This is a genomic window from Aeromonas sp. SE22 (assembly GCF_038739755.1).
GTDB lineage: Bacteria > Pseudomonadota > Gammaproteobacteria > Enterobacterales > Aeromonadaceae > Aeromonas > Aeromonas jandaei.
Map to the genome: position 1 here is coordinate 56,919 of NZ_JBCGFD010000001.1, position 230,686 is coordinate 287,604.

Here is a 230,686-nt window from a genome sequence, read left to right on the forward strand (position 1 = left end):
TGCTGCGCCTCCAGCACGGCATTGGTGAAGTGCTTGTCGCTCAGTTTGCCGCTGGCAAAGAAGCTCTGGGTAAAGCTGACACAGCCCATCTTGCGGCTGGTGAGGGCCTTGTGTTCAAACCCTTCACCGATGATGAGCTCGGTGCTGCCGCCGCCGATATCGATGACCAGTACCTGGCCCTCGATATGCTGGGTATGGGCGACCCCCTGATAGATGAGCCGTGCTTCTTCTTGCCCGCTGATGATCTCGATGGGGTGGTTGAGCACCTTGGCCGCTTCGCTGACGAACTCGCGCGCGTTGCTGGCACGGCGCAATGTGTAGGTGCCGGCGATGCGGATCTGATCCGGTTTGATGTTGGTGAGCCGCTCGGCAAACAGCGACAGACAGGCGAGGCCGCGTTCCATCGCCTCCGGGCTCATGCGCTTTTGCTCATCCATCCCTTCCGCCAGTCGCACCCGCTCCTTGATTCGATCGACGATGCGAAAACGCCCTTCGCTCAGATGGGCGATCACCATATGAAAACTGTTGGAGCCGAGATCGACGGCGGCGTAGAGGCTATTGTCCATTGTTTGACTCGATACGTTTGAGATAGTCGTAAATCGCGACCTGAGAGCGGATTTTGCGGCGGTTGCCCCGCTTCACATATTCGTTCTGCTGGTCGGCATCGATCACCCGCGCCTTGCAGGTATCACTCAGTTGTAGCTCGAGAATATCCATGATGCGCTGCTTGAGCCGCTCGTCATAGATGGGAGTGCCCACCTCGATCCGGCCGTCAATATTGCGGCTCATCCAGTCGGCGCTGGAGATATAGAGCTGGGGGTTGCCCTTGTTGTGGAACACCATCACCCGCGGGTGCTCGAGGAAGCGGTCGATGATGCTGATCACCTTGATGTTGTCACTGAGGCCCGGCACGCCCGGACGCAGGGCGCACATGCCACGGATGATCATCTGGATCGGCACCCCGGCCTGACCGGCGGCATAGAGCCGGTTGATGAGATCCCGGTCCACCAGGTTGTTGATCTTGAGGGTGATGCCGCTCGGTTGCCCCGCCTTGGCGTTGGAGAGCTCGTTGTCGATGAGACGATAGAGCTGACGCCGGCTGTTGATGGGGGAGACCAGCAAGTGGTTGAACTTGTAGCGCCGGTAGGGGTATTCGATGTACTCGAACACGCTCTCCACCTCGGCGGTGATGTCAGGATGGCGAGTCAGCAGCGAGAAGTCAGTATAGATCTTGGCGGTCTTCTCGTTGAAGTTGCCGGTCCCGATATGGGCGTAGCGCACCGCCTCGCCGTTTTCGTGGCGAGTAATCAGGCAGAGCTTGGAGTGGATCTTGAGGCTCGGCACCCCGAACACCACCTTGACCCCTGCATCGGTCAGGATGTTGGCCCAGTCGATGTTGGCAGCTTCATCGAAGCGGGCGCGCAGTTCTACCACCACGGTCACCTTCTTGCCGTTGTTGGCGGCATCGATGAGGGAGTGGATGATCCGCGACTTCTTGGCGACCCGGTAGATATTGATGCGAATGGCGCTGACCGCCGGATCGAACGCCGCCTGACGCACCAGCTCGGTGAAGTGGTGGAACTTGTGGTACGGGTAGTAGAGCAGGATGTCCTGCTTGGTGATGGCATCGAAGGCATTGACGAAGCCGTCAAAGTCGCGGCAATCGATGGCTGGCAGCTTGGGGTTTTCCAGATAGTCGCGGCCCACGTTGGGGAAGCCGATGAAATCCTTGAAGTTGTGATAGCGCCCGCCCGGCATGATGGCGTCGTAGGAGCTGATCTGCAGCTTGAGCTTGAGGAAGCTTATCATCGCCGCCGGCATCTCCCGCTCGTAGACGAAACGCACCGGCATGGCGGTGAGACGCTGCTTCAAGCCATCACTCATCTTGTCGACCAGGCTCAAGTCCAGCTGGTCGGAGAGGTCATATTCGGCATCCCGGGTCAGCTTCACCGCATAGGCGGCAATCTCGTCGTAGTCGAAGAAACCCTTGAAGATCTCGTCGAGACAGAAGCGGATGACATTGTCCAGAATGATGATCTGCTTCTTGCGGCGGGTCCCTTCCGGCGGCAGCTGGAAGAAACGGGGCAGGTCATCGGTCGGCACTTCCACCAGCGCGTACTGGATCACCTGGCCATTCTTTTTCATCTCGATGGCCAGATAGGTGTGCTCGTCTTTCAGGAACTTGACCGGGTTGACCTCCTTGTTGAGCAGGATCGGGATGATGTGGCGCAGCACCTTCTCCCGAAAGAACACCCGCAGCCACTTCTGGATGGCGTCGGAGAGCTGGTTTTCGTTGACCAGAAAGATGTTGTGGCGAGCCAGGGCGATCAGCAGCTCCTTGTAGGTGTTGTCGAATGCCTCGCCAAGTGCCATCACCTTCTGCTGGATGGCGCGCAGCAGCACCTTGGCTTCATCATCGCCGCCATGTACTTCGTTGATCAGAATGCGGCGCTTGACGTCCGACACCCGAACTTTAAAAAACTCATCCTGGTTGGAGGAGAAGATCCCCAAAAAGCGGACCCGCTCGATGAGGGGGACCGTCTTGTCCATCGCTTCTTGCAACACCCGTTCATTGAATGAGAGCCAGCTCAGCTCTTTCTCTTCATACAGCTTGTCGGTGCTCATGTTATGCCTCTGGTCTCTAATCAGTTCGCCTCTGCGCGGCAGGTATGACGTGAATATATGACAGAAAAGTGACAGCAATATTACTCGGGCATCGCCTCGTCAATATCGACCACCAGATCATCGGAGAGAGACTCCAGCGCAGAAACAAGGCTCTCCATCTCCAGCCCGTCTGGCAGAGCAACCAGTGCATGGGCATAGAAGAGTGATGCGCCAGAGTGGGGGGCCGGTTCACAGCCGGTGGTGAGATCGGCCACATTGATATCAAGTTGCCGCAGGATGCTTGCTACTTCGTGGACGATGCCGGGGCGATCATTGCCGGTGACCGTCATCATCACCTGATGGGCCGGCTCGGCGGTGGGGGTCCCTTCGGCAAAACTGATGGTGAGGCCGGGCAGCAGGGCCAGCGCTTCGCACAGGCTGCGGTAGTGCTCCTCGGGCACCGCCACATGGAGGATACCGGCAAACTGGCCTGCCAGCTCGCTCATGGCACTGCCCAGCCAGTTGCCCTGCTCGCGACTGATGACGGCAGCCAGACTCTCGACGATACCTGGTTTGTCTGCACCGATCACGGTGACCACCAATTGCTTTTGCATCCTGCTCTCCTTGGAATCGGGTTTCTCCAGCATTGTGCCTGCTGTGGCTGGTCATATGAAGCCCCGCCCGCTGGCAAATGGATAAAAAGCAGGGACTTTTACACTTTCCATACGCTTGCCTGCTGCCTTGCCTGACGCTGGCTGTGGTAAAGTGTTCCCCCTTTCGTGTTGTGAACTGGATTGTGCTCTCATGAATACCCTCGTCCTGTCGGGATTACTGCTGCTGGCCCTGCTGGTGCTGGCGATTTTCTGGAGCAGAAACAAGGAGCAGAAGCAGCTGCCCTACGATCTGCAGGAGACTCTCTTCACTCCGGCCGAGCGCTCTTTTCTCGGGGTTCTGGATCTGGCGGTAGGCGACAAGGCCAGAGTGCTTGCCAAGGTGCGGGTGGCCGATGTGCTGACTCCGCAAGCGGGGCTCGGCAAGAGCAAATGGCAGCAACACTTCAACAAGATCAGCGGCAAGCATTTTGACTATCTGCTCTGCCATCCGACCGACCTCTCGTTTGTCTGCGCCATCGAGCTGGATGACAGCTCTCACCGTCATCAGAAGCGTAAGGCGCGTGATCTCTTTCTGAAAACTGCCTGCGACAGCGCCGGTCTGCCCCTGCTGCAAATTCCGGCCAGCAGCGGTTATCAGGTGGAAGAGTTGCGCGAACAGATTCTGCCGTTGCTGGTCAAAACCAGCGAGCCGGTGGTCGATGATCTGCTGCCGGGCCAGCGGCGCGAACCTACCTTCAATCCTCTGTTGCTGGACGGGGTCGATCTTGGCACGCCGTTGCGCGGTGGCTCGCCACAGGCAACTGTTCGCCCGGTCGATGAAGAGCCGCTTCACTTCCCAAATCTGGAGCGCCCTGCGCCGAGCGTTGCAGTTCCCGCGATGGAGCCGGAGCTTGCCGACAACCTGTTTGCCGATCCGTCTGAAGACGAGGATGAAGAGGTGCACCACTGTCCTCGCTGCGATGCGCCGCTGGTGGAACGTGAAGCCAAGAAAGGGCCCCATGCCGGCCGCCTCTTTCTGGCCTGCAGCCGTTTCCCCGAGTGCCGCTACGCCACCCCGTGCCACCATATCCACCCTTGAACTGCTGCATCTGAGTGATACCGCCGCCGGCAAGGCGGTATCACCTGAATATTCCCTTCGAAAAAAATGCCGTAGCCATTTCGTTTATCCCCGTTTTATGTCGATACACTTAGCCTGAATACGACAATTTTTGACAAAGTGTCGGAATTTTGGCACTTTGTCTGTCAGAAATAAAATAAGTGATATATGTTTTATATCTATATAAAACAATGAATTATATTCGGTCGTCGCGAGGGATTGATATGGTGGAGATGGGCGTGTTGATTGTTGATGCCGATGCGCAGCGGCGTCAGCAGTTGGGAACAGTGCTCTCGTTTATGGGGATCCCGTGGCAAGAGGTAGCTGAAGGCGATCTGGATGTCGCCATCGACTCCTCCGGCCCCCTGCAAGGTGTACTGGCCGGAGAGCTCGGCACCCGTGTTCTGCCGGATCTGCTGGCTGCATTCCCCCGAACCCCCTTTATCTCTCTGGTCGAGGCCGACCTGCCCAACAGCAACTTCATCGGTGTTGCCGAGGCGCCGTTTACCTATGAGTCGCTGACTCGCCACCTGCACTTCTGTCAGGCGTTTGTTTCTCTGCATCCCCGTCAGCAGACCCATGACAAGGGGCAGGCTCTGCTGCGCCTGCTGGTGGGCAAGGGGAAGGGGATCCAGGAGGTGCGTCGCCTCATCAGCCAGGTTGCCGAGACCGATGCCAACGTGCTGATCCTCGGTGAGTCGGGTACCGGTAAAGAGGTGGTGGCGCGCGCCATTCACGAACTCTCTGGCCGCAGCCAGGGGCCGTTCGTGCCCATCAACTGCGGTGCCATTCCGGCGGAGCTCTTGGAGAGCGAGCTGTTCGGCCACGAGAAGGGGGCCTTTACCGGTGCTATCGCCGCGCGGCGTGGCCGCTTCGAGCTGGCGCAGGGGGGCACTCTGTTCCTCGACGAGATCGGCGACATGCCGATGCCGATGCAGGTCAAGCTGCTGCGGGTGTTGCAGGAACGGCTCTTTGATCGGGTGGGTGGTGGCAAGCCCATTCAGGCCGATGTGCGTATCATCGCCGCGACTCACCGGGATCTGGAGGCGTTGATCCGCACCCAGGGCTTCCGTGAAGATCTCTACTATCGCCTCAATGTCTTCCCCATCGAGACTCCGCCGCTTCGTGATCGCATCGACGATATCCCCCTGCTGCTGCAGGAGCTGCTCAACCGCCATGCCGAACAGCACCACAGCACCATCCGTCTGACCCAGCGGGCGATGGAGTCGCTGATGCAGTATCCCTGGCCGGGCAACGTGCGCGAGCTCTCCAACCTGCTGGAGCGGCTGCTCATTCTCTATCCGCAGCAGATTGTCGATGTGGCCGATCTGCCGAGCCGCTACCGCTTGCTGCCAAGCGAGCCGCGTGATGAGCGACTGACCGAGATGGATGAGCGGGATGCACTGGCCGCGGTGTTTCAGGATCCGCCGGAGATCGACCATCCGCTTTCCTCGCCTCGAACCATGCAGCTGCCGGAGGAGGGGGTCAATCTCAAGGAGATGCTGGCCGACCTCGAAGTGGAGCTGATCCGTCAGGCTCTGGAGTCGCAGGACGGGGTGGTGGCCCGCGCCGCCGATCTGCTCGGCATGCGTCGTACTACCTTGGTCGAGAAGATGAAAAAGTATGGGATGAGCAAGGACGTCTGAGGGTCAAAGCCTTGACGCAGAGCAGTAATCTATTGGTTTTAATAGATTAATTTAGTGGCATGGAAATTGAATAACCTGACCAGGTCGCCAGTTTGAGGTCAGGTTTATGACAGCCCAACAGCAGGATATCCCACTCCAGTCTCACGAAGTGAGCCAGCTTTACGCCATCTTCAAGGCGCTCCCGACCGGGGTGCTGTTGCTTGATGGCACTGGCATCATCACCCGTGCCAATCCGGCGGCGATAGACCTGCTAGGAGAGCCGCTGGAGGGGGAGCTCTGGCGTCACGTCATCACCCGCTGCTTCGAGCCGCGCGAGGATGATGGTCACGAGATCTCCCTGCGCGATGGTCGCCGGGTCCAGCTCTCGACCCAGCCGCTGCAGGATCAGGCGGGCCAGCTGGTCTTTATCAACGACTTGACCGAAACCCGTCAGCTGCAGGATCGCATCAACCACATGAAGCGGTTGTCGGCTCTTGGCAATATGGCCGCTTCGCTGGCCCATCAGATCCGCACCCCGCTCTCGGCCGCCATGCTCTATGCCGCCAACCTGGCGAACCGCACCCTCAAACCCGAATCCCGCACCCAGTTTCAGCAGAAGCTGATGGCCCGGCTGCAGGACTTGGAGAAGCAGATCAACGACATCCTGCTGTTTGCCCGCAATGGCGACAATCAGGTGGTCACCCCCGTCTCGGTACAGGGTCTGCTGGCTGAAGTGCAGGCGGGAGCTGAGGCCTTCTGCGCCCAGCAGGGTTGCGAGCTGCATATGGAGGCGCCGGAGCCCGATCTCTGCCTGCTGGCCAACAGCAGTGCACTCTCCGGAGCCATCAACAACCTCATCGCCAACGCCCAGCAGGCGGGGGCAACGTCACTTCTGGTGAGCGCGGTGCGCAGCGGTGCTCGGGTCGAGATGCGGGTGATCGACAATGGCAAGGGGATGCCGGCCCACCTGCTTAGCCAGATTTTCGAACCCTTCTTTACCACTCGCTCCCAGGGCACCGGCCTTGGACTGGCGGTGGTGCAATCCGTCGTGCGTGCTCATCAGGGCGAGGTCGGTGTGGCCTCGGTTCCCGGAGAGGGCACCTGTTTTACTCTGTCGTTCCCCCTGCATCAGCTGCAGGTACAACTTGGAGGTGCAGCATGAGCCTTGTTAAGGCGCTGCGCCAGCCGAGTGGGAGCCATATCAATGCGGCCAGGTTGGCTGTCGTGGGAGGTGTAGCATGACTCAGGCCCGGATCCTGGTAGTGGAAGATGACAATGGCCTGCGTGAGGCGCTGGTCGATACCCTGTTGCTTGGCGGCTATGAGTGCCGTGAAGTAGACAGCGGCGAGCGGGCCTTGCTGGCTCTCTCCCGTCAGCCGTTTGACATGGTGATCTCCGATATTCAGATGGGAGGAATGGATGGCCTGACCCTGTTGGCCACCATACGCCAGCAGTATCCACAGGTGCCGGTACTCCTGATGACTGCCTACGCCAACATCGACGGCGCGGTGCGCGCCATGCGTGAAGGGGCCATCGACTATCTGGCCAAACCCTTTTCGCCCGAGGTGTTGCTCAACCAGGTGAGCCGCTATGTGCCGGCCCAGAAGGTAGAAAAACGTGCCGTGGTCTATGGCGATCCCAAGAGCGCCGAGCTGTTTCAGCTGGCGACCCGGGTGGCCAGAAGCGAGGCCACCGTCATGGTGACCGGCCCGAGTGGTACGGGTAAAGAGGTACTGGCCCGCTACATCCACGACAACTCCAACCGCGCCGAGCAGCCCTTTATCGCCATCAACTGCGCCGCCATTCCGGAGAACATGCTGGAGGCGACCCTGTTTGGCTACGAGAAGGGGGCGTTTACCGGCGCGGTGCAGGGGTGCCCCGGCAAGTTCGAGCAGGCGCAGGGGGGGACTCTGCTGCTCGACGAGATCACCGAGATGGATCTGGGGCTGCAGGCCAAGTTGCTGCGGGTGCTGCAGGAGAAAGAGGTAGAGCGGCTCGGCAGCCGCAAGATGATCCCGCTGGATGTGCGGGTCATCGCCACCAGCAACCGGGATCTCAAGAAGGCGGTACAGGATGGCCTGTTTCGCGAAGATCTCTACTACCGTCTCAACGTTTTTCCGTTGCGCTGGTCTGCCCTGTGCGAGCGACCCGGAGACATCTTGCCGCTGGCTGAACATCTGCTGGCCCTGCATGCCAGCCAGCAGGGGCTGCCCACCCCGCAGCTGGAGCCGCAGGCGCGCGAGCGGCTGCTCTCTCATCCCTGGCCCGGCAACGTACGCGAGCTGGACAACGTGGTACAGCGGGCGTTGATCCTCAGTCCAGATGGAGTGATCGATTGCAGCCACCTCATTCTGGAAGAGGTGGACGAGCAGGAGATGGAGTTTGCCGTCGCAGAGCGCGCTTATGGCGGTGATCGCCTCGGTAGCGAACTCAAGCAGCAGGAGCACCAGATCATTCTCGACACCCTGCAAGAGTGCAACGGCAGTCGCAAGGATGTGGCCGACCGTCTCGGTATCAGCCCGCGTACTCTGCGCTACAAGCTGGCCCAGATGCGGGATGCCGGCATCGACTTGCCTGCCTGAATCAGGCTGGTGCCTCAATAGAGGGAAGTATCACTGTGTGGGAACCGTCATGGTCTTGATGGCGGCTCTCGATTATCATAGGGCCCTTGGCGTTTTGAGCCGGGGCCTTGTTTTTATTGGTAAAACAGGGAATCGCGCCGTTATAAAGGGACCCTTATGATCTCTCATCGAAAATTGGAAACCGTACTCAACCACCTGCTTGAGCCCCACGCCATCAAGGATTACTGCCCCAATGGTCTGCAAGTCGAGGGGCGCGATCGCATTCGCAAGGTGGTGACTGGCGTGACCGCCAGTCAGGCCCTCATAGATGCAGCCGTGGCTGCCGATGCCGATGCCATTCTGGTTCACCACGGCTACTTCTGGAGCGGTGAACCGGCCCAGATCACCGGTATGAAGCAGCGCCGTATCAAGACCCTGCTGGCCCACGATATCAATCTGTTTGCCTACCACCTGCCACTGGATGTCCATCCCGAGGTGGGCAATAACGCCCAGCTCGCCAAGCTGCTCGATATCAAGGTGCGTCGTGGTCTGGAGCCGTGGAACAGCAAGAGTGTCGCCATGGTGGGCAAGCTGGAAGAGCCGATGAGCGGCAGCGATTTTGCCAAGCTGATTGGCGAGCGTCTTGGTCGTGAGCCGCTCCATTGTGGCGACAGCGGCCCCGAGCTAATCCGCTCGGTGGCCTGGTGCACTGGCGGCGGCCAGAGCTACATCAATCTGGCGGCGGAGCAGGGCATCGACGCTTTTATCTCTGGCGAGGCTTCCGAGCAGACCATCCACACCGCTCGCGAGATGGGGATGCACTTCTACGCTGCCGGTCATCACGCTACAGAACGCTACGGCGTCAAGGCGCTGGGAGAGTGGCTGGCGACCGTGCACGGGTTGGATGTAACCTTTATCGATATCGACAATCCGGTCTGATTAGCCGCGTAGCGGCGTAATCGAAGATGAACGTGGTCATTGCGTTGATCTATGGAAATGACAAGGGAGGCCTGGGCCTCCCTTGTTACATTTTGCTTACTGTGGTTAGCGGTTACTCGCAGGCATAGCCTGCCGGGCCAAGTTGCTTGCCATCGAGAAAGGCAGATCCTTCTCGCATCTGCAAACGCCCTTCACAGAACCACTGCACCACCAGCGGGTAGATGCTGTGCTCCTGCACCTGTACCCGTGCTGCCACCTCGTCAGCATCATCGCCTTCGAAGATGGGCACACTGGCCTGCAGGATCACCGGGCCACCGTCGAGCTCTTCGGTCACGAAGTGGACGCTGGCGCCATGCTCGCTGTCACCAGCATCAATAGCGCGCTGGTGGGTGTGCAGCCCCTGATATTTCGGCAGCAGGGAGGGGTGGATATTGATCATCCGTCCGGCGAAGTGGCGCACCAGTTGCGGGCTCAATATGCGCATAAAGCCGGCCAGTACCACCAGATCCGGCTGATAGTCAGCCATCAGCGCCAGCAGGGCGGCGTCATACTCCTCCCGACTGGCAAACTGCTGCTGGCTGAGGGTGGCGGTAGCCACCCCTACCTCTTGTGCGCGGATCAGGCCATAGGCATCGGCCTTGTTGCTGATGACGCCGACCACCTCACCGGCAATCTTGCCGCTGGCGCAGTGGTCGAGGACTGCCTGCAGATTGCTGCCGTTGCCGGAGATAAGGACGAGGATCCGCATCATTTGATGACGACCTGCTCCTCACCATCGGCCGCCTTGGCCACATGACCGATGTGCCATGCGTTCTCACCCTCGGCTTTGAGCAGGGTCAGCGCCTTCTCCAGCTGATGGGCAGGCAGGGCGATGATCATGCCGACGCCGCAGTTGAAGGTGCGATACATCTCGTGGCGGGTGACGTTGCCAGCCTGCTGCAGCCAGCTGAACACTGCTGGCCACTGCCAGCTCTGCTCATCGATAACAGCCTGAGTGTTGGCGGGCAGCACGCGCGGGATATTCTCCCAGAAGCCGCCACCGGTGATGTGGGAGAGTGCGTGGATCTCGCACTCCTTGATGAGCTTGAGCACAGGTTTCACATAGATGCGGGTCGGCTCCAGCAGGGCGTTGGCCAGGGTGGTGTCACCCAACGGCTGATGAACATCTGCCTTGGAGACCTCGAGAATTTTGCGGATCAGGGAGAAACCGTTGGAGTGGGGGCCGCTGGCGGCCAGCGCGATCAGGGCGTCACCTTCAGCAACCTTGCTGCCGTCGATGATCTCGCTCTTTTCCACCACGCCGACGCAGAAACCGGCGATGTCGTAGTCTTCCCCTTCATACATGCCCGGCATCTCGGCGGTTTCGCCGCCCACCAGAGCGCAACCGGACTGCTCGCAACCGGCACCGATCCCGGTGACCACTGCGGCCGCGGTGTCCACATCCAGCTTGCCGGTAGCGTAGTAGTCGAGGAAGAAGAGGGGCTCGGCACCCTGTACAATCAGGTCGTTGACGCACATGGCCACCAGATCGATACCCACGGTGTCATGTTTTTTCAGATCGATGGCGAGGCGCAGCTTGGTGCCCACACCGTCGGTGCCGGAGACCAGCACCGGCTCCTTGTAGCCCGCAGGGATTTGACACAAGGCCCCAAAGCCGCCAAGACCACCAAGGACTTCAGGACGACGAGTGCGCTTTGACACGCCCTTGATACGTTCAACCAGTGCATTGCCGGCATCGATATCCACGCCAGCATCCTTGTAGCTCAGTGAGGTTTTGTCAGTCACGAGTAGTCCCCGTCATGTGAGAAGTGGAGGGTAAAATTCGGGGCGTATTCTAACAGTGGCGGTGAAAAACCAGAAAGGAAATCGTTTGCGCGTTTTTGCGCAAAACTGCTCTACAAGCGGCGGCTTTTATTGTATGATTCCGCGATTTTTTTTGCGGCAGGTTAGAGGAGATAATAATGAAAGTCGTTGAAGTCAAACACCCCTTGGTCAAACACAAGATCGGTCTGATGCGTGAAGGCGATATCAGCACCAAGCGTTTCCGTGAACTGGCCAAAGAAGTGGGCAGTTTGTTGACCTATGAAGCTACCTCTGACTTCGAAACCGAGAAGGTTATCATCGATGGCTGGAATGGGCCAGTAGAAGTTGACCAGATCAAGGGCAAGAAGGTAACCGTCGTACCGATCCTGCGTGCCGGTCTTGGCATGATGGATGGCGTACTGGAGCACATGCCGAGTGCCCGCGTCAGCGTGGTCGGTATCTACCGCGATGAAGAGACCCTGCAGCCGGTTCCCTACTTCGAGAAGATCGTCAGCAACATCGAAGAGCGTCTGGCGCTGGTCATCGACCCCATGCTGGCCACCGGTGGCTCCATGATCGCCACTATCGATCTGCTGAAAAAGAAAGGCTGCCAGTCCATCAAGGTGCTGGTGCTGGTTGCCGCGCCTGAAGGCATCAAGGCGCTGGAAGCCGCTCACCCGGATGTGGAGCTGTTCTGTGCCTCCATCGATCAGGGGCTGAACGAGAAAGGCTACATCGTGCCGGGTCTGGGCGATGCCGGCGACAAGATCTTCGGTACCAAGTAAGTTGCTGTGACACGCCGCCTCTGCCGAGGTGGCTGACGGAGCCGGCGTCCTGCCGGCTTCGCTGTTTATGGCTTTTGTCCCAGCCTTGCCGCAGGACGCGCCTTGCCGCTACCATAAGCACCATCTCCCATTTCGAGACTCTGTTCATGTTCAAACGTGTTGTGACCGCCCTCTGCTGCGGCTTGTCATTCATTGCCTCGGCCGCTCAGGTGACCGACCTCTATCAGGGCAAGGCCCCGACCACCGGCGACATGGTGGCTGCTCAGGGTCAGGCGCTGGGCGAGGTGTTGATCAAGGTGACCGGCAAGCGGGATATTCTGACCCAGCCTGCCGTGGTCAAGGCGCTGGCTGCGCCGGGCGACTATGTAAAGAGCTATGGCTATCAGGATGTGGATTCGGTCAAGTATCTGAAGGCCGAGTTCAAGAGCGACAAGGTCAACAGCCTGGTCTCCGAGAGCAAATTCGCCCTGCTTGGCCCGGCTCGTCCCCAGATGGCCCTCTGGCTGGTGGTGGATCAGGGTGAGCGCCATCTGCTGGCAGACCAGTCTACCGATGGCTGGGCACAGGCCTTGCGCGAACAGACCCTGGCGCTGGGGCTGCCGGTCAGCATTCCCCTGATGGATCTGGACGACAACATGGCGGTCAGCGCCACCGATGTGTGGGGCCGTTTTGCCGATCCCATCCTCAAGGCGAGCCAGCGCTATGGCGCCGAGATGGTGGTGCTGGGCAAGCTGACCCCGGAAGGGGACAAGTGGAGCATCGACTGGGGACTCTACGGTCCCAAGGCCGCTGGTGAAGTGGCCGAACTGACCCGAGGCAACACCACGGGTACCCAGGCCGAAGTGGCGCAAGGGCTTGCCGATACCTTGGCGACCTGGCTGGTGAAAAACTACGGCGCCCGCATCTCGGGGCCGGCAACCAGTCAGACCTTGGTGGTGGATGGTCTCTCCGATGTGGACAGCATGATCTCCGTGCAGAAGATGCTGCAGGGGATGGCCAACGTCAGCAAGGTCGAGATCGGCAAGCTGGAAGGCAATCAGGTCACCTTCAACTTTACCCTGCAGGGGGATCAGAGCGAGTTGGTACGCGCCCTGCAGCTGGAGAGCCGCTTGCACAAGGTTGACGATAATGGCAGCAATCTGCGTTACCAATGGTCGCAGCCCTGATTTCACAAGGCTTTTGTCTACCGCCCGGCTTGTCCGGGCGGTTCTCTATCTGCCATTGCGATGGTACACTTAGCCACAAATGTCACAGTCAAAGCCCAACGAGTGAAGCAACCGGCCCAACTGTCCCTAGCCGTACAACTACCGGATGATGAAACCTTCGTCAGTTTTTATCCCGGCACCAATGCTCATCTGATCACCGCCCTCAAGAATGCGGCTATCGGTCAGGGGTCACCTTTCCTCTATTTCTGGGGAGCCAAGGGCTCCGGGCGCTCCCATCTGCTCCATGCCACCTGTGCCGAGGTCAATGCCCGCGATGCAGCGGCGGCCTATCTTTCCCTCGATCAGTTTGAACAGCTCGATCCCAGCATGCTTGATGCCCTCGAAAGTCTGCCGCTGGTCTGCCTCGACAGCATTGAGGCCATCGCCGGAAATGCCGTTTGGGAGCGGGCGCTGTTTGATTTTTACAATCGCTGGCAGGAGAAAGGGGAAGGGACGCTGATCGTCACCGGTTGTAGCGCGCCGCGCAAGCTGGGGCTGCAGCTGCCGGATCTCGCCTCGCGCCTTGACTGGGGGGTGAGTTTCCATCTCGAAGAGCTGGATGATGAAGGCAAGCTCAGTGCCCTGCAGCTGCGTGCCGAGCTGCGGGGCTTCAAACTGCCCATCGATGTGGGCCGCTTCCTGCTCAACCGCCTCTCCCGCGACATGCGCACTCTGCTTACCACTCTCAATCAGCTCGACAACGCCTCATTTCGCGCCAAGCGCAAGCTCACTATTCCCTTTGTCAAAGAGATCCTCGAGCTCTGAGCCATTGGGTGTGCTTGAGTTTCCGTGGTGCTGATATAACGGGCAAAAGAAACCCCGGCCTGAAGCCGGGGTTTTGCTATCTCAAGGACTTTCTCAAACAGTTCTGCCTATCAGTGGAACTGATCTTCTTCGGTGGAACCGGTCAGCGCAGTGACCGAGGATTGGCCACCCTGAATGACGGTGGTCACTTTGTCGAAGTAACCGGTACCGACCTCCTGCTGATGGGCTACGAAGGTGTAGCCACGGCTGGCGGCTGCAAATTCCGGCTCCTGCACCATCTCGACGTAGTGCTTCATCCCTTCGCCACGGGCGTACTGGTAGGCCAGTTCGTACATGTGGAACCACATGTTGTGGATACCCGCGAGGGTGATGAACTGGTACTTGTAGCCCATGTCGGAGAGCTCCTGCTGGAAGCGGGCGATGGTGGCATCGTCCAGATTTTTCTTCCAGTTGAAGCTCGGTGAGCAGTTGTAGGCCAGTATGCGATCCGGGAACTTGGCCTTGATCGCTTCGGCAAACTTGCGCGCTTCGTCCAGATCCGGCTTGGCGGTTTCACACCACACCATGTCGGCATAAGGGGCGTAAGCTAGACCGCGAGCAATGGCCTGATCGATACCGGCACGAACCTTGTAGAACCCTTCAGCTGTGCGCTCGCCAGTCAGGAAGTCTGCATCGTACGGGTCAGCGTCGGTGGTCAACAGGTCAGCGGCGTTGGCGTCGGTACGGGCGATCACCAGGGTGGTGGTGCCGCACACATCGGCTGCCAGACGGGCGGCAACCAGCTTCTGCACCGCTTCCTGAGTGGGTACCAGTACCTTGCCGCCCATGTGGCCGCACTTCTTGACTGATGCCAGCTGATCTTCAAAGTGCACGCCAGCGGCACCCGCTTCAATCATCCCCTTCATCAGTTCGAAGGCGTTCAGCACGCCGCCGAAGCCAGCTTCCGCATCCGCCACGATGGGCAGGAAGTAGTCGATAAAGCCCTCATCCTGCGGCCCAACCTTGTTGGCCCACTGGATCTGGTCGGCACGGGCGAAGGAGTTGTTGATGCGCTCCACCACGGACGGCACCGAGTTGGCCGGGTAGAGGGACTGATCCGGATACATGGTGGAGGACAAGTTGTTGTCTGCCGCCACCTGCCAGCCGGAGAGGTAGATCGCTTCGATCCCCGCCTTGGCCTGCTGTACCGCCTGACCACCGGTCAGGGCGCCGAGGCAGTTGACGTAGCCCTTTTTGGCGTCGCCGTGGATCAGACCCCACAGCTTGTCGGCACCGCGCTGGGCCAGGGTGTGCACCGGCTGCAAGCTGCCGCGCAGGTTTACCACATCTTCGGCGCTGTAGCCGCGCTTGATCCCTTTCCAGCGGGGGTTTTCCGCCCAGTCTTTCTCGATAGCCTGGATCTGTTGCTCACGGGTCAGTGCCATATCAGTTCCCTCTTTCATTGATTTCACGTTTCCATTGACTTGTTATTGGCGAGCCCCGCCGGGGCCCGGAGTTCAGAGCCGCTCGTAACCGGGCAGCGTCAGAAAATCGATCAGAGTATCGGCGCAGGTGATCTCTTCCATCAGCTCGCTTGCTTCGGCAAAGCGACCCGCTTGCCAGCGCTCGGCACCCACTTCGGCTTTGACCACCTCCTGCTCCTCGGCCAGCATCTGGCGGAACAGATCCTTGGTCACCACCTTGCCGTTCGACAGGCTCTTGCCGTGGCGGATCCACTGCCAGATGGAGGTGCGGGAGATCTCGGCGGTGGCGGCATCTTCCATCAGACCGTAGATGGGCACGCAGCCGTTACCGTTGATCCAGGCCTCCAGATATTGCAGGGCAACCCGGATATTGGTGCGCATGCCTGCTTCGGTGCGCTCACCCTCACAGGGGGCCAGCAGGTCGGCGGCTGTGATGGGGGCATCCTGCTCGCGCAGCACGCCGATCTGGTTCTTGGCGCCAGCCGCAATGGTGGCGTTGAATACCGCCATGGCGGTATCGGCGAGGCCAGGGTGGGCCACCCAGGTGCCATCGTGGCCGTTATTGGCTTCGCGCTCCTTGTCCGCTTTGACCTTGGCGAATACTTGTTCGCTCACGGCCGCGTCCTTGGCCGGAATAAAGGCGGCCATGCCACCCATCGCCAGCGCACCGCGCTTGTGACAGGTCTTGATCAGCAGCCGCGAGTAGGCGGAGAGGAACGGCTTGTCCATGGTTACTACCTGGCGGTCCGGCAGGACGCGATCCGGATGGTTCTTCAAGGTCTTGATGTAGCTGAAGATGTAGTCCCAGCGGCCGCAGTTCAGCGCAACGATGTGATCCTTCATCTGATAGAGCAGCTCATCCATCTCGAATACAGCCGGCAGGGTTTCAATCAGCACGGTGGCCTTGATGGTGCCGCGGGGAAGGCCGAACTTGTCCTCGGTCCAAGCGAATACCTCGCTCCACCAGCGCCCTTCCAGATGGCTCTGCAGCTTGGGTACATAGAAGTAGGGGCCGGAGCCTTTGGCCAGCAGCGTCTGATAGTTGTGCAGGAAGTAGAGGGCAAAATCGAACAGGCCGCCGGGGATGGGCTCGCCATCGAAAGTGACATGTTTTTCCGGCAGGTGCAGACCGCGCACCCGGCAGATGAGCACCGCCGGATTGGGGTTCAGGGTGTAGGCCTTTCCTTCCGGACTGGTGTAGGAGACGGTACCGTTGACTGCATCGCGCAGGTTGATTTGACCCTCGATCACCTTGTTCCAGGCGGGGGCCAGTGAGTCCTCGAAGTCCGCCATAAACACTTTGACGTTGGCGTTGAGGGCGTTGATCACCATCTTGCGCTCGACCGGGCCGGTGATCTCCACACGGCGATCTTGCAGGTCGGCGGGAATGCCGCGAATGGTCCAGTCACCTTCACGGATGTGGGCGGTTTCCGGCAGGAAGTCCGGCAGCTCGCCACCATCGATACGGGCCTGACGTGCCACACGTTGTTTCAGCAATTCCCCTCTTTGGGGAGCAAAACGTTCCACCAGTTCGGAGACCAGCGCCACCGCGTCCGGCGTCAGAATTTGCGCGTATTCGGGCAGCATCTCGCCCTGGATGCGAAGGCGGGCGCTACAGTGGGTCTGAGCCGGTGCCGACATAAGGTTCACTCCTTTGAGAATTACATTTTGAACTAACTAACTACGACTAAAGTCGAATCCCTGTTCCTGAAACGTTCCCGCAACAACGGGGTAACACGATTGATAAGGTGCGAAATATTGTCGATTACGTCAACAGTTTTTTTAAAACGCCTGTTTAGGGTTGATATTTAAGTTGATGTTTTTAATTGATTTATTGGATTGGTATAAAAGCTCTATACAGATGGTTATGCTCCTGGTTTTTCTGTCCGGACGATGGCTCGTCCGGTCACCCTTCATATCATGCGATTCGTAACTTATTACGTAATAAAATTACAAATGCAAAAACAAATCCCGACCTTACTCCAGGCTTTTTAAAAACAGCTGTATGAAGTGCGTTTAAATATTTCAATCAATAGGCTGATGGCGTTGATGCTGGATAGTGAACGTTCGTTTAAAACCGTCAGGCTTTCGCAGGGCTCTGTTGGCGCTGACGGCTTGCCGCATTGAAAGTGGAGCGCAATAACGTAGGTTTGTATCAGCTGATGGGGATCAACCGGGCGGGGAGTGGTGGTTAAACAGCAGTCAATTACACTGTGTAATCATGTTTTAGTAGTGGTTTGTCGTTTTTTTAAGGCAGTACGTCTCAAGAGGCATAAGACGGGGAAAAGCAGGGAAAAAAGCAGGCAAAGAGAGGGGGAAATCGCCCGCAGGCGGGCTCAGTAGTCATCGTCAGGTTCGGCCAGATCGATGACATCCAGCTGGATAACCAACACTTCCTCTTCACCCTGCGGGGTGCAGGAGTTGTCGTGAGGAACAGGGTAGAGCGGAATGAGCGGGGTGAAATCGGTTGTCTGGTTCATGCTTGCTCCCGTGTTGAATGCAAGCCGGCCAGTGATCCCTTCACATGTGCCTCCACCTCCCTGTCTTGATACCGGCGGAAAGTTGCGCATATTAATGATCGCATCAAAAAGATTCAAGCGATTCTGTACGTTTTTTGTTCCTAACGATGATGGCGCGGGTTGAATCGGGCAAAAGGCCGGGAAAGGGAAGGCTGGTCAGAGCAAAAACGGGAGCAAAAAAATAGCCCAGTCGTTTGACTGGGCTATTTTCGGGGAATAATGGTCGGCGTGAGAGGATTTGAACCTCCGACCCCTGACACCCCATGACAGTGCGCTACCTGGCTGCGCTACACGCCGACAAGGTCAGTCTGAGCTGACGGGGAGGAAGTCTAATGATCTGCACTCATGGGTGCAACTCCTTTTTTATCATAGAGATGCCGACTGCTTCTTTATTGCGCAGCCAAGATGCGGCTTGGGCGGAGGAGGGAGTTTTGGCATAATCGCCGCCCCGCAGCAGCCACTATTCATGCAAGATATTCATGATGTCGGCTGAAAGGTGTGGAAGTATGGAATACCAATGCAGAGATTGAACAGACAGAGAGGCATGGCCGTGAAACCAGCAGAGGGGGCCGATGCGCCGGAACAGGCCGCAACGGATGAGAAGTGGATGCGTCACGCCATGGCACTGGCGGGCTGCGCCGAGGGGATCGGTGAGATCCCGGTTGGTGCCGTGCTGGTGCTGGGTGACGAGATCGTGGGGGAGGGGTGGAACCGCTCCATCAGCGAGCACGATGCCTGTGCCCATGCCGAAGTAATGGCCATCCGTGCGGCAGGTAGCCGGCTGGAGAACTACCGCCTGCTCGACACCACCCTCTATGTGACGCTGGAGCCCTGCTGCATGTGTGCCGGTGCCCTCATCCATAGCCGGGTCAAGCGGGTAGTCTTTGGCGCACGGGATCTCAAAACGGGTGCGGCGGGGTCGGTGTTCGAGATCTTGCAGGACCCGCGCCACAACCACAGAGTCGAGCTGACCGCAGGCGTGCTGGCCGAGGCCTGCTCGACCCAGCTCTCCGATTTCTTCAAGCGGCGCCGCGCCGAGAAAAAGGCGGCCAAACTGGCGCTGCAACAATCGGGTGAGGCTTCCGCCTGAGCCGGTCAGCGGCGGGATGTACTAACCCGCCGCTTGCCATTTTTATAACTACTTTAAAAACAATCAGTTATTAAGCATTCACTCCCTCTCTCCCCTGGTATTCCGTCCTCTGTTTATCCTGCTTATTTAAGGTGGCGGGTGTAACAAAACTGTCATGCAACCGCCATATAATGCCGCCAAGCCTAGCTTACATTGAGGTTTTGCATGTCATCGGAATCGTTACACCTGGGTATGGCGGGGAGTCGAAAACGCCGCATCAAGGACAAATTGGCCAAGTACGGCGTCACCACGGGTGGGGCGCTGGTGCTGGTGGCGCTCCTTCTTATCTTCTTTTACCTGCTCTATGTGGTGAAGCCCATTTTCAATGGCGCCACGATGGAGCCGACCGCCTCGTTTACCCTGCCGACAAGCGGCAAGACCGCCTGGCTCGGGGTGGAGGAGCAGAACGAGATCGGTTATCGCTTCAGCGACAACGGGCAGGTCAACTTCTTCGCCGTGCAGGGCGATGGCAAGATCAAGGTCGGTCAATCCCTCGGTCAGGCTGAGGTAGCCGGTGACGTCACTGCCGTGGCGCCGCCCGCGCCGGGTCAGAAGCTGATCGCCTACGGTTTTGCCGACGGCAAGGCGCAAGTGGTACAGCCCTCCTTCAAGGTCTCCTATCCCAACGATGTGCGCGTCATTGAGCCCAGCCTCCAGTACCCCTTCGGCGAAGAGCCGGTGGTCGTGGATCCCGAGGGCAAGGCGCTCAAGACCATGGTGTTTGAAGCCACCAAGGACAAGATGGCCGCTGCCGCCGTGACCGAAGATGGTCGCGGCGTGATGACGGTGATGAGCGGTGAGGAGAACTTCCTCTCCGGCGAGATCGAGTGGAGTGCCCAGAACTACACCATTCCCTCCCTGCCGCGCCATGTGGATCAGATGCTGCTCACCCCCAACCTGCGCATCCTGTTCGTGCGCGAGGGCAACCGCCTCTCTGTCTACGACATCCAGAACCTGAGCGATATCTCGGTGCGCAACGTGCTGGAGATCAACGCCCCGAATGCCAACGTGACCCGGGTCGAGCTGCTCTCCGGCGCCTCTTCCCTGCTGGTGGGCAATGACAATGGCGTCATCTCCCAGTGGTTTGAAGTGGCAAAGGATGGCAAACGCCAGTTCACCCAGATCCGTGACTTCAAGGGTGATGGCGCCGTGGCGCAGCTGACCCCGGAGCACTTTCGCAAGGGCTTTATCAGTGCCGACAAGGATGGCACCGTCAGCTTCTTCCACGCCACCGGCGAGACCAAGCTGCTGAGCGAGCATGTCGATGGTGGCGCCTTCTCTGCGCTGGCCATTTCGCCGCGTCACAACCTGCTGCTGACCCAGCAGGGCGATGCCTTCAAGCTGTTTGCGGTGGAGAACGAGCACCCCGAGGTGACTTGGTCTGCCCTGTGGCAACAGGTGTGGTATGAAGGGTATCCGGAGCCACAGTATGTGTGGCAATCCACCTCCGCCAGCAACGACTTTGAAGCCAAGCTGAGCCTGGTGCCGCTGGTATTCGGTACCCTGAAAGCTTCCTTCTATGCCATGGTGTTTGCGGTGCCGCTTGGTGTTGCGGGCGCCATCTACACCGCCTACTTCATGTCGGCGGGGCTGCGCAAATATGTCAAACCGACCGTCGAGATCATGGCGGCTCTGCCGACCGTTATCCTCGGTTTCCTGGCCGGCCTCTGGCTGGCGCCCATCATCGAGGGCTCTCTGCCTGGCGTGGTGCTGCTGCTGATCCTGCTGCCGGCTGGAATGCTGCTGACCGCGCTGGTGTGGAACTACCTGCCGGAGCGCAGCCGTACCTGGCTGCCGGAGGGGTGGCACGCCATCCTGCTGATCCCGGTGCTGCTCTTCATCGGTTGGGGGGCGTTCGCGCTGAGCCCGCTCATCGAGAATGCCTTTATGCACGGTGATTCGCGCATCTGGCTGACCCACGACATGGGTATCAAGTTCGACCAGCGCAACTCGCTGGTAGTTGGTATCGCCATGGGCTTTGCAGTTATTCCGACCATCTTCTCCATCGCTGAAGACGCGGTCTTCTCGGTGCCCAAGCACCTGACCCAGGGCTCGCTGGCCCTCGGTGCCACCCCGTGGCAGACCCTGAGCCGGGTGGTGATACTCACCGCCAGCCCGGGCATCTTCTCGGCGGTGATGATGGGCCTTGGCCGTGCCGTGGGCGAGACCATGATCGTGCTGATGGCCACCGGCAATACCCCCATCATGGACTTCTCCATGTTCCAGGGGCTGCGTACCCTCGCCGCCAACATTGCGGTAGAGATGCCGGAGTCGGAAGTGGGCAGCTCCCACTATCGGGTGCTGTTCCTCGCAGCCTTCGTCCTGTTCGTGTTCACCTTCTTGTTCAACACCCTGGCCGAGTTCATCCGTCAGCGGTTGCGTGAAAAATACAGCTCTCTGTAAGGACCAAGGAATGACAATGGGTAAGTGGTTTAAATCAGGGGCCCCGTGGATCTGGATGACCGGCGGCGCCGTCAGCTTGAGTCTGGTCGCGGTACTTGGGCTGTTGCTGCTCATCGGCTGGCGTGGTCTGGTCTACTTCTGGCCTCACCCTATCTATGAGTGGCAGCTGGAAGATGCGAGCGGCAACAAGAGCGTGCTGATCGGCGAGATCAACGATCGCGAGCTGGTGCCGGTGGAGCGCCTGCGCGCCGCAGGCCTGCCGCTCAAGGGGGAGGAGCGCGAGCTGCTGACCCGCTATCTGGTCAAGACCGGCAACCGCGAGTTTGTCGATCTGGACTTCCGCTGGGTGCTGGAGACCGACATCAAGTCACAGAGTCAGCCGGTCGAACTCGCCATGATTGAGCGCGCCACCAACGGCAACTTCTACGGCTACATCAGCTCGGTCAAAGAGGATGGGCGCGAGATCACCACGGATCTGCACGCCGCCCTGCAGCGGGTGCTGGCGCGGGCCAATGGCCTCTCCGAACAGGCGAACGACCTGCAAAAAGGGGACATCGGCAGCATCAACTATCAGCTGGAGCGGCTGCGCCTCAAGGAGCGCAAGGCCGAGCTTGAGAATAACCTGACCGATCAGCTCAAAGCCCAGCTGGCGAGCGAGCGTCAGGCTCTCAACGATCGCTATCAGGTGCTGGAGAAGGAGCTCTTCTCCCTGCGCAGTCAGGCTGACCGAGACAGCATCACCGTCAAGGATATGCGTGGTGAGCTGGTGACCATGCCGATGTCCAAGGTACTGGATGTGGTGTGGCCCAACGACATGAGCCTGCTGGCCAAGGTAGGTTACTGGTTCCACCAGATCGGCAAGTTTGTCTCCGACGATCCCCGTGAAGCCAACACCGAGGGCGGGGTATTCCCGGCCATCTTCGGCACCGTCTTCATGGTGTTCCTGATGGCGATCATCGTCACTCCGCTCGGTGTGATTGCGGCGGTCTACCTGCACGAGTATGCGGGCAAGAACAGCCTGACCAAGCTTATCCGCATCGCGGTGATCAACCTGGCGGGCGTGCCCTCCATTGTTTACGGCGTGTTTGGTCTGGGCTTCTTCGTCTATACCCTGGGGGGCAGCATCGACCGCCTCTTCTATCCGGAAGCGCTGCCGAGCCCGACCTTTGGCTCACCCGGCGTTATCTGGTCGGCGCTGACCCTGGCCATCCTGACCCTGCCGGTGGTGATCGTCTCCACCGAAGAGGGGCTGGCGCGGATCCCGAGCACCATTCGCCAGGGCTCGCTGGCACTGGGTGCCACCCAGGCCGAGACCCTGTGGCGCATCGTGTTGCCGATGGCGAGCCCGGCCATCATGACCGGCCTCATTCTGGCGATTGCCCGTGCGGCCGGTGAAGTGGCACCGCTGATGCTGGTGGGGGTGGTGAAACTGGCGCCGACCCTGCCGATGGATGGCAACTTCCCGTATCTGCATGTGGAGCGCAAGTTCATGCACCTGGGCTTCCACATCTATGACGTCGGCTTCCAGAGCCCCAACGTCGAGGCGGCGCGTCCTCTGGTCTACGCCACCTCCTTCCTGCTGGTGACGGTGATCGTCGGTCTCAACCTGACGGCTATCGGTATTCGCAACCACCTGCGCGAGAAATTCCGGTCGCTGGAACATTGATAGGCCAGCCACCACAGAGACGGGCAGGGGACAGGTTCCCTGCCAGCCAAGCGTTCCGGCCGCGGGCGATGAGATTGCCCGCCGCCACCGACAGATTTTGAGGTAACAGATGATCAACGTAACGACCGCCGCGACCCAGCATACCGCGACCGACCTGCTCAACCTGAGCCCGGAGCAGACCGCGCTGGAGGTGAAGGATCTCAACCTGTACTACGGCAGCAAACAGGCGCTGTTCAACGTCAACATGAAGATCCCCAAAGGTCAGGTGACCGCCTTTATCGGCCCCTCCGGTTGCGGTAAATCGACCCTGCTGCGCTGCATCAACCGGATGAACGATCTGGTGGAAATTTGCCGCATCGACGGCGAGATCCAGCTGCACGGTCAAAATATCTATGACAAGAGCGTCGATGTCTCCGCCCTGCGTCGTCGGGTGGGCATGGTGTTCCAGCGCCCCAACCCCTTCCCCAAGTCCATCTACGAGAACGTGGTCTATGGCCTGCGTCTGCAGGGGATCAACGATCGCCGCACCCTGGACGATGCCGCCGAGCGCTCCCTGCGCGGCGCGGCCCTGTGGGATGAGGTAAAGGATCGTCTGCACGACAACGCTTTCGGTCTCTCCGGTGGTCAGCAGCAGCGTCTGGTGATTGCCCGTGCCATCGCCATCGAGCCGGAAGTGCTGCTGCTCGATGAACCGACCTCGGCGCTCGACCCGATTTCAACCCTCACCATCGAGGAGTTGATCAACGAGCTCAAGAGCCAGTTCACCGTGGTGATCGTGACCCACAACATGCAGCAGGCGGCACGGGTATCGGATCAGACTGCCTTCATGTACATGGGCGAGCTGATCGAGTACTCGGATACCAACACCATCTTCACCACCCCGGCCAAGAAGAAGACCGAAGACTACATCACCGGTCGCTACGGTTAAGGAGAGGAGAGGATGAACCACCACAAACAGATTGGCAGTCAATTCAACGGCTAAGGCATAATCGGAGCATCAAGGACTATTTGTATGGACAATATGAACCTCAATAAACATATCTCCGGTCAGTTCAATGCCGAGCTCGAGAGTGTGCGCAACCAGGTGCTGGTGATGGGTGGCATGGTAGAGCAGCAGCTCACCGACGCCATCGCGGCGATCCACGATCAGGATCTGGAAGCGGCGCGCAAGATTGTGGCCAATGACCACAAGGTCAACGCCATGGAAGTGGCGATCGACGAGGAGTGCACCCGTATCATCGCCAAGCGCCAGCCGACCGCCTCCGACCTGCGACTGGTGATGGCCATCATCAAGACCATCACCGATCTGGAGCGCATTGGCGATGTGGCGGACAAGATCGCCCGCATGCTGACCGACAACGCCAACAAGCCGCAGCCGCCGCTGGTGTCGTTGGAGAACATGGGCCGCCGTACCATCAAGATGCTGCACGACGTGCTCGATGCCTTCGCCCGCATGGATTTGGACGCTGCACTGGCGGTCTACAAGGAAGATGACAAGGTGGATCGGGAGTACGAGTCCATCATCCGCGAGCTGATGACCTACATGATGGAAGATCCCCGCACCATACCGCAGGTGCTCAACGTGCTGTGGGCGGCGCGGGCCATCGAGCGGGTTGGCGATCGCTGCCAGCACATCTGCGAGTACATCGTCTACTACGTCAAGGGCAAGGACGTGCGCCACACCAAGGCGGATGATCTGGGCACCCTGCTGGGCAAGGGCTAATCGGAAAGTGAATAAAAAGGCGCGTCAGGCGCCTTTTTTGTTGCATAACTGGTCGGAGTAAGATAAAGCCCCCAACTGGCTGTTTTCTGATAGAATACTCCCCCTGTGTGAGTCCCGGATGGACTCACGGTCCGGTCTCCCGGGCCCAGTTTGCCGTCTTGTGCTAAGGCGGGCGTAGCAATTAGGTTAATCATGAGTTTTGCCGATAGTTTGTTCTTTCTGATGCTGCTGGTTGGCGGCAGTGTGTTCTTCTCCCTCTCCGAGATCTCCCTCGCGGCCTCCCGCAAAATCAAATTGCAGGTGATGGCTGACGAAGGCAATCGTCAGGCCGAAAAGGTGCTGGCACTGCAGGCCCAGCCGGGCAATTTCTTTACCGTGGTGCAGATTGGCCTCAATACCGTTGCCATTCTGGGCGGTATCCTGGGTGAGTCTGCCCTCAACCCCGCCATCAAGGGGATCGTCTCCGAGTTCTATCAGGGCCCCTGGCTTGGCGAAATCAGCTCCGGTGCATCCTTCGTGTTCGTCACCGGTATGTTTATCCTGATCGCCGACCTGATGCCCAAGCGCCTCGCCATGATCATGCCCGAGCAGATCGCCGTGGTGGTGGTGCGTCCCATGCTCTTCTTTGTCACCGTGCTGATGCCGCTGGTGTGGATCTTCAACGGACTGGCCAACGCCCTGTTCCGTCTGATGCGGGTCTCCACCGTGCGCAACGACGAGATCACCTCGGATGATATCTATGCAGTGATGGATGCCGGTGCCGAAGCGGGGGTCATCCAGCGTGAGGAGCATCAGCTCATCGAGAACGTGTTCGAGCTGCAGTCCCTTGGTGTGACCTCCGCCATGACCGCGCGCGAAAGCCTCATCTACTTCACCCTGCAAGAGGATGAGGAGAGCATCAAGGCCAAGATCGCCGAGCACCCGCACAACAAGTTTCTGGTCTGTGACCACAACCTTGACAGCATCAAGGGCTTTGTCGATGCCAAAGAGCTGCTGATCCGCGTCATCGGTGGCCAGAGCATCGATCTCAACAGCGGCTCGCTGGTGCAGAATGTCATCATCATTCCCGATACCCTCAACCTCTACGAGGCGATGGAGTACTTCAAGAACCACAGAGGCGACTTTGCCGTGGTGATGAACGAGTACGCGCTGGTGGTGGGTATCGTCACCATGAACGACCTGATGAGTACCGTCATGGGCGAGTGGGCTACCCACGTGGTGGAAGAGCAGATTGTGCAGCGGGACGAGAGCTCCTGGCTGGTGGACGGGGTCACCCCTATCTCCGACGTGATGCGTGCCTTCGATATTGAAGAGTTCCCTGACGATCAGAACTACGAGACCATCGCCGGCTTTATCATGTACATGCTGCGCAAGATCCCCAAACGGACCGATTCGGTCAAATATGCGGGTTACAAGTTCGAAGTGGTGGATATCGACAGCTACAAGATCGATCAGCTGCTGGTCACCCGGATTGAACCCGCCGTCGTTACCGACAAGCTTGCTCAGGATGCGTAAAAGGAGCTTTCAGGAGTCATGAAAATGCAGTCTCATTCCCGTGCGATCGCCTGTGTGGCGCTCGCTCTGGCACTCGGCGCCTGTAGCCAGAGTGCACCGCGCAAGGCAAGCGTTACTGCCAAACCGGTGGCGCCAAAGCCCGCCGTGGTTGTGCCGCAGCCGGATCCCGATGCGGTGGTGCAGAGCGCTGTGGCTGAGCCCAGCCCGGTGTTTGACGAGGAGTATCACGGGCCGGAGCAGGGATCGCTGGAGTCGGTGACCGCCCTGTTTGCCCGTGGCTACATCGAGTCGGCCATGCGTGAAACCATGCTGGCGGCGGTGAAGAATGACTATCCGCTGCTTGGTATGCGAGATGTGCGGCTGACCGATCCGGTCTACAAATTCCTCACCTCTGCCCATGCCACCACCACGGCGCACGACTACCTCTATGCCGGTGTGCAACGTCGTCTGGGCCGCCCGCTCAGCCCTGCCCAGTGGGAGCAGATCTGGCGCCGCTTGCCGCAGGATGGTCGGGTATCCGACTGGGTGAAACAGATCAAGCGGGTACTGGCCGGACATTAAGCGGCCAGCTCACCATATCGCCACAAAGGCCACCTTCGGGTGGCCTTTTGCATTTCTGCGTTTGTCTCGCCGTGTGCATGCTGATTTCTGCTGCGACGGATTGCCGTCAGTGGCACTTTGTTTTATCTTGTTTTGGACGTCTAAACATCTATATGTTTTTATGGCCATATCGTCGAGCACTTCACCCGGATGAAGCCGGACGATCTGCTGCGATTCTGCGTGAAACCGCAGTTCAGCAAGACACATACGCAAATAACAAAGAGACACGACAGATGGAAACCAGGGAATTGTGGGTGCTGGATGGGGGCATGGGGCGCGAGCTGGCACGGCGAGGGGCCCCGTTTCGTCAGCCGGAGTGGTCGGCGCTGGCCTTGATGGAGGCGCCAGAGACGGTGCGCGAGGTGCATCGGGCCTACGTGGCGAGCGGTGCCCGGGTCATCACCACCAACAGCTATGCGCTGGTGCCGTTTCATATCGGCGATGAGCGTTTCTTTGCCGACGGTGAGGGGTTGGCGGCGCTGGCTGGGCAACTGGCCCGCGAGGTGGCTGACGAGCAGAAGGGCTGCGTGCAGGTGGCGGGTTCCCTACCTCCGCTGTTTGGCTCTTACCGTGCCGATCTGTTCAAGGCGGACAAGGTGAGCGAGCTGGCTATCCCGCTTATCCGGGCGCTATCCCCTCATGTGGATATCTGGCTGGCCGAGACCATGAGCCTGATTGCCGAACCACTGGCCCTGAAAGCGCTGTTGCCTGACGATGGCAAGCCGTTCTGGGTCTCCTTCACCCTGGAAGATGAGGCGCCGGGCAACGAGCCGCGACTGCGCTCCGGCGAGCGGGTGGCTGATGCGGTTAGCGCGCTGGTGGCGGCCGGAGTGGACGCCATCCTGTTCAACTGCTGTCAGCCCGAGGTGATCGAGGGAGCCCTCGAGGTTGCCCGCACCCGATTGCAGGCGCTGGGTCGCATCGACATTCGCCTCGGTGCCTATGCCAACGCCTTCCCGCCGCAACCTAAAGAGGCCACCGCCAACGACGGGCTGGACGAGATCCGCAGCGACCTGGGGCCGCTGGATTACCTTGGCTGGGCCGAACGCTGGCGTGCGGCCGGGGCGAATCTTGTCGGCGGTTGCTGCGGTATCGGCCCCGAGCATATTCAGGCGCTGAGCAGCCGGTTGCGCTAAGGAGCCTCCATGAAAGAGAACAAGATTGGGCTCTGGTCTCTCACCGCGCTGGTGTTCAGCTCCATGGTGGGGGCGGGGATCTTCAGCCTGCCCCAGAACATGGCCGAGGTGGCCGGCGCGCGCGCCGTGCTGATCGGCTGGGGGGTGACGGGGGTGGGCATAGTGGCGCTCGCCATGAGCTTCCTTTACCTGTCGCGGTTAAGGCCGGATCTCGACGGCGGCATCTACAGCTATGCTCGCGCCGGTTTCGGCGATCTGGTGGGCTTCTTCTCCGCCTGGGGTTATTGGCTCTGCGCCACCATCGGTGTGGTGGGCTATCTGGTCATCGCCTTTGCGGCGCTGGGCAGTTTTATCGATACCCCCGAGCAGATCTGGTTTGGTGACGGCAATACTCTGGCGGCGTTTGTCGGCGAGTCCTGCATCCTCTGGGCTGTACACCTGCTGGTGGCCCGTGGCGTGCAGCAGGCGGCGCTGTTCAATCTGGTGGCGACTCTGGCCAAGAGCCTGCCGCTGCTGCTGTTTATCCTGTTCGCTTGCTACTGGTTCGACCCGGTCACCTTCGCGGCGGATCAGCAGGGCAGCACCCTGGCGGTGCCGGTCTCCGAGCAGGTGCGCAACACCATGTTGATTACCCTCTGGGTTTTTACCGGCATCGAGGGGGCGGCGGTGTTGTCGGCCCGCGCCAGAAACCGGCGGGATGTGGGCACGGCCACCGTGCTCGGCGTGGTGCTGGCGCTGCTGCTCTATGTGCTTATCTCGGTGCTGGCGCTGGGGATATTGAGCCGGCCTGAGTTAGCTGCGCTGCCCAACCCCTCCATGGCTGGGTTGATGGCCCAGATGACCGGCTCCTGGGGCAAGTTGCTCATCAGTGTCGGTCTTATCGTCTCGGTGCTCGCCTCCTATGTGAGCTGGACGCTGTTCTCGGCCGAGGTGCCCTTCAGCGCGGCCCGCCACGGCGCGTTTCCTGCCATCTTCCGGCGCCAGAACCGCAACGGCACTCCCATTGCATCGCTCTGGCTCACCAGCCTGACGGTGCAGACATGCCTGCTGCTGGTGTGGCTGCTCGGCAAGGGCTACACCAGTCTGCTGCTTATCTCCACCTCGATGATCCTGGTGCCCTACCTGCTGATAGGCCTGTTCTTGCTCAAGCTCTCGTTCAGCAGGAAGGGGGAAATCGGGCATGGCCGAAGCCTGATGCAGGCGGTGGCTCTGGTGGCGAGCGGTTACGGCTTCTGGCTGCTCTATGCCGCCGGGGTGGAGTATCTGCTGCTGTCGCTGTTGCTCTACGGGCCGGGCTTGCTGTTGTTTCTCTACAGCCGTCGTCAGCTGGGCGCAGGTCTTTGCCTGAGTGGCCGCGAGCGGCTGTTGGCCGGCGTGACCTTGCTGAGCCTGATCCCCGCCGTCTGGTCGTTCGCCCATCTCTGACACCGAAGAGGTGACTGACCATAAAAGAGAGCGCCACCGTGGCGCTCTTTTTGTTATCAGGGACTGGTTATCAGGGGCTTGCTATTCGGGAGTTGCTATTCGGGGTGAAGGCTCAGCGGCTGGCAGGCCCGGCCGGTTTGCCAAACAGCACGGCGAGTTTTTGTCGCCATGGCAGACCACGGGCGTCACGCAGCATGTCGCGCCACTCGTGGAAGGTGAGGGTGAGGGGGTTGAAGCTGTGGATCGGCTTGGTGATGCCAAAGCGGCACGGCTCGGCCGGATCTTCCTCGACAAAGGTGCCGAACAGTCGATCCCAGATAATCAGCACGCCGGCAAAGTTGCGATCTATGTATTTGGCGTTGCTGGCGTGGTGCACCCTGTGGTGGGAGGGGGTGTTGAAGATCCACTCCAGCCAGCCGAGTTTGCCCACCACCTGGGTGTGGACGAAAAACTGAAAACCCAGGCTGAGCAGCACGGTGGCCACTACCGCCTCGGGCGGGAAGCCGATGACAATCATCGGGATCCAGAACAGCCACATGCCGGAGATGGGATACATCAGGCTCTGGCGAAAGGCGGTGGAGAGGTTGAGCCGCTCCGAGCTGTGATGTACCACGTGGGAAGCCCACAGCCAGCGCACATGGTGGCTGGTGAAGTGGAACAGCCAGTAACAGAGATCCTGCAGCAGGAAGAGCAGCAATACGCTCCAGAAGTTCAGCTCGATATCGAACAGTCGCCAGCCCCAGAGGGTGTCATACAGATAAGCGATGGCGATGGCTGCCAGCGCATCGCCCCCCTGATGCATCAGGGCCAGCGCGGCGTTGGCCAGCAGGTCTTTCCACTGGTAGGTGGCGGTTGGAAAAGCTGCGCCATGTTTGCGCAGATAGGCCATCTCCCAGCCGATAAACACCAGAAAGAGGGGAGAGAGGTAGAGCAGGATCAGTTGCACATCCATGAGCAGGTATCCATTCAGAGCAATTGCTCTCCAGCATAAAGGATGAACGCAATATTTCATTAACATTTTCTAGCCTCTTGCCCAATGGCTCTGGTGGGTTTGCAGTGACGCCGCAATTCAATCCGATGGAGGGTGGCCGCTGACTATGCTTGATGCAGATTGAGCGTCAGAGGATAGGGCGATGCGTGTCTATGTTTATCTGTTGCTGGGATTCTGCCTGCTGGCACAGGCTAAAACCCGGGTGGAGATAGTGGCGGATGCCAGCTATCCCCCCTACTCCTGGCAGGAGGGCAAAGAGGTGCGGGGGATCTATGCCGATATCATCCGTGAGGTGACTTCCACCATGCCCGACTATGAGGTGGTGCTCAAACCGATGCCATGGCGCCGCGGTCTGAGCATGGTGGAGCAGGGCAGCGCATTTGCCATTTTCCCTCCCTACTATATGCCCGATACTCGCCCCTATATCTGGCCCTACTCCCAGCCGCTGCTTGATGAAGAGCTGGTAGTGATGTGCGGCGCCAGTGTGGCTGCCAATACCCCGCAGGCAAGGTTTCCGCTCGACTATCAAGGTTTGCGCTTTGGCATGAACGCCGGTTTTGCCGTCGGCGGCGATGCCTTTTGGCAGGCGGTGAAGGAGAAGAAAATCGATGTGGAGGAGGTGAAGAGCAACCGGGAGAACCTGCTCAAGATTGTGCGGGGGCGGGTGGATTGCACCATCAACGATCGCCTCTCTCTGCTCTATGAACTGCTCGCCATGATCAAGGGGGAGCAGCTGGCGGTGACCGATATCTCGTTGCTCAAACAGGGGCCCGTGCTCAGCCGGGAGCAGGGTTTTCTCGGTTACAGTCGTAAGGGGGATTTTCCCTACAAGGAGAGCTTTATCGAGCAGTTTGACAAGGGGCTCTATCAGCTCAAAAAGCGCGACGGGATCAAGCCCATCGTCGAGCGCTATCTGGGAAAGTCCCCGCGCTGAGCCGGTAACCGCGGGAGCGGCTTCAGCAGCGAGTAGTGTTGTGTCATCCGATCCGCCAAGAAAAAGAGAGAGGAACCATGGTTCCTCTCTCTTTTTTGACTGGCCCTTTTAACTGGTTGTGGGTCTGCGTTTACAGCACCTGGCTCAGGAACTGGCGCAGGCGCGGGGAGGGGGGATTGTCGAAAAACTCCGTTGGCTTCTCATCCACCAGCAGTTCGCCGCTCTCCATAAAGAGCACCCGATCTGCCACTTCCCGGGCAAAGCCCATCTCGTGGGTCACCACCACCATGGTCATCCCTTCGCGGGCGAGACCCTTCATGACATCCAGCACTTCGCCCACCATCTCGGGATCGAGCGCGCTAGTGGGCTCGTCGAAGAGCATGATGCGCGGCTGCATGGCGAGCGCCCGGGCGATGGCCACCCGCTGCTGTTGACCACCGGAGAGCTGGGAGGGGTAGCTGCCCGCCTTGGCCGAAAGCCCCACTTTCAGCAACAGGGCCTTGGCGCGATCTTCGGCCTCCTTGCGGGGCAGTTTGCGCACCTTTTGCGGGGCGAGGCAGATGTTCTCCAGCACCGTCAGGTGGGGAAAGAGGTTGAAGGACTGGAACACCATGCCCACCTCTTCCCGCAGCTTGTTGACATCGCCCGGCTGGGTCAGGCAGATGCCGTCCACCACGATATCGCCATCGTTGATGGTCTCCAGCTGGTTGAGGGTGCGCAGAAAGGTGGACTTGCCGGAGCCGCTGGGGCCGACGATCACGACCACTTCCCCTTCGGCGACCTCGGTGGTGACGTTTTTCAGGGCATGCACTTCACTGCCGTAGAACTTCTCTACACCGGTCGCCTTGATGATGGGATCAGTTGCTTTTCGCATATTTCACCTCGAGACGGCGCACCAGAAAGGAGAGAGTACCGGTCAGCACCAGATAGAGCAGCGCCACGGTGAACCAAACCTCGAACGGGCTGAAGGTAGAGCTGACCACCTCGCGTCCCGCCTTGGTCAGATCGGTGATGGAGATGACCGACACCAGCGAGGAGTCCTTGATCAGGTTGATGAACTGCCCCGCCAGTGGCGGCAGTACCCGCTTGAACGCCTGCGGCAGGATGACGTAGCGCATGGTCTGGGCCGAGGTGAGGCCCAGACTGCGACCCGCCTCCATCTGCCCCTTGTGAATGGAGCTGATGCCGGCGCGGACGATCTCCGCCACATAGGCACCAGTAAAGACGGCCAGTGCCGCGACTCCGGCTGTGAAGCGATCGAGGTTCAGCACGGTGCCGATAAAGAAGTAGACGATGAAGATCTGCACCAGCAGCGGGGTGCCGCGAATGAGCTCCACATAGGTGACGGCCAGATTGCGCAGGGCCGGGTTGGGGGATAGTCGGGCCAGCCCGGCCAGGGTGCCGAGCAAAATGGCGAAGATGCCCGCCACCAGCGAGAGCTTGATGGTCATCCAGACGCCCCAGGCGATGGGGCCGGCGGTCCAGCTCAGCTGGATATCGAGGGCATCGCCACGAAAGACGGTATCCCCTTCGCTGACCTGCACACCGCTGGTCGCGATGGGCTGGCGCTGGTTGGGGTCGAGATCGTTTTGCAGGAACAGTTTGCCTTTCTCTGTGGCCGTGGTGCCGGCCACCACGGTGCCGTCAAACTCGGCGTAATTCTTCTGTTCGGCCTGATAGGCGATGTACTGGGGAATGCGTTCCCAACGCCAGGTGTAGTCAACGGATTGCACCGCCTTGTAGATGCCAAACACGGCCACCAGCAGCATCAGCAAAAAGACGCCGTGCCAAAGCAGCGGGTTGGGCTGTTTTTCCATCTGTCTTGTCGGTTTGGGTGTGTGCACAGTCACAACCTCTTCTCGTTATTGTGTGGGGTGTTGCGAGAGGGGGCGGCAAGGCGCCCCCTTTTGAGGTTATTTGAGCTGACTCAGCCAGGCGTTGGATTCGAACCACTTCTTGTAGAGGCGGTCGTAGCTGCCATCGCCCTTGATTTGGCGCAGGTAGTTGTTGAACCAGTTGAGGGTGTCCTGATCCCCTTTGCGGATGGCCCAGGCCAGCGGCTCGAAGGTGAACGGCTTGTCGAGGTGTACCACGGCCCCCTTGTTCTGGGAGGCGAAGATGGCGTTGTAGGGCAGGTCGTAGACGAAGGCATCGACCTTGCCGTTGATCACTTCCAGCTTGGCGTCATCCTGGGTTTCAAACTGCAGCAGGGTGGCTTTCGGGATGAGGCGCTTGACCGCCTGCTCGCCGGTGGTGCCGAGCTTGACCGCAATCTTGTATTTCGGGTCGTTGAGGTCGGTGAAGGATTTGATCTCGGCAGCCTTGTCTTTGCGCACAACGATGGTCTGGCCGACCACGATGTAGGGATCGGCAAAGTTGACCCGCAGGTTGCGCTGCGGAGTGACGGTCATGCCGCCCATGATGACGTCGAACTTGTTGGTCAGGAGCGCGGGAATGATGCCGTCCCACGCGGTGTTGACGAACTCGACCTTCACGCCCATCTCCTTGGCGACCATCTTGGCGAGATCGACGTCAAAGCCGATGTACTGGCCCTGTTTGTTGGTCATCTCGAAAGGTTGATAGCCGGCGTCGAAGCCAACCCGCAGCACACCGCGCTCCAGCACGGCATCCAGGGTTGAGGTGGGGGTAGTGGCGGGGGCGGCGGTCGCCAGCCCGCAGAAGAGCAGGGTAGAAAGAATCAGTTTTTTGATCATGGGTGACGTCTCTGTCGATGTTGTGTTCGGCCTTGAACCTGATCCCGTGCGACTCCGTGGCACAAGAGACTGCTGCATCCGGCAACAGGCAAGACAGGATGAATGTCTTGGGTCGGGGGAAAGCCCCATATGGGATGCTATGAATCGAAATTGAGCGAAAAATGTACCAAAAACCAATTGTGTCAGAATACTCAATAGGTTAGAGACGCTTTTTGCTCACCGCTTCACTCATAAAATCACACGAAAACAACATATCTATCTAACGTGGCCGGTTCAAGCCCAAATTGTGTTCAATACCTTTTGTTACATATGATGGGGTTCGCTTGTGACTTGTTTTGTACTCTGACTTTTTCTGTACCTGCGGTGGTGCGATCCCGACAGGGAAAGCAGGCCAAAGAGACAGTAAACAATATGTTTTTATTGTGAAAATAGTCAGTCCCCTCTGGGTCTTGGCAAACGCTTCTCATATACTCAGTTACCTTCTGAAACTGGTTCTTGTATGGCGCTCTCACTGCTGCTGAAACTGGACGTTTTTACCCTGATGCTGATGGCGCTGGGTGGCTACAGTCTTGGCTTTATCACTCTCTCCATCATCTGGTCTACCCACAGGGAGATCCCCGGTATCGGTTACTGGTGGTGGTCTGCACTCTGTGCGCTGGTGGCCCAGACGCTCTTCTCGTTGCAGGCATTTTTCCCCAGCCCATCCGGCATCTGGCTGGCCAACACCCTGATCACGCTCTGCATTGCGCTGATGCCGCTGGCGCTGCAGCGCTTTTTCGGCCAGCCCCCGAACTGGCGTGCCGGTGTGCTCTTCATGCTGGTCTATCTGCTGATCCTGAGCTGGTGCATTGTGAAGGGGGGGATGGAGTCCCGGGTGATGCTGGCCTGCCTGAGCTACATGGTGCTGGGGGCGGTGATCGTCTATCTGGTCTGGCGTCACGGCTACCCCGACTATTTGCCGGCGGTGATGGTCTTTACCGTGGTCAACATCCTGCTCTACGCCTTCTACCTGATGCGGCTCTGGTTCCTGTGGCAGGACAACGTGCAGATGCTGATGGATAAGAGCGGGGTCAATGTGTTGCCCTTCCTCTCCATGCTGATGGGGAGCTATCTCTCCACTTTCGGGGTGCTGCTGCTCTGTACCCAGTACCGGGCGCTGGCGCTGCACCAGCAGGCGAGCCACGACCCTCTCACCGGCCTGCTCAACCGGCGCGGCTTTATGGAGCAGCTGAAGCAGCAGAAGTTGGGTGACGGCGGCGCGCTGGCCGTACTCGACATCGATGATTTCAAGCAGATCAATGACCAGTATGGCCACGAGGTGGGTGATCGGGTACTGGCCGAGCTCGGCGCCTATCTGGGTAGCCAGCCCGATTTGGTGTGCAGCCGTTTCGGTGGCGAGGAGTTTGTGCTGCTCTTCTCGCAGCCCGGTGTGCTGGCGCTGCAGCGCTGCGAGGGATTGCTGGAGGCGGTCGCAAACCGCAACATGGGCGGCCTCTCCATCACGGTCAGCATGGGGCTCTCCCACTGGCACGGGGAGTGGCACTTTGATCCTCTGTTCACTCAGGCCGACCATGCGCTCTATTGCGCCAAGCGGCAGGGCAAGAACCGGGTCTGTCAGGCTGGTCGGGAGGCGTAACTTCTGCTCAGTCCGATATCACATAGTGTCGGCAGGTTGGGGGCGCGGTGCCTGTGCCTTGAGGAAGGGGAGCAGCAGCAGGGCCGAGACGCCCGCCGCCACCGAGATCACCACGAAAAAGCCGTTCCAGTGCCAGATCTCCATTACCTTGGCCAGCGGATAGCCCGACAGCGCCGCCCCCATGTAGGCAAACAGGCCGACAAAGCCGGTTGCCGCTCCCGCCGAGTTTTTGTGGGAGCACTCCGCCGCCGCCATGCCGATCAGCATCTGGGGGCCAAACACGAAAAAGCCGATGGTGAAGAAGCAGGCCGCCTGCATCACATAGCTGAAGAAGGGCATCAGCCAGAGCGATCCCACCGCCAGCAGGATCCCCACCGCAAAGATGAGGTTCATCGGGCCACGGTTGCCGTTGAACAGCTTGTCCGATCCCCAGCCCGCCACCAGGGCACCGATAAAGCCCCCCACCTCGAACATGGAGATGGCCGAGTTAGCGCTCATCAGATTGAAGCCGCGCTGCTCGGTCATGTAGAGGTTGCCCCAGTCGTTGATGGCGGTGCGCACCACATAGACCAGCACGTAACAGCAGGCCAGCAGCCAGATATAGGGGTTACCGAGCACATATTTGCGCAGGATCTGGCGATGGGAGAGCCCCGCATCCTGAGTCTGCTGGGCCAGCTCCATCGCATCCTTGCACCACTCGCCCACCGACGGCAGTCCCATGGCTGCCGGGGTATCCCGCAGCCGCCAGCAGAGCAGCAGACCGGCTGCAATGGCGATAAGGCCGGGCACTATCATGCCGTAGCGCCAGCCATGCTGCAGGGCCAGGGTGCTGACGATAAGGGGGATGAGCGCCCCGCCGGCGTTGTGGGCTGTGTTCCAGGCCGACCACCAGACACCCCGCTCACTGCGCGAATACCAGCTGGTGAGCAGCTTGGAGCAGGGTGGCCAACCCCAGCCCTGAAAGAAGGCGTTGGCCACCCAGAGGGCGGCAAACATCCAGAGAGCGGATGAGAGGCCGAACAGGATATTGATGACGCCGGTGGCCATCAGCCCGATCCCCATGAAATAGCGCGGATTGGCGCGGTCGCTGATAATGCCGGAGAAGAACTTGGAGCAGCCGTAGGTGATGTAGAACAGGGTCCAGAGCATGCCGATGTCTGACTTGTCCAGCATGCCGCTCGCCAGCATGTCCGGCATGGCGAAGTTGAAACTCTTGCGGGTGAAGTAGAAGACCGCATAGCCCAGATACATGGTGAGCAGCAGATGCAACCGCCAGTGACGATAGGTGGCGTCGATCTCGGCCTGCTCGCGGATCGGCGGTTGAGCCGGCGCGCTTCTCATAAAGCTCAGCATGGGGCTTCTCCCTGTTGAAGGGCGAGGTTACTCATGGCTCTCCTCCCGTTTGCGGCAGGGGAGGTTGACCGTCAACTGGGTGCCGTGGACACAGGAGAGCTGCAAGGTGCCTCCCAGCGCCTGCACCCGCTCGCGAATACCGAGCAGACCATAGCCCTGCGCCGCGCGGCTTTGCGGCAAGCCGCGACCATCATCCTCCAGCACCAGCTGCAGCTGTTCTTCAGCGTGGTGCGTCCGGATTGTCACCGAGTGGGCGTTGGCATGTTTGACCACGTTGTTGAGCCCCTCCTGACAGACCCGAAACAGGGTAACCCGCTGGGCATCGGAGAGATCGCTGTCCGCCAGCCGCCACTCCAGCCGGGTGACGATGCCGTGGCGCTCCAGCTCCAGCTCTCTGAGCAGAGCCCGCACCGCCTGCTCCAGAGTCATGTCGTCGAGCTGGCGCGGGCGCAGGCGACCGAGCAGACCGCGCACCGCGTCGTAGATGCCAAGGGAGAGGGTATCGATCAGGGCGCTGCTCTGACCCACCCCCGCATTGTCGGGGGCGAGGCGGCGAACGATCCCGGCTTGGGTACGAATGGCTGTGATGGTCTGGCCGATGTCGTCGTGCAGTTCGCGCGCCACCTCCTTGCGGATGCTCTCCTCGGTCTCCAGCAGTCGCTCGGTGAGTTGGCGATTGTGGGCAAGCTGGCGGGTCAGCGCCTGATTGAGCTCGCGCTGGCGCTGGATGCCTGCACCGAGCAGCAAGCCGGTAAGGCTCTGGGCCAGCAGGGAGAGCAGCAGATCGAGGGGGTGATCGTGCCAGGCCTGGCTCGCCAGCAGGGCGATGGTGTTCATCAGGGTGGCGAGCAGCGCCCCCTGCCAGCCGTAGCGCCACGCCATGGCGATGATGGGGATGGCCAGACAAAACGGGGTAAAGCGCACCAGCGAGTTGGGCAGCCCCAGTTGCAGCCAGAGGCTCAGCACGAACAACAGCAGATACCAGACCAGATGGCGAAAGCGCCAGTCTACCGGCTGATCCACCAGTGCAGGGCCGAGCGGAACCCAGGTGGCGCGGGTTAGGTAGTGCCAGATCAGCATGCAGGTGGAGGTGAGGGTGAGCCCGCCGGTGAGGGTGAGCAGCAGGGCCGAGAGGCCATCTTCTCCCGCCAGATGCCAGAGCAGGGATTGCAGCAGGGCTGCCACCGAGACGGTGGCGAGCAGCAACAGCAGTTGCTGCCAGTCGTTGCGCACTGGCTGGCGGCGGGCAATCAGCAGCGGCAGCAGGGTGAGCAGGCTGCCGATCAGCAACCACTGCCAGTGGGGCAGTCCAACCTCCAGATTGATCCAGTAGAGCAGTCCCCCTTCACAGAGCAGCAGCGGCAGCCAGTAGCGACCGGGACTTTGCAGCAGCAAGCCGAGGCGCAGGCCGAAGGGGAACAGCAGTACCGCCAGTGCCGGGCCGCCCGCCAGATGCAGGCTGATGCTCCACAGGCAAAACCAGCCGGCGGCAAAGATGAAGCAGGCCGCCAGCGTGATGGCGACATAGCTGGCAAGACGGTGGATCACCAGCTATCCAGCATGCGGTGGGCCAGCTCGACGTTGTTGCTGACCTTGAGCTTGTCCATCAGGTTGGCGCGGTGCACATGCACCGTCTTGGGGGAGAGGCCAAGCTGCTCGGCGATGCTCTTCACCTCCAGCCCCTGCGCCAGCAACTGGGCAATCTCCCGCTCCCGATTGGTGAGGGGATCCCGGCTGCTGCTGGCCAGCTTCTGGGCGATGTCGGGGGTGAGGTAGCAACCGCCGAGCGCGGCGGTGCGTACCGCGGCGATCAGCTCGTCCGGGCTGCAGCGTTTGGAGAGAAATCCCTTGGCACCGGTTTGCAGCGCCTGCTCGATGAGGGCGGGGCTGTCGTGTACCGAGAGCATCACCACTGCCAGACCGGAGGGGAGCTGCTTGAGCAGATCCAGCCCCGACTGGTCGGGCATCGAGATGTCGCAGACGCAGACGCGGGCGCCACTGCCGGGCAGGCCGGCCAGCGCCTCGCTGGCGGAGCCAAATTCGGCGACCACCTGCAGGTCGGGCTCCAGATTGAGCAGTTGGGCAAAACCGGAACGGACGATCTGGTGATCGTCGATGAGGGCAATGTTTATCATGATGTCAGCCTGAAATTCGGTGCGTCATGACCATGACGCGGCCAACAAGATACCTGCCCCCCGAGTCAGGCTCAAGGGGCGGGGGGGAATAGGGGGAAAATCGACCCGATAAGCAGGGGAAGCTTGATCGGGATCAGGCTGTGCGGGCTGGCCTCCCGGGTTGGCCTGCCCGCAACCGGGTTCAGCGGTGCAGCTCGCCGGCACGCTCCGGCTGATAGACCACTTCAAGGATCTCCACCTCGATGGTGCGACCGGCCGGGCCGGGCCAGGCGATGCTGTCGCCCACTTTCAGACCGAGCAGGGCGCTGCCCACCGGTGCCAGTACCGAGATGTTGCTCTCGTCACCCTTGGCATCGCGCGGGTAGACCAGGGTGAGGCAGAACTCGTTGCCGCTGCTCTGCATCTTGAAGCGTACCTTGCTGTTCATGGTGACGACATCGGGCGGCATATCGGCCGGCTCGCGGATTTCGGCGCGATCCAGCTCCTCTTGCAGGGCAAGGTGCTGGGGATGGTTGCCGAGCAGTTGTTCAATCCGATCCAGATCAAGGCTGGAGATAACGAGATGCGGTTGTTTCATAAGATAATCCTTATCAATAGCTTACAGGGCCAAGCCCACTCACGCAGGCTGGCCATCACAAGGGTGTCGAGAGATCGAGAAAGTGCCATGCCCCCAAGCGACTCGCGGCCGAAGGAGCGAGGCGGGGGCTCAGCAGGGTGTGAGCTTGTGAGAGGAAATAGTGAATCTTTTCATGGGGCTACCATAACCATTCTGAACGGCTTTGGCAATTATCCTGACAAGTTTGTCAGGGTGCCTGGTAATCGTACTGCTTGATGATGCGGGCCAGACTGCCGTCATCGCGCATGGCGGCGATGGTGTCGCGCCAGCGTGTTGCCTCTTTGGCTGGAAAATGGGGGCTGGCCGCCAGGTAGAGCTCAGCCTGTTTCAACGTTTCACCGCGCACCAGATCCGCCAGCGGCAAGCCTGCCTGCAACTGGTTGTAGCGGGCGCAGTTCCAGGCCACCGCCCAGCCCTGAATGCGGCCCCGCGCCAGCTTGCTGGCGTTGTTGACCTCTTCGGCCACCTCTTCCTGTTTGATCCGTTTGAACGGGAGCAGCAGGCTCTGGCCATAGGAGCTGCGCATTACGCCGATGGTGAGGCCGGGCAGATCGCCGGTTGTCAGCGGTTGGGGATGGTGCTGACGATGAGTCACCAGCACGAAGGCCTCGTCCAGCAAGGGGGCAATCCAGAGAAACAGCGGCTCGCGCTGGGGGCTTCTCACCGGCGGCACCAGCAGCACATCCTGCCGGTGCTGGGTTTGGCTGAGGGCGCGAGCCAGCGGCATCAGCTCGATGGTCAGCGGCTCCTTGAGGCGACGGGCCGCCTCCTCCAGCACCTCGATGGCCATGCCGCTCGGGGCGCCCTGATGAGAGCGGATCACGTAAGGGGGAATTTCAGCCGCGACCACCACCATGGCCCGGGCGTGAAAGGCAGGCAGTAGCGAGGTGCAGAGCAGCAGGAGCAAGGGGAGACGCATGGCAGACCTGATCCGGGATGAGTACACAGAGTGTAACATCCCGCAGAGACAAGTCAGCCCGCTATGGAGCCTCATCTCAATCGAAGAAGTCCCGCAGATCGAGCGTCTGATACCCCTCCAGCTGCTGCCAGGGCAAATTCTTGGGCAGCGTTTTTAGGGTCACCTCCATCCGGTAGCTGCGATAGCCGTCGAGGCTCGCCGACTCCACCACCAGCGGCAGCTGCCAGCGACTCGACCAGAGGATACGGGTACGCTGGTTGCCCTCGCGTTTTTCATACCAGTGCGCCTGTTCGGGGGCCGTCTCATCGAGGGGGGTCATCTCCTGCAACAGGGCCGGGTTGATGAGGTGGCGGATCCGCGGCCAGTCGGGTTTGAAAGCCACCTGACCGTACTCCTCCTCCGGTACCTCCACCAGCTGGCTGTGCCAGCTGTCGGCGTAGCGCAGTTGCAGCATCCCCTGCTGGTCGCGGGTCACCCAGCGCGCCGCCATCTGGTGGGTAAAGTGCTTGTGGCCCGGGGTGGCATCGTGGGTAGCGTGATAGGAACGGGCAAGGGGTAGCGGGATGAGCCGCTGGCTCCACACCTGATCGCCAACCCGCAGCCACTTCTCCTGCCACTGGCTCTCCTTGCTGATGCCGTCGCTGCTGGTCACCCGGTCCTGATAGCGGATGCGGGCGGCCAGATCGGGGACTTCATCGGCAAGGAGGGGAAATGAGAGGCTGCTGGCGAGCAGCCACAACGGAAGTAACAGTCGCATATGGATTATCGCTCGAACGAGCTGGGCCCGGCGCGATGCCGGGCCTTGTCGTCTACAGGCCGAGCGCCTCCTTCAGCTTGCCGAACACCCGGGTGTTGTCCAGCGTCCCCTTGAAGCGGCTGCTGCCGGCGCCGTCGGCAAACAGCATTACATCGCCGCCGCCGTGGGTCTCGGAGCCGAGCTTGACCCCGGTCTCTTGCAGGTAGTCGTCCGCCATCACCTGATCGCTGGTGAGAGTGGGACGCACGTTGGGACGGTTGGGGCCGTTGCCGAACACCAGTGTGGTGAACGGCTTGCCATCCACGTCGTTCTGGGTCGAGCCGTCGCCATTTTTGACCAGATCCAGCACCTTGTTGCCCTTGGCGGAGTAACCGTTGATGGTCATGGTGTGGTCATGGTCGGCGGTGACCACGATCAGGGTATCTTTCAAATCCACTTTGCCGAGCGCCGTTTTGACCGCGTCGTCCAGTGCCACCGCGTCGGTGAGCGAGCGCTTGGCATTGGTGCCATGCAGGGCGTGATCGATCCGGCCCCCTTCCACCATCAGGAAGTAGCCCTGACTGTTCTGGCTCAGCAGATCGATCGCCTTGGCGGTCATCTCGGAGAGCGACGGCTGGGTATTGGCCGCCCCCTTGGCGACCCGATCCAGCTCGTAGTCGAGGTGGGATTTGGCGCTGAACAGGCCGATGAGCTTGCCGCTCTCGACCTTGGCAAGGTCAGTGCGAGTGGTGACGTAGCGATAGCCCTGAGCGGTCATCTCGGCGGTGAGATCCCGCCCGTCGGCACGGCCGCCCTTGTTGCTGGTACTGTTGTAGGGCGTCCAGTGGTTGGCGCCGCCCCCCATCAGCACATCGACCCCGTTCCCCAAGGCTGTGTTGAAGCCGGCGCCGCCCGGTACCGCCTGTGCGGCGATGGCGTAGGCGGCATCCCGATGGCAGATGTGGGAGTAGGTGGCCGCCGGGGTGGCATGGGTCAGCTCGGTGGTGGTGACGGCCCCCACCGACTTGCCCGCGGCCTTGGCCAGCTCGAGAATGGTGGGCACCGGCTTGCCGTTGTCGCTGGCGCAGTTGTTGATGCCCTTGTTGCCGTTGGCGTCCTTGCCGGGGGCGACGGCTTTGGTGTCGCTGCTCATGGCGATCACCTCGTTGTTCATCTTGACCCCGGTGGTGTAGGCCGCCATGGAGGGAGCCGAGTCGGTGGTCTGGGCATCGTTGGAGAAGGTCTTGATGCGGGCGCTGCGGGCCAGCTTCATCATCTCCAGATTGCCCTCTTCCCCCACCTTGTAGAGACGGGTAGCAGTGAGCACGGTGGGGCCCATGCCGTCACCGATAAAGAGGATGACGTTCTTGGCATCGGCGGCCTGTGCCTGGGCCGCGCCGCCGAGGGCGGCCAGCAGGGCCGTGCTGACCAGGGTTTTATGCAGATTCTGCTTCATGGATTGGTTGATGGCTCTTTTCATGGGAATGCTCCTTACAGCCCGGCCGCAGCCTTGACCTTGCCGAACACGGCGGTGTTGTCGAGTGAGCCGTGGAAGCTATCCGCTCCCCGACCGATGGCGCCGAGGAAGACGTCGGTGCCGCCGTGGGTCTCGTTGCCGATTTCACCCACCTTGACCACTACCTCCTGGTGATAGTCGTTGGCGGAGACGGTGGCGTCATCCAGCGGTGCCACGCTGCTGCGCGGCCCGTCCACTCGGTTGTAGCCGTTGCCAAAGCCGATGATGGTGTAGGGCATGCCGTCGGCATCCTTGCTCGGCTCGCCGGTTTCGTAGTTCTTCACCAGCCCGAGCACGCCGGGGTTGTCGGCGGTGGTCTTGCCGGTACGCTTGGCGTAGCCGTTGAGTACCAGGGTGTGGTCATGGTCGGCGGTGACCACGATCAGGGTGTTTTTCAGCTCGGGATCGGTTTTCTTCACCTCGTCGAGGGTCGCCTTGATGGCGTTGTCGAAGGCGAGGGTGTCCTGCAGCGCACGCTTGGCGTTGGTGTCATGCAGCGCGTGGTCGATGCGGCCCCCTTCAACCATCAGGAAGTAACCCTGCTTCTTCTCTTTGAGCTGCTTGATGGCGGCCAGGGTCATCTGGGCCAGGGAGGGCTCGTTGGCGGGGCGATCCAGGTCATATTTCATGTGGCTTGCGCCAAACAGCCCCAGTAGCGGCTTGCCCGCCTCGGCCTTGTTCAGCTCGTCCAGATTGCTGGCAAACTGGTAGCCTTTGGCCTTCATCTCGGAGATGAGGTTGCGGCCATCCTCGCGCTTGCCTTTGTCGGCCTTGGGCAAGAAGAAGCTGCTGCCGCCGCCGAGCACCACGTCTACCCCCCCTTTAAGGGCGCTGTTGTAACCGGCACCGCCGGGCACCAGCTGGGCGGCGATGTCGGCTTCCAGATCCCGGTTGCAGAGGTGGGCATAGGTGGCTGCCGGGGTGGCGTGAGTCACCCGGGTGGTGGTGACCACGCCGGTACCGCGGCCGGCGGCCTTGGCCAGCTCCAGCAAGGTGGTGGCCGGCTTGCCGGCGCTCTTGCTGCAGTTGCTCTCCTGAGTGGCGTCGCTGTCCATGCTGATGACGCCGTTGTTGCTCTTGACCCCGGTCATGTAGGCGGACATGGAGGGGGCCGAGTCGGTTACCTGAGAGTCGTGAGAGAAGGTCTTGATGAAGGCCGTCTCCGGCAGGGTATCGATGGTGAGGCTGCCCTCTTCACCAACGCCGTAGATGCGGGCGGCGGTCAGGGTGTTGAGCCCCATGCCGTCGCCGAGGAAGAAGATCACGTTCCGGGCGCCAGAGCCGGGTTTGTTCTCCTGTGAGTTGTTCTCTGAGTTGCAGCCGGCGACCAGTGCGGCCCCCATCATCACTGCAACACCTGCCATTTTTTTCATCGAGGTTCGCTCCTTGTAAAACCTGAGCGCAGCCTAGAGGTCGCAGATGACACTTTTAGTGAGAGTGAATGACAATCCGGTGAAAGTGATATCTGAATGTGATGTTGTATCAATCACTTATCTATCAATAATCGGACTCTGCAGCGCAGCCTGACAAGGCTGACAAACGGGAGGAAATCTGGCCGGTTTAGGACCTGCGGGCTAGAATGGCCTGTCAAATCGGGGCGGGTGCAGGTAAAATGCGCCCCCTTGCGACGCCCTGCGTCCACCACCGCTCGCCGCTCGCTTCATTGCAAGCCCGCGCCCGCAGTCCCTAGATGAGAGTAACGGATATGTCCATCAACTGGTTCCCCGGTCACATGCACAAGGCCCGCAAAGAGATTGCCGAGGTCATGCCCCAGGTCGATGTCATCATCGAAATGCTCGACGCCCGCATCCCCTTCTCCAGCGAAAACCCGCTGGTGCCCGAGCTGCGCGGCGATACTCCGGTGATCAAGGTGCTCAACAAGGCGGATCTCGCCGACCCCGAGATCACCGAGCTGTGGGTGGCCCACATGGAAAAGGAGAAGGGGATCAAGGCGTTGCCCCTTACCCAGCAGGAGCCCGAGAAGATCAAGCAACTGCTGACCCTCTGTCACGAGATGCTGCCGGAGCGCAATCTGGAGCTGCGCGGCGTGCGCGCCATGATCATGGGTATTCCCAACGTGGGCAAATCGACCCTGATCAACACCCTGGCCGGACGCATCATCGCCCGCACCGGCAACGAGGCGGGGGTAACCAAGTCCCAGCAGCGGATCAAGCTCGACAACCACGTCATCCTGACCGATACCCCGGGCTTTTTGTGGCCCAAGCTCAACCCGCCCTCCTGCGGTTATCGGCTGGCCATCACGGCGGCTATCAAGGATACCGTCTATGACTATGCGGACATCGCCATGTTCGCCGCCGATTACTTCCTCAAGGCGTATCCGGAGCGGATCAAGGCGCGCTATCAGATTGAAGAGCTGCCCGAGACCGAGATCGAGCTGCTGGATCTGATCGCCCGCCAACGCGGCTTCATGCGCAAGGGCGGGCTGGCGGATCTGCACAAGGCCTCCGAGATCCTGGTCAACGAATTCCGCTCGGGGATGTTGGGCCGCATCTCGCTGGAGACCCCGGAGATGGTGAGCGTAGAAATCGTGGAAGCTGATGCCGAGGCCGAGCAGAAGGCCAAAGAGAAGGCGGAGCGGGAAGAGGAGCGCCAGGCGCGGGCCCGTCGCAAGTACGCCAAGAAGCGTCAGCGTTAACCGGCATTTAGCTCGGTATTAAAGAAGAGGCGGCCCACGGGGCCGCCTCTTCTGTTTATGGCCGCCAAAGCGAGCCAAGGTAGCGCGAAGGGATGATTTTCAACTGGCCATATCCCGGTTTTATGGCCAAATTTCTCGTTAATCAAAAGGATACCGCTGGTGTAAAATGGGGGCATATCTCGCAGCAATCACTGCGTGCAACAAAACCTTGCAACTTGGTTACAGCGCCGATTGACAATGGATTTGGCAGTGGCATGATGCGCTCGCATTTTGACTCTCCTCACGGTTCTACCCATGACCACATACACCCGGCCAGTGCTGTTACTGCTCTGTGGCCTGTTGCTGCTGACCCTCTCCATCGCGGTGCTCAATACTCTGGTGCCGCTCTGGCTGGCCCATGACAATCTGCCGACCTGGCAGGTAGGCATGGTCGGCTCCTCCTATTTCAGCGGCAACCTGCTGGGAACCCTGCTGGCGGGCACCCTGATCAAGCGCTTTGGCTTTAACCGCAGCTACTACCTCTCCTCTGTTGTCTTTGCCGCAGGTTGTGTCGGGCTCGGTATCACCCTCGGTTTCTGGAGCTGGCTCGCCTGGCGATTCATTTCCGGCATCGGCTGCGCCATGATCTGGGTGGTGGTGGAGAGCGCGCTGATGTGCAGCGGCAACGCGCACAATCGGGGGCGACTGCTGGCCGCCTACATGATGGTCTACTACCTGGGAACCGTGCTTGGGCAGCTGCTGGTCAGCAAGCTGCCGACCGGCCTGATGGACGTGCTGCCCTGGGCGACCGGACTGGTATTGGCGGCGATTCTGCCGCTGTTGTTCACCCGCATCGTCAGTGAGCACAGCGAAGCACAGGGAACGACCCGGGTCTGGCCGATGCTGCGGCTGCGGCAGGCGCGGCTCGGGGTCGATGGCTGCATCATCTCCGGCATCGTGCTAGGGTCGCTCTATGGTCTGATGCCGCTCTACCTCAATCATCAGGGGGTGAGCGATGGGGAGATCGGCTACTGGATGGCGGTGATGGTTAGTGCCGGTATCCTGGGGCAGTGGCCGGTCGGCCGTCTGGCGGATCGCTTCGGGCGTCTGCCGGTATTGCGGGTGCAGGTGCTGGTGGTGATCCTGGGTTGCGCAGCCATGCTCGGCGGCGTGGCGATGGGGCCGGCCCTGTTTATCTTGGGCGCTGCCGGTTTTACTCTTTATCCGGTAGCCATGGCTTGGGCCTGCGAGAAGGTCGAACACCATCAGCTGGTTGCCATGAATCAGGCGCTGCTGCTGAGCTATACCATCGGCAGCCTGCTCGGCCCAGCCTATACTGCGCTCCTGATGCAGCACCTTTCGGACAACTTGCTCTTCATCATGATCGCCGGCGTGTCGCTTATCTATCTGCTGATGCTGCTGCGCCCCATGGGGAAACACCCGACGCCGGTGGCCCACGCCTGAATGGATGCCAGTTGCAGGGCGCTATCCTCGCTTCCCGAGAAGGGATAAAGACGGCGCAATGAGGCGCGATATAACGCAGAGGCGGCCCTTGAGCCGCCTTGTTGTCTGCAACGGCAGTTATCAGAGATTAACGGCTAACCGTAACGCTTTTTTGCCTCTTCAAACAGGGACATATGCAGCGGGATCAACTGCTGCCAGTCGCGCCGGTAACCGCCGCCTGGCACCGCCGCAATAGGCAAGCCGTGCTGCCGGGCGCACTCAAAGACCATGGCATCGCGCTGGCGTACCCCCTCATCGCTCAAGGCAAGATAGCCAAGCTCGTCGCCCCGGTGTACGTCCACGCCGGCCTGATAGAGGATTAGGTCGGGAGCGTAGAGGCGCAGCGCCAGGTTGAGCGCCTCTGCCAGCGTGGTGAGGTAGGCATCGTCCTGCATGCCGCTAGGCAGAGGGAAATCCATGTGGGAGGCTGGTTTGTGACGGGGAAAGTTGTGCTCCCCGTGCAGGGAGAGGGTAATGATGTCGCGCCGCCCTTGGCACAGGGCTGCGCTACCATCCCCTTGATGGACATCGAGGTCGACGATCAGCACCTGTTCACAGCGCCTCTCGTCGAGGCAAGCCTGCGCGGCAATCACCAGATCGTTGAACAGGCAAAAACCGCTGCCAACATTCCGGTGGGCGTGGTGATAACCGCCGGAGATCTGCAGGCCGCAACCCTGCTCCAGGGCGTGACGGCTGGCGGCAATGGTGGCACCCACCGAGCGCAGGGTGCGTTCAATCAGCAAGGGAGACCAGGGAAAACCAAGCTGGCGGATGGCGCTCGCATCGAGGGTGCCGGCGAGGGCCGCCTCAACATAAGCCGCATCATGCACGCTCTCTATCTGTGCGCGGCTGGCGGGCTCGGCCTCTGCCAGTGGATAGCCGAGGCTGCCCAGCTGCTCAAACAGCGCTTGATACTTGGCCAGCGGGAAGCGATGACGCTCCGGCAGGGCCAGGGCAGAGTAGAGGGGGTGATAGAAGATGCGCAGTGACATAACGGCAGGGCCTCTCCAGATATGAAAAAGGGGAGCCTGGCTCCCCTTGTCTCTCCCGGCGATGCGGGATGAATCATCCAATTACTGCTGCTGTATAACCCAGATCTGGAACGCTTTGCGGGTCTCCGCATCAGCCTTGTTGTACCAGTTTTGCAGCTGGGTCAGGGCTTCCGGGTTGCTCTGGGCTTTGCTCGGCGCTACCTGAACCGGTGCACTGGCGGCAGCCATGACGGCCGCAGAGGAGACGGCGACAGTTTTGGGTTGGTTGAATGCCTTGCCCATGTTGATCAGCTCTTGCTGGTAGTCACGAGTCAACTGGAAGCCTTCGACTTTCGGCATCACGAACTGCTCGCTGGCCACGGTCTGACCGCTGATACTGTCTTTCAATACCACTTTCTGATTTTGCAGGAACTGCTTGGCTTCAATTTCGTTGCGAGGTTTTTTGTAGTCCAGCACCAGCTTCTGGTTGTCGGCGGCAGTAAAGTTGATTACCAGCGGTTCGGCAGTCACCAGCTTTATTTCGTTGCGGCTTGAGTAGTTTCCTTCAAAAGCAACAACCAGCTGATGCTTGCCAGCGCTGAGCGGGAAAGAGCTGGTTTTGTCGAGCAGCTTGGGATTGATAGGTTGGCCGTCGATCAGCTGGGCAACATAAGGGGCACTTACTTCGACCTGGGTATTGGCCAGGGCGCTACCCGCAAACAACAGACCAGCCAGTGCCGGTACCAGAACAGTCAGTTTCATTTCATCTCCTTGAACAGTCAGACGATTGCCTGCTGAAAACAGGGGCTCATTTTTACAGGTTTGGTTCACTGCGGCAATTGCTCTTTGAGCTGGCCGAAATTGGCTCGACTATCATCTTTTCTCTCATTAGCGGTGAGGGCGCAGCTATTAAGGGGCTATTCAACACGCCGCTTGAACGGGGGCAGGGCATCGAGCAGCCCCTTGCCATAGCGTTTGGTCAGCAGGCGGCGATCGAGAATGGTGACCCGCCCCCGATCGGCCTCCTTGCGGATGAGGCGACCACAAGCCTGAATGAGCTTGCGCGACGCCTCCGGTACCGTCAGTTGCAAAAAGGGATTGCCGCCCCGCTTCTCGACCCACTCGGCAGTGGCCTCTTCCACCGGCGAGTTGGGCACCGCGAACGGTAGCTTGGTGATGACCAGGTTGGTGAGGTAGTGACCAGGCAGATCCAGCCCTTCGGAAAAGCTGCCGGTACCGAACAGGATGCTGGCCTGACCGCCGTCGCACTTCTGCTTGTGCAGGGTGAGCAGGGCGTTGCGGGAGGCCTCGCCCTGTACCAGCAAAGAGAGCCCTTTTGCCCTGAGGCCAACGGCTACCTCGTTCATCTGCCGGTAGGAGGAGAAGAGCACCAGACTTGCCTCTTTACCCGCCAGCAGGCGTGGCAGGGCGCTAATCAGCTCGTCGGTAAAGGCTGGGGAGTTGGGCTCATGGGCCATCTTGGGCAGATAGAGCTCGGCTTTCTGGTAATCAAAGGGGGAGCGCAGACGCAGATAGCGGGTGCCGTCGTGCTCCTTCAAACCCACCTGATGGCGGAAATAGCTGAAGGAGGAGAGGGCGGTCAGGGTGGCCGAGACCAGCACGGCACCCAGACACCTGGACCAGAGCCACTCTTCCAGCAGATAACCCACCTCGATAGGGGAGGCATGCAGCCAGATGTCGCCATCGTCACTCTTGGCCATCCAGCGGGCGAGCGGGGTCTTCCCCTCGGGAATATGGCGCCCCAACATCTCCCACAGGGCGCAGAAGCTCTCCAGCCGCTGCAGATGAAAACCGCTCTCGGCTAGTAGCGGCTCGGCCTCTTTGCGACGGATCTCGCCATCTTTCAGGGCTTCACCAATGGCTGCCTGCATTCTGTCCAGCGCTCGCAGCGCCTTCTTGCTCGACTCCTTGAGATTTTCTGCCAGCATCGGCAGCGGGTCTGGCAATACCCCTTCGCCAAAACGGTAGTGCATCTCGCTGCCAAACAGCCGGTCATTGCTGGCGAGCCACTGCTCCACCGCCTTAAGGTCGGGTTGAATGGAGGCGAGGGCATCCTGCAACTTCAATTGCGGATCGATGAGGCTCTCTTTATTGAGCGTTCGAGTCAGCTTGCCGGCACTTTGCACCAGTTTTTCCAGCCAGCGGCGGGAGCCTTTGACGCTGGCCGAGGCGGCGCCGTGATCCCGGGCGATGGTGGGCAGGTGGTGCGCTTCGTCCAGCACATAGATGCACTCGTCGGGGGGCGGTAGGATGATGCCGCCACCCATGGTGAGGTCAGAGAGCAGCAGTGCATGGTTGACCACCAGCACATCGGCACTGTCCATGTCGTTGCGGGCGCGGTGGAAGGGGCAGTGTTGATGGTGAGTCAGCGCTTTGTTGCAGGTGTGGCGATCGGCGGCGATACGATCCCAACACAGGTCGGGAATGGGTTTGGGCCAGTTGTCCCGATCGCCATCCCACTTGCCTTCGGTGTAGGCCTGCCATAGCGCCTGATAACAACTCTTGTCGGCTTCTGACGGCTTGTGTTTGCTCAGAGCGCCAAAGTCGAATTCGAAGTTGGCCATCTCGCTACCGCTTGCAGCCTGCTCCAGCAGATGTTCGCAGCAGTAGCGCTGGCGTCCCTTGACCAGCATAAAGCGAAACGGCAACTCGCTGTGGCGGTGATAGAAGGGGAGATCCTTGTGGATCAGCTGCTCCTGCAATGCCACGGTGGCGGTGGAGATCACCAGCTTTTTCTGGGTCAATCTCGCGACGGGGATCGCTCCCTGAGCATAGGAGAGGGACTTGCCGATCCCGGTGCCCGCCTCGGCCACCAGAATACGGCGCTGCTTGTCATACTCCCCGGTCAGCGTCTTGGCTATCTCGGCGACCAGAAAATTCTGTTCTTTACGCGGCACAAAACCGGGCAAGCCATCCGAAATCTGGCGGTAGGTTTGACGAATGGTGGCTTTGAGGCGAGTTGACAGCATAAAGAGGAGGCCAGTTTGGTTGTTGCGCGGGGAAAGGCCAAGGATACCCGTATCCCCTTGTCGGGGTCGAGGGGCGCACTTTCATCACCCTCATTTCGTACTGGTCTGATGAGGTTGGTTGTTTATCAGGGAGTTAACTGCAATTACCTAAAAACAGGCTGTGCAAGTATAAAAAAACAGCAAAAAACATTGTAAACGTTTTCCTTTGGTGGGCGGATAATGTGAGAGCTGGCTCACATTTCCATCTCGGTGACTATGCTTTTCATAAAAAGTTCCAAGTTTTTTCGTTGCGGTTGTGAAAACCCGGTGCTAGTCTCGCCGTCATAGTGATGCAAAGTACATCGCTAACACAGGGAATAACAAAGACTTAGTGTTTAATTACAGTAGGCATTGGAAACTATGAAAAAGACAATTCTGGCTATTGCTATCCCGGCTCTGTTTGCATCCGCAGCTAACGCTTCCGTGATCTATGACAAAGACGGTACCACTTTCGATGTATACGGTCGTGTACAAGCTAACTACTACGGCAAGAGTGATAACCCCAACGAGCTGACCATGGCCCGTAAAGGCGATGCCGAACTGGTTGGTGCATCCCGTCTGGGCTGGTCCGGCAAAGTTGCTCTGAACAACACTTGGTCTGCCATTGCCAAAACCGAATGGCAAGTATCTGCAGAGAACACCGATGGTAGCACTTTCAAGGCTCGTCATATCTATGCCGGTTTTGATGGTGGTCAGAACGGCCAAGTAATCTTCGGTCAGACTGATACCGCTTTCTATGATGCTATCGCCGCAACCGATATCTTCAACGAGTGGGGCTCAAACGGTAACTATTACGATGGTCGCCAAGAAGGTCAGGTCATCTACTCCAACTCCTTCGGTGGTTTCACCGGTAAGCTGTCCTACCAGACCAATGATGACACCGCTGTCGTAATTAAAGACGTTGGTGGCAAGGTTAAGACTGAATCCTTCCCTGACCTGAAGCGTAAGTATGCTTATGCCGCTGCTGCTGGTTACAAGTTTGATTTTGGTCTGGGCTTCAATGCTGGCTACGCATACTCTGATCTGGAAACCAAGAAGATTACTCCTACTCAGAGTGGCGAGAAGTCCGAATGGGCGCTGTCTACCAACTATGCAATCAACGGTTTCTACTTTGCCGGTATGTACACTCAGGGTTCTGTGAAGAACGATACCACCGGTTACAAAGATGAGGGCCGTGGTTACGAGCTGGCAGCCTCTTACAACGTAGACGCTTGGACCTTCCTGGCTGGCTACAACTTCAAAGAAGGCAAGGCCAACGCACAAGCCTCTGGCTCCAGCTACAAGGATCAGGTTGACGAGACCCTGCTGGGTGTTCAGTACGCTTTCACTCCGAAGCTGAAAGCTTACACCGAATACAAAATCCAGAGCATGGACAAGATGGACGACGAGTGGACTGTTGCAATGCAGTACAACTTCTAATAAGAAGTTGCTGACAAGCGATATCCAAGCTTGAGTCTTTGACCAAGCGATAAAATGGCCGGATTGATATCCGGCCATTTTCTTTTTGGCGTCTTGCTGTCTTGGCGGCTATTGAATGGGTGGCTGGGTAAGCCATATTGCTGTCCAAGTTGCCAAAGCCGTTGTAACGATTAATCTCTCCTGCTCCTCATAAATGTCTTCAGGCTAACAGGCGCTACGTTCTGTTGAGTGAACAGCCCAAATTCGGGCACGGCCTATATCCGGTGGAGAATGGCTGCGAAGGAGCTGGGGGAGAAATATATGTGCGGTATAAACAAAAATTAGGTCATTTGGTGAAAATACATAAATTAAATTTATGGCGGCCTTCTTGGCCTGTTGTCGGGGTTTGGAGCATTGTATTCAACGTAGTGAAGGATGTGGCTGACCTTAAAGAGTTGTCTAATTGAGAGCCTGTTGGACGGACGTTATAGCTTTTCGTGTATCTGTAATGGTTTAGTCCTCCTCAGATCTGTGGCAGAAGAGGCCAATAGCCGATAGGGCTGAGTGGGCCTGTGGTTTGGCTGTTCGGTTGTATTGCAGCTTGATGTTTAATTGCCGATTGCCGTCAGATGGATAGCAAGCGAGCGACCATTGGCAGTAGGCAAGAAAACCGATGTCGCTATTTTCAGTTGATGTGCTGGTAAGGGAAGAGTGCGGTCTGCAACAGGATCACCAACCTGCGTTTAGGCCGGGGCTTTTGGATAGCGTGCCAATAAATGAAGAGCCAAGAAACAGCGTGGCAATTAAGGGCGTACCAATAAAAAGGGAAGATGAGAGGCATCTTCCCTTGGCAATCGGTTGGTGCGGGCTCGCTCAGCTGTGCTGGCGGCGATCGTTGGCTTGTGCCAGCAGGGTGCGGCTTTCGCGCAGGAACTGGTCGGCGTGTTCGCCAAAGAAGCCGGAAACCTGGCTGAACGCCTCGATAAAACCGTCCCTGTCTCCACGCTCCAGCAGACCCAGCGCCTCGCCGAAGTTCTGGTAGTAGCGGCGGATCATCGCCAGGTTCTGTGGCGACGACAAAATGATGTCGGCATAGAGGTGGGGATCTTGGGCAAACAGCCGCCCCACCATGGCCAGCTCGAGCCGGTAGATGGGGGAGCTCAGCGCCAGCAGTCGCTCCAGATTGGCCCCTTCCCGCGAGAGGTGCCAGCCGTAGGCAAAGGTGGCAAAGTGGCGCAGCGCCTGGATAAAGGTCATCGCCTCATCGTGGGCTTTGGCTTCCACCTGCTGCAGGCGGGCGCCCCAGATGGTCATCTGCTCCAGCAGCCACTGGCTGGCGGCAGCGTCACGTCCCTGACAGCAGACGATCACCTGTTTGGCGAGACTTGCCACATCCGGTCCGAACATGGGGTGCAGACCCAGCACTGGCCCCCGGTGTACTGCCAGCATATGCTCGAGCGGCGCTGATTTGACGCTGGTGACATCGACCAGCAGGCAATCTGCGGGCAGGTTGCCGAGCCGGTCGATGATCTGGCAGGTGATGTCGATGGGCACCGCTACCATCACCAGACCGGCTCCGGCGAGGATCTCGTCTGCTCTTGGCCAGTCGGCCTGTTCGAGGGTATCGACGTGATAACCCGAGAGGGTGAACATATGGCCAAACAGGCGGCCAAGCTGGCCCTGACCGCCGATGATCACCACCTTGCCCAGATCCGGCTTCATGCACTTGAAGCCGGTATCTTTTTCACTGGCGTAAGATTCGCGCATCACCCGGCGCAGCACGTCTTCGATAAGGTCACCCGGCACGCCCAGTGCCTCGGCTTCGGTACGGCGGCGGGCCAGCATGCTGGCTTCCCGATCCGGTGCGTAGATGGGCAGGCCGTGGCGGCTCTTCACTTCACCCACTTCTCCCACCAGCGCCAGACGAGCGGCCAGCAGATCGATAAGCTGCCGGTCTACCGCATCAATCTTGTCCCTGAGGGCATTCAACTCTTCTGCCATCTTCAGTCCCTGTGGGTGCCGCCAGCAGCGGCACCTTGTGATTCAATATGTTGCATCAAGATATCACGGCTTAACCGCCAGTTCTGCTCTTGAGTGGCGCCGCCAGCTGGCTGTGGCAACGGGCCAGCAGCGCCTCTGTGGTCTCCCAGTCGATGCAGGCATCGGTGATGGAGACACCGTAGCGCATCTCGCACTTGGGTTGCTCGCTTGACTGGTTGCCCTCAAACAGGTTGGATTCGAGCATCACCCCGATGATGGAGCGGTTCCCCTCCAGGATCTGGTGGATGACGTTGTCAGCCACCTTGGGCTGCAGACGGTGATCCTTGCTGGAGTTGCCGTGGCTGCAATCCACTACCAGTCCCGGTTGCAGGCCCGCTTTTTCCAGCGCCTCTTCCGCCAGCGATACATTGACCGAGTCGTAGTTGGGGTGTTTGCCACCGCGCAGGATCACATGGCCATCCGGGTTGCCCTGGGTCTGCAACAGCGCGACCTGGCCCTGCTGGTTAATGCCCATAAAGGCGTGGGGAGAGGAGGCCGATTGCAGGGCGTTGATGGCGGTGCCCAGATTGCCGTCGGTGCCGTTCTTGAAGCCGACCGGCATGGAGAGGCCGGATGCCATCTCCCTGTGGGTCTGGGATTCGGTGGTGCGGGCGCCGATGGCCGACCAGGAGAAGAGCTCTGCTAGGTATTGCGGGCTGATGGGGTCGAGCGCTTCGGTCGCCAGCGGCAGCTCCATCTCGGCCAGCGAGCAGAGCAGCTCGCGGGCACGATGCAGGCCGAGTTCTACATCGAAGGTGCCGTCCAGATTGGGGTCGTTGATAAAGCCCTTCCAGCCCACCGTGGTGCGGGGTTTCTCGAAGTAGACCCGCATCACAATGTAGAGAGAGTCCTGATAGGCATCATGCAAAGCCTTGAGTCTGGTTGCGTACTCTTTGGCGGCCTCCATGTCGTGAATGGAGCAGGGGCCGCAGATCACCAGCAGGCGGTGGTCACGGCGGTGGATGATGTCGGCGATGGTATTGCGGGCCCCTTGCACGAATGCCAGCGCCTTGGTGGAGATAGGCAATTTCTCCTTGAGCTGGGCAGGCGTGATCATCACTTGTTCGGACTGGATATGGATGTTGTTCAGGGGATCTCTTTGCATGATGTCGTTCTCTCTGGACTGAATTCTAAAAGCAATCGTACACTTATATTTACACCGGTACGTGCTTTGTTACGCAACCGCCCTCACCTTACCAAGTAAAAACAAACAATCAAGTGAAACAAGCGGGTTTACTGCCATTTATGCAGATAAAAACGCGTTAACATAGTCGTTATGGTAATAAAATAGCGAGGGATTGCGTGAGAGGGAGTGATTTTTGTAATTAAATGTTTACGATTGCGCAGGGGGGAGGGCAAAAGAAGCATAAAGGGAGAGCTGGCTCGACACCGCAGAGAAACAAGAAAGGGGCCGTGATGGCCCCTTCGAATAGGGGCCCGAGCCCCGTTCAAGACGTGATATTACGCCTTGAGTTTATCCAGCATCTCTTTGGTGACCAGCACAATGCCCTGTTCGGAGCGATAGAAGCGACGGGCATCCTCATCGGCGTTTTCACCGATCACCATCCCTTCCGGCAGCTTGCACCCCTTGTCGATCACCACCCGGCGCAGGCGGCAGCCCGGCCCGATCTCGACCCCGGGGAAGACCACGGCCTGATCCAAGGTGCAGAAAGAGTGAACCCGCACATTGGTAAAGAGCACCGAGCTCAGGATAAAGGAGCCGCTGACAATGGTGCCGCCAGAGAACATCGAGTTGATGGTCATGCCGTGCTGGCCGTTTCTGTCCTGCACGAACTTGGCTGGCGGCGTCATGGTCTGGCTGGTCCAGATGGGCCAGTCCTGATCATAGATATCGAGCTCCGGAGTGACGGAGGCGAGATCCATGTTGGCCTCCCAGAAGGAGTCCACAGTGCCCACATCGCGCCAGTAGGGGCGCTTCTCGGCATTGCAGCCGACGCAGGACATGCCAAACGGGTGGGCATAGGCGGTGCCTTCTTTCACCACGCGGGGGATCACGTCCATCCCGAAATCGTGGTGGGATTCGTCGTTGGTGATGTCTTCATCCAGCAGCTGATAGAGATAGTCGGCATCGAAGATGTAGACCCCCATAGAGGCGAGAGAGGTATCTTCCTTGCCCGGCATGGCTGGCGGGTTGGCCGGCTTTTCCACAAAGGCATTGATCTTGCGATCGCCATCGATCGCCATCACCCCGAAGGCACTCGCTTCACTGCGCGGCACTTCGATACAGGCAACGGTCACCTTGGCGCCCATGTTGACGTGGTCGAGCAGCATGGCGGCGTAGTCCATCTTGTAGATGTGGTCGCCTGCCAGTACGACGATATATTTGGGACCATGGTCGCGGATGATGTCCAGGTTCTGATAGACCGCATCAGCGGTGCCCCGATACCAGTTGACCTCGTCCACGCGCTGCTGCGCGGGCAGCAGGTCGATGAACTCGTTCATCTGATAGCGCAAGAAAGACCAACCTGATTGAAGGTGGCGCAGCAAGCTGTGGGATTTGTACTGGGTCACCACACCTACGCGGCGAATGCCGGAGTTGATGCAGTTGGAGAGCACAAAATCGATGATGCGGAATTTTCCGCCAAAGTGGACTGCAGGCTTCGCTCTGTTATCAGTTAACTGTTTGAGGCGACTACCCCGCCCTCCGGCGAGAACCAAAGCCATGGTCTCGTTCAGCAACTGTCTTGCTTTTGCTGTATTGGCAGGTTGTAACAACATCTTGTATCCCTTTGTAGATAAATCACTACAATCTTGCCGCTTTTGAGACCTAAAGAAAGTGCTTTCAGTCACACTTTTGCGGGGTATGCCGTAATAAAATGACTTTTTTGTTATTAAGGTGTGGTTGTTTTTTCATCTTTTGCTGTCAATCTGCTCACTCGTAAATTTTCTTCGCAAAAAGAAGCTAACAGCGTTAACAGCGTGGGCAGGAAAGAGGCCCCTGCTTGTGTGCAGGGGCCGGAAGGTGGGAGGTAAAACAGACCGTAAAAAGAACCGCAAAAAGAGCGGTTATGCTGCCTCTGCCAGCGGCTCCTCACCCTTCTTCTGATAGGCCTGCGGGCTCAGACCCAGCAGCTCCTGCACGGTGGAGGCCACGGTGATGGAGGAGATGGTCCCCACCAGAATGCCGGTGAACAGAGTGAAGGAGAAACCGTAGAGGGTATCGCCGCCAAACAGCAGCAGTGCCCCGACGGTAAACAGGGTGGTACCCGAGGTGATCATGGTACGACTGAAGGTGGCCTTGATGGCAACATCAGAACATTCGTGGATCCCCATCTGGGTGCGCGAGCTCAGTAGATCCCGCAAGCGGTCCGAAATCACGATGCTGTCGTTGAGGGAGTAGCCGATCACCGCCATCAGACCGGCGATGACGTTGAGATCGAACTCGATGTTGAACAGCGCCAGCAACCCCAGCGCCACGATGGCATCGTGGATCACCGAGATAAGGATGCCGATGGCCTGACGCCACTCGAAGCGAAACGCCAGATAGGCCGAGATGGCGAGGGAGGCGACCAGCACCGCCAGCATCCCCTGCTGGAACAGCTCGGCGCCCACCTGCGGGCCGACGATGGTGGTGCGCAGCAGCTCGACTGGCATGCCCAGTTGCTGGGTCAGCATGGTGGCAAGCTCGGTGGCCTGCCAGGGCAGTTCGTGCGGTGGCAGCTTGATCAGCCACTCACCGGGGACACCGGCAGAGCTGAGCTCCACCGCGCCCGCCAGCGGGGAGGTGAGCATGGCGTTGAGCTCATGGGCCTCCTTGAGGGTCTGGATATGAAACTCCAGCAGGGTGCCACCGGTAAAGTCGAGGCCGAGGGCAAGGCCGTTGACCAGCAGCATGGCGATGCTCGCTACTGTCAGTACGACAGAGGCCCACAGGCCGATATAACGCCAGCGGGTCAGCCCCATGGCAACAATCATTCTCAACATAGTTCTCTCCTTGGCCTGCCAGCGCCTGGCTGGCGGCCGCATCCCGACGTGCCTTGGCACTGCGGGGGAAATGTCTCTGATCCGGCGCGTTGGGCTGGCCATCTCCATGGCCGGCGGCGTTGCCGGATCCGCTCATCAGGGGGCACTTCGCCCCGTTACACCTTCAGCGTGCGCTCGCTGCTGCGGCCCCACAGGGGGTTGATGATGGCGCGTGTGCCCCAGATCCCGGTCACCATGCTGGAAATAAGCCCCAGAATGAGAGTGATGGAGAAGCCTTGCAGCGGCCCGGAACCGATGGAGTAGAGCACCACGGCGCAGATGAGCGTGGTGATGTTGGCATCGAAGATGGTGCGAAATGCCGAGCGATAGCCAAAGTCGATGGCGTTGGCCAGCGAGCCGCCGTCACGCAGGCGATCCTTGATCCGCTCGAAGATGAGCACGTGGGTATCCACCGCCATCCCCACCGTCAACACCAGACCGGCAATCCCCGGCAGGGTCAACACGGCCCCCGGCAGCACCGCCAGCATGCCGACCTGCATCAGCAGGTTGGCGACCAGCGCGGTGATGGCGACCCAGCCGAACTTGCGATACCAGGCCATCATGAACAGCATCATGCCCGCCATGCCGAACCCGAGGGCGGTGAAGCCCGCTTCGATATTCTGCATCCCGAGGGTCGGGCCAATACTGCGCTCTTCCAGGATCTTGAGCGGTGCGGTGAGGGCACCGGCGCGCAGCAACATGGCCAGCTCCTGCGCTTCCGGCAGGCTGCCAATCCCGGTGATGCGGAACTGGTTGCCAAGGGCGGTCTGGATGGTGGCGACGTTGATCACCTCGCTCTGGGCGCGCAGCTTGCCCTGGGCATTGGTCTTGTACTCGGTGAAGACGGTTGCCATCGGTTTGCCCACATGCTGGCGGCTGAACTGGTTCATTTTGTTGCCGCCCAGGGTGTCGAGCACGATGTTGACCTGCGGCTGACCCATCTCGCCCATGTTGGCCCGGGCATCGACGATGTGCTCGCCGGTCAGCACTGGCCGGCGCGCCATGCCGACGGCCTGACCGTTGCGATCGGCGATGTAGAAGTGGCTGTCAGCCTTGGCCTCGTAGAAGGCCAGTGACGCGGTCGCCCCGATCACCTCTTTCGCCTGCTTGGGGTTGTGCACGCCCGGCAGCTCGATGCGGATGCCATCCTGACCCTGGCGCTGTACCGAAGCTTCGACGATGCCGAGTTCGTTGATCCGCTTCTTGAGGATGGAGAGGTTCTGGGTCACGGCGTTGTTGATGAGCTGGGTGCGTTCGGCCTCGCTCAGCACCAACTTGAGCTGGTTACCGCTGCGGGTCATTTTCCACTGATCCTGACGGGTGCCGGCGCTCTCCTTGATGATGGTGAGCCAGCCACTCTGATCGTCAGCTTCCGGCAGGGTGACATTGACGCTGCCCAGATCTGCCCTGGCCACGCCGGCACCGCGCAGATTGGCTTCACGGAAGCGGGTGCGCAGGGTGTCGACCAGATTCTTGGTCTGGGCATCGAGGACGAAATCGACATCGACCCCGATCAGCAGCTGGGAGCCGCCGCGCAGATCGAGGCCGAGCTTGATGGGGTCGGCGCCAAGGCGACTGATCCAGGTCGGGGCGTTGGAGTGGAACTCCAGCGTCAGCGCTGCGCTGTCGAGGCCCTGCTGCTCCAGCAGTTGTTTGGCTCTTTGCTGTTCGCTCTGGGTGGCAAAGACCAGCTCGACCCGCTCCGGTTGTTCGATGATCTTGGCCGGGGTCAGGTGGTTGTCGGTCAGCAGCATCTGCTGTTTGGTGGTCAGGCTCTGCTGACCGTGCAGACCAAGAGAGGGCTGCTCGCCAAAAAAGGTCGGCAGCGAATAGAAGGTAAAGGTCAGCAGCATGAGCAGCAGTAGGGCGTACTGCCACTTGCTCATGCGGTTAAGAAGGGTATGACTGGTTTTTCTCATGGCAAATTGGCCTCTGTCAGGAGAATTGTGCGCAGGCCGATAGCATCAAGGCTCGGCAAGGCGCAGAAAAAAATGGATGCATCAAGTGCGGATCAGGCCGAAGCGGGATCCGTCAGAAGGAGGAGATGAGCAAACAGTAGATGTGCCAACCCCTCGGGGTCAGGCGCTCAGATAGCTCTGGGTGAAGCGGTACTGCAGATACTGGCGCTGCAGCCGGTGGCGGTGAATCGTGGCGAAGGGATCGCGAAAGCGCTGCTTGTGGTAGAGCTGGGCGGCGAGCAACAGCCAGCCAAGCAGCACCAGCAGAATTGCCTGGGCAGACCAGCTCTGGATCAGTTCGTAGACCACATTTTTGGGCTGGTTGTCACTGCGCAGGGACTGCTCGAAACGCAGCAGGTGATTCTGGTTGGTCGCAACAAACTTGATGACGCCATCGTCGCTCTCGCTCGCTTGCGAGAGGCTCTGGGTCTGTTGCTGATCGGGTAGCAGCGGGCCTTCCATCACATTGATGGAACAAAGCAGAGTGAGCGAGACAACGAGTGCCACCAGCCCCAGTTTGACTTTGTCGATAAGGCGCAAAAGGGTATTCCCGATAAATGGAAAGGGGAAACTACCACAGGCGGCAGCGGCGGGACAACCCTTGCCGCCCAATTAGGATTATTCTGAAGCCCCTTGGTCAGCTACCGGTCATCTGCTGGAAATCGCGGGCATAGCCCTTGAGCAGGGAGTAGAGATGGGCCCGCTGGGCCAGATCCAGCGACTGGCTCATGGCGCAGAGCCAGTTGACGGTGCGCTGGCGCGACTGCTCGGTATAACCGGTGAAGCGGCCATCCATCATGCCGTCCCCCTGTGCCAGCAGCTCGGTCAGCTCGCGGGTGAAGTCGGGGCTCTGGCGCTGCTGCATCAGCCTGTCCAGCTCTTTGGTCCAGGAGGTCTGGAACTCGAGCCAGGGGGGCATCAGCTCGTACTGCCACTCGGCCCATTGGGCAACCAGTGGCGCTTGCGCCGGTTTCACTTCACCAATCCAGTACTCGAGGCGCTGGTTCATCTTGTCGCGAAACTCCGCCAGCATCTTCTCTTTGGGTTCGCTGGCGAACTCCTGCTGCCGCTCCTGCTGGCGCTTGAGCCGATCGGCCATGAAGCGGGTCACCTGCTCATCGCTGAGAGTGCTCGCCAGCCTGACGGTGCGGGGTATGGCGTTCTCCAGGGTGCGGGTCAGGCTCTGCTGCACCGCATCGAGATTGGTGGAGATCTGCTCCGGTGTCATGGGGCTGGCCACTGCTTTGGCGAGGGTATCGAGATCCCGGGCATAGCGAGGGAGCTCGTGTTGGCGGTGCCATGCCATCAGCCCTTTGACCTCGCGGCTCAGCAGATCCTTCTGGGGGGAGGTGAGGACGAAATAGTCATCCAGTTGCCAGATGATGGCGGTATCAATCCAGTAGTAGATAACCCGGGTCGAGCAGCCGGTCAGCAGCAGGCCGAGCAGTAGCAGACCCCAGGTTTTAGGCTTGTGCCAGCGCACCTTGTTGATCATCTGTCACTCCAGTCGTTGCCGGTTGAGGGCTATCAGTGTGTCGTAGTCGGGCGAAGCGTCTTGTTCCGCCATCAGCAGGGCCCAGAGCAGGCCGATATAGTCGACCCAGGGGATGAATGCCTCGCTCTGAAGAGCGGGCCACTCATGGCGCGGGAGTGTGCGCAGATAGTGCTCCTCCAGCGCCAGGCGCTGCTCTTCTGGCCAGTCGTGGGTGCGCTGGATGCTGGCCACCTCAAAGCCGGGATGGCCTGCCGCACCATACTCCCAGTCGATAACCCAGGGCGCGTGACCCAACAAGTTAGCCGGATTGAGATCATGGTGGCAAGGTCGCCAGCAATCATCGGGTTCGCGGTTGGCAAGCAGGCTGCGCTCCAGTGCTGGCAACCAGGTCGGTACCTGAGCCAGCCGGGCGCGATAACCGGCAGCGTGGGCCCGTACCGCCATCACCACAGAGGGAAGGGGGAGGCGATGCAGCTTGCGTAGCACCTCTGCCAGCAAACGGGGCTGTTCGGTGACGGGGGGCGCAGCTTCAAGCCAGTTTGGCTCATCGCACCACTCCAGCAACATCAGGCCGCTGGCGGGATCCTGGTAATGGCAGGGCAGGGCCAGACCCGACCTCATGGCTCCCTGATAGAGCTGCCACTCGGTGGTCCGGTCGATGCCAAGGCGCACCGGGTCCGGGTGGCCCTGACGCAAAAAGTAACTGCGCCCCGAAGGGAGGCGCAGTCGATAGTTGCTGTTGGTGAGGCCCGCGCCGAGCGGCTCGAGAGTCCCGTCCCGCCATGGGACGGGCAGCGTGGCGAGCAGAGCGTCGGGGGCGAGCATTACCGGGTCAGCCTTACCAGCCAAAGGTGGACTTCTTCGCCTGCTTGCGGATCTCTTTCTGGTCAGCCCAGAGCAGCTCGCCGCTTTGCAGGTCCATCAGGTTCATGGTCATCTGGTAGTAGACATCCTTCACCTTGCCATTGTCCTTGACGATGCTGGCGAGGTTGCCATAGACCATGTAGCGGGCACCGGTCTGCTTGCCCAGTCGCACCATGGAGGCGGGATCAACCATGCCGCTGCTCTGCTGATATTCGAGCTGCTGCTTGACGGCGGCAACCTTGCTCATGTCGACGAAGCGGAACTTGCCGGCCCGCAGCAGCTTGGTGCGGATGGTATCGGTGATAGCTTCTGTATCGATGTGCTCGGAGGTCTTGTTGCGGATGGAGTCCATGAACATCACCGGACGGCCGCCGGCGGTGATCTCGCTGGTTGCGGGGGAGGCCAGCATGGAATCCGCCATCTTGTCGGCAATAGCCTGCAGATCGCTTGAGCCGTAATCGACGGTGACCGTTTCGGTTTCGGTCGGATCACCGTAGCTGACCGTGGTGCTGGAGCAGCCGCCCAGCAGCAGGGCGCCGGTCAGGATCAGCAGGGCATGATTCATTTTCATCAGTAGGATTCCTCAATCACTTCACGTACATAAATCCGGTAACCGCGGGCGGTCGGGCTCGGCGCCAGGGCAGACAGGGTGCGGGTCTGATAGCCATGCAGCTTGAGCGGTGTCCAGCCACGACCGTCGCTGGCGACCTCCTGACCGGCCTCATCATACCAATAGAACATATATTGCAGCTTGTTGTCGCCACGCTGGGTGCTGGCGGCGGCCACATTGACCTGCAGCAGTCCGTTCTGTTCACGGCGGCTCAGCTCGGTCAGGGTGACGTTGACGTTTTGATGCTGCTCCGGCACCGCTGCGGCGCCCGGTGCTCCATAGAGCGCCACGCCGGAGGTGTTGGTGGCGCAGCCGGTCAGCAGCAGCGCGAGCCCGAGGGCCAACCCGTATGCTTTCATCTTGCTCTCCTTGATTGGAGTGAGTGGGGCAGCACTGGGGGCTGCCCGGTTAATCGTCTTGCTCATCTCTCTTTGCCGCTTGCTCAGAGCGGCATCACCCGGGTGGTCAGGCCGGCGTCGAGGCGCTGAACCCACACCAGGGTGGTGCGGCCGCTATGAATGGTCAGCGGCAACTGGCGCTGGGCGGCACCCGCCCCCAGAGTGAGGTTCACCTCACCCGCCGGCACCATCCCCTGCCAGCTTGATGCCTGCGCCGGCAGTGTCAGCCAGCTGCGGGTATCGGCTCGCTCCGAGAGGGTGTTGAAGATCCCCACCAGAATATTGCCCACATCGCCCCCCTCTTTGGCGGCGGTGCGGCGCATCTGCTCCTTGGCCACCAGCCGCAGCGCCTGGCGGGTCAGCATTCCGGGCAGGCGCTCCTGCAGATCCTTGGCGGCCAGCGCTTCCAGCCTGACCAGCTCGCTGGTCTGCTCAACCCGTTTGCCGAGCGTGACCGTGAGCGGCCCCGTGTCGCTGGCCCGATTATCGTAATAGGGGATGGCCACGGTAAAGGTGCGAAAATCGCCTTGGGAGGTGGAGATGGGCAGCGGCAGGAAGAGTTCGCGCCGCGCCGGGATCAGGCCATCTTCAAACAGCACCACCAGTTGGCCCTGATTTTTAGTGAGTGGTGGCGCTTTGCGACCCACCTTTTTCTCGGTCGCGCGGATCTCGTCCGGCGCGCCACGCAGCATCGCCAGACGCAGCAAGGCATCCTGCAGGCTGCGGTTGTCCGGCGCTATCTGGTAGCCGCGCTGGTAATCGATCCAGGCGTCGTTGAGATCCCCCGCAGCCTCATAGAGCACGGCGGAGAAGTAGAAGGTATAGGCGTTCTGGAAACCGTTCTTGACCTTGCCGATCAGCCGGTCGAGCTCGGGTGCGCCGCGCGACATCAGCTGGCGCATCTCCCCCTCGGTCTCGGCCTCTTCGCTCTCATCCTTTGCCTTGCGCACCTCGTCAGCTCGCCGTTTCAGGGCCTGCTCTTGCACCTGATTGGCCCGGCGCACCTCCACCAGGGCGCCATCGGCATCACCCCGTTGCAGGTAGTTGAGGGCCAGGTAGTGGTGCAGCATGGTGCGTTCGTAATCGGGGGTGAGGTAGGCCATCGACTGGTCGTTGGTGAGCAGGCTGCCCACCTGATCCAGACCGTGGCTCAGCCGGTATTCGGCCTGATTGTCTTCCCACTGAAGGCGGCTGTCGGCGGCAGAAAACGCCTGCTTGCTGCCCGCATCCTGACCGGCGAGCCAGGCGATGCGCCCCTCTTCAAGGCGATCGAGGACAAAGGTGTCATCGCCGAGGTTGGAGTCGCGCACCTCGGGCAGCGCCTCGGCGGCATGGCCCAGCAGCAGCTGGTTGCGCAGCGGCACCATCTGATCGGAGTAGGAGACGAACATGTCTTGCCAGCGGGAGGCGCAGCCCCCCAGCAACAGCAGGGCGCCGCAGAGCAACAGGGCGCTGCGGCAGGTGGCGATGTGGCGAGTCATTACAGGCTGAGCAGCGGTCCCAGCGGCTGGCCACCGACCAGATGCATGTGGATGTGGTAGACCTCCTGGCCGCCGTGGCGGTTGCAGTTCATGATGAGGCGGTAGCCATCCTCGGCAATGCCCGCGTCGGCGGCGAGTTTGCGGGCCACGGTGAACATCCGGCCAAGGGCCAGCTCGTGCTCCGGCTCCACATCGTTGACGGTGGGGATCAGCACATTGGGAATGATCAGCACGTGGGTCTTGGCTTTGGGCTGGATGTCCCGGAAAGCGGTCACCAGATCGTCCTGATAAAGGATGTCGGCGGGGATCTCTTTACGGATGATTTTGCTGAAAATGGTTTCTTGCGCCATGGCTAACTCCCTTATGAGAAAAAGAAAATCGAATTTGGATCCCAAGCGGCTCCACGCTGCACGGCAAGTGTGACACAAGCCGAGATTTGACACAGCTGATGTCCCATTCCCTTCAGTTATTGTTAAAAATACCGATAGCCGGAGAGACGTCATCTGTAGCGCCTGTTCAGGGTGGTCTGCAGGGTATCAAAAGGACGGGGTACTCAGGCAAGGGACTTTTGCATATACAGCGGGATAATAATGAAACAATCAATGTCGGATCTCTCCATCTTGCAGCGGGTCTATCTCGGCTTCGCTATTCTGGTGGCCGTGATGGTGGCCAGCTCACTGCTCACATTTCGTAGTCAGGAGACCCTCGGCGGGGCGCTGGAACAGGTTACCCAGCAGTCGATGCCGTTGGTGATCGCCAGCAGTCAGACCCAGATCTCTCTGCTCAGCGCCAACAAGTGGCTCGGGGATGTGCTGACCGAGCAGGACCCCAAACAGCTGCCAGCCGAAGTGGCCGAGCTGAAACAGGCCAAGGCGCAGGTCGACAAGACCTTGGCTGCCTTGCGGCAGCAGGTGGCCGAACACCCCGAGCTGCAGGGCGAGATGACCGCCCTTGGCGAGCAGGTGGCGCGGTATCTGGAACTGACCGATACCCTGCCCGGCGAGCACGAGGCGCTGCTCACCCGGCTGCACAAGGTCAATCTGGCCAAGGGGCAGTTTCAGGTCAGCCTGCCCCAGTTCAAGAAGAATCTGGGTGACATGATGATCACCATCGACGACAGCTTCATCAAGATGCTCTCCGAGACCCTGACCACCAAGCTCTCCGCCATCGAACTCTCCACCATGGATGCGCTCAACCAAACTATCCCGGCTCCCATCGAAGGGGCGCTCAAGCGCAACAAGATGCAGATCGAGGGGTTCAACAGCACCATCAAGGATCTGCAGGGTGAGCTCAAGAATTTCGAGAACGACATGGGCCATTATGTTCACGGCTTCGTGCGCGACACCACCGCCAGTGAAGGGGTGCTGGCCCAGTATCTGGCACTGATGAAGCAGCAGGAGCTGATGCGGGAGAAGAGCAAGCAGGCCAGCGCGCTTATCGTCGAGATCCAGAACCGGCTGGAGCGGATGACCGCGAGCAGCCAGCAGCTGATGAACGGCAGTATCCAGCATGCCAAAGAGGTGCAGCGCCAGAGCACTCTGACTCAGGGGGCGAGCATAGTGGTCGCCATTCTGATCGCCATGCTGGTGGCCTACACCCTGGGTAAGGCGATCCGCCGTCCGCTGCGTGAGCTGCTGCGAGTCCTCTCCGAGGTGACTCGCGGCGACATGACCCAGCGCATCGGCTTTCAGAGCAAGAACGAATTTGGCCAGCTGGGCAGCCAGCTCAACCTGCTGATCGAGCAGATGGGGGAGGTGCTGGTCCAGCTCTCCAACGCATCAGCCCAGCTTAACGATGCCGCCCATGGCAACCGCCATACCACCGAATCGGTGCGGGCCGATCTGGAGAAGCAGCGGCAGGAGACCGCCTCGGTCGCCGCCGCCATGACCCAGATGGAAGCTTCGGTACGCGAGGTGGCGCAGGCTGCCAACCAGACTCTGGAGCGTGTGATGGATGTGGAGAAGGCCTCCGAGATGGGACGCAAGGTGATGGCGGGCAATATCACCACCACCCATCAGCTGGCGGGCAAGTTGCAACAGACCGGCAAGGTGATTGGCGATGTAAGCAGCATGAGCAGCCAGATCGGCAACATTCTCGATGTCATTCGCGGTATCGCCGAGCAGACCAACCTGTTGGCCCTTAACGCGGCCATCGAGGCGGCGCGTGCTGGCGAGCAGGGGCGCGGTTTTGCGGTGGTCGCCGACGAGGTACGCAGTCTGGCGGGGCGCACCGCGCAATCAACCAGCGAGATCCAGACCATGATCGAGAACCTGCAGCAGGGGGTTGCCAGAGCGGTGACCGTGATGCAGGAGTGCTCGCGCGAGATGGACAGCTGCATGGATCAGAGTTCCCACGCCAACAACGCCATGGAGGAGGTGCAGGGGATCGTGGTGCTCATCAGCGACATGTCGAGCCAGATTGCCTCCGCCGCCGAGCAGCAGCAGGCGACCAGCGCCGACATCGCTACCAACCTCAACCGTATCTCCGATATCTCGGATCTCAACTATCAGGGGATCGAGCGGGTGGCCCAGACCAGCCAGCAGCTCGACTCCCTCGCCGAGCAGCAGGAGAGTCTGGTCAAGCGCTTCCGCCTGAGCGCCTGATGGCAACAGGCTGAAACAACAAGGCCCCGCAGCTGCGGGGCCTTGTTGTTTGCGGCAGTGACAAGAGGATCAGGCGTAGGCGATGGCGCCCTTGCCGACCCCTTCATAGGCGACAATCTTGACGAACTTGTCGCCCACCATCTTCTTCACTTCGCGGGCGATGTAGCAAGCCAGCAGCTCGACCGTGGTGTCGGTGTCGATCATCTCCACCTCGGTGGTGGGGATGGCCAGCTGGAACAGCCCCTGTGGCGCCACATATTTGAAGCCGGTGTGGTGTTCACCCAGCTGCACGTTGGCACGGGCACTGAGGGCCAGCTCTTCGAGGGGCACTTTATCCTCATCGGTGCCGAGATAGATATCGGCCCAGCGTTCGGCCCACTGCTGTTCGAGCTCGCCATCTCGCTCGCCATCGATGTGGATCTCGATGGGGGAGCGGTGGCCGTGGGCGATGCGCTGGCAGTTGCCATCGTGCTTTTTCAGGCCGTGGCTGTAGTGATAGAAGGGGCCGTCGATGGCTTCCTGACGCAGGGTCAGCGACAGATCCTTGATGTTGCTCGGAAGCCGCTTGGCCAGTACCGCCAGCAGGTAGCGGGTGACTGACTCTTTATCGACCTGCGGGGCAGGGATAAAGGCAAAACCCTGGGTCGGGCAGCGCAGGTGGATGGAGCGGCCGGGGCGCAGCAGATCGACGCAGCTCTCGCCATCTTCCAGCGTCTCGACATGCACCAGAGGGCATTCGGTCGGGACCAGCAGCTTGTGATCCACCTCGTCATCGATGATCGACTTGATCAGCTTCTTTACCCGGCCGAAGTCCAGCAACATGCTCATCTCGTTGAGCTCGCCGCTCATTTCGATATCTACCAGCCAGCTCTCACCTACCATGCCGCGGCGTTCGCAGAGGTAGCTGGAGTCGATCACGGTCAAATCTCTTACAAATAACTTCATCAGTCAGGCCTTGCTACAGAGAAAGGGCAGTTTTGCGCTATTATGACCCGCGATTATCGGCAAAGGAACTGGAACCCCCCATGAACAAACTGCTTATCAAGAATGCCACCCTGGTCAACGAAGGCCGTATCTATGCCTCCGACGTGTTGATCGAGGGGGAACGGATTGCCCGCATCGCACCCGATATCGACGCGCACGATGCGGTGGTGATCGATGCCGCTGGTCGCCACCTCATCCCCGGAATGATCGATGATCAGGTCCACTTCCGGGAACCGGGGCTGACCCACAAGGGGACCATCGCCAGTGAATCCCGGGCCGCCGTCGCCGGTGGTACCACCAGTTTCATGGAAATGCCCAACGTCAATCCCCAGACCACCACCCTCGACGCCCTCGAAGCCAAATACCAGATCGCCGCCAACTCCTCCGTCGCCAACTACAGCTTCTATCTGGGTGCCACCAACGACAACCTGGAAGAGATCAAGCGTCTCGATCCCAAGCAGTCCTGCGGGGTCAAGGTGTTCATGGGCTCCTCGACCGGCAACATGCTGGTGGATAATCAGGAGACCCTGGCGGCCATCTTCCGCGAGAGTCCGGTGATGATCGTTACTCACTGCGAAGACACCCCGACCATCGCCAAAGCCGAAGAGGCGGCGCGGGCCAAGTGGGGCGAAAATGTGCCGATGGGCGAGCATGGCCGCATCCGCAGTGACGAGGCGTGCTACAAATCCTCCAGCATGGCGGTGGCGCTGGCGAAAAAATACGGCGCCAAGCTGCACGTGCTGCATCTGACATCCGCCAAGGAGCTGTCGCTCTTTACCGCCAGTCACGACCTGAGTGAACTGAAAGACAAGAACATCACTGCCGAGGTGTGTGTTCACCATCTCTTCTTCAACGAAGCCGATTACGACACCCTCGGCAGCCAGATCAAGTGCAACCCTGCGGTGAAGAGTGCCGCCGATCAGCATGCACTGCTCGATGCGGTGCGCAATGACGTGCTCGACATCATCGCCACCGACCATGCCCCCCACACCTGGGAGGAGAAGCAGAACAGCTACTTCAAGGCGCCGTCCGGTGTGCCGCTGGTGCAGCACTCCCTGCAGGCACTGCTGGAGCTCTACCATAACGGCGTGTTCACTCTGGAGACCATCGTCAAGAAGACCTCCCATGCGGTGGCCGAGCGTTTCCAGGTGCAGGATCGCGGCTACATTCGCGAGGGCTACTTTGCCGATCTGGTGCTGCTGGATCTGGGCAAGCCCTACGTGGTCAACGATGACAACATCCTCTACCACTGTGGCTGGTCGCCCTTCAACGGCTACCGTTTCCACAGTACGGTGGAGATGACGCTGGTGAACGGCCAGATCGCCTGGCAAAACGGGCAGGTCACTGACCAGATCCTAGGCAAGCGGCTGACCTTTAATCGCTGATTGTTCGCAAAGCAGGCGAACGCACCATTGTCGGGGAATTGGCGGCGTTTCTTTGTTGACAGGGCGGGGCCATCTCCATAAACTCAGCCCCCGTCAGCTCAGACTGACTTCGTCGGCGTGTAGCGCAGCCAGGTAGCGCACTGTCATGGGGTGTCAGGGGTCGGAGGTTCAAATCCTCTCACGCCGACCATCATTCCCCGGAAAAGGCCTTGTCAAACGACAAGGCCTTTTTTCTTTTCTGCTCTTTGCCGTTGCTGCGATTGTCTATCCCCCTTGCGCTGTGCTGTAGTAGCGACACTGTTCTGCCCTGACGGGGGTTATCGTGTCTCTCTCTGCATCCATCTGGCGATCTCTGGTTTTGCTCTCGTTGCTGCTCGGTGGCTGTGCCACGCCATATCAGCAGGAGAAGTCGTTCTGGAACGGCCGCACCGGCTTTTCCGAGACCCGCCTTGCGCCCGACAAGTGGCAGCTGGAGTTTGTCGGCAACGATCTGGTGGACAGGGAGACGGCCCGCAAATATGTGCTCAAGCGGGCAGGGGAGCTGGCGCAGCGGGAGGGTTACCCCATGCTGCAGGTGGAGGAGCTGACCATTGCGCGCGATGCGATAAGGGTGACCCCGGAGCGCCCCATGTTCGGCTTTGACGAGGATGAGCCGGACACCTTCATGGCACAGATGCAGGTACAACACACCATCTCGGCCCTGCTTACCTTCCGGTTGCTAAAGCGTGCAATTAATGAGCAGTCGCTTTCCACCAAATATCTTGCTGATATTAAAATAAACGGTGATTAATATCGGTTTATTGCAAGATCCATATCACATACATCTAACAGCAGCATAAAATTCTGGAGTAAGCCTCTAGATTTACCCCCTGCTTTTAGGCATTCTCCCAGCATACCAGCCGCCAGGAATCAACGGCTCGGATCACAAAAACGGACTGTAGTGGCTCCCATGCCACTGTCAACGGCTTGCACCAATCAAAACCGGGACTCCCCCATGAAAATGAATAAACTGACGGTCGCCATCCTCATTTCGATGTTGCTTGGCATCCTTACCGGCCAGGGCTATCGCCTGTTTGCTGCCGATCAGGCGGCAGACTTTGCAAACAACATCACGATCCTGACCGATATCTTCCTGCGACTGATCAAGATGATCATCGCGCCATTGGTCTTCACCACCCTGGTGGTCGGCATCGCCAAGATGGGCGATACCCGCACTGTGGGTCGTATCGGTGCCAAAACCCTCGGCTGGTTCATGCTGGCCTCCTTGCTCTCCCTGAGCCTGGGTCTGGTGATGGTCACCCTGATGCAGCCGGGTGTGGGTCTCTCTCTCTCCCTGCCCAATGATGCCGCTACCTCTGGCATCTCTGCCGGCGCGATTACCCTGAAAGATTTCGTGACCCACGCCATTCCGAAAAGCGTGGTCGAGGCGATGGCCACCAACGAGATCCTGCAGATCGTGGTCTTCTCCCTGTTCTTTGGTCTGGCCGCTGCGGCGCTGGGCGATCTGGCCAAACCGGTGGTGGTGCTGATGGCCAGTGCTGCCGAGATCATGCTGAAAGTGACCGGCTATGTGATGAACTTTGCACCGTTCGCCGTGTTTGGCGCCATTGCCGCCATGGTGGCCAAAGAGGGGCTGGGTATTCTGGTTACCTACGGCAGCTTCATGGCCCAGTTCTACATCGCCCTTGGCTGCCTCTGGCTGCTGCTGATCGCCATGGGGGGCGCCTTCCTGCGTGGCCGCATCATCAAGCTGCTGGCGATGATCCGCGAACCCATCCTGCTCGCCTTCTCTACTGCCAGCTCTGAAGCGGCCTATCCGAAGACCCTGGATCGTCTGGAGAAGTTCGGTTGTGACAAACGCATCGCCAGTTTCGTGCTGCCGATGGGTTACTCCTTCAACCTCGACGGCTCCATGATGTACTGCACCTTCGCGGTGATGTTCATCGCGCAGGCTTATGGCATCGAGCTCTCCACCGCCCAGCAGATCACCATGCTGCTGCTGCTGATGGTCACCTCCAAGGGGATGGCCGGGGTGCCGCGCGCTTCTCTGGTGGTGATTGCTGCAACCCTGAACCAGTTCCATATCCCGGAAGCGGGCATCCTGCTGCTGCTGGGTATCGACCACTTCCTCGATATGGGTCGCTCTGCCACCAACGTGCTGGGCAACGCCATCGCAGCCAGCGTGGTCGCCAAGACCGAAGACAGTCTGGGCGAGACCGAAGAGCTGGGCGAGAGTGCTCCCGCCAAGGCATAACCATGGCTTGAGCTGACCAGAGGGTTGGCCGGTGCAAAGAGAAATCCCCGTCATGACCATGGCGGGGATTTTTTTATGGCTGGCCGGTTTAGAAGCCCGAACCGGGTTGCAGCAAAAACGCAGCCTCTTCCGGCGTCGAGGTGCGACCAAGGGTGACGTTGCGGTGGGGGAAGCGACCAAAGCGTTCGATGATCATCTGATGGCGGCGGGCAAAGTCGGCAAAGCCTGCGAAGGTCTCGTTCGCTGCGGAATGCGCCTGCTCGGCCGCCAGCTCTTCAAACAGGGCCACGCTTCTGGCTTGCTGCTCGCGGGACTCCGCGTGTTCCAGCGGCAGATAGAAGAAGACCCGCTCCAGCGGCGAGAGTTGCCGATCCATGCCAAGGGATAGGCCTTTGAGGCACTGCTCGCGGGCGAGCGGATCCCGGGCAAAGGCGGTGGGTGTGCCGCGATGGATATTGCGTGGCAACTGGTCGAGCAGCAGGATCAGCGCCAGCCTGCCGTGGGGCTGATCGGTCCAGTCGGCCAGATCCCCGTTGGCGGCCGCCTCTGCCTGCGCGCCAAAGCGCCGGGCCAGCAGGGCATCGGTCTCGCTACTTTTGCCCCACCAGAGCGGGGCTTGTCGTTTGGCACGCAGGGCATCGTCGGTTGGGTCGCCAAACCAGAAATCGAGCAGAGGTTGCCAGGGTTGCATGGGGACTCCTTGCTGGTGTGTTGAGGAGGGCCAATAACAAATGGCTCCGGGGTGCTGCCGAAACGGTAGCTTCTCGTTACACTGTGCCATCTTTTGCCCGAAAGAAGTAACCCCAGATGGCGAGCGACGGTTGCCTGGCGCGGCTGATGATGGCCTGCCATCGCCATGAGGTGGCCCTGCTGACTCAGGTGGTCATCAGACCGCACACCTCTCTCCCGGGGTTGTTCTCACTGATATAAGGAATCTCTGATATGGCCGGAACCAGTTTGTTGGCCCTGCTCGACGATATTGCCAGCGTGCTTGATGATGTGGCACTGATGACCAAGATGGCGGCGAAGAAGACCGCCGGGGTGCTGGGGGACGATCTTGCCCTCAATGCGGAGCAGGTCTCCGGAGTGCGTGCCGAGCGGGAGCTGCCGGTGGTGTGGGCGGTGGCCAAGGGCTCATTTCGCAACAAGTTGATTCTGGTGCCCGCCGCCATCGCCATCAGTGCCCTGGTGCCCTGGCTCATCACCCCGCTCTTGATGCTGGGGGGCGCCTACCTCTGCTTTGAAGGTGCCGAGAAGCTGGCGCACAAGTTTTTGCCTCATCAGGAGGAGGGAGAGCATCATGCTGGCCCCATTCCTGACGATCTGGTGGCCTTCGAGCAGCAGAAGGTGAAGGGGGCGATCCGCACCGACTTTATCCTCTCCGCCGAGATCATCGTCATCGCTCTTGGCACAGTACAGGGGGCGAGCATCGCCCTGCAGCTCTCGGTGGTGGCGGGTATCGCACTGCTGATGACCATCGGGGTTTATGGTTTGGTGGGGCTTATCGTCAAGCTCGATGATATCGGCCTGCACCTCCTGAAAAAGCCGGATGGCGGGGCACTGCGCCGTTCGGTCGGGCAGGGACTGCTGAGTACGGCGCCCAAGCTGATGCATCTGCTGGCGCTGGTGGGGACGATCGCCATGTTTATGGTGGGCGGCGGCATTCTGGTGCATGGTTGGCCTTTTGCCCATCACCTCATTGAAGGCGCCGCAGCTGTTGTCGCCACTCTGCCCACTGTGGGGGCCGTACTGGCAGTAGTGACGCCGACTCTGCTCAACGCGGTGGCCGGTGTGGTGGCTGGCCTGCTGCTGGTGCTGGCGATGACGCTGATAAGCAAACTCAAGCCAGCCAAATAAGCGTCTGCATTATCTTTCGGGGCCGCCAGCGAGAAGCGCTGGCGGCCATCTCTCCCTGTTTGACATCTTCAAAACGAGCCTTCAATGCAAGCAACCCGATACCTTCAGCAGTGGCACAACAATCATATCTATCCTGCTCTCGACAGTCCCGAGCTTGAGTCCGACATGGCCGAGGCCCGTGCTGCCCTTGCACCACTGGCGGCACTGGTCGCCAATCTGGCCGACCTTGCGGGGGAGGCGCGGCAAGATTGCCTGCGGGAGGTGCGCCTGCGTGCCCGCCGCATTCGTCATATCGGCTGGAACGTGGCGATTCTGGCGGCCTGCCGGGGCAGTCAGGATGCTCGCGATACCCAGGCCAAGCAGCTGGCATCCCGTGCTCGCGCCCTCAATGCCGACCTGTTCAAGACGCTGGCGCCGGTGGAAGACCTGATGTTGGCGCTACCGGAGGCCGAATTTGGTCTGTTGATGGCGGATCCCCTGCTTGGTGAGGAGGAGTATCGCCTGCGTCACGAACGCAGATTGCAGGATCAGCGTCTGCCGGTGGCGGCAGAGCAGCTGGTGATCGGTCTTGGTACCGATGGTCTGCACGCCTGGGGCAACCTCTACAACGATCTGGTGGGCAAGATCCGGCTGGTGATCGATGGCCGCGAGATGGGATTGGCGGAGGCGAGCAATCTGCTCTCCAGCCCACTGCGCTCCCTGCGCCGGGAAGCATTTGATGCTATCAGCGCTGGCTGGGAGGGAGAGCAGGAGACGGTGGCCGCCATCCTCAACGCCATCAACGGCTGGCGGCTGGAGCTCTCGCGTCAGCGCGGCAGTGAGCGGCAGCTCGATGCGCTCGATCTCTCCTGTCATCAGAGCCATATCGAGCGCGCCACCCTGGATACGCTGATGAGCGAGACCTGGCAGGCCCGAACCCTTGGTCAGCGGGCGCTGGAGCTGATGGCCGCACGCCTTGGCATCGACGATCCGGGGGCCGAGGATCTCTTTGCGCCGCCTCCGGCTGCCAGCAGCCGCGAGATCCCGTTCGAGGAGGCGATCGAGCTGATTGCCGATGCCTTTAGCCGTTTCGATCCCGAGATGGGGGCGTTTGCCCGGATGATGGCCGAGAAGGGGTGGATCGATGCGGCCCCTACGCCAAATCGCCGCACCGGTGCCTACTGCACCAAATTTGCCGAACCGGTCGAGCCGCGGGTCTTCGTCACCTATGCCGGCACCATGGACAACGTCATTACGCTGGCCCATGAGCTGGGCCACGCCTGGCACAACTGGGTGATCCGCGATCTGCCGATGAGTCAGCGCAGCTATCCCATGACGTTGGCCGAAACGGCCTCCATCTTTGCCGAGACTCTGGTGCGCAGCGCCCTGTTCGAGCAGGCAGAAAGTCCCGAAGAGCAGTTGGCGATCGCCTGGGCCGAGGCCGATGGCGCAGCAACCTTCCTGGTCAATATCCCGGCCCGTTTCGACTTCGAGCGGGCGCTGGTGGCCGAGCGGGAGCATGGCTATGTTGCGCCGGCCCGCCTCAAGGCGCTGACCGATGAGGCGTGGGGACGCTGGTATGAGAAGAGCCTCTGCCGCTATCACCCCATGTTCTGGGCGGCCAAGGCGCACTTCTCCATCGCCGGGCTGGGTTTTTACAACTATCCCTATCTGTTCGGTTATCTCTTCAGCCTCGGCGTGTATGAGCAACTGATGAGTCGCAAGGCGGCGGGAGACGACAATGTGGCGCAGGCGTACCGCGACCTGCTGCGCGATACCGGCCGCATGAGCGCCGAGGCGCTGGTGGCAAAACATCTGGGGCAGGATATTCGCCAGTCGGCCTTCTGGCAGGGGAGTCTGGCTCAGGTGGCGCAGGCGGTAGAGCGCTTCGCACAGCTGCCAGCCTGATTGGGTAAGCGGTGATGTGAGTGACAGGCCCCGGACCGATGTCCGGGGCCTGTTGGTTATGCCTGCTCCTGCTTCGGTTTGACCGGGCCGACCAGCAATGGCTTGGTCTGGTGGGTCAGATCCGGTTGGTAGCCGTTGAAGAAGAGGTTGAGCACTACCGAGCTGATGGTGGCCAGCAGAATGCCGCTATGAAACAGCGGCTGCAGTGCCGCCGGGAAATGCTGGAAGAAAGAGCCGGAGACGGTCGGGATCATGCCGATCCCGAGGCTGATGGCGACGATATAGAGATTGTGGCGGTTGGTGTTGTAGTCGGCCCGCGCCAGAATGCGGATCCCGGTGGCCAGCACCATGCCGAACATCACTATGCCTGCGCCCCCCAGCACGAAGGGAGGGATGGAGGCGACCATCACCGACATCTTGGGGACAAGGCCAAAGGCGAGCAGGATCCCCCCTGACATGACGCAGACCCAGCGACTCGATACCCCGGTCACGCTCACCAACCCGATATTCTGGGAGAAGGAGGTGTGGGGGAAGCTGTTGAATACACCGCCTATGATGGTGCCAATGGCATCCACCCGCAGCCCGCGCACTATGTCGCCGCGGCTGGCCGGGTGACCAACGATGTCACCGAGCGCCAGAAACATCCCCATCGACTCGATAAAGGTAATGAGCATGATCACCGTCAGGGTGGCGATGGAGATGGGATCGAAGGTGGGCCAACCAAACGCGAACGGTACTATGGGGGCAAACCAGGCCGCCTCACCAAGACCGTCGAGACTCACCTCCCCCATGGCGATGGCGACTATGAAGCCGAAGATGATCCCGAGCAGCACCGAGATATTGCTGAAAAAACCTTTGGTGAAGCGGGTCACAGCCAGAATGAAGGCGAGCACCACAAAGCTGGTGCCGATATAGCGCAGGCTGCCATATTCGGGGTTGCCCTTGCCCCCCGCCATCCAGTCGATCCCCACCTGCATGATGCTGATGCCGATGGACGTGATGACCACCCCGGTTACCACGGTGGGGAAGAGCGGCATCAACCGACCTATCAGGGGCACCAGCAGGGTCGAGATGATACCCGCGGCTATGGTGGCGCCGAAGATGCCAGTGAGCCCCAGATCCGGATTGGCACCGATGGCCAGCATGGGCATCACGGCGGCAAAGGTGACCGACATGATGACCGGTAGCCGGATCCCGGCGAAACGCCCGATACCGACACACTGCAGCAGGGTGACGATGCCGCAGCAGAAGAGATCCGAACTGATGAGGTAGGAGATCTGCTCCTTGGGCAGTCCCAGACTGCCGCCTATCACCAGTGGGACGGCGACGGCGCCGGCATACATCACCAGCACATGCTGCAGGCCGAGAGTAAATAGCTGGCCAGCGGGGAGCATGCGCTCCACTTCGTCATCGGGACGTATTCGCTTTCCCGGTCGGGAGGCGGGGGGATTGGTCTCGTTCATCAACAGATCTCTCCTTGGCGAGCCCCGGCAACGGGCAGGGGCAAGATAGCGAAAGCCGTAGCTTTCCCGGTCACAGATGTTATCGAGTGCGTGGATCGCCAAGCTCATCCGGATTAGCAGGAGGGAGGGATCCGGTGCAGGCCATGGTCAGTGCACAAAACATGCTCAATCGTGACTGGTGGTGAAAACGTTTGGCTTTTTTGAGGGATCAATCACATCCGGATCGGGATCAGGCACAAGAAGAGGGATAAAGGGGGCCGCCGGACGTCTCAGATTGGTAATGGCGGTATCATTTTTGGCCACCGCCTCTCACTTTGATAGGGCTGGCCTGCGCATTGTGCCGGGCAAGGGCTCCCGCGCAGCATCTTGTTGCAGGGGCTGGCGTGATCCAAAGCAAGAAAGTTGGATGTTTTGGTGGCGCGTGAGGCTGCCGCTGGGGTAGTTTCGATAAAACCGACACAGATCCTGAGGTCTTATCCATGATCATCTACCTGCATGGCTTCGATGCCACCAGCCCCGGCAATCACGAGAAAGTGCTGCAGTTGCAGTTTATTGATGATGATGTGCGTTTCGTGCACTACAGCACGGTTCACCCCCGTCATGATATGAGCCACCTGCTCAAGGAAGTGAAGAAGCAGCTCGACATGAGCACAGATCCCAAGCCCCTCATCTGCGGTGTCGGACTCGGCGGCTACTGGAGCGAGCGCATCGGCTTTTTGTGCGGCATTCGTCAGGTGATCTTCAACCCCAATCTGCACCCCGAAGAGAACATGCAGGGCAAGATCGACCGGCCGGAGGAGTACGAGGATATTGGCACCAAGTGTGTAACTGAATTTCGTAAGAAAAATTCAGGAAACTGCCTGTGCATCCTTTCCGTTCAGGATGAAGTGCGCGATAATCGGGACACTGAACGTGAATTGAAGAACTATTACGACATCGTGTGGGATGATCGCGAGACCCATAAGTTCAAAAACATCTCGCACCATCTGCAGCGGATGAAGGCCTTCAAAGAAGCCTGATCCATCACGTCGACCGATTTCGTTTTAGGGAGCCAATGGCTCCCTTTCGTTTTGAGGAACCGAGGAAAAATCATCATGATGAATATTGTCGTTGTAGGCGGCGGCGCCGGTGGTCTGGAGCTGGCCACCAGTCTGGGTCGCAAGCTTGGCAAGAAGAACAAGGCCAAGATCACTCTGGTCGATCGTAACCGCACTCACCTGTGGAAGCCCCTGCTGCACGAAGTGGCCACCGGCTCCATGGATGCGGGCATCGATGCCCTGAGCTATCAGTCTCACGCCAAAAACCACGGTTTCGATTTCCAGCTCGGCACCCTGACCGATATCAAGCGTGACGAGAAACGCATCGTACTGGCCCCGATCCACGACGACAGTGGCGACATAGTGGTCAACGAGCGCGAGCTGCCTTACGACTATCTGGTGATGGCCATCGGCTCTGTCTCCAATGACTTCAACACCAAGGGCATCAAGGATCACTGCATTTTCCTCGATAGCCCCTCCCAGGCGCACCGTTTCCACAACAGCATGATGAACCGCTTCCTGCAGTTCGCGACCGAATATCAGCCGGGCGACAAGGTGAAGATTGCCATCGTTGGTGGCGGCGCCACCGGCGTCGAGCTCTCTGCCGAGCTCTACAACGCGGTCGAGCAGCTCTATGCCTACGGCTTCAAGAACCTCACCACCGACAGTCTGAAGGTGACGCTGGTGGAAGCGGGCCCCCGCATCCTGCCGGCCCTGCCGGAGCGCATCAGCGGCGCCGCTCATCAGGAGCTGGTCAAGCTGGGTGTGGACGTGCGTACCGCTACCATGATCACCGAAGCGACCGCCGAAGGTCTGCATACCAAGGATGGCGAGCTGATTGAAGCTGACCTGATGGTGTGGGCTGCCGGTATCAAGGCGCCGGATTTCATGAAGGATATCGCCGGTCTTGAGACCAACCGCATCAACCAGCTGGTGGTGAAAGAGACCCTGCAGACCACCCGTGACGAGAACATCTTCGTCATCGGTGACTGCGCCGCCTGCCCGCAGCCGGATGGCAAGTTCGTGCCGCCGCGCGCCCAGTCTGCCCACCAGATGGCCAGCCAGGCGTTCAAGAACATTCTGGCCAAGATGAACGGCGGCGAGATGAAGCCCTACCTCTACCACGACCACGGTTCACTGGTATCCCTCAGCCGCTTCTCCACCGTGGGCAGCCTGATGGGCAACCTGATGCGTGGCTCCATGATGGTGGAAGGCTATATCGCCCGTCTGGTTTACATCTCCCTCTACCGGATGCACCAGATCGCCCTGCATGGCTACGTCAAGACCGGCCTCATCATGCTGGTGGGTCGCATCAACCGTGTGCTGCGTCCGACCCTGAAGCTGCACTAAGCCGGGATTTGTCACAATTCGGAATAGCAAAAGGAGAGGCCATGGCCTCTCCTTTTTTATGCGCGCAGATCGGGGAAAAGGAGTTATTTGCCCAGATAGGTGCGATCGAAGAAGGTGTTGACCCAGTGGGGGCGGTAGATGGCCAGCACCGTCATCGCCATGCCGTTGAGCAGGGCTTCGGGGAAAAGCAGCAGCGGCCAGATGGAGAGGTAGTCTGCCGTGATGGTATGCCAGGGGTAGCTGCCGCTTATCCCCATCAACAGGGCGCTGGCTGCCACCTTGACCGAGATGGCGAGGGCGCCGCCAAGAAAGGCGGCAACGAAGATATAGACAAAGAGATGGCGCGGCAGCCAGGCCCAGCTGGCCAGAAACAGCAGCCAGCTACTGGCCACCGGCAGGGCAATGCCGACCAGCGCCTGCCAGCCAAAGTCGGCCAGATTGGTGACGCCAAAGTAGTCGAGTACCAGCAGGGTCAGGCAGGGGGCAAGCAGGGCCAGCCGCCAGCCCAGCAGCAGGGTGAGGGTGGTGAGTCCGAGAAAATGCACCTCCAGTCCATCGTGCAGACCGGCGCGCAGCGTCCAGAGCGGGATGAGGGCGATGGCGCTCCCCAGCAGCAGATGCTGATAGAGGGGGTTGTCATGAAGCAGTTGCCACAGGGGGCGGCGCAGGCTGAAAGTCAGTAGCAGCAGCCAGATCAGAAGAGCGGCGAGTTGTCCTTCACTCATCATTCGTTCACTCACGAGGCAGTCAGATTACGCCGGGCAGCCAGATCCCTGCCGCCCGAAAACAGAGCAGGCTGACGAGTCAGCCTGCTTGCACATCAATATTTCACGTTGTTGTGGTACTTGCCAAGGATCCCCTTGACCCGCTCCATGGTCTCCTTGCTGGGGGGCTTGATCCCGCTCAGCTCGTAAGGATCACCCAGTACATCCCACTTGTGTTTGCCGAGTTCGTGATAGGGGAGCAGCTCCACCTTCTCGACGCTCTCGCCCAGCTCGGCGATGAACTGCCCCAGCCCTTCGGCGCTCTCGTCGTCGTCGCTCCAGGTCGGCACCACCACGTAGCGGATCCACATGGTCTTGCCTTTGGCTGCCAGATAGCGGGCAAACTCCAGGGTGTACCTGTTGCTGACGTGAGTCAGCGGAATATGTTTTTCGTCATTGATCTGCTTGATGTCGAGCAGCACCAGATCGGTCTGGTCGAGCAGCCTGTCCACCTGTTCGTCGAGATGACGGACGAAGCCGTTGGTATCGAGGCAGGTGTGGATCCCTTTCTCTTTACAGGCGGTAAAGAGTTCGGTGATGAAAGCAGGTTGCAGCATGGCTTCACCGCCGGATGCGGTCACACCGCCACCGGAGGCATTCATGAAGTGGCGATAGCTGGTGATGTCACTCATCAACTCCGGCACTGTCACTTCGCGGCCACCCTCGGTATCCCAGGTATCGCGGTTGTGGCAGTACTTGCAGCGCATCAGGCATCCTTGCATGAATACGATAAAGCGTATTCCCGGACCGTCGACGGTACCGCAGGTTTCAACGGAATGGATCCGGCCAATGGCGCCGTGACTCTCGGCTTGTTCACTGATTTCAACGGCAGGGATCCGGTTAATGACTGACATAGACAACTCCAACGATTCGAGCAGGCCGTTATTTTATTACATAAACCCCTATTGATCCTACACCTTTAGTCCGGCCCGTTGCCGTCCAGCAGCTGTTCCAGCTCCCTGATGGTGAGCGGGCGGCTGGTGAGGAACCCTTGATAATGCTGACATCCCAGCTCTCGAAGAATGGCCAGTTGCGCCTCCTCTTCCACCCCTTCGGCGGTGACGGTAAAGCGGAATACCTGAGCCAGATCGAGGATTGCCTTGACGATGGCCCTGTCCTGTTCGCTGTGCACCAGGGTCTGGATGAAGCTTCTGTCGAGCTTCACCTCATCGGCGGGCAGATCCCGTAGATAGGCGAGTGACGAGTAGCCGGTGCCAAAGTCATCGATGGAGATGAGGATACCGAGCTCCTTGAGCTGGCGCATGCGGGCGATGCTCTCGATGCGATTCTCCAGCACCACGGATTCGGTCACCTCCAGCAGCAGGCGGGAGGGCGGAATGCCGGTATCGCGCAGAATGTACTCCACCTGCTGCACGAAGCCCTGGGTGTGGAACTGGCGGGCACTGACGTTGACCGACAGGTGAGGGATCTGCAGGCCGCGGTTGAGCCAGAAGCTGTATTGCGCGCAGGCGGTTTTCATCACCCAGTAGCCGATCTCGAGGATCAGGCTGGTCTCCTCGGCGATGGGGATGAATTCGCCGGGGGGCACCATGGTGCCATCGCTGCGCTGCCAGCGCAGCAGTGCCTCGACCCCCGAGAGGGTGCCGTTATCCACCCGATATTGCGGCTGGTAGTGCAACTGCAGCTCGTGGTGGCGCAGCGCATCGCGCAACTGGTTGGTGAGAGTGAGGCGGTTTTTCTCCTGCTCGGCCATCGCTTCGGTAAAGAAGACGTAGTTGCCCTGACCGGCGCGCTTGGCCATGTGAGTGGCCGTGTCGGCCTGCTGCATCAGGGTGAGGTGATCCATGCCGTTGCCGGCAAAGAGGCTGATCCCGACCGAGGCGCTGCAGTGCAGCTTGTGATCGGCTATCTCGAACGGGGTGCGAAACAGCCCCATCAACTCGCGGGCGAAGTGCTCTGCCAGAATTTTGGCGGTCACTTCACCCTGCCCGAGCTGGGTAAAGAGCAAGGCAAATTCATCCCCCGAGATGCGGGCCTGCACCAGATTGTCCTGTGGCAGCTCCCTGAAGCGGTGCACCACCGCCTGCAGCAGCAGATCGCCACAGGCGTGGCCGAGGGAGTCGTTGATCGACTTGAAGTTGTCGAGATCGACCAGCAGTAATGCCCCCCACTGGCCATCGGACGTCTCCAGCGTGCGCTGCAAAATAGTGTTGAGGCTGCGGCGATTGTGCAGGCCGCAGAGATCGTCGTAGTAGGCGAGCTGCTCTATGTGTCTGGCCGCCTCTTTCTCCTCGGTGATGTCGTAGAAGCTGCAGATGAAGTGGCTGAGTTCCCCCCGCTCATCCTTCACGCCGCTCACCATCAGGCGCACCGGGAAGAGGTGGCCATCCTGATGCAGGCAGCGCTCCTCACCCAGCCAGAACTCTTGTTCGGCCACGGCACGGCTGACATCCTCTTTCAGGTGATCGCCGTAGTAGGTGGGGCGCAGCTTGCGGATGGAGTGGCCAACCACCTCCACCTCGCCAAATCCGGTGATGCGGGTAAAGGAGTGGTTCACCTTGAGGATGATGCCGTTGTGATCCATCACCAGCAGGCCGTCGTGGGTATTGAAGGCCACTTCGGCCAGGCGCAGGGCGTCGTCGGTAGCCAGGCGCTTGAGCTCGATGGCGGCACGCTCGTGCTGGCTGCTCAAGAGATCCAGCAGGGGTTCCGGGTCACTCAGCGTTTCGTCGAGCAGCAGGGTGAGCTGGCCGGTCGGCGTGCCCCCGGCGTTGTGCAGCGGGATCCCGATATAGGCCCTGGCATTGAGGGCCAGCAGACGGTGTGCCTTGGGATAGCGCAGCGCCAGATCTTCCACATAGATGGCCTGCCCGTGCTGGAACAACTCCCTGCCGGGGCCCGGATCCATCTGCAGGGGCTTGAGGGCGGAGAAGGTCTCCTCGTTGAGGACGCAGCGGGGAATGATCCAGAGATCCTGCCCCCGTGGCTGGAACTCGCCGATCCAGCCGGCACGAGCACCGCTGGCGGCTTTGGCCCACTGCAGCAACGTTTTGCAGTAGTCGATGCCGGTGAGCTGGTGCAGCTCGGCAGGCAGGGCGAGGTCGCTTGCGCTCTCCTCCTGCACCGGTTGCCAGTGGCCAAGCAGTTGGGCGCAGTGACGCACCAGTTGCAGCATCTCGTCGCCAAGAGGAGTCGGGTCGAGATATTCGATGCTGAGCACGCCAAAGAGCTTGTCCTGCTCCAGCATGGCACCGTCGAGGCGCGAGCTGACGCCGGCACTGGCCAGATAGAGGTGGTTGCTCAGCATCGGCTGATGGGCCGCTTCCGAGAAGCTCAGGGATTTGCGGGTGCGCAGGGCTCGGATATAGCGGCTGTCGCCACGAATGGGATAGATGCCATCAACACCCAGAGTAAAGACAGGAGTGAGCTGCTCGCAGCCCAGATCGCCGTTGGCCTGATAGTGCCAGAGAATGAGTCGATCGGCGCCCAGACTATCCTTGAGGGTTTCCAGCAGGAGAGCATACTGTTGCTGGCTCGCCATCTGGCTAAGGCGCGGCAGTTGCAGCGCCAGCTCGGAGACCGGCTCCAGATGGCGGTGCTGCAGGCAGATAAGCCAGAAGCCATCCTGCTCATGGGCGATGGCGATGTGCCATAGCTGGCCGCCAAAGCGCAGGGAGAGTTTGCCGCCATGACCATTGGCCAGCATCTGCTCGATGGGCAGGCGCAGATCGGCGGGCAGTTGGGCAGGCCAGGGGGCGCGCGGTTCGTCGAGCCAGTAGAGCGGCGTTTGCATCACGTCGGTCAGGGCGACCAGCCGTTGGCTGCGCAGATCCAGACGAAAGAAAAGGGGAGTCTGGAGGGCAGGGGGAAGATGACTGAGAGCGGTAGACGACATGAACGAACAACATCCTGTTAAGCAACCGTCGTGGCTGCAAGAATACTGCAAAATCGAGGGAAACAAAATTTCATTGAAATCTAAATTAGAGATTGCTAATTTATTGGTCGTTATCTTCTAGGAGGAGTCTTGCGGATGAAACGGATCCTGATTATCGGTGGGGTTGCGGGGGGCGCATCGGCGGCCGCCAGAGCACGCCGGCTGAGCGAAGAGGCGGAGATCGTGATGTTCGAGCGGGGCGAGTTTGTCAGCTTTGCCAACTGCGGTCTGCCCTACCACATAGGTGGCGATATACCCAATCGGGATGCCTTGCTGCTGCAGACTCCCCAGAGTTTCAAGCGCCGTTTCAACGTCGATGTGCGAGTCTTTCACGATGTGATCGAGATAGACAGGGCAGGCAAGGCATTGCTGGTGCGCAACCTGCAAACCGGTGAAGAGCAGCGTGAACCTTATGACGTGTTGCTGCTGAGCCCGGGCGCTGCGCCGATCCGGCCGCCTTTCCCCGGTATCGATAGCCCCCGGGTGCATACCCTGCGCAATATCCCCGACATGGACCGGATTCTGGCCTCTCTTCACCACGATCAACCGCGTCACGTGACCGTGGTGGGCGGCGGCTTTATCGGACTGGAGATGATGGAGGCGCTGCACCAGCGCAAGCTGGATGTCACCCTGCTGGAGCTCTCCGATCAGGTGATGGCGCCGGTGGACAAGGAGATGGCCAACATGCTCCATGCCCGCATTCGTGAAGAGGGGATCGACCTGCGCCTGCGCACCGGCCTCTCCGCCATCGAGAGTCTGGATCTGCCTGCCGAGAAAACCTCCGCCGTGGCTACCGCCAACAGCGGTGGCCTGCGCCTGACCCTCAATGATGGTTCCCATCTTGATACCGGTCTCTTGATCCTCGCCATCGGCGTCAAACCGGAAACCCTGCTCGCCGCCAAGGCGGGGCTGGAGCTGGGGCCGCGCGGCGGCATCAAGGTCGATGCCGGGATGCGCACCTCGGATCCCTTTATCTATGCGGTGGGGGATGCGGTGGAGGAGATTGACTTCGTCACCGGCGAATCTGTGCTGATCCCGCTGGCAGGCCCGGCCAACCGGCAGGGGCGCATCGCCGCCGACAATATGCTGGGCCGAGCCGAAACCTACAAAAAGACGCAAGGGACAGCCATCTGCAAGCTGTTCGATCTGGCGGTGGCCAGCACCGGCCTCAACGAGAAGCGACTGGTGCAGCTGGGATTGCCGTTCGAGAAGGTCTATGTCCATCCGGGCAGCCACGCCGGTTACTACCCGGGTGCCCATCCGGTCAGCCTCAAGCTGCTGTTTGCCCCGGATGGCAAGATTTACGGCGCCCAGGCAGTGGGCAAGGATGGCATCGACAAGCGTATCGACGTGCTGGCGGTAGCCCAGCGCGCTGGCCTGACCGTGTTTGATCTGCAGGATCTGGAGCTCACCTATGCGCCGCCCTTTGGCTCGGCCAAGGATGTGATCAACATGGCCGGGTTTGTGGCGAGCAACCACCTGAAGGGGGATACCCTGCTCTGCCACGTGGCCGAGGTGCAGGCTCGCCATCCTCACCAGCAGGTGGTGGATGTGCGCAACGGCCCGGAGCTCGACAAGCTGGGCCGCATTCCGGGTGCCATGCATATCCCGCTCGATGAGTTGCGCAGCCGTCTGCACGAGTTACCCAAAGAGAAAGAGCTGCTGATCAGCTGTCAGGTCGGGCTGCGTGGTCACGTCGCTTGCCGCCTGTTGAGCCAGCACGGCTTTAAAGTGAAGAACCTCTCCGGCGGCTTTAAAACCTGGCAGATGGCTACTGCCGAGTAACCCCTTTCTGTGCCTGTTTGCCCCTCTCCCTTGTGCGCGCAAGATGAGGGGCTTTTTCTTTTTGCCGCACGGCGCCATTTCGCCGTATTTTTTTCGATCTGCGAGACAAAATTAACGTTTTGTTCATGGGGGGAGTGCTATAACCCCTGCCTCGTTCACGGTGAACGTTGTGGTAGGGAGTAAGAGATGCTGGATATGTTGATGGCCATTTGGCATCAGGACTTTGATGCCCTGATCCAGATGCAGGCGGTGCCCATGCTCATCTGTTGTCTGATGCTGGTGCTGTTGCTGGAGTCGGCGTTTGTCTTTCTCCCCCTGCCGGGAGACAGCTTGGTGCTGCTGGCTGGTGGACTGGTGGGGATGGGCGTTCTGGGGACGGAAGTGACGCTCATCTATCTGCCGCTCGCGGCGGGGGTTGGCTCCGTGCTTGCCTATCTGCAGGGCAGGGCGTTGCAGCGCACCCGCTTTATGGAGCATATCGAGCGGATGTTGCCGCCAGACAGTTTGCCCAAAGCGACCCGGCTGCTGAACCGGTATGGTTTTCTGGCCATGTTTGCCTCCCGCTTTATTCCGTTCGTCCGGGTGCTGACCCCCATGCTGATGGGGATAGGTCGCCTGAGCGTGCTGCGCATGTGCGTGGCGAGTTTCGCCAGCGCCGTGCTCTGGTCACTTTGTCTAAGTCTGGTGGGCAAGTTGGCGATGACGGTGCCTTTTTTTGTTGCCCATAGCGAACTGCTGACCCGCATGCTGCTCATTACCTCTCTGGTGCTCTTCCTTATCGCCGTCACGGCCATCCTCTTTCGCTGGTTCAAGGGCGGCGCCAAAAGAGAGCAATCCCCCCTCCGTTGATTTCGGTCTGCAGAGTGTTCGGCCGCTCTGAAAGGGCGGCCGTTGTCGCAGCAAGGTGGCTTCTGCCTGTTGTCGCGAGAATCCTCTTTGTGTCAGGGGCGCTCGATGCTTTATCCTGTTTGCTGCCTCGCTGCTGTTGCAGCGGATCCCAGCCAGGATGGAATCTATGCGCCTCTTTCACGCTCGCCCGGTTTCCCGTCGCTCTGTCCAAGGAGCACACCCTCTGAATCGTCGCCGCTGGTCGGCCCTGCTGCTATCCGGGTTGGCCGGTTTGCTGCTGGCCGGTTGCGGCCCCGACAAGCCTGTTGCCAATGGGCCGACTACAAAGCCTGCCGCGCAGCAGGAAACGGGCGCACCAAGCTCCGTGGTGCAGGCCAATGCCCGTCAATATCGGGATGCCCCGGCGCTGGCGCTGGTCTTCTCCGGCCCCCTGGCGCCCAAGGCAAACTGGCAGAGTTGGCTCGGGGTCAGTGAGGGGGGCAAGCAGGTGCAGGGGGAGTGGATCCTCGCCGACGATGGTCGCACCCTCTATTTCCCGAACGTCCAGCCCGACAAAAGCTACGAGGTGAGCCTCAAGGCGGGGCTGGGCCCATCCCCCCAGAGCTGGACTCTCAAGACCCGCCCGCTGGAGGCGGGAGCCTCTTTTACCGCTAGTGGCATGGTATTGCCGCTGCGCGACGAGCTGCGCCTGCCCATCAGTGCGGTCAATGTGGATGAGGTCAATATCGACTTCTTCCGGGTCGATGCCGAATACCTGCCCCGTTTCCTAGCCGAGTATCGCCCCGGTGCCGGCATGGGCAACTGGGAGCTCGAGCAGATCACCAAGCGGGCCAAGCGGGTGTTCAGCGGCCGCTATGCGCTGGAGCTTGATGCCAACCGGCGCGAGACCCGCCTCATCAATGTGAAGGAGCCGCAGCTGGCGGAGGCCGGCGTCTACTTTGCAGTGATGTCGCCCCTTGGCAACTACGACTGGCGCAAGGAGACCACCTATTTTGCAGTGAGCGACATGGGGCTCAGTGCCCGCCGCTACCGCGATCAGCTGGAGGTGTTCGTGAGCTCCCTGGCCAGCGCCGACCCGCTCAAGGATGTTCAGCTCTCCCTGCTCGACGAGAAGGGCAACCGGCTGCAGGTGCAAACCACCGATCCCCAGGGCCATCGTCGCTTCGATCAGGTGCAGGGGGCTCGCCTGCTGCTGGCCGAACAGGGCAACCATCTGGCGGTGCTGCGTCTCGATGGGGCTGCGCTCGATCTCTCCACCTTCGATCTCGGTACCCAGCCCTGGCAGGCCCAGCAGCTCTATCTGTTCAGTGGGCGCGATCTCTATCGCCCCGGCGAGCGGCTCGACAGCGAGATTTTGCTCAAGGGGCAGGATGGCCAGCTGCTGCCGGGCATGGCGGTGGAGCTGGAGGTGAAACAGCCGGACGGCCAGCTGCTCGAACAGAAACGGCTGCTGCCGGACAATTTGGGCGCCGCCCATTACGGCCTGCGTCTGCCGGATGATGCGCCGCTCGGGCGCTGGACCATCAACCTCAAGACCGCTGCCGGTAGTCGCTTCGAGTGGCCCTTTTTGGTGGAGGAATTTCTGCCTGAACGGTTGAAACTGCAGCTTGGCAAGGGGCCGGATGGGGAAGTGACGAGTCTGGACGCTGCCCTCACTCTTCCACTGCAAGGGGACTATCTCTACGGCGCGCCGGCGAGCGCCACCAAGGCGAAGGCGGAGGTGAAGATCAGCCGCGCCACCATGCCCTTTACCCAGTGGCAGGAGTTCACTCTGGGGGACGTGCTGCTCGCTGAGCAGGCCAGGGATCTCGAGCCGCTGAATCTCACCCTTGATGCGCAGGGGCAGGGGACTTTTTCGTTAGCTGATGAGCTCGATGGGGTGCGCGCCCTCGGGCCGCTGGAGGTGGCCTATCGGGTGTCGCTCGCTGAGCCCGGTGGTCGCGCCGTCAATCGCAGCCGCACCCAGTATGGCTGGCCCGCGGGCAGCCAGTGGCCGGCGCTCAAGGCCGATTTTGTGGCGGATCGGGTGGAGGGGGGCAAGCCGCTCCCCTTCCAGATCCTCAACCTCGATGAGCAAGGCCAGCCGGTGGCGGGGGCGGTGAAAGTGCGCCTCATCAACGAGTACCGCGACTACTACTGGCACTACGCCGATGGCGAGGGGTGGAAGTACGAGTTTAACAGTCAGCCCTATCTGGAGCAGGAGCAGGCCCTGCAGCTGGATGGCAAGGGGCCGACCCCGCTCACGCTGCAACTGGCGGCGGGCTGGTACCGGTTGGAGGTGGAGAACAGTCAGGGCCATCAATCCAGCCTGCGGGTGGAGATAGGCAGTTACGCCTGGGGCGGTGGCGGCGAGCAGGCACGGCCCGACAAGATTGCCATCACCCTCGACAAGCGCGCCTATCAGGCGGGTGATAAGGCCAAAGTGACCCTGGTGGCGCCGCGCCCCGGCAAGGGGTTGCTGCTGGTGGAGGATGGCGACGGCCTGCGCTGGTGGCAGCGTATCGAGCTCAAGGGGGCCGGTGGCGATGCCAAGGATGCCCGCGGCGAGTTCGAGATCCCGGTCAGTCCCGAGTGGCAGCGTCATGATCTACACATTTCGGCCCAGATCGCCGCGCCAGACAGCGCCTCCAAACCGGTCAGCAGCCAGCAGGGGCAGAGCCTGCGCTCGGTCGGACTGGTGCCGCTTACGCTGGACCGGGAAGCGCGCCGTTTGCCGCTTACCCTGAGCGCGCCTGATAAAGCGGTGCCGCTTACCCGGCTGGAAGTGACCGCCACCTCCACCCCCAACAGTCAGGGCCGTGTGGTGCTGGCTGCGGTGGATCGGGGCGTGCTCAATATCAGCGACTACCAGCCTCTCGACCCGTTCGAGATCTTCTTTGGCCGCAAGCGCTTCGCGCAAGATTTGTTCGACAACTACGGCCAGGTGATCCCGCCGCAGGATGGCAAGCTGGCCCGCCTCAACTACGGCGGCGACCGGGCGCCGCTGAAAAAGGGCGGTGCGCTGGAGAGCCGGGTCGAAATAGCCGCACTGTGGAGCGGCGAGGTGAGTTTTGACCAGCAGGGCAAAGCGGTGATCCCACTTGAGCTGCCCAACTTCAACGGCGAACTGGCGCTGATGGCGCTGGCCTGGAACGAACAGCAAGTCGGGGAGGCCGAGCGCGCCGTCAAGGTAGTGGCGCCCTTGGTGGCCGAAATTGGCTGGCCGCGCTTTGGCGCCAGAGGGGATGAGACCCGGGCGCTGGTGCAGCTGCGCAACATGAGCGGCGAGGATCAGACCCTCTCCCTTGTCTGGACCCTCAATGGCGGGCTCAAGGCAAATGGCGAGCTGCCTGGCACCCTTTCCCTTAAAAATGGCGAGGAGCAGTGGCTGACCCTGCCGCTCACCGTGACCGGAGCGAGCGGCGTGGCAAGCCTGCAGTTGGCGGTCAGCGGCAAGGATTTTGCCATCAGGCGCGACTGGTATCTGCCGCTGCGTTCCCCCTGGCCTGCCGAGACTCGCCAGCGCTACCAGATGCTGGCCCCCGGCCAGCAGATGAGCTTTGCGCCAGCTGAGCTGGCCGGGCTGGATCGCGCCAACCTGCAGGGGCTGCTCAGCCTCTCCGGTACTCCCCCCTGGGATCCGGCAGCCCAGTGGCAGGCGCTGGCTGACTACCCCTATGCCTGTCTGGAGCAGACCTTGTCCCGTGCCTGGCCCTATCTGCTGACCACGGCGGATGAGCGCATTGCATGGAGCAAACCCGCAGAGGGCAAGAAAGCGGCGAGTGAGGCGGATGTGCAACGCGCCCTGCTGCAACGGCTGCAGCGGTTGCAACTGCCCAGCGGCGGCTTTGGCCTGTGGGATGGTCGCTCCGACGAGGAGCAGTGGCTCACCGCCTATGCCGCTGACTATCTGCTGGCGCGCAAGGAGGCGGGTGACGCAGTGCCGGAGGCGATGCTCAATCAGGCGCTGAACCGGCTGCAAAACTATCTCACCGACAGTCAGTATGGTGAGCGCTGGAGCAGTGCCCCCGAGCACAGCCGGTTGGCCTATCAGGCTTACAGCGCCTATGTGCTGGCCCGGGTGGGCAAGGCGCCGCTCGCTACCCTGCGCCTTATCTGGGAGCAGCAGGCCGATCACGCCCGCTCCGGTTTGCCGCTCTTGCACCTCTCGCTGGCCCTCTCGGCCATGGGGGATGAGCAGAACGCCGCCAAGGCCCTCAGCCGGGCATTGGCGACCGAGCGCGGTGATGACTATCTGGGTGATTACGGCTCGCCGCTGCGCGATGAAGCCCTTGAGCTCTCCTTGCTGCGCCAGCACAAGTTGGCTGCGGAGCGCTGGCCAGCCCTCAGTGCCAAGGTGGCTGAGACCCTGGCTCACCGTCAGTGGCTCAGCACTCAGGAGCTGCTCGCCCTGCTGCGACTTGCCCGCTTCGATCCGGCCGCCGACTGGCAGGCCAAGGTGACTTCCTCTCTTGGCAGTGGATCCCTGAGCGGTTCGGCTCCGCTGCAGCAGAGTGCCCCCGAGGCACTGGCCGCGAGCACCGTCACCAACGAGGGCAAGGGCTCCCTCTATGTGCAGCGCACTCTGGTCGGTTACCCCGAACAGGCACCGGCACGGATCAGCAAGGGGATGAGCGTGACCCGCAGCTGGTTCAACAGCGACGGTCAGCGTTTTGATCCCGCCAAGGTGAAGGTCGGCGATCTGGTGGTGGTGCGGCTCAACGTCAGCAGTGAATCGGCGGTGCCCGATGCCCTGCTGGTGGAGATGGTGCCCGCTGGCTTCGAGCTGGAGAACCCGGCCCTTGGCAACAGCATCAAGCTCGAAGAGCTCTCCATTGAAGGGAAACCGGCGTGGCAGAGCGAGTGGAACGACTATCTCAAGCATCAGGAGTTTCGCGATGACCGCTACACGGCAGCGCTGGATCTGAGCGAGGGGAGCAACCAGCAGCTGGTCTACCTGATGCGGGCGGTGACGCCGGGTCGCTATCAGGTGCCGCCGACCCAGGTGGAGGATATGTACCGCCCCGAGCTGCGGGCTGTGGGTGAGGATATCCGTGAGGTGATCATCTCTGAGTAACGTTCCCTCCCTTGAGCGGGTTCGCCCGCTCACTTTCTGGCAGCGTGGTTGGCTGAAATTAGGTCGCAGTGGCCGCGCTGGCTGGCGCCGGCTTGGTCGTTTGCCACGCTGGCTGCGTTTCTCGGTGCTGGGCGTTGTAGCATTGCTCCTGTCATTGCTGGCACTGGATCGACTCTTCCCGCCGCCACCGCTCGACCCTGCCTACGCACGGGTGGTGCTCGACATGAAGGGGCGACCGCTGCGCGCCTTTGCCGATACCAGCGGCGTGTGGCGCTATCCCGTGACCCTGGAGCAGGTCTCCCCCCGCTATATCGAGGCGCTGCTGGGCTACGAGGATCGCTACTTCTGGCGTCATCCCGGGGTCAATCCGGTGGCCATGGTGCGCGGGGTCTGGCAGTGGCTGCGCTATGGGCGGGCTGTATCGGGCGGCTCGACCCTTACCATGCAGGTGGCGCGTCTTATCGAGCCCTACCACCGGAGCGTGCCCGGCAAGCTGCGCCAGATGGTGCGTGCGCTGCAACTGGAGTGGCACTATGACAAGCGCACCCTGCTCACCGTCTACCTCAATCGGGCGCCGTTTGGCGGCAACCTGGAGGGGGTGCAGGCGGCAAGTTTTGCCTATCTCGGCAAGAGCGCCGCCAAGTTGACCTATGCCGAGGCTGCGCTGTTGGCGGTGCTGCCGCAGGCTCCCAGCCGCAACCGGCCGGACCGCCATCCCGAGCGGGCCCGCACCGCCCGTGACAAGGTGATGCAGCGACTGGTGGCGCAGGGTGTCTGGCCCGAACAGGCGTGGCTGGAGGGACGTATCGAGCCGGTGCTGGCCCGTGGTCACTTCACGCCGATGGAGGCGCCACTGTTTGCCCGTCTCGCCGCCGACAATCAGGCCGGGGCGCTGGTGCACACCACCATAGACGGCGGTCTGCAGCGCTGGCTGGAGGGGCGGGTGGCGAGCTATATCCGTCGTTTCCCTGAGCAGACCTCAGCGGCGCTGCTCTTGGTAGATAACAAAACCATGGCGGTGCGCGCCTATGTGGGCAGCGCCGAGTATGGCAATTTGCGCCGCCACGGTTACCTCGACATGGTGCAGGCGATCCGCTCTCCCGGCTCTACGCTGAAGCCCTTCATCTACGGTCTGGCCATGGATGAAGGGTTGGTGCACTCGGCCTCCTTGCTCTCCGATGCGCCAAGGCTGGGCTCGGAGTACCGCCCCGCCAATTTCTCCGGCGCCTTTCAGGGGCCGGTGACCCTTGCGCAGGCGCTGCAGCAATCCCTCAACGTGCCGGCGGTGCAGGTGCTGGAGGCGCTTGGGCCGGACAAACTGGTCAGCCGCCTCGACAACGCCGGAGTGCGGCTGGCGCTCTCCGACAAACCCAATCCTGCCATCGCGCTGGGGGCGGCGGGCATTCGGCTCGAGCAGCTTGTCGCGCTCTACAGCTCGCTGACCCGGCAGGGGCAGGTGGCGATGCCGGTCTGGCTGGCGGGGCAGCAGGCGGTGTCGCGCCCCTTGCTGAGCCCGGGTGCAGCCTGGATCATCTGGCAGATCCTGAGCGCGCAGGGGCGCGCCGATCAGCCCTTTGCCAGTGAGGCGACCGGCCGGGTCAATCGACTGGCCTGGAAGACCGGCACCAGCTATGGCTATCGCGACAGCTGGGCGATGGGGGTTTCCGGTCGCTGGACCATAGGCGTATGGCTTGGTCGCCCCGACGGTACCCCCATGCCCGGTTTTTACGGGCAGAGCGCGGCGGTGCCGCTGCTGCTCTCTGTCTATTCGCGGCTCTCGGACAACAGCCCCTTGCCGGCACAACCCAACACGGTGAGCGAAGCAGAGATCTGCTGGCCGCTGGGGCGCAAGGCCAGCGCGACCCTGCCTGAAGCCTGCTTGCAGCATCAGAGCGCCTGGTTGCTGGAAGGGCGTGATCCTCCCACCTTGCCGGATCCCATGGACTGGCCCTCACCGCTGCGCCAGGTTGCACTGACCGCCGGGGGCAAGCCGACGCTGACCCGTTGCCCCGATGTTGCGCAATCCGGTTTTCGGGCCCTCTGGCCATTGTCGCTGGAGCCGTGGCGGTCCCCCGGCGAGCGACGGCAGGCGCTGCTGGCCAGCGGTTGTGCAGGGGAGGGGCAGAGTGCCGAGCTGCAGGCTCCCATTCGCATCGTGGCGCTGGGGGAGGGCAACCTTATCCGCAGCCAGCGCTATCGGCTGCAGCCCAAGGTGCTCGGCGGTGTTGGCAAGCCAGCCTGGTTTCTCAACGGCCAGCGGCTGCGCTGGGACGGGGATCAGGTGCTGAGTGTGGCGGGTCGTTATCAGCTGGTGGTGGTGGACGAGGCGGGCAACAGCGATCGCATCGAGTTTCGCGTGGTGCATCCTGACAGTGATGCCGGCACCATCACCCGTTGAGCGTTTTGCCGACAGCCATTGAGGTGAATGTAATTAACTATTTGAAATGCATCAATATTTGATTGGATGAATTAATTTTTGAATAATTGCGAGTTCATTCAAATCCAATCGGGAGTTCTCTTTTGCTGCGTGTTCTGTGTCCCTTGCTGGTGCTGATGAGTTCGGGCTGTGCCACTACCAATCATGGTGATCACCATGTTTCTCCTGAACGTACCGGGTTCTATTCACCTTTCGAACCCGCTTCCGAGAGTTTTGTACGTTGTTATCAGAAACAGTTTGCCTGTACCCCTGCCAATATCCGCCGTGACAGGGCGATGGAAGCGCGCCGTGACGCACAAGAGCGGGCCAATCACCGTGGTGATGATTGGTAGGCCGCAGATAACGAGAGGGGTTGGCAGATGCCAACCCCTTTTTCATTCCGCCGGTTCAGCCCGGTTGGCGCAGATGGCCGAGCCGGGTGAAGAAGTGCTGGCTCTTGCGCTGGTGAAAGTGGCTCTTCTTGATGGGATGGAAGATGAGGTTGCTTTCGGGATGGCTCGCCTTTAACTGATGGAGCATCGCCACGGCGGGTAGGCTGGTGCTGACCAGGGTGGTGAGTGGCATGCTGAGGGTCTCGGGCCCGAGCAGTTGATTGAGCCCTTGCTGAGCCTGCTCAAAGCGGGTCAGGGCCGCCGGGTCGGCATAGCCGCTACCCAGCATGGCGAGCAGGTTGTCGAGGGCCAGATGAAATTCGGCCAGCTGTTGGCGAAAGCCGCTGCGCCCGCGCAGGGCAATCAGCTCTGCAAACGGAATGTCGGCTAGGTGAGTGGGCACTTGCAACGGGATCTCGAGGTGGAAGCAATCCTGACCGCCGCGATTGTGGTAGCGGGATTCGAGCAGATGGAGCAGGCGGTCCAAATAGTCGTGATCGGTAATGAGCGCCCCGTCATTGGCGAGTGCCCACTCACGGGCGAGACGCATGGAGAGCAGATTGGCAAAGCGCCGTGCCATTCTGATCCCCCCCTGATCCCGACTGGCAAAACCATGGTTGAGGCAAAAGCCGTGCAGCCGCTCCAGTCCCGACTGATCCGGGCAGAAGCAGTCGTGGTTGGCCCCCTGACGCCAGCGGGTGACCAGCTCCTTGTTGCCAAACACCTTGTGACGGACAAAATCGGGGGCAAGCAAACCGCTTAACTGGCTTTCGAGTTGCGGAGTGATGGCGGCAAAGAAGGCGGCATCGGGTCGCTCGGCCAGCAGATCGGTCTCTTGCTCGAGGGTTTGCTGCAGGGCGGTGAGACCGCTCTTTTCGCTGACGGTGAAGACAAAGGCGAGCCGCTCCAGATAGAGCAGGGCAAACTTGAGCCAGAGCTCGTCACGTACCTCCATACCGGGGTAGTAGATATAGGTCTTCATCGTATCGGTCTGTCGCCAGAAGTGGTGCCGGGGTGCAGGGTCGGGAATATACGCAAGATTGGCGCTGCACAGCAAACACTGCGTGGGGGAATGTGAGCAAACGCTCATCCAGTAGGCGCTGGCCACAAAGTTCTGATATAATTCGCGCCCTTAAATCAAGGTCACCCGAGTCATTACCATGAAGTTCATTATCAAGCTGTTCCCGGAAATCACCATCAAAAGCAAGTCGGTTCGCCAGCGCTTTATCAAGATCCTGCAGGGCAATATCCGCAACGTCCTGCGCCGCTTCGACGACGATGCCCGCGTACGGATGGATTGGGACAAGCTGATAGTGAGCTCCCGCAATGACCAGTTCCGCGAGCAGGCTATCGAAGCTTTGGCCTGTATTCCCGGCATTCAGGCCTTCCTCGAGGTTCAAGCCAGCAAGTTCACCGATCTGCACGACATCTTCGAGCAGGTGAAAGCTGTGTGGGGCGACCAGCTCAAGGGCAAAACCTTCTGCGTGCGCGCCAAGCGCCACGGCAAGCACGAGTTCTCCTCTCTCGAGATTGAGCGCTACGTGGGCGGTGGTTTGAACCAGCACTGTGAAAGCAACGGCGTGCGCCTCAAGAATCCGGATGTGAAGATCAACCTCGAGATCGATGGCGAAGAGCTCTTCATCGTCAGCGCCATCCATCAGGGCCTGAGCGGCATGCCCATCGCCACTCAGGAAGATGTGCTGAGCCTCATCTCCGGCGGTTTTGACTCCGGTGTGGCGTCGTTCCAGTTCATCAAGCGCGGCTGCCGGGTACACTACTGCTTCTTCAATCTGGGCGGTGCAGCTCATGAGATCGGCGTCAAGCAGGTGGCCTATCACCTGTGGAACCGCTTCGGCTCCTCCCACCGGGTACGTTTCACCGCGGTGGACTTCGAGCCGGTGGTCGCCGAGATCCTCGAGAAGATCGACAACGGTCAGATGGGGGTGGTGCTCAAGCGGATGATGATGCGTGCTGCCGCCAAGGTGGCTGACGAGTTCCAGATCCCGGCGCTGGTGACCGGCGAGTGTGTGGGTCAGGTATCCAGCCAGACCCTCACCAACCTGAACGTCATCGACCGGGTGACCGACAAGGTGATCCTGCGCCCGCTCATCACCTGGGACAAGCCGGACATCATCAGTGAAGCCCGCCGCATCGGCACTCTGGAGTTTGCCGAGACCATGCCGGAGTATTGTGGTGTCATCTCCAAGAAGCCGACCGTGAAGGCCGATCTGGCGCGCATTGAAGAGGAAGAGGGCAACTTCGACTTCGCCATTCTGGACAAGGTTGTGGCCGAGGCCCGTTACCTCGATATCCGCCGTATCGGTGAAGAGACCGCCGCCGAGGTGCAGGAAGTGGAGACTACCGCCGAGAGCGGTGACAACGAGGTGATCCTCGATATCCGCTCCATGGACGAGCACGACGAGAAGCCATTGCTGGTGGAAGGGCGTGAGGTCATGCATATCCCCTTCTTCAAGCTGGCTACCGTCTTTGGCGATCTGCCCAAGGAGAAGACCTACCTGCTCTACTGTGATCGCGGCGTGATGAGCAAGCTGCAGGCGCTTTACCTGAAAGAGAAAGGCTTTGCCAACGTCAAAGTTTACCGTCCGTAATTTGACGCTCAATCTCCCATAAAAAATCCGGCCAATGTGCCGGATTTTTTTATTTCACCAGTTTGTCATGCCCATCAGGGGCAGGGGACCGGGGTGAAAGAATCTTGTCCCTGACAGCGCCAGCCCATCTCGGCTTCTCGCATCTGCCAGAGATTATTGCTGCGATAGAGGGTCAGGATATAGAGCATGTCACTGTGGGCGCCATCCAGTGCGACAGAGAGCACCAGATCGTTATCCAGCTGCTGGGCGTGGATACGACTGGTCATGTCGCCATGGCCGACAAAGCGCAACGCCACTTCCCGATAATCATTGACCCAGCCTTGCTGCTCGTTGCTGGCCTGACGTATTACCTGATTGAACTGCTGTACTGGTGCCGAGGCCAATCGACCAAACACCGCCTGTGCCTCGGCATGAAGTGCCGTCACGCTGGTGAGAAAGAGCGTGGCGAACATTCCGATCTTTTGCATGAGAAGTTCCGGCTAACAACAACTGTGTTGTATGACAACAGAAAAGCGCGTTTGGTTCAACGCGAAGCCCCGCACACTGTGCGGGGCTTCCCTCAATTGCTGCGCTGTAGCGAGAAGGTGGGCAGGGAGAGATGCCAATAAATGGCAGCAACCCGCAGGCCAAATACGGCGCTCATGCAGATAAGCATGGCGGTGACCCGATCCATATCGGCCTCCAGTGCCAGCGTGTAGAGAATGCCGCCGAGGATACAGGCGGTGGCATAGATCTCTTTTTGCAGCACCATAGGCACTTCCCGGGCCAGTACATCGCGGATCATGCCGCCAGCTACCCCGGTCATGGTGCCCATCAACACAGCGATTAGCCCCGAAGTACCAAAATTGAGGGCTTTCTGGGCGCCGATCACCGTAAAGAGGGCGAGCCCAAAGGCATCCGCTACCGGCAAGACATACCAGGGCATGCGTCGCGGCAGTTTGACCATCCACATACCAATGAGTGCCGTTGCAATGACCACCCAGATGTAGAGAGGGTCACGAACCCAAAACACAGGGGTAGCCCCCAAGATCATATCGCGAATGGTACCGCCACCGATGGCTGTGACTGCCGCCAAAACCATGACGCCAAATCCGTCCATCCTGAGCCGGCCCGCCACCAGAACCCCTGAAAACGCGAATACCGCAGTACCAAACATGTCGCTGATGTAAACAAGCTGCTCAACCACTGTCTGCATGGAAACAACTCACGTCAAATTGTTGATGGGGCGGCGATTTTAGGGGCTGGCGGCGTCAACCGCCAAGATGCCATCGACAAAATTGCGAGTCTGCCCCGATTTTTTTCCTCTTCCTGGAACCGTCGGTGTCGTATGGGTTGCTTGTGGTGCTGCGAGGGGCGCTTTGATACAGGCCTTCCCATCTTCACTGAAGTGGCGATTTTTTTCTTAAGTTAATCGATGACATGCCGATAAATAGGGTAAGCGGCGTTAATGCGATGAAGCGTTGAAAAAAATGCTAAAGACATCGAAAAACGAGCCGTTAAATAAGACGCATCGGGCACGAAACATAATAAAGCTCGAGCAAATAGAAGAGTAAATTTAATAGCTTAGGAGAATGATCATGAGTATGTACGTAAACACCAACGTTTCTAGCATCAATGCCCAACGAAATCTTTACAATACAAATAAAGCCATGGATACTGCCTATTCTCGTTTGGCTTCAGGGCTAAGAATTAATAGTGCTAAAGATGATGCTGCGGGGCTACAGATCTCAAATCGACTGACCTCTCAGGTAAATGGCTTGGATCAAGGCAATCGTAATGCTAATGATGGCATTTCACTTGCACAGACTGCTGAAGGTGCTATGGATGAGATTACTGGCATGCTGCAACGTATTAGAACGTTGAGCCAGCAATCGGCTAATGGCTCCAATAGCACGGCTGATAGGACTGCTATTCAGGCTGAGGTTACTCAACTGAGAACAGAGATTGACCGTGTTGCAACAGATACTACTTTTGGTGGAACCAAATTGTTGGATGGTAGTTATAGCGGCTCATTTCAAGTTGGTGCCGATGCAAATCAGGTCATTAGTTTTACGTTGACGAATTTTTCATTCAAAATGAGTTCTATTGCATCTGCCGCAGGTGTGAGTGAAACGGCTATATCAACAGTAACGACCCAATCTGACTCTCAGGCATTCCTCACTGATATTGATAAACTTATTGCTGCAGTTGATGGTAAACGTGCAAATTTGGGTGCAGTGCAAAATCGAATGGAGTCCACTATTCGAAATCAGTCAAATATCTCGGAAAATTTAAATGCGGCACGTGCTCGAATTCGTGATGCCGATTTTGCGACGGAAACTGCCAACATGACAAAACAAAATATATTACAACAAGCAGCCAGTTCCATTTTGAGTCAGGCAAATCAACGTCCACAGAGTGCTCTGCAGTTACTGAAGGGATGATAAAAGCGAGAGGCGGTTGTTCAGGCCGCCTCTCTGGTGGGTGTAGACGTATCAGAGGGTGTTCGGAATCAGTCTCTAAGTCGTCAACATACCAATTTTTTAACAAAAGGGGTTGTTAGTTTGGTACTGCATCATAATTGATGTGTTATGCATTCTCCTGAGCGTAAGCTCTTTTGGTCGACGTGAGTCGACCTTTTTTATGCATATCTAAAAAAGCATGAAGTATGCCAATCTAGAGTTTATGTGCCTTATATTTTCCAATTTAATTGTATCTATTTGTTTTTTATTGTGTTTTTGTGGGGGGGGTGGGTGAGCCAATAATATGAGGTCAATAAATTGACGTAGCTGTAGCTGAAGTGACTGTTACAAGGAGAGTGTCGCTCAACTTGAACTGCCTCTCTAGCGTTCACTGTTATAAGAAAACGTTACGCAGTACCGCTGCTGTTCTCATGGAAACCTCTCTCTTGTGACCATGGTTGTTGAGTTTGACAATCTTACGGCCTTATGGAAGCAGCTTCTGCTAAGCGAGCCTCTTGATGCGGCAAGAAAATGCCTTAAAGGCAAAAAATTGCCTCAAGTAAACGAAGGGCTTGCCGTTAACAAGAGTAAGAAGCAAATAAGGGTGTTCGGATCTCCTCGATTTTGCTCTTGAAGTGTCAAAGTTATCTTTCACAGGTGTTGAAAAGGGAACTGTTCACTCTCTTTTCTCTGACGTGTTCAACATGTTGAGGCTAATCAAGTCTTAAATCGTGTTGTACTGACTGGAGACGAAATCATGTCAATGTATATCAACACAAACGTATCCTCGCTGAATGCTCAGCGAAACTTGGTCAATACGAACAAGGCGATGGATACATCTTACACTCGGTTAGCTTCTGGTCTTCGTATCAATAGTGCTAAAGATGATGCGGCGGGCTTGCAGATTTCAAACCGATTAACTTCTCAAATCAATGGGTTGGACCAGGGCAATCGAAATGCAAATGACGGTATTTCTTTGGCGCAAACGGCAGAAGGCGCTATGGATGAAGTAACCGGTATGCTGCAACGCATGCGCACACTTGCACAACAGGCTGCGAATGGTTCTAACAGCTCTGCGGATAGGACTGCGATTGGTGCTGAAGTAAGCCAATTGCAAAGTGAGATAAATCGCATCTCAACAGATACTACATTTGGTGGTACAAAGCTATTGGATGGTAACTACCTTGGTACCTTCCAAGTAGGATCTGATGCAAACCAGACAATATCGTTCAGCTTGACAAGTTTTGCTTTTACCTTCAGTGGGATTGCCAGTGCAGCTACTGTCGCGATCTCTGATGTTAACAGCGTAGCGACCCAATCAGAAGCTCAGTCATTCTTGTCAAATATTGACAAGGTGATAGCGCAGGTCGATAGCAAGCGAGCCAACTTGGGGGCAGTCCAAAATCGTCTGGATTCAACGATTCGAAATCAATCCAATATTAGTGAAAACCTGAGTGCTGCTCGTGCGCGTGTTCGTGATGCAGATTTTGCTACAGAAACAGCAAACATGACCAAGCAAAATATCTTGCAGCAGGCTGCATCCAGTATTTTAGCTCAGGCAAACCAGCGTCCTCAAAGTGCACTATCTCTCCTGAGATAAGTAGGACTCCCTGACACCGGCTTCATGCCGGTGTCAGGTGATAACTAGATCTGTACACTACAAAATGCGCTGCAATTACCAGACCGATGGCGCCGAGGGCTTGCTCGACAAATTGCCCGGCTGTAAAGGGGCTCATCCCAACCGGGTCGTGCCCGAGCCCGAGATTGAGCAGGCCATCCTCGATTACTTCCTCACCAGACCAGCCCATGGCCCACTGCGGGTCGTGGCGTATGGCAACGTCACTCGTTGTTCTTCAAACACGGCCGCTGCTTGCGTCTCGAAAAAAACCATCGGGAGCAAACGAGTGAGCTTAACAATGAGTAAATTCGTTTCTGCTACAGCCGCCACGCCAGGGGGCAACTCTACACCAGCAAGCTGCCGGTGACCTCAGTTCATGTGCTCAGCGAAACGGTGCTGCAGTTCTTTGCTGCCCATGCGGCGCGGGTTTATATCATTCTGTCGGACAACGGGCGCGAATTTTGTGGTTGCCCTTACCATCATTCTTACGAGTTGTTCCTGCAACTAGAGAGGGATTGAGCACCGAAAAACCAAGGTGCGCAGGCCGCAGAGCAACGGTTTTCTCGAACGACTGCATCGACACCTCCGTATCAAGAGGAGGTCGACTTGGTATGAGTCGGTGGAGCAGATGCTGTAGTGGTCTAATCATCCCGGACACCCTTTTAGGTGGTACAGTCGCCACCATGACCTGAGGTGTTCAATGACAAGATTACGTCGCTCATTTACTGCCGAATTCAAACTCGACGCCGCATCCCTGGTGCTCGACCAGGGATATTCAGTCCCCGAAGCCAGCCGTTCACTAGACGTCGGTGAAACCGTGCTTCGCCGCAGGGGTCAGCAACTGCAATCCGAACGCAGTGGCACAACCCCAATCAGCAAAGCGCTGACTCCTGAACAGCAGAAAATCCAGGAGCTGGAAGCCCGTATCAATCGACTCTAACGTGAAAAGGACATTCTAAAAAGGCTACTGCTCTCTTGATGGCGGACGAGTTCACACGTGCGCGCTGATAGACCGATTAAGGGAGCAAGCCCCCATCACTCCGGTCTGCTGCGCTTTCGATGTTCCCACCTCCTGTTTTTACGACTATCTGGCTCGCAGGCGGACGATTAACCGTGAGCGCATACGGCAGCGCGGTGAGTTGCGCCGGTTGTTCAAAGCGAGCAGGGACTCGGCAGGCAGCCGCGCCTTGGTGTCGATGATGTGGGAGTTGGGGTATCAGATTGGCCGATTCAAAGTACGTAACCTGATGAAGGAAGCCGGGTTGGCATCCAAACAGCCGGGCGCACACCGTTATAAGGTGGCACAGTCTGAACGACCGGATATTCCCAATCTGCTGGCCCGCGAATTTGATGTCCAGCAACCCTATCAGGTGTGGTGTGGCGATATCACCTACGTCTGGGCCGGTGGTCGCTGGCATTACCTGGCAGCGGTGCTTGACCTGCACACCCGGCGGGTCGTGTGTTGGGCGATGTCTGATAAACCTGATGCAGAATTGGCAATCAAAGCACTGGAGATGGGCGATCAGCAGCGGGGTTGCCCATCCGGTGTGCTATTTCACTCTGACCAGGGCAGCCAATATGGTAGCCAGGCATTTCGGCAACGACTGTGGCGCTATCGCATGACCCAGAGTATGAGTCGGCGTGGCAACTGCTGGGATACTCAGTTCATTATGCTCAAGAACATCAGCCCAATCTGACCCGTGCTGGGATTGGCGAACATAATGCCTTTGCGTTGACCTGTCGGTTGGATGCAGATGTTCCCTGGCATTGCTGGGCCCAGCGTCAGTGACCTAATAGGAGCCTTGTGCTGCATCTTGAGTGTCCTGTCCTGCGTATGGGGTTGGTAGTGCATATTCCTTGGAGGAATGAGCCATGAACAATTCCAGAAACAAAGCTGAAGTTATCCTTGGTGTAGATACACATCTGGATACCCATGTTGGGGTTTTGCTTAACGCACAAGGACATCTGCTGGGATGCTTGATGGTCACGACCAATATCAGCGGATATGAGAGACTCATGACTTGGGCAAACTCTTTCGGATGCTTGAAGAGAGCAGGCGTTGAAGGCACAGGCACGTACGGTGCTGGCTTGGCCTTTGTACTGCGTAAGCATGGTGTCGAGGTCTTCGAAGTTAATCGTCCTGACCGCTCTAAACGCAGGCTCCAGGGGAAATCGGATCCTACCGATGCTGAAAGTGCTGCGCGATCAGTGCTTTCCGGTAGTGCTACCGCGATAGCAAAGACCCAGTCAGGTGCGGCAGAAATGATGCGTGTGGTATCAGTGGCCAGACGCAGCGCCGTCAAAGCCAAAACGCAGGCAATGAATCAACTAAGAGCGCTGCTTGTCAGTGCCCCCCAGGATGTTCGTGAACGGCTCTGGAAGAGCAAACCCGCTGACTGTGCAAAGGGATGTGCACGAGTGAGGTCATTGGGTAGCACAGAATTCCTGCATACGTTAACTACTACCCTGTGCCTGCTGGCCAAGCGTTGGTTGCTATTGGCAGACGAAGTTGAAAAACTTGATGCCATGTTGGATGCCTTGACCCATCAACATGCTCGCCGTCTGCGCGAGCAATTTGGCGTCGGCCCTCAAACCGCAGCGGTGCTGCTGTCAACGGCTGGCGATAACCCGGAAAGGTTAAGAAATGAAGCATCGCTCGCGGCACTTTGTGGGGTTAATCCTTTACCTGCATCCTCGGGAAAGACCGTACGACATCGCGAGGTGGTAAGCGCGCAGCAAACAATGCGTTATGGACGATTGCAATGGTCCGGATGCGGGGAGATCCACAAACCCAATCTTACGTCGCACGACGTAGTGCCCAAGGCTTATCTTCGAAAGAGATCCTGCGTTGTTTGAAGCGCTATATCGTCAGGGAACTCTACCCTTTGCTCTTGGCCGATTTAGCTGACTCAGCGCGAGCTTGTTGACATAGGAGCGTCAACGCTCCGATGGAGCGACTGTTCAGGAGCTTGAAGTCAGAGTGGCTCCCGGTAACGGGATAGATGAACCAGCGGGAAGCGAAGCGGGATATCAGTTATTACTTGATGGATTACTACAACTGGTGGCGTCCACATCAACACAATGATGGGATGCCGCCAGCAAAAGCCGAGATTCGGCCTAACCAAGTGTCCGGATTTAGTTGACCACAACATGCAGACAGAGCTGGACCGCTACCTGGAGCGGCGTTGTTGCCCAAATCGATGCAGCTTAAATGGAACTAACTGAGGGCTCGGTGAGCTGATCACCACCATCCCCTTCAAGTCTGCATCATGGGCACGTCGCTTCATCCCATCACAAACTGGCCTAAATACAACAAGTCTTTGATTAACCGTGGTTCACTCACCTTCTGGGTTGATACCGGGGCCATGAACAACTGGTTTCACCACGACCATCACGGACGGCGGGGCCGCAGCCAGCTCTACACCGACCAGACCATTTGTACCTTCCTGATGCTCAAGGGGATTTTCAACCTCACTCTGCGGGCCACTCAGGGACTACTCGACTCTCTGTTCGAGTTGATGAATGTGCCGTTGTGCGCACCGGACTACAGTTGTGTCAGCAAGCGCGCTCGCACGGTGAAAGTGGCCTATCGACAACCCGCCAAGGGGCGTATCACCGACCTGGTTATCGATTCGACCGGCCTGAAGGTATTTGGTGAAGGCGAGTGGAAGGTCAGAAAACACGGCGCCGAGAAGCGGCGAGTGTGGAGCAAGCTGCATCTTGCGGTAGACCCAGTGACCCACGATATCGTGGCGGCGGAAGTGTCGTTGGAAAATGTCCATGATGCCGAGGTGCTGCCCACCTTGCTCAACCCACTGCGGCGCAAGCTGGGACATGTTTATGCAGACGGCGCCTACGACAGCAAAGCCAGCCATCAGCTTATCTCGCGCAAAGGGGCAACAGCCTGTATCCCGCCTCGTAAGAGCGCGGGGTTATGGAAAAAAGGACACGCAAGAAATGACGCTGTGCTGGTGATGCGCAAAGAAGGACTGGCGCACTGGAAGAAGATATCAGGGTATCACCGTCGCTCGCTGGCAGAGACAGCGATGTATCGGTTCAAACAGTTGCTGGCGGGGAAAATCAGTCTGCGTAACTACCAATGGCCAAGTGGGAGAAGTCATGATTTGCTGGCTGATTTTGGCAATAACGAAACCCTAGCTACTACATCAGGGCAGGATGATGGAGGGACGGCCTCCCTAGCATGTTCGAGAAGAGTCTGAAATTGATACCAAAGGAAGTGCGCACTAAAGTAGCGTAAACAAGACACCAGTTTGAGGCCTGTGTCAGGTGATAACTTGGACTGACCCTGCCTCAGTAGACGATTTTGCCCTAGATCGGCGTTGTTTCCCAAATCGATGCAGCTTGAGGAACTAACTGAGGACTCGGTGATCTGATCACCACCATCCTCTTCAAATCTGCATCATGGGCTCGTCGCTTCACCCCATCACCAACTGGCCTCAATACAACAAGTCTTTGATTAACCGTGGTTCCCTCACCTTCTGGGTTGATGCAGACGCCATGGATAACTGGTTCCACCACGACCATCATGGGCGCCGGGGCCGCAGTCAGCTCTACACCGACCAGACCATCTGTACCTTCCTGATGCTCAAGGGGATTTTTAACCTCACTCTGCGGGCCACTCAGGGACTACTCGACTCCCTGTTCGAGTTGATGAATGTACCGTTGTGCGCACCGGACTACAGCTGTGTCAGCAAGCGGGCCCGCACGGTGACGGTAGCTTATCGACAGCCCCCAGAGGGGCGCATTACCGACTTGGTTATCGACTCAACCGGGCTGAAGGTATTTGGTGAAGGCGAGTGGAAGGTCAGAAAACACGGCTCGGAGAAGCGGCGAGTCTGGCGCAAGTTGCATCTGGCGGTAGACCCGGTGACCCACGATATCGTGGCGGCGGAAGTCTCGCTGGAAAATGTCCATGATGCCGAGGTGTTGCCCACCTTGCTCAACCCTCTGCGGCGCAAACTGGGGCGTGTTTATGCGGATGGAGCCTATGACAGCAAAGCCAGCCATCAGCTTATCTCGCGCAAAGGGGCGACAGCCTGTATCCCGCCTCGCAAGAACGCTGGACTTTGGAAAAAGGGGCACCCAAGAAATGAGGCCGTGCTGGTGATGCGCAAGGAAGGGCTGGCGCACTGGAAGAAGATATCGGGGTATCACCGTCGCTCGCTGGCAGAGACGGCGATTTATCGGTTCAAACAGTTGCTGGCGGGGAAAATCAGTCTGCGTAGCTACAATGGCCAAGTGGGAGAAGTGATGGCGTATGTAAGCGCCATAAACAAACTGAACACTCTTGGTATGCCAGTCAGAAAGCCACGGATGTGGCAGTCACTCGGGACTGGGGAAGTGATGACTGATGGTTGATTTGGGAAACAACTCCCCCTAGATCTGTACAGCCAGCCCGGATGATTAGACCATTACAATCAAAATATCCTCAAGTTATGTTGAAGTTTGCCGCTAAGGATATGAAGCAAAATTACGGGTGTTCGGATCACTAGGTTTTGCGGATGTACTGGCTCTCATTCCTGTTCAGTTTGGGAGTTACAGTGAGGTCAAATGTCCAATTAACTGGACGTTTGCTACTGCTGGACATGTGCCTATGGGTACTGTCGTCAATAGATCATTGAGAGGGTTGCTATGTCAATGTACATTAACACCAACGTATCTTCGCTGAATGCCCAGCGTAACTTATTGAATACCAATAAGTCTATGGATACATCATATACTCGTTTAGCGTCAGGGCTTCGTATCAATAGTGCGAAAGATGATGCTGCGGGTTTGCAGATCTCCAACCGTTTAACTTCTCAGATTAATGGTCTGGATCAGGGTAACCGTAACGCTAACGACGGTATCTCTCTGGCACAAACGGCCGAAGGGGCAATGGATGAAGTAACCGGTATGTTGCAGCGTATGCGCACACTTGCGCAGCAGGCTGCTAACGGTTCCAACAGCACCGCAGATCGTACCGCTATCGGTGCAGAAGTGACCCAATTGAAGAGTGAGATTGACCGAATTTCCAGCGATACCACTTTCGGTGGTACGAAATTACTGGATGGAAACTATGCCGGTACCTTCCAAGTGGGGGCGGATGCAAATCAGACAATAGGGTTTAGCCTGACTGGCTTTTCATTCAAATTTACAGCAATTGCAACGGCTTCTGGTCTCACTGAAACGGGGACTAGTTCGGTTGCAACCCAGTCAGATGCGCAAGCATTTTTGGGTGATATTGATAAACTGATTGCGACCGTTGATGGAAAGCGAGCAAATCTGGGTGCGGTTCAGAATCGATTGGATTCAACGATTCGAAATCAATCCAATATTGGTGAAAACTTGAATGCTGCCCGTGCCCGTGTTCGTGATGCCGATTTTGCTACCGAAACGGCAAACATGACCAAGCAAAATATCTTGCAGCAGGCTGCATCCAGTATCTTGGCGCAAGCAAATCAGCGCCCTCAATCAGCTCTTTCTCTGTTGCGCTAAGCCAGGGAGGGAGCTTTAGGAGGTTGACATGTCGATAGAGATCAGTGGATTAGGTCCTACTGTAACCTCCTCATTGACCTCAAGGGAGGTGGGGAAGTCAGAGACTCAAATTCAGACAGGCACTAGCGATACCTCGATGATGAAGCAACATGCAGACAATGCAGCCTCTAACGAGGCTGCATCTCCTGTTGATAAACAGAAGATTGAAGAACTGGAAAAACAGGTACAAGAATTGCAAGATGCTATGAGTTTAAAAGGATGGGCGATAAATTTTTCTGTAGACAAAGATCTATCGCAAACAATCATCAAGGTCATGGATGCAGAAACGAAAACCATGATACGGCAAATTCCGAGTGAGGAGTGGGTATCAATAGCTAAGCGTTTACGCGAATACAGTGATGACATGGGTGGTAAAACCAAACAAGTTGTTGCTGGTTTGTTACTGGATAACCGGATTTAGAATTGGTGGGAGGGTTTTATGGCCATTACAGCCGCGGGAGCAGGCTCCAATTTACCATTAGAAGATATTATCAAGGCTAGCTTGGATGCAAAGAGAACCCAGTTTGAGAGCCGTATATTAAAGCAGGAAACAACGTTAAAGACTTCGTTATCGGGTGTTGGGCAGCTTAAATCAGCGTTGTCTGAGTTCACAAAACTATCAAAAGAGCTGGCAAAAGCTGATGCTTTTAACCTTCGTACTATAAATATCACTCAATCAAAAGACAATCCAGTATTAAAAGTTGAAGGGCAGCTTGGTGCTTCCAATGGTAATTATGACATCATTGTCAACAATTTGGCGTCAGGATCAAAATTTGAATCTAAACCGGGAGCGTTTTCATCATCCAGCCAAGTTATTGCAACAGCTGACGGCCAGTTGACGTTTTCTGCAGGGGCAGACAAGAGTTTTACAGTTGATGTGAAAGCTGGTGATACCTTGAATGATCTAAGGGGAAAAATCAACACAAATGGAAAAAATTTTGGTCTAAGTACCAATATTGTAAACCAGGGGGGAGAGTCAAAATTAATATTTGACTCATCAGTAACCGGCACTGGTAATGACTTAACTATTTCTGCATCTACTCCTGAGTTAAAAATATTCGATACAAGTGACACCTCTTCTAAGCTAGCCTCAACGAAGACTGCCATTGATGCATCTGTTTCTATTGATGGAGTGACAGTTTCTAATAAAACAAATATATTAGATAATGTTATTCAAGGTATGAAAGTTACCTTGTTGAGAGAAAGTGACAAAGATAGCAGCGCTAAACCGATTGCTAATAAGGTTGCTATTACCACAGATACAAAAGGTATAAAAGATAAAATTCAGTCTTTTATAACAGCCTATAATACATTGTCGGATACTTTCTCTGCACTTGGCAAGCGACCAACAATTGTTGCAGGTAAACGAAATGATGATGGAGGTTTGTTAGCTGGAGACTCAACCCTCCGTTCAATAAGCGACTTTATGTTTTCTACCCTTTCAAGTGCTAATACTGGGGGGGGGGCAATTAATAATGTTTTTGATATGGGAATCAAGGTCGATAATAAAGGTAAGCTTTCTATTGACTCAGTTAAGCTTGATTCAGCATTAAATAATAACTTTGACCAAGTAGGAGCATTATTTAGTGGTGAAAATGGCATTGCGGCAAAAATGACTAAAGAACTTGAGGAGTATACCCGTACAGGTGGGCGTCTTGCGCAACGTGAAGATGTGTTAAATGTTGATATGAGAGATATCAAAAATAAGCGTTCCACCTTCGAAGATAGTATGGTCGTATATGAAAAATCACTACGTAAAAAGTATGGTGATCTCGATGTTCTTGTTACTAAATTGAATAAATCAGCCGCATCTCTCTCTATGTTGCAGTAAATAATGAATGACGGTCTAAGAGGTATTAGTTATGTATAATAAGAGTGTCAGAGCATACAAGTCAGAAAGTCTGGAGTCTCAACTGTCTGTTGCTGATCCTCATCGTGTTATACAGCTTATGATGCAAGGTGTATTAGAAAAAATTGCGTTGGCTAAAGGTGCAATTTTAAGACAAGACCTTGAAAAGAAGTCACATCATATATCGTCAGCTATGGCTATCATAAATGGTTTAATTGACTCTTTAGATCCAGCAGCAGGAAAGATATCAGAAGATCTTTTTTCAATTTATGATTATATGAAAGACCTGTTACTGACGGCCAGTTTGAAACTCGATGTTACGCCACTGGATGAGGTTACTGAACTCATGTTAATAATCAAGTCTGGATGGGATCAGATATCTGATGAAGATAAGGCAAAGGGATATGCTGAGAGAAGTAATCGAGGGGGGATAAGTGTCTAATTTTAAAGAGCAGTTAGATAATTTACTAAATTTGTCACAGGACATATGTAATGCGTTGGATGAAGATGATATAGCATTAGCCACTGAGTTTGATAGAATAAGACAGGCGGTTATCGAGTTTTTATTATCTAATCCAGAGGCAAAAAGTAAATTTAATAAAGATGTTGTTAATGAAGCTATTGATTTAAATGAGAAAGCCATAAACATTGCAATAAAGAAAAGAGATATTGTCGCCTCTGAGTTATCTGACTTAATAAGCACAAACAAGGCAATTAAGCATTACTCTGATAATAAAGGATAACTTGATAATGGATTTAAATAAAGCATTAAGTGACGCTGAACACCAACTCAACCGCTTGTCAAAACAAGCCATGGAGGAAAAAGCCATGGCTGAAGTCCTCCCTATTAGATATGCCAATAACATGGAGGCTTTTAAAAAATATATCCCAAACATTTATGATACTTTTTTAAATTATTCGCCCCAAAAAGGATTTCGTTTTTTTTGCAGTGAAAATGGTGAGCCAAATGTGGCATGGAAGGATACTAATGTATCGATATATGGTGATAGCCCATTCTCTTACTGTGAAAATCAAATTAAGCAAGTGTTGGCCCAAAATGATTTCTTTAATATTAACTTCTCAGTTGAAAATAATAACTCAGGGTTTATCCACGTTAAGCATCTCAATCGTCTTTCAGAAATAAAAGATGATTGTGATGCACGTTTGAACATGTTTAAAGGTATTCGTTCTGAAGTGCCTTTTATGTTGATGTTCGGGTGTGGTTTGGGGTATCAGTTAGGTTATTTATATCAGGCTTGCAATATCTCTAACCTATTTTTGTTTGAGCCAGACATGGATTTGTTTTATGCATCAATTTACTGTTTTGATTGGGCACCGCTGCTGGAACACTTAAATGAAAACAATCTTGGTTTTCACATTTTTCTAGGTGTGGACAAAGAAAATATAATGACAGATCTGCTTTCTGCATTATACAGTAGAGGCTCATTTCTTGCGTCAAGTGGAATGGCATTTTGGCATTATCCATCTGATGATATATTTTCACTTATAGATCTTGTGAGAAGAGAATTTCATCAACTAACAACCGGTTGGGGTTTTTTTGATGACAACATGATGGGGATTTCACACTGTGTTGGAAATTTATCAAAAAAAGTCCCATTTCTAAAGAAAAGTGAAAAACTTGATAGCACATTAGCTGAAATTCCCATATTTATTATTGCGAATGGCCCATCACTTGATTCTTGTATTGAATTTATTAAGTCCAATAGAAAGAAAGCAATTTATGTATCATGTGGTAGTACTATCACAGCCTTACTGAAAGCAGGTATTAAACCTGATGTTCATGTAGAGACAGAAAGGACAAAGCTGACACCTGATTTTTTTGAAATGATGAATGCGAGAGAATACCTTAAAGATATTTTCTTTTTTGGTACAGATGTATTACATCCGGACACGACAGATTTTTTCAATGATGCAGGTTTATGTTTTAAATCTGATGAGCCTAGCGGTTTGTTGTGTTACAACAATATAGTTATAAGTCGTGATTGGGTTCATTTGGAAGGGGTTAATCCTACTGTAGGAAACATTGGTGTTGCTTTTGCTTGTGCGGTTGGATTTAAAAATATTTATCTTTTTGGTCTCGATAATGGATATCGTGATAGCTCATATCACCACTCAAAGATGAGTGTGTATTTTAATGACGATGGCCATGATATTGAGGATGTAACAGCCTTAGTTGTCAGTTGTTCTGATCCTGTTGTAGAGGGTAATTTTGGCGGAGTAGTTCGTTCTCCATTTATTTATAACTCGTCACGCAGGATAATAGAGTTAGTGCTCGGAAAATATAACGATATTTCATGCGTTAATTGCAGTGATGGTGCAAAAATATCTGGGGCAAAATCACTCCATCATGAGGAATTGCACTTTTCTTATGAGGTTGACCATCACAAAGTGATGTCATCAGTCAAAAAAATGTTTAGTCCAATTCCCATCGATGCACAAACAATAGAATTGTATTTGGACTATGATTTTTTCACATCGTTAATTGATCTTATTATAGCTGATTGGCAACGGCCATTAACCACTCGCCATGAAGTTATAATGAGAATGATGCACCATTTTAGCTATTTGGATGCAGTGAGTCAGTCAAGGCAAAGACATATTTACAAAGTGCTTGTAGGCTCAATGAATTATATGTATTCCATACTCAATGTCATTACTTATCGATATGAAAATGACAACGAAACCCTGCAAGCATTAAGTGCCGCAATTGATGTTGTTAAGGATTATTTGTGCGAAATGAAGACGTTGTATCCTCAAGCAACTAAAATGACTGATAATATTGAACATCAGGTCCTTGATCTTTTTAGAGCGTCAAAAAATAAATAAACAAGAGTGATTGAGAATGAATTACTTTGAAGATCTTTATCAAACTATGGGGATAGCCTCTCAGCGGAGATATCCCAATGAGAGTTTGATTGGTTTTATGGCAAAAAATTTTTTTGTTCTTTCTCAATCAGAGCGAAGCCAATGTCACGTCCTTGAACTTGGTTGTGGTAGTGGCGCTAATATTTGGATGTTAGCCCGTGAAGGATTTGATGTTTGGGGGCTTGATTCGTCTCCGAAAGGCATAGAGCTATGTCAACAAGTATTGAATTCTTGGCATGTGCATGCTCATCTAGATGTTGGCGACATGACTGTACTTCCTTATCGCCCTGAATATTTTGATGCGATTGTTGACGTTGTATCAATGCAGCATTTAACCCTGCTGCAGCATCGTGCAGCTCTTGCTGAAATTTATCGTTGTCTAAAGCCTGGTGGTAGGGTATTTTCTTATCATTTAGGTAAGGGATCTTCCGTTTGTCAGAGTGATAGCGTTGAATGGTGTGATGAAATATCTATAGCGGATATCCCTATAGGATATCCATTGGCCGGTAATGGGCTGACCTCGTTTTTAGATGTTTCAATAGTACATGATTTATATGAAAACTTCACAAATTTGGAAATAGAAATGATTAGGCGTAATTATTCTTCAAGCAATGAAGTTGTTGAATATATTGTTATCAGTGCCCAAAAATGAAGATAGTAACTCTGTCTGACCCTCTCTTTGCGCAACTCTATCGTTGTCGTTTACTGGAATTAGGAGGTCTCTCTACCCCAGGACATATAGATTATTATCGTTGTTATTATGAGGCTGATTTTACAGACCTTTCTTTTGGTGTATCTTATCCAGAAGGGGAAATAATTTGTCTGCTTACTCGTCATGAAGTTAATGGCTTGGCACATTATGGTTGGTATGGGCAACCAGCAAGGCTACTTTGCCAAGGAGATGGAGAAAAAAAGCGCCAAGCAGAACTGATTGTGCAGGCTCATTTTATCTCCTTATTACAAGGAGGAGGGGTAGTTGATTTTCAGGAGTTTTCAAGTGAGACGAGCATTATTTCTAAAGCTCTACTATCTATGGGAGTATCACCAAGAGTTTTTTTTGAACAAGTAATCAGGTTGACTGCCAATACCACCATGTTATCGAATATGCGTAAAGTTTTTCGCCAGAATATTAACTGGGGAACTCATAATCTGGAGTGCAAGATTATTGATAAAGACTGTGTAACCGAGGCTTATTTCCAGAGGTTCGAAGAATTTCATATTGCAGTTTCAGGTAGGCGAACCCGAAGCCATGATTCTTGGGTAGAACAGATGAGGTTGGTACAGACTGGAGAAAACTTTCTTGTTGTTAGTCATTTAAATGAAACGCTGGTTGGCATGTCTTTGTTTGCAGCATCAGGGAAACGTGCCTATTACTCTGTCGGTGTGTATGAGCGAGAACTGTTTCACTTCCCTCTTTCTCATTACCCAATTTGGCTAGGTATTTTGCACTCCAGAGATATGGGGTGTGTTGAATTTAGTATGGGGGAGAGTGTTTATAATAATGTGATTAACTCTCTTGGCCATTTATCGACAGAGAAGGAGTGCAATATTAGTCACTTCAAGCGAGGATTTGGTGGGGAAATCAGGTCGTCATTACGTTTTTATGGTGATTTGAAAATTTAAAACAGTCATTGGCTTATATGTGCCAATGACTGTTTTTTATAAAAAAATATCTTCAAGACTGACGGCTTGGCCGCGATGAATATCTTGGCGGGTTTTCTTACCCAATATTTGTGGCAATGCTTCAGGGGGCAACCCATAACCTGGCCGGATCCGCCGGATATGTTCCGGCTTTATGGTGGTGCCCGCAGGGATGTCGGTAACAAAATACAAAGAACGACGAAATCTCAGGTTTGCCTGTTCAGCCTGGTTGTCACCACTTTCTCCTGACCCCAACGCTTGCCAGCAGAGCTTTGCTTGGCTGCAGAGCTCTTTAAGTTCACGTGGTTCAAGTGAGAACTCGGCATCCGGGCCGCCATCAGAGCGAGCCAAGGTCAGGTGTTTTTCGATGGCCACAGCGCCCAATGCTATTGCCAGCTGAGCTGCGGTATTTCCTAGCGTGTGATCAGATAGACCAACGGGGACTGAAAATGTTTCTGCCAAGCGGGTGATCCGCTTGAGATTGATATCTGCAAGAGGGGTTGGGTAGCCACTGACACAATGAAGCAGCAGGATCTGTGGGCAACCATTTTCACGCAAAATGGTCAGAGCCTTGGCAATTTCAGTTTCAGTCGACATGCCAGACGAGATAATGACCGGCTTTCCTTGCTGAGCTATGTAGCTGAGCAGGGGCAGGTCGGTAATTTCGAATGAGGCAATTTTGTATGCGGGAGTACCCAGCTCCTCCAAAAAATCAACTGCACTCTCGTCGAACGGAGTGGAAAAAATAGTCAACCCGCGTGACTTGGCTCGTTCAAAGAGAGGTCGGTGCCATTCCCACGGAGTATGGGCCAGGGTGTAGAGATCGTAAAGGGTATGGCCATCCCATAAACCGCCCTGAATATGAAAATCTGGTAGATCACAGTCGATTGTCATGGTGTCTGCGGTATAGGTCTGCAGCTTGATAGCATCAGCACCCGCATCGGCAGCCGCATCTACCAGCGCAAGTGCCCTCTCCAGCTGGCCATTATGGTTGCCGGAGAGTTCGGCAATTATATAGGGGGGGGTATCTGGACCGATTATACGTCCATTGATTGTAAATTCATTCATAATTTTAATTAAACCTTTGATACAATTTTGATTTTAATCGTTATGTTTCTGTATGCGAACATGTGCTTCTATATCTCCAGATAATCGCATTGTCGGATGCGAAAAAACTAACCTATATTTACCAACGTCAATATAAGCTGGAGGGTAACCATCAACATCTAAAACTCTTATTTTATCAAATATATGTTCAATGCTGTCATTCATATCAATATTGCTTTGCTCCTTTTTTCTACGCTCAAATAATGTGACATCCCCAATTTGTGGCATTGGCGTAGGGAGTTCATGCAATAGTTTTTTCATCATGGATATGATAGTGAGATAGATCCTTCTGAATACCTCCTCGCCACCGCCAAGTAGGGATACATCTTGGCGTAAGTATATAGGGCCGGCATCTAGCTGATTTGTCATTTTAAGTGCCACAACTTGAGTAGTTTGATGCCCATTCAGCACCATATTCTGAATGGGGCTACCTCCTCTGCCGTAGGGTAAAGGTGTGCTATGAAAGCAGATGCATGTAAATTCTTCTATTAACTTATTAGAAACAATCCATGACCAATGTGGAAAAAAAATCAAATCTATATTTTTTTTAGACAACAAGAGTAAGTCGTCTTGAGATTTACAAATATAAGTTGCGTTGTTAAGCAGCTCAGGTGATTTTTCCTGTAGCAAATGCCAGAATGAGTCGCTTTTGCAAGCAATAGCATATTTCATTTATAGCGACCTCGATTTAATTATTTCAAACGCTTCTGAATAATTAAAGCCAGCCTGAGAACCTCTAACTCTATTTATATTTTCTATGGACGAAATTGATCTTGGGTGAGGTATATCTCTCATCTCCATCCAATAACAGTTGAGTGCTTCAATTTTTTTATGCATAAACTTATCGATGTTTACAAATAAGTTAGGGTTAAAGGTACGAACTCCCCATTCTGTTGAGGATGCAATTTCATAAGCTCTTATTTCTTGCCATGACTCATTTGGTTGAGCTCGAAAAGCAACTAATGTTGCCTCATGAACTCGCCTATGATCGATGTTAAGATCTGCAGACGAATGAGTATATATTATATCGGGAGATATATATTTTTTTACTTCCTCTATGTATCTTGCTAATTCGAGGAGTGGTACCGTGTCAAGCATATTATCTGGAAATTGACCTCTTCCAACCCAAGTGAATCCAATGGTTCTGGCTGCTAGGTCAGATGCTTGCTTTCTCTCTTGCGATAAATTTTCATCATCAATATTATTTACTCTGGCACCGATACCATTAGTAAATGATAATGCATATACAATATCCCCTTGGTTAATGTGTTTGGCAATAGTGCCACCACACCCAATGGTTTCATCATCAGGGTGGGCTGATATAACTAAAATAATTTTTTTCTTATACTTCATCTAACCTCCTATTTTTAGTAAGTTCCATTTCTAGGAACTCCTCATTTGAGCTTCTTTCAAGAAAATTAGATTTTTTATATAGTTTAAAAGCTACATCATTAGTTACTTTTACACACAAATTTAGCTTTTCTAAATTTGCTATATCAAATGCAATGTATTCTATTGCCTGAAGAATTTTCTTTCCAAACCCTAACCATTTATCACCAGGGTGTCTATATATATCTAACCAGGCTTCTTTTTTTATCCAATCGATTCTGTGTAAAGATGTAGAACCCATGATTTTATTTTCATAAAAGACCGCATAGTTTACATTGCAAGGGTCCTGCTCTTGACTTTTTATATATTTAATATGAGAGGATATTGATATACGCTTTGTATCATGCATTTCTTTACGAACTTTAGATCTATTTCTTATAGATAAAATAGTTATTTTTTCAGACTTATTCAATTGAATGAATGGGACTAATGTCAATTCTCTATAAGTGATAGTTGTAGATATTTTTGAATAATAAAAAAGTAAGTGAGATAGTCGTTGTGCCCCGTCAGGAATAGGGTATTTCCCCATGTTGAGAGCATGGGTTCTTCTTATTTGAATGTCATTTAATACCGACATAGAAGTTCGTATTTTTTCTATAAGATTATCATTGTCCCAGTTGTCAATAATTTCAAATAAGTTATGACTAGAGATGCGCTCTAGTTGTGAAGACTGGTTTTCAGCTGTTTTTATAATAATGGAAGGTAACAATGATGCAATTAGCTCAAAAATTGTCTGCCCTGCCGCACAAATAGATATATCACTTTGATACATTAATTCTGCTACCTGTTTGGCGCTAAGGTTAGAGTAATAGATACAATTTAATGAACATGCTGTCTGCACATTTGTTATTATGTGTATTGTTGCAGATGGATACATTTCTTTTGTTATGTTAACTATACGGTTAGTTATCCCTAGAATATCTGTTCCACCCATCATAACAAGAATGTTGTTAATAGTTTTTTTTGGTTTTTTATTCTTTTTACGGATATCAATAAAATCTGGTCTGATGGGTTGCCACGATGTGCCCATGAGCCAGCGAGATGGATTGTTTATAATTTTAGTTACGTCTGGTGTGGGATGTATAACTAGACCTTTTGGATATTTCACACGAAAAGTGTCATCAATATATGCTGTTATTTTAAAAAGCGATGATAATATTTTAAGTTGTGTTGCTGATGCTGTATAGCTATCTATAATAGCAATATCCATGTTCAAGGAAATCGTTATTTTTTCGAACTGCCATTTTTTCCATACTATGTTATTCCCATTAATAAACAGATGTGCAATTGAATCGCCATCAATCACCCATTGAACTTTACCACCTAATTTTTCCCATGCAGTGGCATATGAATGACATCGACTTATATGCCCCAAGCCTCTCTGTTGGTCACCCTCTGTAAAAATCCAAAGTGTCATCATTTAGCGTACCTTGAACACTGGCTGTATAGATTTGCCGTGTAGTTTGGCAGTTAGAGATTTATCGTGATCATGGTGGATTAGCGCTGGCAGTATGTCCCGATAAGCGGCCAGCAAAACGGCCACATCTCGTTCGCTGTGGGCCAGACTCATATTGTGACTGCCAAGAGTGAGGAGCCCCCGCTTGCACAACTCCTGGATCAGATAGCTCTTGAGAAGCCAGGTAGAGTGGTTTGCTGAATCAGCAACCAGCAGAAAGCTCCAGCTCGGGTGTCCGGCAGTTTGCAGCCAAGCGGGGGCATCGATCTCTTTTAGCAAGCTATCGAGCCCATCCAGTACCTGTTGTCCCCGCTCTGCAAGCCTCTTTGGCACATCAAGTCGCCGCATCTTTTTGATGACGGCGTTGGCGGCTGCGAGGGCAATAACATCCCCGCCGAAGGTACCGGAGAAGAAGATGTCTTCCATCCGTTTCATATATTGGCGGCGGCCAACAACGGCGGAAATGGGGAAACCGTTGGCCATGCCTTTGCCAAATGCCGCGAGGTCCGGTGTTACACCAAAGAGGCTCTGAGCCCCGCCCAAGTGGTAGCGAAAGCCGGTAATGGTCTCATCAAAGATGAGCAGCGCGCCATGGGCATCGCAGAGTTGGCGCAGACCAGGCAGAAAATCCGGGGTTGGCCAGGTTACATTCATCGGTTCCAGAATGACGGCGGCAAACTCGCTCGGGTGAGCTTCCAGCAGACGCTGCAGCGAGGCAAGATCGTTGTAGTCAAATCTGTGCGTCAGCTCTCTCACGCATTCGGGGACCCCCAAATGGCGGGTGGTCGAGCCTATATACCAGTCTTGCCAGCCGTGGTAGCCACAAACGGCTACCCGCTCGCGGCCAGTGACTGCACGGGAGAGCCTGATACAGGCTGAGGTGGCATCAGTCCCATTTTTGCCAAAGCGAACCATTTCGGCACAGGGGATAAGCTCAATGAGCTGTTCCGCGACCTCGGTTTCCAGCCGGTGGGGAAGGGAGAAGATCGAGCCCAGATTGAGCTGTTCCATTACCGCCTCATTCACATCCTGATCGCAATATCCAAGACTGATGGCCAGCAGGCCGCTGGCGAAATCAAGATACTCGTTGCCATCTACATCCCAAACATGTGCACCTTTGCCGCGCTCGATAAAGAGTGGGGCGGCGCCATAGGGAAAACAGAGGCGGCTTTTAGAGAAGGTTTGGGAGCCAAGAGGAATGCTCTGTTCCGCCCGAACAGAGAGAGCCAGTGAATGTTGATAACGTGAGGTCATATGTGATTCTCCTTGGCTAGCGAATTAGCCAATCCTTCGTTGCGTTGGTGCCGGGTATTCAGTGTTGCCAACTCCGGCTGCTGCGCCAGCAGGTCGAGGATATCGTCGGTCGTAAAGGTTGGGTTGGTAGGATAGAGAGCCTGATAAATGCGCTCCACCAGCTCAAAATCGTCAGGCTCATCGACAGTCCAGCGCAGGTGGGCCAGCGAAGGCGAGCGCTGCAGTTCGCCGATGGAAAACTGCTCGGGATGACAGCGAACGTAATAGGTGACATGTTCCCGCTCGGTTTGCGTGGTGGCTTTTTCCTGCAAGGTTGCCAGAGTCGCTCCGCTCATGATCTCGGCATCCAGCCCATCCGGATAACTGGGATTGCCGCAGTTGCTGCTGTAGTCGAACTTGCCCGAGAGATGGAGGGCTATCAGTTCGTCTATTACCATTGGGTCTGCCAGTGGGCAGTCAGCTGTGAGACGCACAACATGGGTCGGACTGTAGGGTTGGGCCGCCAGATAGAAACGCAGCAATACATCGTCAAGAGAACCGCAGAAACAGGGGATATTCAACCTCTCGCACAGTTCAGCAATGGCACGATCTTCTGGCTTATCGCTGGTGGCAACCAGCAGCTTGTCCAGTAGTTTGCTCTGTTGCAGCCGTTCAATCTGCCTTGCCAGCATGGGGTCGCCCAGCAGTTCCTTCAGTACCTTGTTGGGCAGGCGGGAAGAACTGGTTCTGGCTTGCAGAATACCTAGGATCATTGTGTTCTCCAGAGTCCGGGGTTGATAAGTTCCTGTTCCATAGACGCCAGATGGGCGATATCGGCCTCGTAGCACTCGTGCAGCGCTTGACTGGCTGCAACGATAGCGGCCAGCTCTTGGGCATGACAAACACCGACAACAAAGCGGCTTACTTGTGGTAGGGCCGTCATGATGGAGAGGGCTCTGCCAAGCGGGGCCATTGAGGGATGCCAGTGGTCAAACCGTTCAAGTGCGGTAGCGAAACGCTGAAAATAGTCAGGTCGCTGTGCTGGCTGCATCAACAACAGTCCCTGCAAAAAGAGCGAGCGAACATGGATTTCACAACCCATATCTACCAGTTTGTCGAGCCATCCAGTGCGTAAAAAGCGTTGATCGAGCAAATTGGCAGGTAATTGCACCAGTTCCAGAGGATATCCAGCTGCGCTCCAGGCATCGAGCTCCTCCGGGGAGTAGACGGAGATCCCGAGTTTTCCGATCGAGCCCTGTTGCTGCAAATCGGTGAGCAACTCGAACATGGCAGGTGAGGCATCCTGGCTGCGGTGCAGCAGCAAGCCATCGAGCCGCTTTCGCCCCAGTAGATGCAAACTGTTGTTGACTGCGGCCTTAACATCGGAGAGCGGTAGCCCCGGGGCCAGCTTGTCGATGAGCGTGAAGCCAGTGATATCTCTTTGTCCCAGCCTCTGCTCGGCATTGCCATAGGCTTGCGCCGTATCCAGGGTATCGATACCTGCATGACGGGCCAATGCAATGATCTCGTCGAGTTCCTCATCGCAGACTTGTCCGTCGTGATTGCTGATCCCGTAATCCAGACCGAATTGCACCGTGCCCAGAGCTAGTCGCATAGTGCCTGCTCCAGCGCATCTACGACCTGTTGCTGTTCTGAGTGTGTCAGAGCCGGGAACAGCGGAAGAGAGATTGCACCCTGATAGTAGGCTTGCGCGCCCGGATAGGCAGCTGGATCATGTCCCAGACCACGGTAGTAGGGCTGGGCTGGGATAGGAATATAGTGAACATTGGCGCCAATACCGGCAGCACGCAGCCGGGCAAATACCTGATCGCGTTTGGCTACTTGGATGACATAGAGGTGATAACCGCTCTGGCGGTTATCACTCTGTTGCAATGGCTGGACCGACAGGGGGGATAACAGCGCGTCATATCGCTTGGCAAGTTCACGTCGCTGGGCAATGAACTGATCAAGACGGCTCAACTGACTAAGCCCGAGTGCAGCTTGAATGTCGGTCAGACGATAATTGAAGCCAAGAATTTGCTGTTCGTAATACCACTCTCCGGGGGAGGGCATGAGCAGAGCTTGCGGATCACGAGTGATTCCGTGGCTGCGATAGAGTCGCAATTTGGCTGCCAGCTTCTGATCCCGGGTGGTGACGGCACCTCCCTCTGCGGTCGTAATCGGCTTGACCGGATGAAAGCTGAAGACCGTCATATCGCTGTGAAGGCAACTACCGATAGGTGACCCCTGATAGTGGGCGCCCAGTGCATGGCAGGCATCCTCGATCAGAACGATTCCGTACTGGCGACAGAGCGCACCGATCTCTTCGAGATCGCAAGGCTGCCCGGCTAGATGCACCGCAATCAGGGCTTTGGGCTGGGTGTGGGTAAGCACTGCTTGCTGCAGTTTCTTATCCAGTGCCACTACATCGATGTTACCGGTAGCAGGTTCAACGTCGACAAAGTCAACGTTGGCATTGCAGTAGCGAACACAGTTCGCCGAGGCCACAAAACTGACCGCGGAAACCCAAACGGTATCTTTGGCGCCAAGCTCCAGTACGGCGCAGGCCAGATGAAGTGCCGTGGTACCGTTACTGCAAGCCACTACGTGTGGCACTTGGCAATAATCGGCGAGTCCTTGCTCGAAGGCTGGAACGGTTTGACCTTGGGTCAGATATTCAGATTTCAGTACGGCAACGACTGCCTCAATATCGGCATCGCTGATCGATTGGCGGCCATACGGGATCATTCGGACAATACCTGCTGGTTCATGCTCTGTAGTTCAGCTATCGACAGAAAGTGCTGATTATTTAGCGAATTGTATTCAAAACCCGGAGCAACCAGCGTGGCTGTTTCGCCCAGAGCATTAATGCTGAAATCATTGTTGCGGCTATTGAAGCTGATGCTGGGAGCAATCACGTAGTAGTCGTTAAACTCATAGGTATGGAAAGAATCGTCTGCCGGGCACATTACTTCGTGGAGCTTCTCCCCGGGACGAATACCGATAATCTCCTGCTTGAGCGACGGGGCCATAGCGGTAGCAAGATCGGTGATCCTGACCGACGGTATTTTAGGTACGAACAACTCTCCGCCACGCATGCGCTTGAAATTGTTCAATACAAAATCCACCCCTTGCTGCAGGGTCAGCCAGAAACGGGTCATCTCTGGATGGGTGATGGGAAGCGTATTGGCACCGCTCTTGATCAGATTGTCGAAGAAGGGAACTACCGAGCCCCGTGAACCGACGACGTTGCCATAACGCACGACCGAGAAGATGGTTGGATTCTTGCCAGCCATATTGTTGGCGGCGACAAAGAGCTTGTCAGAACAGAGTTTGGTGGCGCCGTAAAGGTTGATCGGGTTGGCCGCTTTGTCGGTCGAGAGCGCGATAACCTTCTGGACACCATTGTTAAGTGCAGCCTTGATGACGTTCTCGGCTCCCCCAACATTGGTCTTGATGCACTCCATCGGGTTGTATTCAGCTGCTGGCACTTGTTTGAGCGCAGCTGCGTGTACCACGAAATCGACATCGCGCATCGCCATATCGAGGCGTTCTCCATCGCGCACATCGCCGATAAAGTAACGCATGCAGGGATCATTGAAACGCTGCTGCATTTCAAACTGCTTGAGTTCATCACGGGAGTATACGATCAGTCGTGCAGGCTGGTAACGGGAGAGCACGGTTGCAATAAACTTTTTGCCAAATGACCCGGTGCCACCGGTAACCAGAATTGTTTTTCCATTGAACATGATGGTGCCCCATGATGAGGTTGGTATTTGAAAAATTCTAAAGCACTTTCTATGCCATTTGCAGACACTGATTGGTTGATGTGATCTGAATGGCTCTTTTGGGGTTAATCGTCACCACGCTTGGTGTTAGCGCTTGCGAGCGTGCGGCATATATCTTCCACCGCATTGAGGGCTCTTGGGGTGAATCGGTGCAGCTCATCGGAGTTGGCCAGCATCAGTCGGTGATGTTTCACCGCATCAAGGTTTGGCCACTGCTGCCAGTGACTCAGGGCGTCAGGATCTTGACTCCCGGCCAGGATCAGCGCGGGGTTAGCCCTGATGACCTGTTCAATATTCACCTGAGGATAGGGTGTTCTGGCATTGCTCATGACGTTGACTCCGCCGCAGAGTTCGATGGCCTGCGCAGGCCAGGCGTTACCGCTCACGCTGGTGAGCGGCGGGTACCAGAGCTGGTAGAACACCTTGACGCCGGTTGGCCTGCCATAACGCTGCTCCAAGTCATGCAGGCGTGCCAGATAGCGATCGGCGGCTTCGTTGGCGCTCTTTTCCACCCCCAGCAATTTGCCCAGCGCCCGCATCTCGGTAGCCAGCGAGGCAAAATCGGTAGGCTCAGAGTAGAAAACCGGGATACCCAGCTGCTCCAACGGGACCAGCATCCGTGATTGAGCCGAGCGCCAGCCGAGAATGAGATCCGGCTTTTGCGCCAGCACAGCCTCGACGTTGATGCTGCGATAATTCGCTACCTTGGGCTTGGTTTTGACCTCGGGGGGATAGTCTGAGGCATCGTCGATGGCCACCAGTTTGTCGCTGGCGCCGATGTCATAAAGCAATTCGGTCAGGTGGGGAACAACGCTCACCACCCGGGTTGGCGTGGCGGCCTGCAGTGCACCGGGCAACCAGGCAAGCAGCGCGCAGGGCAGCCAGATAGGCAAGAACAACACTCTACCCATGAAATAACCCCGCTACCGTGACAACCAGCGCCAGTATCAACCAGCCCCAGCCGCACCCTTGCAGAATGTTGAGCACCTTGCGCGGTGTCTCGCTATCTGGCTCAGCACCCGTGCCGATGACGGGCCAGCGCTGGAGAGCCCCCTGATAGTAGCGAGGACCACCAAGGCGGATCCGGCACTTGTCTACCAGCAGAGTGAGCAGCATCCCCATGGCGGGATAGGGCCAGAGCGCACCACTGCGCAGCAGCTGCGCAGCCTGTTTGAGACGGCTTGCCAGCAGTGGCAGCCCCAGCAGCAAAATGACGGAGGCATTGAGCCCCTGATAGAGGGCGCTGGCGGCGCGACCAAAGTGGTCGAAGGCGGGTTCTTTGCGACTCCAGCTTTGATTCATCAGCTGCACCAGCCGCCAGAGCAGGGCGCCCTGTACGCCAGCTAGGGCAAATCCCAGCAACGGGCCAGCCCATTGGCCGACCAGACGCAGGGCGCAGCTCTCCGTCACCGCTTTGGCGAGCCCCATGGCCGAGAGTTTGCCGGTTTCCCGTTTGAGCCAGGGGGCGGACTGCAATCTCGCCAGCGGCAGGGTCTCCTGGGTGGCGAGCGAGCGGGTGGCATGGGCGAGTTCGCGCAGTGGACGGGATTCGAGCATCAGCAGCAGGAACAGCAGGTCGAAGATCGGCTCGCTCAGGGCCAGATTGCGCAGCGACCAGAGCCCGGCGGCGCAGGGGAGCCAAACTACCAGCATTGCCAGCAGGCCGGCCTGCATTTGCTGGCCGGGTGAACCATCGGGTCTGTGTACCTTGTGCCCCAGCTTGGTCAGCAGGGGCGTGACGGCCGAAAGACGCAGATGGGATGGCCACGGGATCACCGCCTCCAGTAGGGCTGCCCCCACCAGAATGGCCGCCGTCGTCGAGAGGAGGGCGTCGGCCATCAAATCAAGCGAGCCGGTCTCGATCACAGCTTGCCGAGCATCTTGATGATCACTTCGGCGGAGTGCTTGCCGGCCACTTCGATGAAGGCATCGAAGGATTCAACCTGTTCCTTGCCGGCGATATCGGACATGGCGCGAACCACCAGATAGGGCACTTTGAACATGTGGCACACCTGACCGATGGCGGCACCTTCCATCTCGACCGCCAGCATCTGCGGGAAGTCGGCGCGAGCCTTGGCGATGGCTTCCGGTTTGCACATGAACTGATCGCCGGTGCAGATAAGGCCGACCTTGGTCTGGTGTTTGCCCTGCTCGGCGATGCAATCCTGAGCGACCGCGATGAGCTTCTCGTCGCAGGGGAAGGCGGCGGGTTGCTGCGCCATCTGGCCCATCTCGTAACCAAAGGCGGTCACGTCGACATCGTGAAAACGCATCTCGCTGGCGATCACCACATCACCGATGTGCAGATCCTGGGCAAAGCCGCCCGCAGAGCCGGTATTGATGACGCAGTCGGGGGCAAATTTTTCCAGCAGCAGGCTGGTGGCCACGCTGGCGGCGACTTTACCGATACCGGAGCGGGTCAGGATCACCTCTTTGCCTGCCAGCATCCCTTGATAGAACTCGCAGCCGCCCAGTTGCAGGGTGGTGGGGTTGCTCATCTGGCTGCGCAGCAGGGCCACTTCTTGCTCCATGGCACCGATAATACCTACTTTCATTGCTGACCTCGTCTTGATAGCCGTGTGGCTTAATTTAAGTTGCTGTAGATCATAACAAAAGATGTCGTCGGCGCCGAGAGGCACAAGCGAAAGGAGAGATGAAGTGCGGCGCTCCATATGGGAGCGCCGCAGGTGACAAAAAGCATTGATGAGGAGGGGAGAGGGCCTTTAGCCGAGCGCGGTATCGAGCGTCATCATCAGGGCAAAGCCTGCCATCAGACCGAGGGTGGCATAGGTCTGGTGACCGTTGCGGTGGGTCTCCGGGATCACCTCGTGCGAGACCACAAACAGCATGGCGCCGGCGGCGAGCCCAAGTCCGATTGGGTAGGCGATGGCAAGGCCGCTGGAGAGCCCGACCCCGAGCAGGGCGCCAACCGGTTCGAGCAGGCCGCTGGCGATGGCAACCAGCACGGCGACAGAGGGGCGAAAACCGGCGGCGCACATGGCCAGCGCTACCGCCAGCCCTTCGGGAATATCCTGCAGTGCGATGGCCGTGGTGAGCGGCAGCCCCACCGACATATCACCCTGGGAGAAGCTGACCCCGATGGCCATCCCCTCCGGCAGGTTGTGCAGGGCGATGGCAAAGACGAACAGCCAGACCCGGGAGCAGCTCTCATGGCCGGGGCCGCAGGGGCCGGTTTTGTCATGCTCGTGCGGGGTGAACTGATCCAGCCCCAGCATCAACAGCACCCCGAGGGTCATGCCGACCACCACCACGGCGGCGGCACTAAAGCCGTTGCCGGTGATCCCCTCGGCGGCCTCCAGCCCCGGCAGCAGCAGGGAGAAGGCACTGGCTGCCAGCATCATACCGGCGGCAAAGCCCAGCATGGTGTCCTCAACCTTTTGCGGTACCGAGCGCAGAAACAGAGCGGGCAGGGCGCCGATGGCGGTGGCGGCAAACCCGGCGGCACCACCGATCAGGCCGTAGCGCACGCCGCTGGTCACCTCGCCGGTAGCGAGCATGATGAGACTCTGCAACAGCAGCAACAAGACGGCAGCCAGCGCGATAAAGAGACCGAGGGCGGTAAGTGGCCGCGCCTGCAGTTGTTCACGCAGCTGGGCAGACCAGGTTGAAGCGGGCAGATACGAGCTGTTATCCATAAACAGGGCCTCTTGTTACAGCAAATTGTTACAACGAACGGGGATGGCGCTCCGCCATCGGGTCATGTTGGTCATTACAACGAGTTGATGGCCCCTTGTCCATGCCACTGCCTCGATTGCATTTATCGGTTAACTATTTGAAATGATTTGGTCGCTATAAATATTTTGTGATGAATGTCGGGTTGTGAAGGAAATCGGCTTGCATTCATTTGGTGAAATCTGGTGAAGGATTAGGCGATATTGTGATAGAGTGCGCGCCTCGCGAAATCGTCCTTCCCCCGCTTTCGCAACCTTCCATCTCCCGTCAGGAATGGCCGGGATCAGCTCATACGGATGTGATCGCTACTGTTTACCTGCTTGTCAGCAGTTGAGGATCAACAGCCAATCATGTTTTACAAGAATCTCTCCATCGGCAAAAAGATTGCCGTGGTTTTTGCGGTCATTGCCGCAGTCAACGTTGTCTTCGGTGTTTTTCTCTCCAGCGAATTGCGCGGCGTGCGCGATCGGGTGCTGAATTTTACCGACTCCACTTTGCCGAGCGTGCTCTCGGTCGAAACCCTGCTCTACGACGTCTCTTATGTACGTCGGGCCCAGTTTGCCCTGCTGATGGTGGATGATGCTGCCGACCTGCAGGCCCGTCGTGGCCGTATTCAGGAGAATATTCGCAAGGTTGACGAGGCATTTCGTGCCTACGAAGCGACCGTAGGGGCCGACAACGAGCGCCAGGTGTTTAACCAGGCCAAACAACAGTGGCTCACTTATCAACGTTCGGTAAACGAGTTTGATATGCTGCTGGTGCAGGGTCAGCACGAGCAGGCCAAAACCCAGCTGTTTGCCTCCAACCCGCTCTTCGGGGCGCTGGAGCAGGCGGTCAACTCGCTGATCCAGGTGAACCTCGGTTTCGTCAAAGAGAACCGTGGCAGCCTGCTTGGCAGCGTCAGCATGGTGACCACCTTTGCCATGGTGAGCATCGGTGCCCTGCTGGTCTTCATGGTGGTGATGACCTGGTTCCTGACCCGCCAGATCTGCCTGCCGCTGCAAGCCGTGGTGGCTCAGGCCAACGCCATTGCCTCCGGCGATCTGACCCATCAGCTGGAGCGTCAGCACATCGGCCGCGACGAGCTGGGCATGCTGGCCAAAGCCTCTCTCAAGATGCAGGACAACCTGCGCGGTCTGATCGAAGAGGTGGTGGCTGCGGTCACCCAGCTTGGCACTGCCATCGAGGAGGTGAGCGCCGTCTCCGAGCAGTCTGCCAAGGGCATTCAGAGTCAGCAGCAGGAGATCTCGCTGGTGGCGACTGCCATGACCCAGATGAAGGCCACCGTGGCCGATGTGGCTGGCAATACCGAAACTGCCTCCAGCTCTGCCAGCTCAGCCAATGCGCTGGCACGCAGTGGCAATCAGGATGTGCAGCGTTCGCTGGTGGCTATCACCCGGGTTGCCGAGGAGATCGAGCAGGCCGGTACGCTGGTGACCGAGCTGGAACGTGAATCCGCCCAGATCAATGTGGTGGTGGATGTGATCCGCGGCATCGCCGAGCAGACCAATCTGCTGGCCCTCAATGCAGCCATCGAAGCTGCCCGTGCCGGCGAGCAAGGCCGTGGCTTTGCCGTGGTGGCCGACGAGGTGCGCACCCTGGCGGGTCGTACCCAGGCCTCGACCGGTGAGATCGTGGCCATCATCGAAACCCTGCAGGCGCGTGCCAATCAGGCGAAAGAGGTGACGGGCCAGAGCTGCGAGATGATCCGCCAGTGTGTGGATCAGAGCGAGCAGACCAGCAACGGCATCCAGCAGATTGAAGAGGCGGTCGCCCAGATTGCCGACATGGCGATCCAGATTGCCAGCGCCTGCGGTGAGCAGGATGCGGTCTCCGACGAGCTGGGCCGCAACGTCGAGCGGATCAACGAGTCCGCCAACGAGGTGGCTCTGGGCGCCGATCATACTGCCCGTGCCTGTCTGGAGCTGAGCCAGCTGGCGGTGGGTCTGAAGCAGACCATCGGTCGCTTCCGCCTCGCCTGATAAAGGGGCTGGCGTACGCCGGCCTCTTCATTCATAAAAGTCGGGGCGCTTTACATGCCCTCACGACACCCGGCCATGTGCCGGGTGTTTTTTTATCTGGCGATGGGTACGAGGCCTGATGGTTGGGGTTCTTCGCAAGGGATGAAGGTCAGGGCAAACAGGGGGGCAGATGATTATCTCGGCCTGTGCGCGGTGATATTCAAGAAGGTTGGTTAAGGCGTATTTGCTAACGAGAGAAGGGCGACGAACGGTTTTGGGGATGGGGTGAGCTGTGGGGGAGGAGAGCATAAGCAGTTGGTTGGAATGCTCTGACAGGGTATATCGCAGCAATAAAAAAACCGGCTTGCGCCGGTTTTTTTATCTGTCTGCTCGAAGGCTGGCTTATTTGGCCAGAGACTCCGGCAGCTCTTCGCGGATCTTGCCCAGCATCTCTTTCAGGACGCGCGGGTTGGCAACCACGATGTTGCCGGAGTTTTCGTAGTTGTGACCACCAACGAAGTCGGTGACGATGGCGCCAGCTTCTTTTGCCAGCAGCTCACCGGCAGCGGTGTCCCAGGGTTTCAGGCCGATTTCCCAGAAACCGTCGACACGACCGGCAGCCACGTAGGCCAGATCCAGTGCGGCAGAGCCGGAGCGACGGATGTCGGCACATTCGATGAACATGCTCTGGAACATCTTCAGGTAAGGCTCGATGTGATGCTTCTGCTTGAACGGGAAGCCGGTCGCCAGCACGGTGCCAGCCAGCTCTTTGGCCTTGCCGACACGAATGCGGTAGCCGTTCAGCTGGGCGCCGCTACCACGGGTAGCAGTGAACAGCTCGTCACGGATCGGATCGTAAACAACGGCTTGTTCAGTCTTGCCCTTGACGCGCAGGGCGATGGAGACGGCAAAGTGCGGAATGCCTTTGACCAGGTTGGTCGTGCCATCCAGTGGGTCAATGATCCATTGGTAGTCCGGATTGGTACCGGCAATCTCACCAGACTCTTCAGCGACGATGCTGTGTTCCGGGTAAGATTTTTTGATGGTGTGAATGATGGCCGCTTCAGCTTCACGGTCAACGTTGGTCACGAAGTCATTGCTGCCTTTTTGGATAGCCTCAATGTTCTCGGGCTGGGAGAAGGCTTTTACTACAACTTGACCGGCGTTGCGCGCAGCGCGCACGGCGATATTCAGCATCGGATGCATAGGTTCACCACTGGATGTTAAAGAACGGGGGATAAAAGGACGCGGTATGATACCAGTATTTTGTGGGATGGCAACTGTTATCCCCCTACGACCAATTGATTGCGACTGCCAGATCTGACGGCTCCAATATAGCCCTAATCTGCGCTAGTCTTATGGCAGCAGCCGGATACTGGCTGCCATGAGCATAGGGATATGAGCCATGAATTTGTCATTAGTGAGTCAAAACGTGTCAGGCGCCAGTGAAGGTCTGCTGGCCATTTTGCGGTCATCACCCGAGTATGGTGACCATTTTGCCCATATCAGCGTGACGCCACTGACCGAGTGGCAACCGGCCAAGGCCGAAGCGGCGATCCTGCTGATCGATGGCGATACCCCCTGGCAGGATGCCGGGTTTATCCGTGGCGAAGATGATGCCATCGGATTGCCGGTACTGCCGCTGTTGATCCGAAAGGGGGACAAGGATCTCACCATCTGCGGCCCCGATGTGCGCGATCCCCGTTTCTACTTTGTCTCCAACGGCATCGTGCTGGAGGAGTCAGAGCTGGCAGACCCCTCGTGTAGCCGGGTGCTGCTGCGCAAGCTGGAATCCTACTTCCCGCTGCTCTCTCGTCTTATCCTGCTGCGTCAGCGCAAGTCGGCCGTCGTCTTGAACTGATTCCCCCGGCAAGCTATGCAAGCGGCGCACTATCTGTCATCACTGGCAGATAGTGCGCCGTACTCTTTATGGTAAAACCATATCTGGTGAAAGAGTGGGCATCAGGATGCTCAGTTATGTGTGTGACTACATCAGCAAGGAGTGAAGGATGATCGACTTTTATACCGCCGCAACCCCCAATGGCTTCAAGGTGGCCATTGCACTGGAAGAGCTGGGATTGCCCTATCGGGTCATTCCTCTCGATCTCTCGGCACTGGATCAGAAGAAGCCGGAATTTTTGGCCATCAACCCCAACGGCCGCATTCCGGCCATCGTCGATCGGGATAATGACGATTTTGCCGTATTCGAGTCGGGCGCCATCCTTATCTATCTGGCGGAGAAAACGGGCAAATTGTTGCCGGCGGACCCCAAACGCTGTTCTCAGGCCATTCAGTGGTTGATGTTCCAGATGGGCGGGGTAGGGCCCATGATGGGGCAGGCCAATGTCTTCTATCGCTACTTCCCCGAGAAGATCCCCGCCGCCATCGAACGCTACCAGAAGGAGGGGCGCCGCCTGTTCGAGGTGCTCGACAGCCACCTGGCTCATCACGAATATCTGGCGGACGAGTACAGCATCGCCGATATCGCCACCTGGCCCTGGGTGCGGATTTATGACTGGAGCGGCATCTCCATCGAGGAGTTACCCCATCTGCAAGCCTGGATGGATCGGATGGCCGAGAAGCCTGCCTGCCAGAAGGGGATTACTATACCGCCGCGCAAAGAGCAGCCGGATGAGCTGATCAAGCAGGCACAACAGATGGTAACACGTTGATTTTGAACCGCAGACGGGGCGTATTGCCCCGTAATATTAGAAAAACTAAGGCAAGCCGATTATAAAGATTCGTTCGTTTTCTGTGAGCTGAATCACTATGATGCCCCCATACCACCAAGCGTCCTGTGCGGTGGTCTGGCGGGCTCCCCGCCTACTGTTTCCAACACTGTTTTTGATTGCATCACAGCCTCTGTGATCAGATTCCTCTGGGCCATTTTGTGCCAGAGGGCGGCAGCATTTTTTCGATTTTTTGGGACTGATATGGATCGGCACAGTTTTTATCCGTTGTTTTTACTGACCATTCTGATGGTCGCTGTGGGCCAGATGACCCAGACCCTCTATGTCCCCTCCATTCCCATGATGGCGGGGGACTTCAATGTGGCCTCGGGCCAGTTGCAGGCGGTGATGGCCTGCTACCTGATCCCCTATGGCCTCTCCCAGTTTGTCTACGGGCCGCTGTCGGATCGCATCGGTCGTCGTCCGGTGCTGATCGTCGGCATGATGGTGTTTCTGGTGGGCACCCTGATCATTCAGGTCATCCCCCATTTTGCCGCCCTGCTGGTGGGCAGCTTTATTCAGGGGCTGGGTACTGGTGCCGGTGGCGCCATGAGCCGTACCGTGATGCGCGATCGCTACAACGGCGCCGAGCTCAACCGTGCCAACAGTCTGGTGAGCATGGGGGTGATCTTCTCCCCGCTGCTGGCACCGGTGCTGGGTGGCTGGCTGACCGAGCTGTTCAACTGGCGTGCCGGTTACTGGTTCCTGTTCGGTTTTGGTGCCGTAGCCACTCTGGCGATCATGGCCTGGTTTGGTGAGACGCTGCCTGCTGCTGCCCGTCAGCCACTGCGCGTCGGTGCTGCCTATCGCCATGTGCTGGGCAACCCCAAGTTTCAGGGCAACCTGCTCTGCCTGATGGCGACCTTTGCGGGACTCGCGGTATTTGAAGCGGCGGCCGGTGTGCTACTGGGCGATGTGCTGAAACTGAGCGCCCGTACCGTGAGCGTGTTGTTCGTGCTGCCGCTGCCCGGCTATCTGTTCGGTGCCTGGCTCTCTGCCAAGCTGAGCTTCCGTTTGACTCAGGGCAAACTGATGCGTCTTGGCATCGCCTTTCTGGCGCTCGGCTCCCTCATCATTCTGGTACCGGGGCTGTTCGGGGTGGTGAGTGCCGCCTCGCTGGTCGGTGGTGCGGCCGTCTACTTCATCGGTAGCGGCATTCTCTACCCGACCGCCACCTCCTGTGCCATCGAGCCCTTCCCGGGTCAGGCCGGCACCGCGGGTGCCATTCTCGGCGGGATGCAGAATCTGGGTGCCGGTGTGGTGACCCTGCTGGCGGCCGGTTTCCCGATGACCGGTCAGGTGACTCTGGGGGCCATCATGACCCTGATGGTGCTGATCGTGGCGCTGAGTTTTGTCTGGCTGCGCCACCACGGCTCGCCGCACGAGCAGATGGCGATGTGATGCCCGCGCTTGCTCTCTGAAAGCCCGCCTTCTGGCGGGCTTTTTCTTTGCCAGAACCGGATGAGGTTTACCGCTTGGCCTGCGTCAAGGCGCGTTTGCCGGTTCACCTTCTGCCACCAGTTCAAGAAAGGCACGCATGGCGGGGGTGATGCTCTGCTGGCGGGTCAGAAAGGCGGTATGGCCGATATTCTCCAGCGGAGCGAGTGGCAGGCAAACGAGATCCGAGAGCTTGCTGGCAGAGCGGGCGAGGCCTGCGCTGACGATGGCCCAGCCCAGCCGGTGGCGTACGGCGCTGACCAGATGGAACAGCGAGTCGGTCTCCAGTACCACGTTGAGCGAGGTTCCCCCCTGCTCGGCGGCGCGATCCAGATACTGACGAAATTGCATGGTGCGGCTGGGTAGCACCAGCGGCTGTTGCTGCAGTTCAGCAAGCGCAATGTCGCCGCTGCGCGGGTACTGATCCGCTTCGTCACGGTTCATCAGCACCGCCATCTGGTTAGCGCCTTGCGGGTAGACATGAAAGGCGCGCCGGCCAGCTCCGCCGGCGGGTTCATCAAATCCCAGTCCGATATCGCACTGATGCAGCTCCAGCTGTGATAGCAGGGCTTCGTTGCTGAGCACCGACAGACGGATGACTATATCGGGATAGCGCTGCTTGCAGCGGGCGATAAACGGCATGATGTCGAGATTGGACTGGGGCACGATGCCGATACGCAGGGTGCCGGATAGCTCGCCCTGGAACAGGGCCAGCTCCTGCTTGAGCACCTCCTGTTCCAGCAACATCCGTTCGGCATATTGGCGCACCAGCTCGCCCGCCTCGGTCAGGGCGACAAACTGGCTGGTGCGTACCACCAAATCGGTGCCGACACTCTTTTCCAGGGCAGTAATGCTGGCCGAGAGGGTGGGCTGGGTGATGTGGCAGGCTTTGGCCGCTTTGGCAAAATGCCGGTGTTTGGCCAGTTCGTGAAAGTAGTGAAGTTGCTTGATGTTCATCTGGTTGTAGTGGAGGCAGTGGAACCGACTATTGAAGAATTAATCAATTGAAAAAACATCTTCGATAGAACAACTCTATCAGGATATAGATTTATTTCATTGGTTTTGCGTCAGTCGCCTCTCTAAACTTGAATGCAGTTTGCATTTTTAGGCCAACCTGCATGCCTGCCCATTCTCCCGTCGCAACCCCCGCCAACTTGCCCTCACTGGATCATCTGGTGGAAGAGGTAGCCGTCGCCATCAACATCAATGGCATCAACCATGCGGTGATGATGGCGACCCCGGACGATCTCGACGACTTTGCCGTCGGCTTTCTGTTTGGTGAGGGGATCATCCGGCATAACCACGAAGTCCACGACATTGAGATCGCGCCAGCCGAACAGGGTATTGTGCTGGATGTGACCATCGCCAACCGCTCTCTGGCCGCCTTGACCGAGCACAAGCATCGGCTGACCGGGGTGACCGGTTGCGGCATCTGCGGCGTGGCGGCGGTGGAGCAGGCGCTGCCTGCATTGCCGGTGTTGCCACTGACGCCGCCGCTGGATGGGGCCTTGCTGGCAGGTTTGCGTGCGCAGATCACCCAGTGGCAGCTCAAGGGACAGCAACACGGCGCCCTGCATGCGGCGCTGGCGCTGGATGCCGAGGGCCGGATCCTCCACTGCCGGGAAGATATCGGGCGCCACAATGCCCTCGACAAGCTGATCGGCCTGCTGCTGCGTCAGCAAAGTGCGTGCGACACCCTGGTGGTGACCAGCCGCTGCGGCAGCGAGCTGGTGCAAAAAGCCGCCCGCTTCGGTGCCCGTCATCTTATCTGTCTGGCATCGCCCAGCCAGCTGGCGGTCAGGCTGGCCCTCAAATACAACCTCAACGTCGTTCATATTCCCAAGTTTGATGCCCCGGTCAGCTATTCGAGCTATCGCCCGGCGGATCCCATCGGAGAGTGCCATGAGTCATATTGAAAAGCCCGCCAAAGCCGGCGGTTTTTCGTCCCTGCAATCCACCATGAAACAGGTGCTGCGCAGCCAAAAGACCCGTCAGAACATCAAGAACCTGCTGCGGGTCAACCAGACCGACGGTTTCGACTGCCCGGGGTGTGCCTGGGGTGACAACGACCACGGCACCTTCCAGTTTTGTGAGAACGGCGCCAAGGCGGTGGCATGGGAGTCCACTGGCAAGACGGTGGGGGCCGAGTTTTTCGCGGCCCACTCGGTGCGCCAGCTGGCCACCCAGAGCGACTACTGGCTTGAGTATCAGGGGCGGCTGACCGAGCCGATGCGCTACAACCCGGCGACCGATCACTATGAGCCGGTAAGCTGGAACGACGCCTTCTCCCTGATTGCCGACGCCCTCAAGGGGCTGAATAGCCCGGACGAGGTGGAGTTTTACACCTCAGGGCGTGCCAGCAACGAAGCTTCCTACCTCTATCAGCTGTTTGGTCGCCTGTTTGGCACCAACAACTTCCCCGACTGCTCCAACATGTGCCACGAAGCGAGCGGGGTTGCGCTGATCCAATCGGTCGGCATCGGCAAGGGCACTGTGGTGCTGGATGATTTCGATCAGGCCGATGCGGTGTTCGTCTATGGCCAGAATCCGGGTACTAACCACCCGCGCATGATGAATGCCCTGCGCCAGGCGGCGCGCGGCGGCTGCAAGATCGTCAGCTTCAACAACTTGAAAGAGGTGGCCCTCGAGCGCTTTGCCAGCCCGCAGAGCCCGCTCGAGCTGCTGACCCCGGCGGCCACCACCATCAGCCACCAGTACCTGACACCGAAACTGGGTGGCGACATGGCCGCCATCCGCGGCATGGCCAAGTACATCCTGGAAGAGGCGCCGGAGGCGGTGGATCGCGATTTTATCGCCCGCCACACCCGCCACTTTGCCGAGTACGAGGCGCAGGTGCGTGCCACCGACTGGGCGGCGATCGAGCAGCAATCCGGCCTGACTCGCGCAGACATCGTGCAGGCCGCCCGGGTCTTTGCCGCCAGCCAGCGCATTATCAGTTGCTGGGCCATGGGGGTGACCCAGCATCTGCACTCGGTCGATACCATTCGCGAAATCGTCAACCTGCACCTGATGCGCGGCCAGATTGGCAAGCCGGGGGCGGGGCTCTGTCCGGTACGGGGCCACAGCAACGTGCAGGGTAACCGCACCATGGGGATCAACGAAAAGCCGACCGCTGCCTTTATCGAGCGGCTCGAGCGTCACCTGCAGGTGAGCCTGCCGCGGGCCCGTGGCCACAACGTGTACGAAGCGCTCAAGGCGCTGGACGAGGGCAAGAGCAAGGTGCTCATCTGTTTGGGTGGCAACCTGGCTGCAGCGGCGCCCGATACCGACTTCACCTACGGGGCGATGAAAAAGGCCGAGCTCAACGTGCAGATCAGCACCAAGCTCAACCGCAGCCACTTGCAGGTGAGCAAGGCGGCACTGATCCTGCCCTGCCTTGGCCGCACCGAGCTCGATATCCAGCGCAGCGGCAACCAGAAGATCACGGTGGAGGACACCTTCAGCATGGTGCACGCCTCGACCGGCGCAGCCGAGCCGGTGTCGCCGCTCTGCCTCTCCGAGACCGACATAGTTGCGCGGATGGCTCATGCCACCGTGGGCAGCGAGCGGGTCGACTGGCTGGCTCTGCGCGATGATTATGCCCGTATTCGCGATCTTATCGAGCAGACCATCGCCGGCTTTGCCGATTTCAATGCCCGCATCCAGCAGCCGTGCGGTTTTCATCTCGATAACTCCGCGGCGCTGCTGACCTGGAATACTGCCAGCGGCAGCGCTGAGTTTCGTGCCAGCACCTTGCCGCAATCAGTGTTGCCGGAGTGTACCCGCCATGCCGAGCATATGGCGGATCAACCGGTACTGCTGCTGCAGAGCCTGCGCTCTCACGATCAGTACAACACTACTATCTACGGCATGGATGACCGCTATCGCGGCATCAAGGGCCAGCGCAACGTGGTGTTCATGAACGAGGCGGATGCTCTCCAGCTTGGCTTTGCCGAAGGGGATCGGGTCGACATGGCGGCCATCTGCAACGATGGGCGCGAGCGCAGCGTGACCGGTTTTGTGGTGGTGATCTACGAGATCCCGCGTGGCAACATCGCGGCTTACTATCCGGAAACCAATCCGCTGGTGCCAATCGACAGTATCGGCGCCGGCTCGTTTACCCCCACCTCCAAGTCCATCCCGGTGCTGGTGACCGCCTCCCGCCAGCCGGAGAACCTGTTGCTGGTCAAATAAACGGAATAACGCGGCTGGCTGCACTAATACCCGCCTGCACTTTAATGCCGTGATGCCCCGGATGAACTGTTCATCCAGGGCATTTTTCTGGTGTGCGGGGCAGGGGGGCTGGTTGCGTGGACAAGCAGGAAAAGAAAAAGCCCGTCACATCAGTGACGGGCTTTTTGCAGTTGGAACCCCGGAGATGCCGTTGCCGGTTTGGGCCCTTGAACCGTCGGTTCAAGGCGGGGTTCGGATCTGACCGCAGGCTTCTCGGTCGTGCCGAGCATGCGCAATAGCCAGAAGGCAGAACCCCTGTTTGGTATGAATATCGGCTCGGGGACTTGAACCGGCTGACAAACACCCCAGGGTATTTCAAAACAGTTTGCGATTAGGGCTGCTGCCCCTCTTCGCTGGAATCGCCATATTGACCGTGCTCGATCAGGGCTGCTTCGATAGTGCGCTGCAGCATCTTGATCCGCTTGTCCATGGTCTCAGAGTATTGGTGGTTCTTCTCTTTTTCAAGACAGAGCTCATGGCAGAAATTAAGCGCCGCCATGACCGCCAATTGCTCGTTGCTGGAGACTTTGGAGCGTTGACGCAGGTCGATCAGTTTATCGGTCAGCTGGTCGGCGGCCTGGCGCAGGGCATCCTGCTGTCCCAGGGGACAGGATACCTTGTAGGGACGTCCCAAAATGACGATTTCTACGGCCTCTGTGCTCATGCCTTCCTCAATACGGCGGAGCTGATTTCCGCCTTTATCCACGTGGACAACTGGGCGGGACTATATAGCGCAGATACATAAGTTTCAAGGCCTTGCTGGCTCTGGAAGAGGGAGAATGCTAGGATCCTGACCATTAATTCTGCAAATTTGCCTGAACTTTGAGCGGATCTTCTATGAGCAAAACAAACCCCCTTAAATATGCGGCTGTGGCCGACATCATGGAGCAGCATGAGCTGATGGCCAGTGCAGTCGAGGCCCATGGTGTGATCTGCGGTCTGGTGTGTGGTGGTGTGGCACTGGATGAGAAGAGCTGGGTCCCCCATTTCAACGATTTGGTGAACGACGGTTTCGGGCTGCCGGCCCCGGTGCGCCAGGTGATGACCGATCTTTATCACAATGTGGTCGAGAGCCTGATGGCTCAAAAAGGGGTGGAGTTGTTGTTGCCAAGCGATGATGCTCCCCTCGATGAGCGGATCGATGCGCTGGTGGACTGGTCCCAGGCATTTCTGGCCGGTTTCGGTGTAGTGCAGCAGGAGCTGTCGCGTGCGTCGGAAGAGCTGCAGGAGATGATCCAGGATATCGCCAGCATCACTCAGGTCTCTGCCGAGTTCGATCAGGAAGATGACGAGAACGAAGCCTCCTTCCTGGTGCTCTACGAACACGTCAAACTGGGGGTCATCATGGCCTTCGAAGAGTTTGGCAAGCGCCCCGATACCCCGAGCGCGCCGCCGACTCTGCACTGATAGATTGTTGCAGGCAAGTCAGCCTCCTTTTGCAAGAGCGCCATATTCTGGCTAACCCTGTGAGCCGTAACCGCTTTTTTGCCCTCAAGCGCACATCCGCCGGTCGCCTTTATGGTAGCATGAGGCCACGTTTTTCACTTCTCCCTCTCTGCTTATGCCCCAATCTGATGTGCGACAGGTCGATGTGACGCTGGTCGGTGGTGGAATGAGTGGTGCCGTGCTGGCCCTCTCGCTGGCGGCCCTGCGCAAGCCGGACGGCTCGCCCCTCGACATCCTGCTGCTGGAGGCGAGTGCCCCCGAGGCGCAACCATCCGCAACCCCTGCTCACCCCGGTTTTGATGCGCGCGCCATTGCGCTCTCGGCCGGTACCTGCGAAGCCCTGGAGAGGCGCGGACTCTGGCCCCTGTTTGCGCCCCATTGCGCCCCCATTACCCAGATCCATGTCTCGGATCGCGGCCACAGCGGTCAGACTCGTCTCTCGGCGGCGGAGTATGGGCTGCCTGCGCTCGGTCAGGTGATCGAGTTGGCGGCGGCGGGGGGCGAGTTGCAGCGAGCGATGGCCGCCATTTCGCACATCAAGGTGATCTGTCCTGCCAAATTGCGCGAGGTAGCGCCGCGGGAGGAGGGGGTGACTCTCACCCTCGAGAGCGGTGAGCAGATTGATACCCGCCTGCTGGTGGCGGCGGACGGGGGCAACTCCTTTGTGCGCCAGCAGTTAACGCTGCCGGTGAGCCGTCACGACTATGAGCAGAGCGCCATCATCGCCACCGTTAAAACCCAGCAGGATCCGGCGGGCCGTGCATTCGAACGTTTTACCGAGAGCGGGCCGCTGGCGCTGCTGCCGATGCAGGGCTGCCTCTCTTCGCTGGTGTGGAGTGTCAGACGGGACGAGGTGGATGAGCTGATGGCGCTCGATGATGCCGCCTTCCTTGCCCGCTTGCAGCAGGCCTTTGGCTGGCGGCTTGGTCGCTTCGAGCGATGTGGTGTGCGCAACGTCTATCCGCTGATCCTGACCGCCTGTGACTACCCGCTGGCCCAACGCACCGTGCTGGTGGGCAATGCAGCGCATGCCCTGCACCCCATTGCCGGGCAGGGTTTCAACCTCGGCATGCGGGATCTCGACCTGCTCACCGGGGCGGTGGCCAAGGCGCTGGCAGAGGGCGAGGATATCGGCAGCTTCAAGGTGCTGAGCGGTTACTGGCAGCTGCGTCAGCGCGATCAGGAGCAGACTGTCTGGCTCACCTCTTCGCTGGCTCAGCTCTTCTCCAACAGCCACGATCCGCTGGTGGCCGGGCGCAATCTGGCGCTCTCCCTGATGGGACGGCTCCCTTGTCTCAAGGCGCCGCTCGCTGCGCGTACTCTGGGGTTCGTTGCCGATCTCTGTAGCAATAATCTGCAGCAATAAATCGCCAGAGTTCAACAAAGAGCCCAGCAAAGAGTCCAACAGTTGCAAACGGGGAGGCCATGCGCCTCCCTCTGCTGGCCGATGGCCAGCCATGAAAGGATGAGATAATGCAGATGCAAAATGTGGATGTGGTGATTGTCGGTGGCGGCATGGTGGGGCTGGGGCTCGCTGCGGCCTTGAAACATAGCGCCCTCAAGGTGCTGGTGGTGGAGGGACAACTGCCCGACCCGCAGCTGGGGGAGGTGGCCGATAATCGGGTCAGCGCCCTGAGTCTGGCCAGCCAGCAGATCCTGCGCCATGTCGGCGCCTGGGACGGCATTGAAGCGCGCCGCCTGCAGGCCTACGACAAGATGGCGGTGTGGGAGCAGGACAGCTTCGGCCATATCGATTTTGATGCGGCCAGCCTGCGCCAGCCCTCGCTTGGTCATATCGTCGAGAACCGGGTGATCCAGCTGGCGCTGCTTGGGGCGATTGAGGGGGCCAGCAATATCCAGTTGCTGACCCCCGCCAGAGCCAAGAGTCTGCAGAGCGGCCCGGCGGGCGCCCTGCTGCTCCTTGAAGATGGTCAGGCCATCTCGGCCAAGCTGGTGGTGGCTGCCGATGGTGCCCACTCCTGGGTGCGCCGTCAGGCCGATATTCCCCTTACCAGTTGGGATTACGGCCACCACGCGCTGGTGGCAACGGTGCGCTGTGCCGAGCCCCACGAGGCGGTGGCACGCCAGATCTTCACCCCGGATGGCCCGCTCGCCTTCCTGCCGTTGTGGCAGGAGAACCTCTGCTCCATCGTCTGGTCGCTGCCTGCGGCTCGTGCCGAGGCGCTCTGCGCCTGTGACGACGAGCAGTTCAACCGCCAGCTCACCACCGCCTTCGATGCCTGCCTCGGTCTGTGCAAGGTAGAAGGGCCGCGCAGTGCGATTCCGCTCACCGCCCGTTATGCCCGCGATTTTGCCCGTGAGCGGCTGGTGCTGGTGGGAGATGCCGCCCATACCATCCACCCGCTGGCGGGGCAGGGGGTCAACCTCGGCCTGCTGGATGCGGCCGCGCTGGCCGAGCAGATCTTGCAAAACCATGCCACGGGCGAAGATATCGGCCTGCTTGCCAACCTGCGCAGCTACGAGCGTTGGCGCAAGAGCGAGGCGGCTCGCATGCTGGCGGCGATGGAGGGGCTCAAGCGGCTGTTCAGCGGTGCCAACCCGCTCAAGAAGCTGGTGCGGGGCGTGGGATTGCGCGCGGCCAACCTGCTGACGCCTTTCAAGGAGGGAGTGATCCGTGCGGCCATGGGGTTGGAGGGTGAACTGCCGGCACTGGCCCGTCTTGACGGGATTGTGGCGTCTGTTACGCCTGCACCTACCCGGCTAAAAGGTGAAAAAAACTAATATTACTGGCCGCTTTTGGCAACAAAAGTAATCCGACAAGGCTGATGCCCCATTTTGGGCATCAGCCTTTAATTTTGGTGTGTGGCGAAACGTTTTTCTGCAAATTGTGACGAAACGGTAAAAATCAAAATTTAATCTCGGCTATGGCCGCTTGAGGCTATTTTTATCGCGCCATTTATCTTAGTGTCTTGAGTCAGTTTACGGGGAGGGGATTAGTTTTTTTTGAGCGGCACGCTCGACGGCTTGTCATATAATCCGCTCCGTTCAAGGAATCCCTCTTGCCTGGCAAGGGCAGGAGCGAGCCACACCCTGTGATCCGATAGTGTTCCCGCTGCGGCGCAGCGCTGCCGGGGTGAAGATGCGGATCGCAAGGGCTGTCGCTGAAGCGAAAAGGCTTTTTGCTAAGGAAAGAATGCGATGATCCAGACTACAGTACTGCATCCCAAACACCTGGAAGCCGGCGCCAAGATGGTGGACTTCCACGGTTGGGAGATGCCCATCAACTACGGCTCCCAGCTGGAAGAGCACCACGCGGTGCGCAGCGATGCCGGCATGTTCGATGTTTCCCACATGACCATCGTCGATTTGACCGGCGAACGGGTCAAAGCCTTTCTGCAACACCTGCTGGCCAACGACGTGGCCAAACTCACCGTCTCCGGCAAGGCCCTCTACAGCGGCATGCTCAACCCGGAAGGCGGGGTGATCGATGACCTCATCACTTATTACCTGACCGATACCTTCTACCGACTGGTGGTCAACTCTGCCACCCGCGAGAAGGACCTGGCCTGGATCCGCCATCACGCCATCGACTTTGATGTCACCGTGACCGAGCGTCCCGAGCTTGCAATGATCGCGGTGCAGGGGCCCAACGCTAAGCTGAAGGTAGCGACCGTGCTGAGCGCCGCCCAGCGCACTGCCGTGGTGGGGATGAAGCCCTTCTTCGGCGTGCAGGCTGGCGATCTCTTTATCGCCACCACCGGCTACACCGGCGAGGATGGTTATGAAATCGTGGTGCCGCAAGAGAAAGCCTGCGAGCTGTGGCAGGCACTGCTGGATAACGGGGTCGCCCCGTGTGGTCTCGGTGCCCGCGATACCCTGCGCCTCGAAGCGGGTATGAACCTCTACGGTCAGGATATGGACGAGTCAATCTCTCCGCTGGCCGCCAACATGGCCTGGACCATCGCCTGGGAGCCGACTGATCGCAACTTTATCGGCCGCGCTGCGCTGGAAGCCCAGAAAGCGGCGGGCAACCAGCCCAAGCTGGTGGGCCTGGTGATGGAGGAGAAAGGGGTGCTGCGTGCCGGCATGCCGGTCACCTTCACCGCGGCAAACGGAGAGAAGCGGGAAGGTGTGATCACCTCCGGCTCCTTCTCGCCCACCCTCGGCTACAGCATCGCGCTGGCGCGGGTGCCCCGCGATATCGGTGAGCAGGCCGAAGTGGAGATCCGCAAAAAGCTGGTCACCGTGAAGGTCACCAAGCCTGCTTTCGTGCGCAACGGCCAGAAGCTGGCATAACCCTCTTACATTTGCAGGCGGGCAAGCGTCCGCCTGCCCGGTTTAGCAATGAGCGTTTCAACCCGACTCAAAGATCAAAGGAAACAGAGATGAGCCATATCCCGAGCGAACTGAAATATGCCACTTCCCACGAGTGGATCCGTGTCGAAGGCAACGGTGAGGCCGTGGTCGGCATCACCGAGCACGCCCAGGAGCTGCTGGGTGACATGGTGTTTGTCGAGCTGCCGGAAGTGGGCAAGCAGGTGAGCGCCGGTGACGACTGCGCCGTGGCCGAGTCGGTCAAGGCTGCCTCCGACATCTACAGCCCGGTGAGCGGCGATATCATTGCCGTCAACGAAGAGCTGGAGGGGAGCCCCGAGCTGGTCAACTCCGACCCCTACGGCGCAGGCTGGCTCTATCGCATCAAGCTGGATGACGCAGGCGAACTGGCCAACCTGCTGGATGCCGAAGGCTACCAGAACGTGGTGGACGAAGAGTAATGCCCTTGGGCCCTGCGAGTGCGGGGCCCATTTGTATGGCTGCAGACCCCGGGTCTGCAGGCGGGTGAAGTGGCCCATATTCGATCCTCAGGCTCGGCTTGAGGTCTGTTTACAGGGTGACCCCCGGGATGCCCGCGAGCATCCGGTGCCGCTCTGCTCTGACAGCGGCATAGCGAACATGAGTGAAGCCGGCACGGCTGGCTATCAGCACTGTCTATACAGGATTTATTAGCAGGACCTATTTATCAGGAATCAGGGAAATGACCCAGTCACTGTTTGAACTCGAACAAAAACACGATTTTGTCCGCCGCCATATCGGCCCGGGCGAGGAAGAGCTGCGCCAGCTGCTGGCAACCGTCGGGGCCGAGAGTCTGGACGATCTGATTGCCCAGACCGTGCCCGCCGCCATTCGCCTGCCGGGCCCGCTCGGCATCGGTGCCGGCATGACCGAAGTGGAGGCGCTGGCCAAGCTCAGGGGTTATGCCGCCCAGAACAAGATTGCCAAGAGCTATATCGGCATGGGTTATCACGATACCCATGTGCCCCATGTCATTTTGCGCAACGTGCTGGAAAACCCGGGCTGGTATACCGCCTACACCCCCTACCAGCCCGAGCTGGCACAGGGCCGTCTCGAAGCCCTGCTCAACTTCCAGCAGCTGACGCTGGATCTCACCGGCATGGATCTGGCGAGCGCCTCCCTGCTGGATGAAGCGACCGCCGCCGCCGAGGCGATGGCGCTGGCCAAGCGGATGGCCAAGTCCAAATCCAACCTCTTCTTTGTGGCCGATGACGTGCACCCGCAGGTGATCGACGTGGTCAAGGAGCGCGCGGTGCACTTTGGTTTCGACGTGGCGGTTGGCGCCGCGAGCGATGCGGTGAGCGAAGAGGTGTTCGGTGCACTGTTCCAATACCCCACCACCACCGGTGAGGTGAAAGATCTGCGTGCTCTGATTGCCGCAGTACAGGCCCAGAAAGGGTTGGCCTGCGTCAGCGCCGATCTGCTCTCCCTGCTGCTGCTCAAATCCCCGGGCGAGCTGGGGGCTGACGTGGTGTTGGGCTCCGCCCAGCGCTTTGGTGTGCCCATGGGCTACGGTGGCCCCCACGCCGCCTTCTTCGCCACCCGCGATGTCTACAAGCGCTCCATGCCGGGCCGCATTATCGGCGTTTCCAAGGATGCCCGCGGTAAGGCCGCGCTGCGTATGGCGATGCAGACCCGCGAGCAGCATATCCGCCGCGAGAAGGCCAACTCCAACATCTGTACCGCACAAGTGCTGCTGGCTAACATGGCAAGCTTCTACGCCGTCTACCACGGCCCGGTAGGGCTGAAAACCATCGCCTCCCGCGTGCACCGTCTCACCACCATTCTGGCGCTCGGCCTCAAGGCCAAGGGTGTGGCCCTCAAGCATGCCAGCTGGTTCGATACCCTGACCGTGCAGAGCGCTGACAAGGCCGCGCTGATCGCCAAGGCCGAGGGGCTCGGCATCAACCTGCGTGCAGACCTAGATGGCGCAGTAGGGGTGTCACTCTCTGAAACCACCACCCGCGCTGATGTGGCCGAGCTGTTCGAGCTCTTCCTCGGTCAAGGTCACGGGCTCGATATCGAGGCCCTCGACAAGGCGGCTCAGGCTCATCATGCCATCCCGCAGGATCTGCTGCGCACCGATGCCGTGCTGACCCACGAGGTGTTCAACAAGTACCACTCCGAAACCGAGATGCTGCGTTATATCCACCGTCTCGAAGCGAAAGATCTGGCGCTCAACTACGCCATGATCTCCTTGGGCTCCTGCACCATGAAGCTCAACGCTACCGCCGAGATGATCCCGGTGACCTGGCCCGAGTTCGGCAAATTGCACCCGTTCGTTCCGCTGGCGCAGGCCAAGGGTTACCAGCTGCTGCTGGCCGACCTCGAAAACTGGCTGGTGAAGGTGACCGGTTACGATGCGGTCTGCATGCAGCCCAACTCCGGGGCTCAGGGCGAGTACGCTGGTCTCTTGGCCATCAAGAAGTACCACGAATCCCGCGGCGAGGGGCATCGCGACATCTGCCTGATCCCAGCTTCTGCCCACGGCACCAACCCGGCCTCTGCCCAGATGGCGGGGCTCAAGGTGATCGTCACCGCCTGTGACAAGTCGGGCAACGTGGATCTGGACGATCTGCGCGCCAAGGCGGCCGAGGCGGGGGATCAACTCTCCTGTCTGATGGTGACCTACCCCTCCACCCATGGGGTGTATGAGGAGACCATCAAGGAGGTGTGCGACATCGTTCACCAGCACGGTGGTCAGGTCTACCTCGACGGCGCCAACATGAACGCGCAAGTCGGGTTGACGGCGCCGGGCTTTATCGGGGCAGACGTCTCTCACCTCAACCTGCACAAGACCTTCGCCATTCCTCATGGCGGTGGCGGCCCGGGCATGGGCCCCATCGGCGTGAAGAAGCATCTGGCACCGTTCGTGGCCGGTCACGCCGTAGTCAAGACCGACAAGGAGAGCCGTGATAACGGCGCCGTGTCGGCTGCACCGTTCGGTTCGGCCAGCATCCTGCCCATCAGCTGGATGTATATCGCCATGCTGGGTGACGAAGGACTGAAGAAATCCACTCAGGTGGCCATCCTCAACGCCAACTATCTGGCCAAGAAGCTGGGTGACTCCTTCCCGGTGCTCTATTCCGGGCGCAACGGTCGGGTAGCTCACGAGTGCATTCTGGATATCCGTCCGCTCAAAGAGGCTTCCGGCATCAGCGAGATGGACGTTGCCAAGCGGCTGATGGACTACGGCTTCCACGCACCGACCATGAGCTTCCCGGTAGCGGGCACCCTGATGGTCGAACCGACCGAGTCGGAATCCAAGCGCGAGCTGGATCGCTTCGTCGAGGCGATGACTTCCATCCGCGCCGAGATTGCCAAGGTGCAGGAGGGGCAGTGGAGCCTCGCCGACAACCCGCTGGTCCATGCGCCGCACACCCAGGATGACGTGATGGACACAGAGTGGTCCCGTGGCTACAGCCGCGCCGAGGCGGTCTTCCCGTCGGACGCCGTGCGCGCTAGCAAACTGTGGCCGTCGGTCAACCGCATCGACGATGTCTACGGCGATCGCAACCTGTTCTGTGCCTGCATCCCGACCGAGGATTACGCCAAGTAAGGGCGTGCCCGGAGTAAACCTATAAACAACAGGGCCACCCAAACGGGTGGCCCTGTTTGCTATGGGAGGGCTGGCCGCTAGCCGAAAGTGCGACTCAAATCTTTGAGCTGGCTTGCCTTGTTCAGCAGGCTGGCGCTGGTCTCGCTCACCTTGTCGATCTTGAGGCTGTTGTCGTGGGAGAGCGAGGAGATCAGGTTGATATTGCGGCTGATCTCTTCGATGACCGCTTGCTGCTGGGTGGCCGCGGCGGAAATCTGGTTGGAAAAATCCGAGACCTTGTCGATCTCGACCACGACCTGATTCAGGTTGCCGGTACTCGCCCGGGTGGTGGCAAGACAGGCGTTGGTGCGAGTCACATTGAGGTGCATCATCTCTTTCCATCCCCCCAGGGTGTGCTGGATGTGGCCGATGCTGCTCTGGATCTGCTCGGTAGCCTTGTGGGTACGGGTAGACAGGTTGCGCACCTCATCGGCGACCACGGCAAAACCGCGCCCCTGTTCGCCCGCTCGAGCCGCTTCAATGGAAGCATTGAGTGCCAGCAGGTTGGTCTGATCCGCAATGCCGCGAATTTCAGTCATGATGCTGCCGATCCGCTCCGACTCGCTGGCCAGCTCGACGGCTGACTGGAATGCCTGCTCCGCCTGGGTTGCCAGCGTCGCGATCTCCTCTCCCGCCTCGCAGAGCTGCTTGTTGGTGGTGGTGCAGTGGTGGCGAGCCTCTTCAATCTGCTGGTTGCTGTCCTGAATATTGCGATTGATCTCCTCTGCCGCTGAGGCCATCTGGGTCACGGCCGTGGCTATCTGCTGGATCTGGGTATCCTGCGAGGAGATATCCTTACTGGCCAGCGAGGCTGAACCTTGCAGATCGTTGGCCATGCTGTTGAGCGAGCCCGTTGCATCGTCAACCCGGCCGAGCACGGTACGGATCCTCGCTTGCCCGAGTTTGATATGGAAATCGGCGATGCTGTGGGGGGCATCCCCCGAGAAGATGAGGCGGCTGATGCTGTCGTAATCCTGCTCGAGCCGCTGCAGGTATCTTGGTGTCAGAAAGAGCGGGTGGCGGTTTAACCAGAGCACGGCCAGCAGGGGAGCGATGACCAGCAAGGCCTGGATGGGGGGGAGTAGCCAGAGAGCCATGGCGGCGCAAACCAGCAGCAGCGGAATGCTGAACATGGTCGGCGTCAGCAGGTTCTGGCCAAAGCGGATGGCTGAGCCGCTTTCGCGAGCCCTGAGCACCTTGTACATTTTATCGGCCCGAGCCTTGTGCTCCGGGGCGGGACGACAGCGTACCGACTGGTAACCCGAGATCTGGCCCCCCTCATAGATAGGGGTGACATAGGCGTCAACCCAGTAGTAACGGCCATCCTTGCAGCGATTCTTGACCAGCCCGCGCCATGGTTTCCCAGCCTGCAGATGGGCCCAGAGATCGGCAAATGCCGCTTTGGGCATGTCCGGGTGGCGGACCAGATTGTGGTGCTGGCCGATCATCTCTTCGAGGCGGTACCCTGCCACCTGGCAAAACGCCGGGTTGGCGTAGGTGATGTCCCCTTTGAGGTCTGTGGTCGATACCAGCTGGATGTTGTCGGTCAACTCTACTTCGGTATCTATGGTGTGAAGCGCGCTGCTGGCCATGATCAGGCTCCGGTGTTGAGTAACGGAATGCTTCATCTGAGTATGACAGAGAGCCTTGTTATTGTGTCTTTACACATTAAAAAATTGTGCTACCGCAGCAGCACAGGCATCCCTGTTATTGGCACCATGGTTTGGCGTGAACGCTCTGGCCAAGTAACATGGCATCACGTGATGTAACGCAGTAAAAGGGCGAAGAATGAAGTTGGACGCAATTTTGTGGGATTATGATGGCACCCTGGTCAATTCGGTGCCCAAGAATATCGACATCACCAAAAATATTCTGGCCGAGGTGGCGCCCCATCTGACCGGCGACAATCTACCCCGCTATTTGCGCAGTGAAGCCGACTATCACTATGCCAACCATGCTGCCAAAAATTGGCAGGCCCTCTATGTCGACTACTACGGTATGTCACAGGCCGAGATGCTGCGGGCCGGCTCTCTCTGGGCCAAGCATCAGGAGATGAACCAAACAGACGTGCATTTCTTTGCCGGGCTGGAGGCTGTGATAGGCCACTTTTCTGAGGTTCCTCACGGGATCTGTTCGCAAAATTCCCAGAAAAATATCCGCCGGGTGCTGGAGCAGCATGGCGTGAATGGACAGTTCAAGGCTGTGGTAGGTTACGATGATGTCCCCGTGCAGCAGCAAAAACCGCACCCCTTGGGCGGCATCAAATGCCTGGAGTCCATTTTGGGCACGGTACGCAGCGCATCACTGCTCTATATCGGCGATCATGAGGCGGATGTGCAGTTTGCTCGCAATCTGCAAGCAGAGCTTGGCGGCACCGCCCGGGTGATCTCTGTTGCTGTCGCCTATAGCCACTCAACCCCGGAGCTGTGGGAGCACAAACCCGATCATATTGCCCGTAAAGTTGAGGAGTTGTACCCCATCATCCAGCAGCATCTGTAACGGTGAGCCACGGATTTTTGTCCGTAATAAATAAGACGCCGATCATCCGATCGGCGTTTTTCATATCTGGGGGCAGAGTTGTTAGAACAGCAACTGCGTGAGGTAGCCCATCAGGACAGCCATGCCGAGGATCACGGTCAGGAAGGCCACTATCATGGGGGCTTTGAACATCGATCTGAGCAAGATCACTTCGGTCAGGCTGGCGCCGGCGCTGCCGATGATCAGCGCCATCACGGCGCCCATTCCCATCCCTTTGCCCAGCAGTACCGACGCCAGCGGGATCACTGCCTCGGCACGAATATAGAGCGGGATCCCGACGATAGCGCTGAAGGGGATGGCCAGCGGGTTGTCGGCGCCGGCATGGGCGGCGATCCACTCGGCCGGAATAAAGCCATAGATGAAAGAGCCGATGAGTACGCCAAGCAGCAGGAAGGGCAGTACATCGCGAAACTGCTGCCAGGCATCGGCACCAGCCTTGCGCAACTGGGCAGGCAGCATTTCTGTAGCAACCGGGGTAGTAGCTGTATCCGGGCAGCACGAGAGGGTGGGGACCTCTGCACTCAGGGCTGAGGTACTACAGCAGGTGGCGCTTGCCATCGGCCGCATGGCCTTGATGGGACTTGCGCTGATTGTGCAGCAGGCGGTTTGCGCCGGAGAGGCTCTCTTGGTGCCGGGTTTACAACCGGTGGTGCAACTACCGGAGATTGCCTCTCTGGCATCAATGACATGCCGTTCGAACCCCATCTTGTCGAGCAGCAGGCTGGCCAGCATGGAGACGCTGGCGGCAATCACTGCGTAGAGCAGTGTCACTTTCCAGCCGAAGGTGGCCCACATCAAGCCGACGATGATGGGATTCAAGAGCGGGGAGATGAAAAGAAAGGTGATGGTCGGGCCAAAGCCGGCTTTGGCGGAGAGCAATCCTCTCAGCATGGGGATGGTGGAGCAGCTGCAAAAAGGGGTGACGGCACCGAGCAACGCAGAGAGCAAGTAGCCTCTGCCTTTGCGCGCGCCCAGTAGGCGCTGGATCTTCTCATCGGGGATCTTTTGCCGTAGCAAGCTGACCCCTGCACTGATGACCAGAAACAGGATGGAAAGCTCAAAAGCCAAGAATAAAAACATATGGGATGCATCAGTCAGCATCGGTAACCAGTGGTTCATCATCATACTCTCTTGGTGAAAACTATATTTCTAAAATATTCGAAATGATGTGGCGGTCAAGATATTTCTGGTATTATCGAAATATCACCGCGTCGCAGGGGAATGAGAATGGAGCTGGAAGAGGTTGCCAAGGCGTTGAAGGAGCTGGGTCATCCAACCCGTCTGTTTATCTTCAAGCATCTGGTCAAGGCGGGGGAGCAGGGGTTGTCGGTGGGTGAGCTGCAAAAGCAGCTGGAGATCCCGGGATCAACCCTCAGCCATCATATTGCGGCACTGGTCTCAGTCGGGCTGGTGAAGCAGAACCGCGAGAGCCGCACCCTGCTTTGCGTCTCCCAATATGCGGTACTGGAAGAGATCATCGCCTTTTTTCAGGAGGAGTGCTGCGTCAACAGCCCTACCTGTACAGAGGCGTTATCCGCCAAGGCACCGGCTGGCGAACAGTGAGCGATTTGCTTGCATAAAAAAACGCCGATCAGATGATCGGCGTTTTTGGTATTGAGAAGCCCGGTTATCAACCCAGATTGACGGCGGCCTTGGTTTGGGCCTGTCCCTTGCGCTTGATGACGAAGCCGATGCCCAGTACCACCAGCCAGGCCGGGATCAGTTCGACCGAGATGCGGAAATCGGGGGTCATGTACATGATCACCAGAATACCGGCCATGAACGCGAGGCAGAGGTAGTTGCCGAAGGGATACCAGAACGCCTTGAACTTGGGCTGGACACCTTCCGCGACCTTGGCCTTGCGGAACTTCAGATGCGCGAGGCTGATCATCGCCCAGTTGATCACCAGTGCGGAGACCACCAGCGCCATCAGCAGACCAAAGGCCTTGCCCGGCATCAGGTAGTTGATCAGCACGCAGAGCAGAGTGGCGATGGCAGAGACCGAGAGGGCAACCAGCGGTACACCGCTCTTGTTGGTCTTGAGCAGCACTTTCGGGCCGTTGCCCTGTTTGGCCAGACCGAACAGCATCCGGCTGTTGCAGTAGACGCAGCTGTTGTAGACCGACAGCGCCGCCGTCAGCACCACGATATTGAGCACGGTGGCGACCAGATCACTATCCAGTGCGTGGAAGATCATCACGAACGGGCTGCCGCCTTCGACCACTTTACCCCAGGGGTAGAGGGACATCAGGATGGCCAGGGCGCCGATGTAGAAGATCAGGATCCGGTAGATCACTTGATTGGTCGCCTTGGGGATGCTCTTCTCGGGGTTGTCAGCTTCGGCTGCGGTAATACCGACCAGCTCCAGACCACCGAAGGAGAACATGATCACCGCCATCGCCATCACCAGACCGCTGATGCCGTTGGGGAAAAAGCCGCCCTGAGCCCACAGGTTGGTCACGCTCGCCTCGGGGCCGCCGGCACCGGAGATGAGCAGATAGCCGCCAAAGCCGATCATGCCGATGATGGCGACCACCTTGATGATGGCGAACCAGAACTCCATCTCGCCAAACGCTTTGACGTTGGAGAGGTTGATGGTGTTGATCAGCACGAAGAAGAAGGCTGCCGACATCCAGGTTGGGATCTCGGGCCACCAGTATTGGACGTAGATGCCCACCGCGGTCAGCTCGGCCATGCTCACCAGCACGTAGAGAACCCAGTAGTTCCAGCCGGATGCGAAACCGGCAAACTCACCCCAGTATTTGTAGGCAAAGTGGCTGAAGGAGCCGGCTACCGGCTCTTCCACCACCATTTCACCGAGCTGGCGCATGATCAGGAAGGCGATAAAGCCGCCGATGGCATAACCCAGCAGTACGGAGGGGCCAGCCATCTTGATGGTCTGGGCAATCCCCAGAAAGAGGCCGGTACCGATGGCACCGCCTAACGCAATTAACTGAATGTGCCGGTTTTTGAGGCCGCGTTTCAGCTCTTCACCGTCTTGTTTCAAATCCATGGATCTGTCCTTTACCTATCTCTGTTGTCTCTTGCCGGTGTTGGGCTCTTCCTGAGCAGCATAGCGATGCGTAGCCAAAACCTGACGAAATCTGTATTTATTTCGTTACGCCATGTCGTTTTCAATTTTTAATCTGGACTGGTAACGAAAGCAGAATAGTGATAATTCGCCATAAATGCACCTGTTTTCCGCGCTAAGCGGTGGTATTTTGGTCAAAAGCCAGCTTTTTAATTAGATTTTCAGGTGACGAAACAGGTTGTGCCTGAAATTCAATCAATCGAATTGTGTTTTGTTGACATTTGTTGAGTTGTTTTGATTTCTGGTTTTTTGGCCGGGAGGAGTGGTCTGATGATGGAGAGGCAACAGGGTGAGCAGCGGCATACCCGTGACAAGGTAACACTGCTGCAGCGCTGGGTTGCCAGCGGATTGCTGGTGACGATCTGGCTGCTGATTGCCGCCAGTCCGCTGCTGCTGGTCGGGATGACAGCCATGATGGGGGGCTGGTTTGTACTGGGTGATGAGGGGGTGTTGCACCACTGGCCGTTGCTTCTGCTGGCCGGAGGTGTGGTGGGGGCGCTGGCGGGTTGCTTGCTGGCCGAGCGGATCCGCAGGCGCCGCGGCCTGCTGCCCTTTTATGCCCGTTTGCTGAACAATCCCGAACTCAATCGCTAGGCAATTCCGGGCGGCTTTTTATCACGGTGGCCATGCGGTAATAACCAGAGAAAGAGGGGAGAAGCTTGATGGCTTCTCCCCTCTTTGCATCTGGCGTGGCTTATCTGCTGTCAAGCTGGCTTAACAGAGCTGGCGACGCAGGCCGGTTGCCTCGAGGATTTTGGCGCTGATCTCCTCTACCGAGTGGGAGCTGGTATCGAGAAAGCGGATCGCCTCCTGACGAAACAGCCGCTCCACGCTGGCCAACTCCTGCTCGCACTGCTCCAGCGAGGCGTAGCGGCTATTGGCGCGGCGCTGGTTGCGGATCTCGTGCAGCCGCTGCGGCGCTATGGTGAGACCAAACAGTTTGTGACGGTTGGCCTTGAGGGGCGTCGGCAGCTCCAGCCCACCCATGTCCTGCTCGATAAAGGGATAGTTGGCGGCGCGAATGCCGAACTGGAGCGCCAGATAGAGGCTGGTGGGGGTTTTGCCGCAGCGGGAGACCCCGATCAGGATGATGTCTGCCTCGTCGTACTCTTTGGTGGTGATGCCATCGTCGTTGGCCAGTGCGAAGTTGACCGCCTCGATGCGATCGTCATAGAGCTTGCGATTCTCCATGCCGTGGGTGCGATGGGGGCGGGGTTCGGCCTTCACCCCCAGCTCCTGTTCCAGCGGGCTGACGAAGGTGTTGAGAAAGTCGTGACTGCTCGCTTCGGCTTTCAGTACCTCCTCGCGCACCTGGGGATCGATGATGGTGTGAAACAGGATGGGGCGCACCCCGGTCTGGCGAAACTGTTCATCGATCCGCATCCGCACCTGCCGCGCCTTTTCACGGCTCTCCACGAAGGGGATGGTGATCTGCTCGAAGGCCAGTGGAAACTGGCTCAGTACCGCGTGGCCGAACACTTCGGCGGTGATGGCGGTCCCATCGGAAACATAAAATACGGTGTGCACGTTGAGCTCCTGTTACATCGACCAAGGGGCTGGCCAGGAAGTATCTGTCGAAACCATCCCCCTGTTGTCAACCGGTCTGCCATGCCCAAGTTGTGAAGTGGCTAGCAAACCTGAGTCGTTATCTTTTTGTGTCGGCATTGTAGAATGTTCGGGTCATTCGACCATCCCCTATCTTGCTCGGGGATTTTTTTGACAATAAGTAGAAAACGTTTTCATGGTCGTTGGCAATAGAAGAAAGAGACAATAACGCACCTTACTCACCTATAAAAATCGGGCACAAAAAAGGTGCCATGGCACCTTGCCCACCAACCTGGAGACATGCAAGTGCAACAGTACGTACTCTGGTACGAGCAACTCGGAATGCAGGACGTAGAACGAGTTGGCGGCAAGAACGCATCCCTTGGCGAGATGATCAGCAACCTCTCTGGCGCCGGTGTAACGGTGCCGGGCGGGTTTGCCACCACCGCCTTTGCGTTTAACGAGTTTCTGGAGTCAAGCGGCCTCAACGGCAAGATCCACCATCTGCTCGACAATCTGGATGTGGATGACATTGCCGCCCTCAATCGGGCCGGTCAGCAGATCCGTGACTGGGTGATAGAAGCCCCGTTCCAGAGCGCGCTGGAGCAGGCGATCCGCGAGGCTTACGCCAGACTGAGTGCAGGTTTGGATGCCTCTTTTGCGGTGCGATCCTCCGCCACCGCCGAGGATATGCCGGATGCCTCCTTTGCCGGCCAGCAGGAGACCTTCCTCAACGTGCGCGGCATCGATGCCGTCATGGTGGCTATCAAGCATGTCTTTGCCTCCCTGTTCAACGATCGCGCCATCTCCTATCGGGTGCATCAGGGTTATGACCACAAGGGCGTCGCCCTGTCGGCCGGGGTGCAGAGGATGGTGCGTTCGGATCTTGCCGCCTCCGGCGTCATGTTCACCCTGGATACCGAGTCGGGTTTCAACGACGTGGTCTTTATCACCGGTGCCCACGGTCTTGGCGAGATGGTGGTACAGGGTGCGGTCAACCCGGACGAGTTCTACGTGCACAAACCGACCCTCAAGGGCGGACGCCCGGCGGTGGTGCGCAAGACGCTTGGCTCCAAGCTTATCAAGATGACCTATTCCGGCGATGCCAGCCATGGCCGTCAGGTGCAGATCGTCGACACCCAGGAAGCCGAGCGCGGCCGCTTCTGCATCACGGATGCCGAGGTGATGGAGCTGGCCAGGCAGGCCCTTATCATCGAGCAGCACTATGGCCGCCCGATGGATATCGAGTGGGCCAAGGATGGGCAGGATGGCAAGCTCTACATCGTGCAGGCGCGCCCGGAAACAGTGCGCAGCCGCCAGGAGGCCAACACCCTGGAGCGCTTCGCCCTCAAGCAAGCGGGCAAGGTGCTGATCGAGGGGCGGGCCATCGGTCACAAGATCGGGGCTGGCCCGGCGCGGGTCATCTCCTCCATCAGCCAGATGGACGAAGTGCAGCCCGGCGATGTGCTGGTCACCGACATGACCGACCCGGACTGGGAGCCCATCATGAAGCGGGCCTCAGCCATCGTGACCAACCGGGGCGGCCGTACCTGTCACGCCGCCATCATCGCTCGCGAACTGGGCATTCCGGCGGTAGTGGGCTGCGGCAATGCCACCGATAGCATCGAGGCTGGCCAGCTTATCACCGTCTCCTGCGCGGAAGGGGATACCGGTTTTATCTATGACGGCGAGCTGGACTTCGACGTGGCGGTGACCGAGGTGGGCAACATGCCGCGCCTGCCCATCAAGATCATGATGAACGTCGGCAACCCGGATCGGGCCTTCGATTTTGCCCAGTTGCCCAATGCCGGTGTCGGGCTGGCCCGTCTCGAGTTCATCATCAACCGGATGATCGGCGTGCACCCCAAGGCGCTGCTGGAGTTCGACAGCCAGAGTCCCGAGCTCAAGGCCACCATCGGCAAGATGATTGCCGGCTACGAGAGCCCGCGCGAGTTCTACGTCGCCAAGCTGACCGAAGGCATCGCCACCCTGGCCGCCGCCTTCTGGCCGGAGCGGGTGATCGTGCGGATGTCGGACTTCAAGTCCAACGAGTACGCCAACCTGGTGGGCGGCCGTGGCTACGAGCCTCACGAAGAGAACCCGATGATCGGTTTTCGTGGTGCGTCGCGCTACATCGCCGACAGCTTCCGCCCCTGTTTTGCCCTCGAGTGCGAGGCGATCAAGCGGGTGCGCGATGTCATGGGGCTGACCAACGTCGAGGTGATGATCCCCTTCGTGCGCACCGTGAGCGAGGCGGAGCAGGTGATTGACATCCTGGCAGAGAATGGTCTGCGCCGTGGCGAGCGGGGGCTCAAGGTGATCATGATGTGCGAGATCCCGAGCAACGCCCTCCTGGCAGACAAGTTCCTCGAGCACGTGGACGGCTTCTCCATCGGCTCCAACGACATGACCCAGCTCACCCTTGGACTTGATAGGGACTCGGGCCTTATCGCCCACCTGTTCGACGAGCGTAACGAGGCGGTCAAGGCGCTGCTGGCGATGGCCATTGCCGCTGCCCGCAAGGCGGGCAAGTACGTGGGGATCTGTGGCCAGGGCCCGTCTGATCACCCGGACTTTGCCGCCTGGCTGGTGGAGCAGGGGATAGACTCGGTGTCGCTCAACCCGGATACCGTGGTCGACACCTGGCTCTATCTGGCGGAGCTGCATGGCCGCAAGTAAGCCGCTGTCGCAGTGAAGAGAATAGAAAGGGGGCCATGATGGCCCCCTTTGTTATCCCGCTGACGAGACCTATTTTGGTTGCCGCTCGGCCCCCGACAGCTCGATCTGTACCTTCACCCCCTCGCTCTGGAGCTTGGTGGCGATGGCGTTGAGATCGGTGCCCGATTTGGCCTCCAGCAGGGCGATACCGCCGCTGCTCTGCTTGAAGTTCAAGCCGTGGCGCGTCGCCAGCGCCTTGGCGGTGGCATCGTCAGCTTCCACCAGCAGGGTACCGCTGACGGTGAGCTCGGGGCTGGCGGCTCCCTGCATCAATACGTCGCCGCGACGCAGGCTTTGCTGCGGCACTTTGTCATCCAGACTGCGGGTGACCCGCTTCTTGCTGCCATTGTCGGGAATGAGGTAGGTCTGGCCGTTCACCTCTATGGTGCTGTACTGCTTGCCATCCATAGTGACGGACTCCTCGGCGCAGAGCTGTCCCGAGAGGGGGGCCAGCAGGGTTGCCAGAAGCAAGGTAACAGGTTTGTTCATGGTAATACTCCTAGCGTGTTAGCTGCGGTTGGCATCGTGACCCAGGACCCGCAGGGACCATGAGATCAGTTTGCCCGGTTGACGGTTGTTGCGCTCGGTCAGGGTGGTGCGTTCCTTGGTCTTGCGATTGAGCAGAGAGACCTGACGGGTACCGTTGGCAACGTCGGTTACCTCCAGTCGCCACTGGCCTTCGGCCGATTCACCGTAGAACTTGTGGGAGAGCAGGCGCATGTCACGCAATCCCTTGGTGCGCACAAAGCCCAGCTGCTGCTGGTCGAGAGATTGGCCGACCAGGCTGTTGAAAGGGCTCAGCAGGATGCTGCGGGTGCCGGCGGGGGAGACCAGTTCGATCAGAAGATCGGGCAGACGCTGGTGATCCAGGCTCACCATCACCTGAACCGCTTCGACCGTCAACGGTGTGGCAATGCGGGTCGCCGAGCTGGTCGGGCTGTTGCCCACATCCGGGATGGCAGCGACATTGCCGGTGACATTGATCTTCTGCCACGGCAGCTGCACCAGCGGGGGGAGGGGCTGGTGATTGGCTGCCAGCTCAAGCGCCTTGTTGACGTCGATCAGACCGAAACCGTAAGTCGGGCTGAACCACATGCCGGCGGCATTGCGCTCCCACCCTTCCAGCCCTTTCACGTCGCGAACCTTGCCGGTGCTGCTGGTGTAGCTGACCATCACGGGTTGATGTTTGGCATCGACCCGGGTAGCGCTGCGCGCCAGCAGATCCCGAAAATCGCGTACTGACAGATCCGGGTAGGCGGACATCAGCAGTGCCATGGCACCCGAGGTGCTGGGGGTGGCGGAGGAGGTGCCGTTCATCACGCCGTTGTAGTCGCAACTGGCATCCAGTTGCGGGTTGCCGTGCAGCCGGTTGGTGCGGGGATCGTCGGTGCGGTTGTAGCCCATATCGCAGCCGGGCAGATCCGTGGTCACCATGGCGGGGGAGTCGGTACCGTACTCGCCGCCGGTGGCGCTCAGGAAGACGTTGCTGCCGACGCTGGAGTAGGAGGATCTGACGCCATCTGCGTTGAGCGCGCTCACCACCAGGTTCCAGAAGTTGCTGTTTGAGGGGTCGAGATTGCTGTTCTCAAACGGCAATTTGGGGCCGTTGCCGGTGCGATTGAGCACATAGCCGCCCGCCGCTATCTTGTTGAAGCCGTTGCCGGCAGCCTTGATATAGGCGGCACTCTGCGCCTTGAGGGTTTGCTGTTCGAACAGGCGGTCGAGCTGGGCCTGATCCAGGTCGTTGGCCGGACGGGGATCGACCAGGCTCATGCCATAGCTCTGGTTGAACACCCGGTTATCGCGGCTGGCATCGCTGTCGCCAAGGGCGTAGAGCCAGTCTTTCTGCAACTGCTGGCTGTTGTCGTCCAGCAGGTTGAACCCCTGCAACTGGGCCCGCGGGGCGATCCCCTTGGTGCCGATGGCGTTGTCTACCGCCGCTATGATGCCGGAGACCGAGGTGCCGTGTGCCGTATCCGCATCAGTCGGGGTCGGGTCATCGCTGCCGGTCACCACGTTTTTTGAGCCCGGACGGACGTTGTCCGCCAGATCCGGGTGGGCGATAGCCAAGCCATCATCCACCACGGCTACATTGACTCCCTGACCCAGCACGCCGGTGCGATGTGCCCACCAGAGGTTGAGGTCGTTGCCTGCCACGCCACCACGGGCGCTGAAGGCATCCTGGCCACTGTTGAGCAGGTACCACTGCTGATCCTGCAGCGGATTGATGCCGGGCAGACAGCGTTCGCTGCTGCTGCGGCCGGTATCCAGTCCGGCTTCCTTGCCGGTCAGGGGGGCACAACTTTCATTTGCCTGAACAGATGCAACTGGCAGCGCCGACAGCAATGCTGTGATCGCCAGTGCTAACGATGTTTGCTTCATTATTTTTAAACTCCATCTTATAGAGCACCTTCCTGGGTGCGAATGGAATCTACACATGGATGATGAAGAGCCAAAAGAACCTGTTTTCATAAGTTAGATCAGCCTCAAAGAAATCTGATCTTTTTTATGTTAGATATTCCATTGGAGCTGTTCGTGTGTTCTATTGAGAGCATTTATCAGTGCTCGCTATTGATCTTTTTGTTGTTAACTCAGGTGGTTAGCTGTCTTTGTTAACTGATGCCCGCTGAGCACTGCCACATTGGCGTTGTTTGTTTGCACTCCGTGCTCTTCATTCCCCCACCTCTTCGTCGTCCGGCTCATAAGCTTCCTCATTTTTGTCGCTTGGTATTGGTAGCCGACTCTGATAAGTTGTCTTTCATTAGCCATTTGGACGTCCAGATTTCCAATTTGAAATCAGTAGTCCGCTATCACCTTGATGAGTCTTGAGACAGGGAGTCTTGTATGTTGCGTCGCACCTTCTGGTTTTGTTCTCTATTGCTCTTGCTGAGCGGCACTCTGGCTGGCACTGCCCGGGCGGGTGAGCTGGATCGCCAAGAGATTGTGATCGGCACTACGGTGGGGGATTTTGCCGACATGGTGACCGACTCCATCAAGCCGCAGCTGGAGGCCAAAGGGTACAAGGTCAGGCTGGTGGAATTTACCGACTATGTTTCCCCCAACATTGCGCTGGCGGATGGCTCGCTCGATGTGAACTGTTTCCAGCACAAGCCTTATCTTGAGAGCTTTAGCAAAGACCGCGGTTTGTCACTGACACCCGTTGTGCAGGTGCCCACCGGGCCGATGGGGCTCTATTCAGGCAAGTTGGCCACGCTCGATCAGCTGAAAGAGGGGAGTACGGTGGCTATCCCCAACGATCCCACCAATCAGGCGCGAGCCCTGCTGATGCTGCAGGATCTGGGCTGGCTCACTCTCAAGAAGGGGATTAACCCGCTCAAGGCGAGCGAGTTTGATGTGGTGAATAACCCGCACAATCTCAAGCTGGTGCTGCTGGAGGCAGCGCAACTGCCCCGTTCGCGGGAGGATGTGGATTTTGCGGTGATCAACGGCAATTTTGCCGCCTCCAGCGGCATCCCGTTTAGCCAGGGACTCTTTCTTGAGCGCAGCTACGACTTTATCAACTGGGTGGTCGTGAAGCAGGTCGACAGCGAGAAGCCATTTGTCAGGGATGTGGCGGCGGTCTACAACTCGGCCGAGTTCAAGGCTTATGCCGCCAAGCGGTTTGCCGGCTACAAATTGCCGCAGGCATGGTCGACCGGGCAGGTTCAATAATCCACACCAGCAATTGCTTGGCGCCACTCCAAAAAAACGCCCCCGAATGCGGGGGCGTTTTGTTTGAGATAGATGCCTGTCAGGGGTGACGGTAGAAGCGGTTGAGCTCGTTCATTACCTGGATCATGGCGCCCATGTCGGGGGTGGCCCGCTTGATGGGTTGATAGCTGTTGCGATCCAGCAGCTCGAAGTCACCCTGTTTGTTGAAGTGGGTGATGGTTCCGCTCTGGTAGATGGCAAAGTCGTTCTGATCCCCGGCCAACAGCCAGTTGCGCGGGCTGAAGTCGAACAGCGAGCGACCAATGCTGTAATCACGCGGCGGGTTGCGCACCCCCAGCATCCCCTGCATCAGGGTTGGCGCCAGGTCGAAATGGCTGCTCGGCTGCTCGATCACCTGGCTGTTTCGGCCAGGCCAGGCCACCACCATGGGCACCTGCACCTGATAGAGGGAGTAGTTGCTGCCAGCGCCCCAGCTGTTGTTCTGGGTGTCGTTGAACTCCTGACCATGGTTGGAGGTGATGACCACCACCGTATTGCTGTCCATGCCCTGCAGCTGCAGCTTGGTTAGCATCTCTTCCAGCAACTGGTCGGTATAGAAGACCGAGTTCTTGTAGCGATTCTCCAGCTTCACCAGGTTTTCCGCCCGATAGGCGGTGGCCGGATTGAAGTTGGTCAGCTCCGGCTGGAAAGGACCCTTCATGGTTGCGGGCAGCTGGTAGTCGCCAGGACTTGAGAGATAGACCAGCGAGAACCAGGGGCGCTCCGGCGTGCGCTTCTCCAGCCACTGCTGCCAGTCGGTCAGCAGCTTGCCATCGTTGGTCTGCTCGGAGACAAACACCTGTTTGCGCAGACCGGCGAGGATGCTCTTGCGATACTTCTGGCCATCTTCTATCGCCCCGAACAGGCCGAACTGGTAATCCTGGCGCAGCAGTTCGTCAAACAGCACCGGCGGGCGTTTGTCGCTGCTGATCTCTTTGTAGTAGTGACCGGGCAGGCCATAAAAGAGGCTGAACATCCCCATCAGGTCATCGTTGCCGCCGCTCAGGTGATTGCGGAAGCTGAGATGCTGATCCGCATAGCGCTGCAGATTGGGCATGTTGATGTTGTTGAGCATGTCAAAGCGCAGCGAATCGACCACCACAATCAGCAGGTTGCTGTGGGTGAGGGGCGCATTGACGTTGAGTGGCCGCAGCGGATAGCGGATCCGGCTGTCACTGTCATCGCTCTGGCTGGCCGCCTGCTTCTCGTACTGATCCAGATCCAGCCAGCCATGTTTGGCCAGGAAGGAGCGGGCCGTCATGGGGTAGGAGAGGGGGAAGTTGGCACGCTGCATGGTAATGGGCTGATACAGGGTGGCATCCGCCCAGCTGTTGACCACGTGGGTCAGGATAAAGCAGACCAGCAGCGCCAGCCCTACCTGATTGCCGTACTGACGGCGCTTGCGCTTGTTAATCTTGCGCCAGACATAGGCCGACAGCAGCAGTTGCAACAGGAAGATGGTCGGCACGGCGACGAAGATGATGCTCCAGATCGAGCCCTCCTCGGTCTGGGCCTGATCCAGCAGCAACTGCCACACCTGGGCATTTAGGTGGAACTTGAAGAGCCGGAATACCTGGGTGTCGATCAGCAAAAGCACCAGCGCCAGCGTCGCCACGACGGCGGAGATGAAGCGCAGGGGCTTCTCTTTGGGCAACACGAAGCTCAAAGGGAAGATCGTCAGCAGATAGGTGACGAAACTTAAGAACGAGAAGTGGCCAATCCAGCTTACAACGAGGTAGACCACGCCAAGGGTGGTCGACGGCCAGCTGATGGCACCCAGATAACGGGTGGCAATCAGCATGGCGAGAATGATGTTGAAGAAGGAGAACCAATGCCCCCAGGTGATCAGGCGAGAGACATTATCACGATAGGGGTTACCGGTTTCGACCATAGTGATCCATCTGCGTTGAGAAACGTCAAATCAACAGAGTCGGGGACTCAGTGCGTGTCGTGGCGGTTATCGACCGATGCGGTCAGGGCCTGGACAAACTTTTCGGTGATGGCCTGACGCTGGGCCGGAGCCATACCGTTGATGATATTGGTAGTCAGGTTGCCGAGCACCATCAGACTGAGATCTACCGGCGCCTTGTGCTTCTCCAGGGCGGTGATCAGGTCGTTCATCAGGGCGTCAAACTGCTCGTTATTGTACTTTGATACGATGGGCATAATCTTCAGTTCATCTCGGTTCAAAGCGCCTTATAATACTTCACCCTTTCGGCTAACACTATGGCTTTGTGACATGAGTCTCGATATCGACAAGATCATACTTCACTCCCTGCGCCAGGGCGGCGATGGTCAACCACACGCCGATACCCGCAGCCAGACCCTGCCTCCCGACGAGGCAGTACAGGGACTGATGGCGGAACTGCATCGCATCTATAACGGCAAGGGAGGCAAGGGCTTTGGCTTCTTCGCCGACCCCGAGGCTGCCGTCGCCGAGCTGGCGGATGGGGAAGAGGCCCCCAAGCAGCCCTCTCCCGCGTTTCGCATCGCCCTCGAACAGCTGCTCGGCGAGCAGACCGAATTCGTGCCCTTCTCGGTCAATGTGACCCAGATGCTGGTCAAACAGTTGGTGGAGCACGCCCTCGATGAGCAGGGGGTATTGCTGATTGCCAAATACAACTATGTCGGTGTCGATTATCTGATGATCGCCCTGCTGGAGGGCAAGGAGAGCGTCACCGTCAGCGAAGCGCTGGAGTTGCGTCATATCCAGTATCTCGATATTGGCAAACTCAATCTGGTGGCCCGCATCGATTTGACCGAGTGGAAAACCCAACCCGAGTCACGCCGTTATATTACCTTCAGCAAGGGACGTATTGGCCGCAAGCTGGGCGACTTCTTTATGGATCTGCTGGGTGCCCGTGAAGGAATGGATGCCAAGATCCAGAATAAAGGGTTGCTGCAGGCGGTTGAAGATTATTGCGAGAGTCGCCAGCTCGAACCGGCAGAACGCAATGACTATAAAAAGCAGGTTTTCAAATATTGCACCGAGCAGGCGAGTGCCGGTGAAGAGATCGAGATCAAGGAGCTGTCGGCGGAACTCTCCGCAAAAGATGCCGGCGAGGGTGACCTCGATTTTTACAGCTTTATCGGTCAGGAGTACGAACTGGAAGAGCGCTTCCCGGCCGACCGTTCTACCCTGCGCGGGCTGACCAAGTTTGTCGGTTCCGGCGGCGGTCTGACCCTGAGTTTTGAGCAGAAGTTGTTGAACAGCCGCGTGTTTTATGACCCGCAGACCGACACCCTGACCATCAAGGGGGTACCGCCCAACCTCAAGGATCAGCTGCTGCGCCAGTCGTAATGTGATCAAACCGTCATTTCCGGCAAAAAGAGACTCTGCCCTGGCAGAGTCTCTTTTTTATTGGGCGAAAGGGGCAGGGCGAAACCGGGCCGGTGCTTTGTTAACAGATCAAACAAAATAAACCACCTGAAAGGGTTTTCATTCAGGTGAAAACCCTTTCATTGAGGTAATTATATTTCAGTTTAGTAATTATATTTCGGTTGTTGTTTTGAAATAAGCCGATAAACAGGGTTATTTCCCCGATTTAAGAAAATGTTTTCAAAACTTTCTGGAAGGAAATACGTAATTGCATTTCAAAAATGCGAGTTGCGTCATGTGAGGCGAATGACGCTTGGGATAATATTCACTTCGCACACAATGCTCTTACAGCGCGGAACTACTACAAGGAAAGGCTCATGAAAAAGAAATTGCTGTCATCCCTGATCGGTCTGGCCACTCTTGGCGTCGCTTGCACTGCTACTGCTGCCATCGATGAAGGCCAGCTGACCATCTGGATCAACGGTGACAAGGGATACAACGGTCTGGCTGAAGTGGGTAAGAAATTTGAAGCAGAAACCGGCATCAAGGTTACTGTTGCTCACCCGGATCAGGTTGAAGTGAAATTCCAGCAAGCTGCCGCCACTGGCAACGGCCCGGACATCTTCTTCTGGGCTCACGACCGTTACGGTGAGTGGGTCAAGGCCGGTCTGCTGGTTCCGGTAACGCCGAGCGCTGCCACCAAAGCCAAATTCGAACAGCTGGCATGGGATGCCATGACTGTTGACGGTAAAACTTATGGCTACCCGGTTGCCATGGAAGCAGTCAGCCTGATCTACAACAAGGATCTGCTGCCTGAGCCGCCGAAGACCTTCGAAGAGATCGCCAAGATTGACGAGACTCTGAAGAAGAACGGCAAGCGCGCCATCATGTGGGCGTATGACACCCCCTACTTCAGCTACCCGCTGGTGGCTGCCAACGGTGGCTACGCCTTCAAGAAAACCGCTACCGGTTATGACGTGAAAGACACCGGCGTGAACAATGCTGGCGCCAAAATCGGCGTAGGTTACATCTCCGAGATGATCAAATCCGGTCACCTGGAGAAGGGTATCGACTATGGCGTAATGGATGCCAAGTTCAACAAGGGCGAAGTGGCCATGATGATCAACGGTCCCTGGGCCTGGAGCAACCTGGACAAGAGCGGTATCAAGTACGGCGTAGCGCCGCTGCCGACCCTGAAGGGCAAACCGGCTAAAGCCTTCGTTGGCGTACTGGGGGCCACCATCAACGCCGCCAGCCCGAACAAGGATCTGGCCATCGAGTTCCTGGAAAACTACCTGCTGACCGATGCCGGTCTGGCTCCGGTCAACGCCGACAAGCCGCTGGGTGCCGTTGCGCTGAAATCCTTCCAGAAGACTCTGGAATCCGATCCGCACATCAAGGCCACCATGCTGAACGCCCAGGCTGGCGAGCCGATGCCGTCCGTGCCCGAGATGAGCCGTTTCTGGTCCTCCTTCGAAACAGCCCTCAAGAACGTGACCTCCGGTCGTCAAGGTGTTGACGAAGCGCTGGATACCGCTGCCAAGCGTATCGTTCAGTAAGCACGCACTACCTGGGAGGCCGCAATGGCCTCCCTCTCTCTCAAATCTCTCTTGGCGTTATAAAGGTTAATTGGCATGGAAGTAGTACCTTCTGTTGAGTCCTATGCCGGTCCGAAGGATAAGCACACCTGGCTTAAGTGGACTATCGCGGCCCTGGTCGCCATCCTCAACGGCTATGCAGCCGTGATGATGTACGCCAGTGGCGAGTGGGTATTCGCGCTGCTGGATCTGGTGGTGGTATCCGTCGGTCTGTATGTCTTCATGAACAAGAAGACCTATGCCCATCGCTACATCTTTCCGGGTGTGGCTGGCATGGTTGTATTTATCATCTTCCCTCTTGCCTACACGATTGGCATCGCCTTCACCAACTATTCAGGCACCAACTTGCTCTCTGTGGAGCAGGCTCGTGATTACCATCTGAAGAAAACCTACAAGGTGGCGGGCGGTGAATTCGATTTTACGCTGCTGGGTGGCGACAACGGCCAGTTCCAGCTGCAGCTGAACCAGGATGATCACGCCTATATCAGCCAACCCGTTACCCTGATGAACAACAAGGCCCGCGAGCTGGCCGTGAGTGAAGGTCGGGCACAGGCAACTCCTCAGGTCATCGAGCTGACTCCGGTCACTGGCGAGATCGCCAGCAAACCGGCCCCCATTCGTGCCATCGTGGATCATCGCACCCACCTGAGTGCGCTGGATCTGGTGCTGCCCGATGGTTCCACCCATCTGACCCTGAGCAGCCTGCGCAAGTTTGCCGCCCAGAAGTCCCAGTACACCCGTCTGATGGATGGCGCCGTGCTCAAGTCCGGCGTGGTGATCAAAGACAGCAACCTGCTGCGCGACAACCAGAGCGGCGAGCTGATGCTGCCCAACGGCGAGACCGGTTTCTACCAGTACATCGACGATCAGGGCCAGTTTGTCGGCAAGGGCATCGCTCCGGGCTTTGTGGTCAGCGTGGGTTGGAAGAACTTCGCCCGCATCGTGACTGACCCGGGTATTCAGGCGCCGTTCCTGCAGATCTTCGTCTGGACCGTGATCTTCTCTGCCTGTTCAGTGGCGTTCACTCTGGCCATCGGTATGGTGCTGGCCTGTCTGGTGCAGTGGGAATCGCTCAAGGGGCGCGGCTTCTATCGGGTCATGCTGATCCTGCCCTACGCAATTCCGGCGTTTATCTCCATCCTGGTGTTCAAGGGGTTGTTCAACCAGAACTTCGGTGAGATCAACATGTTCCTGGAAGCGGCCTTTGGCATCAAGCCGGACTGGTATACCAATCCCATGCTGGCCAAGGTGATGATTCTGATCGTCAACACCTGGCTGGGCTACCCCTACATGATGATCCTCTGCATGGGCCTGCTCAAAGCTATCCCGGAAGATCTCTATGAAGCGTCCGCCATGGACGGTGCCGGTCCGGTGCAGAACTTCTTCAAGATCACCGTGCCGCTGCTGATGAAACCGCTGACCCCGCTGTTGATTGCCTCGTTTGCCTTCAACTTCAACAACTTCGTACTTATCCAGTTGTTGACCAACGGTGCTCCGGACATTATCGGTGCCAGCACTCCGGCCGGTACTACCGACCTGCTGGTGAGCTACACCTATCGGATTGCGTTCCAGGGATCGGGTGGTCAGGACTACGGTCTGGCCAGTGCCATCGCCACCGCCATCTTCCTCATCGTAGGTGCGCTGGCGCTGCTCAACCTGAAATTGTCCAAAGCCGACAAGCAGCTGTAAGGAGGCTTCAACATGGCAATCGTACAACCCAAATCAGTCAAATACCGGGTGTGGGCAACCCACCTGGTCATGTGGGGCTTCCTGGCGCTGATCATCTTCCCGTTGATCATGGTTATCGCCATCTCGTTCCGTAACGGTAACTTCGCGGTAGGGGAGATCATCCCCTCCAATCCGACCCTGGATCACTGGAAACTGGCGCTGGGCATCTCCATCACCAACGCCGACGGCAGCATCACGCCGCCGCCGTTCCCGGTGCTGACCTGGTTGTGGAACTCCATCAAGATCGCCGGCATCACTGCCCTGATGATCGTGACGCTCTCCACCACCTGTGCCTACGCCTTTGCCCGCCTGCGTTTTCGTGGCAAGTCCACCATCCTGCAGGGCATGCTGATTTTCCAGATGTTCCCGGCTGTGCTGGCACTGGTGGCCATCTACGCGCTCTTTAACAAGATTGGTGACTACATCCCCTGGCTGGGTCTCAACACCCACGGTGGCCTGATCCTCGCCTACATGGGCGGTATCGCCCTGCACGTCTGGACCATCAAGGGCTACTTCGAGACCATCGACTCCTCTCTGGAGGAGGCTGCGGCCATCGACGGTGCGACTCCGTGGCAGGCATTCCGCCTGATCCTGTTGCCCCTGTCGGTGCCCATTCTGGCGGTGGTGTTTATTCTGGCCTTTATCGGTTCCATTACCGAGGTGCCCATGGCCTCCATCCTGCTGCAGGATGTGAACAATCTGACCCTGGCGGTCGGAGCCCAGCAGTATCTCTATCCGCAGAACTACCTGTGGGGTGACTTTGCCGCAGCCGCTGTGCTCTCCGGCTTCCCCATCACAGTGGTGTTCCTGCTGGCACAGCGCTGGCTGGTTGGCGGTCTGACCGCTGGCGGTGTGAAAGGTTAAGTTTATGGCCGGGGGAGCTGACTCCCCCCGCTATCACGATTTGCAAAGATTCAAGAGCGGAGCTCGTCATGGCTGAAGTAGTACTCAACAACGTTCGCAAAAATTACGACCCGGCTGTTCACAAGGACACCCTGCGCAATATCAACCTCTCCATCAAGGAGGGCGAGTTCATCGTCTTCGTCGGCCCGTCCGGCTGCGGCAAATCCACCCTGCTGCGGATGATCGCGGGTCTGGAAGACATCACCAGCGGTGAGCTGACCATCGGCGGTCGCTACATGAACGATGTCCCGCCGGTAGAGCGCAACGTGGGCATGGTGTTCCAGTCCTACGCCCTCTATCCACACATGAACATCTACGAGAACATGGCCTTTGGTCTGAAGCTCAAGAAGATGGACAAGGAGAACATCCACAAGCGGGTGATGCGTGCCGCTGAAATTCTGGGTCTGGAGCCGCTGCTGGAGCGCAAGCCCAAAGCGCTCTCCGGCGGTCAGCGCCAGCGGGTTGCCATCGGTCGCTCCATCGTGCAGCAGCCGCAGGTGTTCCTGTTTGACGAGCCGCTCTCCAACCTCGACGCCGCGCTGCGGGTCAAGATGCGGATCGAGATCGCCAAGCTGCACAAGGAGCTCAACTCCACCATCATCTACGTGACCCACGATCAGGTGGAAGCGATGACCCTGGCCGACAAGATCGTGGTGCTGAGCCCGCTCAAGACCGATGCCGCCAGCAACCTGGAGCAGTTCGGTTCACCGCTGGATCTCTACCACAACCCGGACAACAAGTTTGTGGCCGGTTTTATCGGTTCGCCCAAGATGAACTTCCTGGCTGCCGAGCTGATGGAGATTGGCGAGCAGGAGTGCGTGGTCAAGCTCTCTACCGGCGACAGCGTGCGGGTGCGGGTCGATGCCCGTCGTGGCGCGGTGGGTGACAAGGTTGAGCTGGGTATCCGCCCGGAGCATCTGGTGCCGCTGAGCCACGCCCATGCCGACAGCAAGCTGAGTGGCGTGGTGCAGGTTGCCGAGCATCTGGGGGCCGAATCATTCGTCTATATGGATGTAGATGGTCACGACTTTACCGTCAAGACCACCTCGGATGTGGATGTGGCGACCGGTCAGAGCTACAGCGTGGGGATCCCGGCTGAAGCCTGCTATCTGTTCGATGCCAAGGAGCAGGCGTTCCCCCGCACAGCCAAGTACATCCGTACCTGATAGCGGTTTGGTGCAAGTTTTCCGTATCTTCAATGCCTTTTTGCCGGTCTTGCGACCGGCTTTTTATTGCCTGCCGTTTGGCTAAACCGGCAGGCGCAGTGGCAGGGCTCAGCCCTCGAGTTCGGCAGTAATATCGGGGACAAAGGTCTGGCTGGTCAGGGGGGGGCGTTCGTACCCTTCGGTCTTGATGGGGGGGAGCTTGATGGGCTCGTAGTGGATCGCCTCGTAGGGCACCTTGCCCAGCAGATGGGCGATGCAGTTGAGGCGGGCACGGCGCTTGTCGTCCGCCTCCACCACGAACCAGGGGCTGTCCTGGGTGTCGGTGTAGGTGAACATGTCATCCTTGGCTCGGGAGTATTCGACCCAACGCGAGCGGGACTGCAAGTCCATCGGACTGAACTTCCAGCGCTTGATGGGGGTGTTGATCCGCTCCTTGAAGCGCTTCTCCTGCTCCTCATCGGAGACCGAGAACCAGTATTTGATCAGGGTGATGCCGGAGCGGATCAGCATCCGCTCGAACTCGGGGCAGGCGCGCAGAAACTCGCGATACTCGGCGTCGCTGCAAAAGCCCATCACCCGCTCTACCCCGGCGCGGTTGTACCAGGAGCGGTCAAACAGCACCATCTCGCCAGCAGCGGGCAGGTGTGCCACGTAGCGCTGAAAGTACCACTGGGAGCGCTCGCGATCCGAGGGGGCGGGCAGCGCCGTGACCCGGCAGACCCGGGGGTTGAGGGGCTCGGTGATCGCCTTGATGACGCCCCCCTTGCCGGCAGCGTCCCGTCCCTCGAACAGCACTACCACCTTGAGCCCCTCCTGCTTGACCCACTCCTGCAGCTTGACCAGCTCCTCCTGCAGGTGGGCGAGGTGGTGTTCATAACATTTCTTGTCGAGACGTGGCCGCTTCTTGCTCTTGTCCTTCGGCATCTTCTTCTCCTCTTTGAGTCCCTTCTTGCCGTCACTTCAGCTTGCACCAGGGAGAGTCGACTGCCAAGGGGGACGTGATACACTGCCCGCCCATCGCTGGCAACAGGAGATAACATGAAGCATTTTATGGAGATAGCGGGCCGCCGGATGGCCTATCTGGATGAAGGGCAAGGGCCGGTGCTGCTGTTTGGTCACAGCTATCTGTGGGACAGCACCATGTGGGCGCCGCAAATCGAGGCGCTCAAAGGGAGCTATCGCTGCATCGTTCCCGATCTGTGGGGCCACGGCGATTCCGATCTGCTTCCGGAAGGCGCCTGCACGCTGGCAACCCTGGCGCGCGATCATCTGGCACTGCTCGATGCCCTCGGGGTTGACGAGTTCGTGCTGGTGGGCCTTTCCATCGGTGGCATGTGGGGTGTGGAGCTGGCGCGCATGGCCCCAGCTCGCCTCAAGGGGCTGGTGCTGATGGATAGTTTCGTTGGCCTCGAGCCGCAGATCACCTGCGAGCGCTACCTCGGCATGCTGGCGATGATCGAGCAGCTTGGCACCGTGCCGGCGCCTATCGTCGAACAGGTGGCGCCGCTCTTTTTTGCCAATCAGCCTGATGAAGCGCTGATGAGCGGTTTCAAGGCGCGCCTTACCGCCTGGCCAAAGGATAAGATCGCCGCCATGGTGGCGGTGGGCCGCAGCTTTGTGACCCGCGAGGATCGCATCGAGTGGCTGGAGGAGATCAGCACTCCTGCCTTGGTGATGACCGGCTGCGAGGACAAAGCGCGTCCAGTGCTGGAGGGCTATCTGATGGCCGAGGTGCTGGGCTGCCCGTTCAGGGAGATCCCGGCAGCTGGCCACATCTCGTCGCTGGAAAATCCGGCCTTCGTCAATCAGCAACTGAGCGAATTTCTGGCAGCGCTATGAGCCTGAATGGGCAGCCTGAAGATGGTCGTGAAAAAGGGAGCCGAGGGCTCCCTTTTGTTTGTTCGTATCTCACGGCTTATCACCGTTACCAGATATAGCCCAAGGCAAATCCCGCATAGAGTTCGCCATCGTGCTGGACGATGGGGCTGTTTTTAATGTCCCGATCATACAATTCGTAGTTCATGGCAAACATGCCAATCCAGTTGGGACTGAAGCGGTAGCTGGTGATGAGCGCCGCCATGGGGGAGAGGGTTGACCCCGTATCCCAGGCTGGACGCTGGGCGGTGGCCTCGCTCTCGGAGATGCCGCCGAAGTAGTAGTTGGCCATCTTGTCGCTGCGCAGCATCACCCCCATCCCCGGCATGATGAGCAGGTTGTCGCGCTGAATGGGGAAGTCGGCCCACAGCAGCAGCTCCTGACCCTTGCTGCGGCCGGTGATATCGCTGTTGGCCCGCACGGTCAGCAGGGCGTAGGGGGTGATGATGTTGCCACCGATCCCGCCTTCCAGCTGCCATTTGCGCTGTTCCATGCCGCTGAAGGCGGGAGAATCCTCGGGATCCAGATTGCCAAACCGCACCCGGCCATAGCCATACAGGGCGACATGTTCATCCTTGTGGAAGTAGTAGCGCGCCCGATCGCCGAGAAACATAAACTGCTTGCCGAAGTAGATAAAGCCCGGGATGGCGTAGGTGGCATTATCCTGCGCCTCATAGCGGGCTTGTCCCCCGATGAGCGCCGCACCGACGACAAAGCCTTGTGGCACCGGACTGGTGGGGCTGTCGCTGGTGAGCAGATCCATAGAGCCAAGGTCGATATCGGCGCGGGCGGGCAGGGCGGCAGCGAGGAGCAGGGCCGTCAGCACTGCCGCTCTGATTTGACGGAAACAGGTCATGGACACTCCGTTGTCACGATTGCATGGGAAGTGGGTTATTTTGCGGCGCTCGGCAGATCTTCACGTTTCGGCCAGGCATTGATCACCGCCTTGACCAGGGTAGCGAGGGGAATGGCGAAGAAGACCCCCCAGAATCCCCATAGTCCGCCAAAGACCAGCACGGCGATGATGATGGCGACCGGATGGAGGTTGACCGCCTCCGAGAAGAGCACCGGCACCAGCAGGTTGCCATCGAGGGCCTGAATGACCAGATAGGACACCATCAGCCAGGCAAACTCCGGGGTGAGGCCCCATTGAAACAGGGCAACCATGGCCACCGGCACCGTCACCACGGCAGCGCCTATATAGGGGATCAGCACCGAGAAGCCGACCGCGACCGCCAGCAGCACCGAATAGCGCAGTCCCATCAGGGCGAAGGGGACATAGGTGGCGATGCCTACGATGAGTATCTCGATCACCTTGCCGCGGATGTAGTTGATGATCTGGTTGTTCATCTCGACCCACACCCGGTTGACCAGGGTGCGGTTGCGCGGCAGGAAGCGGCGCAGGCTGCCCATCAAGACCCGCTTGTCCTTGAGCATGAAAAAGACCATCAGCGGCACCAGGATCAGGTAGATCATGATGGCGACCACGTTCACCAGCGAGCTGAGAGAGGCGCTCACCAGATGCTCGCCGCCACTGAGAATGCGTTGGCGGATGTTGTCGATGACCGTCTCCACCAGACTGACGTCGATCAGCTCGGGATAACGGTCAGGCAGGGTGCGGACATAATCCTGAGCGTGAGTCAGCATGGCCGGCGCCTCTTTGGCCAGATTGATCCCCTGACTGACCAGCGTCGGGATAAGGCCCAACAGGGCGGCGACCGCCACCGTAATAAAGAGGAGCAGAATGACGCTGGTGGCCAGGGTGCGCGACAGCCCCGCCTTTTGCAGCCGGGCCACCGGCCACTCCAGCAGGTAGGCCATCACCAGCGCCACCAGCAGGGGAGCCAGCAGATCGCCAAACAGCCAGATGATGGCAAAGCAGAAGACCAGCAACAGGAAGAGGGTAACGGCATCGGGATCGGAGAACCGGGTCTGATACCAGCGCTTCAAGACTTCTAACATGACTGCATCCTTACACGACAGGGGCTCAAGATGGCTGTGTCGCCCCGACAACCAGCTGCAAAGAGAGGGTATTGTCCGGCTCCTGGGTGAGAATGACCCTGTGGCCGAGACGCTGCAGATAGGCCGGAATATCCTGCCGAGAGCCCGCATCGGCCAGCCGTATGGTCACGGTTTGACCGGTTTTGGCCTCCCGCAACCAGAGCTTGAGCCGGATCAGCGGCTCGGGACAGCGCCAGGGGGTCAGGTCGAGATATTCCATGGGGGCTCCATCACGCAGATGGCCGCTATTATGGCCGTGATAAGAGCATGAAACAACGCTTGTAGCCCTTGATGGGCAAGGGTATTCTGCCGAGGCCCTTTCTGATGGAGATAGAGATAACGTGGCACGCTTTTCCCCCCTGATGGCATCACTTCCCCTGCTGGCTTCCCTGATGGGCGCCACGTTTCATGCCGAGGCGAACAATCAGCTTCCTGACATAGGCACCGCCGGGGTATCGGCCCTGCCCATCGAGCAGGAGGTCCGCTATGGCAATGCCTTCATGCGCTTTGCCCGTGCCGGTTTGCCGATCATCGATGATCCCGTGTTGAGCCAATATATCGACGATCTGGGGCAGCGCCTGCTCTCCAACGCCGATGGGGTGCGTTTCCCGTTTACCTTCTTCCTCATCAATGATCCCAGCATCAACGCGGCCGCCTTCCTTGGCGGGCGGGTCAAGGTGCACACCGGCCTGTTCCTCTACGCCGACAGCGAGAGCGAGCTCGCCTCGGTACTGGCCCACGAAATCACCCACGTGACCCAGCGCCACATCGCCCGCTATATGGAAGCGCAGGCAAGCAGCTCGGCGGTGACTCTGGCCGGTCTGGTGGGCTCCATCGCACTGGCGGTGATCAACCCGACCGCCGGTATTGCGGCGTTGCAGACCACGCTGGGCCTCTCCATGCAGTCTGCCATCAACTACACCCGCGACAACGAATACGAAGCGGACCGGATCGGTATGAAGACCCTCTACGATGCCGGTTTCGATCCCATGGGGATGGCCAACTTCTTCCAGAAACTGGCTGCCGAGTATCGCTATGCCAGCAAGCCGCCCGAAATGCTGCTGACTCACCCGCTGCCGGAGACCCGGATCAGCGAGGCCCGTGTCCGGGCGAGCAGCTATGGCCGCCGCGACTTGCCGCCGAGCCTCGACTTCTGGCTGGCCAAGGTGCGTATTCAGGTGCGCTATGGCACCGATACCCCACAGGGGATGCTGAGTTACTTCGACAGCCGGATCCAGAAAGGGGATTATCCGCTCAAGGATGCCGCCATCTATGGCAAGGCGCTGGCGCTGATCCAGCTCAAACGCACCGACGAAGCGGACACGCTGATGAAGGAGCTGGCCACCCGTCATCCGGAAGATCTCTTTATCGTCGATGCCCAGACCGACATCGATCTGGCCAAGGGGCGCAGTGCCCAGGCCATCGCGCGCCTCGAGAAGTTCCGCAGCCAGATGCCGGACAACGAGGTGGTGGTGGTTAACCTTGGCAACGCCTATCTCGAAAGCGGCAACTACAAGAAGTCCATCGCCATCCTCGACCCCTATGCCCGTGCGCATGAGGAGAACAATCTGGCCTGGAACCTGCTCTCCGACGCCTATCGCAAGGCGGGTAGAATGACCGAGCTGCACATGGCGCGGGCTGAAATCCTCTCCCTGCGCGGTGATTATCAGGCGGCCATCGACGAGCTGATCGTGGCGCGCGGCACCACCAGTGACCGGATGACTCTGGCCCGACTGGAGGCGCGTATCACCGAGCTGGAGCGGGCCAAGAAGGATCTCGACAGCCTCAAGGGGTGATGAGAGGCTATTGCCAACAACAAGGGCGCACTCTGGTGCGCCCTTGTTGTTTATGGTGAGTCAGAGAAACAGCTTTGAGCACTGTGGGCCGCTCAGTTGCCCGGATGCCTGATGGATGCCTTGAGGGCGTCGATCTGCGATTGATCCAGTTCACCAACCAGCGTCTGCTTGAGTTTGCCCTCACTATCGAGCAGGTAGCTGGTAGGCAGCCCGCTTGGGCGAGGGAAGGGGAGCCTGGCATCCTCATTGGCAATGAGGAGCGGCATCTTGATGTGGTACTGCGCGGCCAGCCTGTCCAGCTCTGCCGGGGTGATCGGGTCGTAGTTGATTGCCACCACTGCGATCTTTCCTTCGGTAGCCAGCGTGTTTAGGTGCGGCATCTCTCGCAGGCAGGGGGCGCACCAGGGGGCGAAGTAGTTGACCAAGAGCGGCTTGCCGGCAAAGTGGTCAAGGGCCACCGTTTGCCCCGCTGAGTCGGTAAATTCGGGGGCGGGCGTGCAGGCGCCCAGCAGGCCGGCCACAATCAGCCAACAAATTCGTTTCAATTCCTTTCCACTGCCGCTTACCCTGACCATCACTTTCCCCTACAATAGCGCCGTTTCTTGTCCCATCTTGCGATTAATCAGGGAGTTACCATGAGCGAGACCCAAATCTACCACAATCCGCGCTGCTCGAAGAGCCGTGAAACCCTGGCGCTGCTGGAACAGCACGGGATCGCCCCTGATGTGGTGCTCTATCTGGAGCAGGCCCCGAGTGAAGAGGAGATCCGCAAGCTGCTGACCCTGCTTGGCTTTAGCGACCCGCGCCAGCTGATGCGTACAAAGGAAGATCTCTACAAGGAGCTGGGCCTCGGCGAAGTGAATGGCGACGACCTTATTCGTGCCATGCACCAGCATCCCAAACTTATCGAGCGTCCCATCGTCATCAAAAACGGTCAGGCCCGCATTGGTCGCCCGCCGGAGCTGGTGCTGGAGATCCTCAAGTGAGCACCCGCTTTGCTCGTCTGCTGACTCTGGTCGGCTTTTTTGGTCTGCTGGGCTGGGTCATCCTCTGGCATCTTTGGCTCTCGCCCCATCCCGACCTCAACCCCTGGCTGTTGCCGGTGATCTGGACGGTGCCGCTGCTCTTCCCCCTCAAGGGGATAGTGCAGGGCAACCCCTATACCCACGCCTGGGGCAACTTCGTGCTGATGCCCTACTTCCTCCATGCCCTGACCCTGATCACCACGGATGAGGGGGAGCGTTGGCTGGCGGTGGTGGAGCTGCTGTTCACCACCCTCGCGTTTGTCGGCACCATCTACTACGCCCGTCTGCGTGGCCGCGAACTGGGCCTCAGCATTCGCAAGAAGAAAGACGAAGCCAGGTAATGCAGGAAGTAACATGAAGCTACGTAATGAAGAACGCCCCGCAAGGGGCGTTTTTTATGGCGGTGATACCAGACCCGAATCTGCCCGGAGCAGGACCAGCTGCTGCACGCTGTGACCCATCAGTTGCGGGTAGAAGCGCAGAAATCCTGCTTCGCACCGTTGCCATTGTGCTTCATCAAGGGTGAGCAGCGCATCGCCGAGCGGCATCGGGCGGCGTAGCCGGCGGCCAATACCATTGAGGGCCTGCGCCAGCCCCTCCTTGCGCTGATAGGAGGCGATCCAGTTCTGCTCGGCCATCCGCTTGAGGGGAAGCGGCAACCCCTCTGGCAAGACGTGGTGATCAGCCAGCAACTGGCCATAGCTCTGCGCGAGAAAGCGGGGCAGGGGGTCTGCGCTGAACACTTGCCAGTGCTGGCTCAACCAGTGGTCGTAGAGCATATCCACCACTATGCCGCCAAAACGGCGCCAGGGGGCCTCGAAACAGGCGACGGCCGCCTTGTGCTCGGGATGGCTATCGGTGAAGGCATCGATTTTGCGGTGCAGCCAGATCCCCTCGTCAAACGGTGCGGCAAGGCCCGTTGGCAGCGAACCTTTGACAAAATCGCCGAGCAGGTTGCCGGTGAGGGAGCTTCCGGTGTGGGCGGCCAGATGAAGGTGAGCCAGAAAGTTCATTATGAAAGCGGGGCCTGCGAACGGATAGTGCCGCTGAGAGTAGCGGATCTTCCATCTCTCATGAAAGTCTTGTTCAGGAAGTGCTTTCACCGGCGCGCCAATAGTGGGTAAATAGTCCATCTGCCTGATGGCATGTCACGGGATTGAGCGAGGAGTAACCATGATGTTGACCCTGATCGAGGGGGCCGAAATTTTCAGCCCCGCCTACCTTGGCCAGCAGGATCTGCTGGTGGCGGATGGCCGCATCGCCTGGATGGGCAAGGGGATGAGCGTGCCCGCCGACTGGCCACTGGTGCGCGTCGATGGACGGGGTCACTATCTGGTGCCCGGCATGGTGGATCCGCTGGCCCATATCACGGGAGGTGGCGGTGAGGGTGGCTTTGCCTTTCGTACCCCCGAACTGGCGGCGAGCGAGGCGCTCAAGACCGGAGTGACCACGCTGGTGGCGGCGCTTGGTACCGACAGCCTGACCCGCTCGCCGGCTCAGGTGCTCGGCAAGGTGCGTGAGTTTCGCGCCGCCGGCGTGAGCGCCTTCATGTATACCGGCTCCTACCATCTGCCGGTCAAGAGCATCACCGGCACGGTGGAGTCCGACATCATCCTGATCCCCGAAGTGCTGGGGGTGGGAGAGGTGGCTATCAGCGACCACAGATCCAGCGCGCCAACCCATGACGAGCTGGCCCGTCTGGTGAGCGAGGCACGGGTGGCCGGGTTGCTCGCGGGCAAGAGCGGGGTCAGCTTCTTTCATCTGGGCGATGGTCAGGGCGCACTGGCGCCACTACGGGCGCTGCGTGACAAGACCGATATTCCGCTGCGCCAGCTCTATCCGACCCACTGCAATCGCAACCCCTGGCTCTTCGCCGAGGCGATCGAGTGGGGCAAGGCGGGAGGCTGGGTCGATCTCACCACTTCCAGTTTTCCCGATCTGGTGGAGGATGGCGAGCGGCTGGCAGCCGATGCGCTGGTGGAGCTGTTGGCCGCCAACGTACCAGCCGATCGCATCAGCTTCAGCTCGGATGCCAACGCCAGTCTGCCGCGCTTTGATGGCGAGGGACGCCTTATCGAGATGCGCTGCGGCCAGATCGCCAGCCTGTGGCAGGAGTGCGTTCGTGCCTGCCAGCTCGGGGTGCCGCTCGAGGTAGCGCTGGCGGTCGTGAGCGCCAACCCTGCGCAGGCGCTCGGGCTTGGCGGCAAGGGGCGGATCGGTGTCGGTCAGGATGCCGACTTGCTGCTGATCAAATCAGCGTCGCTCGCCATCACTAAGGTGATGAGCGGCGGTCAGTGGCGTAGCTAAGCACTTGGCGTTTTATTGCGCGTATCGATTTTCAAACAAAAAGCCCGACAACTGTGTCGGGCTTTTTGCTGGGGAGAGGCAGCCTAGATAGCCAGAAAGCCGAGGATCAGGATGGGGCCGAGCAGGCTCAGGATAAAGCCGGAGACGATAGCCACTGGCACGACGGTGATGCCCCCTGACTTCTGGATGACCGGCAGGGTGAAGTCGAGGGCGGTGGCGCCGCCATAACCGATAGCCGCGGAGGGGTGACGCCGCATCAGGATCGGAATGATCAGGATGGCGATAAGCTCGCGTCCCAGATCGTTGATAAAGGCGGCAGAGCCCAGCACAGGTCCCAGCTTGTCGGCCACCAGAATACCGGAGAGCGAGTACCAGCCGAAACTTGATCCCAGCGCCAGCCCGTGAGCCAGGGGCATGCCCAGCAGCTGGGCCGCCAGCAGGCTGCCGAGCCAGCTGCTGACAATGACAGTAGCTGCGATCTTCATCCCCCAGGGGTTGAGCAGGATCTGGCGCAGCCGCATGCCGGAGTTACGCATCTGCACCCCGACCAGAAAGAGCAGCAGCATCAGCGCCCACTCGCTCCACTTGTCGATGGGCAGGGCGCGCAGATCTACCAGCAGACCCAGCAGCACACCGCCCAGTACCACAAAGCAGAGCTGCAGCGACTCCCACAGGAGATGGAGTTTGCTCGGCATTTTGGCATCGCTGGCAGCATGGGTCGGCGGCGAGCGCTTGTCGAGCCACCAGAGGGCCAGCAGGTTGCAGAGGGTAATGGCGCCGAGCATGACCCCGGCCACTTTGAAGATGACGGCGAGGTTGCTGCCAAGGTTCTCCACATAGGCAAGCCCCAGCCCCATCAGAAAGAGAATGAGGTAGACCATTTTGCCCAGCCCCTGATTGACCAGCTTGATCAATCGGGCGGAGGAGAGGGGAACCAGATAGCCGATCACCAGTGGCAACAGGATCAGCAAGACATTGAGCAACATCGGGGCCTCGATCACAAAAACTGATAAAAATCCCACCTTATCATTACTTATTGGCTCTGTGTCACATTTCTCTCGCTTTCCGTGGGGTGTCGGGGCCATTTATTAGGGAGTTGTTACTTTTCAGCTTGATGTGGGGTGTGCGAAGGGGAACGCAGCTTCCTGACAAGGGGCCAATAAAATCAGTTTGATCCATTCTCTCCAGCCAGAATCTGCATGGGGAGTGGCTGCATAAAGCCATTTTGGAGTCGTTGCGGACTGAATGTGGTTTTTCTCTTGCCACAGCCATGATTGGGGTATAAAAAGGCGGTATTCCAAACGCCGATGAAACGGCTGTTTATGCAAACAAAGTGCTGAAAAATACGTGATAGTCGAATAAAAATAGAGCGATTAACCAGGATCCCCGCGTTCCATATTGTTTTTTCACTATCCGGGTGATATTTTCGCTGAAGGTTACCATCGGTTAAATTTTTGTTAAGTTGGCGATGGTGGAGTCACGCCCCTGCGGCGTCTAGGGACAGACAAGGTTGTAATGGATGAGCGACGTTGCCGCACTGGAAGTACGTGATCTGCACAAATATTTTGGCACCCACGAAGTGCTCAAGGGCATCGACATGACTGCCCACAAGGGGGATGTCATCTCTCTTATCGGCTCCTCGGGCTCGGGGAAGTCGACTTTTCTGCGCTGTATCAATCTGTTGGAAACCCCCTCATCCGGCAGCGTCTCCCTCCATGGCGAATTGATCCGGATGAAAACCAGCCGTTCCGGCGAACGGTTGCCGGAAGATATGCGTCAGGTGGAGCGCATTCGCAGCCGGCTGGCGATGGTTTTCCAAAGCTTCAATCTCTGGTCGCACATGACCATCATGCAGAACATCATCGAAGTGCCGATCCAGGTGCTCAAGGTGCCCCGTGCCGAAGCGATCGCCAAGGCGGAGCAACTGCTCAACCGGGTTGGACTCTGGGAGCGGCGCGATTACTACCCGGGTCACCTCTCCGGCGGTCAGCAGCAGCGTGCCGCCATCGCCCGTGCGCTGGCGGTGGAGCCCGAGGTGATGCTCTTTGATGAACCCACTTCGGCGCTCGATCCCGAGCTGGTGGGAGAAGTTCTCGGCCTGATGCGCGAGCTGGCCGAAGAGGGGCGTACCATGCTGGTGGTGACCCACGAGATGTCATTTGCCCGCGATGTATCGAACAAGGTGATGTTCCTGCATCAGGGAAGAGTGGAGGAGGAGGGCAACCCCAAAGAGATTTTTGCCCATCCCAAGTCCGAGCGGTTCAAACAATTCATCTCCTCCATCTATTGATGGCCGGAGCCCGGATTTACACGATCGACTGTTTTATCAAGGAGAGATACATGAACAAGCTGATGCTGGCGACTACCGTGATTGCTGCCCTCTCTTCCGGCAGCCTGATGGCCAAGGAGTGGAAAGAGGTGCGTATCGGGGTTGAGGGTGCCTATCCCCCCTTCTCCTGGACCGAGCCCAATGGCGAGGTAAAAGGGTTTGATATCGACATCGCCAATGCCCTGTGCGAAGAGATGAAAGTGAAGTGCACCCTGGTCAAGCAGGATTGGGACGGCATCATTCCGGCGCTGCTGTCGCGCAAGTTTGACGCCATCATCGCCACCATGGACATCACTGAAGAGCGCAAGAAGAAGGTGGACTTCACCCAGAAGTACCAGCACATTCCGGCTCGCTTTGCCGCCAAGAAAGGGACTGACGTCAAGCTCGACAAGGCCTTCATGGAAGGGAAAACCGTGGCGGTGCAGCGTGCTACCTCCATGGATACCTTCATTACCGACAACTTCCCGAACGCCACCATCAAGCGTTACGGCACTGCCGATGAAGCCTATCTCGATCTGAAATCTGGCCGTGTCGACTATGTGCTGGCCGACTCCGCCGCTATCACCGACGGTCTGTTCAAGAAAGAGGGGGGCGATGCCTTTGAATTCGTCGGCCCGAAACTGACCGCTCCCAAGTGGTTTGGCGAAGGTGCCGGTATTGCGGTGCGCAAGGCTGACAAGGATCTGAAAGAGAAATTCAACGCCGCCATTCTGGCACTGCGTGCCAATGGCAAGTACAAGGCGATCAACGACAAGTACTTTGAGTTCGACGTATACGGCGAGTAAAAACCGGAGTCGTGTAGGGTGAGTCATTCGCCACATAGATAGCGAATAACAGGCCGACCGGCTCACCTCGTCAGTCGTCATCGGGCCCGTTCTCTCCGTGTGGAGCGATGGGCCCTATTAATTGCAATGGAGCTGCATCTGACCGTGTTAAGGATGTGGGTTCTCTTGTTGTTCAGAGGCATCGGCCCACTCGATAAGTTGCAATGGAGCTGCATATGTTTGATTTGAAAGGATACGAAGCCTCGTTGCTGGAGGGCGCCTGGGTCACCTTGGAGGTAGCGCTCGCCTCCCTGCTGCTGGCGCTGCTGCTCGGCATGCTGGGGGCGCTCGCCAAGCTCTCCCCTTACAAGTGGGCCCGCGCCATTGCCAGCAGCTATACCACCCTGATCCGCGGCATCCCCGATCTGGTGCTGATGATGCTGCTCTTCTTTGGCGGTCAGGTGTTCATCAACGCCGTCTGTTCCTGGGTCAACGAGACCTACAATAACTGGTTGCTGCAGAGTAACCCGGCTCAGGAGTGGGTCTCCCTGCTACCCGATTATGTGGATATCAGCCCGTTTGCCGCCGGTGTGGCGACCATCGGCTTCATCTTCGGCGCCTATATGACCGAGACCTTCCGCGGCGCCATTCTGGCGGTAGACAAGGGGGAGCTGGAGGCGGCCCGTGCCTTTGGCATGCGTTCGAGCCAGCTCTTTGTGCGGATCCTCTTTCCCCAGATGATGCGCCACGCCCTGCCGGGCTTTGGCAACAACTGGCTGGTGCTGCTCAAAACCACCGCGCTGGTCTCCATCATCGGGCTCGATGACATGGTGCGCAAAGCGTCGCTGGCGGCGGGTTCGACCCAGCAACCCTTTACCTTCTACATGGCCGTGGCGCTCATCTTCCTGATCTTCACTGCCGTCTCTACCTCGGCGCTCAAGTGGGCCGAGCGTCACTACGCCATCAAAACGAGGTAAGCCATGGATTTCTCAATCATTCTCAAAGAGTGGCCCACCTACTGGGAGGGTCTCTACACCACGGTCTGGCTGGTAGCACTCTCCCTGCTGCTTGGCCTGATGATCGCCATCCCCCTGGGCATTTTGCGCAATAGCCGCAACTGGCTGATCAAGGGGCCGATCTGGGCCTACATCTACTTCTTTCGCGGCACTCCGCTGCTGGTGCAGCTCTTTATCATCTACTACGGCGCTGCCCAGTGGGAGTGGCTGAAGAACAGTGCTGCCTGGTCGCTCTTCTCCGAGGCCTGGTTCTGCGCGCTGCTGGCATTTACCCTCAACACCGGCGCCTATACCGCAGAAATCGTGCGCGGGGCGGTGCACAACATGCCGCGTGGCCAGATTGAGGCGGCCAACGCCTTTGGCATGACCCGCTGGCAGACTCTGACCCGGATCATTCTGCCCAACTCGTTTCGTCGGGCGCTGCCTGCCTACAGCAACGAGGTGATCTTCATGCTGCAAGGTTCGGCGGTGGCGGGCATCATCACCATCGTCGATCTGACCGGCGCGGCGCGGATCATCAACTCCCGCTACTACAGTCCGTTCGAGGCATTTTTGACAGCCGGTCTGCTCTATATGCTGCTTACCTTTGTCATCGTCTGGCTGTTCAAGAAGTGGGAGACACGCTGGCACGCCCATCTGCGCCCGCGCAGTGTGTGACCGGTTAACGCCAGATGAAAAGCCCCGCCACGTCGACGGGGCTTTTTTTCGCCCGGCAATCGCCATCGGCCGTTTGCCAAATGGTGGCCGAGCAGGGACAATGCCTGCCCGAGAGCAGCCGGCGTGCCGGTTGCAGGCCTTTTTCCTGTCCCCCGAGGTGTTATGTACCGGATCCTGTTTCAACACGCCGATTTTCTGGTTATCGACAAGCAGCCCGGCATCGGCATGCATGACGAGAAGGGAGAAGAGGGAGGAGAGACTGAGCCCGGGCTGGTCAATCGGGTGAAGGCCGATACGGGTCTTACCCTCTATCCGGTACACCGGCTCGACAAGATGACCTCCGGTCTGGTGCTGCTGGCCCGCACCACGGAGGCGAACCGCGAGCTGAGTATGGCCTTTGCGGCTCGCGAGGTGAGCAAACAGTATCTGGCGCTCTCCGATCGCAAACCCAAGAAGAAACAGGGTTGGGTGAAGGGGGATATGCAAAAGGGGCGCGGTGGTAGCTGGATGCTGGCGCGGACTCTGGATAACCCAGCCATCAGCTGGTTTGATTCGGTGTCGGTGCGCGAGGGGCTGCGGCTCTATCGCATCAAGCCGCAGACCGGCAAGACCCACCAGATCCGGGTTGCCCTCAAAAGCATCGGCGCCCCCATTCTCGGGGATGAGCGCTATGGCGGTACGTCAGCCGATCGCGGTTATCTGCATGCCTGGCGGCTCAGTTTCACCTTGGCGGGCGAGCCGTTCGATTTTGTCTGCCCGCCCACGCAGGGGGCCGAGTTTGTCACCCCCGAGCTGACCGCCGCGATTGCCGCTCTTGCACCTTGAGGCTCCCATGATAAGCCGCTCGCCAGCTGAACCAGTGGTGCCGAAAGAGGGCGTGGGCAATAGAGATAACGGGAGTGCAACGCGCTGGATCCTGGCCGACTTTGACGACACCCTGGCCCCCGGCGACAGCCACGCCGGTCTGCTGCGCTATATCCTGCGGCGCCGGATCTGGCCGCTGTTGCTGTTGCCGGTGATTACGCTGGGTGGTTTGGTCTATCTGGTGCCCAGCCAGCGGCGGCGCGGCATCTCCCTTATCTGGTGGGCTATCACGCTTTGGCTCTCTCCCCTCGGTTGGCGCAAGCTGGTGCGCGCCTACTGCCACACTCGTCCGGGGCTCTTTCGCGAGGCGCATCGGCTGCTTGAAGAAGAAGGGCATCGCTGCTGGGTGATCTCCGCCAGTCCCTGCGCGCTGGTGCGGGCCCAGCTCTATCAGCAACTGCCCGGCCAGTTGCCCCACCGGATCATTGGTTCGCAGATGCACTACCGGTTAGGCGGTCTGATGCCGCGCTTCTACTGCCACGGTCAGCACAAGCTGCTGCCGGAGATCTGTGCTCTCGATACCGAGCTGGCGCTTAGCGACAGCTTGCACGATCTGCCGCTGCTGGGGTTGGGGGAAGAGGCGTGGTTGATCAATCCGACGCCCACGCGACTGCAAAAAGCCCGTGCCCGCTTGCCCCATCTGATGGTCAAAAACTGGCAACTGTAAGGCAAAGCTGACAGCCATGCGGGTCGTCACACTTTGATCCGCAGGGCTGCGGCTTGAATGTCACAATCCATTTACATCTTTTGCTGCCAGCTGCGAAAAACTATCTGCAACCTGCCTCTTCTCTTCCTGCTACGCCCTGCCTCTAATGAAACAAGTTGTTAACACTTGCTGCGCCGCTGGGTGCCGCAATCCGTTTTAACCGAATCAAGAGCAAGGAGCGCCCGATGAATGCCACCTCTTCCGCCACCCATACCATCAATCCGTTAGGCACAGACGGTTTCGAGTTCGTCGAGTACACGGCCCCCGATGCCAAGGGGATTGCCGCCCTCAAGAGCCTGTTTGTGTCGCTCGGGTTTGCCGAGGTCGCCAAGCACAAACACAAGCAGTGCTGGCTCTACCGGCAGGGGGATATCAACTTTGTGGTCAATGCCGAGCCTCACTCCCAGGCGGAGCAGTTTGCCAGCCTGCACGGGCCGAGCGTTTGCGGCATGGCATTTCGGGTGAGCGATGCGGGCAAGGCCCAGCAGTTCGCCATCGCCAAGGGGGCCAAGCCTTTTGTCGGCAAGATTGGCCCGATGGAGCTCAATATTCCCGCTATCTATGGTATCGGCGAGAGCACCCTCTCCTTTGTCGACCGCTATGGCGACAAGGGCTCCATCTATGACGTGGATTTTGTCTTCTACCCCGACTGGCAGGCCCGGATGGCGGAGGTGGATGCCGGTCTCATCGAAATCGATCACCTGACCCACAACGTCCATCGCGGCAATATGGATGTCTGGTCCAACTTCTACGAGCGGATCGGCAACTTCCGTGAAATTCGCTACTTCGATATCGAGGGCAAGCTGACCGGGTTGCATTCGCGCGCTATGACGGCTCCCTGCGGCAAGATCCGCATCCCCATCAACGAGTCGGCGGATGACAAGTCCCAGATTGAGGAGTACCTGCGCCAGTACAAAGGGGAGGGGATCCAGCACATCGCCATGGCCTCCAGCGATATCTACCAGACCATCCGCACCCTGCGCAGCCGCGGTACCGGCTTTATGCCGACCCCGGATACCTACTACGAGAAGGTGAATAGCCGGGTTGAGGGGCATCAGGAGGATCTGGCGGCCCTCAAAGAGCTGCGCATCCTCATCGACGGCTCCCCCACCAAGGATGGCATCCTGCTGCAGATCTTCACCGATACCGTGATAGGCCCGGTCTTCTTCGAGATCATCCAGCGCAAGGGCAACGAAGGGTTTGGCGAGGGCAATTTCAAGGCGCTGTTTGAATCGATCGAGCTGGACCAGATCCGCCGCGGCGTGCTGGATGGCGGTGAGGATGAGAAGGGTGCCCGCAAAGAGGGAGCGAGCAATGCGTAACTGGATTAACTTTCCCCACCGGGAGGGGACTCACTCCCGGCAGGCCCATGCCGACCTGCCGGAGCAGGCCATCTATGAGCGCGAGCTGGGGCGCAGCGGCTTTTTCGGCCCAGCTACCCACATGCACCACAAGCATGCCCCTACCGACTGGAGCAGTTGGGAGGGGCCGCTGCGGCCACGGCTGTTTGACCTCAATGTCCTGCAAGAGGAGGTAAGCTCGCTCTCCCCCTGGGTGGCTCCCGACATTCTCAGCAACCCCCACTGCCGCTACCGAGTCTGGCGGCTCTCCGAGGCGATGCCGTTTCTGGTACGCAACGCCGACGGCGACGAGTTGCTCTTTATCCACGAGGGGAGCGGCGAGTTCTTCTGCGATTACGGCCACCTGACTCTTCGGGATGGCGACTATGTGGTGATCCCCCGTGGCACAATGTGGCGCATCGAGCCGACGGCGCCCCTGTTCATCCTGATGATCGAGGCGACCAACGACAGCTACCAGCTGCCGGACAAGGGGCTGGTGGGCAATCACGCCATCTTCGATCCGACGGCGCTGGATGTGCCCGCCATCAACGAGCACTTTTTGGCCCAGCAGGATGAGAATCCCTGGTCGCTGCAGGTCAAACGCCACGATCAGGTATCGGTCATCACCTGGCCGTTCAATCCGCTGGATGCACAAGGGTGGCACGGGGACTTGTGCGTGGTGCGCCTCAACTGGCGGGATATCCGCCCGCTGATGAGCCACCGCTACCATCTGCCGCCGTCGGCCCATTCGACCTTTGTGGCGAGCCGCTTCGTGATTTGCACCTTCGTGCCGCGCCCCATCGAGAGCGATCCCGGCGCCCTCAAGGTGCCCTTCTATCACAGCAATGACGATTACGACGAGGTGCTCTTTTACCACGCCGGGGACTTCTTCAGCCGGGACAATATCGAGCGGGGCATGGTCACCTTCCATCCCGCCGGTTTCACCCACGGCCCCCATCCCAAGGCGTTTGCGGCAGGGCAGGCCTATGCCAAGAAGTTCACCGACGAGGTGGCGGTGATGTTAGATACCCGCGATGCGCTGAACGTCGGCAGTCTGTGCGAAGGGATCGAGAACACCCGGTATGTCTCCAGCTGGCAGCGCCCGGACGCTGCTGCCGGCAAATAAGGAATCGCTTATGAAATTAGCAACATTGAACAATGGCAAGCGCGATGGCGCTTTGGTGGTAGTGAGCCGGGATCTGGCCCGGGCAGTACGGGTGAGCGAGATTGCCCCGACTTTGCAGGCCGCCCTCGACGAGTGGGCCGAGGTTGCCCCCAGGCTGGAGGTTGTCTATCAGCAGCTTAACGAGGGCCGTGTGGCCGAGGCGTTCCCCTTTGACGAAGCGTCTTGCCTCTCTCCGCTGCCGCGTGCCTATCAGTGGGCCGATGGCAGCGCCTACGTCAACCACGTGGAGCTGGTGCGCAAGGCCCGCGGCGCCGAGATGCCGGAAAGCTTCTGGCACGATCCGCTGATGTATCAGGGGGGCTCCGACAGCTTTTTGGCTCCCCGCGGGCCGATTGTGATGGGCTCCGAGGAGTGGGGGATCGATTTCGAGTCGGAAGTGGCCATCATCACCGACGACGTGCCGATGGGGGTAAGCCCGCAGGGGGCCGCCAGCCACGTCAAATTGCTGATGCTGGTCAACGATGTGAGCCTGCGCAACCTCATTCCGGGCGAGCTGGCCAAGGGCTTTGGCTTCTTCCAGTCCAAACCGTCCAGCGCCTTCTCGCCGGTGGCCATCACCCCGGATGAGCTGGGCGATGACTGGCGTGATGGCAAAGTCCATCTGCCGCTTCTGACTCACCTCAATGGTGCGCTGTTCGGTGCGCCCGAAGCCGGGGTGGACATGACCTTCAACTTCTTCGAGCTGATTGCCCATGCGGCCAAGACTCGGCCCCTTGGTGCGGGCTGCATCATCGGCTCCGGCACCGTCTCCAACTACGATCGCAGCGCTGGTTCATCCTGCATCGCCGAGCGGCGCATGCTGGAAATTCTTGATTGTGATCAAGCTATAACCCCCTATATGAAATTTGGTGATAGAGTGGCCATCACCATGCTGGATCGCAATGGCAAGAGTCTGTTTGGCACACTCTCCCAGCAAGTGGTGCAGGGTGGCAGCCAGACAGAGTGATGATCCCCGAGAGATGGGGGGCCGACAGGGGGCGAGGCTGCCTGTCGGCTGACAAAAGAAGGACGAAGTATGTTGCAGTTGTTTGGCTACTGGCGCTCGTCAGCCAGTTTTCGGGTGCGGATCGTGTTGCAGCTCAAGGGACTGGATTATGAGCAGCACCCGATCAATTTGCGGCAGGGGGAGCAGCGCGAGAAGAGTTACAAACGGATCAACCCGCAGGGGCTGGTGCCCTTTCTGGTGGATGGCGATGTGCAGATCGGTCAGTCGGTCGCCATCATGGAGTACCTTGACGAAACCTATCCCGCCCACCCCCTGATGCCCTCGGCCCCCGAGGCACGCGCCAAGGTGCGCCAGATAGTCAACATGATCGCCTGCGATATCCACCCGCTCAACAATTTGCGGGTACTCAACTATCTGGAAGAGCACTTCAGGGCCAACAACGAGCAGGAGGCCCGCTGGTATCGCCACTGGATTGACGAGACCTTCACTGCCCTTGAACAGCTGCTGATGACTACCGCCGGTATCTACTGCGTCGGCAACGAAGTGACCCTGGCTGACTGCATGCTGGTGCCCCAAGTCTACAACGCCCGCCGCTACGAGATGACGCTGGAAGCGTATCCGACCATCAACCGCATCGTCGCCAACTGCGAACAGTTGCAGGCCTTTATCAAGGCTGCCCCTGCCAACCAGCCGGATGCACAACCCTGAGCGCGCGATGCAGCATTTTGATGGCTAAAGCAGCAAATACTCATTGAGCAAGTGAGACGACTGGCTCACTCACGAAATATGTTCGCGCTGTTGCCAAAACTCAGCTTGTTTTGTGAACTGCCATGGCAGCCCTTCCTGTGTGTTGGAATGGCTGCCATGGCGGGATTGGCATCAATTAGTTCTGCATATCCGTGATGTAATAGGTCACGGGATATGTTATCGGTTTTTTCATGTCCTGATTCACGAGACCTACTTTTTTGGCATTTTCAATGTTGTAGGTTGCACGTCGACTCTCAGACGAGGTGATGGCCTTTAGCTCCTCTGCCGGAATTTTGGTGCAGGAGGAGTAAATGGTGCGAAAGAGCGAGTTGTATTTTTCAGCGTCGTCCAAAATACGCTGTGCCTGATCTGGCTTCAGGTAATCATTGATTTCATTTGCCGCGGCAGCAGGATGCAGTAAGAAAGATGCCATTGGCATGGCATAACGCTCATTCGATGCACAGTAAATTATAGTTGCAGAAGAGGCGACATTTGATGCGTTAATCATATTCAGCTTCGTCGGATTTTTACGCAAAGCCTCGTAGGCCATATACCCGGAGTCCATATCACCACCCCCGCTATTGAGGTATATGTCTATATTTTGAATGTTGCGATAATTGCCGTTAATTTCATCAACAGAGGATAACAGCCAGGCCACTGTCTGCGGGTCTATGCCTGCATTGAAGTAGATGGCTGCCTTATCTACATCTGTGTCATTGACCGTATTTCCCTTGATGAAAAAAATGTTGGCGTGCACATGTATCGGTAATGCCAGAGCAAGCAAAATTAGTTTTTTTCTCAACATAGATACCTCATGGATAACATATTCTGGGACACTTGGTTGCTGACAATATCACTATTTCAAATATCGGCATCTGAAAAATATATTGCTGTTAATTGATACCTACATTAATACAGTGTCGACTACCCTGATTTCACCTCAACATGACGAATGCCATAGTGCCAGTTATGTAGCAGGGGAATACACCATCCCATTCTTCGATACGTGGTGCTCTGTCCGAGCCTATGCTCACACTTTCAACGTCGGTTTTATGGGCCATGTTCTGATCGTCGGTTTACTCTATTTGCCATAAGAAAAAGCCCTTCACCGTGATGAAGGGCTTTTTGCTATCTGGCGTTAGCCGCTGGGGTCGCCTCGCTCTGGCTTAGTAGCCCTGCTGGTGCACATCCATCACGGCGCGGCCAGACGGGTCGGCCATCTCTTTGAACTTGGCATCCCACTCCAGCGCGGTGGGGGTGGAGCAGGCGACCGACTTGCCGTAGGGCACGGTGCGGGCGGCAGCTTCCAGCGGGAAGTGCTCGTCGAAGATGGCGCGGTAGAAGTAGGCCTCCTTGGTGAGCGGGGTGTTGATGGGGAAGCGGAATGCGGCCGCCTCGAACATCTGATCCGTCACTTCGGTCTCGACCATCGCCTTCAGGCTGTCGATCCACGAATAGCCCACGCCATCGGAGAACTGCTCCTTCTGGCGCCATGCCACTTCGTGGGGTAGCAGATCTTCGAACGCTTCGCGCAGGATGTGCTTCTCGATCTTGCCCTTGCCACACATCTTGTCAGCAGGTTGCAGGCGCATCGCCACGTCCATGAACTCCTTGTCGAGGAAGGGCACACGACCCTCCACCCCCCAGGCGGCCATAGACTTGTTGGCGCGCAGGCAGTCATAGAGGTGCAAGGAGGCGAGCTTGCGCACGTTCTCTTCGTGGAATTCGCGGGCGTTGGGCGCCTTGTGGAAGTAGAGGTAGCCACCGAACAGTTCGTCGGAACCTTCGCCGGAGAGCACCATCTTGATCCCCATCGCCTTGATGTAGCGTGCCATCAGATACATGGGCGTGGAGGCGCGGATGGTGGTGACGTCATAGGTCTCTAGGTGATAGATGACGTCGCGCAGGGCATCCAGACCCTCCTGCACGGTGAAGTGGATCTGGTGGTGGATGGTGCCCAGATGATCGGCCACCTTGCGGGCGGCGGCGAGATCAGGTGAGCCTTCCAGCCCGACGGCGAAGGAGTGCAGTTGCGGCCACCAGGCTTCGCTCTTGCCATCGTCCTCGATGCGGCGCGCCGCATAGAGCTTGGTGATGGCGGAGATAACGGAGGAGTCCAGCCCACCGGAGAGCAGCACGCCATAGGGCACGTCGCACATCAGCTGGCGTTTGACCGCAGCTTCCAGCGCCGCTTTCAGCTCGGCCTTGTCGCTGACGTTGTGCTCGACCGCGCTGTACTCCATCCAGTCGCGCTTGTACCACTGTTTGAGCTCGCCATCCTTGCTCCACAGGTAGTGTCCTGGCGGGAAGGTTTCGACGCTTTTGCAGACCGGCACCAGCGCCTTCATCTCTGAGGCGACATAGAAGTTGCCGTGCTCGTCGCGACCGGTATAGAGGGGGATGATCCCCATGTGGTCGCGACCAATCAGGTAGGCATCCTGTTCGGCGTCATAAAGAATGAAGGCAAAGATGCCGTTGAGATCGTCGAGAAACGCCGGGCCCTTCTCCTTGTAGAGAGCAAGCAGCACTTCACAGTCAGATTTGGTCTGGAACTGGAAGTCGACCTTGAGGGTCTTTTCCAGCTCTTTGTGATTGTAGATCTCGCCGTTGACCGCCAGCACATGGGTGCGCTCGGGGTTGTAGAGCGGCTGGGCGCCATTGCCCGGGTCGACGATGGCCAGACGCTCGTGCACCAGAATGGCTTTGTCGGAGCTGTAGACGCCGGACCAGTCAGGCCCGCGGTGACGAAGTCGCTTGGACATCTCCAGCGCCGATTTGCGCAGGGCTACTGCATCGGACTTGATATCCAGAATGCCGAAAATTGAACACATTGGCGGTAATCCTCTTGATTTTTATATGAGCCCCCCACGTTTGGGCTCGAAATTCCATTTACATTCCTCGTCAGACACAATGCCTAGCGGAAAAACCTTTTGCAAGCGGGAAAACCGCAGAAAATCATGCCGTAAGCGTCAAGCGGATCAACAGGATAAGGGCTGCTGCAACGGGGCAGGGTGACGTGAACGTCAAGCCGAGGCGGGTTCGAAGATGACGTAGACCTTGCGACAGGGGGTGAGGGTCTCCCACTCTCCGACAAAACCGGCGGGAATGACGAATTGATCGCCGGGTTTGAGGGCCAGCTGGCCGCCCAGACTGTCGTGGATCACCACATCCCCCTCCAGCAGCTGGCAATACTCGTGCTCGGTGTAGTGGATGGCCCAGCGGCCCGGTTCGCAAGCCCAGAAGCCGATGTGAAACTGCTGGCTGGGGTCGGAGTAGTGGTTCCACACCGTCTGACTCGGGTTGCCCGCTTTAATGCGCTCGGGGGCAGGCATCAGCGGGGTGGGGGCCGCCTCATGGCGGTCGAGCAAAATCCAGTCGTTGAGGGTCTTCATGGTGCCTCCTTGGCTGCGGCAGATAGGAACGCGGGGCCATCCCGGCCCCGCGTTTGTTCGTTTTATTACACGAGGTTGTGCATAACTTAAACGATGCGCACTCCCTTGCCAAGAGCCGCTGGCCGCAGGATCAGAGCGGTTGCAAACGGCGGATCACATGGCGGGCAAAGCCGCTGCCCGCTTCGTTGTAGACGTTGAACACAGCATCCACCCCCTGCTCCTTGAGGGAGGCGATATCGTCCTCGAAGCGGACGATGGCGGCTATCTTGCCGGCAAAACCGTGGCTGCGCAGCTTCTCGATGGCGTAGAGATTCCCCGAGTGGTGGGGCATCGCCAGCAGCACCAGATTGACCTGATTCGAGAGCAGCACCTTGTCCCAGAAGTCAGTATCGGTGGCATCCCCCTCGATGACGTTCATCCCCTGGGCACGCAGGGTAGGCAGCTTCTCACTGTCGTTCTCCACCCCGAGGATGACGTTGCCGTACTTGTTCTCCAGCTCGAAGTAGGCCCCCTGACCGATCCGTCCCATGCCGAGGATGATCACCTCCGCATCGCCCAGCTCGATGGGTCTGTCTTCCGGATGGAGGTTGCTCGCCTGCAACCCCTTGAGCCAGTGACCGATGCGATGGTAGATGCGCTCACTCTGGGCATTGAGCGGAGCGGAGATCATAAAGCTTGCCGCCAGCGCCAGCGAAACCGCCACCAGCCACTCGTAGGAGAGCCAGCCCGCCTTGGCGGCGATGGCGGCGACGATCAGGCCAAACTCCGAAAAGTTGGTGAGCGCCAGGGTGGAGAGCAGCGCGGTGCGCACCCGCAGGTGAGCGCCGCTGTAGACCAGATAGTAGAGGGCGCTTTTGAGCGGCAGGGCCAGCACCAGTGCCAGCGCCAGCAACATGGTGTCGTGGGTCGGCAGACCATTGAGACCGATGGTGAGGAAGAAGCAGATAAGAAACAGGTCTTTGAGGTTGAAGAGCGCCTTGGCAAGGCCTGCTGCGGCAGGATGGGAGGCGAGCATCATGCCGATGATCAGCGCCCCGAGATCCGGCTTGAGGCCGACCACTTCAAACCCGGCTGCACCCACCACCAGCGCCAGAAATACTCCGAACAGCACCTGCAACTCGCCGTGACCGGCCCGCTCCAGCAGCTTGAACAGCAGTGGGCGCAGCAGCGGCAGCCCCAGTACCCAGAGTGCCCAGATGCTGGGCCACTTGCCGCTGGAGAAGGCCAGAAAGGCCACCGCGAACACATCCTGCATCACCAGCACACCGATGGCGATGCGGGCGTAGAGGGCATTCATGTCACTGCGATCTTCCAGAACCTTGACCGCGAAGACGGTGCTGGAGAAGGAGAGGGCAAAGCCCAGCAGCAGTGCCAGCTTCCAGTCCAGCGACAGGGCCAGCACCAGCCCGAGCCCCTTGCAGACCAGCAGCACCACGGTAAAGAGCAGGGTGGAGAGCAGCAGATGCAGGCTGGTGGTGCCCCACACATCGCGTCGCATCAGGGTCTTGATATTGAGCTTGAGACCGATGGTGAACAGCAGCAGGGTGACGCCGAGATCGGCGATCTCGTTGAGGGCCGGGGTGTTGTGATAGCCCATGCCATTGAGAATAAAACCGGCGGCCAGAAAGCCGAGTAGAGGGGGCAGGCCAATCAGATTGACCAGCATGCCGCAGCCAAAGGCCACGGCGATGAGAATGGGTTCCATAACAGGTCCAGCTGGGGCAGGGGAGACCTGCCCTGTTTAAATCCTTGGGTATCAGACGATATCGATGTCGACCACGGAGTCGAAGATGTGGTTCGGCCGAAACGGCATGCGGTCGATATCGGCGACCTTGCTCACCCCGGAGAGCACCAGCACCGTCTCGAGGCCTGCCTGAAAGCCCGCCAGAATGTCGGTGCGCAGGTTGTCGCCGATGATGATGGTGTCGTCGGAGTGGGCCTCCATGCGGTTCAGTGCCGCACGGATGATCCAGGCGCTCGGCTTGCCGACGTAGAACGGCTTCTTGCCGGTCATCCGCTCGATGGGGGCGCACAGGGCGCCACAGGCCGGGTGCATCATGGGGCCGTGGGTATCGGGGTTGGTGGCGATAAAGCGGGCCCCCTGATCGACGAACTTGGCCCCCTGCTGGATCATGGTCCAGTTGTAGTTGCGGGTCTCGCCCACCACCACGAAGTCGGGGTCGATATCGGTGATGGTAAAGCCGGCCTTGTAGAGCTCGTGGGTCAGCGCCCCTTCACCGATCACATAGGCCTTCTTGCCATCCTGACGCTTGAGAAAGTCGGCGGTGCCCATGGCGGAGGTGTAGAAGCACTCCTCCGGCACCTCGATCCCGGCGGAGCGGAAGCGGTTTTGCAGATCTTTCTGGGTCTGGGCCGGGTAGTTGGTCAGAAACAGCAGCTTGCTGCCCTGCTCCAGCAGGCGATGGACGAAGCGGTCGGCGCCGGGAATGAGATCGTTGTTGTGCAGGATGACACCGTCGATGTCACAGATGACGTTCTTCATGAAAACTCCTTGTCAGGGCGCAGACGAGCTGCCAATCGGTAAGACGTTCAATCATTTATGATTTTTGTGACGCCATTATAAATCTGTTTGATGACAAGTCTCCCCTGTCTTGCAACTTGAGCGCACAATAAGCATGAAGTCGGGGCAATCGTGTGGAGGGGTTGCCCCCGGGATCTGGTCGCTGATGGAGCCGTCGCCATGGATAACCCTATTGCCGAACACTTTATAGCCGAATTGCCCAAGCTGGAGCTGCACCTTCACATTGAGGGCACCCTCGAACCCGAGCTGATGTTCGAGCTTGGCAAACGCAACAATGTGCCGCTGCCCTGGCCCGACGTGGCCAGCGTGCGCGCCGCCTATGACTTTGACTGCCTGCAATCCTTTCTCGACCTCTACTATCGCGGTGCCAGTGTGCTGGTGACCGAGCAGGACTTCTTCGACCTCACCTGGGCCTATCTTGAGCGGTGCGCCGCCGACAAGGTGGTGCATGTGGAGATCTTCTTCGACCCGCAGACCCACACTGCCCGCGGTATCCCCTTTGCTACCGTGCTCGGCGGTATCGAGCGGGCGCTGCAGCGCGGGGAGCAGGAGTTTGGCATCAGCTGGCGGCTTATCATGAGTTTTTTGCGCCACCTCAGCGAGGATGAAGCGTTCGCTACGTTGGCAGAGGCCGAGCCCTTCCTGTCACGGATCCACGGCATCGGCCTCGACTCGGGGGAGAAGGGCAATCCGCCCAGCAAGTTTGCCCGGATTTTTGCCAAATGCCGCGAGCTGGGGCTGCCGGTGGTGGCCCATGCGGGCGAAGAGGGGCCTGCCGACTACATCTGGCAGGCGATCAACGAGCTGCAGGTGTGTCGCATTGATCACGGGGTGCGCTCGGCCGACGATCCCGAGCTGCTCCGCTATCTGGCCGATACCCGGTTGCCGCTCACCGTCTGCCCCCTCTCCAACACCCGGCTCAAGGTGTTTGACCAGATGGCCCACCACAATGTGCTGCGGCTGCTGGAGCAGGGGATCTGCGTCACCATCAACTCCGACGATCCCGCCTACTTCGGTGGTTACATGGGGGCCAACTTTGCGGCGCTGGCGAATGATCTCGGCGCCACTGCGGATCAGCTCTGCCGCCTCTCGCTCAATGCGGTGGAGGCGAGCTGGCTGAGCTTGGCCGACAAGGCGCGGCTGACCCGTGACATTCGCACTCATGCCGCCCGCCACGGGGTGCAGCTGCACTGAGTCAGGGGCAGGTTAATCCCGGATGCAAAGAGGCCCGCTATCACGGGCCTCTCTTATTTTCAGTTGCGAGCGTTTCTGCTGTCGGTGGATGACGCCAGCGCTACGCCACCCGCACCAGATACTTCTCGCCCTGACCTTCGCGCTTGAAGCGCTCGAGCAGGGTGGGCAGTTCCTCAAAGTTGCCGACCACCAGCGGCGGCAGGGTCAGCTCGCCGCTCGCCATCTGCGCCATCATGGCGACACCCGCGGCGACCAGCCGGCTCCACTGTTTGTCCGAGCCAAAGGCGTGCTGGGCACCCAGCGCAATCTCGTGCAACGAGTGGCAATGGCTAAAGGCGGGCAGCGGGTTGTGCGGGATGCGCCCAAGCACAGTCACCATATGGCCGTAGTAGCCAAGGGCGGGCAGCAGGCTCTCTGCCTGCTGGCTCGACACCAGATCGATGATCCCCTCGAACGGCTCGTTGCCGTTGGCGGCCTGCAAGGTGGCCAGCCAGTCGGGATCCCGATAATCGGCCACCCCCTGCACCCCGATCTGTTTGAGCCACTGATGGTGGCGTGGACTGGCGCTGGCAAAGACTCGCGCTCCTTGCTGGAGGGCCAGTTGCACCGCAAAGCGGCCGACACTGCTGCCGGCGCCGGTGATGAGCAGCGCTTCCCCGTGCAGGCGCGGCAGCTTGGCCAGTGCCTGCCAGGCGGTGAGACCGGGACAGGGCAGGGCGGCGGCCGCCTCGTCGCTCAGGGCATCGGGTACCGGCAGCAGGGCGCGTGCCGGCACCCGGGTATGACGGGCAAAGCTGCCGTGGTGGCGCAGATCGGTGTGGTAGGCGACCCGGGCGCCGAGACGCAGATGACTGACGTTGGCGCCGAGCGCCACGATCGTGCCCATGCCATCGACGCCGGGCACCTGACCATCCTGCCAGTGGGAGTGGCCATATTCGATCAGCTTCCAGTCCACCGGATTGAAGGCGATGACCCGGTTGGCCACCAGTACCTCATCCGGGCCAAGGGGAGAGAGCGGGAGGTCGGCGAGGGTGAGCTGATCCGGTTCACCCGGGGCATGCCAGCACCAGGCTTGGGTGTGATTCATGATGACTCCTTGCGAAACAGTGGGGGGAGTTTGATGAGATTGTTGCAACAGCAAGACAGTAAAACTTCCACTGTTGCAATTGTGCAACAATACGGCAGGCCCCAACCTGTGGGGCCTGCTTAACGTGGTCTGTTGGCCATTGGCAAGCAACGGCCGGTTTATGCGCCATCGGCCTGATAGGTCGGGTAGTCGGTCAGCCCCTTTTCGCCACCGCCAAACAGGGTGGCCGGATCGTGGGGAGCCAACGGATAGCCGTGGCGCAGCCGTTCTGGCAGATCCGGGTTGGCGACGAAGGGGCGGCCAAAACCAATCATGTCGGCCCAACCCGCCTTGAGGGCGGCGCGCGCCCGCTCGCCGTCATATTTGCCGGCATAGATCAGGGTGTTGGGGAAGGCATCGCGCAGACCCTGTTTGAAGTTCTCCGGCATCAGGGGCGCATCGTCCCAGTCCGCTTCGGCGATGTGCAGGTAGACCACGTTGAGCTGGCCCAGCAGGCGGGCGGCGGCCAGATAGGTCTCCTGCGGGTTGGCATCGACGGTGCCGTTGAGGGTGGTGAGCGGCGCAAGACGCACCCCGACCCGGTCAGCCCCGATCTCGCTGCAGACCGCTTCGGTCACCTCTTTGAGGAAGCGCAGCCGGTTCTCCAGCGAACCGCCGTAGCCGTCGGTACGGGCGTTGGACTCGGAGTCGAGGAACTGGTTGATCAGATAACCGTTGGCGGCGTGCAGCTCGATGCCGTCAAAACCTGCGCTGATGGCGTTGCGAGCCGCCTGACGGAACTGCCCCACCACCGCATCGATATCGGCTTGGCTCATGGCGCGCGGGGTGACGGTCTCGACAAAACCGGGGGCATCGCTGCCGTTATCGACAAACACCTTGACGCCGACCGCGGGCAGGGCCGAGGCCGAGATGGGCTGGGCGCCGCCGATATTGTCCGGATGGGTGACCCGACCCACGTGCCAGAGCTGGGCGAAGATGGTGCCATGTTTGGCGTGAACGGCGTCAGTCACCAGCTTCCAGCCGGCGATCTGATCGGCGCTGTAGATGCCCGGCGTCCAGGCGTAGCCCTTGCCCATGGGATCGATCTGGGTGCCCTCGCTGATGATAAGGCCGGCAGTGGCGCGCTGGGCGTAGTAGCTGGCCATCATGGCGTTGGCCACATCACCGGGCTGACTGGCGCGGGAGCGGGTCATGGGGGGCATGACGATGCGATTGGCAAGGTGCAGCTGACCCAGTCGCTGCGGGCAAAACAGGTGATCGTGGCTCATCTTGAGTTCCTCATGGTGGGATTGAGACTGACTCTAGCCGCCAATAGCGTTGCAACAAAGAGGGGTAATTGCACCATTGAATTGCACTGCATGCAGCAATCGCGGCTGGCAGGGGATAAATGTCGCGCCGGATAGCTGGCGGTGCAGAGAGGGCGCTGCAATCGGTGCATCACATGCAAATGAAAGGCGAATAAAAAAAAAGAGGGCTCACAGGCCCTCTTCTCATGGTTGCGTTGCGGCTCGATTAGCCTGAGACCGGCATCACCCGTACCCGCTCGATGCGCCGCTCGCTCACCTCCAGCACCTCGAAGTTGAGCGCCTGCAGTTGCAGCTGCTGGCCCGGGGTGGGCAGGGTGCCGAAGTGGGAGAGCAGCATGCCGGCCAGGGTCACGTACTCGTCGCTCTCGCTCACCAGCCCCTCGTGCTCCAGCACCTGCTCCACATGGTGGATGTTGGTGCTGCCGTTGATGAGCCACCCTTCGCCATCGCGGATCATGTCGGGGGTCTCATCCTCATCCGGCAGTTCGCCGACAATCGCCTCCAGCAGGTCGTGGGTGGTGACCAGCCCCTGGATCACGCCGAACTCGTCGGCCACCAGAATTAGGCTCCCCTTCGCCTTGCGCAGCTCCGCCAGCAGCTTAATCACGTTGATGGTCTGCGGCACGATAATGGGGTCGTTCTGCTTGGCCAACGCGCTTAAGGATTGCCCTTCGTTGAGGGCAAACAGCAGGTCGCGCGCCTTGACCACGCCGATCACCTCGTCCAGATCCCCGTCACAGACCGGGAACAGGCTGTGGGGTTCGCGCTGCAGCAGGATACGGATATCCTCACTGGTGTCGTTGATGTCAATCCAGGCCATCTCGGAGCGCGGCGTCATGATGGTGCGGATGGAGCGCTCGGCCAGCGACAGCACGCCGGTCACCATGTAGCGCTCCTCCTCGCCAAAGCTCACCGGCGCGGCGGCCGGGGCATCCAGATCATCGTCCGGTCGGTCCTGATACGCCTTGCTCCCCATCAGCTTGAAGATGGCGGCGGTGGTGCGCTCGCGCAGCGGCTGTTTGGCCTCGTGGCGCATGGCGCTGTGCTGGGCCAACTGGTTGAAAAACTCGATCAGCACCGAGAAGCCGATGGCCGCATAGAGGTAACCCTTCGGAATATGGAAGCCGAAGCCCTCCGCCACCAGGCTGAAACCGATCATCAACAGGAAGCTCAGGCAGAGCACCACCACGGTCGGGTGGGCGTTGACGAAGCGGGTCAGCGGCTTGGAGGCGAGCACCATCACCACCATGGCGATGGTCACTGCGGCCATCATTACGCCCAGGTGTTCCACCATGCCGACGGCGGTGATGATGGAGTCCAGCGAGAAGACCGCGTCCAGCACCAGAATTTGGGCGATCACCACGCTGAAGCTGGCGTAGGCACCGACAGGGCCATCATCGTGGGGCTTGGCCTCCAGCCGCTCGTGCAGCTCGGAGGTGGCCTTGAACAGCAGGAAGATACCGCCCCCCATCAGGATGAGGTCGCGACCGGAGAAGGGGTGATCCCAGATATGCAAAATGGGGGTGGTGAGGGTGACCAGCCACGACATCACGCTCAAGAGCACCAGCCGCATCAGCAGGGCGAGGCCAAGGCCGAGTACGCGCGCCTTGTCCCGCTGGGCGGGGGGCAGCTTTTTCACCAGAATGGCGATGAAGACCAGGTTGTCGATCCCGAGCACAATCTCGAGAATGATCAGGGTAAAAAGACCGATCCAGATATGGGGATCCAGCAGCAATTCCATTATGTGACCTCAAAAAAACAGACAGAGCGAACAGTGAACAGGGCTAGCGAAAGCCGCAGCGACAGCAAGGCAATGGCGTTATTCAGAGGCGCTGGTTAAGCAGAAACAGATAGCTTTTGACGGGAAGAAACGAAGGGCAACTTCGGGGATTGTCCATGATGGGCAATAAAACCTCGGGTTAAAAATGAGCCCTGATGATAGCGGCTGGCGCCAATTTGGCAAGTGGGCGGTGTCGGGATGTGACGCAGCCGGTGGAGGCTGGCAGGCCGCCTCCACCGGTTATCGGGTTACAACCAGCGCTTTTCGCGGGTGAAACAGACCGAGAGCCAGGCATCGCCCAGGGTGTCGCCGAGGCGGGACCAGAGCTCCTGACGCAGGGCATCCTGCCGCTCGACGGGCCACTCCTGACCCGGGGCGACCAGAATGTTGAGTTCGAGATCGAAGCGGCGACCACTTTTCGCCAGATGGCTGTAGCACTCGACGCCGTGACGCTGGCGCAGCGCTTCGACTTCGTTCTCGACCAGCTGGGAAACATCCCCTCTGGGGGCGATTTTCAGCACTTCCCGTAGGTTGCGACCGAGCACCTTGATGGGAATGAGGGTGGCGCAGAGGGCCAGCAGAGAGACCAGCACCGGGTCGATATAGCGGTTGTATTGGCCGTAGCCGATGGCATCGAGGCCGATGGCAACCACAAAACCGATAAGCAGGGTGGCACTGAGCAGGGTATCCACCAGCCACTCCTTGGAGTCTACCCGCACCAGTTCGGAGTCAACCTGCTCGGCGACCTGGGCTTCAATCCGGTAGAGGATGGCGCAGAAGAAGGTGGAGACAACGGCATAGATGAGGGCATGACCGAGATCGATCTCCCGCCCCCCTTCAAACAGGGTGGTGAGGCCGTTGTAGAGTGCCGCCAGACAGAGCAGCAGAATAATGGAGCCGTTGATGACGTTGGCGATGGGCTCGAAGTGCGCATAGCCATACTGGAAACGGTCATCGGAGGGGCGGGTAACGAGGTAGGCGGTAACCAGACCGAGGCCCGTCATACCCATGCTGAACAGGGTAAAGATGCCATCGAGCATGATGGCTTTGGAGCCAACGAACAGGCCATAGCCGATGCCGAAGATGGCGAAAGTGATGCAGCCAAACAGCGACAGGGTGAGCGCCTGCTTCTCTGTGGTGACCAGCGTACTGATAACATGGCTGTGGTGAGCCATAAAAGTCCTCCTTTCAAATGGTTAATATTGCTACGCGCAAGCGGTTTTCGAGCTGATATACTGCCCGCTCACATGTGAGCGGACTGGCCTGATTGCCATTGATGGGCGATGGGTCAGTCGTAGTCGCCGGGGTGCCGGCATCAAGCAAATAAGGGAACAAGGATTCATGATCCCGAGACTCGATTACCAGGACAGTTTGTCACCCACAACCCTGTCGTTCCTAGAGTTGCTAGGGCGCAGCGCCTTTCGTGGTGATATCGAAAAGTCTTATGCAAGCCGGTTGGCGATGGCGACGGACAACAGCGTCTATCAGGTAGTACCTCAGGCGGTTCTCTATCCGCGCAGTGCGGACGACATAGCAGTGATGCTCAAGCTGGCGGCGGAGCCGGCGTACCACACTCTGAGTTTTTTCCCTCGCGGTGGCGGTACCGGCACCAACGGTCAGTCATTGGGCGGCGGCATTATCGTCGATCTCTCCCGTCATATGAACCAGATCATGGAAATTAATCTGGAAGAGGGGTGGGTGCGTGCCCAGGCCGGGGTGGTGAAAGACCAACTCAACGCCTATTTGAAACCCCACGGCTACTTCTTCTCGCCGGATCTTTCCACCTCCAACCGCGCTACCCTGGGTGGCATGATCAACACCGACGCCTCGGGGCAGGGCTCGCTGGTTTACGGCAAAACCTCGGATCACGTGCTCGGCCTCAAAGCCGTGCTGGAGAATGGTGACCTGATGGCCACCGAGCCGCTGACCGGTGAGCGACTTGCCGACAAGCTGGCGCTGGAGAGTCGGGAAGGGGAGATCTATCGCACCCTCTATCGCATCGGCAAGGAGCGCCGCACCGACATCGAGGCGACCTTCCCCAAGCTCAACCGCTTTCTGACCGGCTACGATCTCAAGCACCTCTATCAACCCGATACCGATACGCTGGATGTGAGTCGGGTGCTGTGCGGATCTGAAGGGTCCCTCGGCTTTATCACCGAAGCCAGACTCAACATCACCCCCATCCCGCGCTACCGCACCCTGGTCAACGTCAAGTACGACAGCTTCCCCTCCGCCCTGCGCAACGCCCCCTTTATGGTGCAGGCCGAGGCGCTGTCGGTGGAAACCGTGGACTCCCGGGTGCTGGGGCTGGCCCGCGCCGACATCATCTGGCATTCGGTGAAAGAGCTTATTCAGGATGTGCCCGGCAAGGATCTGCAGGGGCTCAATATTGTCGAGTTTGCCGATACCGACGAGGCAGAACACCAGGCCAAGGTGGTAGAGCTCTGCCGCCGTATCGACGCGCTGCTGGCTCATGGCGAAGCCGGGATCATCGGCTATCAGGTGTGTGACCACCTGCCGAGCATCGAGACCATCTACGCCATGCGCAAGAAGTCGGTGGGGCTGCTCGGCAACGCCGAAGGGCGCAAGAAGCCGGTGGCCTTCACCGAAGATACCGCCGTGCCGCCAGAGTCGCTGGCCGATTTCATCATGGAATTTCGCGCCCTGCTGGACGCCCACGGCCTTGACTACGGCATGTTTGGTCACGTCGATGCCGGTGTGCTGCATGTGCGCCCGGCGCTCGATTTGTGCGACCCCGAACAGGAGGTGCTGCTGCGGCGCATCTCCGATCAGGTGGTGGCGCTGACCGCCAAATATGGCGGCCTGATGTGGGGCGAGCACGGCAAGGGTTTTCGCTCCGAATACAGCCCCGCCTTCTTTGGCGAGCTGTGGGAGGAGCTTCAGCGGGTCAAAGGGGCCTTCGACCCGGCCAACCGTATCAACCCGGGCAAGATCTGTATCCCCTATGGCAGCGATGCCGAGCTGGTATCGGTGGATGGGCCCAAGCGCGGCAAGTTTGACCGCCAGATCCCGGTGGCGGTGCGCGAGAGTTATACCCGGGCCCTCGATTGCAACGGCAACGGTCTCTGCTTCACCTTCGAAACTGACTCCCCCATGTGTCCCTCGGTCAAGATCAGCCGTGACCGCCGCCACTCTCCCAAGGGGCGGGCTGGCCTGATGCGCGAGTGGCTGCGTCAGTTGGCGGAGCAGGGGTTCGACCCGTTGGCGGAAGAGGTGGCACTTCACTCCGGCGGCGTGCGCTTCAAACAGCTGGTGGACAAGGTGCGCAACAGCTGGGCCAAACAGCGCGGCGAGTATGACTTCTCCCACGAGGTGATGGAGGCGATGGCTGGCTGCCTTGCCTGCAAGGCGTGCACCAGCCAGTGCCCGATCAAGGTGGATGTGCCCGATTTTCGCGCCCGCTTTATGCAGCTCTACCACGGTCGCTACCTGCGCGCGCCCAAGGATTATTTCGTCGGCACCGTTGAAAGCTATGCGCCGCTGCTCGCCAAAGCGCCGAAGCTGGTCAACTTCTTCCTCGAAAAAGAGTGGGCCCAGAAGGCGGCTGAAAAGGGCATCGGCATGGTCGATGTGCCGCTCTTGAGCGTGCCGACCCTAGCCGAGGAGCTGCGCGATAACCGCGCCCGTTACTTCGATCTGCCGAGTCTGGAGGCCATGACTCCCGAGCTGCGTCAGAAGGTGGTGCTGATCGTGCAGGATCCCTTCACCAGCTATTACGATGCCCCTGTGGTGCGGGATCTGGTGAAACTCGCCAGCAAGCTCGGGTTCCAGCCCTACCTGCTGCCCTTCAAGCCCAACGGCAAGCCCCAGCATATCAAGGGGTTCCTGCGTGCCTTTGCCCGCACCGCGGCGAGCAGCGCCCAGTTCCTCAACAAGATTGCGACGCTCGGCATTCCCATGGTGGGGGTAGATCCGGCCATGGTGCTCTGCTATCGCGACGAGTACGTCAAGGCGTTGGGGCCGGCGCGCGGTGATTTTCAGGTGATGTTGCCGCAGGAGTGGCTGCTCTCGCTTCCGGCCGACGTGCTGCCGAAACGTGAAGATCAGACTGCAGAGCCCTGGTATCTCTTTGCCCACTGCACCGAGAAGACTGCCAAGCCCTCGACTCACGGCGACTGGGGCACCCTGTTTGGCCGCTTTGGCGCCAAACTGCAACCGGTCTCGGTCGGTTGCTGCGGCATGGCGGGCACCTATGGCCACGATGTCAAACAGGTGGAGAACTCCAAGGGCATTTATGGGTTGAGCTGGGCCGAACCGCTGGCCCGTTTGCCACAGGATCGCTGTCTGGCTACCGGTTATTCCTGCCGCAGTCAGGTCAAACGGATGGAGGGAGAGAAGATCAAACATCCGCTGCAAGCCTTGCTGGAGCTGCTCTGATGCTGCGATTTCCCAAGCGGTTTCGGGTGCCGAAAGCCTATCGGCACCCGCGTTTCTTGTTATTGCCCGCCACCCCCGCTCAGGCGGTGGTGGAGTTTGTCGCCATCCTGCGCGAGCGCGAGCAACTCCATCAGCTGTTTCGGCCAAACGATCTCTGGCCCTCCGCCAATTTCAGCCTGAGTCAGCACGAAGGAGATCTGGAGTGGCAGCAGTCGGAGTTTCTGGCCAAGCGCTCCTTTGCCTATGGCCTCTGGAGTCCGGATCGGGAGCCGCAATTCTGGGGCGGGGTTTATCTCTACCCCTCGGTACTGCCAGAAGTGGAGGCGGAGCTCTTTTTCTGGAAGGTAACTGAGGCCCCTATCAGTGATGAAGAGTTGGAAGGGCTGCTGCGCGACTGGCTCGCCAACGTGTGGCAGTGGTCAGAGCCCCGCTTGCCGGGTCGGGAGATGCCCTGGGCCGAGTGGCCCGGTGTCACCTATCCCTGGTAAGGTGGTCGGTTTCAGGTTTTTCCTGCCCCGGCTGCTGGCCGGGGCAGGCTGGTTGTGCAATGCAGTGATGCTCCATTTTCCCCATGCAATTGAAGGAGTTCTCTTTTCATGAGTCAGGAATCATCCCCCATCTGGCGCAGGCCCATGAGCCTTGAAGGGCTCAACGCCAGCTCTCGCAATACCCTGATGGCTCACCTCGACATCATCTATACCGCCTTTGGCCCCGACTGGCTGGAGGCCACCATGCCGGTGGATCACCGTACTCACCAGCCCCTTGGCATGCTGCACGGTGGCGCCTCTGTGGTACTGGCGGAGACGCTGGGATCGCTCGCGGCCAACATGGCGGTCGGACCTGACAGTTATTGTGTGGGTCTGGAGGTGAACGCCAACCATCTGCGAGCCAAGCGGGAAGGGGTGGTAACGGGGCGCTGCTCGCCACTGCATCTGGGGGCGACGACTCAGGTGTGGCAGATAGAAATTCGCGATGAGCGTGGTCGTTTATTGTGCACCAGCCGGTTGACCATGGCGGTGCTCAAGCACAAGCGGGGCAAGGACTCCGGAGAGGAACGATCTGCAATAACGCATCATGAGTGAAAAATAAGCAAGCTTAACTCGCAAGATCCCTCTATAATTGCCAACGTCTTGAGAGGCTTATCACATTTTTCAAGACAGCAGAACAAAGTGGCGCTATAATCGCCGCCTTTTTGCTATTCCGCGGTGTTAGCCGCCTGCCTTAATCTGGAAGAATCTATGTCTGATACCGAACAACTGCCCCTTTTTAGTGAGCTTGGACTGGCCGCGCCTGTATTGAAAGCGCTGCAGGACGTGGGCTATGAGCGCCCGTCCCCCATCCAGGCCGCAGCAATTCCCCACCTGATGGCGGGCCACGATCTGCTGGGGCAGGCGCAAACCGGTACAGGGAAGACCGCTGCTTTTGCCTTGCCTCTGTTGTCTCGTCTGGAAGCTGGTAACCGCAACACCCAGATCCTGGTGCTGGCGCCGACTCGCGAACTGGCTCTGCAGGTGGCTGAAGCGTGCCAACGCTATGCCCACCACATGCCTGATTTCCACGTGCTACCCATCTACGGTGGCGCCTCCTACGAAACCCAGACCCGCGCTCTGCGTCGCGGTGCTCAGGTTGTCGTCGGTACTCCGGGCCGTGTGATGGACCTGATCCGTCGCAAGAACCTGGATCTCTCCGGTCTGAAAGCTCTGGTGCTGGACGAAGCGGACGAAATGCTGCGTATGGGCTTCATCGACGACGTGGACTGGATCATGGATCAGTGCCCGGCCGGTCGTCAGGTTGCGCTCTTCTCCGCCACCATGCCGGAGCAGATCCGTCGCGTGGCCCAGAAGCACCTGAAGCAGCCCAAAGAGATCAAGATCGCCTCCAAGACTGCTACCGCCACCACCATCCGCCAGCGTTACTGGCAGGTGACCGGTCTGCACAAGCTGGACGCCATGACCCGTCTGCTGGAAGTCGAGCCCTACGAAGCTCTGCTGGTGTTCGTGCGTACCAAAAACGCCGCTGAAGAGCTGGCTGGCAAGCTGGCCGCTCGTGGCCACGCCTGTGAAGCACTGCACGGCGACATCCCGCAGAAGCTGCGTGAGCGTACCGTTGACAAGCTGCGTCAGGGCCAGCTGGACATCCTGATCGCCACCGACGTTGTCGCCCGTGGTCTGGACGTTGAGCGCATCACTCACGTAGTGAACTACGACATTCCGTACGACACCGAATCTTACGTTCACCGTATCGGCCGTACCGGTCGTGCCGGTCGCAAGGGCGAGGCCATCCTGTTCGTGGCTCCGCGCGAGCGCCGCATGCTGCGCGCCATCGAGCACGCAACCCGTCAGGCCATCGAGCCGATGAAGATGCCGAGCACCGAGGACATCAACCAGCACCGTCTGGCCAAGTTCAAGGAGCGCATCCGCGAAACCATGATGGGCGAAGAGCTCGAGATCTACCACAACCTGGTAAACGAGCTGATCGAAGAAGATTCTGCCGATCCGCTGGAGCTGGCTGCCGCACTGGCCAAGCTGGTACAGGGCGACCAACCGCTGCTGCTGGATGACTCTATCCCGGATCCGCTGTTCAACAACAGCAACGATCGCGGTGGCTTCGAGCGCCGTGACTTCAATGACCGTGGCGGTCGTGACTTCGGTGACCGTGGCGATCGTCCGGCCCGTCGTATGCCGTCCCTGGAGCCGCGTCCGCTCAAAGACAACCCGGACGTTGAGATGGAGCGCTACCGCGTAGACGTGGGTGCCCATCACGGCGTCAAGCCGGGCCAGATCGTGGGCGCCATCGCCAACGAAGCGAACATCGAGAGCCGCTTCATCGGCAACATCGACATCGCTGACGACTTCTCCACCGTCGACCTGCCCAAGGGCATGAGCGCCGATGTGCTGGAAGTGATCAAGAAAGCCCGTGTTTGCCAGCGTCCGCTGCAGATCACTCGCTACACCGAAGTGCCGGCCGGTGGCAACACCAGCAGTCGTCCGCCGCGCGGTGATCGTCCGTTCCGTGGCGACCGTCCTTTCAACAAGGATCGCCGTCCGCAGGGTGACCGTCCCTTCAACAAGGATCGCCGTGAAGGCGGTTTCGACAAGGGTCGCAAGTTCGGTGGCAAGCGCCGCGATAGCTAATCCCTGATTGGTAATGCCAGAAGGCCGCTCATTGAGCGGCCTTTTTTATGTTTTTCCTGATGGTGCTTCGCCATAGCGAATCGAGGGTGCACAACTCACTTCGGTGATAGAAACGAGAGCCAAAAGGGCATTATTTTTTTGTTAAACGGTTGTGAGTGATAGGGGAGTGGTGTCATCCTGTCTCAGGACATTGAGGTCGTAGTCAATAAGGTGTGCCTCTGCTTGTGTTGTGTGGCTGCGACTTTAGTCGGTATCCCCTCTCTTTCGTTTGCATATGGCAGAAGAGAGTACGATTAATAAACTGAACACAATGACATGGAGGTTCATCATGACTGGATGGTTTGGCAGAGTGCTGTTGTTGTCCGGGTGTCTCGTATCAAGCGTGGTGCTGGCAGACGATGCGTTTCTGACGATTAAGGGTGATGGGTGTTGCAATGGCAAGGGGCAGATTAGTCTGACCCGGGCCGAGTTTGAGGCACTGCCGCAAAGCGAAGTGACCACCAAAACGCCCTGGACCGAAGGCAGTCACACTTACCGCGGGGTGCTGCTGCGGGAGCTGGTGAAGAAATACGGCCTAAAGAGCAGCGAAGTGAAGGCAATGGCCGTCAATGATTACTGGGCTGCCGTGCCTGTCGAGGATGGTGACAAGTATCCTGTGCTGGTTGCCGAGAAGCAGGATGGCAAGCCGCTGACCCTGCGCAACAAAGGACCTCTCTGGATTATCTACCCGCTCTCCGATTACCCCGACCTGAACAAGGAGCTCTATCACAGCCGCATGGTGTGGCAGCTGATTGGGCTAGAGAGCAAGTAACATGCTGCGCGGCAAGTTTGTCAGCCTGATCCTGATGGTGACTGCCTTTTTGGGGGTCGCCATCTGGTCGGTCTGGAACTATGACCGCGCATTCAATGCAGTGACTCGCTATACCCAGTTGTCAGCCTGGGCGTTGGCACAGTTGGAGTTGGAAGTTCACGGTTTTGGCGAATCACTCCAGCTTTATCGCGCTGGCTCGGTGAGTCAGGAGGAGATGAACAAGCGGTTTGATATCGCCTGGAACCGACTTGATGTTTTCCTGCATGGGGAAGAGGCAAAGCCGGTCAGGTCTCGCTTTGGTGCTGCCCAAGCAGCAGGGCAGCTGATGTCGCTGTTTGAAGAGTACGAACAGGATGTGGTGAGCGGAACGCGCGATTCGACCCGGTTAGCTCGTTTCTCGATAGAGCTTGATCGCGATCTGGCGGCTATTCGTGATGTCATGGTGAAGAACTTTACCGGCCCCTCTGCCATTGCTCAGCGCGAACTGCTCAATGAGTCGCGTACTCAGAATTTTGCCATTCTCGCCTTTCTGATGTCGGCAACTATGGTGATGCTGGTGATGCTGTTTCGCGAAGTGCGTCACCAGCAGTTTCTTGCTTGGAACGATCCCCTGACCCGTCTCCCCAATCGGGCGGCGCTTATCAAGCACCTGAAGTTGCGGGCTGCCTATCGTGGCGGCGGCAGCAGTATCACTGTCTGCCTGGTGGATCTGGGCCACTTTCGTGAAGTGAACGACAGTCTGGGATATGAGATAGGGGATGGGCTGCTTAAACAGCTGGCCGAACGGATTCATAGCGTGGCGGCGCCCGGTATTTTTGTGGCCCGCACCGGCAGTGACGAGTTTGCCATCATTATCTCCGGCGCCATGCCGACCTATCTGCGTTTCCCCTTTCTGGAGCAGTTGCGCGCCGAGTTGGCCGATCTGGCCTTTGCGGCAGATCCGGCGCACCGGGTCAGGGTCTTTATGGGGGTGAGCCAATACGCTCGTCCGGTACATACTCCGGAAGAGATGCTGCTGTTTGCCGATATCGCCCTCGATAGTGCCAAGCGCCAGCGGCTTCATCGTTCAGTGGTCTTCTCCCGAGCCATGCATCAACACTACCTGCGCAACCGCCGCCTCTCGACCGAGTTGCGTGAATTGATCCAGAGTCCCGAGTGCCAGCAGCTCTGCCTCTACTATCAGCCGATAGTGCGTGGCCAGAGTGCTGTCCGGCTTGGAGCCGAGGTGCTGATCCGCTGGAATCACCCTGAATATGGCTTTATTCCGCCGCTCGATATCATCGCGCTGGCAGAGGAAAACGGTCTGGGAGAGGCTCTGGGGCTCTGGATTTTCCACCGTTTGCAGCGTGATCTTTCCATCTTCCCGAGCGATCTGGTGGAGTTGCTGGAGATCTCGGTCAACCTCTCCAGCTCTATGTTCAATATGGGGCTGGCTGCCAATGTCGAGGAGAGGATGAGTGTCGGCCCGCTCGGGTTACAGCAGTTGATCGTGGAACTGACCGAGACCATAGCGCTGGATGATATCGAGCTGAGCAAGCAGATCATCGCTTCATTGCGCCACATCGGGGTGCGGGTGGCGCTCGATGATTTTGGAACCGGCTGGTCCTCATTCTCATATCTGCGTGAGCTCTATTTCGACAAGCTGAAGATTGACCGCTCCTTTATTACCGCCATCGATAACGATACCCGGCAGGCGCTCTTTGTTGAGGCAATCACCTCGCTCTCTCATCAGCTGGGGGTGCGCGTCGTGGCCGAAGGGGTGGAAAACAACGACGAACTCAAGGCGGTGCTGAGCATAGGGGTAGACGAGATCCAGGGTTACTTCTACTCAAGGCCGTTGACCTTGCAGGACTTTCTCCAATTCTGCCACCGCTACTTTGTCAATCGCGCCATCATGCAGGAAGTGGCGCTCGGGTAGAGCAGCAAACAACTTGTCATCAGCAACAAAAAGGCGGCCAACAGGCCGCCTTTGCTATCTAGACAGTGCCATTTTCAGGTCAGAGCACCATGGCGGCAATCCAGCCGAAGATAACCAGCGGGATGTTGTAGTGGATAAAGGTGGGCACCACGCTGTCCCAGATATGGTCGTGCTGGCCATCGGCGTTGAGGCCCGATGTGGGGCCGAGGGTGGAGTCCGAAGCTGGCGAGCCTGCGTCCCCCAGCGCACCGGCGGTACCGACCAGCGCGATGATCGCCATGGGAGAGAAACCCAGTTGCAGGCAGAGCGGCACATAGATGGTGGCGATAATGGGCACGGTAGAGAAGGAGGAGCCAATTCCCATGGTGATGAGCAGGCCCACCAGCAGCATCAGGAAGGCGGCAATGCCTTTGTGCTGACCGATAGAGCTGGAAACGACCTGAACCAGGCTCTCGACGCCGTGAGTCGCCTTCATGACGGCAGCAAAGCCGGCGGCGGAGATCATGATGAAGCCGATCAGCGACATCATGCGTACTCCCTGGGTGAAGGCATCCTGACTCTCGCGAAACTTGATGACGCCACCGCAGGTGAAGATGACGAAACCGGCCAATGCCCCCAGCACAATGCTGTTGGTCATCAGCTGGAGACCAAGTGCGACGCCAATAGCCAGCAGAGCCACCCAGATATGGTTGAGATTGAGCTCGACGGTTTCCGGCTCGGCTTCCAGGATCTTGGCCAGGTCATACTGGCGGGGTTTGCGGTAGCTGAAGAAGACCGCAATCAGCAGACCCAGCACCATGCCACAGCCCGGGATGGCCATGGCCAGCGGGATCTGGCTGGAGGTGATCGGCACCCCGTTATCGATAAGGTTCTTGGCCAGAATATTGTTCAGGAAGATGCCGCCAAAGCCGACCGGCAGCACCATATAGGTGGCGGTCAGGCCGAAGGTGATGACACAGGCCACCTGACGACGGTCGATCTGCATCTGAGCCATCACATGGAGGAGTGGCGGGATAAGGATCGGAATAAAGGCGATATGCACCGGGATGATGTTTTGCGAGGAGATGGACACAGCCAGAACGGATGAGAGCAGCAGGGTCTTGACCCACAAAATGCGGCTGCTGCTGGCATCCTTGCCCAGCTGGCTGATCACCTTGCTGGCAAGCAGGTCGGTGATCCCGGAGCGGGAGATGGCGACGGCAAAGGCCCCCAGCATGGCGTAGGAGAGGGCAATCTCGGCGCCGCCACCCAGACCGCCGCTGAAGGTAGTCAGGGTGTCGGTGAGGGAGAGCCCGCCTACCAGGCCGCCAGCAATGGCGCCCAGCGCAAGTGAGACCACCACATTGATCCGCAGCAGACTGAGCACCAGCATCAGCCCGACTGCGATAACAACTGGATTCATTTGATTTCCTTATGTTTGTTATTGCTGTCTGTCATGTGAAGGGGAGTTAGTTTGCGAAAAATGTGACAAATGTCGAGAAAAAAATCGGTCAAAATGGGCATCTGACCAAGGTCATCTGAAACAAAGTTGATCGGGGATGGTATTTGCCCTTCATGCATCATGACCCCCATCTTGCAATCGTGCGGGAATTGCCAGGGGGATAAAGCGGGCGGTGGAGGGGCAATAAAGGCAAAAGAGAGTCAAAGCACATAAAGAAAGGCTGCCTGCGGCAGCCTTTGCAACTTATTCCAGCTCCTCATCTCCGGAGGCTGGGTCGCTATCCGGCCCGACTGGCGGCCAGCCGCCCATGCTCTTCCAGCGGTTGACGATATGGCAGAAGAGGTCGGTGGTCCGCTCGGTATCATAGAGAGCAGAGTGAGCCTCTTTGTTGTCAAACGGAATGCGGGCGCTCTGGCACGCCTTGGCCAGCACGGTCTGGCCGAGCGCCAGCCCGGAGAGGGCGGCGGTATCGAAGGTGGCGAACGGATGGAACGGATTGCGCTTGAGGCCAGCCCGCTCGGCTGCCGCCATCACGAAGCCGTGATCGAAGGTGGCGTTGTGGGCCACGATAATGGCGCGGCTGCAGTCGCTCTCCTTCATCCCCTTGCGGATCCCCTTGAAGATCTCGGTCAGCGCCTCTTTTTCAGAGACAGCTCCGCGCAGCGGGTTGAAGGGATCGATACCGGTGAATTCCAGAGCGGCACGCTCCAGATTGGCACCTTCGAAAGGCTCCACATGAAAATGGAAAATCTGATCGGGCAGGAGCCATCCTTGCTCATCCATTTTCAGGGTATAAGCCGCGATTTCGAGCAGGGCATCGGTTTTGGCGTTGAAGCCGGCTGTTTCAACATCGATGACGACGGGGTAAAAACCACGAAAACGGCCCTTGAGGGTATGAACTGCGTCGGTCATGGGATCTCGGTCAGCATAAAATGAGGCGGCATTATGGCAAAAAAGCGTAGGCTTGTCCCCATCCCGCAAGATGGAGCCTTGCGGGACAAGCGATGGCTCAATATCTGTGCAGCCACCAGCGAGCGGCCAGCAGCGCCGTGATGCTGCCGAGAATGGCGCTGGCCAGCACATCGGTTGGCCAGTGCATTCCGAGCACCATGCGTGACAGCCCTATGCCGAGGGCCCAGAGCGGCAGCAGCCAGACCCCTGCCGGTGCGCGGGCCAGCCAGATGAGGCCAAAGAACTGGGCAAGGCTCATGGCGGCGATGCTGTGGCCGGAGGGGAAGGCGTAGTTCACCTCCTTTTGCCAGTGATTGCCAAGCCACTGGGGCAGCGCCAGCAGCTGGCTGGCGGCGTGTACCTGTTCGCTGCGCACGTCGGTACTGGTTGCGTAGAAGCTCTTGATGGCGGGGATCAGGGATTGGCTCTCCAGCCAGAGCAGATAAGGTCTGGGCTCCTCGGTCAGATGCTTGATGATGCTTTTGATGAGCCAGTCTCCGGCGAGCAGCACCAGCAGCGCGCCAGCCAGAGCAAGCAGGGATGAGCGATCGAGCTGCAGTTTCTGCCTGGTCAGCAGCAACAGCAGCGCGGCGCTGATCCCAATTCCGGGAATATCGACCATGCGGGTGAGGGCATAAGGCCACCAGAGCCAGCCCGATTGCAGCGAGCCGGTCAGAAAGGGTTGCCAAGGGAGGATGGCAAGCAGCAGCAGGGGCAGGATCAAGAGGGTGGTAAACGCGAGCACCTGACTGCGGGAGAGGGAAGGGCTATGGGGCGGCATGATCTCTATCGGCAAGGGTCTGGAAAAAGAGCGCCATTGTGCCACTGCATGGTTTGACGGCAAAGCAGACCTGCCCTTCTGTTTACCTCTGCTTACACATTTGGCTGTTCGTTCATCAATTACCCCTGGTCTGCGGTAACCAAGTGCATGTCAGGCTGAAATATTGGCGGGCTTTGGGCTAGAATGGCGCGTCCATGGCGGTTGCCTGCAAAGAGAGCCTGATGAAAATAGTCGTAGATGAGAATATGCCCCACGCCGTGGAGCTGTTTGCCGAGTTTGGAGAAGTGGTTGCCCTGCCCGGGCGGCAGATGCAGGCCAACGATCTGCAGGACGCCGATGTGCTGCTGGTGCGTTCGGTGACTAGGGTGAACGCCGACCTGCTGGCGACCAGCCCCAAACTGGCTTTTGTCGGTACCGCAACCATCGGCACCGATCACATCGACAAGGCTTTGCTGGCTAGCCGCAATATCCCTTTTTATAGCGCCCCCGGCTGCAACAAATATTCGGTGGGGGACTATGTGCTTTCCGCTCTGCTGGTGCTGGCCGAGCGCTACGAGCTTGATCTCGCAACCATGACGCTGGCGGTGATTGGGGCTGGCAACACCGGCGAGTGCGTGGCCGGCAAGGCCGAAGCGCTCGGTATGCGGGTGCTGCGCTGTGATCCCCCCAAGGCGCGCAATGCCCCTGATGCGGATTTTGTCGACTATCAGACCGCCCTTGGTGCCGATATCGTCAGCTTCCATGTGCCCATTACCCGAGACGGGCCGGATGCGACCTACCATCTGCTGGATGCCGAGCAGATTGCTGTGCGCCCCGCCGGGCAGATCCTTATCAACGCATCCCGTGGCGAGGTGTGGGATAACCGGGCCCTGCTGGCACGTCAGTTGAGCGACAAGCCATTGCGTTTGGTGATGGATGTCTGGGAGAACGAGCCTGAGCCGCTTGCGCAGCTGGTGCCCCATACCGAGATTGCCACCCCCCACATTGCCGGCTACAGCCTGGAGGGGAAGGCGCGCGGTACCTGGATGCTCTATGAGGCGCTCTGCCACCAGCTCGGGCGCGAGCCCCGTCAGGATCTGCGTACGCTGCTGCCGGTTGCCGATGTGCAGGCGGTGGTGCCCGGACGGGCGCCGGATCAGGCATTGATCAAGCAGCTGGTTCACCTTATCTACGATGTGCGCCGCGACGATGCCCGTTTTCGCGCTCGGCTTGGTATTCCGGGCAGCTTCGATGAGCAGCGCAAACGCTACCCTGAGCGCCGCGAGCTCTCCTCCCTGCAGATCCAGGGTGAGTTTGCCTGCCATATGCTGGGCGCTGCCGGATTTGATATTTCACACTTATAAGGTGGGTGGGCCGCTACGTCCGCACTACTTATGACCCCGTTTTTACCAATCCGAGGCAGGCTTGCTCTGCGTCGGATTGGCCATATCAGGCGAGGATGCCCCGCATATCGGAGCCCCGCCGACCATGGCGCCAGCAGGCGCCATAGCCGTTTTATTAGAGGAGAACAGAATGAGCCAGCAGTTTAATGTCGCGGTATTGGGCGCAAGTGGCGCCGTGGGCCAGGCCATGATCGAGATCCTGGAAGAGCGCGAGTTTCCGGTCGCTACGCTCTATCCGCTGGCTTCCAGCCGCAGCGCCGGTGAAACCGTGCGCTTTGATGGCAAGAATCTCGAGATCCTCGATGTTGAGGAGTTTGACTGGAGCGAGGTGCAGATTGCCCTCTTCTCTGCCGGTGCCGAGGTCTCTGCCAAGTGGGCGCCGATTGCTGCCGAGCATGGTTGCATCGTCATCGACAACACCTCCTGCTTCCGCTACGACGAAGATATCCCGCTGGTGATCCCGGAAGTCAACCCGGATGCGCTGGCCGATTTTCGCAATCGCAACATCATCGCCAATCCCAACTGCTCCACCATCCAGATGCTGGTGGCCCTGAAGCCGCTGCATGACGAGGTGGGCATCGCCCGTATCAACGTCGCCACCTATCAGTCCGTCTCCGGCTCCGGCAAGGAGGGGGTGAGTGAACTGGCAGGCCAGACCGCCCAGCTGCTCAATGGTCGCCCGGTCGAGCCGACTCTCTATCCCCAGCAGATCGCGTTCAACCTGATCCCGCAGATCGACAGCTTCACCGACAACGGCTACACCCGGGAAGAGATGAAGATGGTGTGGGAGACCCAGAAGATCCTGGGCGATGCCAGCATTGCCGTGAACCCGACTTGCGTGCGGGTACCGGTCTTCTACGGTCACTCTGAAGCGGTGCATGTCGAGCTGCACCAGCCGCTCGACGCCGAGCAGGTGAAAGAGCTGCTGCGCGCAGCGCCGGGCGTGACCCTGTTTGAAGAGGAAGGGGACTATCCGACCCCGGTACGCGATGCAACCGGCAAGGATGAAGTGCTGGTTGGCCGCATCCGTCAGGATATTTCTCACCCCAATGGTGTAAATATGTGGATCGTGGCCGATAACGTTCGTAAGGGCGCTGCCACCAACAGCGTCCAGATTGCCGAACTGCTGGTTCGCGACTACCTGTAAGGCCGTATGGGCAAGAGGGTGCGCAGCAGGACGGCGGCGCTCCCTCTGAGCAAATAGTGTGGTGTGTGACCGGCCCCGCACTGCGGTGTTGCAAGATTCTTTTGCGATATCAACTGATTAAGTTTTTTTCTACACTCAGAGGCAAGTTGGGTGCTAAATGTGTCGGACTGCTGGCTTGCAAGGCGAGCCTGATTTATATTGAACCGACTGTTTTGGGGTAACTATCCAGATTTTTCAATGTGATAGGGCCGTCATACGAAGGAACGAATATGGGACATTCCCGCATAACATTGGCAACGCTACTCGCATTGGGTCTGCTGGGCACCGTTCAGGCTGCAGATTCCTCACGGGAGCCGTTTTTTGTCGAACTGAAAGGCCCTGACGAGCCCGCACCACCCGCTGTCAACAGCCAGCCGCTGGCCCAGCCCGTCGCGCAGCCGGTTCGGGCAACCGCCCAGCCCATCGTCCGTCAGGTGGCAACCGCCAATCCCGCCAGTTATGGCCCGATTCGTCCTACTGATACCCTCTGGAGTCTGGCAAGCAAGTATCGTCCCTCCAGCCGCGTCAGCGTCTACCAGACCATGGTCGCGATCTACGAGAAAAACCCCCGCAGTTTTGCCGATGGCAACATCAACCATATTCTGGTGGGCTCGCGCATTCTGCTGCCCACTGCCGCCGAGGCGAGTGTCATCACAGATGCCGAGGCCCGCGCCAAGTTCCGCAGCGACAATGCCAGCTGGAAAGGGCTGAGCCCCAAATATCTGGCCAACAAACAGGCTCATACGGCTAAACCGGTCGCAGCAAAAGCCGCGCCAGCCAAGCCTGAAGTGGCCAAGGCAGAGCCTGCGAAGGCGGCGCCAGCGCCGTTGCCTGCCGTCAAGGCGGCACCCATTCCTGCACCTGTGACCGAATCGAAACCGGCTGTCGAGACCAAGGTGGCTGACGCCAAGGAAGTAGCCAAGGTCAACGAGGCTCCGGCGAAAGAGGCCGTTGCCCCGGCCCCGAGTGCGGCAAGCGGTACCGCGCCTGCTCCGCTGCCCTCCGATCTGGACAAACCGGTTGGCAAACCTGCTACCGAGATGACCCTGGCGCTGGAAGATGCCAATGCCCAGCTCGCCCAGGTGACCGAGATGAACCACAGGCTCAAGCTGCGCCTGCAATCCCTGACCGAAGAGGTGGAGACCCTCAAGGCTCAGCTGCAGGATCAGACAGCGCTGGAGAAAGAGATTGCCGAGCTCAAGGCCAAGCCGGTGCCACCTGTGGTGGCAGAACCCGAGCACAAGCAGAACTGGCTGATGGACTTGCTCTCCTCACCGCTCAATCTGGCGATGATCATTTTGCTGCCGGTGTTGCTGGTGCTGGCGCTGGTGACCCTCTGGCTGCGCGCCCGGGCCCGTCGTGAGCTGGAAGAGCAGGAGAAGAGCCTCTCTGAATCCACAGCAATGATGATGGATCAGGATCACAGCGAGTTTGATGATCTGCTCAGCGTCGATATCACCGACAACGAGCCGGAGCGTCCGCTGCCTGACCTCAACACCCCGGATGGCTTCATGCCGGTTGAGCCGGCGCCGAAACCCGATGTTGAACTGGTGTTCAGCGACGAGGGCGAGATGGATCTGCAGGGCTTCGAACCCGAGCGGATGCCTGCTGCTACCAGCCGTGACCCCGATCTGGTGCCGGATCTTGATCTTGCCCATGACGAGCCGATTGCGCTTGCCAATGAGCCAGCCATGGATCTGGCCAGCGAGTTCAATCCCAAGCCCAAAGGCGCCAACGAGATCATGAGTGAAGAGGAGCTGCAGGCTGCGCTCTTCGCCGAGCTGGACGCTGATCTTTCTGCCGACATCGAACCGGAATTGAGTGCGCCGGCTCATGCCGAACCTGCCGACGATGATCTCGCCAGTTTCGATCTCAGCGATTTCGAAGGTGCCTTTGAGGAGCCGGCTGTCGAGATTGAGGATGAGCATGCCATCGACCTGAGTCTGGATGGGGACGCCAGTGCCGACGAGATGCTGGCCGAGCTGGGTCTGGAGCCAGAACCGGTCAAGGCCAGGAAAGAGGCTGAAGCAGATCTGGAGTGGGATCCGAACGAAATGGCGCTCTCCGATTTCGAAGATGCCTTTACCGAGGTCGAGTCGCACCCTGCCGATCTGCAACCCCGCGAGCAGGCGCAGGAGAGCGGCTACGTCGAGATCGACAAGCTGCTGGCCGAAGCGGATGCCACCACATCGGAGCCGGAACCCTATCAGGGCTTCTCGCTGGATGTGGGGCTGGACGGTTTCCCCGAAGTGCTGCCGGAGTCTACCGGATTTGATGTGGATGCCGATGATGGCGGCGTTGGTGCCAAGCTGGATCTGGCACGTGCCTACCTTGAAATCGACGACAAGGACAGCGCCCGCGAGCTGCTGCAAGAGGCGGCAGAGCAGGGGAGTGACCATCAGCGCGCCGAAGCGGAAAAACTGCTCAAGCGACTGGGATAATCCCATCATCCCGATGAACTTGAACGACAAGGGCAGCCAGCGGCTGCCCTTTTTACTTGTTGTCGTGGCTGGAGCTTGCGCGGATTTTGGGATTTTTGCCGCGAGATGCGTATAATCCGCCCCGTTTCTTTCACTGCTTTACCAAAAGACACCCTTATCCATGCGAATTGCCCTAGGTATTGAATATGACGGCAGCCGGTACTTCGGCTGGCAGCGTCAGCGAGAAGTGATCAGTGTGCAGGAGGAGCTGGAAAAGGCCCTCAGCCGGATCGCCAATCATCCGGTCTCCATCCAGTGCGCAGGACGCACCGATGCCGGTGTCCATGCCACCGGTCAGGTGATCCACTTCGATACCGATGCCAAGCGTGCCGAAGGGGCCTGGACTCTGGGTCTCAACTCCAACCTGCCGCCCGACATCGCCGTGCGTTGGGTCAAGGAGGTGGACGAGGAGTTCCACGCCCGTTTCAGCGCTACCGCCCGTCGCTACCGCTATGTCATCTACAACCACAACTACCGGCCAGCCATTCTCGGCAGCGGCGTCAGCCATTATCACGAGGCGATTGATGCCGAGCTGATGCATCAGGCCGGGCAGTGCCTGCTGGGTGAGCAGGATTTCAGCTCGTTCCGGGCCGTCGGTTGCCAGTCCAAGACGCCGTGGCGCAATGTGACGCACCTCTGCGTCAGCCGTCAGGGGCCCTATATCGTGCTCGATATCCGGGCCAACGCCTTTTTGCACCACATGGTGCGCAACATCACCGGCTCGCTGCTGCTGGTGGGGCAGGGGCTCAAACCGGTGGAGTGGGTAGCCGAGGTGCTGGCCGCCCGTGATCGCAATCTGGCCGGGCCAACTGCCAAAGCGGGTGGCCTCTATCTGGTCGATGTGGATTACCCGGCTGAACTGGCTCTGCCCCGGGTACCGCTTGGCCCGTTGTGGCTGCCGGACTCGGCACCGGGTACGACCAGTTTTTAGTAACTGCGCCCGAAAAATTGTGGTTTAATGACCCGTCATTTGTTGCCATCGAGCTATTAAGTCATTGAACAGACAAGGCTCGATGCGTTTTGTCAGGCACAAAAGCATTAAGGAATTCCATGAGCTGGCTTGAGAAGATTCTTCCCAAGAGCAAGATCACTGCCCCTCGTCGTCACAACATTCCGGAAGGGGTGTGGACCAAGTGCAGTGCTTGTGAACAGGTGCTCTACCGGGCAGAGTTGGAGCGCAATCTCGAAGTGTGCCCCAAGTGTGATCATCATATGCGCATCAGCGCTCGCGCCCGTCTCGAGAGTTTTCTCGACGAGCAGGGCCGCACCGAAGTCGGTGCCGAGCTGGAGCCTCATGATGTCTTGAAATTCAAGGATTCCAAGCGCTACAAGGATCGTTTGTCTGCCGCTCAGAAAGAGACGGGGGAGAAAGATGCGCTGGTGGTGATGAAAGGGACCCTCAAAGGGGTACCGGTTGTCGCCTGTTCGTTCGAGTTCTCCTTTATTGGTGGCTCCATGTCCTCCGTGGTCGGTGCCCGCTTCGTGCGCGCCGTTGAGGAGAGCATCAAGGAAGGTCGTGGTCTGGTCTGCTTCTCCGCCTCCGGTGGTGCCCGCATGCAGGAGGCGCTGTTCTCCCTGATGCAGATGGCCAAGACCAGTGCCGCACTGGATCGTCTGTCCAAAGCCGGTCTGCCCTATATCTCCGTGCTGACCGACCCCACCATGGGTGGCGTCTCCGCCAGTCTGGCCATGCTGGGCGACATCAACGTGGGCGAGCCCAAGGCGCTGATCGGTTTTGCCGGCCCGCGCGTTATCGAGCAGACCGTTCGCGAGAAGCTGCCGGAAGGGTTCCAGCGCTCCGAATTCCTGCTGGAGAAGGGCGCCATCGATCTCATCATCGACCGCCGCGAAATGCGTAACCGTCTGGCCAGCCTGCTCGCCAAACTGATGAATACTCACGTCATCGCAGAGTGAAGATGAGTTCAAACATGCATCAATCCCAAAGCCGGTCGCTTGTCGACTGGCTTTCTTATTTGGAGCAGATCCATCCGGTCTCTATCGATATGGGGCTGGAGCGGGTCGGCACGGTTGCCCGTCGCATGGGGCTCACCCGATTGCCGTTCAAGGTGATCACGGTGGCGGGTACCAACGGCAAGGGCTCCAGCTGCGCCATGGCGGCCAGCATTCTGATGGCCGCCGGCTACCAGGTTGGCGTCTACTCTTCGCCCCATCTGCTGCGCTTTACCGAGCGGGTGCGGGTCAACGGTCAGGAGCTGGCAGATAGCGATCACTGCGCCGCCTTTGCCGAAGTGGAAGCGGCGCGCGGCGAGATAGCGCTCACCTTCTTCGAGTTTGCGACCCTGGCCGGTTTGTGGCTCTTCTGCCGCGCCGCGCCCGATCTGCTGCTGCTGGAAGTGGGCTTGGGTGGTCGGCTCGATGCCACCAATGTGGTGGAGTCCGATGTCGCCATGATCACCTCAATCGCGCTCGATCACTGCGACTGGCTGGGGGATACCCGCGAGGCGGTAGCGGTGGAGAAAGCCGGGGTGTATCGCGCCGGCAAACCCGCCATCAGCGGCGAGCCCAATCCCCCTCTGACCATCGCGAGCGAGGCGGCGCGTATCGGCGCCAACCTGCGTCAGGTCGGTATCGATTTTCGTGGCGATGAGCACGAGAGCAGCTGGGATTACCACGGTCTTCACCAGTGGTGCGACCTGCCCAAACCGGCCCTGCCGCTGATGAATGCGGTCACCGTGCTGGCGGCGCTGGAATCCCTCGGCTTGCCGTTGCCGGAGTCTGCCATCCGCGACGGGCTGGCCAATGCCCGGCTGGCTGGCCGGATGCAGCAGCTGCAAAGTGCGCCGCTGGTTATCGTCGATGTGGCTCATAACCCCCATTCAGCCGCCTATCTGGCCGCCCAGCTGCGCAAGATGCCCTGTGCGGGTGTACGCCGCGCCGTGGTTGGCATGCTCAAGGACAAGGATATGGCGGGGTCGCTTGCCGAACTCGATGGCCTGATTGGCGAGTGGTATCTGGCCAGCCTGACCGGCCCGCGGGCGGCAAGTGCGGCCCAGTTGGCACAGGCGCTTGGCTCCGGACAGGGGCCGGCGACGACCTTTGACAGCGTCGAGGCTGCCTATCAGGCTGCCTTGGCCGTATCGAGTCCTGACGATATGGTCATTGTGTTTGGTTCGTTTTACACTGTCGCCGATGTGCTGGCGGGGTTCGCCAGCTAGCCAGCCCCTCTTTGTCGGGGGCATGCCATGAATTGGATCAAGTAAAGGAAGTAGGAGTCAACTTGGCCTCGAAGTTTCAAAACCGTCTGGTGGGCACCGTTATTTTGGTGGCCCTGGTCGTTATTTTCCTGCCGGACCTGCTGGATGGTCACAAGCTGGCGCAAAAGGAGGAGGCGTTTGCCAAAATTCCGCTGCGTCCCGATCTTGAGCCGGCCAAGCCCGCACTGCAGGTATCGGCGGCAAGCACGCTGCCGGCCGAGCATCTGGCCAGCCAGCAGCAAGCCTCGGCCGCCCAGCAGTGGCAGGTGGAAGAGGTCGCCGACCCCATGACCCTTGGCAATCAGGGGAGTGTAGCCCAGCAGGCCGGTGCGCAGGTTGCCCAGCAGCCGGTGCAACAAGCTGCGCCTGCCAAACCGCAACCCAAGCCGGAAGTGGTCGCCAAGGCGCCGGTTGAACAACCCAAGCCGGCACCAAAACCGGTTCCGACCAAGCCGGTCGAGGTAGCCAAGGCTCCGACTCCTGCGCCAGCCAAACAGCAGGCAGGCCAGATCAAGTCCCTCGATGACCTTATCGAGAGCAAGATGAGCCAGCCGACCACGCCTGCACCCGCTGCGGCACCGGCGCAGGGCAGCTGGATCCTCCAGCTCGGCGCGTTCAAGAACGTCGACAGTGTCAACGCTCTGGTGAGCAAGCTGCGTGCAGCCGGTTACTCGGCCCACACCTCGCCGCGCTCACCGGTGCAGGGGCAGATCAACCGGGTCTTTATCGGGCCGGATGTCTCCAAGGCCAAGCTGCAGGGGATCCAGGGACAGATCTCCCAGATGACGGGGCTGAGCGGCTCGGTCGTCGCTTACAATCCCTGATGGTCATTGCACTCGCATCACAACACCGCGCCCGTCGCGGTGTTGTTTTATCTGGTCGTCGCCATTTTTAAGCGCCGCGTCGCAAAGGCCACCACCCGGTTGGGATTTGCGGGGAGTTGGGTTAGTCTGAGCCCTCTGTCACCCATAGGAGTTCAAGATGATCCTCTCGACAACCCCCACTCTGGAAGGCAAGAGCATTCGTGAATACCGCGGCATCGTGGTGGGCGAAGCCATCCTTGGCGCCAATATTTTCAAGGATCTCTTTGCCGGGATCCGCGACATTATCGGCGGCCGCTCCGGCGCCTACGAAAAAGAGCTGGCCCGTGCCCGCGAGATTGCCTTTGATGAGCTCAAGGAGCGCGCCTCTGCGCTGGGGGCCAATGCGGTGGTCGGCATCGATATCGACTACGAGGTAGTGGGGCAGAACGGTAGTATGCTGATGGTCAGCATCAGCGGCACCGCCGTGGTGGTTTGAGATAGCAAGCTTTCCCCCGTGCGCTGAACCCGCGTGTTGAACTGGCAAGCCGATAACCGGGTTATCGGCTTTTTTTGTGCGCGACGCTTGAGAAGAGAGATGCCAGATAGTGGGGTGATGAAGATAGTGACGAAGTTAACCTGTTGATTTTAAATATTTATATTTTTTCATAATCGGTGGGCACGGGTTTTATTTTTTTTAACTGGGTCACCCTCATCGGCTGGACTAGAGTTGTTGCCATCAGGATGACATCTCATCATGGATGAACCCATTTTTCTTGAACCACCATTTCTTGAAGGCGTATCAGGATGCACAAAAAATCTGCTCTGTTGACTGTTATCACTCTGGCCATCGCTGCTTATGCTGGCAGCGCGGCGGCAACGGTACCGAACCTTACCGCTGACTGCCCGATGAACATCAAGGTCAAGTCGCAGGATGGCAACGTCTATATCAACGGCAAAAAGGCCACGCTGAAGACCAATGCGCCCAATGCCTACTCTGCCCAGAGCGGCAAAATCATGCTCGATATTACGTCTGACTCCGCTACCAGCGAGCCGAGTATTGCTTACAGCATCAAACACGATAACCGTGCCAACGGCATCTGCACCGTGCAATCCTGGTCGGCAGGCAAGGCCACCACACAGCCGATGGCCAAGGGGGATTCCCCCTATCAGGGCAAGTGGGTCGCCAAAAACAGCGGGACTGGCCAGACAGTGGCCGTCATCCGGGTGGATGGCAAGGAGCAGGTGTGGGTCAACGACGTCAAGGTCAAGGCCAAGCGTGCCGATGGGGCGCTGCAGATCCGGCAGGGGATGATCCTCTACACCCTGCAGGGCGACCCGCGGGTGCGCGGTGAAAGCGAGTGGCTGGACAGTGACGCAGGCTCGACTGGCCCTATCTCCTTCGAATAAATCCGTTTGCCAATTCCGATAAAAGCGACGCAGGCCATGGCCTGCGTCGCTTTTTTACTGGTCTACGGAAGGGGGCGCTCTGAGCGGTTACACCCCGGCCAGGGTATTGGCTTCGCCGTACCAGTCCAGTTTGTCAGCCAGAGTCACGACCGAACCGATGATGATCAGGCTCGGGCTCTCGACCTGAGTGGCCAGCTGCGCCAGCTGCTGAAGCTCGCCGCGCACCACCCGTTGCTGCAGGCGGGTGCCCTGTTCCACCAACGCTACCGGGGTGTGGCCGGGCAGGCCGTGAGTCTGCAGCTCGTCCTGAATGCGGCCGGCATGGGCCAGCCCCATGTAGAAGACCAGAGTCTGGCGGGGGGCGCCCAGCGCCGACCACTCCTGCGCGATATTGCCCTCCTTGTCGTGGCCGGTGATGAACTGCACCCGCTGGGCGTGATCGCGGTGGGTGAGGGGAATGCCGCTGTAAGCGGCGCAGCCCGATGCTGCCGTGATGCCCGGCACCACCGAGAAGGGGATGCCCGCCTCGGCCAGAGTCTCCAGCTCCTCGCCGCCCCGGCCAAAGATAAAGGGATCGCCCCCCTTGAGCCTGACCACCTGTTTGCCGAGGCGAGCCTGCTCCAGCAACAGCTGGTTGATCGCCTGCTGGGGCACGCAGTGGCGACCCGCCTCCTTGCCGACAAAGATCCGCTCGGCATCCCGGCGCACAAGTGCCAGCACCTCTTGCGACACCAGCCGGTCATAGACCACCACATCCGCCTGTTGCAGCTGTTGCAGACCGCTCAGGGTAAGCAGCCCCGCATCGCCGGGGCCGGCGCCCACCAGGGTGACGCTTCCCTTGCTCTGCGGTTGCTCATCGAGCAGCTCGGCAACACTTTGCTCGGCAGCCTGTTGTTGGCCGCGGGCCAGCTGGCATGCCAGTCGCTCATGGCTAAAGAGCCGCTCCCAGAAGCGGCGGCGAGCCAGCTTGTCCGGTATGGCCTTGACCCGCTCGCGCAGCTTGCCCGCCAGCACCGCGAGCTGGCCGAGGTGCTGCGGCAACATGGCTTCGAGCTTTTCCCGCAGCTGGCGGCTCAGCACCGGCGCCGAACCTGCGCTGGAGATGGCCACCATCAGCGGCGAGCGGTCGATGATGGCGGGCATGATGGCGCTGCAGTGGGCCGGAGAGTCAACCACGTTGCAGAAGATCTGGCGCTGATTCGCTTCGTTGAAAACCTGCTGATTGACCTCGGGCTGGTTGGTGGCGGCGATCACCAGCCATTTGCCATCGAGCAGCTCGGGGTGAAAGTCGGCGGCGCAGACGGTCAGCACTCCCTGCTCGGCCCAGCTCATCAGCTGGGGGTCGAGATGGGGGGCATTGATGGTCACCCGGGCTTTGGCATCGAGCAGCAGGCGCGCCTTGCGCACCGCGACTTCGCCACCACCGACGATAAGCACCGGCTTGTGTTGCAGCTGACAAAAGAGAGGGAGAAAGTCCATAACGGGCTCCGGATGCAGGTCCGGCAGCAGCGGGCTGCTCAGGACGAAAAGAGGAGAAGGCGTTGCAACGCAGTGAGAGGAAAAAGGGGGAAGCGTGATCCACGCCCGGGCCAACGACAGATCCCCACCGGTTGTCGGCCACTATGATCAGCTTCCCCAAACGAGGTTTTTCCTATTGCACCGCTTTGACATGCATGTTGGCGACGTACTGATCTTCGGCCCAGAAGATGCGGTCGGCGACCATGGCTTCCGGGTTGAGGGTGACGCCGCGCAGCACCCGCTCCTTGAACTTGTGATAACCGGCCCGATCGATAAGGTGACCCATGTGCAGGTAGATGGGTTTGCCATCCAGCATCTCGGCCTCGAACTCGAACAGGTTCTTGATCACCGCATGCAGCACCTCTTCGGTGACCCAGTTGAGAAACAGCTTGCCGGTACGGGGAGTCTTCTTGCTGGTGCGTCCCCCCAGCTTGACCATGTAGAGCTGCTTGGGATCCCGCTGCCAGGCGAGGGTCGGGCAGGCCAGCACGCATTCGCCACAGCCGATGCACTTGCTCTCCTCCTTGACCGCCTTGCCATGCCTGATGGCGAGGCAATCCACCGCGTGGTGGCTGCACGCCTTGACGCAGGCGCCGCAGCCGATGCAGCGCTCGGCATTGAAGTGGATCTTGGCGATGCCGAGGATGCCGAAGTCGGCCATGTTGGCCTTGGCGCAGTCGTTGGGGCAGCCGGCGATCACCATCTTGAGGTGATAGGGATTGGGGTAGAGGTGCTTCTCCATCCGCTGGGCCAGCCCGGTGCAGTCGATATTGCCCTTCTGGCAGATGGTGTTGCCCTGACAGGCGATGATGTTGCGTCCGCCGATGCTCTGGTAACCGGCGCGGGTGTCCTCTACCTCGATGCCGCAGGTCTCCACCTCAATCTCCCTGATAAAGGGCTCGAGGGCGGCATTGACCTTGTCCATGTCCTGATACTTGATGCCGGGCATCGCCAGCTTCTGGCGGGTGGTGAGGTGGATCAGGCCGTTGCCGTACTGTTCGGCAATCTGCTGGGCCACCGCCAGCAGGTGGGCGGGCATGATCCCGCCGGGAATGCGCACGCTGATCATCGCTTCGCCGCGCACCTTGGAGAGGCGGTATTCGTTCTTGGCGCGGGCCTTGATGATGTCGATATCGAGACTCATGGTGTTCTCCCTCAGTCGATCAGATGCTGGGCCTGGTCAAAACGAAAGACCGGTCCATCCACGCAGATATAGGTGTCGCCCATCCGGCAGTGGCCACACTTGCCCACAGCGCAAGCCATGCGGCGTTCGTAGTCGACCCAGATGCGCTCCTTGGGGATGCCACGCTCAAGCAGGGCGAGCACCACGAAGCGGATCATGACGGGAGGGCCGACCACGATGGCCTGGATATCCTCGCTATCCGAGAGATCCAGCTGGTCGATGTAGTCGGTGACCCGGCCGATGCGAAACTGCTCGCTCTCCTCACCCTCATCCAGGGTGACGATGAGATTCTGGCGCTTGGCCCAGAGCGGCATCTCGTGGCGATAGAGCACCGCCTGCTCGTTCTTGAAGCCGAGGATCATGTCGAGGGACTTCACCTGTTCCGGGTGTTTGCTGAAGCGACGCAGCAGCCCCTTGACCGGGGCGACGCCGGTGCCGCCCGCCACCACGATGAGGTGCTGGTTGCGATAGGCCTCCAGCGGGTAGCCGTTGCCGTGGACGCCGCGCATCCACACCTTGTCGCCCACATCGAGGGCAAACAGGGCATCGGTCACCTTGCCGACCTTGCGGATCAGCAGATCCACATAGCCATCGCCATAGTCGGAGACCGAGATGGGCGCCTCGCCGACAGTGGGCAGGGAGATCTCCACAAACTGGCCGTAGTGGACATCAAAGTCGCGGGATACCCGAAAGTTCCACTCCAGCTCGGTGTGACGCTCGATGGCCAGAATGGTGTAGGCCCTGGGCAGCAGGCGGTTTTCGACCACGTCCTGCTGTTGTTCTGCTGTTGCGGTTTGCTGGCACTGGCACATATCAGTTCGCCCCCTGCGCGTGGTCGGCTGCGATGGTCTGTTCGACCACATCGGTCATCTTGTTGATGATGTTGCTAAAGGAGATGTAGTGAGGGCAGCGATCGTCGCAGCGGCCGCAGCCGACGCACATGTGCTCCTCTCCCTGACGGGCCTTGTAGTCGTTGACCTTGTGCAGGGCGCGATAACGCAGGCGCTCGCCATGTTTGGCACGAAAACCGTGGCCACCGGCCATGTCGCTGAAGCCATCCACCATGCAGCTGGCCCACTGGCGACGGCGCTCGCCCTGCTTGGGGTTTTCCGCATAGGTGAGGTCGTGCACGCTGTAGCAGCTGCAGGTCGGGCAGGAGGTGGTGCAGCGGCCACAGCCGATGCAGCGGCTGTCGTACTCGGCCCAGACCGGATGGGCGGTGAGGATCTGGCGGATCCGCCGGGGGTCGTCACAGACACTGTCCGGGGTGCGCACCTTGACCGGGTTGCTCTGGACAAACTCCGGGGTGAAGTCATCGGATTCACCGAGCTCGGCAAAGTAGCCGAGCAGCTCGGGATCCTTGACCTCGATACGGGCCCCCTCATCGCTCAGACGAATGGCGGCGGCGTAGTCCCGGGTCTCGTTGCTGCCCATGGAGACGCAGAAGCAGTTCTCGAAGCTCTCGCGGCACTCCAGCAACACCAGTTTGAGCTTGCTGCGCAGTCTGGCGTAGTAGACGTCGCTGTTCTGGCCGTTCTTGAGATAGACCTGATCCAGCCGGCGCAGGGCGTGGATATCGCAGCTGCGCAAGAACAGCAGGGTGGGTTTGGCCTCCACCCTGGATTCGCGCAGCTCTAGATTGTCGAAGTGGAACAGGGTCTGGGTGATGGGGAGCACCACCTCTTTCGGGGAGAAGTGGGACTTCTCCTGCCACACCAGATCGGCCGGATGGCGGATGCTGTGGTAGGTGATGTTGTCGGTGTCGGAGAAGCGGCCACCCCGATATTCGGCCGCGGGCGCCATGATCCGGTAATCGGGTAGCAGCCGCTCGAACAGCTGCGCCAGCGCGGGCTGGGTGAGAAGAAACGACATAAATAAACACCTTGTCTTGGGGTGACATGCCTTGGCATTGCAAGGGGCGTGTCTGTCCCGGTATTGACTGGCCGGGAGAGCTAGACAGCTTTCCCGCGGTCCGGTTTATGACTCATCTTGTTCAACTGACCCGATGGTTATTGTGTTGGCGGCGCGAGCGTCGCGGCAGGTCGGGTCATGCCTGTAAAACCCTTGTCAATTGAGCAGGGCGGCCTGATAGCCAGCGCACTTGCCCATCACGTATCCCATCTCCAGCTTGTTGATATCGCGGGTAAAACGGGACACGGGGAAGTAGTCGGCCGGGGCGATCACCTCGATCTGGCAATCAGCGGGCGGATTGGCGATGAAATCGAGCGCCTCGTTGTAGCTGCGATCCCGCTGCTCCAGCGCCTGTGCCAGCGCGGGGTGAGTCTTGAGCAGGGTGCGGATCATCCAGGGGAAGGGCATCGGCTTGAGCCGGTAGCCCAACGGCTCGGAGAGGATCACCGTCATCTGGCGGGCGCCGCGGCGGTAGGCCTCGATCACCGGGATGGAGTCGGCGACGCCACCATCGGTCATCGGCACCCCGTGCACCTCGGGATATTCGCGGGAGGCGAGGGGAATGGCGCAGCTGGCGGGCAGCACCTCATCCATGTTCTCCGGCTTGACCCGGATGTACTCCGCCTTGCCGGTCAGGGCATTGGTCACCACCGCATAGAAGGGGATGCCGCTCTCCCGATAGCGATGGATATCGAGGGGGTATTTGCGGCAGCTGGTGTGCCAGAGCCAGTGGATATCCACCAGATTGCCACCCTTGGCAAAGCGCAGCGGGTCGAGAAACTCCGGGGTGCAGGCCAGCTCGGTCAGGATGTCGTGGCTGCGGCCATGCTGGCTGGCGAGATAGGCCAACAGGTTGGTCGCGCCAGCCGAGACGCCGATGGCGAAGTCAAAGGGGCGGTAGTCACGTTCGATAAACGCATCCAGCACGCCGCTGGCAAATATGCCGCGCATGGCGCCACCTTCAACAACCAGTGCAGTGGGGGATGCGGTTCTATTCATGACTGGGTCCTCATTGAAATCGGCGTCGCAAGAGCGTCGGTCGGCGGCAAGCTTCAGGCTTGCCCGGGCGACCATTTTGGCTGCCAGCCGGGGCTGGCTATCGCAATGAGGTCATTCTAGGAGCGCGGTTTTGTTTAGAATATCTGTTAATAATGAATCAAGCGTTTTGTATTTCTAAACGCTGGCGAGCCAACCGTTGTGCCAACAGGGGCGATCAGAGATAGTCAGAGCCTCTGATTTCACGGTTTGATGAGCCCCGGGAGGTGTGCCTGATGACGAGACTCCTTGCCCCGCCACTCCAGTGCGGCGACACCATCGCTTTTTTCTCCCCCTCCAGCGCCGCAACCGCCTGGGCGCCCACCCGTTTTGCCCGTGCAAGAGCCTTTCTCGAAGGGCATGGCTTCCGGCTCAAGGCGGGCTGCCTCACCGGTCAGCAGGATCACTGGCGCTCCGGCTCCATCGCCGCGCGGGCCGAGGAGCTCAACGCCCTTATCCGCGACCCCGAGGTGCGCTGCATCATGTCGGTGATTGGCGGCAGCAACTCCAACTCCCTGCTCCC

194 protein-coding genes, 2 tRNA genes, 1 other RNA gene and 4 pseudogenes (2 of these 201 only partly in view) are annotated in these 230,686 nt (G+C 58.5%); 107 read left to right on the plus strand and 94 right to left on the minus strand.

The window, feature by feature from the left end:
• From ppx to AAHA39_RS00265, 3 genes are all read right to left on the minus strand, one after another.
• Positions 1 to 566: the beginning of an exopolyphosphatase gene (ppx, locus tag AAHA39_RS00255; RefSeq protein ID WP_320655883.1), read on the minus strand. 925 nt of this gene lie to the left of the window's left edge; the window shows 566 of its 1,491 coding nt (coding positions 1-566); it begins with the start codon at positions 564 to 566; its stop codon lies beyond the left edge, outside the window.
• Positions 556 to 2,625 (minus strand): polyphosphate kinase 1, encoded by a 2,070-nt coding sequence (gene ppk1 / locus AAHA39_RS00260; RefSeq protein WP_041209862.1) that lies wholly within the window; start codon positions 2,623 to 2,625, stop codon positions 556 to 558. Before ppk1 ends, ppx begins: the two co-directional genes overlap by 11 nt.
• Positions 2,626 to 2,705: 80 nt before the next feature.
• Complete coding sequence (locus AAHA39_RS00265) at positions 2,706 to 3,218, minus strand: glycine cleavage system protein R (protein WP_033114369.1); 513 nt, start codon at positions 3,216 to 3,218, stop codon at positions 2,706 to 2,708.
• 190 nt (positions 3,219 to 3,408) lie between these two features.
• Between AAHA39_RS00265 and AAHA39_RS00270 the strand changes: the two genes are divergently transcribed.
• The 5 genes from AAHA39_RS00270 (at position 3,409) to AAHA39_RS00290 (ending at position 9,439) form a co-directional block, all read left to right on the plus strand.
• Positions 3,409 to 4,296 carry a DUF2726 domain-containing protein gene (locus tag AAHA39_RS00270; protein WP_320655882.1) on the plus strand — a complete coding sequence of 296 codons (888 nt, stop codon included), beginning with the start codon at positions 3,409 to 3,411 and terminating at the stop codon, positions 4,294 to 4,296.
• A gap of 242 nt (positions 4,297 to 4,538) precedes the next feature.
• Entirely contained in the window at positions 4,539 to 5,960 is a 1,422-nt protein-coding gene (locus AAHA39_RS00275; protein WP_041209864.1) for a sigma-54 dependent transcriptional regulator, read from the plus strand.
• Between the two features lie 106 nt (positions 5,961 to 6,066).
• Positions 6,067 to 7,101, plus strand: a complete 1,035-nt coding sequence (locus AAHA39_RS00280; protein ID WP_320655881.1) for a sensor histidine kinase — start codon at positions 6,067 to 6,069, stop codon at positions 7,099 to 7,101.
• A 76-nt stretch (positions 7,102 to 7,177) separates the two neighbouring features.
• Positions 7,178 to 8,521 carry a sigma-54-dependent transcriptional regulator gene (locus AAHA39_RS00285; RefSeq protein WP_042033344.1) on the plus strand — a complete coding sequence of 448 codons (1,344 nt, stop codon included), beginning with the start codon at positions 7,178 to 7,180 and terminating at the stop codon, positions 8,519 to 8,521.
• Between the two features lie 156 nt (positions 8,522 to 8,677).
• Positions 8,678 to 9,439 carry a Nif3-like dinuclear metal center hexameric protein gene (locus AAHA39_RS00290; protein ID WP_342689983.1) on the plus strand — a complete coding sequence of 254 codons (762 nt, stop codon included), beginning with the start codon at positions 8,678 to 8,680 and terminating at the stop codon, positions 9,437 to 9,439.
• A 112-nt stretch (positions 9,440 to 9,551) separates the two neighbouring features.
• Here AAHA39_RS00290 and purN read toward each other — a convergent pair whose 3' ends face one another.
• Complete coding sequence (gene purN / locus AAHA39_RS00295; protein ID WP_320655880.1) at positions 9,552 to 10,190, minus strand: phosphoribosylglycinamide formyltransferase; 639 nt, start codon at positions 10,188 to 10,190, stop codon at positions 9,552 to 9,554.
• Positions 10,187 to 11,224: a phosphoribosylformylglycinamidine cyclo-ligase gene (gene purM, locus AAHA39_RS00300; protein ID WP_139394005.1), complete on the minus strand. Its 1,038-nt coding sequence runs from the start codon at positions 11,222 to 11,224 to the stop codon at positions 10,187 to 10,189. Before purM ends, purN begins: the two co-directional genes overlap by 4 nt.
• Positions 11,225 to 11,400: 176 nt before the next feature.
• Here purM and upp point away from each other — a divergent pair, with 176 nt between their 5' ends.
• The 3 genes from upp to hda all read left to right on the plus strand — a co-directional run bounded on the left by upp (position 11,401) and on the right by hda (position 13,997).
• Complete coding sequence (upp, locus tag AAHA39_RS00305) at positions 11,401 to 12,027, plus strand: uracil phosphoribosyltransferase (RefSeq protein ID WP_033114376.1); 627 nt, start codon at positions 11,401 to 11,403, stop codon at positions 12,025 to 12,027.
• A 146-nt stretch (positions 12,028 to 12,173) separates the two neighbouring features.
• Positions 12,174 to 13,193 carry a DUF2066 domain-containing protein gene (locus AAHA39_RS00310; RefSeq protein ID WP_041209869.1) on the plus strand — a complete coding sequence of 340 codons (1,020 nt, stop codon included), beginning with the start codon at positions 12,174 to 12,176 and terminating at the stop codon, positions 13,191 to 13,193.
• Positions 13,194 to 13,295: 102 nt separating this feature from the next.
• Positions 13,296 to 13,997 (plus strand): DnaA inactivator Hda, encoded by a 702-nt coding sequence (gene hda / locus AAHA39_RS00315; RefSeq protein WP_033114378.1) that lies wholly within the window; start codon positions 13,296 to 13,298, stop codon positions 13,995 to 13,997.
• Positions 13,998 to 14,107: 110 nt separating this feature from the next.
• On the opposite strand, the gene aceA is transcribed toward hda, so the two are convergent.
• From aceA to AAHA39_RS00335, 4 genes are all read right to left on the minus strand, one after another.
• Positions 14,108 to 15,421 carry an isocitrate lyase gene (aceA, locus tag AAHA39_RS00320; protein ID WP_005344572.1) on the minus strand — a complete coding sequence of 438 codons (1,314 nt, stop codon included), beginning with the start codon at positions 15,419 to 15,421 and terminating at the stop codon, positions 14,108 to 14,110.
• Positions 15,422 to 15,493: 72 nt separating this feature from the next.
• Positions 15,494 to 17,101, minus strand: a complete 1,608-nt coding sequence (aceB, locus tag AAHA39_RS00325; RefSeq protein WP_320655879.1) for a malate synthase A — start codon at positions 17,099 to 17,101, stop codon at positions 15,494 to 15,496.
• Positions 17,102 to 17,796: 695 nt separating this feature from the next.
• Positions 17,797 to 17,940 (minus strand): hypothetical protein, encoded by a 144-nt coding sequence (locus tag AAHA39_RS00330; RefSeq protein ID WP_320655878.1) that lies wholly within the window; start codon positions 17,938 to 17,940, stop codon positions 17,797 to 17,799.
• Between the two features lie 259 nt (positions 17,941 to 18,199).
• A tRNA-Pro gene (locus tag AAHA39_RS00335) sits at positions 18,200 to 18,276 on the minus strand.
• A 310-nt stretch (positions 18,277 to 18,586) separates the two neighbouring features.
• On the opposite strand from AAHA39_RS00335, the gene tadA reads away from it, so the two are divergent.
• The 9 genes from tadA (at position 18,587) to AAHA39_RS00380 (ending at position 29,576) form a co-directional block, all read left to right on the plus strand.
• Positions 18,587 to 19,069, plus strand: a complete 483-nt coding sequence (gene tadA, locus AAHA39_RS00340) for a tRNA adenosine(34) deaminase TadA (protein WP_239693810.1) — start codon at positions 18,587 to 18,589, stop codon at positions 19,067 to 19,069.
• Positions 19,070 to 19,273: 204 nt separating this feature from the next.
• Entirely contained in the window at positions 19,274 to 21,511 is a 2,238-nt protein-coding gene (locus tag AAHA39_RS00345) for an ABC transporter permease subunit (RefSeq protein WP_033114380.1), read from the plus strand.
• 16 nt (positions 21,512 to 21,527) lie between these two features.
• Positions 21,528 to 23,177, plus strand: coding sequence for a phosphate ABC transporter permease PstA (gene pstA, locus AAHA39_RS00350; protein WP_033114381.1), 1,650 nt, complete (start codon positions 21,528 to 21,530; stop codon positions 23,175 to 23,177).
• 109 nt (positions 23,178 to 23,286) lie between these two features.
• Positions 23,287 to 24,105 (plus strand): phosphate ABC transporter ATP-binding protein PstB, encoded by an 819-nt coding sequence (gene pstB / locus AAHA39_RS00355; RefSeq protein ID WP_033114382.1) that lies wholly within the window; start codon positions 23,287 to 23,289, stop codon positions 24,103 to 24,105.
• A gap of 84 nt (positions 24,106 to 24,189) precedes the next feature.
• A complete protein-coding gene (phoU, locus tag AAHA39_RS00360) occupies positions 24,190 to 24,900 on the plus strand; it encodes a phosphate signaling complex protein PhoU (RefSeq protein WP_033114383.1) in 711 nt (236 codons plus the stop codon).
• 192 nt (positions 24,901 to 25,092) lie between these two features.
• Positions 25,093 to 26,415, plus strand: coding sequence for a hemolysin family protein (locus AAHA39_RS00365; RefSeq protein ID WP_041209873.1), 1,323 nt, complete (start codon positions 25,093 to 25,095; stop codon positions 26,413 to 26,415).
• Positions 26,416 to 26,433: 18 nt separating this feature from the next.
• A complete protein-coding gene (locus AAHA39_RS00370) occupies positions 26,434 to 26,976 on the plus strand; it encodes a hypothetical protein (protein ID WP_320655877.1) in 543 nt (180 codons plus the stop codon).
• Between the two features lie 272 nt (positions 26,977 to 27,248).
• Positions 27,249 to 28,151: a homocysteine S-methyltransferase family protein gene (locus tag AAHA39_RS00375; RefSeq protein WP_320655876.1), complete on the plus strand. Its 903-nt coding sequence runs from the start codon at positions 27,249 to 27,251 to the stop codon at positions 28,149 to 28,151.
• Between the two features lie 9 nt (positions 28,152 to 28,160).
• Positions 28,161 to 29,576 carry a basic amino acid/polyamine antiporter gene (locus tag AAHA39_RS00380; protein ID WP_320655875.1) on the plus strand — a complete coding sequence of 472 codons (1,416 nt, stop codon included), beginning with the start codon at positions 28,161 to 28,163 and terminating at the stop codon, positions 29,574 to 29,576.
• A gap of 112 nt (positions 29,577 to 29,688) precedes the next feature.
• On the opposite strand, the gene AAHA39_RS00385 is transcribed toward AAHA39_RS00380, so the two are convergent.
• Complete coding sequence (locus AAHA39_RS00385) at positions 29,689 to 30,528, minus strand: sterol desaturase family protein (RefSeq protein ID WP_320655874.1); 840 nt, start codon at positions 30,526 to 30,528, stop codon at positions 29,689 to 29,691.
• A 181-nt stretch (positions 30,529 to 30,709) separates the two neighbouring features.
• Here AAHA39_RS00385 and AAHA39_RS00390 point away from each other — a divergent pair, with 181 nt between their 5' ends.
• Entirely contained in the window at positions 30,710 to 31,501 is a 792-nt protein-coding gene (locus tag AAHA39_RS00390; protein WP_320655873.1) for a substrate-binding periplasmic protein, read from the plus strand.
• A gap of 130 nt (positions 31,502 to 31,631) precedes the next feature.
• On the opposite strand, the gene AAHA39_RS00395 is transcribed toward AAHA39_RS00390, so the two are convergent.
• The 3 genes from AAHA39_RS00395 to AAHA39_RS00405 all read right to left on the minus strand — a co-directional run bounded on the left by AAHA39_RS00395 (position 31,632) and on the right by AAHA39_RS00405 (position 34,215).
• Entirely contained in the window at positions 31,632 to 32,375 is a 744-nt protein-coding gene (locus tag AAHA39_RS00395) for an amino acid ABC transporter ATP-binding protein (protein ID WP_043851973.1), read from the minus strand.
• Positions 32,359 to 33,318, minus strand: a complete 960-nt coding sequence (locus tag AAHA39_RS00400) for an amino acid ABC transporter permease (RefSeq protein WP_124242390.1) — start codon at positions 33,316 to 33,318, stop codon at positions 32,359 to 32,361. The genes AAHA39_RS00395 and AAHA39_RS00400 overlap by 17 nt, the downstream gene beginning before the upstream one ends.
• 96 nt (positions 33,319 to 33,414) lie before the next feature.
• On the minus strand, positions 33,415 to 34,215 hold the full coding sequence (locus AAHA39_RS00405) for a transporter substrate-binding domain-containing protein (protein WP_041209881.1): 801 nt from the start codon (positions 34,213 to 34,215) through the stop codon (positions 33,415 to 33,417).
• Positions 34,216 to 34,714: 499 nt separating this feature from the next.
• Between AAHA39_RS00405 and AAHA39_RS00410 the strand changes: the two genes are divergently transcribed.
• Positions 34,715 to 35,851, plus strand: a complete 1,137-nt coding sequence (locus AAHA39_RS00410) for a GGDEF domain-containing protein (RefSeq protein WP_320655872.1) — start codon at positions 34,715 to 34,717, stop codon at positions 35,849 to 35,851.
• Positions 35,852 to 35,869: 18 nt separating this feature from the next.
• Here AAHA39_RS00410 and uhpC read toward each other — a convergent pair whose 3' ends face one another.
• The 8 genes from uhpC to AAHA39_RS00450 form a co-directional block, all read right to left on the minus strand.
• Entirely contained in the window at positions 35,870 to 37,204 is a 1,335-nt protein-coding gene (gene uhpC / locus AAHA39_RS00415) for an MFS transporter (protein ID WP_320655871.1), read from the minus strand.
• A gap of 27 nt (positions 37,205 to 37,231) precedes the next feature.
• Positions 37,232 to 38,752: a signal transduction histidine-protein kinase/phosphatase UhpB gene (uhpB, locus tag AAHA39_RS00420; RefSeq protein WP_320655870.1), complete on the minus strand. Its 1,521-nt coding sequence runs from the start codon at positions 38,750 to 38,752 to the stop codon at positions 37,232 to 37,234.
• Positions 38,749 to 39,339, minus strand: coding sequence for a transcriptional regulator UhpA (uhpA, locus tag AAHA39_RS00425; RefSeq protein WP_033114395.1), 591 nt, complete (start codon positions 39,337 to 39,339; stop codon positions 38,749 to 38,751). The genes uhpB and uhpA overlap by 4 nt, the downstream gene beginning before the upstream one ends.
• Positions 39,340 to 39,520: 181 nt before the next feature.
• A complete protein-coding gene (rnk, locus tag AAHA39_RS00430) occupies positions 39,521 to 39,916 on the minus strand; it encodes a nucleoside diphosphate kinase regulator (RefSeq protein ID WP_005334070.1) in 396 nt (131 codons plus the stop codon).
• Between the two features lie 226 nt (positions 39,917 to 40,142).
• Complete coding sequence (locus tag AAHA39_RS00435; protein ID WP_407707130.1) at positions 40,143 to 40,913, minus strand: substrate-binding periplasmic protein; 771 nt, start codon at positions 40,911 to 40,913, stop codon at positions 40,143 to 40,145.
• Between the two features lie 37 nt (positions 40,914 to 40,950).
• Positions 40,951 to 41,631, minus strand: coding sequence for a hypothetical protein (locus AAHA39_RS00440; RefSeq protein WP_320655869.1), 681 nt, complete (start codon positions 41,629 to 41,631; stop codon positions 40,951 to 40,953).
• A 52-nt stretch (positions 41,632 to 41,683) separates the two neighbouring features.
• On the minus strand, positions 41,684 to 43,090 hold the full coding sequence (locus tag AAHA39_RS00445; protein WP_407707129.1) for an alkaline phosphatase: 1,407 nt from the start codon (positions 43,088 to 43,090) through the stop codon (positions 41,684 to 41,686).
• An 11-nt stretch (positions 43,091 to 43,101) separates the two neighbouring features.
• Positions 43,102 to 44,499 carry an alkaline phosphatase gene (locus AAHA39_RS00450; RefSeq protein ID WP_320655868.1) on the minus strand — a complete coding sequence of 466 codons (1,398 nt, stop codon included), beginning with the start codon at positions 44,497 to 44,499 and terminating at the stop codon, positions 43,102 to 43,104.
• Between the two features lie 332 nt (positions 44,500 to 44,831).
• Between AAHA39_RS00450 and ylqF the strand changes: the two genes are divergently transcribed.
• Complete coding sequence (gene ylqF, locus AAHA39_RS00455; protein ID WP_033114400.1) at positions 44,832 to 45,782, plus strand: ribosome biogenesis GTPase YlqF; 951 nt, start codon at positions 44,832 to 44,834, stop codon at positions 45,780 to 45,782.
• A gap of 294 nt (positions 45,783 to 46,076) precedes the next feature.
• Positions 46,077 to 47,225, plus strand: a complete 1,149-nt coding sequence (locus tag AAHA39_RS00460; protein WP_320655867.1) for an MFS transporter — start codon at positions 46,077 to 46,079, stop codon at positions 47,223 to 47,225.
• A gap of 134 nt (positions 47,226 to 47,359) precedes the next feature.
• On the opposite strand, the gene AAHA39_RS00465 is transcribed toward AAHA39_RS00460, so the two are convergent.
• From AAHA39_RS00465 to dinG, 3 genes are all read right to left on the minus strand, one after another.
• Positions 47,360 to 48,256, minus strand: a complete 897-nt coding sequence (locus AAHA39_RS00465) for a histone deacetylase family protein (protein ID WP_320655866.1) — start codon at positions 48,254 to 48,256, stop codon at positions 47,360 to 47,362.
• 81 nt (positions 48,257 to 48,337) lie between these two features.
• A complete protein-coding gene (locus tag AAHA39_RS00470) occupies positions 48,338 to 48,997 on the minus strand; it encodes a YccT family protein (RefSeq protein ID WP_320655865.1) in 660 nt (219 codons plus the stop codon).
• Between the two features lie 155 nt (positions 48,998 to 49,152).
• Positions 49,153 to 51,225 (minus strand): ATP-dependent DNA helicase DinG, encoded by a 2,073-nt coding sequence (dinG, locus tag AAHA39_RS00475; RefSeq protein WP_320655864.1) that lies wholly within the window; start codon positions 51,223 to 51,225, stop codon positions 49,153 to 49,155.
• A 399-nt stretch (positions 51,226 to 51,624) separates the two neighbouring features.
• Between dinG and AAHA39_RS00480 the strand changes: the two genes are divergently transcribed.
• Positions 51,625 to 52,683, plus strand: a complete 1,059-nt coding sequence (locus tag AAHA39_RS00480; protein ID WP_320655863.1) for a porin — start codon at positions 51,625 to 51,627, stop codon at positions 52,681 to 52,683.
• Between the two features lie 852 nt (positions 52,684 to 53,535).
• On the opposite strand, the gene tyrA is transcribed toward AAHA39_RS00480, so the two are convergent.
• The 12 genes from tyrA to hinT form a co-directional block, all read right to left on the minus strand.
• Positions 53,536 to 54,663, minus strand: coding sequence for a bifunctional chorismate mutase/prephenate dehydrogenase (gene tyrA, locus AAHA39_RS00485; RefSeq protein WP_156852079.1), 1,128 nt, complete (start codon positions 54,661 to 54,663; stop codon positions 53,536 to 53,538).
• A 70-nt stretch (positions 54,664 to 54,733) separates the two neighbouring features.
• Positions 54,734 to 55,807 (minus strand): 3-deoxy-7-phosphoheptulonate synthase, encoded by a 1,074-nt coding sequence (locus tag AAHA39_RS00490; RefSeq protein WP_320655862.1) that lies wholly within the window; start codon positions 55,805 to 55,807, stop codon positions 54,734 to 54,736.
• 356 nt (positions 55,808 to 56,163) lie between these two features.
• Positions 56,164 to 57,441 carry a glucose-1-phosphate adenylyltransferase gene (glgC, locus tag AAHA39_RS00495; protein ID WP_320655861.1) on the minus strand — a complete coding sequence of 426 codons (1,278 nt, stop codon included), beginning with the start codon at positions 57,439 to 57,441 and terminating at the stop codon, positions 56,164 to 56,166.
• Positions 57,442 to 57,729: 288 nt separating this feature from the next.
• The gene (gene secF / locus AAHA39_RS00500; RefSeq protein ID WP_320655860.1) at positions 57,730 to 58,647 is read right to left on the minus strand and encodes a protein translocase subunit SecF; all 918 of its coding nucleotides are present in this window, start codon (positions 58,645 to 58,647) and stop codon (positions 57,730 to 57,732) included.
• Positions 58,648 to 58,802: 155 nt separating this feature from the next.
• Positions 58,803 to 60,605, minus strand: a complete 1,803-nt coding sequence (secD, locus tag AAHA39_RS00505) for a protein translocase subunit SecD (protein ID WP_203131236.1) — start codon at positions 60,603 to 60,605, stop codon at positions 58,803 to 58,805.
• Positions 60,606 to 60,764: 159 nt separating this feature from the next.
• The gene (locus AAHA39_RS00510; protein ID WP_071911590.1) at positions 60,765 to 61,184 is read right to left on the minus strand and encodes a hypothetical protein; all 420 of its coding nucleotides are present in this window, start codon (positions 61,182 to 61,184) and stop codon (positions 60,765 to 60,767) included.
• 97 nt (positions 61,185 to 61,281) lie between these two features.
• The gene (locus AAHA39_RS00515; RefSeq protein WP_042033397.1) at positions 61,282 to 62,139 is read right to left on the minus strand and encodes a DUF6279 family lipoprotein; all 858 of its coding nucleotides are present in this window, start codon (positions 62,137 to 62,139) and stop codon (positions 61,282 to 61,284) included.
• A 3-nt stretch (positions 62,140 to 62,142) separates the two neighbouring features.
• Positions 62,143 to 62,964 carry a phosphotransferase gene (locus AAHA39_RS00520; RefSeq protein ID WP_320655906.1) on the minus strand — a complete coding sequence of 274 codons (822 nt, stop codon included), beginning with the start codon at positions 62,962 to 62,964 and terminating at the stop codon, positions 62,143 to 62,145.
• 13 nt (positions 62,965 to 62,977) lie between these two features.
• Positions 62,978 to 63,574: a penicillin-binding protein activator LpoB gene (gene lpoB / locus AAHA39_RS00525; RefSeq protein WP_033113381.1), complete on the minus strand. Its 597-nt coding sequence runs from the start codon at positions 63,572 to 63,574 to the stop codon at positions 62,978 to 62,980.
• Positions 63,574 to 63,972: a YcfL family protein gene (locus tag AAHA39_RS00530; protein ID WP_104015175.1), complete on the minus strand. Its 399-nt coding sequence runs from the start codon at positions 63,970 to 63,972 to the stop codon at positions 63,574 to 63,576. The genes lpoB and AAHA39_RS00530 overlap by 1 nt, the downstream gene beginning before the upstream one ends.
• 83 nt (positions 63,973 to 64,055) lie before the next feature.
• Positions 64,056 to 65,492, minus strand: a complete 1,437-nt coding sequence (locus AAHA39_RS00535; protein WP_320655859.1) for a COG3014 family protein — start codon at positions 65,490 to 65,492, stop codon at positions 64,056 to 64,058.
• On the minus strand, positions 65,492 to 65,842 hold the full coding sequence (gene hinT, locus AAHA39_RS00540) for a purine nucleoside phosphoramidase (protein ID WP_041209906.1): 351 nt from the start codon (positions 65,840 to 65,842) through the stop codon (positions 65,492 to 65,494). The genes AAHA39_RS00535 and hinT overlap by 1 nt, the downstream gene beginning before the upstream one ends.
• A 240-nt stretch (positions 65,843 to 66,082) precedes the next feature.
• Here hinT and AAHA39_RS00545 point away from each other — a divergent pair, with 240 nt between their 5' ends.
• A complete protein-coding gene (locus AAHA39_RS00545; protein WP_104015173.1) occupies positions 66,083 to 68,095 on the plus strand; it encodes a methyl-accepting chemotaxis protein in 2,013 nt (670 codons plus the stop codon).
• A 69-nt stretch (positions 68,096 to 68,164) separates the two neighbouring features.
• Here the strand turns inward: AAHA39_RS00545 and AAHA39_RS00550 are convergent, their stop codons facing one another.
• A complete protein-coding gene (locus tag AAHA39_RS00550; RefSeq protein WP_320655858.1) occupies positions 68,165 to 69,040 on the minus strand; it encodes a 6-carboxytetrahydropterin synthase in 876 nt (291 codons plus the stop codon).
• Between the two features lie 80 nt (positions 69,041 to 69,120).
• Here AAHA39_RS00550 and AAHA39_RS00555 point away from each other — a divergent pair, with 80 nt between their 5' ends.
• The 4 genes from AAHA39_RS00555 (at position 69,121) to AAHA39_RS00570 (ending at position 72,718) form a co-directional block, all read left to right on the plus strand.
• The gene (locus AAHA39_RS00555) at positions 69,121 to 70,464 is read left to right on the plus strand and encodes a dihydroorotase (RefSeq protein ID WP_201915778.1); all 1,344 of its coding nucleotides are present in this window, start codon (positions 69,121 to 69,123) and stop codon (positions 70,462 to 70,464) included.
• A gap of 113 nt (positions 70,465 to 70,577) precedes the next feature.
• Positions 70,578 to 70,654: transfer RNA gene (locus AAHA39_RS00560), tRNA-Pro, on the plus strand.
• A 132-nt stretch (positions 70,655 to 70,786) separates the two neighbouring features.
• The gene (locus AAHA39_RS00565; protein ID WP_232097889.1) at positions 70,787 to 71,254 is read left to right on the plus strand and encodes a CC0125/CC1285 family lipoprotein; all 468 of its coding nucleotides are present in this window, start codon (positions 70,787 to 70,789) and stop codon (positions 71,252 to 71,254) included.
• Between the two features lie 204 nt (positions 71,255 to 71,458).
• Positions 71,459 to 72,718, plus strand: coding sequence for a dicarboxylate/amino acid:cation symporter (locus AAHA39_RS00570; protein ID WP_033113388.1), 1,260 nt, complete (start codon positions 71,459 to 71,461; stop codon positions 72,716 to 72,718).
• 88 nt (positions 72,719 to 72,806) lie between these two features.
• Here AAHA39_RS00570 and AAHA39_RS00575 read toward each other — a convergent pair whose 3' ends face one another.
• Positions 72,807 to 73,409: a DUF924 family protein gene (locus tag AAHA39_RS00575; protein WP_320655857.1), complete on the minus strand. Its 603-nt coding sequence runs from the start codon at positions 73,407 to 73,409 to the stop codon at positions 72,807 to 72,809.
• A 251-nt stretch (positions 73,410 to 73,660) separates the two neighbouring features.
• Here AAHA39_RS00575 and AAHA39_RS00580 point away from each other — a divergent pair, with 251 nt between their 5' ends.
• Positions 73,661 to 74,575, plus strand: coding sequence for a DUF808 domain-containing protein (locus AAHA39_RS00580; protein ID WP_201967566.1), 915 nt, complete (start codon positions 73,661 to 73,663; stop codon positions 74,573 to 74,575).
• A gap of 84 nt (positions 74,576 to 74,659) precedes the next feature.
• Entirely contained in the window at positions 74,660 to 76,462 is a 1,803-nt protein-coding gene (locus tag AAHA39_RS00585) for a M3 family oligoendopeptidase (RefSeq protein WP_320655856.1), read from the plus strand.
• Positions 76,463 to 76,518: 56 nt separating this feature from the next.
• Here AAHA39_RS00585 and AAHA39_RS00590 read toward each other — a convergent pair whose 3' ends face one another.
• Positions 76,519 to 77,925: a nucleobase:cation symporter-2 family protein gene (locus AAHA39_RS00590; RefSeq protein WP_320655855.1), complete on the minus strand. Its 1,407-nt coding sequence runs from the start codon at positions 77,923 to 77,925 to the stop codon at positions 76,519 to 76,521.
• A 479-nt stretch (positions 77,926 to 78,404) separates the two neighbouring features.
• On the opposite strand from AAHA39_RS00590, the gene ycfP reads away from it, so the two are divergent.
• Entirely contained in the window at positions 78,405 to 78,944 is a 540-nt protein-coding gene (gene ycfP / locus AAHA39_RS00595; RefSeq protein WP_033113393.1) for an alpha/beta hydrolase YcfP, read from the plus strand.
• A 75-nt stretch (positions 78,945 to 79,019) separates the two neighbouring features.
• Positions 79,020 to 80,312, plus strand: coding sequence for an NAD(P)/FAD-dependent oxidoreductase (locus AAHA39_RS00600; RefSeq protein ID WP_041209916.1), 1,293 nt, complete (start codon positions 79,020 to 79,022; stop codon positions 80,310 to 80,312).
• Positions 80,313 to 80,395: 83 nt separating this feature from the next.
• On the opposite strand, the gene AAHA39_RS00605 is transcribed toward AAHA39_RS00600, so the two are convergent.
• The 3 genes from AAHA39_RS00605 to AAHA39_RS00615 all read right to left on the minus strand — a co-directional run bounded on the left by AAHA39_RS00605 (position 80,396) and on the right by AAHA39_RS00615 (position 84,932).
• On the minus strand, positions 80,396 to 81,037 hold the full coding sequence (locus AAHA39_RS00605; RefSeq protein WP_042033493.1) for an energy-coupling factor ABC transporter permease: 642 nt from the start codon (positions 81,035 to 81,037) through the stop codon (positions 80,396 to 80,398).
• Between the two features lie 95 nt (positions 81,038 to 81,132).
• Positions 81,133 to 81,930 carry a pyruvate formate lyase 1-activating protein gene (gene pflA, locus AAHA39_RS00610; RefSeq protein ID WP_320655854.1) on the minus strand — a complete coding sequence of 266 codons (798 nt, stop codon included), beginning with the start codon at positions 81,928 to 81,930 and terminating at the stop codon, positions 81,133 to 81,135.
• 65 nt (positions 81,931 to 81,995) lie between these two features.
• On the minus strand, positions 81,996 to 84,932 hold the full coding sequence (locus tag AAHA39_RS00615; RefSeq protein WP_209298267.1) for a sensor domain-containing phosphodiesterase: 2,937 nt from the start codon (positions 84,930 to 84,932) through the stop codon (positions 81,996 to 81,998).
• A gap of 135 nt (positions 84,933 to 85,067) precedes the next feature.
• On the opposite strand from AAHA39_RS00615, the gene AAHA39_RS00620 reads away from it, so the two are divergent.
• The 5 genes from AAHA39_RS00620 to AAHA39_RS00640 all read left to right on the plus strand — a co-directional run bounded on the left by AAHA39_RS00620 (position 85,068) and on the right by AAHA39_RS00640 (position 95,430).
• On the plus strand, positions 85,068 to 86,756 hold the full coding sequence (locus AAHA39_RS00620; protein ID WP_320655853.1) for an FAD-dependent oxidoreductase: 1,689 nt from the start codon (positions 85,068 to 85,070) through the stop codon (positions 86,754 to 86,756).
• A gap of 186 nt (positions 86,757 to 86,942) precedes the next feature.
• A complete protein-coding gene (locus AAHA39_RS00625; RefSeq protein WP_182927663.1) occupies positions 86,943 to 87,605 on the plus strand; it encodes a DedA family protein in 663 nt (220 codons plus the stop codon).
• 166 nt (positions 87,606 to 87,771) lie between these two features.
• Positions 87,772 to 92,661: an alpha-2-macroglobulin family protein gene (locus AAHA39_RS00630; RefSeq protein ID WP_320655852.1), complete on the plus strand. Its 4,890-nt coding sequence runs from the start codon at positions 87,772 to 87,774 to the stop codon at positions 92,659 to 92,661.
• A gap of 52 nt (positions 92,662 to 92,713) precedes the next feature.
• A complete protein-coding gene (gene pbpC / locus AAHA39_RS00635; protein WP_320655905.1) occupies positions 92,714 to 95,059 on the plus strand; it encodes a penicillin-binding protein 1C in 2,346 nt (781 codons plus the stop codon).
• Positions 95,060 to 95,181: 122 nt separating this feature from the next.
• The gene (locus AAHA39_RS00640) at positions 95,182 to 95,430 is read left to right on the plus strand and encodes a hypothetical protein (protein WP_081849369.1); all 249 of its coding nucleotides are present in this window, start codon (positions 95,182 to 95,184) and stop codon (positions 95,428 to 95,430) included.
• Positions 95,431 to 95,485: 55 nt separating this feature from the next.
• Here AAHA39_RS00640 and AAHA39_RS00645 read toward each other — a convergent pair whose 3' ends face one another.
• Positions 95,486 to 96,451: a hypothetical protein gene (locus AAHA39_RS00645; RefSeq protein ID WP_320655851.1), complete on the minus strand. Its 966-nt coding sequence runs from the start codon at positions 96,449 to 96,451 to the stop codon at positions 95,486 to 95,488.
• 178 nt (positions 96,452 to 96,629) lie between these two features.
• Between AAHA39_RS00645 and thiI the strand changes: the two genes are divergently transcribed.
• Complete coding sequence (thiI, locus tag AAHA39_RS00650; protein ID WP_320655850.1) at positions 96,630 to 98,078, plus strand: tRNA uracil 4-sulfurtransferase ThiI; 1,449 nt, start codon at positions 96,630 to 96,632, stop codon at positions 98,076 to 98,078.
• Between the two features lie 74 nt (positions 98,079 to 98,152).
• On the opposite strand, the gene AAHA39_RS00655 is transcribed toward thiI, so the two are convergent.
• Positions 98,153 to 98,545, minus strand: coding sequence for a hypothetical protein (locus tag AAHA39_RS00655; protein ID WP_041209924.1), 393 nt, complete (start codon positions 98,543 to 98,545; stop codon positions 98,153 to 98,155).
• A 92-nt stretch (positions 98,546 to 98,637) separates the two neighbouring features.
• Positions 98,638 to 99,273: a trimeric intracellular cation channel family protein gene (locus AAHA39_RS00660; protein ID WP_041209925.1), complete on the minus strand. Its 636-nt coding sequence runs from the start codon at positions 99,271 to 99,273 to the stop codon at positions 98,638 to 98,640.
• Positions 99,274 to 99,655: 382 nt separating this feature from the next.
• Here AAHA39_RS00660 and AAHA39_RS00665 point away from each other — a divergent pair, with 382 nt between their 5' ends.
• The 16 genes and pseudogenes from AAHA39_RS00665 (at position 99,656) to AAHA39_RS00740 (ending at position 115,029) form a co-directional block, all read left to right on the plus strand.
• Positions 99,656 to 100,501 carry a flagellin N-terminal helical domain-containing protein gene (locus AAHA39_RS00665; protein ID WP_080938189.1) on the plus strand — a complete coding sequence of 282 codons (846 nt, stop codon included), beginning with the start codon at positions 99,656 to 99,658 and terminating at the stop codon, positions 100,499 to 100,501.
• Between the two features lie 775 nt (positions 100,502 to 101,276).
• Positions 101,277 to 102,119, plus strand: coding sequence for a flagellin N-terminal helical domain-containing protein (locus AAHA39_RS00670; protein ID WP_320655849.1), 843 nt, complete (start codon positions 101,277 to 101,279; stop codon positions 102,117 to 102,119).
• Positions 102,120 to 102,207: 88 nt separating this feature from the next.
• Positions 102,208 to 102,768, plus strand: a pseudogene (locus tag AAHA39_RS00675) (IS481 family transposase); the annotation flags it as partial.
• A gap of 69 nt (positions 102,769 to 102,837) precedes the next feature.
• Positions 102,838 to 103,795 (plus strand): annotated as a pseudogene (locus AAHA39_RS00680) (IS3 family transposase); the annotation flags it as partial.
• A 214-nt stretch (positions 103,796 to 104,009) separates the two neighbouring features.
• Positions 104,010 to 104,993: an IS110 family transposase gene (locus AAHA39_RS00685; protein ID WP_320655848.1), complete on the plus strand. Its 984-nt coding sequence runs from the start codon at positions 104,010 to 104,012 to the stop codon at positions 104,991 to 104,993.
• 83 nt (positions 104,994 to 105,076) lie between these two features.
• Positions 105,077 to 105,280: pseudogene (locus AAHA39_RS00690) on the plus strand (integrase core domain-containing protein); the annotation flags it as partial.
• A gap of 126 nt (positions 105,281 to 105,406) precedes the next feature.
• Positions 105,407 to 106,259 (plus strand): annotated as a pseudogene (locus AAHA39_RS00695) (IS5 family transposase); the annotation flags it as partial.
• A 300-nt stretch (positions 106,260 to 106,559) separates the two neighbouring features.
• Entirely contained in the window at positions 106,560 to 107,516 is a 957-nt protein-coding gene (locus AAHA39_RS00700) for an IS5 family transposase (protein WP_320655847.1), read from the plus strand.
• Positions 107,517 to 107,789: 273 nt separating this feature from the next.
• Positions 107,790 to 108,632 carry a flagellin N-terminal helical domain-containing protein gene (locus AAHA39_RS00705; RefSeq protein WP_201915497.1) on the plus strand — a complete coding sequence of 281 codons (843 nt, stop codon included), beginning with the start codon at positions 107,790 to 107,792 and terminating at the stop codon, positions 108,630 to 108,632.
• A gap of 28 nt (positions 108,633 to 108,660) precedes the next feature.
• On the plus strand, positions 108,661 to 109,092 hold the full coding sequence (locus AAHA39_RS00710; RefSeq protein ID WP_203976698.1) for a flagellar protein FlaG: 432 nt from the start codon (positions 108,661 to 108,663) through the stop codon (positions 109,090 to 109,092).
• 18 nt (positions 109,093 to 109,110) lie between these two features.
• Positions 109,111 to 110,502 carry a flagellar filament capping protein FliD gene (gene fliD / locus AAHA39_RS00715; protein WP_320655846.1) on the plus strand — a complete coding sequence of 464 codons (1,392 nt, stop codon included), beginning with the start codon at positions 109,111 to 109,113 and terminating at the stop codon, positions 110,500 to 110,502.
• A gap of 31 nt (positions 110,503 to 110,533) precedes the next feature.
• Positions 110,534 to 110,962 carry a flagellar export chaperone FliS gene (fliS, locus tag AAHA39_RS00720; RefSeq protein ID WP_201915506.1) on the plus strand — a complete coding sequence of 143 codons (429 nt, stop codon included), beginning with the start codon at positions 110,534 to 110,536 and terminating at the stop codon, positions 110,960 to 110,962.
• Positions 110,955 to 111,263: a hypothetical protein gene (locus tag AAHA39_RS00725; RefSeq protein WP_342689984.1), complete on the plus strand. Its 309-nt coding sequence runs from the start codon at positions 110,955 to 110,957 to the stop codon at positions 111,261 to 111,263. Before fliS ends, AAHA39_RS00725 begins: the two co-directional genes overlap by 8 nt.
• A gap of 7 nt (positions 111,264 to 111,270) precedes the next feature.
• Positions 111,271 to 113,367, plus strand: coding sequence for a motility associated factor glycosyltransferase family protein (locus AAHA39_RS00730; protein ID WP_342689985.1), 2,097 nt, complete (start codon positions 111,271 to 111,273; stop codon positions 113,365 to 113,367).
• Between the two features lie 16 nt (positions 113,368 to 113,383).
• Positions 113,384 to 114,058, plus strand: coding sequence for a class I SAM-dependent methyltransferase (locus tag AAHA39_RS00735; protein WP_320545941.1), 675 nt, complete (start codon positions 113,384 to 113,386; stop codon positions 114,056 to 114,058).
• Positions 114,055 to 115,029 (plus strand): hypothetical protein, encoded by a 975-nt coding sequence (locus AAHA39_RS00740; protein WP_320657419.1) that lies wholly within the window; start codon positions 114,055 to 114,057, stop codon positions 115,027 to 115,029. The genes AAHA39_RS00735 and AAHA39_RS00740 overlap by 4 nt, the downstream gene beginning before the upstream one ends.
• Before the next feature lie 36 nt (positions 115,030 to 115,065).
• Here AAHA39_RS00740 and pseI read toward each other — a convergent pair whose 3' ends face one another.
• The 13 genes from pseI to AAHA39_RS00805 all read right to left on the minus strand — a co-directional run bounded on the left by pseI (position 115,066) and on the right by AAHA39_RS00805 (position 127,676).
• Positions 115,066 to 116,115 (minus strand): pseudaminic acid synthase, encoded by a 1,050-nt coding sequence (gene pseI / locus AAHA39_RS00745; RefSeq protein ID WP_320545943.1) that lies wholly within the window; start codon positions 116,113 to 116,115, stop codon positions 115,066 to 115,068.
• A 33-nt stretch (positions 116,116 to 116,148) separates the two neighbouring features.
• On the minus strand, positions 116,149 to 116,826 hold the full coding sequence (locus AAHA39_RS00750) for a formyltransferase family protein (protein ID WP_320545944.1): 678 nt from the start codon (positions 116,824 to 116,826) through the stop codon (positions 116,149 to 116,151).
• Entirely contained in the window at positions 116,827 to 117,507 is a 681-nt protein-coding gene (locus tag AAHA39_RS00755; protein ID WP_320545945.1) for a PIG-L deacetylase family protein, read from the minus strand. It lies immediately after the preceding gene.
• Positions 117,497 to 118,963 carry a bifunctional UDP-2,4-diacetamido-2,4,6-trideoxy-beta-L-altropyranose hydrolase/GNAT family N-acetyltransferase gene (locus AAHA39_RS00760; RefSeq protein WP_342689986.1) on the minus strand — a complete coding sequence of 489 codons (1,467 nt, stop codon included), beginning with the start codon at positions 118,961 to 118,963 and terminating at the stop codon, positions 117,497 to 117,499. The genes AAHA39_RS00755 and AAHA39_RS00760 overlap by 11 nt, the downstream gene beginning before the upstream one ends.
• Positions 118,964 to 120,253 carry an aminotransferase class III-fold pyridoxal phosphate-dependent enzyme gene (locus AAHA39_RS00765; RefSeq protein WP_320657006.1) on the minus strand — a complete coding sequence of 430 codons (1,290 nt, stop codon included), beginning with the start codon at positions 120,251 to 120,253 and terminating at the stop codon, positions 118,964 to 118,966.
• A complete protein-coding gene (locus AAHA39_RS00770; RefSeq protein WP_320657007.1) occupies positions 120,250 to 121,005 on the minus strand; it encodes a glycosyltransferase family protein in 756 nt (251 codons plus the stop codon). The genes AAHA39_RS00765 and AAHA39_RS00770 overlap by 4 nt, the downstream gene beginning before the upstream one ends.
• A complete protein-coding gene (locus AAHA39_RS00775) occupies positions 121,002 to 121,847 on the minus strand; it encodes an aldo/keto reductase (RefSeq protein ID WP_320657008.1) in 846 nt (281 codons plus the stop codon). The genes AAHA39_RS00770 and AAHA39_RS00775 overlap by 4 nt, the downstream gene beginning before the upstream one ends.
• Positions 121,838 to 122,980 (minus strand): UDP-4-amino-4,6-dideoxy-N-acetyl-beta-L-altrosamine transaminase, encoded by a 1,143-nt coding sequence (gene pseC, locus AAHA39_RS00780; RefSeq protein ID WP_320657009.1) that lies wholly within the window; start codon positions 122,978 to 122,980, stop codon positions 121,838 to 121,840. The genes AAHA39_RS00775 and pseC overlap by 10 nt, the downstream gene beginning before the upstream one ends.
• Positions 122,977 to 123,981 (minus strand): UDP-N-acetylglucosamine 4,6-dehydratase (inverting), encoded by a 1,005-nt coding sequence (gene pseB, locus AAHA39_RS00785; RefSeq protein ID WP_182953985.1) that lies wholly within the window; start codon positions 123,979 to 123,981, stop codon positions 122,977 to 122,979. The genes pseC and pseB overlap by 4 nt, the downstream gene beginning before the upstream one ends.
• Before the next feature lie 104 nt (positions 123,982 to 124,085).
• Positions 124,086 to 124,931 (minus strand): cobalamin-binding protein, encoded by an 846-nt coding sequence (locus tag AAHA39_RS00790; protein WP_320657010.1) that lies wholly within the window; start codon positions 124,929 to 124,931, stop codon positions 124,086 to 124,088.
• Positions 124,924 to 125,886: a cobalamin biosynthesis protein CobD/CbiB gene (locus tag AAHA39_RS00795; RefSeq protein ID WP_320657011.1), complete on the minus strand. Its 963-nt coding sequence runs from the start codon at positions 125,884 to 125,886 to the stop codon at positions 124,924 to 124,926. The genes AAHA39_RS00790 and AAHA39_RS00795 overlap by 8 nt, the downstream gene beginning before the upstream one ends.
• Positions 125,883 to 126,575 (minus strand): 5'-methylthioadenosine/S-adenosylhomocysteine nucleosidase, encoded by a 693-nt coding sequence (gene mtnN, locus AAHA39_RS00800; RefSeq protein WP_320657012.1) that lies wholly within the window; start codon positions 126,573 to 126,575, stop codon positions 125,883 to 125,885. Before mtnN ends, AAHA39_RS00795 begins: the two co-directional genes overlap by 4 nt.
• 168 nt (positions 126,576 to 126,743) lie before the next feature.
• A complete protein-coding gene (locus AAHA39_RS00805) occupies positions 126,744 to 127,676 on the minus strand; it encodes a ZIP family metal transporter (protein ID WP_019446013.1) in 933 nt (310 codons plus the stop codon).
• A 387-nt stretch (positions 127,677 to 128,063) separates the two neighbouring features.
• Here AAHA39_RS00805 and AAHA39_RS00810 point away from each other — a divergent pair, with 387 nt between their 5' ends.
• Positions 128,064 to 129,695 carry a methyl-accepting chemotaxis protein gene (locus AAHA39_RS00810; protein WP_320657013.1) on the plus strand — a complete coding sequence of 544 codons (1,632 nt, stop codon included), beginning with the start codon at positions 128,064 to 128,066 and terminating at the stop codon, positions 129,693 to 129,695.
• 381 nt (positions 129,696 to 130,076) lie between these two features.
• On the opposite strand, the gene suhB is transcribed toward AAHA39_RS00810, so the two are convergent.
• Complete coding sequence (suhB, locus tag AAHA39_RS00815; RefSeq protein ID WP_021230872.1) at positions 130,077 to 130,880, minus strand: inositol-1-monophosphatase; 804 nt, start codon at positions 130,878 to 130,880, stop codon at positions 130,077 to 130,079.
• Between the two features lie 199 nt (positions 130,881 to 131,079).
• Between suhB and AAHA39_RS00820 the strand changes: the two genes are divergently transcribed.
• From AAHA39_RS00820 to emrD, 3 genes are all read left to right on the plus strand, one after another.
• Positions 131,080 to 131,535 carry a hypothetical protein gene (locus AAHA39_RS00820; protein WP_042030005.1) on the plus strand — a complete coding sequence of 152 codons (456 nt, stop codon included), beginning with the start codon at positions 131,080 to 131,082 and terminating at the stop codon, positions 131,533 to 131,535.
• 148 nt (positions 131,536 to 131,683) lie between these two features.
• On the plus strand, positions 131,684 to 132,346 hold the full coding sequence (locus AAHA39_RS00825) for a glutathione S-transferase family protein (protein WP_320657014.1): 663 nt from the start codon (positions 131,684 to 131,686) through the stop codon (positions 132,344 to 132,346).
• Between the two features lie 261 nt (positions 132,347 to 132,607).
• On the plus strand, positions 132,608 to 133,804 hold the full coding sequence (gene emrD, locus AAHA39_RS00830) for a multidrug efflux MFS transporter EmrD (RefSeq protein WP_320657015.1): 1,197 nt from the start codon (positions 132,608 to 132,610) through the stop codon (positions 133,802 to 133,804).
• Between the two features lie 84 nt (positions 133,805 to 133,888).
• Here the strand turns inward: emrD and AAHA39_RS00835 are convergent, their stop codons facing one another.
• Entirely contained in the window at positions 133,889 to 134,797 is a 909-nt protein-coding gene (locus AAHA39_RS00835) for a LysR family transcriptional regulator (protein WP_320657016.1), read from the minus strand.
• A gap of 161 nt (positions 134,798 to 134,958) precedes the next feature.
• On the opposite strand from AAHA39_RS00835, the gene fdhD reads away from it, so the two are divergent.
• Positions 134,959 to 135,756: a formate dehydrogenase accessory sulfurtransferase FdhD gene (gene fdhD / locus AAHA39_RS00840; protein WP_320657017.1), complete on the plus strand. Its 798-nt coding sequence runs from the start codon at positions 134,959 to 134,961 to the stop codon at positions 135,754 to 135,756.
• On the plus strand, positions 135,743 to 138,034 hold the full coding sequence (locus AAHA39_RS00845) for an FdhF/YdeP family oxidoreductase (protein ID WP_320657018.1): 2,292 nt from the start codon (positions 135,743 to 135,745) through the stop codon (positions 138,032 to 138,034). The genes fdhD and AAHA39_RS00845 overlap by 14 nt, the downstream gene beginning before the upstream one ends.
• A 171-nt stretch (positions 138,035 to 138,205) precedes the next feature.
• On the opposite strand, the gene ssrS is transcribed toward AAHA39_RS00845, so the two are convergent.
• Both ssrS and zapA read right to left on the minus strand, forming a co-directional pair.
• Positions 138,206 to 138,388, minus strand: a non-coding RNA gene (ssrS, locus tag AAHA39_RS00850) — 6S RNA.
• Between the two features lie 16 nt (positions 138,389 to 138,404).
• Positions 138,405 to 138,737 (minus strand): cell division protein ZapA, encoded by a 333-nt coding sequence (zapA, locus tag AAHA39_RS00855; RefSeq protein ID WP_033116026.1) that lies wholly within the window; start codon positions 138,735 to 138,737, stop codon positions 138,405 to 138,407.
• Positions 138,738 to 138,910: 173 nt separating this feature from the next.
• Between zapA and AAHA39_RS00860 the strand changes: the two genes are divergently transcribed.
• The 6 genes from AAHA39_RS00860 (at position 138,911) to gcvP (ending at position 147,392) form a co-directional block, all read left to right on the plus strand.
• On the plus strand, positions 138,911 to 139,480 hold the full coding sequence (locus AAHA39_RS00860) for a UPF0149 family protein (RefSeq protein WP_320657019.1): 570 nt from the start codon (positions 138,911 to 138,913) through the stop codon (positions 139,478 to 139,480).
• A 154-nt stretch (positions 139,481 to 139,634) separates the two neighbouring features.
• Complete coding sequence (gene ubiH / locus AAHA39_RS00865; protein WP_320657020.1) at positions 139,635 to 140,885, plus strand: 2-octaprenyl-6-methoxyphenyl hydroxylase; 1,251 nt, start codon at positions 139,635 to 139,637, stop codon at positions 140,883 to 140,885.
• A gap of 107 nt (positions 140,886 to 140,992) precedes the next feature.
• Positions 140,993 to 142,261: an FAD-dependent 2-octaprenylphenol hydroxylase gene (locus AAHA39_RS00870; RefSeq protein ID WP_320657021.1), complete on the plus strand. Its 1,269-nt coding sequence runs from the start codon at positions 140,993 to 140,995 to the stop codon at positions 142,259 to 142,261.
• Between the two features lie 417 nt (positions 142,262 to 142,678).
• Entirely contained in the window at positions 142,679 to 143,776 is a 1,098-nt protein-coding gene (gene gcvT / locus AAHA39_RS00875) for a glycine cleavage system aminomethyltransferase GcvT (protein ID WP_104015115.1), read from the plus strand.
• Between the two features lie 89 nt (positions 143,777 to 143,865).
• A complete protein-coding gene (gene gcvH / locus AAHA39_RS00880) occupies positions 143,866 to 144,255 on the plus strand; it encodes a glycine cleavage system protein GcvH (RefSeq protein WP_320657022.1) in 390 nt (129 codons plus the stop codon).
• A 260-nt stretch (positions 144,256 to 144,515) separates the two neighbouring features.
• On the plus strand, positions 144,516 to 147,392 hold the full coding sequence (gene gcvP / locus AAHA39_RS00885; protein WP_320657023.1) for an aminomethyl-transferring glycine dehydrogenase: 2,877 nt from the start codon (positions 144,516 to 144,518) through the stop codon (positions 147,390 to 147,392).
• Between the two features lie 77 nt (positions 147,393 to 147,469).
• On the opposite strand, the gene AAHA39_RS00890 is transcribed toward gcvP, so the two are convergent.
• On the minus strand, positions 147,470 to 149,023 hold the full coding sequence (locus AAHA39_RS00890; RefSeq protein ID WP_043849832.1) for a methyl-accepting chemotaxis protein: 1,554 nt from the start codon (positions 149,021 to 149,023) through the stop codon (positions 147,470 to 147,472).
• A gap of 196 nt (positions 149,024 to 149,219) precedes the next feature.
• Between AAHA39_RS00890 and AAHA39_RS00895 the strand changes: the two genes are divergently transcribed.
• Complete coding sequence (locus AAHA39_RS00895) at positions 149,220 to 149,930, plus strand: HAD family hydrolase (protein ID WP_320657024.1); 711 nt, start codon at positions 149,220 to 149,222, stop codon at positions 149,928 to 149,930.
• 81 nt (positions 149,931 to 150,011) lie between these two features.
• Here the strand turns inward: AAHA39_RS00895 and AAHA39_RS00900 are convergent, their stop codons facing one another.
• Positions 150,012 to 151,088, minus strand: coding sequence for a permease (locus AAHA39_RS00900; RefSeq protein WP_198506599.1), 1,077 nt, complete (start codon positions 151,086 to 151,088; stop codon positions 150,012 to 150,014).
• A 108-nt stretch (positions 151,089 to 151,196) separates the two neighbouring features.
• On the opposite strand from AAHA39_RS00900, the gene AAHA39_RS00905 reads away from it, so the two are divergent.
• On the plus strand, positions 151,197 to 151,532 hold the full coding sequence (locus tag AAHA39_RS00905) for an ArsR/SmtB family transcription factor (RefSeq protein WP_320657025.1): 336 nt from the start codon (positions 151,197 to 151,199) through the stop codon (positions 151,530 to 151,532).
• Positions 151,533 to 151,599: 67 nt separating this feature from the next.
• Here AAHA39_RS00905 and AAHA39_RS00910 read toward each other — a convergent pair whose 3' ends face one another.
• The gene (locus AAHA39_RS00910) at positions 151,600 to 152,982 is read right to left on the minus strand and encodes an amino acid permease (protein WP_156852039.1); all 1,383 of its coding nucleotides are present in this window, start codon (positions 152,980 to 152,982) and stop codon (positions 151,600 to 151,602) included.
• Positions 152,983 to 153,330: 348 nt separating this feature from the next.
• On the opposite strand from AAHA39_RS00910, the gene AAHA39_RS00915 reads away from it, so the two are divergent.
• Positions 153,331 to 153,654 carry a hypothetical protein gene (locus AAHA39_RS00915; protein ID WP_320657026.1) on the plus strand — a complete coding sequence of 108 codons (324 nt, stop codon included), beginning with the start codon at positions 153,331 to 153,333 and terminating at the stop codon, positions 153,652 to 153,654.
• Between the two features lie 120 nt (positions 153,655 to 153,774).
• Here the strand turns inward: AAHA39_RS00915 and ppsR are convergent, their stop codons facing one another.
• Entirely contained in the window at positions 153,775 to 154,587 is an 813-nt protein-coding gene (gene ppsR / locus AAHA39_RS00920; protein WP_033116017.1) for a posphoenolpyruvate synthetase regulatory kinase/phosphorylase PpsR, read from the minus strand.
• A gap of 318 nt (positions 154,588 to 154,905) precedes the next feature.
• Between ppsR and ppsA the strand changes: the two genes are divergently transcribed.
• Positions 154,906 to 157,284, plus strand: coding sequence for a phosphoenolpyruvate synthase (gene ppsA, locus AAHA39_RS00925; protein WP_320657027.1), 2,379 nt, complete (start codon positions 154,906 to 154,908; stop codon positions 157,282 to 157,284).
• Between the two features lie 69 nt (positions 157,285 to 157,353).
• Here the strand turns inward: ppsA and AAHA39_RS00930 are convergent, their stop codons facing one another.
• Together AAHA39_RS00930 and asp are read right to left on the minus strand one after the other, a co-directional pair.
• On the minus strand, positions 157,354 to 157,812 hold the full coding sequence (locus AAHA39_RS00930; protein ID WP_043849827.1) for a serine protease chaperone: 459 nt from the start codon (positions 157,810 to 157,812) through the stop codon (positions 157,354 to 157,356).
• An 18-nt stretch (positions 157,813 to 157,830) separates the two neighbouring features.
• Positions 157,831 to 159,705 (minus strand): serine protease Asp, encoded by a 1,875-nt coding sequence (gene asp / locus AAHA39_RS00935; RefSeq protein WP_320657028.1) that lies wholly within the window; start codon positions 159,703 to 159,705, stop codon positions 157,831 to 157,833.
• A gap of 462 nt (positions 159,706 to 160,167) precedes the next feature.
• On the opposite strand from asp, the gene AAHA39_RS00940 reads away from it, so the two are divergent.
• Positions 160,168 to 160,995 (plus strand): MetQ/NlpA family ABC transporter substrate-binding protein, encoded by an 828-nt coding sequence (locus AAHA39_RS00940; protein WP_320657029.1) that lies wholly within the window; start codon positions 160,168 to 160,170, stop codon positions 160,993 to 160,995.
• Positions 160,996 to 161,074: 79 nt separating this feature from the next.
• Here AAHA39_RS00940 and AAHA39_RS00945 read toward each other — a convergent pair whose 3' ends face one another.
• Positions 161,075 to 162,925, minus strand: a complete 1,851-nt coding sequence (locus AAHA39_RS00945) for a DUF3413 domain-containing protein (protein ID WP_104015105.1) — start codon at positions 162,923 to 162,925, stop codon at positions 161,075 to 161,077.
• Between the two features lie 47 nt (positions 162,926 to 162,972).
• Entirely contained in the window at positions 162,973 to 163,200 is a 228-nt protein-coding gene (locus tag AAHA39_RS00950) for a DUF1414 domain-containing protein (RefSeq protein ID WP_005344699.1), read from the minus strand.
• A 73-nt stretch (positions 163,201 to 163,273) separates the two neighbouring features.
• Between AAHA39_RS00950 and yejK the strand changes: the two genes are divergently transcribed.
• The 5 genes from yejK to AAHA39_RS00975 all read left to right on the plus strand — a co-directional run bounded on the left by yejK (position 163,274) and on the right by AAHA39_RS00975 (position 169,748).
• A complete protein-coding gene (gene yejK / locus AAHA39_RS00955) occupies positions 163,274 to 164,335 on the plus strand; it encodes a nucleoid-associated protein YejK (RefSeq protein WP_182927697.1) in 1,062 nt (353 codons plus the stop codon).
• A gap of 395 nt (positions 164,336 to 164,730) precedes the next feature.
• Positions 164,731 to 165,912 carry a maltose/maltodextrin ABC transporter substrate-binding protein MalE gene (malE, locus tag AAHA39_RS00960; protein WP_033116010.1) on the plus strand — a complete coding sequence of 394 codons (1,182 nt, stop codon included), beginning with the start codon at positions 164,731 to 164,733 and terminating at the stop codon, positions 165,910 to 165,912.
• 75 nt (positions 165,913 to 165,987) lie between these two features.
• Positions 165,988 to 167,640, plus strand: coding sequence for a maltose ABC transporter permease MalF (malF, locus tag AAHA39_RS00965; protein WP_041209356.1), 1,653 nt, complete (start codon positions 165,988 to 165,990; stop codon positions 167,638 to 167,640).
• Between the two features lie 12 nt (positions 167,641 to 167,652).
• Entirely contained in the window at positions 167,653 to 168,543 is an 891-nt protein-coding gene (malG, locus tag AAHA39_RS00970) for a maltose ABC transporter permease MalG (RefSeq protein ID WP_041209357.1), read from the plus strand.
• A 68-nt stretch (positions 168,544 to 168,611) separates the two neighbouring features.
• Positions 168,612 to 169,748 (plus strand): ABC transporter ATP-binding protein, encoded by a 1,137-nt coding sequence (locus AAHA39_RS00975; protein WP_320657030.1) that lies wholly within the window; start codon positions 168,612 to 168,614, stop codon positions 169,746 to 169,748.
• Between the two features lie 108 nt (positions 169,749 to 169,856).
• On the opposite strand, the gene ppk2 is transcribed toward AAHA39_RS00975, so the two are convergent.
• Entirely contained in the window at positions 169,857 to 170,672 is an 816-nt protein-coding gene (gene ppk2 / locus AAHA39_RS00980) for a polyphosphate kinase 2 (RefSeq protein WP_041209359.1), read from the minus strand.
• Between the two features lie 114 nt (positions 170,673 to 170,786).
• Here ppk2 and AAHA39_RS00985 point away from each other — a divergent pair, with 114 nt between their 5' ends.
• Positions 170,787 to 171,587 carry an alpha/beta fold hydrolase gene (locus AAHA39_RS00985; protein ID WP_043849821.1) on the plus strand — a complete coding sequence of 267 codons (801 nt, stop codon included), beginning with the start codon at positions 170,787 to 170,789 and terminating at the stop codon, positions 171,585 to 171,587.
• Positions 171,588 to 171,672: 85 nt separating this feature from the next.
• Here AAHA39_RS00985 and AAHA39_RS00990 read toward each other — a convergent pair whose 3' ends face one another.
• Genes AAHA39_RS00990 through AAHA39_RS01000 form a run of 3 tightly spaced genes read right to left on the minus strand, consistent with a single transcriptional unit; the run spans position 171,673 to position 173,844 of the window.
• Positions 171,673 to 172,479: a MipA/OmpV family protein gene (locus AAHA39_RS00990; RefSeq protein WP_320657031.1), complete on the minus strand. Its 807-nt coding sequence runs from the start codon at positions 172,477 to 172,479 to the stop codon at positions 171,673 to 171,675.
• A 35-nt stretch (positions 172,480 to 172,514) separates the two neighbouring features.
• Positions 172,515 to 173,585 carry an AI-2E family transporter gene (locus tag AAHA39_RS00995; protein ID WP_320657032.1) on the minus strand — a complete coding sequence of 357 codons (1,071 nt, stop codon included), beginning with the start codon at positions 173,583 to 173,585 and terminating at the stop codon, positions 172,515 to 172,517.
• A 25-nt stretch (positions 173,586 to 173,610) separates the two neighbouring features.
• The gene (locus AAHA39_RS01000) at positions 173,611 to 173,844 is read right to left on the minus strand and encodes a sulfurtransferase TusA family protein (protein WP_320657033.1); all 234 of its coding nucleotides are present in this window, start codon (positions 173,842 to 173,844) and stop codon (positions 173,611 to 173,613) included.
• A 121-nt stretch (positions 173,845 to 173,965) separates the two neighbouring features.
• On the opposite strand from AAHA39_RS01000, the gene bepA reads away from it, so the two are divergent.
• Entirely contained in the window at positions 173,966 to 175,420 is a 1,455-nt protein-coding gene (gene bepA / locus AAHA39_RS01005; protein WP_407707140.1) for a beta-barrel assembly-enhancing protease, read from the plus strand.
• 92 nt (positions 175,421 to 175,512) lie between these two features.
• Here the strand turns inward: bepA and AAHA39_RS01010 are convergent, their stop codons facing one another.
• Positions 175,513 to 175,995 carry a TlpA family protein disulfide reductase gene (locus tag AAHA39_RS01010; protein WP_320657034.1) on the minus strand — a complete coding sequence of 161 codons (483 nt, stop codon included), beginning with the start codon at positions 175,993 to 175,995 and terminating at the stop codon, positions 175,513 to 175,515.
• A gap of 60 nt (positions 175,996 to 176,055) precedes the next feature.
• Between AAHA39_RS01010 and arsC the strand changes: the two genes are divergently transcribed.
• Both arsC and AAHA39_RS01020 read left to right on the plus strand, forming a co-directional pair.
• Positions 176,056 to 176,406, plus strand: a complete 351-nt coding sequence (gene arsC, locus AAHA39_RS01015; RefSeq protein WP_041209366.1) for an arsenate reductase (glutaredoxin) — start codon at positions 176,056 to 176,058, stop codon at positions 176,404 to 176,406.
• A complete protein-coding gene (locus tag AAHA39_RS01020) occupies positions 176,403 to 176,786 on the plus strand; it encodes a DUF2069 domain-containing protein (RefSeq protein ID WP_041209367.1) in 384 nt (127 codons plus the stop codon). The genes arsC and AAHA39_RS01020 overlap by 4 nt, the downstream gene beginning before the upstream one ends.
• Positions 176,787 to 176,840: 54 nt before the next feature.
• Here AAHA39_RS01020 and AAHA39_RS01025 read toward each other — a convergent pair whose 3' ends face one another.
• Positions 176,841 to 177,458, minus strand: a complete 618-nt coding sequence (locus AAHA39_RS01025; protein ID WP_320657035.1) for an acyl carrier protein phosphodiesterase — start codon at positions 177,456 to 177,458, stop codon at positions 176,841 to 176,843.
• 163 nt (positions 177,459 to 177,621) lie between these two features.
• Here AAHA39_RS01025 and iadA point away from each other — a divergent pair, with 163 nt between their 5' ends.
• Entirely contained in the window at positions 177,622 to 178,752 is a 1,131-nt protein-coding gene (gene iadA, locus AAHA39_RS01030) for a beta-aspartyl-peptidase (RefSeq protein ID WP_320657042.1), read from the plus strand.
• Between the two features lie 83 nt (positions 178,753 to 178,835).
• On the opposite strand, the gene AAHA39_RS01035 is transcribed toward iadA, so the two are convergent.
• On the minus strand, positions 178,836 to 179,738 hold the full coding sequence (locus AAHA39_RS01035) for a lysine exporter LysO family protein (RefSeq protein WP_203976620.1): 903 nt from the start codon (positions 179,736 to 179,738) through the stop codon (positions 178,836 to 178,838).
• Between the two features lie 533 nt (positions 179,739 to 180,271).
• Here AAHA39_RS01035 and AAHA39_RS01040 point away from each other — a divergent pair.
• From AAHA39_RS01040 to maiA, 10 genes are all read left to right on the plus strand, one after another.
• On the plus strand, positions 180,272 to 181,042 hold the full coding sequence (locus AAHA39_RS01040; RefSeq protein ID WP_033115996.1) for an ABC transporter ATP-binding protein: 771 nt from the start codon (positions 180,272 to 180,274) through the stop codon (positions 181,040 to 181,042).
• A gap of 50 nt (positions 181,043 to 181,092) precedes the next feature.
• A complete protein-coding gene (locus tag AAHA39_RS01045; RefSeq protein WP_320657036.1) occupies positions 181,093 to 181,866 on the plus strand; it encodes an ABC transporter substrate-binding protein in 774 nt (257 codons plus the stop codon).
• Between the two features lie 215 nt (positions 181,867 to 182,081).
• Positions 182,082 to 182,822 (plus strand): ABC transporter permease, encoded by a 741-nt coding sequence (locus AAHA39_RS01050; protein ID WP_208736493.1) that lies wholly within the window; start codon positions 182,082 to 182,084, stop codon positions 182,820 to 182,822.
• Positions 182,823 to 182,825: 3 nt separating this feature from the next.
• Positions 182,826 to 183,518 (plus strand): ABC transporter permease, encoded by a 693-nt coding sequence (locus AAHA39_RS01055; protein WP_042029963.1) that lies wholly within the window; start codon positions 182,826 to 182,828, stop codon positions 183,516 to 183,518.
• Positions 183,519 to 183,680: 162 nt separating this feature from the next.
• The gene (locus tag AAHA39_RS01060) at positions 183,681 to 184,343 is read left to right on the plus strand and encodes a TIGR01621 family pseudouridine synthase (protein ID WP_064339947.1); all 663 of its coding nucleotides are present in this window, start codon (positions 183,681 to 183,683) and stop codon (positions 184,341 to 184,343) included.
• A 7-nt stretch (positions 184,344 to 184,350) separates the two neighbouring features.
• Entirely contained in the window at positions 184,351 to 185,049 is a 699-nt protein-coding gene (locus tag AAHA39_RS01065; protein WP_407707141.1) for an HAD family hydrolase, read from the plus strand.
• A 224-nt stretch (positions 185,050 to 185,273) separates the two neighbouring features.
• A complete protein-coding gene (gene hppD / locus AAHA39_RS01070; protein ID WP_159163367.1) occupies positions 185,274 to 186,410 on the plus strand; it encodes a 4-hydroxyphenylpyruvate dioxygenase in 1,137 nt (378 codons plus the stop codon).
• On the plus strand, positions 186,403 to 187,554 hold the full coding sequence (locus tag AAHA39_RS01075; RefSeq protein ID WP_320657038.1) for a homogentisate 1,2-dioxygenase: 1,152 nt from the start codon (positions 186,403 to 186,405) through the stop codon (positions 187,552 to 187,554). The genes hppD and AAHA39_RS01075 overlap by 8 nt, the downstream gene beginning before the upstream one ends.
• Before the next feature lie 10 nt (positions 187,555 to 187,564).
• Positions 187,565 to 188,560: a fumarylacetoacetate hydrolase family protein gene (locus tag AAHA39_RS01080; protein WP_320657039.1), complete on the plus strand. Its 996-nt coding sequence runs from the start codon at positions 187,565 to 187,567 to the stop codon at positions 188,558 to 188,560.
• A 69-nt stretch (positions 188,561 to 188,629) separates the two neighbouring features.
• Entirely contained in the window at positions 188,630 to 189,268 is a 639-nt protein-coding gene (gene maiA / locus AAHA39_RS01085) for a maleylacetoacetate isomerase (protein WP_342689987.1), read from the plus strand.
• Positions 189,269 to 189,443: 175 nt separating this feature from the next.
• Here maiA and AAHA39_RS01090 read toward each other — a convergent pair whose 3' ends face one another.
• From AAHA39_RS01090 to AAHA39_RS01110, 5 genes are all read right to left on the minus strand, one after another.
• Positions 189,444 to 190,112 (minus strand): ATP-dependent Clp protease proteolytic subunit, encoded by a 669-nt coding sequence (locus AAHA39_RS01090; RefSeq protein WP_320656475.1) that lies wholly within the window; start codon positions 190,110 to 190,112, stop codon positions 189,444 to 189,446.
• Between the two features lie 361 nt (positions 190,113 to 190,473).
• The gene (gene asnB, locus AAHA39_RS01095; protein WP_203116611.1) at positions 190,474 to 192,138 is read right to left on the minus strand and encodes an asparagine synthase B; all 1,665 of its coding nucleotides are present in this window, start codon (positions 192,136 to 192,138) and stop codon (positions 190,474 to 190,476) included.
• Between the two features lie 192 nt (positions 192,139 to 192,330).
• Positions 192,331 to 192,699 (minus strand): cupin domain-containing protein, encoded by a 369-nt coding sequence (locus tag AAHA39_RS01100; protein WP_041209380.1) that lies wholly within the window; start codon positions 192,697 to 192,699, stop codon positions 192,331 to 192,333.
• 130 nt (positions 192,700 to 192,829) lie between these two features.
• A complete protein-coding gene (locus AAHA39_RS01105) occupies positions 192,830 to 194,404 on the minus strand; it encodes a cation:proton antiporter family protein (RefSeq protein ID WP_041209381.1) in 1,575 nt (524 codons plus the stop codon).
• A 51-nt stretch (positions 194,405 to 194,455) separates the two neighbouring features.
• Complete coding sequence (locus AAHA39_RS01110; protein ID WP_033115984.1) at positions 194,456 to 195,202, minus strand: HAD-IIA family hydrolase; 747 nt, start codon at positions 195,200 to 195,202, stop codon at positions 194,456 to 194,458.
• 198 nt (positions 195,203 to 195,400) lie between these two features.
• Between AAHA39_RS01110 and AAHA39_RS01115 the strand changes: the two genes are divergently transcribed.
• A complete protein-coding gene (locus tag AAHA39_RS01115; RefSeq protein WP_320656474.1) occupies positions 195,401 to 196,435 on the plus strand; it encodes an adenosine deaminase in 1,035 nt (344 codons plus the stop codon).
• A 100-nt stretch (positions 196,436 to 196,535) separates the two neighbouring features.
• Here the strand turns inward: AAHA39_RS01115 and AAHA39_RS01120 are convergent, their stop codons facing one another.
• The 4 genes from AAHA39_RS01120 to AAHA39_RS01135 form a co-directional block, all read right to left on the minus strand.
• Positions 196,536 to 197,522: a zinc-binding dehydrogenase gene (locus AAHA39_RS01120; RefSeq protein WP_320656473.1), complete on the minus strand. Its 987-nt coding sequence runs from the start codon at positions 197,520 to 197,522 to the stop codon at positions 196,536 to 196,538.
• A 158-nt stretch (positions 197,523 to 197,680) separates the two neighbouring features.
• Complete coding sequence (locus tag AAHA39_RS01125; RefSeq protein WP_320656472.1) at positions 197,681 to 198,790, minus strand: alkene reductase; 1,110 nt, start codon at positions 198,788 to 198,790, stop codon at positions 197,681 to 197,683.
• 244 nt (positions 198,791 to 199,034) lie between these two features.
• On the minus strand, positions 199,035 to 200,570 hold the full coding sequence (locus tag AAHA39_RS01130; protein WP_320656471.1) for a TerC family protein: 1,536 nt from the start codon (positions 200,568 to 200,570) through the stop codon (positions 199,035 to 199,037).
• 287 nt (positions 200,571 to 200,857) lie between these two features.
• Positions 200,858 to 201,784, minus strand: a complete 927-nt coding sequence (locus tag AAHA39_RS01135) for a cation diffusion facilitator family transporter (protein WP_320656470.1) — start codon at positions 201,782 to 201,784, stop codon at positions 200,858 to 200,860.
• Positions 201,785 to 201,950: 166 nt separating this feature from the next.
• On the opposite strand from AAHA39_RS01135, the gene ydiJ reads away from it, so the two are divergent.
• The 6 genes from ydiJ (at position 201,951) to AAHA39_RS01165 (ending at position 210,870) form a co-directional block, all read left to right on the plus strand.
• Positions 201,951 to 205,007: a D-2-hydroxyglutarate dehydrogenase YdiJ gene (gene ydiJ, locus AAHA39_RS01140; RefSeq protein WP_320656469.1), complete on the plus strand. Its 3,057-nt coding sequence runs from the start codon at positions 201,951 to 201,953 to the stop codon at positions 205,005 to 205,007.
• Positions 205,007 to 205,495, plus strand: coding sequence for a hypothetical protein (locus AAHA39_RS01145; protein WP_042029946.1), 489 nt, complete (start codon positions 205,007 to 205,009; stop codon positions 205,493 to 205,495). The genes ydiJ and AAHA39_RS01145 overlap by 1 nt, the downstream gene beginning before the upstream one ends.
• Before the next feature lie 108 nt (positions 205,496 to 205,603).
• The gene (locus tag AAHA39_RS01150; protein ID WP_041209389.1) at positions 205,604 to 206,089 is read left to right on the plus strand and encodes a hotdog fold thioesterase; all 486 of its coding nucleotides are present in this window, start codon (positions 205,604 to 205,606) and stop codon (positions 206,087 to 206,089) included.
• A 156-nt stretch (positions 206,090 to 206,245) separates the two neighbouring features.
• On the plus strand, positions 206,246 to 208,141 hold the full coding sequence (locus AAHA39_RS01155) for a DEAD/DEAH box helicase (RefSeq protein ID WP_041209390.1): 1,896 nt from the start codon (positions 206,246 to 206,248) through the stop codon (positions 208,139 to 208,141).
• Positions 208,142 to 208,469: 328 nt separating this feature from the next.
• Complete coding sequence (locus AAHA39_RS01160; RefSeq protein WP_043849801.1) at positions 208,470 to 208,952, plus strand: molybdopterin-dependent oxidoreductase; 483 nt, start codon at positions 208,470 to 208,472, stop codon at positions 208,950 to 208,952.
• A 1-nt stretch (position 208,953) separates the two neighbouring features.
• Positions 208,954 to 210,870 (plus strand): putative bifunctional diguanylate cyclase/phosphodiesterase, encoded by a 1,917-nt coding sequence (locus AAHA39_RS01165; protein WP_320656468.1) that lies wholly within the window; start codon positions 208,954 to 208,956, stop codon positions 210,868 to 210,870.
• 79 nt (positions 210,871 to 210,949) lie between these two features.
• Here AAHA39_RS01165 and AAHA39_RS01170 read toward each other — a convergent pair whose 3' ends face one another.
• The 3 genes from AAHA39_RS01170 to AAHA39_RS01180 all read right to left on the minus strand — a co-directional run bounded on the left by AAHA39_RS01170 (position 210,950) and on the right by AAHA39_RS01180 (position 214,043).
• Positions 210,950 to 212,272 (minus strand): Na+/H+ antiporter family protein, encoded by a 1,323-nt coding sequence (locus AAHA39_RS01170; RefSeq protein WP_042029940.1) that lies wholly within the window; start codon positions 212,270 to 212,272, stop codon positions 210,950 to 210,952.
• Positions 212,273 to 212,554: 282 nt separating this feature from the next.
• Complete coding sequence (gene rnt / locus AAHA39_RS01175) at positions 212,555 to 213,223, minus strand: ribonuclease T (protein ID WP_320656467.1); 669 nt, start codon at positions 213,221 to 213,223, stop codon at positions 212,555 to 212,557.
• Positions 213,224 to 213,320: 97 nt separating this feature from the next.
• Positions 213,321 to 214,043: a phosphatase PAP2 family protein gene (locus AAHA39_RS01180; RefSeq protein ID WP_320656466.1), complete on the minus strand. Its 723-nt coding sequence runs from the start codon at positions 214,041 to 214,043 to the stop codon at positions 213,321 to 213,323.
• Positions 214,044 to 214,264: 221 nt separating this feature from the next.
• On the opposite strand from AAHA39_RS01180, the gene AAHA39_RS01185 reads away from it, so the two are divergent.
• The 9 genes from AAHA39_RS01185 (at position 214,265) to AAHA39_RS01225 (ending at position 224,516) form a co-directional block, all read left to right on the plus strand.
• Entirely contained in the window at positions 214,265 to 215,386 is a 1,122-nt protein-coding gene (locus tag AAHA39_RS01185) for a 4-phosphoerythronate dehydrogenase (RefSeq protein WP_320656465.1), read from the plus strand.
• 169 nt (positions 215,387 to 215,555) lie between these two features.
• Positions 215,556 to 216,572: an aspartate-semialdehyde dehydrogenase gene (locus AAHA39_RS01190; protein WP_320656464.1), complete on the plus strand. Its 1,017-nt coding sequence runs from the start codon at positions 215,556 to 215,558 to the stop codon at positions 216,570 to 216,572.
• Positions 216,573 to 216,841: 269 nt separating this feature from the next.
• Positions 216,842 to 219,052, plus strand: coding sequence for a FimV/HubP family polar landmark protein (locus AAHA39_RS01195; RefSeq protein WP_320656463.1), 2,211 nt, complete (start codon positions 216,842 to 216,844; stop codon positions 219,050 to 219,052).
• 160 nt (positions 219,053 to 219,212) lie between these two features.
• Positions 219,213 to 220,022 carry a tRNA pseudouridine(38-40) synthase TruA gene (gene truA / locus AAHA39_RS01200; RefSeq protein WP_033115966.1) on the plus strand — a complete coding sequence of 270 codons (810 nt, stop codon included), beginning with the start codon at positions 219,213 to 219,215 and terminating at the stop codon, positions 220,020 to 220,022.
• 119 nt (positions 220,023 to 220,141) lie between these two features.
• A complete protein-coding gene (accD, locus tag AAHA39_RS01205) occupies positions 220,142 to 221,005 on the plus strand; it encodes an acetyl-CoA carboxylase, carboxyltransferase subunit beta (RefSeq protein ID WP_041209398.1) in 864 nt (287 codons plus the stop codon).
• Between the two features lie 2 nt (positions 221,006 to 221,007).
• Positions 221,008 to 222,267, plus strand: coding sequence for a bifunctional tetrahydrofolate synthase/dihydrofolate synthase (gene folC / locus AAHA39_RS01210; RefSeq protein ID WP_320656462.1), 1,260 nt, complete (start codon positions 221,008 to 221,010; stop codon positions 222,265 to 222,267).
• A gap of 62 nt (positions 222,268 to 222,329) precedes the next feature.
• A complete protein-coding gene (gene dedD, locus AAHA39_RS01215; RefSeq protein WP_320656461.1) occupies positions 222,330 to 223,130 on the plus strand; it encodes a cell division protein DedD in 801 nt (266 codons plus the stop codon).
• Positions 223,131 to 223,287: 157 nt separating this feature from the next.
• Entirely contained in the window at positions 223,288 to 223,605 is a 318-nt protein-coding gene (locus AAHA39_RS01220; protein ID WP_041209401.1) for a heavy metal-binding domain-containing protein, read from the plus strand.
• A gap of 308 nt (positions 223,606 to 223,913) precedes the next feature.
• Entirely contained in the window at positions 223,914 to 224,516 is a 603-nt protein-coding gene (locus AAHA39_RS01225) for a hypothetical protein (RefSeq protein ID WP_320656460.1), read from the plus strand.
• Positions 224,517 to 224,603: 87 nt separating this feature from the next.
• Here AAHA39_RS01225 and cysG read toward each other — a convergent pair whose 3' ends face one another.
• The 5 genes from cysG to AAHA39_RS01250 all read right to left on the minus strand — a co-directional run bounded on the left by cysG (position 224,604) and on the right by AAHA39_RS01250 (position 230,127).
• Complete coding sequence (gene cysG / locus AAHA39_RS01230; RefSeq protein ID WP_320656459.1) at positions 224,604 to 225,995, minus strand: siroheme synthase CysG; 1,392 nt, start codon at positions 225,993 to 225,995, stop codon at positions 224,604 to 224,606.
• A 172-nt stretch (positions 225,996 to 226,167) separates the two neighbouring features.
• Entirely contained in the window at positions 226,168 to 227,178 is a 1,011-nt protein-coding gene (asrC, locus tag AAHA39_RS01235; RefSeq protein ID WP_320656458.1) for a sulfite reductase subunit C, read from the minus strand.
• Between the two features lie 11 nt (positions 227,179 to 227,189).
• Entirely contained in the window at positions 227,190 to 228,029 is an 840-nt protein-coding gene (asrB, locus tag AAHA39_RS01240; protein WP_320656457.1) for an anaerobic sulfite reductase subunit AsrB, read from the minus strand.
• A gap of 1 nt (position 228,030) precedes the next feature.
• Positions 228,031 to 229,089, minus strand: a complete 1,059-nt coding sequence (gene asrA, locus AAHA39_RS01245) for an anaerobic sulfite reductase subunit AsrA (protein ID WP_320656456.1) — start codon at positions 229,087 to 229,089, stop codon at positions 228,031 to 228,033.
• A 195-nt stretch (positions 229,090 to 229,284) separates the two neighbouring features.
• Positions 229,285 to 230,127, minus strand: a complete 843-nt coding sequence (locus AAHA39_RS01250; RefSeq protein ID WP_071911411.1) for a patatin-like phospholipase family protein — start codon at positions 230,125 to 230,127, stop codon at positions 229,285 to 229,287.
• A gap of 272 nt (positions 230,128 to 230,399) precedes the next feature.
• Here AAHA39_RS01250 and AAHA39_RS01255 point away from each other — a divergent pair, with 272 nt between their 5' ends.
• On the plus strand, positions 230,400 to 230,686 hold the 5' portion of the coding sequence (locus AAHA39_RS01255) for a S66 family peptidase (RefSeq protein WP_320656455.1). The gene runs 730 nt beyond the window's last position; only the first 287 of its 1,017 coding nucleotides appear in the window; the start codon lies at positions 230,400 to 230,402; its stop codon lies beyond the right edge, outside the window.

Excerpts from the sequence above, each read along its gene's own strand:
- AAHA39_RS00740 (WP_320657419.1), top strand. The coding sequence starts at position 114,055 with ATGAAGATAGTAACTCTGTCTGACCCTCTCTTTGCGCAACTCTATCGT.
- zapA (WP_033116026.1), bottom strand. The coding sequence starts at position 138,737 with ATGAGCACAGAGGCCGTAGAAATCGTCATTTTGGGACGTCCCTACAAG.
- pseB (WP_182953985.1), bottom strand. The coding sequence starts at position 123,981 with ATGTTCAATGGAAAAACAATTCTGGTTACCGGTGGCACCGGGTCATTT.
- folC (WP_320656462.1), top strand. The coding sequence starts at position 221,008 with ATGAGTTCAAACATGCATCAATCCCAAAGCCGGTCGCTTGTCGACTGG.
- AAHA39_RS00460 (WP_320655867.1), top strand. The coding sequence starts at position 46,077 with ATGACCACATACACCCGGCCAGTGCTGTTACTGCTCTGTGGCCTGTTG.
- AAHA39_RS01195 (WP_320656463.1), top strand. The coding sequence starts at position 216,842 with ATGGGACATTCCCGCATAACATTGGCAACGCTACTCGCATTGGGTCTG.
- phoU (WP_033114383.1), top strand. The coding sequence starts at position 24,190 with ATGGACAATATGAACCTCAATAAACATATCTCCGGTCAGTTCAATGCC.
- AAHA39_RS00400 (WP_124242390.1), bottom strand. The coding sequence starts at position 33,318 with ATGGAAAAACAGCCCAACCCGCTGCTTTGGCACGGCGTCTTTTTGCTG.
- ppk2 (WP_041209359.1), bottom strand. The coding sequence starts at position 170,672 with ATGCCGAAGGACAAGAGCAAGAAGCGGCCACGTCTCGACAAGAAATGT.
- AAHA39_RS00580 (WP_201967566.1), top strand. The coding sequence starts at position 73,661 with ATGGCCGGAACCAGTTTGTTGGCCCTGCTCGACGATATTGCCAGCGTG.
- AAHA39_RS00555 (WP_201915778.1), top strand. The coding sequence starts at position 69,121 with ATGAACAAACTGCTTATCAAGAATGCCACCCTGGTCAACGAAGGCCGT.
- AAHA39_RS00630 (WP_320655852.1), top strand. The coding sequence starts at position 87,772 with ATGCGCCTCTTTCACGCTCGCCCGGTTTCCCGTCGCTCTGTCCAAGGA.
- AAHA39_RS00375 (WP_320655876.1), top strand. The coding sequence starts at position 27,249 with ATGGAAACCAGGGAATTGTGGGTGCTGGATGGGGGCATGGGGCGCGAG.
- AAHA39_RS00480 (WP_320655863.1), top strand. The coding sequence starts at position 51,625 with ATGAAAAAGACAATTCTGGCTATTGCTATCCCGGCTCTGTTTGCATCC.
- hppD (WP_159163367.1), top strand. The coding sequence starts at position 185,274 with ATGAATGCCACCTCTTCCGCCACCCATACCATCAATCCGTTAGGCACA.
- emrD (WP_320657015.1), top strand. The coding sequence starts at position 132,608 with ATGGATCGGCACAGTTTTTATCCGTTGTTTTTACTGACCATTCTGATG.
- truA (WP_033115966.1), top strand. The coding sequence starts at position 219,213 with ATGCGAATTGCCCTAGGTATTGAATATGACGGCAGCCGGTACTTCGGC.
- AAHA39_RS00700 (WP_320655847.1), top strand. The coding sequence starts at position 106,560 with ATGGGCTCGTCGCTTCACCCCATCACCAACTGGCCTCAATACAACAAG.
- ycfP (WP_033113393.1), top strand. The coding sequence starts at position 78,405 with ATGATCATCTACCTGCATGGCTTCGATGCCACCAGCCCCGGCAATCAC.
- AAHA39_RS00890 (WP_043849832.1), bottom strand. The coding sequence starts at position 149,023 with ATGGCCAGCAGCGCGCTTCACACCATAGATACCGAAGTAGAGTTGACC.
- AAHA39_RS00450 (WP_320655868.1), bottom strand. The coding sequence starts at position 44,499 with ATGAAAAAAATGGCAGGTGTTGCAGTGATGATGGGGGCCGCACTGGTC.
- AAHA39_RS00655 (WP_041209924.1), bottom strand. The coding sequence starts at position 98,545 with ATGCAAAAGATCGGAATGTTCGCCACGCTCTTTCTCACCAGCGTGACG.
- AAHA39_RS01035 (WP_203976620.1), bottom strand. The coding sequence starts at position 179,738 with ATGTTGCTCAATGTCTTGCTGATCCTGTTGCCACTGGTGATCGGCTAT.
- AAHA39_RS00280 (WP_320655881.1), top strand. The coding sequence starts at position 6,067 with ATGACAGCCCAACAGCAGGATATCCCACTCCAGTCTCACGAAGTGAGC.
- AAHA39_RS00290 (WP_342689983.1), top strand. The coding sequence starts at position 8,678 with ATGATCTCTCATCGAAAATTGGAAACCGTACTCAACCACCTGCTTGAG.
- secD (WP_203131236.1), bottom strand. The coding sequence starts at position 60,605 with ATGAGAAAAACCAGTCATACCCTTCTTAACCGCATGAGCAAGTGGCAG.
- asp (WP_320657028.1), bottom strand. The coding sequence starts at position 159,705 with ATGAAGCAAACATCGTTAGCACTGGCGATCACAGCATTGCTGTCGGCG.
- AAHA39_RS00735 (WP_320545941.1), top strand. The coding sequence starts at position 113,384 with ATGAATTACTTTGAAGATCTTTATCAAACTATGGGGATAGCCTCTCAG.
- AAHA39_RS01125 (WP_320656472.1), bottom strand. The coding sequence starts at position 198,790 with ATGAGCCACGATCACCTGTTTTGCCCGCAGCGACTGGGTCAGCTGCAC.
- AAHA39_RS00895 (WP_320657024.1), top strand. The coding sequence starts at position 149,220 with ATGAAGTTGGACGCAATTTTGTGGGATTATGATGGCACCCTGGTCAAT.
- aceB (WP_320655879.1), bottom strand. The coding sequence starts at position 17,101 with ATGTCGGCACCGGCTCAGACCCACTGTAGCGCCCGCCTTCGCATCCAG.
- AAHA39_RS01170 (WP_042029940.1), bottom strand. The coding sequence starts at position 212,272 with ATGAATCCAGTTGTTATCGCAGTCGGGCTGATGCTGGTGCTCAGTCTG.
- gcvT (WP_104015115.1), top strand. The coding sequence starts at position 142,679 with ATGATCCAGACTACAGTACTGCATCCCAAACACCTGGAAGCCGGCGCC.
- AAHA39_RS01115 (WP_320656474.1), top strand. The coding sequence starts at position 195,401 with ATGGATAACCCTATTGCCGAACACTTTATAGCCGAATTGCCCAAGCTG.
- AAHA39_RS00625 (WP_182927663.1), top strand. The coding sequence starts at position 86,943 with ATGCTGGATATGTTGATGGCCATTTGGCATCAGGACTTTGATGCCCTG.
- AAHA39_RS00440 (WP_320655869.1), bottom strand. The coding sequence starts at position 41,631 with ATGCGACTGTTACTTCCGTTGTGGCTGCTCGCCAGCAGCCTCTCATTT.
- asrA (WP_320656456.1), bottom strand. The coding sequence starts at position 229,089 with ATGTCGTTTCTTCTCACCCAGCCCGCGCTGGCGCAGCTGTTCGAGCGG.
- AAHA39_RS00760 (WP_342689986.1), bottom strand. The coding sequence starts at position 118,963 with ATGATGACACTTTGGATTTTTACAGAGGGTGACCAACAGAGAGGCTTG.
- AAHA39_RS00435 (WP_407707130.1), bottom strand. The coding sequence starts at position 40,913 with ATGTTACACTCTGTGTACTCATCCCGGATCAGGTCTGCCATGCGTCTC.
- AAHA39_RS01065 (WP_407707141.1), top strand. The coding sequence starts at position 184,351 with ATGATAAGCCGCTCGCCAGCTGAACCAGTGGTGCCGAAAGAGGGCGTG.
- AAHA39_RS01150 (WP_041209389.1), top strand. The coding sequence starts at position 205,604 with ATGAGTCAGGAATCATCCCCCATCTGGCGCAGGCCCATGAGCCTTGAA.
- dinG (WP_320655864.1), bottom strand. The coding sequence starts at position 51,225 with ATGCTGTCAACTCGCCTCAAAGCCACCATTCGTCAAACCTACCGCCAG.
- AAHA39_RS01000 (WP_320657033.1), bottom strand. The coding sequence starts at position 173,844 with ATGGAATATCTCGACCTGACCCCCTGGCGCTGTCCCGAGCCGCTGATC.
- AAHA39_RS00550 (WP_320655858.1), bottom strand. The coding sequence starts at position 69,040 with ATGAAGTTATTTGTAAGAGATTTGACCGTGATCGACTCCAGCTACCTC.
- uhpC (WP_320655871.1), bottom strand. The coding sequence starts at position 37,204 with ATGCTGAGCTTTATGAGAAGCGCGCCGGCTCAACCGCCGATCCGCGAG.
- suhB (WP_021230872.1), bottom strand. The coding sequence starts at position 130,880 with ATGCATCCGATGCTGAATATCGCCGTGCGCGCTGCGCGCAACGCCGGT.
- AAHA39_RS00660 (WP_041209925.1), bottom strand. The coding sequence starts at position 99,273 with ATGCAGACAGTGGTTGAGCAGCTTGTTTACATCAGCGACATGTTTGGT.
- AAHA39_RS00275 (WP_041209864.1), top strand. The coding sequence starts at position 4,539 with ATGGTGGAGATGGGCGTGTTGATTGTTGATGCCGATGCGCAGCGGCGT.
- tyrA (WP_156852079.1), bottom strand. The coding sequence starts at position 54,663 with ATGGCAGAAGAGTTGAATGCCCTCAGGGACAAGATTGATGCGGTAGAC.
- AAHA39_RS01120 (WP_320656473.1), bottom strand. The coding sequence starts at position 197,522 with ATGAATCACACCCAAGCCTGGTGCTGGCATGCCCCGGGTGAACCGGAT.
- fliS (WP_201915506.1), top strand. The coding sequence starts at position 110,534 with ATGTATAATAAGAGTGTCAGAGCATACAAGTCAGAAAGTCTGGAGTCT.
- AAHA39_RS00845 (WP_320657018.1), top strand. The coding sequence starts at position 135,743 with ATGAGTCATATTGAAAAGCCCGCCAAAGCCGGCGGTTTTTCGTCCCTG.
- secF (WP_320655860.1), bottom strand. The coding sequence starts at position 58,647 with ATGTTGAGAATGATTGTTGCCATGGGGCTGACCCGCTGGCGTTATATC.
- AAHA39_RS00825 (WP_320657014.1), top strand. The coding sequence starts at position 131,684 with ATGATCGACTTTTATACCGCCGCAACCCCCAATGGCTTCAAGGTGGCC.
- AAHA39_RS00535 (WP_320655859.1), bottom strand. The coding sequence starts at position 65,492 with ATGACTCGCCACATCGCCACCTGCCGCAGCGCCCTGTTGCTCTGCGGC.
- AAHA39_RS01135 (WP_320656470.1), bottom strand. The coding sequence starts at position 201,784 with ATGGCTCACCACAGCCATGTTATCAGTACGCTGGTCACCACAGAGAAG.
- AAHA39_RS01145 (WP_042029946.1), top strand. The coding sequence starts at position 205,007 with ATGCTGCGATTTCCCAAGCGGTTTCGGGTGCCGAAAGCCTATCGGCAC.
- AAHA39_RS00985 (WP_043849821.1), top strand. The coding sequence starts at position 170,787 with ATGAAGCATTTTATGGAGATAGCGGGCCGCCGGATGGCCTATCTGGAT.
- AAHA39_RS01055 (WP_042029963.1), top strand. The coding sequence starts at position 182,826 with ATGGATTTCTCAATCATTCTCAAAGAGTGGCCCACCTACTGGGAGGGT.
- AAHA39_RS01155 (WP_041209390.1), top strand. The coding sequence starts at position 206,246 with ATGTCTGATACCGAACAACTGCCCCTTTTTAGTGAGCTTGGACTGGCC.
- AAHA39_RS01160 (WP_043849801.1), top strand. The coding sequence starts at position 208,470 with ATGACTGGATGGTTTGGCAGAGTGCTGTTGTTGTCCGGGTGTCTCGTA.
- pstB (WP_033114382.1), top strand. The coding sequence starts at position 23,287 with ATGATCAACGTAACGACCGCCGCGACCCAGCATACCGCGACCGACCTG.
- AAHA39_RS00860 (WP_320657019.1), top strand. The coding sequence starts at position 138,911 with ATGAGCAAAACAAACCCCCTTAAATATGCGGCTGTGGCCGACATCATG.
- AAHA39_RS00805 (WP_019446013.1), bottom strand. The coding sequence starts at position 127,676 with ATGGATAACAGCTCGTATCTGCCCGCTTCAACCTGGTCTGCCCAGCTG.
- maiA (WP_342689987.1), top strand. The coding sequence starts at position 188,630 with ATGTTGCAGTTGTTTGGCTACTGGCGCTCGTCAGCCAGTTTTCGGGTG.
- AAHA39_RS00835 (WP_320657016.1), bottom strand. The coding sequence starts at position 134,797 with ATGAACATCAAGCAACTTCACTACTTTCACGAACTGGCCAAACACCGG.
- AAHA39_RS01225 (WP_320656460.1), top strand. The coding sequence starts at position 223,914 with ATGCACAAAAAATCTGCTCTGTTGACTGTTATCACTCTGGCCATCGCT.
- AAHA39_RS00710 (WP_203976698.1), top strand. The coding sequence starts at position 108,661 with ATGTCGATAGAGATCAGTGGATTAGGTCCTACTGTAACCTCCTCATTG.
- AAHA39_RS00345 (WP_033114380.1), top strand. The coding sequence starts at position 19,274 with ATGTCATCGGAATCGTTACACCTGGGTATGGCGGGGAGTCGAAAACGC.
- AAHA39_RS00670 (WP_320655849.1), top strand. The coding sequence starts at position 101,277 with ATGTCAATGTATATCAACACAAACGTATCCTCGCTGAATGCTCAGCGA.
- AAHA39_RS00915 (WP_320657026.1), top strand. The coding sequence starts at position 153,331 with ATGATGGAGAGGCAACAGGGTGAGCAGCGGCATACCCGTGACAAGGTA.
- AAHA39_RS00995 (WP_320657032.1), bottom strand. The coding sequence starts at position 173,585 with ATGTTAGAAGTCTTGAAGCGCTGGTATCAGACCCGGTTCTCCGATCCC.
- AAHA39_RS00615 (WP_209298267.1), bottom strand. The coding sequence starts at position 84,932 with ATGTCGTCTACCGCTCTCAGTCATCTTCCCCCTGCCCTCCAGACTCCC.
- malE (WP_033116010.1), top strand. The coding sequence starts at position 164,731 with ATGAAAAAGAAATTGCTGTCATCCCTGATCGGTCTGGCCACTCTTGGC.
- AAHA39_RS00390 (WP_320655873.1), top strand. The coding sequence starts at position 30,710 with ATGCGTGTCTATGTTTATCTGTTGCTGGGATTCTGCCTGCTGGCACAG.
- ppk1 (WP_041209862.1), bottom strand. The coding sequence starts at position 2,625 with ATGAGCACCGACAAGCTGTATGAAGAGAAAGAGCTGAGCTGGCTCTCA.
- pseI (WP_320545943.1), bottom strand. The coding sequence starts at position 116,115 with ATGAATGAATTTACAATCAATGGACGTATAATCGGTCCAGATACCCCC.
- AAHA39_RS00755 (WP_320545945.1), bottom strand. The coding sequence starts at position 117,507 with ATGAAGTATAAGAAAAAAATTATTTTAGTTATATCAGCCCACCCTGAT.
- rnt (WP_320656467.1), bottom strand. The coding sequence starts at position 213,223 with ATGACCGACGCAGTTCATACCCTCAAGGGCCGTTTTCGTGGTTTTTAC.
- AAHA39_RS01165 (WP_320656468.1), top strand. The coding sequence starts at position 208,954 with ATGCTGCGCGGCAAGTTTGTCAGCCTGATCCTGATGGTGACTGCCTTT.
- AAHA39_RS00310 (WP_041209869.1), top strand. The coding sequence starts at position 12,174 with ATGTTCAAACGTGTTGTGACCGCCCTCTGCTGCGGCTTGTCATTCATT.
- AAHA39_RS00385 (WP_320655874.1), bottom strand. The coding sequence starts at position 30,528 with ATGGATGTGCAACTGATCCTGCTCTACCTCTCTCCCCTCTTTCTGGTG.
- AAHA39_RS01080 (WP_320657039.1), top strand. The coding sequence starts at position 187,565 with ATGAAATTAGCAACATTGAACAATGGCAAGCGCGATGGCGCTTTGGTG.
- iadA (WP_320657042.1), top strand. The coding sequence starts at position 177,622 with ATGTTGACCCTGATCGAGGGGGCCGAAATTTTCAGCCCCGCCTACCTT.
- cysG (WP_320656459.1), bottom strand. The coding sequence starts at position 225,995 with ATGGACTTTCTCCCTCTCTTTTGTCAGCTGCAACACAAGCCGGTGCTT.
- pseC (WP_320657009.1), bottom strand. The coding sequence starts at position 122,980 with ATGATCCCGTATGGCCGCCAATCGATCAGCGATGCCGATATTGAGGCA.
- fdhD (WP_320657017.1), top strand. The coding sequence starts at position 134,959 with ATGCCTGCCCATTCTCCCGTCGCAACCCCCGCCAACTTGCCCTCACTG.
- AAHA39_RS00975 (WP_320657030.1), top strand. The coding sequence starts at position 168,612 with ATGGCTGAAGTAGTACTCAACAACGTTCGCAAAAATTACGACCCGGCT.
- AAHA39_RS00270 (WP_320655882.1), top strand. The coding sequence starts at position 3,409 with ATGAATACCCTCGTCCTGTCGGGATTACTGCTGCTGGCCCTGCTGGTG.
- AAHA39_RS00570 (WP_033113388.1), top strand. The coding sequence starts at position 71,459 with ATGAAAATGAATAAACTGACGGTCGCCATCCTCATTTCGATGTTGCTT.
- AAHA39_RS00775 (WP_320657008.1), bottom strand. The coding sequence starts at position 121,847 with ATGCGACTAGCTCTGGGCACGGTGCAATTCGGTCTGGATTACGGGATC.
- accD (WP_041209398.1), top strand. The coding sequence starts at position 220,142 with ATGAGCTGGCTTGAGAAGATTCTTCCCAAGAGCAAGATCACTGCCCCT.
- ylqF (WP_033114400.1), top strand. The coding sequence starts at position 44,832 with ATGTCCATCAACTGGTTCCCCGGTCACATGCACAAGGCCCGCAAAGAG.
- ydiJ (WP_320656469.1), top strand. The coding sequence starts at position 201,951 with ATGATCCCGAGACTCGATTACCAGGACAGTTTGTCACCCACAACCCTG.
- AAHA39_RS00395 (WP_043851973.1), bottom strand. The coding sequence starts at position 32,375 with ATGCGAAAAGCAACTGATCCCATCATCAAGGCGACCGGTGTAGAGAAG.
- AAHA39_RS00465 (WP_320655866.1), bottom strand. The coding sequence starts at position 48,256 with ATGTCACTGCGCATCTTCTATCACCCCCTCTACTCTGCCCTGGCCCTG.
- AAHA39_RS00770 (WP_320657007.1), bottom strand. The coding sequence starts at position 121,005 with ATGATCCTAGGTATTCTGCAAGCCAGAACCAGTTCTTCCCGCCTGCCC.
- AAHA39_RS00470 (WP_320655865.1), bottom strand. The coding sequence starts at position 48,997 with ATGAAACTGACTGTTCTGGTACCGGCACTGGCTGGTCTGTTGTTTGCG.
- AAHA39_RS00380 (WP_320655875.1), top strand. The coding sequence starts at position 28,161 with ATGAAAGAGAACAAGATTGGGCTCTGGTCTCTCACCGCGCTGGTGTTC.
- lpoB (WP_033113381.1), bottom strand. The coding sequence starts at position 63,574 with ATGAAAATGAATCATGCCCTGCTGATCCTGACCGGCGCCCTGCTGCTG.
- AAHA39_RS01040 (WP_033115996.1), top strand. The coding sequence starts at position 180,272 with ATGAGCGACGTTGCCGCACTGGAAGTACGTGATCTGCACAAATATTTT.
- AAHA39_RS01100 (WP_041209380.1), bottom strand. The coding sequence starts at position 192,699 with ATGAAGACCCTCAACGACTGGATTTTGCTCGACCGCCATGAGGCGGCC.
- malG (WP_041209357.1), top strand. The coding sequence starts at position 167,653 with ATGGCAATCGTACAACCCAAATCAGTCAAATACCGGGTGTGGGCAACC.
- AAHA39_RS00285 (WP_042033344.1), top strand. The coding sequence starts at position 7,178 with ATGACTCAGGCCCGGATCCTGGTAGTGGAAGATGACAATGGCCTGCGT.
- AAHA39_RS01060 (WP_064339947.1), top strand. The coding sequence starts at position 183,681 with ATGTACCGGATCCTGTTTCAACACGCCGATTTTCTGGTTATCGACAAG.
- ubiH (WP_320657020.1), top strand. The coding sequence starts at position 139,635 with ATGCCCCAATCTGATGTGCGACAGGTCGATGTGACGCTGGTCGGTGGT.
- aceA (WP_005344572.1), bottom strand. The coding sequence starts at position 15,421 with ATGGCACTGACCCGTGAGCAACAGATCCAGGCTATCGAGAAAGACTGG.
- asrB (WP_320656457.1), bottom strand. The coding sequence starts at position 228,029 with ATGTGCCAGTGCCAGCAAACCGCAACAGCAGAACAACAGCAGGACGTG.
- AAHA39_RS01045 (WP_320657036.1), top strand. The coding sequence starts at position 181,093 with ATGAACAAGCTGATGCTGGCGACTACCGTGATTGCTGCCCTCTCTTCC.
- AAHA39_RS01010 (WP_320657034.1), bottom strand. The coding sequence starts at position 175,995 with ATGGTCAGGGTAAGCGGCAGTGGAAAGGAATTGAAACGAATTTGTTGG.
- AAHA39_RS00910 (WP_156852039.1), bottom strand. The coding sequence starts at position 152,982 with ATGGATTTGAAACAAGACGGTGAAGAGCTGAAACGCGGCCTCAAAAAC.
- asnB (WP_203116611.1), bottom strand. The coding sequence starts at position 192,138 with ATGTGTTCAATTTTCGGCATTCTGGATATCAAGTCCGATGCAGTAGCC.
- AAHA39_RS01250 (WP_071911411.1), bottom strand. The coding sequence starts at position 230,127 with ATGAATAGAACCGCATCCCCCACTGCACTGGTTGTTGAAGGTGGCGCC.
- yejK (WP_182927697.1), top strand. The coding sequence starts at position 163,274 with ATGAGTCTCGATATCGACAAGATCATACTTCACTCCCTGCGCCAGGGC.
- upp (WP_033114376.1), top strand. The coding sequence starts at position 11,401 with ATGAAAGTCGTTGAAGTCAAACACCCCTTGGTCAAACACAAGATCGGT.
- AAHA39_RS00790 (WP_320657010.1), bottom strand. The coding sequence starts at position 124,931 with ATGGGTAGAGTGTTGTTCTTGCCTATCTGGCTGCCCTGCGCGCTGCTT.
- gcvP (WP_320657023.1), top strand. The coding sequence starts at position 144,516 with ATGACCCAGTCACTGTTTGAACTCGAACAAAAACACGATTTTGTCCGC.
- AAHA39_RS00490 (WP_320655862.1), bottom strand. The coding sequence starts at position 55,807 with ATGCAAAGAGATCCCCTGAACAACATCCATATCCAGTCCGAACAAGTG.
- AAHA39_RS00530 (WP_104015175.1), bottom strand. The coding sequence starts at position 63,972 with ATGAAAGCATACGGGTTGGCCCTCGGGCTCGCGCTGCTGCTGACCGGC.
- AAHA39_RS00605 (WP_042033493.1), bottom strand. The coding sequence starts at position 81,037 with ATGAGTGAAGGACAACTCGCCGCTCTTCTGATCTGGCTGCTGCTACTG.
- AAHA39_RS00945 (WP_104015105.1), bottom strand. The coding sequence starts at position 162,925 with ATGGTCGAAACCGGTAACCCCTATCGTGATAATGTCTCTCGCCTGATC.
- AAHA39_RS01075 (WP_320657038.1), top strand. The coding sequence starts at position 186,403 with ATGCGTAACTGGATTAACTTTCCCCACCGGGAGGGGACTCACTCCCGG.
- purN (WP_320655880.1), bottom strand. The coding sequence starts at position 10,190 with ATGATGCGGATCCTCGTCCTTATCTCCGGCAACGGCAGCAATCTGCAG.
- AAHA39_RS00575 (WP_320655857.1), bottom strand. The coding sequence starts at position 73,409 with ATGCAACCCTGGCAACCTCTGCTCGATTTCTGGTTTGGCGACCCAACC.
- AAHA39_RS01090 (WP_320656475.1), bottom strand. The coding sequence starts at position 190,112 with ATGTTGAGAAAAAAACTAATTTTGCTTGCTCTGGCATTACCGATACAT.
- AAHA39_RS00365 (WP_041209873.1), top strand. The coding sequence starts at position 25,093 with ATGAGTTTTGCCGATAGTTTGTTCTTTCTGATGCTGCTGGTTGGCGGC.
- AAHA39_RS00600 (WP_041209916.1), top strand. The coding sequence starts at position 79,020 with ATGATGAATATTGTCGTTGTAGGCGGCGGCGCCGGTGGTCTGGAGCTG.
- AAHA39_RS00730 (WP_342689985.1), top strand. The coding sequence starts at position 111,271 with ATGGATTTAAATAAAGCATTAAGTGACGCTGAACACCAACTCAACCGC.
- fliD (WP_320655846.1), top strand. The coding sequence starts at position 109,111 with ATGGCCATTACAGCCGCGGGAGCAGGCTCCAATTTACCATTAGAAGAT.
- AAHA39_RS00940 (WP_320657029.1), top strand. The coding sequence starts at position 160,168 with ATGTTGCGTCGCACCTTCTGGTTTTGTTCTCTATTGCTCTTGCTGAGC.
- AAHA39_RS01190 (WP_320656464.1), top strand. The coding sequence starts at position 215,556 with ATGAGCCAGCAGTTTAATGTCGCGGTATTGGGCGCAAGTGGCGCCGTG.
- arsC (WP_041209366.1), top strand. The coding sequence starts at position 176,056 with ATGAGCGAGACCCAAATCTACCACAATCCGCGCTGCTCGAAGAGCCGT.
- AAHA39_RS01025 (WP_320657035.1), bottom strand. The coding sequence starts at position 177,458 with ATGAACTTTCTGGCTCACCTTCATCTGGCCGCCCACACCGGAAGCTCC.
- AAHA39_RS00370 (WP_320655877.1), top strand. The coding sequence starts at position 26,434 with ATGAAAATGCAGTCTCATTCCCGTGCGATCGCCTGTGTGGCGCTCGCT.
- asrC (WP_320656458.1), bottom strand. The coding sequence starts at position 227,178 with ATGAGTCTCGATATCGACATCATCAAGGCCCGCGCCAAGAACGAATAC.
- AAHA39_RS01105 (WP_041209381.1), bottom strand. The coding sequence starts at position 194,404 with ATGGAACCCATTCTCATCGCCGTGGCCTTTGGCTGCGGCATGCTGGTC.
- ppsA (WP_320657027.1), top strand. The coding sequence starts at position 154,906 with ATGCAAGTGCAACAGTACGTACTCTGGTACGAGCAACTCGGAATGCAG.
- AAHA39_RS01130 (WP_320656471.1), bottom strand. The coding sequence starts at position 200,570 with ATGGAATTGCTGCTGGATCCCCATATCTGGATCGGTCTTTTTACCCTG.
- AAHA39_RS00665 (WP_080938189.1), top strand. The coding sequence starts at position 99,656 with ATGAGTATGTACGTAAACACCAACGTTTCTAGCATCAATGCCCAACGA.
- rnk (WP_005334070.1), bottom strand. The coding sequence starts at position 39,916 with ATGAAACAACCGCATCTCGTTATCTCCAGCCTTGATCTGGATCGGATT.
- AAHA39_RS01110 (WP_033115984.1), bottom strand. The coding sequence starts at position 195,202 with ATGAAGAACGTCATCTGTGACATCGACGGTGTCATCCTGCACAACAAC.
- glgC (WP_320655861.1), bottom strand. The coding sequence starts at position 57,441 with ATGTTGTTACAACCTGCCAATACAGCAAAAGCAAGACAGTTGCTGAAC.
- pflA (WP_320655854.1), bottom strand. The coding sequence starts at position 81,930 with ATGTCAGTCATTAACCGGATCCCTGCCGTTGAAATCAGTGAACAAGCC.
- AAHA39_RS00930 (WP_043849827.1), bottom strand. The coding sequence starts at position 157,812 with ATGAACAAACCTGTTACCTTGCTTCTGGCAACCCTGCTGGCCCCCCTC.
- AAHA39_RS00410 (WP_320655872.1), top strand. The coding sequence starts at position 34,715 with ATGGCGCTCTCACTGCTGCTGAAACTGGACGTTTTTACCCTGATGCTG.
- AAHA39_RS00685 (WP_320655848.1), top strand. The coding sequence starts at position 104,010 with ATGAACAATTCCAGAAACAAAGCTGAAGTTATCCTTGGTGTAGATACA.
- AAHA39_RS00820 (WP_042030005.1), top strand. The coding sequence starts at position 131,080 with ATGAATTTGTCATTAGTGAGTCAAAACGTGTCAGGCGCCAGTGAAGGT.
- AAHA39_RS00445 (WP_407707129.1), bottom strand. The coding sequence starts at position 43,090 with ATGAAAAGAGCCATCAACCAATCCATGAAGCAGAATCTGCATAAAACC.
- AAHA39_RS00870 (WP_320657021.1), top strand. The coding sequence starts at position 140,993 with ATGCAGATGCAAAATGTGGATGTGGTGATTGTCGGTGGCGGCATGGTG.
- AAHA39_RS00520 (WP_320655906.1), bottom strand. The coding sequence starts at position 62,964 with ATGCTCGCCCCCGACGCTCTGCTCGCCACGCTGCCCGTCCCATGGCGG.
- AAHA39_RS01220 (WP_041209401.1), top strand. The coding sequence starts at position 223,288 with ATGATCCTCTCGACAACCCCCACTCTGGAAGGCAAGAGCATTCGTGAA.
- AAHA39_RS00750 (WP_320545944.1), bottom strand. The coding sequence starts at position 116,826 with ATGAAATATGCTATTGCTTGCAAAAGCGACTCATTCTGGCATTTGCTA.
- uhpA (WP_033114395.1), bottom strand. The coding sequence starts at position 39,339 with ATGATAAACATTGCCCTCATCGACGATCACCAGATCGTCCGTTCCGGT.
- AAHA39_RS00765 (WP_320657006.1), bottom strand. The coding sequence starts at position 120,253 with ATGACCTCACGTTATCAACATTCACTGGCTCTCTCTGTTCGGGCGGAA.
- AAHA39_RS00265 (WP_033114369.1), bottom strand. The coding sequence starts at position 3,218 with ATGCAAAAGCAATTGGTGGTCACCGTGATCGGTGCAGACAAACCAGGT.
- tadA (WP_239693810.1), top strand. The coding sequence starts at position 18,587 with ATGCGTCACGCCATGGCACTGGCGGGCTGCGCCGAGGGGATCGGTGAG.
- AAHA39_RS01050 (WP_208736493.1), top strand. The coding sequence starts at position 182,082 with ATGTTTGATTTGAAAGGATACGAAGCCTCGTTGCTGGAGGGCGCCTGG.
- AAHA39_RS00405 (WP_041209881.1), bottom strand. The coding sequence starts at position 34,215 with ATGATCAAAAAACTGATTCTTTCTACCCTGCTCTTCTGCGGGCTGGCG.
- AAHA39_RS00950 (WP_005344699.1), bottom strand. The coding sequence starts at position 163,200 with ATGCCCATCGTATCAAAGTACAATAACGAGCAGTTTGACGCCCTGATG.
- gcvH (WP_320657022.1), top strand. The coding sequence starts at position 143,866 with ATGAGCCATATCCCGAGCGAACTGAAATATGCCACTTCCCACGAGTGG.
- AAHA39_RS00330 (WP_320655878.1), bottom strand. The coding sequence starts at position 17,940 with ATGAACCAGACAACCGATTTCACCCCGCTCATTCCGCTCTACCCTGTT.
- AAHA39_RS00810 (WP_320657013.1), top strand. The coding sequence starts at position 128,064 with ATGTTTTACAAGAATCTCTCCATCGGCAAAAAGATTGCCGTGGTTTTT.
- AAHA39_RS00900 (WP_198506599.1), bottom strand. The coding sequence starts at position 151,088 with ATGAACCACTGGTTACCGATGCTGACTGATGCATCCCATATGTTTTTA.
- AAHA39_RS00590 (WP_320655855.1), bottom strand. The coding sequence starts at position 77,925 with ATGAACGAGACCAATCCCCCCGCCTCCCGACCGGGAAAGCGAATACGT.
- AAHA39_RS00990 (WP_320657031.1), bottom strand. The coding sequence starts at position 172,479 with ATGACCTGTTTCCGTCAAATCAGAGCGGCAGTGCTGACGGCCCTGCTC.
- AAHA39_RS00905 (WP_320657025.1), top strand. The coding sequence starts at position 151,197 with ATGGAGCTGGAAGAGGTTGCCAAGGCGTTGAAGGAGCTGGGTCATCCA.
- AAHA39_RS01185 (WP_320656465.1), top strand. The coding sequence starts at position 214,265 with ATGAAAATAGTCGTAGATGAGAATATGCCCCACGCCGTGGAGCTGTTT.
- AAHA39_RS00545 (WP_104015173.1), top strand. The coding sequence starts at position 66,083 with ATGAAACAATCAATGTCGGATCTCTCCATCTTGCAGCGGGTCTATCTC.
- AAHA39_RS00620 (WP_320655853.1), top strand. The coding sequence starts at position 85,068 with ATGAAACGGATCCTGATTATCGGTGGGGTTGCGGGGGGCGCATCGGCG.
- thiI (WP_320655850.1), top strand. The coding sequence starts at position 96,630 with ATGAAGTTCATTATCAAGCTGTTCCCGGAAATCACCATCAAAAGCAAG.
- hinT (WP_041209906.1), bottom strand. The coding sequence starts at position 65,842 with ATGGCGCAAGAAACCATTTTCAGCAAAATCATCCGTAAAGAGATCCCC.
- malF (WP_041209356.1), top strand. The coding sequence starts at position 165,988 with ATGGAAGTAGTACCTTCTGTTGAGTCCTATGCCGGTCCGAAGGATAAG.
- AAHA39_RS00645 (WP_320655851.1), bottom strand. The coding sequence starts at position 96,451 with ATGAAGACCTATATCTACTACCCCGGTATGGAGGTACGTGACGAGCTC.
- AAHA39_RS00705 (WP_201915497.1), top strand. The coding sequence starts at position 107,790 with ATGTCAATGTACATTAACACCAACGTATCTTCGCTGAATGCCCAGCGT.
- pstA (WP_033114381.1), top strand. The coding sequence starts at position 21,528 with ATGGGTAAGTGGTTTAAATCAGGGGCCCCGTGGATCTGGATGACCGGC.
- AAHA39_RS00515 (WP_042033397.1), bottom strand. The coding sequence starts at position 62,139 with ATGATCAACAAGGTGCGCTGGCACAAGCCTAAAACCTGGGGTCTGCTA.
- AAHA39_RS00585 (WP_320655856.1), top strand. The coding sequence starts at position 74,660 with ATGCAAGCAACCCGATACCTTCAGCAGTGGCACAACAATCATATCTAT.
- AAHA39_RS01180 (WP_320656466.1), bottom strand. The coding sequence starts at position 214,043 with ATGCCGCCCCATAGCCCTTCCCTCTCCCGCAGTCAGGTGCTCGCGTTT.
- mtnN (WP_320657012.1), bottom strand. The coding sequence starts at position 126,575 with ATGAAAGTAGGTATTATCGGTGCCATGGAGCAAGAAGTGGCCCTGCTG.